Here is a 225003-nt window from a genome sequence, read left to right on the forward strand (position 1 = left end):
CCCACCGTTCCTCGAGAACGCGATCGGCGAAGCGATCAAGGGCAAGCGGGCCGGCGAGCTGCTGTGGGGCGACGGGCGGCTGCACATGCGGCTGCCGAACAGTCGCGATGGCTGGTTCGCCGCCGCTGTGAAACGACTGCAGGAAGCCGACGAGAAGGCGGCCATAGATGCAGAAGAGCACGGCGAGGAGCCTGGCGAGATCTTCCCGAGGGTGACGCCGCACGACCTGCGACATACCGCCGCCTCTCTGGCGATCAGCTCGGGCGCGAACGTGAAAGCTGTGCAACGGATGCTCGGGCACGCTTCGGCCGCGATGACTCTAGACGTCTATGGCGAGCTGTTCGACGACGACCTAGACGCCGTGGCGATGGCTCTCGACAAGGCGCGCGCTGGATCCGGTGTTAGCACCCTGTTAGCACGGGACATTCTCCAGACATGACGAAAGCCCCGCAATCCCAATGTTCCAAGGGATCGCGGGGCTTTCAATGTGGCGGTGACGGTGGGATTTGAACCCACGGTAGGGGGTTACCCTACACAACTTTTCGAGAGTTGCACCTTCGGCCGCTCGGACACGTCACCGCGGAAAAGCATACGCGACGGCGGGATCGAGCGCGAATCGAGGGGATCCGGCCGGGCGCGTCGCCGAACGCACCGGATCCCGTCGAGTGCACGGCTCATCGACGCAGAATTCCCGTGCGCTCGATGAGATGTCGTGCACTCGACAAGATCGCGTGTCGTCGACACGGTCGCGCTGGTGCGCGCCGCATCGGATCACCAGGCCGCGGCGACCTCGGCGTGCGTGCGCAGAATGCCCTCGGTGGATCCGGCCGGGGCGCGCCCGATGCCGCACTCGGTCGCGACGCCGAACGAGGCGGCGTGCGCGGCGGCCGCTGCGATGCGGCGCCTGGCGCCTTCGGCACCGTCCTCGCGGTGCACGAGACCGAGGTACAGCTCGGTGCCCTCGCCCACGGCGAGCGCGTCGAGCGGAGCGAAGTAGGCGTCGTCGTCGTGCTCGATCGGCACCGGCAGGTGCAACCAGGTGAGCGGGCGGGCGGCAGCCGCCGCGACGGCGTTCGCGTAGCGGACCAGGTTCGCCGCGTCGGCGGGCTCGAAGAAGTGCTTCTCGGCAGCATCGCCGTAGCAGAGGTGCACCCCGACCTCGACGTCCGCCGGCACCGCGTCGATGAGCGCCGACAGCCGCGCCACGAGCCCGTCGAACGGGTCACCCGCCCACCACGCCTCCATGACCTTCCCGTATCCGGCCGCGCGTTCGATGATGCCCAACTCGCTGGCCACATCCCACTGGATCGCGAGGTCGCCGTGCGGGATCGCGGCGAGGATGTCCGCGAGCTCCCGCAGGATCGCCGCCGTGTAGACGGGCTCGATCGCCGCCCGGTCCTCGCCGGCGAAGAACGAGGAGATGACGGCGAGCGGTGTGGGCAGCGACACCTGGAAGCGGATGCCGTCGGCGATCGCCCCCTCCTCGCGCAGGCGACGGAAGACCTCATAGGAGGCGAGCGCCGCGGCTGCATAGCCGAGTGGCGGCAGCGCGATCCCGGCCGCGTCGACACCGTCGCCGATCCGCAGCGGCCGGGCGTCGAGCCCCGCCCCGAAGGGGATCCGCTCGGCGCCCACGCGTTCGATCCCCTCCGCCTGACCCAGCACGTCGGGCTGGAACATGATCCAGTGGAACCGGGTCCCGACCTCGCCGTCCGGGATGCGGCGCAACCGCGGCCCGAGGATCTCGGCCGCGGTGCGCATGGTGGTCTCGGCATCGTCGTAGTTGACGCTGCCGACCAGCAGCGCTCCGCGAGGGTTCGTCATGACTGAAAGCGTAGGGCGGTCATCGCTGTCGGTTTTGCACGGTTGCGCTCCGCACACGGCCGCACAGCGAGAGTTAGGATGCCCTAAGAAGACCCCGGAACCCGGATCGGAGGACGCCGTCATGTCGCACATCCACTCGCCCGCGCTCGAGAAGACCGGATACGCGGTGCTGGATCCGCACGACCAGGCGGCCGATCCCGCCGAATGGCTCGATCTCGCATACGTGCCGTGGCGCTCCTCCGGCGTCACCCGGTTCGCGCCGCTCACGAGCTACTCCGGCGAGGCGGACTGCAACGGCTTCTGGAACCACACCCCGCCGCGCACCGACAAGGACGGCGTCTGGGTGACGGCGCAGACCGCGCTCGCGCCGACGCTGATGCGGCGCGCGCAGGAGGCCGGCGCGAACATCGGGCGCTGCCGCGTGGTCGAGCTGCAGCCGAACAGCTACGCCGACGCGATCTACAACCTGCATCAGGACGACAACAACCGCCTCAACCCCGATGGCACCGGCTGGGTGGTGCGCGGGTTCTACAACCTCACCGACGACCCGGACTCGCTGCTGATCCTCCGCGAGGATCGGTTCGACCCGGCCACGGAGATGCGCCTTCCGCTGCCGGCGGGCTCTCGGATCGTGGTCGACACCCAGCGCTTCTGGCACGCCGTCTGGCATCGCGGCACCGCGCCGCGGTATGCGCTCATCACGTCATGGACCTCGGGCCCTGAGCTCGACGCGCACCTCGCCGCCGGGCACGCGCACTCCGACGTGACGTCGGTGCCGCTGGATCCGGCCGTCGTCGACGCCGCACAGCACGAGCTGCATCGCCGTATCGAGGAGCGCCGCCGGGCGTTCGAGGTGCTGGGCGAGGTGCTGGAGCCCACCGAGCCGCTCTGGCCCTGATCGCGCCAGGGAGGTCCTGCGGTCGGGTCAGCCGGCCGCGACGAGGCGGATCCCGGACGCCTCGAGCTCCCGGAGGGTCGGATCAGCCGGATCCGCGTCGGTGACGACGCCGGCCACCTCGTCCAGCGCCAGCACGGTGTAGCGCGACGCCGTGCCGACCTTCTCCTCGCTCGCGAGCACATAGGTCTCCGCGGCCCGCGAAGCGAGAGCACGCTTCATCGCCGCCTCCTCCGGATCGCCGGTGGTCAGCCCGGCCGTGGGATGCACACCGGTGACGCCGAGGAAGAAGAGGTCTGCGCTGATCCGCTGCGCCGCCTCGACGGCCGCCGCCCCGCATGCCACCGCCGAATGCTTGAACAGCTGCCCGCCGATGAGGAACACGTCGGCGGCATGGTCGAGCAGCGCGGCGGCGATCGTGGGGCTGTGCGTGATGATCGTGCACGGCAGCGAGGTCGGGATCTCGGCGACCATCGCCAGGGTCGTGGTGCCCCCGTCGAGGATCACCGTCGCCCCCGGCTCGATGAGGGCCGCGGCGGCGGCCGCGACACGGGCTTTGCTGTCGGGGGCCACGGCAGCCCGCCGCCCGTAGTCCACCACGGCGGGTGATGCCGGAAGCGCGCCGCCGTAGACGCGCACCGCGAGGCCCGCGGCATCGAGCTCGCGCAGATCCCGACGGATGCTGTCCTCGGACAGCCCCAGTTCGGCGGCGACGTCCTTCGCCACGAGCCTGCCGTCGCGATGCAGTCGCTCGAGCAGCATCTCCTTGCGCGCCGCAGCCAGCATTCCGACTCCTTCATGTTTGTGCACGTTTCTGCTGTATTGTACCCGACATGACCAAGCCACTCATGATCCTCATCGCCGGCCCCTACGCGTCGGGAACCGGCGGCGACCCCGCCCTCATGGCGCAGAACCTCACCCGGCTCGAGGAGGCGGCATGGCCGATCTTCCGCGCCGGGCACATCCCGATGATCGGCGAATGGGTCGCACTGCCCGTGCTGTCCAGCGCCGGCGCGACCGGCCCCGGCGACCCGCTCGCCACCGAGGTGATGTACCCGACCGCGGAGCGGCTGCTGCAGCACTGCGATGCGGTGCTGCGCCTGCCCGGCGAATCCCGCGGAGCAGACCAGGACGTCGCGATCGCCGAGGGGCGCGGGATCCCGGTCTATCGCCGTCTCGACGAGGTCCCGGGGATCGCCGCCTGAGCTCACGCTCACGGTGAGGACGTGGGGCGGCGTCAGCCGACGGGCAGGATCCGCCCCGCGTCGAGCCGGACCGTGCGATCGATCGTGCCGGCCGGGGGTTCCACGTGCGAGACGAGCACGACGGTCTGGGATCCGGCCGCGCCCAGCAGATCGCGCAGCAGCGCGTCGGACGCCTCGGGATCCACCCCCGCCGTCGGCTCGTCCAGCACGAGCACCCGGAAGTCGCGCAGGATCGCGCGAGCGAGCGCGATGCGCTGGGCCTGACCGCCCGAGACCAGGGCACCGCGCTCCCCGACCCGCGCGTCGAGCCCGCCTCGCTCCCGCACCCAGGGTCCGAGCCCCACCCGGTCGAGCACGGCGATCAGCTCGTCATCGGTCGCGGTCTCGCGGGCGAAGAGCAGGTTCTGCCGGATGTCCTCGTCGAACAGCATCGGATCCTGCTCGCACAGCCCGACATGGCGACGCAGCTCGGGTCCCGGCGCACCGCCCGCATCGCTGTCGCCGATGCGGTAGGAGCCGTCGAAGCGCAGGAACCCGACGAGGACGGCGGCGAGCGTGGTCTTGCCCGCGCCGCTGGATCCGGTGACGAGGACCCGCTCCCCCGGCGCGACGTCCAGGTCGAGGTCGTGCAGCGAGGGGGTGCGGGCGCCCGGCCACGACGCGGTCACGCCGCGGAGGCGCAGCGCGCCGTCCTCGATGCATCCCTCGCCCTCGTCGCCGCGCACCTCGGCCGGCAGCGCGGAGGGCAGGAGGGCGTGGATCCGCTCCGCACCGGCGCGCACGCCGCGCCACGCCGAGGCGGCCTGCGGCACGGCCGAGAACACGTCGAACACCGCCATGGGCAGCAGCACCGCAACCGCGAACCAGGGCGCATCGACGGCGCCTCCGGCCTGCCCGGGCGCGGCGACGGCGAGCGCCCAGATCGACGCGAAACCGGCCGCGATCGACACGAGCGCCGAGGACAGCGCCTGCGCCACAGCGGCGCGGGTGGCCGTGCGCCGCAGCGCGTCGTCCGCAGCCCCGATCCGTTCGCGGGCGACGCGCTCCGCACCGTAGGCCTGGAGCACGTCGAGGGCGGTGAGCTCGTCGACGAGGGCGCCGGCGAGCTCCGCCCGGTCGCGACTGAGGGCGCGCTCGGCCCGGCCGCCGACGATGCCGCCGAGCACGACCGCGCCGAGGACGGCGATCACCAGGCAGACCGCGAGCGCAAGAGCTGCGGCGGGAGCGATGACGGCGAGGACTCCGATCGAGACGAGGGCCACGACCCCGCCGGTCAGCAGCGGCTGCACCACGCGCAGAGGCAGATTCTGCAGGTTCTCCACGTCGTCGACGAGGGCGGCGAGCACCGAGCCGCGGTCCGTGGACCCCAGTCCCGCCGGCGCCAGCGGGGTGAGCCGGCGCACGACCGCCGCCCGCAGATCCGCGAGGCGGCCGAGCGCGGCATCGTGGCCGATGAGGCGCTCGAGATACCGCGTGACGGCCCGGGTGACGGCGAAGAAGCGCACGCCGACGATCGCGACGGAGAGCGGCACGAGGTTGTCGACGAGCGACGCGGTGACGATGAGCCATCCGCTCACCAGCAGCAGGCCGACCGCGGCCGCCGCCGAGACGATCCCGGCGAGGAGCGCGGGCAGGAACCGTCGCGTCCGGGGCATCGCGAGGCGCAGGATCCCGCCGACCGTGTCCGGGAGATCCGGGATCGGATCCGGATCCGACGCCGCTGTCGTCGATGAGGCGTCCGCAGGGTTCGAGCGGGCACCCGCCGTACCGGCGACGGTCGCATCTGCCGGATCGATCGAGACCGCGGCGACGGGAGCGACGACCGGGTCGTCTCCGATCCGCACGATCTGGTCGGCGATCGCACGGGCCGACTCCCGGTGCGAGACCAGCAGCACCGTCGCCCCGTCATCCGCCGCGCGGCGCACCGCGTGCCACAGCCGATGCTCGGTCACGGCGTCGAGGGCACTCGACGGCTCATCGAGGGCGAGCACACGCGCACCGGATCCGAGCCGGTACAGGGCGCGGGCCACGGCGACGCGCTGCGCCTGACCGCCGGAGAGGCCGGCGCCCTGCACACCGAGCACCTGATCCGGATCCAGTTCGGCCGCGGCCGCGGCGGCGAGCGCGCTCCGCACGCGGGCGAGATCGGGGGCAGGGTCGCCGAGCGCGACGTTCGCGGCGATCGTGCCGCGGATGAGCCCGGGGCGCTGACCGGCCCACGCGAGCCAGGCGGCCGGATCCGGATCCGCTGCATCCCCGCCCGCGACCTCGCCTGCGCCGTGACGCACCGCCGCACCCCCGACGCGGATGGCGCCGTCGTACGTCGCCCCGCCGCGCAGAGCCGCGAGCAGACTCGACTTGCCGGATCCGCTCCGCCCCTCGAGGAGCGTGACAGTGCCGGGCTCGGCCGTGAAGGTGACCTCTGGAAGGCGCAGCGATCCGTGCCGCACGGCGACCCCGTCGACGACCAGCCGGACCGCCCCTCCTGTTTCGAAGCGCGCGAATTGCTGGATTCCGGGCCCATCAGCAGCAAAGTGCGCGCTTCGAACAGTGGAGGGATCCGCTTCGAGCACCTCGAAGACGTCCTCGGTCGCGGCGACGCCCTCGGCCGCGGCGTGGAACTGCACCCCCACCTGACGCAGCGGCAGGAAGGCTTCGGGCGCCAGCAGCAGCACGAAGAGCCCGACGCCGAGGCTCAGCTCGCCGCCCAGCAGGCGCAGTCCCACCGACACGGCGATGATCGCCACCGCCAACGACGAGAGCAGCTCGAGCGCGAAGCCGGAGAGGAACGAGTACCGCAGCACCCGCATGGTCTCGCGGCGGTACTGCTCGGCGGTCTCCCGCATCCGGGTGGCCGCGCGGCGCTCGCGTCCGAACACCCGCAGCGTGGCGAGGCCCTGCACCGTGTCGGCGAAGCGCGCCGCGAGCGTGTGCAGCACCTGCAGCTGCTTGCGCTGCACGCTGCGCGTCGCGATGCCGATGAGGATGAGGAACAGCGGGATGAGCGGCAGCGTGACGAGGGCCGCGAGCCCGCTCGGCCAGTCCTGCCACCACATCACGGCGACGATGATCGGCGTCGCGATCGCCGTCAGCACGAGCTGCGGGATGTAGCGGGAGAAGTACGGATCCAGCGCGTCGAGTCCGTGCCCCGCCGTCACGGCGAGCGCAGCGCGGTTGCGCGAGCCGAGCCACGCGGGGCCGCGGCGGGAGATCGCGTCGAGCAGCGCCGTGCGCAGTTCGCGCCCGGCCTGCGCGGCCGCGCGGGCGCCCCACGCCTCCGACACCCAGAGCAGCGCGGCGCGCACCAGAACCACGAGCGCGAGCAACGGCACGTGACCGAGCGGCGAGCGGCCGGAGGCCACGTCCGTGATGCCCGCCGCCAGCAGGCCCGCGAAGGCGATCGTGACCGCGGTCTGCACCAGGGCGATGCCCGCGGAGACCGCGAGATAGGTGCGCGCGGCGGGCGCCCACCGCAGCAGTCGCGGATCGATCGGCTTCATCGGCTCTCCCACCGGTTCTGCCTCGACGCGGCCATCCGCCGGTAGCTGCGACGCTTGCACGACCTTGCGACGCCTGCAGGATCGGATCCGGTGATTCGATCGTGCCTCCGTCTCCGGATCGTGCACGCGTTGCTTGGCCGCCCTCCCCGTCCACCCCGCACACCCCGCACACCCCGCACACCCCGCACACCCCGCACACCCCGCACACCCCGCACACCCCGCACACCCCGCACACCCCGCACACGCGGCCATCCGCTGGCAGCTGCGACGCCTGCACGACCTCGCGACGCCTGCACGACCGGATCCGCGAATCCGTCGCGCATCCGTGGCGGAGTCGTGCATCCGTCGCAGGCCAGCCGGCCCGGAAGGCGATCCGACCCGGTCATGCGTGCGCGGGAACGGCCTCGATCGTCGACCGGCGCACGCGCTTGCGGAACACCCAGTACGTCCACGCCTGGTAGGCGAGCACGAGCGGCATCGCCACGAGGGCCGTCCAGCTCATGATCTGCAGCGTGTACGGCGTGCTGGACGCGTTCTCGATCGTGAGCGAGTTCGCCGGGTCGATCGTGGAGGGCAGCACGTTCGGGAACAGCGCGGAGAACAGCATGAGCACGGCCGTGAGGATCGTGACGACCCCGGCGGCGAACGCCCAGCCGTCGCGGCCGCGCAGCGAGAAGACCACCGACACGATGAGGAACACCGCGGCCACGGCGCCGAGCGCGATCACGGCCCAGAGCAGAGACGGTCGTCCGGCGGCGATCACGATCGTCCACGCCACGGTCCCGGCCGCCGCGAGGATCGTCGGCAGCGCGGCGAGACGCGCCACGCGGCGGGCCCGCTCGTGCACGACGCCGTCGGTCTTGAGCGCCACGAAGTACAGTCCGTGCAGGAAGAACAGCAGCAGCGTGGTGACGCCCACGAGCAGCCCGTACGGGTTCAGCAGGTCGAACACCGATCCGCGGAAGACGTGCTTCTCATCCAGCGCCACGCCCTGCACGATGTTGCCGAACGCGACGCCCCACAGCAGCGCGGGAACGGCGGATCCGATCACGATCATGGTGTCGAAGCGGCGCTTCCAGCGCGGATCGTCCCGCTGGTGCCGGTACTCGAACGAGACGCCGCGCAGGATGAGGGCGAGCAGGATCACCAGCAGCGGCAGGTAGAAGCCGCTGAACAGCGAGGCGTACCACTCGGGGAACGACGCGAACAGGCAGGCGCCCGCCACGATCACCCAGGTCTCGTTGAGGTCCCAGACCGGGCCGATCGTGTTGATGACCTGGCGCCGCGAGACGTCGTCCTTGCCGAGAAAGGGCAGCGACATCCCGACGCCGAAGTCGAAGCCGTCGAGCACGAAGTAGCCCACGAAGAAGAGGGCGACGATCCAGAACCAGAGCGTTGCGAGATCCATGTCCGTGTCCTTCCTCAGTACACGACCGACGGGACGGGGGCGTCCTCGTCGTGCTTCTCGGTGGTGTCGGGCCCCTTCTTGGCGGCGCGGACGATGAGCCCGACCTCGACGACCGCGAGGGCGGCATAGATGGCGGTGAAGGAGATGAGCGAGATGAGCACCTCGACCCCGCTCACTCCGGGCGAGACCCCGTTCTTCGTCGTCATCAGGCTGAACACGATCCAGGGCTGCCTGCCCATCTCCGTGAACACCCAGCCGACGATGTTCGCGCCCAGGGACAGCGGGAAGGAGTAGATCGCGATCTTCCACATCCACTGCGCGGGCTCGCGCTTGGCGTTCTTTCGGGTGAACCAGAGGCCGGCCACCGCGACCAGCGCGTGGGCCATCCCCAGCCCGATCATCCAGCGGAACGCCCAGTAGGTGACCCACAGCACCGGGTTGAACTCGGTGAGCCCCGTGGACGCGAACTTCTGCGCGTACTCCGCGTTCAGGTCGTTGATGCCGTGCACGCAGCCGTCCAGGGTGTGGTTGGACAGCAGCGACAGCAGATACGGCACGCGGATCGAGAACAGGTCGGTCTTGCCGTCCGGCGTGCCGAGCGTGAACAGGCTGAACGCCGCGTCCTTGCCGCACACCGTGTTGAACGTCGCCTCGGCGGCCGCCATCTTCATCGGCTGCGTGGAGTACATCGCGAGGCCCAGCTGGTCGCCGGAGAGCACGACGCCGGCGGTCGCGACGAGGATCGCCCACAAGCCGAACTTCAGGGACTTCCGCATCGTCACGACGTGCTGGCCACGGGAGAGGTGCCAGGCCGAGACCGAGATCACGACGCCGGCCGCGAGCATGAACGCGCCGAAGATCGTGTGCGGGAACGCGGCGAGCGCGACCTTGTTGGTCAGCAGCGCCACGAAGTCGGTGAGCTCGGCGCGGTTGGTCGCCGCGTTGTACGTGTAGCCGACCGGGTTCTGCATGAACGCGTTCGCGGCGATGATGAAGTACGCCGAGAGGATCGTGCCGATCGCGACGCCCCAGATGGTGGCGAGGTGCACCTTCTTCGGCAGCTTGTCCCAGCCGAAGATCCACAGGCCGATGAAGGTCGCCTCGAGGAAGAACGCGAGCAGCCCCTCGAACGCCAGCGGGGCGCCGAACACGTCGCCGACGAAGCGGGAGTAGTCCGACCAGTTCATGCCGAACTGGAACTCCTGCACGATGCCGGTCACCACGCCCATGGCGAAGTTGATGAGGAAGATCTTCGAGAAGAACCGCGTCAGATGCAGGTACTCGATCTTGCCGGTGCGCACCCATGCGGTCTGGAAGATCGCGGTGACGGTGGCCATGCCGATCGTGAGCGGCACGAACAAGTAGTGGTAGACGGTCGTCAGCCCGAACTGCCAGCGGGACAGGACGAGCGGATCAAGCCAATCCATGCGCGAGGCCTCCTGCGTTCGCGGATCCGGCGAGGGATCCTGTTCCGTGTGGGGATCCGGATCCTCCCGCGGATCCGATGCGCTCCTCGACCGCGGAGGCGGCGCCGTCCGTGCGATCCAGCTCGACCGTGCACTCCTCCGGCCGCGCCGCCGAGCGCACGCAGCGCGCCGTGAGCGGGCCGCCGGCCTGGGCGAGCACGCCCTGCATGAGGCCGAGATGCACCTGGCACAGCACCGGGCGGTGCTCCGGCCGCGCGGCGGCGTGCGGGCACGGGGTGAGCTCGACGGTGAGCCGGTCTTCGTCGATGACGGGCTCGAAGCCGCTCTCCTCGAGGTGCTCGACGAGCGCGTCGAGCTGGTAGGTGGCGCGACGGCCCAGTCCGGAGGGGTCCGTCCGCAGCACACGGCGCAGCAGGTCTCCGCGCCGGGCGGCGTCGTCGGCTTTCTGCTTGGCGACCGGGCTCGATGCCTCGGGCGCGCCCGTGGCGGCGCTGTACAGCACGCGCGGGCGACCACGGGTCGTGCGGTGCTCGGTGGTCGGCACGACGTACCCGCCCTCGATCAGCCGCTGCAGGTGCTCGCGCACGGTGTTCGGGTGCAATGCGGTGGCCTCGCACAGCTCGCCGATCGTGCGGCGCGGACGCGCCTGCACGAGATGCAGGATCCGCACCCGCGAATAGCTGGAGATCGGCCCGCAGACGGGCCCGGCGCTGGCCATGGCTCCATACTCGCATCGCGCACGGCCGCGGACGGGGACTTCGGCCGTGAATAATGCTGCGCGCGATAGGAGGTTCGGATCACGACCATGCGGATCACGGATCCGTCCGAGGGTCCCGGGTCGGACTCTCCGCGTCAAGCCTCCGGGGCGGAGCGGTGAGCGAGGGCGAGTTCGGAGATCGCGGCGACCACCGCGCGCACATCGCCGGGGCTCCCCCCCGCACGACCCGCCACGAGACCGGCGACGAAGGCGCTGAACGGCGCAGCGGGGCGGGCGACGCCGTTCGCGACGTCACGGGCGAGGTCGAGGATCAGCGCGATCGGCAGGTCGTCCTCGGCGAGGCCGAACCGTTCGCGCAGCTCGGCCGCCCACTCGTCGAGCGCCTCCGGGGGCAGGGTGCGGTCGTTCGGGGTCATCGGGGCTCCTCTGATCGTGCGGCGGATCCGGCGGCGTCGGCGCGAGCGCGTTCGAGGTCGTCCGGGGTGTCGATGTCGGCCGTGATCCCATCCTCGTCCGCGACCCACCGGATCGGAAGACCGCCGAGCAGGGCGCGGCAGGAGGCGCCGTCGACCTCGCCGAACCCGGCCAGAGCCGCGCGCACCGCGGCGGCGCTGTAGCGTCCGGCGAGCCATTGGGGGTGGCCGCCTGCCCGGAACACGAGGGCGTCGGGCGAGCCATCGAGACGGGTCGGCTCCCTCTCGGCCAGGCGCGCGATGACGGCCTCGGGGTGAGCGAGATCTCCGGCCAGGAGCAGGAACTCCTCCGCGTCGTCGAGCTCGGGGCGGGACAGGGCCGCGGCGAGCGCCGCGACCGGGCCTCCGAACGGCGGATCCTCGCGCACCCAGGTCACGGCGCGCCCGGGTGCTGCGCCCGCTCGCGCTCCCCTGTCAGCGGGCGCCGGACCGACCGCGACGACCGGGGACACCCCGTGCGTCGCGAGCGCGTAGAGCGTGCGATCCCACGGCGTGGAGGCGCCGAGCTCGAGCAGATGCTTGGCCGCGCCGCCCATCCGCCGGGCGCGACCACCCACGAGCACGACCGCGCCGATCGGCGTCGACGCGGAATCGGGTGCCGGCATGAGGCTCAGTCCAGCTCCAGCACGTCGACGAGATCGCCGATCTCCACCTCCGACACGTCGGCCGGCACCACGGCGTAGGCCCTCGCCCCGGCGAGCCCGACCGTGAGATGCGAGCCGGATCCCCCGCGCGTCGCGGGCAGGACCGTTCCGTCCACGATCACTGCGGGCAGGTACTGCCGGCGGTCCGGTGGCGTGCGCCAGGCCGCACCGGCCGGGATGCGCCGCACCGGACGGAGGACCTCGGCGCGGCCCTGCAGTCGCAGCAGCGCCGGGCGCACGAACGTCTCGAACGACACCGCCGCACTGACGGGGTTGCCCGGCAGCCCGAACAGCAGCATGCCCTCCGCGGTCACTCCGAACGCCTGCGGCTTGCCCGGCTGCATCGCCACAGCCACGAACTCCATCGCCTCGCCCATGCTCAGTCGCACGGCCTCGTACGCTCCGGCGCTCACCCCTCCGGAGAAGATGACGACGTCCGCGCCGAGCGCAGCGGCCCGGGCGGCCGCCTCGGCGGGACCGTCGCCGTCGTCGCCGACCACCTCGCGCAGCACGATCTCGGCACCGGCCTCGGCCGCGAGCCCGGCCAGAAGCACGCCGTTGGACTCGGGGATCTGCCCGCGACGCAGCGGAGCACCGGGCGCGACCAGCTCGGATCCGGTCGACACCACGGCCACGCGCGGGCGCGGCGCGACCTGCACCTCGGCGATGCCGACCGAGGCGAGCGCGGACAGCTGCCGCGGACCGAGCAGCGCGCCGGCGGGCAGCACGACCGCTCCGGCCGCGGCGTCGCTCCCGGCTCGGCGCACGTGCGCGCCCGCTGCGCGCGGGGCGTGCTGCACGACGGCGGTCCGCAGCGAATCTGCGAGCCCGCCGGCGGTGTCCTCGAAGGGCACGATCGTGTCAGCCTCGGTGGGCAGCGCGGATCCGGTCATGATCCGCACGGCGCAGCCCGGGGCGAGGGGCGGATCCTCCGGGCTTCCGGCGGGCAGATCCGCCGTCACCTGCAGGGTCACCGGTGCGCCCTCCGAGGCGCCCGCGACATCGGCGAAACGCACCGCGAAGCCATCCATCGCGGAGTTGTCGAACACCGGCACCGGGTTCACCGCGACGGCGTCGACCGCGAGCGTCGACCCGCCCGCCCGGTCGATGGGGATCGTCTCGGCAGCGCGGGGACGCACGGCAGTGAGCACCCGTTCCTGCTGCTCCTCGACCGTGCGGAACGTGCTGCCGTGGCTGCCGCCGGGGGGAGAACCGTGACTCATCGCCTGCTCCTCGCGTCCATGCTCCCGAGGGTACCGGTGCACGACGACCCACCTTCCGCTCGCTGGTCGCCAAGCGCCCCTTCCGCGCCCCGCAACGGGCCATACGAGACCACCGAACGAAAGTGCCACACGAAGCCACCTGGCCCACCTTCCGCTCGCTGGTCGCCAAGCGCCCCTTCCACGCCCCGCTACGGGCCATACGAGACCACCGAAGCGGCTTCGGGATGTCGGCATCCCTCGTCGCCCCCTGCCCTACGCCGCCCCTCCCTCTCCTCAGCCCCGGCTGTCCGCACCCCCGGCTAGCCTTGCTGCATGGCCACCAGGAAACCCACCGCACCCGCGTACGTCTGCACCGAGTGCGGATGGACGACCGCGAAGTGGGTGGGTCGGTGCGGCGAATGCCAGCAGTGGGGCACGGTGACCGAGCAAGCAACGCAGACCGGCATCGTGCGCCGGGTCGAGGCCACGGCCCCCGTGGCGGGCCGGCGGGCGCGCCCCATCACGTCGCTCACGTCGCAGGAGTCGCCGCCACGCTCGAGCGGGGTCGCCGAGTTCGACCGCGTGCTCGGCGGCGGCATCGTGCCCGGGGCGGCGATCCTGCTGAGTGGTGAACCCGGGGTCGGCAAGTCCACGCTGCTGCTCGAGGTGGCCGCCGCGGCCGCCCGCGCCGGCCGGCGGGTGCTCTACGCGAGCGGCGAGGAGTCCACCGCACAGGTGCGCCTGCGCGCCGAGCGCACCGGCGCGCTGCATGACGAGCTCTACCTGGCGGCCGAGACCGACCTCGGCACGATCCTCGGTCACATCGACGAGGTCTCCCCCGAGCTCGTCATCGTCGACTCGGTGCAGACCGTCGCCTCCGCCCTGTCCGACGGGGCCGCGGGTCAGCCCGCCCAGGTGCGCGAGGTGGCGTCGGCGCTCATCCGGGTGGCGAAGGAGCGAGACCTCCCGATCGTGATCGTCGGGCACGTCACGAAGGACGGATCGGTCGCCGGTCCCCGTGTGCTCGAGCACCTCGTCGACGTCGTCTGCCACTTCGAGGGCGACCGGCAGACGTCGCTGCGGTTCGTGCGGGCGCTGAAGAACCGGTTCGGGCCGACCGACGAGGTCGGCTGCTTCGAGATGACCGGATCCGGGATCGCCGAAGTGCCGGATCCGTCGAGCCTGTTCCTCTCCCGCGGGCGCCCCGAGCCGGGCACCTGTGTCGCGATCGCGCTGGAGGGCCGACGTGCGATGCCGGTCGAGGTGCAGGCGCTCACGATCCCGACCCAGGCGCCGAACCCTCGTCGCGTGGTGAACGGACTCGATTCGTCGCGTGTGGCGATGGTGCTGGCGGTGCTCGAGCGCCGGGCCGGCATCAGGACCAGCGACAAGGACGTGTACGTATCGACGGTCGGCGGCGTGCGCTTCGTCGAGCCCGCCGCCGATCTGGCGATCGCGATCGCGGTGGCAGGGTCCCTCACGGAGAACGCCGTGCCGCGCACGCTCGCCGCGGTCGGCGAACTGAGCCTGGCCGGCGAGGTGCGCCCGGTCACCCAGGCGGCGCAGCGCCGCTCGGAGGCGACCCGGCTCGGCTATGCGCACGTGATCGACGATCGCTCGGCGACACTGCGCGGGGCGCTCGGCGACGTCAAGGCGCACCGGGCGCCGCGTCGTCTCGACGACGAGATCCCCGCCTTCTGACGGACGTTCACACGTCCTGATAGACGGTCACGCCTCCAGGGCGCGCAGCAGTTCCTCGGGCGGCGCCTGCATGGGGTGCGGACCGGCGATATCGAGGAACACCGTGGTGATCACGTCGCGATGGGTCGTGAGGAAAGAACGCAGCCACACCGGCGAGTAGATGCCCACGCCGGGCGGGAGGTTCGCGGGCTTGTGCTTCGCGTCGCTGAACAGAAGCAGCGCGACGTCACCCGTGGACGGATCCCGATAGGTCCACACCTCTCCGCTGTCACGAGGGTTGTCCCTCGCACCGGGCCGGATGAGAGGCACGACCGTGTTGCCGTTGCGCAGCGCGAGCGCGACCGCGGCCATGTCCTGCTTCTCGAGCGCCTGCGCGAGAGCTTCGGAGCGGAAATCCGCCGCGGCGGGTGCCCTCTTCTTCGACTTCTTCACGGCCATCGTTCCAGCTTAGAAGTTCCCGCACAAAGAGGAGGACCTCTTCGCTCATCGCTTGGGGACAGATGATTGAAGAGGCCCTCAAAGTCCTCGACGACGGACGACGATGCGCTGGGGACGCTTGAGATTGTCGAAGCCACTGGGGATGGCACCCGCCAAGATCTCGAAGACTTGATCTCTATGGTATCCCAAAGGATGCTCCTAGGCGACAAATTCCCACTTTCCGCCCAGTTTCAGTTGAGCAGGAACTGCATCGGGTTCGTGCTCTGGAACCCCCCGATCGATACCGTCAGCCGGTAGGCGGCCCCGCCGCCGGGGGCGCGCTGCCGGTCCGTCGCCGCGCAGGTGTCCACGCTGGAGCGCGTGCGGTCCCACGTGACAGGGGTGGAGCTGGTGATCGTCGCGCCGGCCTTGATGGTCTGGATCGCGTCGCTCGGCGTCTGCTGGCAGTCCGTGGAACGCCACCACGTGTCGTTGCCGCTGGTGATGGTGAACGCCTGCGTGGTGGTGCCGACGTTCATGGTGCAGTCCTTGGTGCTGCTGTTGGTCAGCGAGATCGACAGCTGCGGATTCTGGTCGGCGGAGTAGGAGTCGTGGTCGGTGACGGCCGTCACCTGCACCTCGGCCGCCGTGCACGGCACCGGCCCCGCATCGGCGGTGCTGGTCGGCGAGGGCGTCGTGGCGGACGGGTCCGGGCTCGCGTCCGCGCTCGGATCCGGCGACGCGGGCGGGGTGGAGGTCGTCGGCGAGGGCGTGGACGACCGCGTGGCGGATGGCGTCGGATCCGGCCCCGTGCCGCCGCGCGCCACGAGCGACCACACGAGCCCGATCAGCAGCGCGAGCAACACGATGATGATGCCGAGGACCACGATCCGCCGGCGACGATAGACGGCGGCGGACTGGCGAGGGCTCATGCTTCCAGGTTAGACAAGGTGCTTGAGCATGCGCGTGTTGCCGAGCGTGTTCGGCTTCACGTGCGCGAGGTCGAGGAACTCGGCCACGCCCTCGTCACCGCTGCGCAGCAGCTGGGTGTAGACGTCGGGATCGACGACCTGCTCGCCGATCGGCGCGAATCCGCGGCGCTGGAAGAACGGCACCTCGAAGGTCAGGCAGAACAGGCGACTGAGGCCGAGTCCGACCGCGTGCTCCTCGAGGCGCTCCACGATCGCCCGCCCGACGCCGTGGTGCTTCCATCCCTCTTCGACGAGCAGGGTGCGCACCTCGCCGAGGTCCTCCCACATCACGTGCAGCGCTCCGCAGCCGATGAGGCGGCCGTCGGCCTCGGCGACCACGAACTCCTGCACCGCGCCGTACAGCACCGCGATGTCCTTGCCGAGCAGGATCCTTCGCTCCACGAGCGGCTCCAGCAGTGCGTAGATGCCCTGGACGTCGGCGGCCCGCGCGGGCCGGACGAGATACTCGCTCATCCCTCCAGCCTACGACCGCGCCTCCGCCCTCCGGGGGCGACGCGGCCCCGTCGCCCGCTCACAGGGAACGGGGCGACGGGGCCTGAAGCCCGGCCTGCACATTCAGACGGTGACGATGACGTCATCCGCATCCACTCGCACGGGGACAGGGCGGAGCCCGACGCGGCGATCCGCCGGGTGCTTGCCGGTCAGGATGTCGAACTCGAAGCCGTGCCAGGGGCACACGATGTTCCGGTCCGTGGGGTGGAAACCCGGTCCGCCGCTCTTGAGTCCGTCCTCGCCCTGTACGAGCTGCACGGTGCGCGGCATGATCTTGCCCTGACAGACCGGCCCGCCCTGATGCGGACACACGTTGTACCAGGCGCGCACCTCTCCGGCGTGGAAGTACAGACCCAACTCGGTGCCGTCGACATCGACGACGATCCGCTCGCGCTCCTGCAGGTCGGCGAGGCTCGCGACCACGACGTCCCGACGCACGACCTGCGCGCTCATTCGGCCCTCCGGTACCAGATGGCCATGTCGAAGAGGTTCACGTCTGCGGCGTCCAGCAACGCCGTGACGAGCACGACGGTCTCGGTCGCGTTGAGCGCGTCCTCGCGGATCGGCCACGCGATCTTGCCGACCCGATCGGTCTTGGCGGAGAAGAGCCGCGCGGCGGCGTAGAGCACATCGGCGATCTGCTCGTCGGAGACCTCGGCGCCGCGCTCCTCGGCGGCGACGTGCTGCACGAGCTCGCCGAGGCGGGCGATGACCGTCGACAGCTCGGCGGTCTCGGGGGCGGTGGTGGTGTTGTTGTCAGTCATGTCAGGAGATCCCGGGTCGTTCCTGGAGCACGCGCTCCGCGGAGGGCTTCTGTCGGTCGGTGGGGAGGTTGAACACTCGTGCGGCGTTCAGCCCGAGGATGTTGCGCTTGGCCTGTTCGGAGAGGAAGGGCAGGCGCGTGATCGTAGACGGTGCATCCCAGTCCCAGTGCGGCCAGTCGGACGAGTAGAGCAACTGGGTCTCCGCGTTGAACGACTTCATGGTCGCCTCGAGCAGCTCCATGTTGGTCCGTTCCATCGGCTGGGTCGTGTACCACATCTCCTTCATGTACTCGCTCGGCAGGCGCTTGAGACCCGGAGCCTCACTGGGGCGCATGAGCACCTCGTGGTCGAGCCGCTGCATGAGGAACGGGATCCAGGCCAGTCCGCTCTCGACCCACACCATCTTCAGCTTCGGGAAACGCTCCGGCATGGCGTTGATGATCCAGTTGGTGACATGGATCTGGTTGTAATGCGTGAACGAGAGCGCATGCATCGAGAGGAACCGGTTCAGCTGCGAGAACGACGGATCCCCCCAGTGATAGCCGGAGTGGAAGGCGAGCGGCTTGCCGCTGTCCTCGATGAGCTTGTAGAGGCGCGTGTAGACGTCGGAGTGCACCGGATTGTTGCGGGTCGAGCACACCGTGTAACCGATGATGCCCGGATCGTCCGCATAGGTCTCGACGAGCTCCTCGCACACCTCGGGGGTGTTGTACGGCAGGTAGAGCATGCCCTTGAGACGCGGATTCGGCGGCAGGATCACCTCGGTCAGCCAGCGGTTGAACGCGCGACCGAGCACGACCTCGACCTCGTCCTGCGGGTGCATCCCGAGCATCAGCATCGCGCTCGGGAACACCACCTGATAGTCGAGGCCCATGGCGTCCATGCCGCGACGTGCCGCCGTCACGAACGGGTGCCCCTCCGTACCCTCCACCGGCTCCTTGCGGCCCTGGTGGCCGATGCGGCCGCCCACGCTCTGGTGCGACATGCCCGGCTGGATGTTCAGCAGCGCGTTGTTGCCGCCGAATCCGTGGAACTGGCTCAGGCCGAGGTCCCGCCACACATCGTTGTCGATGAGGTCGAGCACCTCGCCCCAGAAGTGGTCTTCGGAGACGTGGGCGTCGATGTCGACGATGAAGTAATCGTCGTAGTCGTCTCGCGCCTGCTTCGTCGCGTGGGCGAGCACGTCGCGGGTGTCGGAGCGGCCGCCGATCTCGGCGAGCTCGCGGATCCGCGGCGCGTCGGAGCGGGGTGTGGGCAGGTCACTCATGGGCGTTCCTCTCGGGCGTCGATCGCTCAGTGCGCGGCGACGATCGCATCGGTCATCGTGGTCAGGTAGTCGTCCTCGGACGGCGCGGCGGATACGCGGTGCGGGATCACGACCGCGCGGGCGGGGTTGATCGCGAAGCCGTACGCGTCGCCGGGGCGGGGCACGGCGTCTGCGGCCATCTCGCCCGTGTCGACCCGTACCCGCAGCGGCAGGCCGTCCGCGCGGACGAGGAGGTTGACGGCGCTGCCGAGGTAGGTGCTGCGCTCGACGGCCGCGCGGAACCGTCCGGCGCCGGGCGCGAGGTCGTCGACCGGCATGATCCGGGCGTGCGCCGCGCGGAAGGCGACATCGGCCCGCTCCCCCGGCGCGGCCTCGCCGGTCACGACTCCGGCGACGACGAGCGACGTGCCGTCGACCTCGACGTCGGCGATGCCGTCGCGCACCGCGCGGATCGTGCCGGGGAGGATGTTCTGGAAGCCCATGAAGTCGGCGACATACGCCGAGTTGGGGCGGTCGTACAGTTCGCTCGGTGTGCCGTCCTGCACGATCGCACCCTCGCTCATCACGATGATCCGGTCGGAGAGCGTGATCGCCTCCTCCTGATCGTGCGTGACGTAGACCGACGTCGTCTCGAACTGGTTGTGCAGCGAGCGCACCTGCTGCCCCATCTGATAGCGCAGCTTGGAGTCGAGGTTGGAGAGCGGCTCGTCGTAGAAGATGATGCCCGGCCGGGCGGCCAGCGCGCGGGCGAGAGCCACCCGCTGCTGCTGGCCGCCCGACAGGGCGGTGACCGGACGCTTCTCGAAGTCCGCGAGTCCCACCGCGGAGAGCATGTCGGCGACGCGGGTGCGGCGCTCGGCCGCCCCCACCTTCGCGACCTTGAGCGGGTAGGCGACGTTCTCCGCCACGCTCATGTGCGGCCAGAGCGCATAGCTCTGGAAGACCATGCCCACCTGCCGCTTGTCGGCCGGCACGAACGTGCGCCGGTCGGTGTCCACGACGATGCGATCGCCCATGCTGATCCGACCGCCCGTGGGGCGCTCGAGACCGGCCAGGCACCGCAGCGTCGTCGTCTTGCCACAGCCCGAGGGGCCGAGCAGGGTGACGAACTCGCCGGATCCGATCGTCAGATCCAATCCGTGCAGGGCGGTCTTGCCGCCGTAGCGCTTGGTCAGTCCGGATACCTGGACCTCAGTCATGCCGATCAGTGCTCTCTCGCTGGGGGACGTCGGGTTCGAAACGGCTACTTCTTGAACTGCGCGTTGATGAAGTCGAAGTAGGGCTGGTTGAAGTTCGGGTCGGGGTTGGAGAACGGCAGGCGTCCGAGCTTGCTCAGCGCCGGCGCGCCCTGCGGGCCGGGTGCATCGGGCGTCCAGCCGTACGACTTGTTCTTCTCGGCGAGCGCCTTCTGCCCTTCGGGCGAGTACAGCCAGTTGATGTAGAGCTGCGCGGCGTCCGCGTGCGGGGCCTTGTTCACGATGCACATGCCGGTGCGGGACATGAAGTTGCCGCCGTCGTCGAGCGGGAAGACCGCGGCGACCGGGCCACCCTTGGCCTTCACATCCTCGTAGAAGCCCTGGTAGACCGCGATGCCGATCGGGAACCGGCCGCTGGCCACGTCCGCGGGGACGTTGGGCTCGGACTGGGCGAACTGCACGTCCTGCTTGGCGAGCGATTCGACGTAGGGCTTGCCCCACTTGTCGGCGCTCTCCGGCACCATGAGCGAGGTGAGGATGTAACGGATGCCGCCGGGGACGGTCGGGTCGCCGACCGTGATCTTGCCCTTCCACTTCGGGTCGAGCAGGTCCTTCCAGTTCTTCGGGGCCTCGTTCTCCTTCACCATGTCGGTGTTGTAGACGAACACGAAGTAGCGCATCGCGTAGTAGGTGAGGCGGCCGTCGAAGTTCGTCGGGATCTCGAAGCCGTCCGGAGCCGTCTGCACGTCGGCCTTGGTGCACAGATCTGCCTTCGCGGCGACCTGCGGCGACTCCCCGCCGTCGTAGATGTCGGCGATACGGTTGCCGCTCTGCGCCTCGGTCTCGATCTTGGTGATGCTCTGCGCGTCCGGCTGGTCCTGCTGGACGACCTTGATGCCGGGGAAGCGGTCCGTGAACGCCTTGAACAGCGCCTTCTGGGAGGAGACGCTGGGCCCGTAGACCACGATGTCCGTCTTCCCGTCGGCGACGGCCTTGCCGTACAGGTCGTTCATGTGCTTGTTGCCCGCGGCACTGGTGCCGGGGACCTCGATCGGAGTGTCGGGCTTGGCCGCGGCCGTGCCGGAGGAGCACGCGGTCAGGGCGGCGAGTGCGCCGATGGCCAGGGTGGCCGTGGCGAGGCGGAGGGTGGTGCGGGAGAACGTCATCATTCTTCCTCTCGGGTGTGTCAGGGGGTGATCCGGGTGAGGGGGACTGAGGGGGCGTGGCCCGAGCGGCCGGCGCGGGCGCGGAGGACCGCGGCGAGTTTCATGGACCCCGCGGCGAGCGCGAGCACGCCCATGGCCGCGACGAGGATGATCATGAACAGCGCGGCGCCCTGCGACATGTTGCCCTGCAGGAACTGCTGGAACGCGGTCAGCGAGACCGGCTGCAGTCCCGGCGGGGCGAGCAGCATCGGCACCGACAGGTTGCCTGCGATGAAGAGCGCGGAGAGGAACCATCCCGACAGGAAGCTGGGGACGACGAGTCGGAGCACGATCGTGAGCAGCACGCGCCAGGATCCGGCGCCGGACGTGCGCCCGGCCTCTTCGAGCTCCGGCGAGAGCTGGGCGAGCGCCCCCTCGGCGATCCGGCTGGAGACGGGGATCGTGGCGACGATGAGCACGAGCGTCATGAGGAACGCGGTGCCGTAGAGGCTGCGGAAGGCGGGCACGTAGAGCACTGCAAACATGTACGCCAGCGCGAGGACGATGCCCGGCAGCGCCCACGGGATCCACACCGAGAACGACGTGTACGAGCGGATGAAGCCCGTGCGGCGCGCCGTGACGTAGGTGGTGAGCAGAGCGACCGCGATCGAGCCGAAGCCGCCGATCACGGCGAGCCAGGCCGTGAGCCCCAGACTCGAGCTGAACTCGGGGTCCGTGAGCATCTGCACGTAGTTGTCGAAGGTGAGCCCGGTGCTCATGACGCCGAAGATCGGCTGCAGGCTGCCGAGGATCATCGCGAACAGCGGCAGGATCAGGTTCAGCAGCAGGAAGACGACGATGAGGGCCGAGAGCACCCAGCGCACGGGGCCGAGCTCCTGAGGCTCCCGGCGCGAGGTCTTGCCGGTGAGGGTCGTGAAGCTGCGCCCGCGGAGGATCCAGCGCTGCGCGAGGAAGAGCAGCAGCACGAGCACGATGAGCACGAGCGAGAGCGCGAAGGCCTTCGTGTACTCCGCCGGCGCCTGATCGCGGACGTAGTGGAAGATCTGGGTCGAGAACACGAAGATGTTGGCCTGCCGTCCGATCAGCTGCGGGCTGTCGAAGGACTGGAACACGAGCACCGCGATGAGGATCGCGGCCCCGGTGATCGCGGGCCCGACCGAGGGGATCGTGATGGTGAAGAAGGTCCGCACGGCACCCGCGCCGCTGATGGCGGCCGCCTCGTCGAGCGACTGGTCGCGATTCTTGAAGGCGCCGAGCATGAGCAGGTATGCGAACGGCATGTAGCCGAGCGACATCAGCAGGAACAGGCCACCCCAGCTCTGGATGTTGATGAGCGGCCCGTGCATGCCGAGCATGCGGCCGAACTGGTTCAGCAGGCCGTTCTGCGGGTTGCCCAGCATGATCCACCCGAGCGTGTGGAACAGCGGCGGCACGAACAGGTTGACAGCCATGAGCGGCGTCAGCAGGCGGCGACCGGGGACGTTGGTGTTCGCCGCGATCCACGCGAAGAGCCCTCCGCCGGCGACGGAGATCGTGCCGCACACGACCACGAGCAGCAGCGAGTTGCCCATGGTCTTCCACGTCTCGGGATCCTGGAACGCCGCGAGCAGCCCGCCGATCGTGAAGGGCAGGTCGTCGGACGGAAGTCCGTCGCGGAACGCGCCGATCGCGATCATCGAGACCGGGTAGACGAACACGAGCGTCAGGGCGGCGAGGAACACCGTCCACCCGAACCCGCCGGTCAGCGAGCGCCGGATCGATGCTCGCCGGTCGCGTTCGAAGTCGCTTGCCGTCACTGCCCTCTTCTTCCGTTCGCGAGAGCGGATCCGAGACCTCCGGTCACCCGGGATCAGACCGCTCCGTCTGTCGTGTTGTCAGCGTAGGAAGCCGCTGCGCGAGCCTCATCGGGCCCGGCTCCGAAGTCCTTCCCGGGCGGTCCGACACGGTGTCGGAACCCGGGCCGCCGGTGGCGCGATCGTGTCCGTCGGCGAGCCCCGGCGCGCGATCGCGACGCGCCGGGGATCGATCAGGGGGTCAGAGGAGGGCCGCGAGGACGGCGTCGTTCTCCGCGGGGAGGCCGACCGTGACGCGCGCACCGCCGGCGTTCGGGAACGGCCGGGCGAGGACGCCCTGCTCTGCGAAGCGCGCCACGAGGGCGCCGGCATCGCCGGGGAGGAAGAGGAAGTTGGACTGGCTCGGGAGCACGGAGACTCCCGCACCGTCGAGAGCCCGCACGATGCGCGCCCGCTCCGCGACGATGATCGCGATGCGCTCGTCGGCGATCGCGATCCCCTCGGGACTGAAGGCCGCGATGAGCGCGGCCTCGGCGATCCCGTTCAGCGCGAAGCCGACCGAAGTGCGCCGCAGCGCCTCCGCGATCCGCTCCGAGGCCGCCGCGTATCCGGCCCTGATGCCCGCGAGGCCGTGCGACTTCGAGAGCGTGCGCAGGATCACGAGGTTCTCGAACTCGTCGAGCAGCGGCAGCGTGGCCTCGACGGGCTCGTCGGTGACGAACTCGCGGTACGCCTCGTCGAGCACGACGATCACGTTCTCCGGCACCTGCCCGAGGAACGCACGCAGGCCCTCGACCGGGATCAGGCCGCCGGTGGGGTTGTTGGGGTTGCAGAGGTACACGATGCGTGTCTCGGGACGGATCGCCGCAGCCATCGCGTCCAGGTCCATCGCGCCGTCGTCGGCGAGACCGACCGCCGTGGTCTCGGCCCCGGCGAGCGCCAGAGCGGCCTTGTACGCCTCGAAGGACGGTGCGGGGTAGACGCCGTGCACGCCGGGCTCGCAGACGAGCCGCGCGAGACCGTGCAGCAGAGACCCGGAGCCGTTGTCCACCGCGACCCGGTCGGCGGCGACACCGAGAGCCCCGCCGATCGCGGCGCGGGCCGCGGCGCGGTGATAGTCGGGGTAGCGGTGCGACGTCTCGACCGCCACGGTCATGGCCGCGACGATCGGCGCCGACGGCGTCCAGGGCATCTCGTTCTGCGAGAGCCGGATGGGCGGCGGTGTCGCGCCGGCGGGACGGTTCGGGGTCTGCAGCATCTCATCGACGACGCTTCGGAACTCGAGCGACATGCGTCCTCCTCGGGCGGAAGTCAATTGTTAATAATGAATATGAACATTATTGAAGACGCGCCGCCCTGTCAACCCGCTCCGCCCCTCGAACCCTCAGGAGAGCAGTGTCGCGACCGAGGAATGCCGGTGCCGCTCGGCCGCGGACCGCGCAAGGTCGTGATCGCGCTGAGCGACAGCCGCCGCGAAGTCCAGGTGCGTACGCAGCCGCTCGGGAGTACTGGGCGCCGTGGCGCCTTCGAGCTGCTCCGCGATGATGTAGTCGACGAGGTTCGTGTAGAGGCTGCGCAGCAGTTCGTTCGGCGTGATCAGGGCGATCCGCGCGTGCAGCGCCCAGATCGCCGACGGCCCCGCCTCGGTGCCCCACACGGCCTGGAGCCGCTCGGCCAACGTCGCGATCTCGGCGACGTCGTCGTCGCTCGCATGCTCGATCGCATCGTGCAGCACCAGACCGTCCAGCGCGTCCAGCACGCGGAGGCAGTCGCTCGCGGTCGCCTTGCCCTCGCGCAGCTGCAGCAGCTGGTCGCTGAGCTGCATGAAGGGCGAGCGCGACGCGACGAAGATGCCGCCGCCGGGGCCGGGCTTCGCGTCCACCACGCCGCGCGAGCGCAGCAACTGGATCGCCTCGCCGAGGGTCGCGGGCGCCACCCCGAACCGGGTCGCGAGCTCCTGCCGCCTCCCGATGAAGTGCCCGGCCTTCCAGCCGCCGGAGACGATCTCGTCCTCGAGCGACTTCGCCACCTGCACGGCGACGGCGGCGTTGGTGATCTGCGTCATGACTTCCCCCGGTGATCCCTGCGGTGACCCCGAGCCGGCCACGCGTGAGTACAGAGTATGAGGTGACCCGCCTCGGCGCACCCTCTATTGGATATATTCATCATATCCAATGGCCATCGGCGACCACGGATCGTCGACTCGGGACGAAGGAGCCCCCATGACGGATCCCGCCGCGCTGCGCGCAGACGCCAGATCCCTCCAGCCCGAGCTGGTGCGCCTGCGCCGCGCGCTGCACGCGCACCCCGAGGCGGGATTCGCGCTTCCCCGCACCCAGCGCGCCGTACGCGACGCGCTCGACGGTCTCGGCCTGGAGATGCAGACAGGGCCGGAGGAGTTCTCCTCGATCACGGCCGTCGTGCGGGGCGCCCGGCCTGGTCCCGCCGTGCTGCTGCGCGCCGACATGGACGCTCTGCGAGTGCAGGAGCGCACCGGGCTCCCCTACGCGTCAGATGTCGACGGGTTGATGCACGCGTGCGGGCACGACCTGCACACCGCCGGCCTCGTCGGCGCGGCCCGGCTGCTGGCGGCGCGGCGGGAGCGGATGGCCGGCTCGGTCGTGCTCATGTTCGAGCCCGGCGAGGAGGCCGGAGGCGGAGCCCTCCGGATGATCCGCGAAGGCGTGCTCGACGCCGCGGGCCCCCGCGTCGAGGCGGCGTACGGCGCGCACGTCCTGCCCGGGCCTGCCGGCGTGTTCTCGACCCGCGGCGGGACGATCATGGCGGGCGCCTGCGCGCTCGAGATCGTGGTCGAGGGCCGCGGCGGACACGGGTCCCGCCCGCAGCAGGCGATCGATCCGGTGCCGGCGGTCGCGCAGATCGTCCTGGCCCTGCACGCGTTCGCGACCCGCCGCTTCCCGACCTTCGATCCGATCGTCCTCTCGGTCACGAAGCTCGCGGGCAGCGAGATCATCAACGCGATCCCCGACACGGCCTCACTGGGAGCGACGGTCCGCATCCTCTCGGACCGCAGCCGCGAGGTGCTGGAGAGGGAACTGCCGGATCTCGCGCACGGTATCGCGGCTGCGCACGGCTGCCGCGCCAGGATCTCCTTCCGCACCGTCTACCCGGTCACCGTCAACGATGAGACGTGCGCCGAGCGGGCGCTCGCGACGATCGGCGGGCTGCTCGGCACGGAACGAGCGGTCCCGGCCGCCGAGCCGTCGATGGCCTCCGAGGACTTCTCCGCGGTCCTGGCCGAGGTTCCCGGAGCGTTCCTCTTCCTCGGTGCCACACCGGAGGACATCGATCCCGACGAGGCGGAGATGAACCACTCCCCCCGTGCGCTTTTCGACGACGGCGTCCTCGCGGATCAGGCCGCAGCGCTCGCCGCGCTCGCACTCGCGCACGTCGGCCCCCGATGAGCGCCGCCGGATCGCTGCGGGGCGCCACGGACCGCGGAATCGGGGGCCGCGACGGCCGGGCGGGATCGTTCCGCCACCGGCCGTCGCCGCCCCCGGGCGGATCAGTGCTTCTCGTGGATGAGCGACCAGGGCGAGGGGAACACGTCCACCCGCACCCGGACGATCGCCGGACGCCGGGCCGCGATCGCGGCCTCGATCGCGGTGCGGACGCCGTCGGCGTCCTCGACGTCCACGAAGTCGATCCCGAACGCCTGCGCGAGCAGCGCGAAATCGGGGTTGACGAGGTCGGAGCCGATGAAGCGCCCGCCGTAGGTGTCGCGCTGGATGCGCCACACGTTGCCGAACCGTCCGTCCTCGAACAGCACGGTCACCAGCGGGATCCCGTACCGCTTGGCGGTCGCGAACTCCTGCAGCGACCAGCCGATCCCGCCGTCGCCGGTGACGGCGACGACCGGGCGGCCACCCGAGCCCACTGCCGCGCCGAGCGCGGTCGGCATCGCATAGCCGAGCGTGCCCTGGTATCCGGGCCACACGTACGAGTGCGGCGCCTGCACGGGGAAGCCGTAGGTGGAGACGTAACCGATCTGGGTGAGCTCGTTCACGTACACGCCGTCCTCAGGCAGCGCGGCGCGGATCGCGTCGACGAAGGCCATCTGCGGTGCCACGCGCTCGCGGATCCGCTCCTCGCACTCGGCGCGCAGGCGACGCAGCTCGTCCCCCCATCCCTCCCGCGCCGGGGCCTCGGCGACGAGCGCCTCGAGCACCGCGGTCGCGTCGGCCTGGATGGCGAGGTCGGGCCGTCGCGGGGATCCGAGATCCGCGGCCTCGACGTTGACGAGCGCGATCCGCGCGTCGCCGACGTTCAGCTGCTGCCCGAACGGGGTGAGGAAGCGGCTGCCGAACGAGATCACGAGGTCGGCCGTCGCGCGCAGCTCCCAGAGGGCGAAGGCGGGGAGGGCATGCGGATCGCGCGCGTCGATCACCCCGCGGCCGTTCTCGCTCATGACGACCGGGGCGTCCAACTTCTCGGCGAGAGCCGCGATGAGCGCGAACGCGCGCGTCCCGCGCACACCGCCGCCGACGTGCAGGACCGGGCGCTCGCTCTCGGCGAGCAGGCGCAGGAGCGCCGTCACGTCCTCGGCGGGCGCGACCGGCGCCTCCACCGCGAACGGGTCGCCGACCTCGACGTCGATCTCGGCGTGCAGCAGATCCGGCCCCAGCTCGAGGGCGACCGGGCGCGGACGTCCGGTGCGCATCTGGCGGAAGCCCTCGTGCACCAGCTCGGGGATCTCCTCGGCCCGGGTGGGCCGCACCGCCCATTTCGTGAGCCCCCCGACCGTCTCGGTCTGACGCGGGATCTCATGCAGCGCACCGAGCCCGCCGCCGACGAGACGCGAGGGGATCGTTCCGGCCAGCAGCATCACCTGCGAGGAGCACGCGTACGCCGTCGCCATGCCCGCTCCGGCGTTGAGCACGCCGGGCCCGGGCACCACCATCGCGACGCCCGGCTTCCCGGATGCCCTGTGGTAGCCGTCCGCCATGTACGTCGTGCTCTGCTCGTGCCGCGGGACGAGCAGATCGATCTCGTCCTGCTTGCGGTACATCCCGTCGGTGAGTCCGTCCAGCTGCACGCCGGGGATTCCGAAGACCGTCTCGACGCCCTCGCTGAGCAGGGCCAGGGTGAGCGCGTCGCCGCCTGTCATCTTTGCCATCGCATCGCCTCTCAAGAAATGAATATAATGAATATAGATCTATTTCCCGGATCTCTGCAACGCGACCATCTGTCGGCGGCTTCCTCGGAGGCTCGCAACCGCGTCCGGCAGATCCCGGAGAGCAGCGGAAAGGGAGGCGGGCGATGACGCTCGAAGCACAGGTGCAGGCCTATGCGGACCGGCTCGGACGGCCGATTATCGTGTTCGACGCGGAGTTCGCCGTCACCGCGTTCAGCGTGCACGACGGCGACGTCGACCATGCACGACTGGCGATCATCCTGGCCCACCGCGGCTCATCCCGCGCACGGGAGTCGATCAAGGAGTTCCGGGTCGGGCAGGCGGACGGCCCGGTGCTGATCCCGGCGATCGAGGGCGGGCAGACGCGACTCGTCGCACCGATCCGGCACGACGGGCACCTTGTCGGCTACGTGTCGTCGACAGTCCCGGAAGGGTACGAGCCCGTCGCCGATGACGAGGTGCTGCGCACCGGCCGTGAGCAGTTGGGCGTGGTGCTCGCCGCGATGGCGCTCGGCAACAGGCAGGACGAGGACAGGGCGCTGCGACTGCTCTCCGCTCTGTTCGGCGGGGCGGCGGAACAGCGGGCACGCGCCGCGGACGAGCTGCTCACGAGCGGCCTGCTCTCCCCCGCCCCGCACTACACCGCGATCTCGCTCGCGGTGGCACCTGGCGCCGTGGCGAGCGCAGCCACCCTGCGCCTCCTGCTGGACCGTGCCGTCGCGAGCATCCCGGTGTTCCCGACCCTCAAGGCGGTCGGGGCGGTGATCGACGGCGAGGCCGTCCTCGCCGTGCCCTACGAGATCGACGCCGATCGCCTCACCGCCCTGCTCGCGCAGCCCGCGTTCTCCGCACTGCGCGCCGGAATCGGGGGCGCGCACGCCCCGCTCGCCTCGGCCGTGCGGTCGCTCCGGGAGGCGCGCATCGCCCAGCGCGCCGCGGTCGTCGACGAAGCACGAGGCAGCGTCGCGCACTGGGCCGACCTGGGCCTCGACCGTGTGCTCCTGCAGCTGCCACTCGCGGAGCTCGCACTCACCGATCTCCCCGAGGCGGTGCAGCGCCTGCTCGACGCGCAGTCCGGCCCCGACCTCGCGCACACGCTCGAGGCCTATCTGGACTGCGGCTGCGATGCGCAGCGCACGGCGCAGGAGCTCCACGTGCACCGGAGCACCCTCTACTACCGGCTCGACCGGATCCGCGCGATCGCCGACGTCGACCTCGCCGACGGAGGCGTGCGCCGCGAGCTGCACACCGCGCTGCGCGTCGCGACGCTCGCCGGCCTGCGCTGACACGCAGACAGCGATCGGACAATTGACTATATTGATTAGAGTTTATTGCGGCCGTCCTCCGACCGCCGCAACCCCGCCGCACGCAAGGGAGCTGCCATGAACGCACTGCTGACCTCGGTCTCCGACCCCGACGGCCGCCCGATCCTCGACGCCGCAACCCGCGCGGAGGTCGGACGCGCCCCGGTCCGCACCGTCGCGGATCTGGAGCGGGCGATCGACGCCGCGCGGACCGCCCAGCCCGGCTGGGCCGCTCTCGGCCACGCCGAGCGCTCCCGACTGCTGCACCTCGTGGCCGACGACCTCGACGCGCACGCCGACGAGCTCGGCGAGATCGTCACCGCCGAGCAGGGCAAGATCGACGGCGCCGGAGAGGTGCACGGCGCCGCGCACTGGCTGCGTGCCGCCGCCGATACGGTCCTGGAGCCGCAGGTGCTGCGCGAGGAGGGCGCCTCCCGCACCGAGCTGCATTTCGTCCCGCTCGGCGTCGTCGCCTCGATCGGCCCGTGGAACTTCCCCGTCATGATCTCGGTCTGGCACATCGCGCCGGCGCTGCGCATGGGCAACACGGTCGTCATGAAGCCATCGGAGAACACCCCGCTGAGCGTCCTCGCGCTCGCGGAGATCTTCCGGCGCCACCTGCCCTCCGACGTCGTGACCGCCGTCTCCGGCGATCGCGAGGTGGGGGCGGCGCTGGCCGCGCACCCCGACGTCGCGAAGATCGTCTTCACCGGATCCACCCCGACCGGCCGGCGCATCGTGGAGAGCTCGGCGCACAACCTCGCCCGGCTCACGCTCGAGCTCGGCGGCAACGACGCCGGGATCGTGCTGCCCGGCACGGACGTCGCCGCGGTCGCCGATCGCCTGTTCTGGGGCGCCTTCATGAACACCGGGCAGGTGTGCGCCGCGCTCAAGCGCCTCTACGTGCACGACTCCGTCTACGACGAGGTGGTCACCGCGCTCGCCGAGCGCGCCGAGGCCGCGCCGATGGGCTCGGGACACGACAAGAGCAACCGGCTCGGCCCGGTGCAGAACCCCGCCCAGTTCGACATCGTCTCGCGCCTCGTCGACGACGCCCGCGAGCGCGGGGGCAGGATCGTCACGGGCGGGGAGCCGGCCGCGGATCTCGGCCCGCTCTTCTACCGCGCCACGATCGTCGCCGACGTCGAGGACGGCACGGCGATCGTCGACGAGGAGCAGTTCGGCCCCGTGCTGCCCGTCGTCCGCTACACCGAGGTCGACGACGCGGTGCGCCGCGCGAACGGCACGGAGCAGGGCCTCGGCGCCTCGGTATGGGGTCCGGACGCCGATGCGGCTGCCGAGGTCGCCCAGCGCCTCGACGCCGGCACGGTGTGGATCAACCAGCACGGCGGCGTGGATCCGTCGATCCCCTTCGGCGGCACCAAGGCCTCGGGCTACGGGCTGGAGTTCGGCGTCGAGGGGTTGAAGGCGATGGCGGCGACGAAGGTCATCCGCCGCTGACGGGCTGGCGCCCGCCGGGGGACCGCGTTTTCGTCTCGGTCACCTGCGGCGTCCTCGCTCAACGACCCCGGGAGGAGTTCCGGGGTCGTTGAGCGGCCCCGGCGTAGCCGGAGCGAGCCGAAACGCGGCAACCGCCAGGCGGGTCAGACGGCCCCGCGGAGCAGCTCCCAGAGCGCGGCGGCCTCCGGAGCGGTCGGCGCGGCGCCGCGCCAGACCACGGTCTGGTCCTGTCGGACGAGGGTGATCGGCTGGTCGTACTCGGCCGGCAGCCCTTCCGCGACCTCGACGGCGGCGAACGGGATCCCGCGCAGCTCGGCGGCCGCGGCGAGCACCGCGACCGGGACGCCCGGTGCGCACACCGCCGTGTAGCCGGCGGAGAGCAGGTCGTAGAGCGAGGTGCCGTCGGCGAGCCGGAAGTGCGGGGCGCGGCAGCCGGGGACCGTCGAGGCCGTGTAGGAGCCCATCGTGTACTCGGGCGCCGTCCCGTCGTCGTACCGGATGATCGGCGAGGCGTCGTAGCTGTAGCCGTAGTTGAGTCCCGCCGCCGCGAACTGGGGCTCGTTGAGGTCGTGGACGGCGGCGCCGAACGCTCGACGTGCCTCGTCCCCCTCCGGCCCGTCGTCCTCGAGCACCGCAGGCAGTCCAGGCTTGGCGAGCTTCTGCTGATGGCTCATCGCGAAGTGCGAGACCTGCTCCGTGATCGGGCGGCGCTCGGCCTGGTACGCATCCAGGATCCGCTCGTCCGCCCAGCCCGCGATTCGCGCGCCGAGCAGCCAGGTGAGGTTCAGCACGTCGGCGATGCCCGCGTTCATGCCGAATCCGGCGAACGGCACCCAGAGGTGGCAGGCGTCGCCGGCGATGAAGACCCGGCCGTCGCGGAAGCCGTCGGCGAGCAGGCGCCGCGCGACCCAGTCCTCCTTCGAGACGACCTCGTAGGAGAAGTCCTCGTCGACGCCGAGGATCGCGCGGATCGCCGCATCGCGGTCGACGGATCCCGGATCCTCCGCCTCCTGGGGCGAGAGGTAGGTGTGCACGAGGAACGTCCCCGTGCCGTCGATCGCGTAGACGTGGCCCACCCGGCGCGGGTTGAACGTGTAGTAGCCCCAGGCGCGGGGCTCGTCGGCCGACATGAGCCCGTACAGCTGCGGAGCGCGGATGCACGTCGACTGCACGTGCTGCAGCACCGGATCGCCGCTGAGCTTCGCCCCGATCTGCTTGCGCACCGCCGAACGGCCGCCGTCCGCGCCGATGAGGTAGCGGGCGCGCAGGGTGCGCTCGTGCGCGCCGTCGAGGTCGCTGATCGTCGCGGTGACGCCGTCCTCGTCCTGTGCGAAGGCATGGAACCGGGTGCGGTTGAGCAGCGTCACCCCGGGCGCCTCCGCCGCGTGCCGGGCGAGGATCGGCTCCAGGAACGTCTGGTTGATGCGGTGCGGCGGCTCGGGTGTCGCCCAGGTCGTGTCGGGCCCGTCCGTCGCGGTGTACCGCTCGCCGCTCGCCGGGATCGGGATGCGGGACAGCTCGCGCCCCGTGAGGGAGGTGCGGAACGCCACATCCTGCGGGTAGTCGGCGGGCAGGCCCGCCGCGCGCACCTCGGCCGCGATCCCGAGCCGGCGCAGGCTCTCCATGGTGCGGGACGCGACGTGGTTGCACTTCACGTTCGGCGGTTCGAGGAAGTCGCGCGTCTCGACCACGATCGCCGAGACCCCGCGGGAGGACAGGTCGAGCGCGGCGAGCAGGCCGACCGGGCCCGCTCCGATGATGAGGACGTCGGCGTCCGGCGTGCCGGTCATCGTGCTCCATTCGGGTCGGCCGCCGGACGGATCGGATCCCCGAGGCGGCGGAAGTCGTAGAGGTCGAGGGTGAGCTCCCCCGCGCGCAGGCGCGCCATGTACGCGTCCTCCTTCGCGGCACGGGCGCGCGCCGCGTCGCGGATGCGCCCGACGTCCCCGGCGGGCAGGATCGCCACGCCGTCGCGGTCCGCGACCACCAGGTCGCCCGCGTTCACGACGCGGCCGCGCAGCGTGATCGGGATCCCGATCGTGCCGGGCCAGTGCTTGATCGTGCCGCGGATCGAGATCGAGGTGCTGAACGCCGCGAAGCCGAGTTCGCGCAGCTGCGCGGTGTCGCGCACGCCGCCGTCGATCACGAGGCCCGCGATGCCGCGCGCCTGCGCCGCCACCGCCATCACCTCGCCCCAGTAGCCGAAGGGCGCTCCCCCGGCGTCGACGACGAGCACATCGCCAGGGCCGGCCGCCTCGAGGCCGTGGTGCAGGGCGAGGTTGTCCCCCGCCTGCGCCGCCACCGGCACCGCGCGTCCGACGATCTCCGCGCCGTCCCAGGCGGGGCGGAACGCCGCGTCGAGGAAGCAGTCCTGCCCGGAGGCCTCGTACAGCGTCGCGCTCCCGAGGCGGAGCAGCTCCGCGGCGTCGACCGGGTACGCGCCGCTCACGCCTCGGCCCGCTGCAGGTCGTGGTAGCCGTAGCGCGCGCGGGCCTCGGCGATCGACGCGCCGCCGAGCGCTGCGGCGAGGATCGACTCCTCGCGGGCATGGATCGTGTCCGCGACCTCGAGCACCTCGGTCTCGCAGTCCTGCGGGATCGCGACGACCCCGTCGGAGTCGCCGAGCAGGATGTCGCCCGGACGGACGGTGACGCCGCCGATCGTGACCGGCCCCTGCTCCTCGGCGACCTCGACGCGGTCCTTGCCGGTGCGCATGAAGCGCCCGCGGCTGTAGATGGGATAGCCGATCGACAGGGCGCGATGCGTGTCGCGGCACACCCCCTCGATCACGGTGCCGGCGATCCCCCTGTGGTGCGCGACGGCGGTGAGGATGTCCCCCCACACCGTGCAGTCCACGCGGGCGTCGTTGTCGAGCACGACCACCTGCCCGGGCTCGACCTGGTCGATGAAGTCGCCGACCGTGCCGGCCGGCACCTGCGCGCTGACGTAGCGGACGGTGAAGGCGCGGCCGACCATGCGCTGGCCGTCGGCGAGCGGCGCGAGGCCGAGCAGGCTTCCGGGGCGGCGCAGCTTGTCGAGCGCGTCCGAGACGGTCGCGGTGCCGAGCTCCCGGAAGCGCTCGATGAGGGGATCCGTCATGGCTTCTGCTCCTCTGCGGTGACGGTGGGGAACTGGGAGTCGTGCATGACCTCGCTCACGTCCCGACCCGCGCGCACGGCCTCCGCCATGCGCTCCTCCCGGTCCGCGATGCGGCGGGCGAGGCCCACCACACGCTCGGCCTGGTCGGCGGCGACGAACACGACGCCGTTGACGTCGGCGATCACGTAGTCGTAGGAGGCGACCGGGACGCCCGCGACCTGGATCCGCTCGTCCGCCGCCTGCTGCACGATCCGGCCGCGCGCGCTCACCGGCACGGCGGCGCGGGCGAACAGGGGCAGGCCGAGCGCTGCGCTCTCCTGCACGTCGCGGCACGCGCCGTCGACGATCACGCCGGCCACGCCGCGGCGCACGGCGGCCTCGGCGAGCAGACCGCCCCAGCACGACACGTCGATGCGGCCGTGGTTGTCGATCACGACGACGTCGTCGGGCTCGGCGACGGCGACGAGCGGCGTAGCGATGTGCGTCGCGGGGCCTGCCGCGGCCTTGGGCGCCGCCGTGACCGTGCGCACCCGGCCCGCGGTCACGCCGGCCGACGGCCAGCGCGGCGCGAGGGCTGTGACGGCGCCGGGGAGGCCGAGCGTGTCCAGCGCGTCCGACACCGCGCAGCTGTCCAGCTCGCGCAGCGCCGCGACGATCGGATCGGTCATCGGGCGGTCCGCTCCCAGGTGAGGAAGCCCATCGCGTTGCCCGTGCCGGCCTCGGTGCGGTAGCACGGCTCGTAGTCGACGTTCGTGACGCTGAGACCGACCTCATCGGCGATGCCGGCGACCGCGATCCAGTTGCGCAGCTCGGAGGCGCCCGACATCATCTCGCCCGCGGGGACCGACGAGAGGTACGCGGCGTCGTGGTCCTTCATCGCCTGGATGAACTCGGAGTCGAGCTTCTCGTCGATGACGAAGTGACTGAGGCCGCCGGATGCGACGACGCCGACCCTCAGGTCGCCGGGGAACGACTGGATCGCCCGGCCGACGGCGCGTCCGAAGTCGTAGCAGCGCTTGGCGCTCGGCGGATTCGGCTCCCAGAACGTGTTGATGAAGATCGGCACCATCGGGATCGTCGACTCCTGGCCGAGGAAGCGCTGGTAGATGAAGCCGAAGCCGTGCGGGATCGTGTGGTTCTCGTAGCGTCCGGCCGGGATGATCTCCGTCGCGCCGGTGTCGAAGTCATCCGCCTGGGTCGACTGGATGATGTGCTTGCCGAGCGCGCGGTGCGTGGGGCGCAGGACCGTGCGGTCGGGCACATCCCCCATCGCGGCCTCGGCGAGGCCGGGAGCCATCTCGTCCAGCTGCGCCTGCGTGTACGGCACGTGGGCGACCTCGTCGCCCCAGAACACCGAGAACGGTGCGAGCCACTCGTCGCCGTAGGTCTCCTTGTGGTCGCTCGAGATGATGACGAGCACGTCCACGTCCTGATCCGCGATGAAGCGGGAGAGCGAGTCCATCGACGCCTGGCAGCTGTCCCAGCGGCGCTGCATGACGTCGTGGGTGATCTCGGCGGAGAAGTCCTCGCGGAGGGCCTTGAGCTCCTCGAACGAGTACGTGCCCCCGCGGAACTTCAGGCCCTTGCTGCGACGGTCGGCGACGCCGCGCGTCTCCCAGGCCTCGGGCGGCGCGGCCTTGAGCTGCGGGCCGTGCGAGGTGCCGAATCCGGCGACGATCTCGGTCATGGTGGATCCTTTCTCGGAGTGCGGGCGCGGCCGTCAGAGACGGAAGAGGGCGCGCGCGTTGTTCTCGAGCACGTCGGCGCGACGGTCGTCGTCGAGCCACTCGATGTCGTCGATGAGCAGGTGGATGTCGTCGAACCAGCGCCCGGTCGCCGGGTCGATCTGCGACCCGGTGCCCGGCTTCTCGGATCCGAAGAGCACGCGGTCGGTCCCGACGGCCTTGAGCAGCAGCTCGAGGCTCTCCTGGGTGTAGAGGCAGGAGTCGAAGTGGAAGTTGCGCAGCTTGTCGAGGTAGGAGACGCCGGTGCGCACGACCGAGGGCAGGAACCGGCCCATCTGGTACGGGATCGCCCCGCCGCCGTGCGCGACGACGACCTTCAGATCCGGGAAATCGGCGAAGACGCTCGCCTGGATCATGCTCCAGACCGAGACCGTCTCCTCCTGGATGAAGTGCAGGCTGTACGGCTCGCGCGAGGGGAACTTGCACCCCGCAGAGTGCAGCAGCATCGGCACGTCGAGCTCGCAGAGCGCCTCGTAGAGCGGGTACCAGTAGCGCTCGCCCATCGCCGGCGGCACCTCGGTGCCCTCATAGGGGTCGGAGTTGACCATCGCCCCGACGAAGCCGAGCTCGGTGACGGCGCGGCGCAGCTCGGGCAGCCATTGCTCGACGCTCAGGTAGGGGCTCTGCGGGATCCCGGCGACGCCCCGGAAGCGGCCGGGGAAGAGCTCGGTCGCGCGGTGGATGAGGTTGTTGGTCTCGGCCGTGAACCACTCGACGATCTTCGTCGGACGCTCGGAGTGCATCGCGTGGAACGGCCGCGGGGAGAGCAGCTGCAGATCGATCCCCGCACCGTCGATGTGGTCGAGGTGCGAGATGTTCCCGAAGCTCGGATGCGGTGCGTTGTACGAGGCGATGAGGGCGTCGTCGCTGATGACCGGGGGCTTGCCGCCGTGCGAGCCCCGCGCCGCGAGCAGCGAGGCCTTCCACGCGTAGTACGCGTCCGGGGCGGACATGTGGCCGTGGACATCGATGATCACGGGGGCTCCTTCTGAGTCTTCTGCGGTCCGGAGGGCCGGGGCTTCGTCGCTGTCTCGACGCTATGAGAGGCCGGATCGGGGCGGATCGGCCGGCTGCGGGAAACTCCCCGGGACGGATCCGACACGGTGTCCGAATCGGGTCCGCCCCGGGCGCCGCGGTTCGGGCGCCGCGGCTCGGAGGTCACTGCACGAGGACGCTCGCGGCGGCGCGGATGCGCTTCAGGAACGGCTCGGCCGGGTCCTCGACGGGGACGTCGCCGCCGCGCAGGATCACCGCGAGCGCGTCGTCGAGCACCATCGACGGATCCTCCGGCATGCCTGCCGACCGCCACGCGACCTTGCGGTCGGGGCGCACGAGCAGCGCGCCGTCCTCGCCGATCTCCCGCGCACCGTTCCACGCGCCGTCGGCGTCGTCGATCGCGACGACGGTGACCGGCAGGGCGCCGCCGATGAGGTCGATCGCCTCCTGCCACCGGCCCGCGGCGGATTCCGAGGTGAGCAGGGTCAGCCCCACACGCTCGACGAGGTCGTTCGAGGACACCGCGGCGCCGCCCGCCGCGGTGCGGCTCGCCAGCCAGACGTGGGGCAGGTGATGGCCCGGACGCGACGTCGCCTGGAAGTCGGTGGGGTCGGCGGGGTCGCCCGGCACCGGAGTGCCGTCCGGCACCAGAGCGCCCGCCTCGTAGTGGAACCCGGCCTCGACGCCTAGCTGGCTGTAGTCGTGCGCGTTGTGCGCGACCTCGGCTTCGACGCGGGCGCGCATCGCCTCCCCCTCGGGGGTCTCGCTCACGAACACCTCGAGGTTGCGGAATCCCTCCGCCTCGTCCTCGCTGAAACCGAGTGCTGCGGCGATCGGGGGGTGCCGGTTCGCGTTCTCGAGCGAGTGCGCGGTGTACCACGCCACGATCGGCCGCCGCTCGGCCTGATAGCTGTCCAGCAGCGCATCGGGGGCCTGGCCGTCCAGCACCGCGGCGAGCTTCCAGCACAGGTTCTGCGCGTCCTGGATCCCGCTATTCAGGCCCAGGCCGCCCGTCGGCGGGTGCTTGTGCGCCGCGTCGCCCGCGAGGAACACGCGACCGGTGCGGAACCGCTTCGCGACTAGTCCGTTGTACGTCCACCGGGTCATCGAGTGCATCGTGATGGCGTGGTCCTCGGCGAGGCCGAGCATGCGCCGGATGGAGTCGAAGAGCACCTGCTCGTCGCTCGGATCTCCCTCGACCATCCAGCCGGCGACCGAGACCAGCCACTCCTCGGAGTCGCGGTCGTAGTGCGTGGGGCCGAGCGCCTGGATCGTGCCGCGCCGGCGCGCGCCGCCCGCCGGGTGCAGGAAATGACCGAGCAGCGCATCCGGCTCCGACCAGGCGGAGAGGTCGAGGCTGACGTGGTAATTCACGACCTCGCGCATGTCCCGTGGCCCTTCCAGCTCGACGCCGAGCAGAGCCGCACTGTCGCGTCCGCCGTCGGCGCCGATCACGTAGCGGGCGCGCACCTCGCGGACCTCGTCCGAGACCACGTCGCGGATCTCGACGGTCGCGGACTCCGCGTCCTGCCGGATGCCGACGACCTCCTGCTTCGCTCGGATCCGGCCGGGTGCTGCGGCGACCGCGTGCCGGTGGATGAGGGGATCCAGCCGCAGCTGCGGCATGTTCGCGAACGCCCGCGGGCTCGAGGCCCGATAGCGCTCGGCGTCGGGTCCGCCGCCCCATGCCGGGACCTCGCCGATCTTGAGTCCGTCGAAGCGCCCGGGTCCCGTCGCGGTCGTGTACCAGACCGCCTTGCGCCAGCGGTCGTGTGTGGGCGTTGCGGCGTAGATGTCGTCGGCGACGCCCATGTCGTGGAAAGCCTCCATGGTGCGCGGGTTGAGCAGGTGCGCGCGGGGGAAGCGGAACACGAAGTCGCGCCGCTCGACGAGCAGCACGTCGACGCCGCGCTGGGCGAGCAGGATCGCACAGCTCAGGCCGACCGGCCCGCCGCCCATGATGACGACCTCGACGGCCTCGGGCCACTCGTTCTCGCCGAGCGGCGGCAGGGGGGCGCGGGGGCTCTTCACGGATGCGGTCACGGATTCCTCCTCGAATGCGGAATCCCAGGCTAGGGAGGGGTTGGAACGCGACGATACGTGCCGAGAACGCGAAAGTCGGCCGCCGATTCCGACACGATGTCGCAACCCGTCATCGCCCCCGGACACGACGAAGGAGGACGTGCCGTCCCCCTCGGAGCAGCACGCCCTCTTCCGCCCGCGGGCCGGTTCTCAGCCCGAGATCGTAGGGACGGTCACCCACTGCCAGTAGGTGAACTCGTCCAGGTTCCAGTGACCGCCGTGTCGGCCGCCGTTGCCGGATGCGCCGATCCCGCCCATCGGGATGTGCGCGGCGTCGTAGATCGTCTGCCCGTTGACGGCCACCATGCCGGCCCGCAGCCGCGCCGCGAAGCCGAGCGCGCGGGCGACGTCGCGCGAGTGGATCGCCGCCGTGAGGCCGTAGTCGCTCGCATTGGCCAGCGCGAGGGCCTCCTCCTCCGTCCGGAATCGGGTGACGGGCGCGACGGGGCCGAAGATCTCCGACCGGAAGGCCGCATTGTCCCGGTCCACCCCGTCCAGCACCGTCGGTGCGTAGAACAGGCCGTCGTGGGCGCCGCCGTGGACGACACGGGCGCCGTCGGCGATCGCCGCCTGGACGATCCCGTGCACCCGCTCGGTCTGCGCGGCGGTGATGAGGGGGCCGAGCGTCGTACCGGGTGCGAGCGGATCGCCGGACACCAGTGCCGCCGCGGCCGCCCGCAGGCGCTCCACGTACTCGTCGGCGATGCTCTCATGCACGAGGTGGCGTCCGGTCGCCATGCAGATCTGTCCCTGATGACGGAAGGAGCCGGCGACGCCGGCGGCGACCGCCTGGTCCAGATCCGCGTCGGCCATCACGAGGAACGCGTTGTTGCCGCCGAGCTCGAGCACCACACGCTTGAGCAGACCCCCGGCGACCTCGCCGACCCTGCGGCCCGCGGCGGAGGAGCCGGTGAAGGAGATCACGTTCGTGTGCGGGGAGCGCACCACGGCCTCCCCCGTCTCGGGCCCGCCGGGGAGCACGTGCAGCACGCCGTCCGGAAGTCCGGCTCGGCGGAAAACCTCGGCGATCGCCGCGCCTCCGGAGAACGCCGTCTTGACGTCGGGCTTGAGCAGCACGGCGTTGCCGAGCGCGATCGCCGGCGCGACCGAGCGGATGGCGAGCATGAGCGGGGCGTTCCAGGGCGAGATGACGCCGACGACCCCGACCGGGATCCGCCGCGCCATCCCGATCGTCCCGGGGTCCTCGACCGGCAGCAGGTCGCCCTGCGACATCGTCACGAGCCCGGCGGCCGCGACGAGCTCGTCGATGGCTTTGTCGACCTCATGCCGCGCCTTGCCCGGGAGCGAGCCGCTCTCCCGGATCAGGACCTGCTCGACGTCCGCGCGGATCTCGCGCAGCGCGGCGGCCGCCCCCATGAGCACCTCGGCTCTGGTGCGGTAGGACGTACGACCCCAGGCGGCCTGGGCGGCGAGCGCGCTCTCGCCCGCGCGTGCGACGTCCGACTCGTCCGCGAGCCCGGTCTTCGCCACGAGGCCGCCGTCTCCGGGCGACGCGATCGACTGCACGCCGCCGGCCCCGGGAACCCATCCGTCCGAGAAGATGAGCCCGTCGATGTCCTCGATGTGCCACCGCGCCATCGCCGTCTCCGTCCTCCTCGTCGAGTGCTGCCAGGGCGATGCTATTCGACCTGCGCGCCCGCTCTCCCCGTCGCAGCGGCGCAAGGAGGAGCCCTCGGCTCAGACACCGTGTCGTGAGGCGCCAGGTCGATGCGCGAGCCCGGCGGCGTGCGCGAAGCCACGGGATCTGCTAGTCTGTTGGATTGCGCGCCTGGCCCGCCGACGTCTCTTCGGCGCCGCGCCATCCGGTCCTGAGATCAATCCTCGAGATGAACCTCGGGCCACCCGTCCGGAGTGACATCCGCGAATCGCACCGATGCGTTTTCGCGCGTCCGGACAGGATCCGACTTTTCCCGGCGGCCGCGCGCCGCCGGACAGCACGAAGAAGCATCACCATGAACATCACCTGGAAACAGGCGGACCACGACGTGTACGTGGCGACCCGAGACGGCGAGTATGCCGGCTTCGTGGCCGTCGACGGTGCGTCGCACGTCCTCCACGACCGGCACAGCCGCCGCCTCGGCAGTTATTCGTCCCTCTCCGCCGCGCGCAGCGCCCTGGAGTCCTTCGGTGCGTCCGCATCTGCGGGGCAGCAGCGCCGACGTCGTTCCGCACGGAGCCGTCACCGTCCATCCACCGCCCGGAGCCGCTGAACCGACCTCTGAAACACGCGAAAGGGGGACGAGCACCGAAGTGCTCGTCCCCCTTTCGCATGTGGGGAACCGGATCCGATCAGGCCGCGCCGGCCGCGATGTCCGGCGTGGTCGGGATCGTGCCGGCGGTGTTCACACCGACGGAGACCTTCTCGCCGCGCGGGCCCGTCGTGAAGACGAACTTCCCGTCCTTCGCGTCCACGTGCACGTGGTCGCCGGGGTTGAGCTCGCCGTGCAGGATCTTCTCCGACAGCTGGTCCTCGACCTCGCGCTGCATCGCACGACGCAGTGGGCGGGCCCCGAGCGTCGGATCGAACCCGATCTCGATGAGCTGGTCCTTGGCCGCATCCGTCAGCTCCACCGTCATGTCACGGTCGAGCAGGCGGTCGCTGAGGCGCTTCGTGAACAGGCCGACGATCTGACGCAGCTCGTCCTTGTTCAGCTGCGGGAACACGATGACGTCGTCGAGACGGTTCAGGAACTCGGGCTTGAAGTTGCGCTTGAGCTCCTCGTCAACCTTGCCCTTCATCCGCTCGTAGGTCGTCTGCGAGTTGCCCTCGATCTGGAAGCCGACCGGACCACCGGCGATCGCCGACGAACCGAGGTTCGTGGTCATGATGATCACGGTGTTCTTGAAGTCGATGACGCGTCCCTGGCCGTCGGTGAGGCGGCCCTCCTCGAGGATCTGCAGCAGCGAGTTGAAGATGTCCGGGTGGGCCTTCTCGATCTCGTCGAAGAGCACCACGGAGAACGGCTTGCGGCGCACCTTCTCGGTGAGCTGGCCGCCCTCCTCGAAGCCGACGAACCCGGGAGGGGCTCCGAACAGCCGCGAGACGGTGTGCTTCTCGCCGAACTCGCTCATGTCGAGCGAGATCAGGGCGCCCTCATCGTCGAACAGGAATTCGGCGAGCGCCTTGGCGAGCTCGGTCTTTCCGACGCCCGTGGGGCCGGCGAAGATGAACGAGCCGGAGGGGCGCTTCGGGTCCTTCAGGCCCGCACGCTGACGACGGATCGTCTTGGACAGGGCGGCGATCGCCTCCTCCTGGCCGATGACGCGCTGGTGCAGCGCCTTCTCCATGAAGACGAGGCGGCTGGACTCCTCCTCGGTGAGCTTGAACACCGGGATGCCCGTGGCCTGGGCCAGCACCTCGGCGATCAGGCCCTCGTCGACGACCGCGTTGGTCGCGACGTCGCCGGCGCGCCACTGCTTCTCCAGGCGCAGCCGCTCGGCGAGCAGCTCCTTCTCCTGGTCGCGCAGCGAGGCCGCCTTCTCGAAGTCCTGCTCCTCGGAGGCCAGCTCCTTCTCCTCGCGGATCTTGGCGATCTTGTCGTCGAACTCGCGCAGCTCCGGCGGGGAGGACAGGATCGACAGGCGCAGGCGGGCGCCGGCCTCGTCGATCAGGTCGATGGCCTTGTCCGGCAGGAATCGGTCGGCGACGTAGCGGTCCGCGAGGTTCGCCGCGGCCACAAGGGCGCCGTCGGTGATCTGCACCTTGTGGTGCGCCTCGTAGCGGTCGCGCAGACCCTTCAGGATGTTGATCGTGTGCGGGAGGTTCGGCTCCTGCACCTGGATCGGCTGGAACCGGCGCTCGAGGGCCGCATCCTTCTCGAAGTGCTTGCGGTACTCGTCGAGCGTGGTCGCACCGATGGTCTGCAGCTCGCCGCGGGCGAGCAGCGGCTTGAGGATCGACGCGGCGTCGATCGCACCCTCGGCGGCACCCGCACCGACCAGGGTGTGGATCTCGTCGATGAAGACGATGATGTCGCCGCGCGTGCGGATCTCCTTCGTGACCTTCTTCAGGCGCTCCTCGAAGTCTCCGCGGTAGCGGGATCCGGCGATGAGGGATCCGAGGTCGAGCGAGTAGAGCTGCTTGTCCTTCAGCGTCTCCGGGACGTCGCCCTTCACGATCGCCTGGGCGAGGCCCTCGACGACGGCGGTCTTGCCGACGCCGGGCTCACCGATCAGCACCGGGTTGTTCTTGGAGCGGCGGGAGAGGATCTGCATGACCCGCTCGATCTCCTTCTCGCGCCCGATCACCGGGTCGAGCTTGTTGTCGCGCGCGGCCTGGGTGAGGTTGCGCCCGAACTGGTCGAGCACCTGCGATCCGCCCTGGGCCTGCTGCTGGCTGCTGTCGTGCGCGGCGCCGGAGACGGCGGCCGGCTCGCGCCCCGGGGATCCGGAGAGCATCTGGATGACCTGCTGGCGCACCTTGTTCAGGTCGGCGCCGAGCTTGACGAGCACCTGGGCGGCGACGCCCTCGCCCTCGCGGATGAGGCCGAGCAGGATGTGCTCGGTACCGATGTAGTTGTGGCCGAGCTGCAGCGCCTCGCGCAGGCTCAGCTCGAGCACCTTCTTCGCGCGCGGCGTGAAGGGGATGTGGCCGGTCGGCTGCTGCTGCCCCTGGCCGATGATGTCCTGCACCTGCTCGCGCACGGACTCGAGGGAGATGCCGAGCGACTCCAGCGCCTTGGCGGCGGCTCCCTCGCCCTCGTGGATGAGGCCGAGGAGGATGTGCTCGGTGCCGATGTAGTTGTGGTTGAGCATCTTCGCCTCTTCCTGGGCGAGGACGACGACACGACGGGCTCGGTCGGTGAATCTCTCGAACATGTCACTCCTTGTTCGTTGCCCGGTGGGGGCTGCCCGGTGAGGGCGATGGCACAGTTCGTGCCGGATACATCGAGAGTAACGACCGGGCGAGGGCCGTATGCCGTTGTTCGCCGTCGGCTGACCCGCGCGACGGACTGTGACGCGAGCGGATCCAGATCCGATCCTGGGGCCGCCGACGGTCTCTGATCCGCTCATCCCTTGACGCACTTATCGACTGTCGTTATGTTAACGAACATCGATAACAACGTTCCTCGATAAGGAGTTGCCGATGAACGATCTCAGACCGGCGCCCTCGCAGGCGCTGACGACCCGATCCGAACGCGCCGACGCGATCACCGTGCTGATCGTCGGTCTGCTGGCCAGCGTCGTCATCGTCGGCCTCGTGTCGCTGCGGGCGCTGCAGACCTTCCGCTCAGACGGCATCGGCTGGATCCTGCCGATTGATCAGCAGCCGATCGAGGCGACCGTGGGATCAGGGGTCGGGTCCCTGCACGGCTACGCGACCGAGGCCCTCGTCATCGCGCCGAACGTGAATGTCGTCAGCATCATCGCGATCGCACTTTCGCACGCCGTCTTCGCCGCGGCCGCACTGACCATCGTGGGTGGAGCGCTGTGGATCGCATGGTCGTTCCTGCGCGGCCGCTTCTTCGCGCGGGGAACGGTGCGCGCCCTGGCGGTGATCAGCTGGGCCCTCGCCCTCGCCCCCGCGCTGATCTTCATGCTGGACACGTTCGGGCGCAATGGAGTGCTTGCGGCCCTCTCCATCGAGAACGACGGCTCGGTCGATTCAGACCGGTACTGGTCGTGGCTTCCGCTTTTCAGCGCCGGCGTCGCACTGGGCCTCGTCACGATCGCGTTCCGGCGAGGCGCACGCCTGCAGAAGGATACGGAGGGACTGGTATGAACACGAAGGGCAGTGCTACCGCAGCGTCACGATCCCGTCTCGGCGAGGGGTTCGTGCTCGGGCTCATCGCCACCGGCGCGGTGAGCGTTGCGATCGCCGCCCTCGTCGCGATCGTGCTGCGCGCCGTCGCCCTGTTCGGGCCCGCGCCGACGATCCTGCTCCCGATGCACGACGGCGGGACCGTGAAAGCGCTGGCACAGGCGCCTGCCGTGCTGCAGTCGGACTACGCGAGTGCGCACGTCACGGTCGAGGGGATCCCGTTCTTCGCGCGCCTGCTGCTCGTGCTCGAGGGCGCACTGCCCGCGCTTGCGACGATCGGCGTCTGCGCCGTGGCCTGGTGGCTCGGCGTCTCGCTGATCCGGTCTCGGCCGTTCCGGCGCTCCATGTCGACCGCGATCGGGATCGCCGCGTGCCTCGTGATGGCCGGCGGCATGCTCGGCCAGCTCGCCGGCGCGATCGGGCGCGCCGCAGTCGTCGATCACCTGAGCGTCGGGGATCCGTCGGTCACGCACGTTCTGTGGCCGTTCCTGCTCGAGTTGGATCTCGCGCCTCTCGGCTGGGGCTTCGCGCTCGCCTTGATCGCTACGGCGTTCCAGCTCGGCGCGCGCATGCAGCAGGACACGGAGGGCCTGGTGTGACCCCCGCGGCCTCCGACGAAGACGACACCGGGATCCATTGCCGCCTCGACGAACTGCTCGCCGCGCGAGGGATGACGCTCACCCAGTTGAGCGAGATCGTCGGGGTGAGCATCGTGAATCTGTCGGTGCTCAAGAACGACCGGGCCAGGGCGATCCGCTACTCGACGCTGCGCGCGGTGTGCGAGGCGCTGCAATGCGAGGTCGGCGAGCTGCTGGTCCTGGCTCCGCGAGACTGACCAACGATGCAGACGGCTCTAACCGACCGGGTCGAGGGCGATCAGCGGATGCCAGTGCCGTTCCCGCAACGGTGACGCCTCCGCGCGGAGGTCCAACCAACGTCCGTCGATCCGCGGCCTGAACTCCGTCTGCCATACCCCGAAATGTGCGACCGGTGCCGGCCACTCGTAGCCCCCGAGTGGATCTCCGGCGGGGTCGGGAACGATGTTGCGCACGGCGCCGACGAAACGCGGTGGCTCGACGGATCCGGTGATGTCTCGGCTGAGAGCGCCGATCGCTTTCCACCCGCCGGGATCCCGATCGCCCACCGCGCGGGTGGGGAGGTCGAGTCTGCCCCCGCGCTCACGGGGAACGCAGAAGACCCGGTCCCCCTCGCGGATCAGCAGCCGCACCAGCCCCATCGGCGACGGCGGCGCGGCTGCGACGACCCATTGGACACGACTGCCGGCGGGCAGCCACGACGGCTCGCCCTGCTCGCGCAGGACATGTTCATCGGTCGCCGCGGCAGCGCGGTCCTCGCGATCGCCGGGCTCTCCCTCACCCCACGGGTGCGCCACGCAGATCAGGCCACGGGCGGGGCCGGCGGCGCGGCAGGCTGGGCCGGCGCGGGCACGGCGCCATCGATCGGCTCGATCACCACGGCGGTGCCGTAGGCGCACATCTCGCTGAAGCTGCCGAGCGAGCCGGAGTCGAAGCGCATGGCGATCACCGCGTTGGCGCCGCGCTGCACCGCTTCGCCCCACATGCGGTTCATCACCTCGTAGCGGCTCTCGTACATGAGCTTCGTGAACTCGGGGATCTCTCCGCCGCCGAGGGCGCGGAAGCCCGCGGTGAAGCCCTGTCCGAAGTTCGTGGAGCGCACGGTGAGGCCCATGACCTCGCCGAGCACCTGGGTCACGCGATAGCCGGGAACGTCGTTCGTCGTCACCATGAACATGCGCTCATCGTCGCACGGCGACCGGATCCGGCGCACCTGTCTTCCTGCCTCCCGTCCCCACCTTTCCCAGAGCGCGCACAGGCGCTCCCGGAGTCTGCACAGGTGCCCGTCGGAAGATCGAAGTCCCGCCAGACCGCAGACCCGCACCACAACTGCCCCCGACAGGAACGGATCCGGACGATGACGATGAGCCCCCAACACGCCGCCCGGCGCCGCATGTATCGACGACGCCGGTGGGTCGTGGGGATCATCGCTGTGATCGTGCTCGCGCTGATCGCCGCGGCCGCGTTCGTGGTCATCACCTACGCCGACGCGAACAACGGGATCCATCGTTCGTCGATCGCCGGCGTGACGGGGCCGAAGCAGAACACCGGCGAGACGAACATCCTGATCATGGGTCTGGACAGCCGGGTGGATGAGAACGGCAAGCCGTTCCCGCAGGCGATCTACGACCAGATCCACGCGGAGGATGCCTCGGTCGGCGGCTACAACACGAACGTGCTGATGCTGATCCACATCCCCGCGAACGGCGGGAAGGCGGTGGGGATCTCGATCCCGCGCGACGACTACGTGGACTTCCCCGACTCCCCCGGTGGCGTGGACAAGGGCAAGATCAAGGAGGCGTACGGCGATGCCATGAACGCCTCGATGCAGAAGCTGACGGACAAGGGCGTCGCAGAGGCCGACGCGTATCAGCAGTCCCGCACGGCGGCGCGGCAGAGCACGATCAAGACGGTGTCGGCGTTCCTCGGCGACGTGCGGATCGATCACTTCGTCGAGGTGACGATGGCCGCCTTCTACGAGGTGGCCGAGGCCGTGCAGCCCATCACGGTGTGCCTGAACCATGCGACCGCCGATACGTTCTCGGGCGCCGACTTCCCCGCCGGGGTGCAGGAGCTGAACGCCGCGCAGTCGATGGCGTTCGTGCGGCAGCGCCGTGACACCACCTCGAGCGACTTCGACATGACGGATCTGGATCGCACCCGACGCCAGCAGGCGTTCATGGTGTCGCTGGCGGTGAAGCTCAAGCAGGCGTCGACGTTCACCGACTTCGGCAAGCTGCAGAAGCTCATCGACGTGGCGAAGAAGGACATCGCGCTCGACGACCAGCTGGATCTGCTGTCGTTCGCGCAGCAGGCGCAGAGCCTGGCCGGCGGCAACATCTCCTTCGTGACGCTGCCGATCGACCACTTCGACACCATCGACGGGCAGAGCGTGAACGTCGTCGATGTGGACGCGATCCGCGCACAGGTGCACGACCTGCTGACCCCGCCGACCGCTGCGCCTACCGCGTCCCCGGCGCCGTCGTCGCCTTCGGGATCGACGTCCGGATCCGGGTCGTCCGGGTCCTCCACTCCGGCGACGCCGAACCCGGTCTACACGGACTCGTCGTCCCCACTGCAGTCGGGGAACGTACCCTGCGTGAACTGAGCGCGCCGCACGACGGCTGAACCGCCGGGGGCGCTGAACCCGCTGCCCGCCTATTGGACGTAAGGCACGGTCAGCACCGCGTCGGCGAGGCCGGATGCCGAGAACCGGACCGTGATCACGCCGTCCCAGAAGGCGGTGCCGTTGTTCGGGGTCTCCGCGCCGTACATGAAACCGTTCGCGGTGGAGCCGTCATAACTGGAGACCACGGGCGTCTGCGAGCTGCCTGCGACGACGACGGTCTCGAAGACGAAGGTGCTGTGGAGCTGATCGTCGGGTGCGCCGGTCGTGGTCGTCCAGCCGACGATGCCGGCATCACCGCCGGGGATGTTCCCCTTGTAGAGGTAGAGCCCCTGGGCCGCGGAGTTGGATCCGGTGCCCTGCCAGGTGATCGTCGCCGACACGGTCGTCGCCGTGGGCGCCGCCTGCGGAAGCTGGAGCACGCCGCTCAGGCGGAACTCCGAGCTCCACTGGGGCCCGGTGAAGGTGAGCGAGACGCCGCTCGCGTCGATGGCGCCGACGCTCGCCGCGCTGAGCGGCACCGCGACCGCGGCGGCGACGACGGGCGTGCTCCATGCGGCGGCGCGGAGCACCGTGCGTCGTGAAAGAGTGCTGCGGTCATCGCGTGCAGGGTAGTCAGTCATCGGAGTCCTTCGCTTCGACGGCGGGCTGCGGCCGTCGGGTTCCGGCGCTCGCAGCATCCTATTGGTGCGGTGGTGCCGGAATCGAGTTGGTGCGGTGGTGCGGGAATCGAGCAGCAATATCCCGGGATGTCCGATCGCCTGCGGAGGCGGCGATGCGCAGAGGCGCGTTCTGCGGCGATGCTTCGATGGCCAGGCGCTCCGGCTCACCCGGCCGAGGACCCTTCGCGGGCTCGGTCAGGCGGCGGGGCGGAACCGTTTGGGTGGCGGATCCACGTCTCCCCAGAGGTAGCGCAGCGGCAGCCGCCGGGCGAGGGTCGTCGCCGCCCCGTCTGCCCCGTGGAGGATGAAGTCGTCCTTGCCGTCGCGGGTGATCCGCCACCCGCCGTGGTGCAGTTCCCCATGGTGGAACCGGCACAGCAGGATCCCCCGGTCGATGTCGGTGCGGCCGTGGTCGCGATGCCATTCGTCGATGTGGTGCGCCTCGCAGTATGACGCGGGTCGGTCGCACCCGGGCCATCGGCAGCCGCCATCGCGCACCGCCAACCCGATCCGCTGTTTAGGCGTGAACAGCCGTTCCTCGCGGCCGACGTCGAGCGGGTTGCCGCACGAGTCGACCGCCACCGTGACCGCGCCCGCCTCGCAGAGCCGCCGCTCCGCGACAGCTGCCGATACGACGGTGAGCCCGTCTTCGGTGACGGCGATGCGGCCGAACGCGCCGGTGGCGTCGATGGTCTGCACGATCCGCAGCCCTGCCTGGCGAGTGCCGAAGACCGCGGGCGCGTCGGTCAGCACGCCGGCGCGCACGATATCGAGGAGCAGGTCGTACGCGAGCTGATCATTGGAGCGCGCGTCCGCGGTCAGGTCGGCCGCCGCCTCCTGCTCGTCCGCGTCGACGAACCGGGGCCCGCCCCGGCGCGGGCGCAACGCCGCAGCGAAGATCGTGTCGAAGAACGCCCCGCCCTCATCGTCGAACACCATGCTCCCGCGCCGGGTGCCCTCCTGATCGAGCCAGGTGCGGAACGCCCGCCGCTCGTACCGCGCCCGGCAACGCTCCTCGGCCCCGACCGGATCCAGCAGGTCCCGCACGCATCGCGCGTGTGCCAGCAACTCCTCCACCGTGCGCCGCGAGGCCTCCTCCACCAGCTGCCCGGCGGCGGTCCACCACGCCTCCTCCGCCCCGGAGGGAGGTTCACCGAGCCCGCGACGGATCGCATCGAACTGCGCCGACGTCAACCGGCTCGCCCGCAGCGCCGCACGCAACGGCTCGAACCACGGCAGCACCGGATCCGACCCGGGCGGCACCGCAGTGCTCCCCTCGACGCCCGCGGGCCGGGGATCCGCGGAGTCTTCGGACCCTGGATCCACGGCGGCCGAGGACTCCGGCTCCTCCGCCGGATCGGTCCCCTCATCGAGGAGCGCCTCCCCCACCCGCACCTGCCGGGACGCCTCCGCCTTGCTCATCCCGCCGAGCGTCTGCACCAGCGACGCAGCCGACCGATGCCCCAGCCGCTGCGCCAACCCCTCGTGACCCGCCCGCCAGGCCGACCGGGCATGGAGCACGCCCGCCTCGATCGCCTGCAGCTGCTCGATCAGAACCCCGAGCTCCGCCGTCTGCCCGAACGTGGTCACCAGTTCCGCGTCATCCAGACCGACGATCACGGACTGCGCATCGTCGATGCTCGCACCCGCGCCGAACCGGCCCCGGAGGGTCGGGATCAGCGCTGCGATCGCATCGAAGGAGGTCATGTCCCATGATCTCAGCAACCACCGACATTCGAAGATTTGTCCACAGGTCGGATTCTGAGATCTGCCCGTGAACCACGACTCCGAAGCCTCTGGCGCGCAGGCCCGGAGCCGCAGTATTTTGATCCTCGTGAGCCGCGCAGCCAAGGTCGCCACCGGCGTCGTGGCTGCCGCCGTCGTCGCAGGCCTGGTCGTGCTCGCCTATCCCGCGTTCGCCGCGCTCGGGGGCATCGGCCACCCGGCCGCGAGTGCGGTGACGTCGACGCGTCCGACAGCCGTGTCGGATCCCGCCCCTTCCCCCACGCCGAGCAAGGACGCTGGATCCGGAGACTGCCCTGCGGAGGCCTCCATCAGCCTCAGTGGTCAAGACAAGGCCCACATGGTTCCGACGCTCGTGATGGCGGACGCACTGACAGACCGAGGCACAAGGCCCGGTGCGCGCGGCGAGGTGGTCAGCAACGCGCAGGGCATCCACTCCTACATCGTCGCTCCGAACGACAACCTGATCTCGATCGGGCAGCGCCTCTGCATCGAGTACGGGAACGTGGCCCTGTATGACCACGTTCTCGGCGCCGCGATCCAGCCCGGTGCGCAGTTGATCCTCCGACCCGACCCGTCGATCCCCTGGATCGACCCCTACGTACCGTTCGATGCGATCCCGAATGTGACCAACACCGTCGACTACAACAGCACGATCTACGAGATGGGCGCCGCCGTGCGCACGCACGATCTCGACACCGCTCGGGCGCTCTGGACCCGATCCCTCTCCGGGCATGTCTCCCCCGCTGCCCAAGCTGCCGCCACCACGGCGCTGGATGCCGGCGACTGGGCGACGCTGGATCAGCTGTTCCCGTAGGCAGCGTCCGCGCGCACCGGAGCCGACGGCACCGTGGCCCCGCATCGAGCAGGAATCGAGAAGCGTCCTTGCGGCCCCGGCTCCGAGACTCGAAGCATGAACATTCAGCGCATCACCATCGAGACCAGCTCCGACGCCGTGCAGGCGGCCGGGGCCTTCTACCGCGACGCACTGGGACTGGCGGAGCACGTCGCCGTCCGCGCCGCCTCCGAGCCGAGCAGCGGGTTCCGCGGCTTCGCTCCGTCGCTCATCTTCGTGCAGCCGGGCGACGTCGACGCGGCCGTCGAGCGGGCGCTGGCCGCCGGGGCGAAAGTCATCAAGCCGGTCGCCAAGAGCCTCTGGGGCTACGGCGGCTCGTTCCTCGCGCCCGACGGCACCGCCTGGCAGATCGCGAGCGCCAACAAGACCGCCACCGCGCCCGCCACGGGTGAGGTCGAGCGACTCGTCCTGCTGCTCGGCGTCGACAGCGTCAAGGCCAGCAAGCGCTTCTACCAGGAGCAGGGCCTGACCGCCGCGAAGAGCTTCCCGTCCTACGTCGAGTTCGACTCGGGCGACGTCAAGCTCGCTCTCTACAAGCGCGCCTCCCTCGCGAAGCAGGTCGGCATCGACCCCAGCGGCAGCGGATCCCACCGGCTCGCGGTCGTCGCGGGCGGGACCTTCACCGACCCCGACGGCTACGCCTGGCTCACCGCGGAGAGCACCGTCCACGCGGGGTGACGGCGAGGAGGAGCCACCCGGATCCGGGCCCCTCGAGAGATGCTTCGGGACCGGATCCGGGTGAGCCCGCAGGTGCGCCGCGTTTCGTCTCGCTGCGCTCGCTCAACGACCCCGGGGAGTGCTCGCCCAACTACCCCCATCGAGCGCCCCCGGCGCCGCGAGCCTGCGTCATCGTTCGTCACACCCGAGCCCGGAATACCAGCGGACTCATAGCGTTGAACTCATCCGGCGCCACGGCGCCCGCTGACCTGGCGCGAACCGCGCCGATCTTCTCCGGCGCACCCACGCGCTCCGACCAGGAGTCTCTGATGAGCACAACCACCCCCGCGGCACGGCGCCCCAAGGCGCCGGACACGCGCGGCCCCGTCCGCAAGCTGCTGACCTCGTTCGGCTTCCAGATCATCGCCGCGCTCGTGCTCGGCATCGCGGCGGGCCTCATCGGCCGCCAGCTGGGCGCCACGCACGACACCCACACGGTGCTGTCCGACACGCTCGACAAGATCGGCGGCTCGTACGTCACGCTGCTGCGCGCAGCGGTGGTGCCCCTCATCTTCACGGCGATCGTCGCGAGCATCTCGAATCTGCGCCGCGTGCAGAACGCCGCCCGCCTGGCCGGTCAGACCATCCTCTGGTTCGCGATCACCGCGTTCATCGCCGTCTCCATCGGCATCGTGCTCGGCATCACCATCCAGCCGGGCGCGCACGCCGGCACCGACCTCGTGAAGGGCACCGTGCCCACCCAGGGCACTTGGTGGAACTTCCTGCTCGGCCTGATCCCGCAGAACTTCCTCGGCCTGGCCGTCAACACGACCGCCGGCCCGACCGACGGCACCTTCGTCTCGGGCGTGAACTTCAACATCCTCCAGGTGATCGTGGTCGCCGCCGCGGTCGGCATCGCCGCCCTCAAGGCCGGCCGCAAGGCAGAGCCGTTCCTCGCCTTCACGGAGTCGCTGCTCAAGGTCATCCAGCGCGTGCTGTGGTGGATCATCCGCATCGCGCCGATCGGCACCTTCGGCCTCATCGGATCCGCCGTGATCAACTATGGCTGGGACAAGCTGACCTCGCTCGCCTGGTTCACCGGCGCCATCTACATCGGCCTCGCGCTCGTGCTGTTCGTGGTCTACCCGATCCTGGTGAAGACGCACGGCCTCTCGATCAAGCAGTACTTCACGGGTGTGTGGCCCGCGGTGCAGCTCGGCTTCGTGAGCCGCTCGTCGATCGGCACGCTCCCCCTCACCGAGCGTGTGACCGAGCGCAACCTCGGCGTGCCTCGCGGCTACGCCTCGTTCGCCGTGCCGCTCGGCGCCACCACCAAGATGGACGGCTGCGCCGCGATCTACCCGGCCCTGGCCGCGATCTTCGTCGCCCAGTTCTTCCACATCGACCTGAGCATCATGCAGTACCTGCTGATCGTGATCGTCTCCGTGGTCGGATCCGCCGCGACAGCCGGCACCACCGGCGCGATCGTGATGCTGACCCTCACCCTGTCCACGCTGGGCCTGCCGCTCGAGGGCGTCGGCCTGCTGCTCGCGATCGACCCGATCCTGGACATGGGCCGCACCGCGGTCAACGTCGCGGGTCAGGCCCTGGTGCCGACGATCGTCGCCAAGCGCGAGGGCATCCTCGACCTCGACCTCTACAACGCGCCGCGCAACGGCCTGCCGTTCGCCGAGGACATCGACGACGAGGCGCCCGAGGCCGTCGAGTCCGCCGCCGACGAGGCCGCGGTCGGATCCGCCGCGCGCTGACGCTCCTGCGCGAACGAGGCCCTCGGATCCTTCGGGATCCGAGGGCCTCGTTCGTCGACCCGTCTCCCTCAGGACTCCAGCAGGGCGACGTCGAGATCGAAAGCCAGCACCGCCGCACGCGCGAGCAGCCGTTCCTGGTCCTCTCCGAGGAAGCCGATCGTGCGCCCCAGTCGATCCACCGGAATCGTGAGGACGTTGTCGAGCGATACCGCGCAGTCGTGATCCAGTCCATTGCGAGGCCCCACGGACACCTCGCTGCTGAGCCCCTTCACCGTGGAGGTGATCGGCGCGACGGTGACCTTCGTCATCGCATGCCGCGCGGCCTCGCGAGTGAGCACCAGCACCGGCCGGGTCCTGTCCAGCTGTGCGAGGCAGATCTCACGCATCAGTCGCCGACGTCCAGGTGGTTCGCCGCCCAGTCGACGAGCCCGTCCAGGTCATCCGCCGCGCCCTCTCGGTGCAGGATCTCCGCATCGCGCTCGGCGAGCAGCCGGCGCATCTCCCGCTCCAGCGCCGATGCGACCAGCGCGGCCCTGCTGCTCACGCGTCCCGCGGCGACCTCTTCGTCGAGGAACGCGACGACCGGATCCGGCAGACGCACGGCGATCTGAGTGCTCATGGTCCCACTCTACTCCGGATGCATCCCAGTTTGGGATGCATCCCCGGGGCAGATCTCAAGTGATTCGGGGTCGTTGAGCGAGCACGGCCGCAGGCCGAGCGAAACGAAACGCGGTGATCTCGCGAGGGCACCGCGTTTCGTCTCGGTCACCTTCGGCGTCCTCGCTCAACGACCATCCGGCGTCCAGGGATCCGCTCGTTCCCGTCCTCGGATCCGGCGTCAGCGCTCGGCCGGCCCCGTCGCCATCCGGGTGTCGAGCGCGAGCTCCTCGGCGTCCATCGCCGTGATGAGCTCGCGCATGACCTCCTCGTTCAGCGTGCCGGCGTCGCGCTCGGCGATGAGCACGTCGCGGCGCACCTGCAGCCAGCCCTTCGACAGTCCGACGAGCTCGTCCCGGCTCGGACGGGGCATGGCGTCGTCATCGCGCTGCCCCTTCTCCGTATCCCGCTCCACGCGGGTGAACCGCTGCGCGAAGCGGTCGAACCAGCCCAGCGACGCCGCCCCGTGCTTCTCCTCCCACGCCGCGCGCCTCTCGTCGAGGAAGACCTTGCCCGCCTCGCGGGTGCGGGTGCGCACCTGCGCCAGCTGACGGCGGTCCTCCTCTTCTTCATCGGTGACGTCGGCGACGCCGAGCCCGCGGATCAGCAGCGGCAGGGTCAGCCCCTGCAGCAGCAGGGTGCCCACCGTCACCAGGAACGCGACGACGACGATCGCGTGGGCCGCCTCCGTGTCGAGCCCGGCGAGATCGGCCGCGGCGAGCGCGGTCGCCAGGGTGACCACGCCGCGCATCCCTGCCCAGGAGATCACGGCGTTGTCGCGCCAGCTCAGCTGCGACTCCTGGAACCGCTCGCGCAGCTCCTCCTCGCTCGGTCGACGCCCCGTCCAGCCCCGCCTCCGCTGCTTCTCGGCGACGGCGTCGACCCGTTTCTGGAACTGCCCCGACGCGAGAGCCTTCTCGAACTGCCGCAACCGCAGCCGTGACCAGAACGCACCCCAGGCCGATGCCGGATACACGAACAGCGGCCGCACCAGCAGCACCACCACGAACACCGCCGTCGCGAGCCAGAGCACGCCACCGACCTGCGTCGCGCCCAGCTCGCCGATCACCGGCGGCAGCTGCAGTCCGATGTACGCGAACACGAACGCCTCCAGCAGGAAGTCCGCCGACAGCCAGATCGGAGCCTCCTGCATCCGCGTCGCGTAACTGGTCCGAGGCGCGTTGTAGCCGACCACGAGCCCCATCGCGACGACCGCGAGCACCCCGGATCCGTTCAGGTGCTCCGTGATCGCGTAGATCCCGAAGGGCGCGAGCAGCCCGAAGGTGCCGATGACCACCGGATCCGAGATGCGCATCCGCAGCTGGTGCATGCCGAGGCCGGCGACCGCGCCGATCGCGACGCCGACGACGACCGCGACGAGGAACTGCCAGACGCCGTCCCAGACGGTGAGGGTCGCGCCGGCAACGATCGCGGCGAACACTCGGTAGAGCGTCAGCGAGGTGGCGTCGTTGATCAGGCTCTCGCCCGACAGCACCGTCATCACCCGCCGCGGCAGGCCCAGCTTGCGACCGATCGCGGCGGCGGAGACGGCATCGGGCGGCGCGACGATCGCGCCGAGCAGCAAGGCGCCGGGCAGGGTCAGCGACGGCATCAGCAGCCACGCCACGAGCCCGACGGCCGCGGTCGTGACGACGACCAGGCCGATGCCGAGCCGCCGGATCTGCGGCATGCTGCGCCGGAAGCTCACGAACGACACGTCGAGCGACGCCGAGTACAGCAGCGGTGGCAGCACGAGCGTGAGCAGCACGTGCCCGTCGATGCGGAGGTTCGGCACCGCCGGGATGAAGGACACGGCGAGCGCCACCACGGTCACGAGCAGCGGCGCCGGCCATCCGCGCCAGCGTGCGACCGCCGCGACGATGACGGATCCGACCAGCACGTAGAAGATCTCGGCGTCCATGCCGCCAGGGTAGCGGGGCACTGCTGTCGCGCCTCTGTCGCGACGCTGTCGGGACGGGACCGGATCCGTCAGCCACTGGAGGCGAGCAGGCGGACGACCTCCCCGTCCGGCGTCTGCCGGAAGTCGACGTAGTGCATCCCCACCGCCATGAAGCCCTCCGGCGCCTCGACGCAGACGACCTCGTCGGCAATCGGATCCGAGCCGGCCCTCAGCTCCGCGAGAACCTCCGGCGGCGACACCGGCACCGCCACCACGACCCTCGCCGCGCCCCTGGCTCGCGCGATCGCGCAGGCGGCGCGCACCGTCGCGCCCGTGGCGATGCCGTCGTCGACGATGAGCGCGGTGCGCCCGGTGAGCGGCTCGGGCGCACGCCCGCTGCGGAACAGCTCCGCCCGCCGCTCCACCTCGGCGCGTTCGCGGCGTTCCACGGCACGCAGGGTCTGCTCGTCCACTCCGGCAGCGCGCACGACGTCGGCGTTGCGGACCGCCGCGCCCTCCTCGCCGACGGCGCCCATCGCGAGCTCCGGTTGCCAGGGCACGCCGACCTTGCGCACCACGAGCACGTCGAGCGGAGCGCCGAGAGCCCGCGCCACCTCGGCCGCCACCGGCACTCCGCCGCGGGGCAGGCCGAACACCACCGGATCCGCAGGCGGATCCGCCACCAGCAGCGCGCCGAGCCGCCGGCCGGCGTCGGCGCGATCCGCGAACCCGTGCATGACTCCGGACTACGCCGTGCGGACAGCACGGTCAAGACGGACGGCACGCCCGGGGGCGTTGAGCGAGGGCGTGCCGCGCGAGGGCGCCGCGCGCGTGGAGCGCCGACGGGCGCTCGACCGCGCGCGTGGAACGCCGAACCACCCCTTTGCGCGCGAACCACCCCCTTCTGCGCGGCGCGCAAGGGGGTGGCTCGCACAGAAGCGGGTGGCTCGGCGCCCCGCCGCACACTGCGCCGCGGACGTGCGCCCCGACCGCAGGCCGCGGCGCGGCAGAGATGCGGATCCGGAATGCCCCGGCACCCGCTCGCGTTGTCGAAAGCGATGTCTTCTCTCGCGCTCTCCGTCCTCGACCTCGTCCCGGTACGCACCGGGCAGACCAGCGCCCAGGCGGTATCGGCGTCGCTCGCCCTCGCCGCGCGCGCCGATGAACTCGGCTATCGGCGGTACTGGTTCGCCGAGCACCACAACATGCCGGCGGTCGCCTCCACTGCCCCGCCCGTGCTGATCGCCGCAACCGCCGCGCGCACGCAGCGCATCCGGGTCGGATCCGGCGGGGTCATGCTGCCGAACCATGCGCCGCTCATCGTCGCAGAGCAGTTCGCCGCACTCGAGGCGATCGCTCCCGGCCGCATCGATCTCGGCATCGGCCGTGCCCCCGGCAGCGACCCGGTCATCACCCAGCTGCTGCGGGCAGCCGGCACGGCCGGCGACGTCGAGCACTTCCCCGACCACGTGCAGGACATCGCGCTCATGCTGCAGCCCGACGGCGCGACCGTGCAGTTCACCTCGGGCGGCGAGTACGCGGTGCGCTCCACGCCTGCGGCCGCAGGCGCCCCCGAGGTGTGGCTGCTCGGATCCAGCGACTACTCCGCACAGCTCGCCGCTTCGCTCGGTCTGCCGTACGTGTTCGCGAACCACTTCTCCGGGCAGGGACTCGACCGGGCCCTGTCGCTCTACCGCGAGGGCTTCCGTCCCACCGAGGCGCACCCCGAGCCGCGCACCTTCCTCACCGCGAACGTGGTGGCGGCGCCGACGGCCGAGGAGGCGTCGGATCGGGCGATCCCGCAGCTGCGCATGATGGCGCGCTTGCGCCTGAACCGTCCGCTCACGGCGCTCGAGACCGTGGAGCAGGCCCGCGCGGCCCTTGCGGCGAACCCCGATGCACAGGAGGAGCAGATCCACGCTGCGGCGCTCGCGAACTGGTCCGTCGGCGACGCCACGACCGTGCGCGCAGAGCTCGAGGCGTTCGCCGCGCAGCACGGCGTGGACGAGATCATGGTCTCGCCGGTCGCCGGATCCTTCGCCGCCGAGGATCCCGACCGCACGCCCGGCCGGACGCAGACGCTGGAGTTGCTCGCGGGCTGACGGGCGGCCCGACTCGCCCGACGGCGTGCTCGCTGCTCAGAACAGGGTGCCGAGCTTCGCGATCGTCTCGACGACGTGCCGGGCCTGGTCGGCGCCGATCCCGAGCTCCGAGCGGATCCGAGTCTCGGCTTCGGCGGTCCGGCCCTGCTGCACGAGAGCGATGATCTCGTCGGGGAGTTTCGCCGAGAACGACGACACCGTCGTCCCCTCGGGTGCGGCCGGCTCCGCTCGATGACGCCGGGACGCGGTGCTCGACCAGCTGACCGTCGTCGAGCTCGTCGACGTCGTCCGCGTCACTCCGTCGTCGGCGCCGCTCGCGTGCGGATCCGCCCCGCCCGTCCTCAGGAACGAGCGGACATCGGAGCGGGAGAGCCCGTCGACCGCACGCCGCGCCCACTCCGGTTCGTGCCGGCCCGTCGCCGCCATGAGAGCCGTCACCGCCTCGTCGACCCGTCCGTCGGCCACCAGGGTGAGGACCTCGTTCGGCACGATGTGAGGGCCGGCGGCCGCCCCGGCATCGGCGCCGGGAAGCGGAGAGGTCTGGGGACCGACCGTGGCACCGACCAGGAACTCAGGACTCGTTCGCTCGGCCATCGCACCCGGATCCCCTGACGCGGCGGGCGGAGTCGCATGCATGCCCGACGACGGGTTCAGCACGGCGCCCGATGGCAGGGTCGCACCGATGCCGCGGTCGTCGGCGCCGCGGGGCCGCCTCAGCGCGCGCACCAGGATCACGATCACCGCGGCGGCGACCGCCACCACGACCAGCCCCGCGACAAGCAGCCCACTCGAGATCATGACTCCACCGTAGAGGGCCGCCCGACCGGAGAATCGCTCGGCGCAGATGCACCCGGGTCAGGACGCGCATGGGACACCGGAGGCGCCAGGACCCGGCCTAGGCCTCCGGTTCGCCCGCGATCAGCCCGCGCAGCCAGTCGCGGGCCTCGACGAAGACGTCGTCCGCGTAGCGCTCCGGGTACTGCACGATGCGACGGTCGGCGCGCGGGTACGAGCCGAGGTAGACCACGCGCGGGCTGAACCGGCGGATGCCGAGCAGCGCGTCGGCCATGCGCTCGTCCTGGATGTGGCCGTCCGCGTCGAGGACGAAACGGTACCGGCCCAGCTCGTCGCCGATGGGCCGGGACTGCAGCAGCGACAGGTTGATGCCGCGGGTGGAGAACTGCTCCAGCAGTTCGAGCAGCGCACCGGCGTGGTCCTCGGGGAGCTCGACGATGAGCGAGGTCTTGTCGGCGCCGGTCGGCGGGGCCGGCGCGGTCGTGCGCGCGACCAGTACGAAGCGCGTGACGGCGTTGTCGTTGTCGCCGATCCCGTCGGCGAGCAGCTCGAGCTCGTGGTGCGCCACGATGCCAGGGGCCGCGATGGCGGCGTCCGCCGGGAGCGAGCCGTCCAGGATCCCCAGCGCCGAGGCGACGTTGCTCGCCGCGGGCACGTGCTGGTGGGTCGGGATGTGCTCGCCGAGCCAGCCGTAGCACTGGGCGTAGGCGACCGGATGCGCGGCGATGACCGTGACGTCCTCGATGCGCGTCCCCGGAGCGGCGACCAGCACGAAGTCGACCTTCACCAGGTACTCGCCGATGATCCGCAGGCCCGGCAGGGTGGCCAGCGCGTCGAGCGTCGTGGTGACCCCGCCCTCGACCGAGTTCTCGATCGCGATCATCGCGGCGTCACTGCGCCCCTCGAGCACGTCGGCGAGCGCCTCGCCCACATTGTGCACCGGGCGCCAGTCGTGTCCGCGCGCCTCGGGCACCTGCTCCAGCGCCGCCTCGGTGAACGTCCCCGCAGGGCCGAGGTAGCTGTATGTGCGGCGGGCGGGGGCGGCATCGGTCACGGCGTTCAGCCTAGTCCGGGGCGCGTCCCCGCCTCCGGTCGATGACGCGGCCGGGCGCACGAGGTCGGCCACCTGCCCGATCGATGCCCCGCGCCGAAACGATGGTGCGTTGCGCGGCCCGGCGCGGCAGACTATCCCCATGACGAGCCGTGCCGGCCTCCCCGCGGAGGAAAGCGACCTGATCGACGTCGACGAGCTGATCGCCGCCTACTACGACCGGATCCCGGATCCGAAGATCTCCACGGAGAGGGTCGTCTTCGGCACGAGCGGGCATCGCGGATCCTCGCTGAGCGGCAGCTTCAACGAGCAGCACATCCTCGCCACGACCCAGGCGATCGTCGACTACCGCACCGCGCAGGGCATCACCGGCCCGCTGTTCCTCGGCCGCGACACGCACGCCCTCAGCCGTCCGGCCGAGCGCAGCGCGATCGAGGTGCTCGTCGCGAACGGCGTCGACGTGCTCGTCGACGCACGCGACGCCTGGGTGCCGACGCCGGCACTCAGCCACGCGATCCTCACGTACAACCGCGACCGCACGGACGACGAGCCCGGCCGCGCCGACGGCATCGTGGTCACCCCGTCGCACAACCCGCCGCGGGACGGCGGCTTCAAGTACAACCCCCCGCACGGCGGCCCCGCCGACACCGACGCGACCGGCTGGATCGCGAACCGTGCGAACGAGCTCATCGAGGCGGGCTTAGAGGGCGTGCGGCGCACCCGCTTCGCCGACATCGACACGAGCGAGCTCGGCACCTACGACTTCCGCGACGCCTATGTGCGCGACCTGCCCTCGATCATCGACATCGACGCGATCAAGAAGGCCGGCATCCGGATCGGAGCGGATCCGCTCGGCGGCGCGTCGGTCGAGTACTGGGCCCTCATCGGCGAGATGCACGGCCTCGATCTGACCGTGGTCAACCCCGAGGTCGACCCGACCTGGCGGTTCATGACGCTGGACTGGGACGAGAAGATCCGGATGGATCCGTCCTCCCCGTCGGCGATGGCGTCCCTGGTCGCGAAGAAGGGCGACTACGACGTGCTCACGGGCAACGACGCCGACGCCGACCGGCACGGCATCGTCACCCCTGACGCGGGCCTGATGAACCCGAACCACTACCTCGCGGTCGCGATCGACTACCTGTTCTCGCACCGCGCGGGCTGGGGCCGCGACGCCGCGATCGGCAAGACCCTGGTGTCGTCGATGATCATCGACCGCGTCGCCGAGTCGCTGGGCCGGCGCCTGCTCGAGGTGCCCGTCGGGTTCAAGTGGTTCGTGCCGGGGCTGTTGGACGGCTCCGTCGCGTTCGGCGGCGAGGAGTCGGCCGGGGCGTCGTTCCTGCGCAAGGACGGATCCGTGTGGTCGACCGACAAGGACGGCATCCTGCTGTGCCTGCTGGCCGCGGAGATCATCGCCGTGACCGGCAAGACCCCGTCGGAGCGCTACCGCGAGCTCGAGGAGGCGTTCGGCGCCTCCGCCTATCAGCGCGTGGACGCCCCCGCGACGCCTGAGCAGAAGGCCACGCTCGGCAAGCTGTCTCCGGCATCCGTCGCCGCCACCGAGCTCGCCGGCGAGGCGATCACGGCCAAGCTCTCGCATGCCCCCGGTAACGGCGCGGCCATCGGCGGCCTCAAGGTGCAGACCGAGCACGCCTGGTTCGCCGCACGCCCCTCCGGCACGGAGGATGTCTACAAGCTCTACGCCGAGTCGCTGCTCGGGCCCGACCACCTCGCCCGCGTGCAGGAGGAGGCCAGAGCCGTGGTCAGCGCCGCGCTCGGCGGCTGAGCGCGGCGACGAGACGAAGGGCGTCGCCGTCCTCGTCACTCAACACCCCTGGGAACGCACCAGGAGACGCGCTTAGCCTGCCTGGCCGTTTCCCGGGGTGCTGCCCCGCACCACGACCTCGACAGGCAACGGACCCTGAGTCCAGTCGTCATCGACGATGGCGCGGAACGCCTGGTAGCCGGCGGCGTTGAGCGGCAGTCTCACCGTCGTGAGCGCGGGTGTCACGTCGCCGCTCGCGGGTACGTCGTCGAATCCGCAGACCGCGATGTCGGCGCCGACCTCGCGCCCCGCGGCTCGAATGGCGGAGATCGCGCCGAGCGCCACGACATCACTCATCCCGAACACGAGCGTGCCGGGCTCGACCCCCTCCGCCAGGGCCGCCGCCATGGCCGCCGCGCCCGACTCCCGCCGGAAGTCGCCGCGGTGGATCCGCTCCATGTGACCTCCGCCCGACCCGAATCCGCGGGCGAACCCGTTCAGACGGTCGTCGGAGGTGCGCACCCCCTCGGCGGCGCCGATGCCGATCGCGGTGCGGTATCCGAGTGCGGCCATGCGTCGGCCGAGCTCCTCCGCACCGCCCGCGTTGTCGATGGTGATCGCCCGAGCACGGTCCCCGGCGCCGGTCGGGCGGTCGCCGAACGCGACGACGCGGCCGCCGTAGCGCTCGAACGCCTCGAGCTCGGAATCGCTCGAAACGGACCCCGCCTCCTCGTCGATGCCGTCAGCGCGGGAGGCCGCGAGGATGAGGCCCTGCGGACGCTGGCCACGCAAAGCGCGCAGGATCCTGTTCTCGCGTTCCGGGTCCCGCTCGGTGATGGAGATCGTCACGACGAGACCACGCTCGTCCGCGCCGCGGGCGACACCCGCCGCGATCTGACCGAAATAGGGATCGGCGATGTCGGCGACGAGCAGCGCGATGACCGGCGAGTGCCCGCGTGCCGTTGCCTGGGCCGACATGTTCGGGGTGTATCCGAGCGCCTCCGCGGCGCGCTCCACGCGCTCGCGGAAGGCTCCGGCGACCTTGCGCTCAGAGCCGTTCAACACGCGAGATGCGGTCGCCAGCGACACCCCGGCCTCCCGCGCGACATCCTGCAGCGTGGCCGCGTGAGCGTCTGAGGAGACCGCACGCGGGGAAGGGCTTACCGGGCTCATGCCCCGAGCATAGTCCGCGACATTCCCGCCGAGAGGTACCCGCGCAGCGCAACCGCCTCGGCCGCGAGTGCCGCCGGATCATCGTCCGGCACGAACTCGAGCAGCGCGTCGCTCGGGGGCGCAGGGGCGGCGGCCGCCGCGGCGAAGAACGCACGCCACAACCCGTCACGCGCGGTGAGCGGCAGCCGCTCGGTCGCAGGCCACCACGAGAACACGTGCACGGCGGAGACCCGGTCGGCGATGCGCGCGTACTCGGCCACGGCGGCCGCGGCGGAGGCCGCGACAGTGGGCTGCCAGTAGGTCGACAGATGCGGGCTGGCGACGTCGTCCAGCACCCGGAGCGTCTGTTCGGCGTCATCGGCGAGCGTGCGCCCGTGGAACTCCAGGGCGAGCGAGATCCCGCGCCTCCCCGCCTGCTCAGCGGCGGAGGCAAGGGCGTCGATGGTCGCTGCACGCTCCGCCACGGTGGCGTCCGCCGATCCGATCCGTCCCGCCCACACGCGGATCCGATCCGCGCCGAGCGCCGCGGCGGAGTCGAGGATCGGCGCGATGTCCTCCGCCGCATCCGCACGGAAGTACGAACCGTACGAGGCGACGGCCAGCCCGGCGTCCGCCGTGATGCGCGCGACCTCGGCCGCGCGCGCAGCATCACCCGGGGGCACGTGCACGTCGCCGCCCCATTCGATCGCCTGGAGCCCGGCGCTCGCTGCGAGCGCCGAGATCGCGGCCGGATCCAGTTGGCGGAAGGTGACGGAGCACAGCCCCGGTCGGATGGTCATGGCGTTCAGCCTTTCATGTGGCGTCGGGCTCGGTTTCCGGTGGCGCTCGGTCTCCGGGCGCTCGGTCTCGCCGGACCTCGGCACGTCGCACCGCGTTCTCCCTTGAGACCGAACCTCCGTCCCGAAACCCACGATAAGAACGTCGGTCTCGTGACGCAGGTTCGGTCTCGCGGGATACGACGAGCGGCTACCGCAGGTGCGGGGAGACCGCCGCGCCGAACGATTCCGCCGTGCGGCGGACGACATCGGCCGGGTCCTGGGCCCAGATGTCGGCGTTGAAGATCTCCACCTCGATGTCGCGGTCGTACCCGGTCGCGACGACCGCCTGCGTCAGGGATCCGAAGTCGATGATGCCGTCGCCCGGGTAGTGCCGGCTGAGCAGCACGTCGGCGGGCAGCGGCGTCTTCCAGTCGCACACCTGGTACGTCGCGATGCGGCCCTCACGGCCGGCGCGGGCGATCTGCTCGAGCACCTGCGGATCCCACCAGATGTGGAACGTGTCGACCGCCGCCCCGACCACGGCCGGGTCGAAGTCCGCCGCGATGTCGAGTGCCTGCCCGAGCGTGGAGACCACGCACCGGTCGGATCCGAACATGGGGTGCAGGGGCTCGATCGCGAGCGTGACGCCGGCGGTGGCGGCATCGGCGGAGAGCTCGCCGATCGCGTCGCGCACCCGCTCGCGAGCACCCGCGAGGTCGCGCGATCCCTCGGGCAGTCCGCCGGCGACGAGCACCAGCACCGCCGTGGAACCGGCGGCCCCGGCAGCGGCGAGGGTCGCGGTCTCCTCGATCGCACGGCGGTTGTCGTCGAGCGCGGCGACGCGCTCCGGCCCCGCGGGGAGAGTGAAGAACCCGCCGCGGCAATGCGTGGTGAAGCGCAGCCCGGAGTCGGCGAGCATCCGCGCCGCCACGTCGAGACCGACCTCGTTCACGGGCTCGCGCCACAGTCCGATGCCCTGCACGCCCGCCTCGGCCGTGACCTGCAGCGCCGTGGCCAGGTCGGCGTACTTGATCGTGGCCTGGTTGATCGACAGGCGCGGGTCAACGATGGTCATGCGGTCACTCTCCCCAGGTCGATGCCGTTCAGCGCGAGCATGCCGTGCCAGCGCTCACGGGCGAGTTCCGGATCCTCGAGCGCGAGCGATGCGTTCGCGAGCTCGACGATGCGGCTGAGGTGCGGCAGGCTGCGCGCGGAGTGCAGACCGCCCACCATCTGGAACGCCGGCTGGTGGCCGTTCAGCCAGGCCAGGAACGCGACGCCGGTCTTGTAGTAGAACGTGGGCGCGGCGAAGACCTGGCGGCTGAGCTCCTCGGTGGGCCCGAGGATCTCGAGGTACCTCGCAGGATCCCCCGCGTCGAGTGCCTGGATGGCCGCCGAGGCGACTGGGGTGATCGCGGCGAACGCGCCGAGCAGGGCGTCGGAGTGGCTGCGGTTGTTCTCCGCGAGGGCGCCGCGTTTCGTCTCGGTCGCGCTGTGCGCGTCCTCGCTCAACGCCCCCGAGAGAGACCCGCTGCGCGCGTCCTCGCTCGACGACCCCGACGAGTCACCGCCGATCAGGCCGACGTAGTTGAAGTCGTCGCCGGTGAACATGCGCACGCCCTCCGGGAGCTGCGCACGCACCGCGATCTCGGACTCGGCGTTCAGCAGGCTCATCTTCACACCGGCGACCTTGCCCGGGTTCTCGGCGATGATGCGCAGCAGCGTGGCAGAGGCCTCACGCCAGTCGGAGGATCCGAAGTAGCCCTCCAGCTGCGGGTCGAACACTGTGCCGAGCCAGTGCAGCACGACCGGGGCGGTCGCCTGCTGCAGCACGGCGGCGTACACACGCAGGTAGTCCGTGCGCGACTCCGCGACGCGGGCGAGGTGGCGCGAGGCCATGAGCACGGGGCCGGCACCCTGCTCCTCGGTGAAGTGCAGCTGCTCGACGTAGGCGTCGATCACTCGCTGCAACGAGATCCGTTCCTCGTCGACATGGTCGGTGTTGACGCCGACGACGACGGATCCGCCCTCCTCGCGCGCGACCTCGGCGCTGCGCGCGATCAGCTCGCGCGTGGCCGCCGCGTCGAGCCCCATGTTGCGCTGCGCGGTGTCCATGGCGTCGGCGACGCCGAGGCCCCAGGAGTACACGTTGCGGCGGAATGCGAGCGTGGCGTCCCAGTCGATGTCGGCGGGCTGGCCCGGCGTGTTGTCGGCGTGCACCTTGGGCACCACATGCGCGGCGGCGTAGGCGACGCGGCTCTGCAGCGGCACGGTCGGACGCGTGTAGGCGCCGGAGTCGTTCAGTGCGGCGTCGGTCCTCGCACCGTCGGCCACGAGGAGGCGGATGGTCGTCATCGGATCCGCCTCAGTCCAGGCTCAGCGCGGGCAGCGCGATCTTGCGCCCCTCGGCGGAGGACTGCAGGCCGGCCTCGGCGAGCTGCACGCCGCGAGCCCCGGCGAGCAGGTCGAAGGCGTAGTCGGTGCCGAGCACATAGGACTCCAGGTACTCCTCCCACTGCTGACGGAAGCCGTTCAGGAACACGTCGTTCACGGGCACGTCGGCCCAGTCGGCGTCGTAGTCGTGCGCGTCGGCCAGGTCGGGGTTCCACACCGGCTTCGGGGTGGCGTTGCGGTGCTGGATCTTTGCGCCGAACAGGCCGACGACGGCGGATCCGTGGGTTCCGTCGACCTGGAACTCGACGAGCTCGTCGCGGTTCACCCGCACGGTCCAGCTGGAGTTGATCTCGGCGACGATCCCGCCGGAGAGCTCGAAGATGCCGTAGGCCGCGTCCTCGGCGGTCGCGGTGTAGTGCTCGCCGTTCTCGTCCCAGCGGTCGGCGATGTGCACGGCGGCCTGGGCGTAGACGCTCTCGACCTCACCGAAAAGGTTCTCCAGGACGTAGTTCCAGTGCGGGAACATGTCGCTGATGATGCCGCCGCCGTCCTCGGTGCGGTAGTTCCAGCTCGGGCGCTGGGCCGGCTGCCAGTCGCCCTCGAACACCCAGTAGCCGAACTCGCCGCGCACCGACAGGATCCGCCCGAAGAAGCCGGAGTCGATCAGCCGCTTGAGCTTCTGCAGACCCGGCAGATAGAGCTTGTCGTGCACGACGCCGGTCTTGACCCCGGCCGCCTGCGCCAGACGAGCGAGCTCGAGGGCCTCCTCGACCGACTCGGCGGTGGGCTTCTCGGTGTAGATCGCCTTGCCCGCGGCGATGGCCTTGCGGATCGCGGTCGCGCGCGCCTTGGTGACGAGGAAGTCGGCGTAGATCTCCCACTGCGGATCCGCGAGCGCGGCGTCCAGGTCGGTGGTGTAATCGGCGATGCCATGCTTCGCGGCGAGCTCGGCGAGCTTCTGCTCGCTGCGACCGACGAGGATCGGCTTCACGGTGACGCGGCTGCCGTCGGGCAGCTCGATGCCGCCCTGGTCGCGGATCGCCAGGATCGAGCGCACCAGGTGCTGGCGGTAGCCCATGCGCCCGGAGACGCCGTTCATGATGATGCCGATCTCGCGAGTGGTCGTCTCAGCCACGGTGTTTCCTTCGTCTCGTGCCCACCTGCGGGTCGTGTCGTGGATCCCGACCCGGTAAGCGCTTTCCAGTTCGCATCATCCTGACATGGGAACGCGCTTTCCGCAAGTGGCGCACGCGCGTCACCGGGGTCGCGGATCCGCCCCCGGGGACCTCGGAGTCAGGCGCTCGCGCGCACGATCAGCAACGGCTTCAGCAGCGGCGGATCCGCGACGTCCCGCCCCTCGACCCGGTCGACGACGAGCCGCACGGCCAGCTCGCCGAGCGCGGCGAAGTCCTGCCGGATCGTACTGAGCGGAGGTCGGAACTCGGCGGCGTCGGCGATGTCGTCGAAGCCGAGCACAGCCACCTCGTCCGGAACGCGACGCCCCGCGTCGGCGAGAGCCCGCAGCAGGCCGAGGGCCATCTGGTCATTGGCGGCGAAGACGGCGTCGACCGAGGCATCAGCTGCGAGCACGCTTCCGCGGTCGTGGCCCGAGCGTGCACTCCAGTCACCCCGCACCGGATCCGGGACCGGGAGCCCGCGCGCGGCGAGCTCCTCTCGCCAGCCGCGCTCGCGCTCCGCCGCAGCGAACGAGCCCTCGGGCCCCGCGAGGTGGTGCACGGTCGCGGCGCCCCGGTCCAGGAGGTGCGCGGTCGCCGCGCGGGCTCCCGCCGCGTGGTCGGTCCCGATGACGGTGAACCGCGGATCCGCGGGGGAGTCGACGACGACGAGCGCGAGCCCGGCCGGATCCGCGTCACGCGCCAGCACGGACGCCTCGTTCAGCACGACCGCCCCGTCGACGCCCTGGTCGTGCAGCCGGTCGAAGGCCTCGCCGATCCGCCCCTCGACGCCGAGGGTGACCACGGCGAGCGCGTAACCGCGCGCCTCCGCAGCCTCGGAGACGGCCTGCAGGAGCGCGGAGTTGCCGACCGTGGCGAGGGTCTGCGCGACGACGCCCAGGGTCTCGGACCGCCCCGTGCGCAGCGCTCGCGCGGCGCGGTGCGGACGGTAGCCGAGCTCGGCCATGGCGGCCTCGACACGCTCGCGCGTGGCCGGATCCACCCGCGGGCTGTCGTTCACGACGCGCGAGACCGTCTGTCCGGACACCCCGGCGCGCGCGGCGACCATCGCCATGGAGACGCGCCCGGTGGACCGCGGCCCCCGGCGGGCGCCACCCGCCGCAGCGCCGTCGGCGATCCGGCGGAGCTCCTCGAGCTCGTCGTCGTGCTTCGGCATCGCCTCGCCTCTCCCCTGCCGGTCCCCGCGCGTACCGATCTCAGGAATGTTGACGCTATCACGCCGTGTGCCCTATCGTGTTTACGTGAACATGGAAATCGATCCTGAGTACGGCACGGGCGCGCCGGCCGACGGCCCCGCCGCGCTCCCGGGCAGCACCGGCGCCGCTCAGACCGACGATGCCGCTCAGGCCGACGGCACCGGCGCCGCGACGCCGGCAACTGCCGAGGCGCCCGACGCAACTCTTGAGATCACCACGCTCGGCGCGGGCGTGGTCAAGCGCGCCACGCGCCTCGCCGACGGCCGCGACCTCATCTACTACGACGACCCCGGCACTGCGCTCGGTCCCGACCGGAGCGCCGATGCCCGCGCCCTGGATCCCCGTCCCGACACCGCATCGATGCGCCAGGACGTGCTGACCGGCGACTGGATCACCTTCGCGACGAAGCGCCAGACCCGGGTGATGATGCCGAGCGCGGATGCGGATCCGCTCGCGCCCCAGTCTCCGACGAACCCCTCCGAAGTGCCGTCGCGCTATGACGTCGCGGTGTTCGAGAACCGCTCCCCGTCGTTCGGCCCCGCCCTCGCCGAGGCGGTCGGCGCCGCGCCGGCGGCGGTCGACCCGCCGCGCGGCCTGGACGACCTCGAATCGATCGGGCTCGAGCGCACCCGCACCAGCGTGGGCCGGTGCGAGGTCGTGTGCTTCAGCCCGGAGCACGCCGGATCCTTCGGCACCCAGTCCGTCACCCGCGCGCGCACCGTGATCGAGGCTTGGGCCGACCGCACCGCGGCACTCTCGGCCCTTCCCGGCATCGAGCAGGTGTTCCCGTTCGAGAACCGCGGCGAGGCGATCGGCGTGACCCTCCCCCACCCGCACGGCCAGATCTACGCCTACCCGTATGTCACGCCGCGCACGCAGCGACTGCGCGAGAGCATCGCCCGCACCGGCGCCGACCTGTTCGACCGGGTCCTGGACGCCGAACAGCGTTCGGAGCGCATCGTGCTGCAGGGCGAGCACTGGACCGCGTTCGTGCCGTTCGCCGCACGCTGGCCGCTCGAGGTGCAGCTGATGCCGCACCGTCATGTGCCCGACTTCGCCGCGCTGGACGACGCCGAGCGCGATGAGCTCGCTCCCCTCTACCTGCACCTGCTGCGCGGCGTGGATGCGCTCTACGGCACTCCCACCCCGTACATCGCCGCCTGGCACCAGGCACCGGTGCGGGTCGGGCGCGACGAGATCCGGATGCGGCTCGAGCTCACCAGCCCGCGCCGTGCCGCCGACAAGCTGAAGTTCCTGGCCGGATCCGAATCCGCGATGTCCGCATGGACCGCCGAGATCCTGCCCGAGGATGCCGCCGCGCGTCTGCGCGACGCGATCGCATCCGTGCCCGCTCCGACCACCTGACCCGGCGCCCCGCCGCCTGCCCCCTCTCGCCGACCATGTCCCGTTTCCCGCTCCCGATTCAGCGCTTTCGCCGCCGGAAGTGGGACATGACCCCACCAGAAGTGGGACGCCGTCGGCGGAACACCCCTCCCGAGGAGACCCGATGACCTTTGCCCGCACCGCCGACCCCGCCACCACCGCGTCCCGCGCGGTCGGTGCCGCGACGGAGCTGTTCCGCAGCCTGACCGGATCCGACCCGGTCGGTGTGTGGTCGGCGCCGGGACGCGCGAACCTCATCGGCGAGCACACCGACTACAACGACGGGTTCGTGCTGCCTTTCGCGATCCAGCACCGCACGGCTGCTGCCGCGCGCCTGCGCACGGACGGCCGGATCCGCGTCGCCTCCACCTTCGCCGCGGAACCGGTCGAGGTCGCGCTCGACGACCTCGAGACGCTCTTCCCGTCCGACGGCGCCCCCCGTGTCGCGGAGTGGGCGGCGTACCCCCTCGGCGTCGCGTGGGCGCTGCGCGCTCTGGTTCCCGCCTGGGCCGCCGGCACCTTCGCCGGCGTCGACATCGCGATCGCCTCCGACGTGCCGGTCGGGGCGGGGCTCTCGTCGTCCGCCGCGATCGAGGGCGCCACGGGCGCCGCCCTGAACGAGCTCTGGGGCCTGGGGCTGGATCCGGTCGCGCTCGCGCAGGCCGGCCGCCGCGCCGAGAACGAGGCCGTCGGCGCCCCGACCGGGATCATGGACCAGATGGCGTCGACGCTCGGGCAGGCGGACGCCGCGGTGTTCCTGGACTGCCGCACGCTGGACACTCGCGCGATCCCGCTCGGATTCGCGGAGGCCGGGCTCGAGGTGCTCGTGATCGACACCGGCGTGAAGCACGCCCACTCCACGGGGGGCTACCGCGAGCGTCGCGAGTCCTGCGAACGCGGAGCCGCCGCCCTCGGCGTGGCAGCACTGCGCGACGTCGCCGTGGCTGATCTGCCGCGCGCCGCCGAACTGCTCGACGAGGTCGACTTCCGCCGGGTCCGCCACGTCGTGACCGAGGACCAGCGCGTGCTCGACACGGTCGCCGCCCTCGCTGCGCACGGACCGCGCGCGATCGGCGCTCTCCTCGTCGCCTCGCACGTGTCGATGCGGGACGACTTCGAGATCTCGATCCCCGAACTCGACACCGCCGTCGACACCGCCCTCGCGCACGGCGCGATCGGCGCACGCATGACCGGCGGCGGGTTCGGCGGCGCTGCGATCGCGCTCGTCGACCACGACCGGGTGCCGGCCGTCGCCGAGGCCGTACGCGTGGCGTTCGCCGAGGCCGGTTTCGCCGAGCCGCACCTGTTCACGGTCGTCCCCTCGGCCGGCCCGCACCGCGACGTCTGATCGCAGGTCTCGGTTTCGAAGCGCGCACTTGGCTGCATCCGGCATCGGAATGCAGCAATGTGCGCGCTTCGAAACCGGATCCGGATCCATCCCGGAGCCGGATCCGGCCCGGATCCGGCCCGGTGATCGCCCAGCAAGCCCCCTGCCAGAATGAGACCCGCGCAATCGCGCGACGGAAGGAGACCCATGTCCTGGCTTGTCACCGGCGGCGCCGGCTACATCGGATCGCACGTGGTGCGCGCGCTCGCAGAGGCCGGGCTCACCCCCGTCGTGCTGGACGACCTCTCCAGCGGGGTCGCCTCGTTCGTGCCCGAGGGCGTCGCCTTCGTGCAGGGCAGCATCCTCGACCGGGAGCTGGTCGAGCGCACACTCCGCGAGCACGGCGTGCAGGGCGTGATCCACGTCGCCGGCTTCAAGTACGCCGGGGTCTCGGTGCAGCGCCCGCTGCACACCTACGCGCAGAACGTCGAGGGCACCCGCGTCATTCTCGAGGCGATGGCTGCGGCCGGCGTCGCGAACATCGTGTTCTCCTCGAGCGCCGCGGTGTTCGGCACGCCCGACGTGCCGCTCGTCGTGGAGGAGACCGAGAAGCGGCCGGCCAGCCCCTACGGTGAGTCGAAGCTCATCGGCGAGTGGCTGCTGCGCGATCAGGCCGTCGCGACCGCCGGATCCGAGACGCCCCTCGTGCACACCTCGCTGCGCTACTTCAACGTCGTCGGATCCGCGGATCCGTCCGTCTACGACGTGAGCCCGCACAACCTGTTCCCGATCGTCTTCGAGAAGCTGCTCGCGGGTGAGACCCCGCGCATCAACGGCGACGACTACGCCACGGAGGACGGCACGAACGTGCGCGACTACGTGCACGTCGGCGACATCGCGCTCGCTCACGTGGCCGCCGCGCAGCGCATGATCGCCGGCGAGGCCGTCGAAGCCGCCTACAACCTCGGATCCGGCGATGGCCTCTCGGTGCGTCAGATCATGGACGCGATGGCGCGCGTGACCGGCATCGCCTTCACTCCGGAGATCGGTCCGCGCCGCCCGGGCGATCCCGACCGCATCGTCGCCACCGGCGAGCTCGCCGCGCGCGACCTGGACTGGCGGATGCGCCACTCGGTCGACGAGATGGTGCGCTCCGGCTGGGAGGCCCGCCGCAACGCCGACTGATCCGCCCATGCCCCGGGTCGTTGAGCGAGCCCCGAGCGCAGCGAGGCGCGAGACGAAACGCGGTGCCCTTGCGAGAGCACCGCGTTTCGTCTCGGTCGCCTGCGGCGTCCTCGCTCAACGACCCCGGGAGGCGCTCAGCTGACCCACCGCCCGCAACGCGGAACGCGGCCTCCCCGACGGGAGACCGCGTTCCGTTGACCGAGCGCCGGACTACGCCTGGGGTGCGTTCGCGGCGGCGATGAGCTGATCGACGCCCTCGCGGTCGAGGCCCCAGCCGAACGCGGGGAGGCGCCCGAGCGGGAACGAGCCCATCATCTTCGCCATGGCCTCGCCCGACATGATGCCGTCGCCCTCGCCGCCGAACTGCTCCTGGAGAGCGGCGAACGCGCCCGCGACCATCGGACCCGCGACCGGGTGCGCGAACACCGCGGCCAGCGTGGACTCAGGCGTGAGCGGAACCATGACCGCGTCGCCGGCCACGTCGACGACGGTGGAGCCGCGCAGGTCGCGGCTGGAAGCCCCGGCCTCGACGCGGTACGCGCCGCCCTCGACGACGAAGCGATCGACCCGGATGTCCCAGTACGCGAGGTCCTCGCGGCGCACGGTCAGCACGACGTCGGTCGTGGCGCCCGCGGCGACCTCGACCGACGCGAACGCCTTGAGCTCGCGAGGGGCGCGCTCCACGGCGGAGGCGACCGGGGCCACGTAGACCTGCACGACCTCTCGGCCGTCGCGGGATCCGGTGTTCGTGACGGGAACCGTCACCGCGATGTCGCCCGAGGCCGTGACCTCGGCCGCGACCTCGCCGTACGCGAACGACGTGTACGACAGGCCGTGGCCGAACGGGTAGGTCACCGCGATGTCGCGGGCGTCGTACCAGCGGTAGCCCACGAAGATGCCCTCGCCGTAGCGGACGTGCCCGTTCGAGCCGGGGAAGTTGCCGAACGCCGGGGTGTCCTCGAGGCGGTGCGGGATCGTCTCGGCCAGGCGGCCCGAGGGGTTCACCGCGCCGAGCAGCACGTCGACGGTCGCGGATCCGCCCGCCTGACCCAGCAACCACGCCTCGACGATCGCCGGCACGCGGTCGGCGAAGGGCAGTGCCACGACGGATCCGTTCGACAGCACGACGACCGTGCGCGGGTTGGCGGCGATGACCGCGTCGAGCAGCGCGAGCTGGTGCGCGGCGAGGTCGATGTGGTCGCGGTCGAAGCCCTCCGACTCCTCGGCGTCGGTGAGGCCGAGGAACACCACGGCGACGTCGCGGGAGGCGGCGAGCGCGACGGCCTCGGCGCGCAGGGCGTCCTGCCCGTCCGTTGCGGCGTCGAAGGCGAAGCCGGGTGCGAAGGCGACCCGATCGCCGGCCGCGGTGGTGAGCGCATCGAGAGCGGAGTCCACGCGGGTCGGGTTGATGTGCGACGATCCCCCGCCCTGGAAGCGCGGGGTGCGGGCGAACTCGCCGATCAGCGCGATCGAGGCGTCCTCGGCGAGCGGCAGCAGCGGGGCGCCGTCGACGGCCTCGTTGCGCAGCAGCACGATCGAACGACCTGCGACCTCGCGGGCCAGCGCGTGGTGCGCGTCGACGTCGAGCGGCCCGGCGACGGCCGGACGGGCCTGGGCGCGGCCGACGAGGTCGAGCACGCGTCCCGCGGAGGCGTCCAGCGCCGACGCCACCGCCGGGTCGGAAGCGGCTGCGGTGGCCACGGCGCGGTCCGGGGCGCCGTCACTGCCGGGCATCTCCAGGTCCAGGCCGGCGACGAGTGCGGCGACGCGGTCGTTCACCGCACCCCAGTCGGAGACGACGAGACCCTCGAAGCCCCACTCGTCGCGCAGCACCTGCGTGAGCAGCCAGGGATCCTGCGAGGCGTAGACGCCGTTGATCTTGTTGTACGAGCACATCACGGTCCACGGTTGCGCGTCCTTGACGACGCGCTCGAAGCCGCGCAGGTAGATCTCGCGCAGGGGTCGCGGATCCACATCGCTCGAGGCGGTCATCCGCTCGAACTCCTGGTTGTTCGCCGCGAAGTGCTTGAGCGAGCTGCCGACCCCCTGTGACTGGATGCCCTTCACGAGCCCCGCGCCCATCACGCCGGAGACGATCGGGTCCTCAGAGACGTACTCGAAGTTGCGTCCGCACAGCGGGGAGCGCTTGATGTTGATGCCGGGGCCGAGGATCACGGCCACGTCCTCGATCGCCGACTCGACGCCCAGCGCGACGCCGACGCGCTCGGCGAGGCCGGGGTCGAAGGTGGATCCGAGGCCCGAGGCGGGCGGGAAGCAGGTCGCGGGGATGCTCTCGCTGAGACCGAGGTGATCGCTCTCCGCCGCCTGCTTGCGCAGTCCGTGCGGGCCGTCCGTGACCATGATCGACGGCACGCCGATCCGGTCGATGGGCTTGAGCGTCCAGAAGTCCTTGCCGCTGGTCAGCGACGCCTTCTCCTCGGTGCTGAGCTGGGGCAGGTGATCGCGGGGCGATGTCATTGTCGACTCCTTCGTGGACGACTCTCGGGTGACGGGCAGGGCCAGTCGATCAGGTTCCGAGATAAAAAGCAAGCATTACTCGGTTTTTGATGCCGCGGATCCGGATCCCGGGATAGTCTCGGGACATGGCACGACGAGGTTCGTACGCGAAGGGCATTGCGAAGCGCGAGGAGATCCTGCACGCAGCCCTCGCCGTGGTCGCCCGCGAGGGCTATCACGGGGCCTCCGTGAAGGAGCTCGCCGAGGCGGTCGGCCTCAGCCAGGCAGGGCTCCTGCACTACTTCGACAGCAAGGACGAGCTGTTCGTCGAGATCCTGCGCACGCGCGACGAGGTCGACATGGCCGGCCATGCCGGGGCCGTGGAGGCCGTCGACCTCGACGAGATGCGCGACGGCTACCTCGAGATCGTGCGCCACAACGCCCGCGTCCCGGGGCTCGTCGAGCTGTTCACCCGGCTCGCGGCCGACGCCGCGAACCCCGAGCATCCCTCGCGCGTCTTCTTCGCCGAGCGCGGCGCGGGTCTGCGCGACCGGTGGGCGGGCACGATCGCCGACGCTCAGGCCGAGGGCCGGATCCGCGGCGATGTCGATCCGGTGCTGGCCGCGCGCCTCCTGCAGGCCGTGTCGGACGGCGCCCAGATGCAGCTGCTCGTCGAACCGGAGCTCGACATGACCACCCTCATCGAGACGCTGTTCGACCTCATGCGGGCGCCGGCGGAGACCCCCTGACGAACCTGCACCCGGTCGGCGACGGCGGAATCGCTCCGGTGATCCCACCGCCAGGTCCGCCACCGGACCGCACCGTCGCCGACCGGGATCCTGTCACGCCTCCAGCAGCGGGCGCACCGAGGCGTACGCGTCGCGCACGTCTCGCGAGGGCGTGTCGAACACCCGCGCGACGCCGTCGCGGTCGTAACGCGTCCACCCGGGGTCGCCGCCCGCGATGAAGGCGACCGCGGCCCCGTGCACCTCGTCGGCAAGAGCCTGCGGCGGATTCGGGCCGGCCAGCGGCACCATGGCGGGACCGTCCAGGCAGTCGAAGAAGAACGGCACGTCGAGGCAGTGCTCGGCGAACCCGAACGTGCCGGACGGCCAGGAGAACCGGTACACCCAGGTGGGGGCTGCGCCCCGATCGGCGACGATGCGAAGGATCGCGCGACGGAACATCTTGTCGGTCAGCACGCGTCCGGCCAGGCGCGCCTTGCCCAACGCCTGCACGTCGGCGTTCGCGGCCAGGTAGGCCTTGCGCGCCGGCTTCGCGACGCCCAGCTTCCCGAGCAGCATGCCCGTGGGCACCCAGCGCAGCATCTTCGCCGCGTCACCCATCGCCATCGTGAACTCGTCGTCGGTGGCGCCGAGTACGAGCGGCTTGTCGGATCCGACGCCCGCGCGGAAGGAGTCGGGAGTGGGGCGCAGGATGAGGTCGCCGTCGACGGACGGCCCGAGCGGCAGCCCGTTCTCGACGATGTCGCTCATGTCACCGCCGTCGAAGGCGGTGAGCTTCTTCTGCGCCTCGAGGATCCGCTCCTCGCTCAGCGCGCCGAGGCCCTCCCGGGTCGGGGCGACGCCGAGCTCGGCGGCCAGACGGCGCCCGAACTCCTCCGAGCGCGCGGCCGACACATCGGCGAGCGCGCCCGAGATCGCATACACGCCGTGGAACAGGTGCTGGGCCTTCTCCATGCCGAGCAAGGTCATCACCGCGCCACCGCCGGCGGACTGTCCGGCGATCGTGACCCGGGCGGGGTCGCCGCCGAACGCGGCGATGTTGCGCTGCACCCATTCCAGGGCGAGCAGCCAGTCGCGCACTCCGCGGTTCGACGGGGCGTCCTCGATCCAGCCGAAGCCGTCGAAGCCGAGCCGGTACGAGATCGTCACGGTCACGACGCCGTCGCGGTTGAAGTTGCGGCCGTCGTACCAGGGGCTGGCCGGGGATCCGGCGAAGTAGCCGCCGCCGTGGATGTAGACGAGCACGGGCATGCCCGTGGCGTCCGCCGCCGGGTCGGCCGGGATCGCCGGCGTGTACACGTTCACGTTGAGCGTGGAGTCGCCCTCGACGCTGGGCTCGGGGATGAGGGTCACCCCCGGGTCGCCGCGCTGCGCGGTCGCACCGAACTCGGCGGCGTCGAACACGCCCTCCCACCGCGCCTTGGGCACCGGTGCCGCGAACCGCAGCTCGCCCACGGGCGCCTCGGCGAACGGGATGCCGAGGAACGCCGCGGACTGCGGGTTGCCCGTGCCGCCCGTGGTGGGGCGCCAGCGACCGCGGACGACGCCTGCTGCGACCCGCACCTCGGGCTGCGCGAGCACGGCGTCGGCCGCGACGGAAGAGGTCTGAGTGTTCTCCATCGGAGTTCCTTTCGTGGAGGAGAAGGTTGCCGCTCCCCGCGGCCGCACCGGATCCGATTCGGCCGCGGGGAGCGGCGGACTGCTATCTGACCGACTTGATCGGCGCGATGGCGACGGCACCGAGGACCGCGAACACGATCGCGAAGACGAACAGCACCGGATAGCCGCCGAAGGAGCCGATGATGATCGCGGCGATCGGCGCGCTCAGCGCCTGCGGGATGTTGGTGGCGACGTTGAGGATGCCGAGGTCCTTGCCCGCCGAGGTGCCCTCGTTCGGCAGCACCTCGGTCATGAGCGCCGCGTCCACCGACATGTAGAGACCGAAGCCGACGCCGTTGACGATGCTCATGATGATCATGCCGGTCATGTTCGGCATGACCAGCGGGAACGCGAGCCCGGCCGCCATCACGACGGTGGCGACGTAGATGAACACCTTGCGGCGCCCCACCTTGTCGCTCCACCAGCCGGAGAGCGCGATCGCGATCAACGTCGGGACGAAGGCCACGAGCGTCAGGGTCATCACCGCGCCCTGAGCCTGCTGCAGCGGCAGCTTGATGTAGTCGGTCAGGATGTACAGCTGATACGCCGAGACGACGAAGTAGCCCAGGATCAGCAGGAAGCGACCGGTGAAGGCCCAGAAGAAGTCGGGGTGCCGGCGCGGGTTGATCCAGAAGCCCTTGAAGAACGCGCTCCAGCGGAACGGTTCGACGACCGCGTCCTTCGAGGACCAGTCCTTGTTGAACAACGCGAACAGGATCGTGACCACGATCACGGCGATGCCGAAGACCGAGTAGCCGAGCCCCAGCTGTGCACCGAGGCCGACCGCGAGCATGACGCCGACCGTCATGCCGAGCTGCGTGCCGAGGCCGATCATGGCGCTCGCGCCTCCGCGCTTGGCACGCGGGAAGCGGTCGGCGGTGATGGTCGTCAGCGGGGCCTGCAGGAAGTTCAGCGCGACCTGGATCAGCACCCAGAACACCGTGATCCACATCAGGTCGGTCAGCGAGCCCATGCCCAGCAGCAGGACGCCGCCGATCAGCGCACCGAGCACCATCCACGGCACGCGCCGGCCGAAGCGCGAGCGGGTGCGGTCGCTGAGGGCGCCCGCGATCGGCTGCGCGAACAGGGTGAAGATGAACGACGTCGTCGTGACGATGGCGAGGTTGGCGACCTTGTTCTTCTCGTCGAGCAGCAGGATCTGCGTGGGCAGCAGGATCGCGATGAGCCCGCCGTAGGTCGCGAACAGGGTCATCGAGGCGATGAGCAGGCTGGGCAGCAGCCGCTTGGTCGCCGGCGGACTCGCAGCCGGCTCCCCCGCCGTGGGAGCGGTGGCCCGGATGAGCCCTGTGGGGGCGATCTCGGCGGCGGGATCGGGAGGGGTGATGGTCATGGGACGGCTCCTCATCGAGCGGATCGGGTGCGGATCCAAATCCCGAACCTTGTTTGGTATTTGGATCGACTCGTATTGTGACACCGAAACCTGAACGCCGCAAGGGTTTCGGTGTCACAAACCGACCGTCGTTCATGTTTCGTGACGGACGGATATCCTGATCCCATGGCCAAGAGAGGCGCGTACGCCAAGGGCGTCGTCAAGCGCGAGGAGATCCTCGAGGCCGCGCTCGAGATCGTCGGCAGGCTCGGCTACCGCAACGCCTCGGTACGTGAGATCGCCGACGCCGTGGGGCTGAGCCCGGCCGGCCTGCTGCACTACTTCGGCACCAAGGAGCAGCTGTTCGTCGAGATCCTCCGTGCGCGGGACGCGCACGACTTCGCCGGCCCGCCCGACGGCGACTTCTTCGAGACGTTCCTCGCCGTCATCCGACACAACGCCGAAGTGCCGGGCCTGGTCCAGCTGTACACCCAGCTGCAGGCCGAGGTCGCCGATCCCGACCACCCGGCGCGGGCCTTCTTCCTCGACCGCACCGCGGCCGTGCACGCCGCCGCACGCGAGGAGTTCATCGCCGCGCAGCAGAACGGACTCATCCGCGCCGACCTGGATCCGGAATGGATCATCCGCGCCGGTCACGCGCTCGCGGACGGGCTGCAGAACGCGTGGATGCTGGATCCGACCATCGACATGGCCGCCGACGTCGAGCAGTTCTTCGCGTTGCTGAAGCCCTGACACGCCGGTCGCGGATCGCGGTCGTCGAGCGAACGCGGTGAGGCCGCGCTCGCTCAACGTCCCCGTCGGGGTCCGCCGGTTACCCTGATCGGGTGACCGCCGACGCACCTCTCGCCCAGACCGTCTCCGGCCCCGTCCGGGGATTCTGGCGGGGCGAGCCCGGCACGCCAGGTGCCTCGGCGGCATTCCTCGGGATCCCGTTCGCCGCCGCGCCCGTGGGCGAACGGCGCTTCTCCGCCCCGCAGCCGCCCGAGCCGTGGACGGAGGTGCGCGACGCGACGACGTTCGGCCCGACGGCGCAGCGCGGCGACAAGGGCGAGACGCTCATCCCCGAGCCGAGCATCCCCGGCGCCGCGACGCTGAACGTGAACGTGTTCACGCCGTCGGTCGAGGGATCCCGGGCCGTCATGGTCTGGATCCACGGCGGCGGCTACGTCGACGGCTCCCCCGCCAGCCCCTGGTACGACGGCGCCGCCTTCAACCGGGACGACGTGGTGACGGTGAGCGTCTCCTACCGGCTGGGCTTCGACGGCTTCGGCCTCATGCCGGGCGCTCCCGCGAATCGCGGGGTTCTGGACTGGATCGCGGCATTGGAGTGGGTGCAGCGCAACATCGCCGCGTTCGGCGGGGATCCGTCGCGCGTGACGATCGCCGGGCAGTCCGCTGGAGCCGGTGCGGTGCTGACCCTGCTCGGCCTGGAGCGCGCCCAGCACCTGTTCCACGCGGCGATGGCCTTCTCCCCCGCGCTCGCGGACATCGACCCGGATCTGGCGTCGCGGCGCACCCGGGCGCTGGGCGTGCTGCTCGGCTGCGCACCCGACGCCGACGGCTTCCGCACGGTGCCCGAGCGCACCCTGCAGCGCGCCCAGCCGAAGGCCGCCCTGCTCGGCGCGACACGGTTGAAGGCGCTGCTCGCTCCCCTCGCCGAGGGGCTGCCCTGGGGTCCGGTGGTCGACGGCGATGTCGTGCCGCGGCCCGCCGTCGCGGCGTTGCAGGCGGGGATCGGCGCCGACAAGCCGCTCCTGCTCGGCGCCACCGATGACGAGTTCACCATGACCATGGACCAGGCACCGGGCGTGCTGCGGTTCGTGCCCGCGTCGTTCGCGCTGATGCTGCTCACCCGCGATCGCAGCATGCGCCGCGCCTACCTCGCCGCGAACCGGGAGCAGCGCCGCCGCGGCACCCCGGCGCTGCTCGGACGGTTCGTGACGGACCGGGTGTTCCGCTCGCTCGTGGTGCGGGCCGCCCAGGCCCGCGGCGATGCCCCCACCTGGGCCTACCGCTTCGCCTGGGTGTCTCCCGCAAAAGGGTGGTCATGCCACTGCCTCGACGTGCCGTTCTGGTTCGACGTGCTCGAGGATCCCTTCGTGGAGCGCCTGGCCGGCCCCACCCCGCCGCAGCACCTCGCGACGGAGATGCACGCCGTGGCGGCCCGGTTCGTCGAGGAGGGCGATCCGGGCTGGCCGCAGTGGCGCACGGATCCGGGCCTCTCGCGCGTCTTCGGCGGCGGGCCCGCCGAGCCCGCACTGTCGGCGACCGCCTACGACGGAGCCCTGCCGCTGGCCTGACCGCGCACGCCCTCGCCCCCTCCCCCGGGGCCGTTGAGCGAGGACGCCGCAGGCCCTCATCGCCCGGAGTGGCCGGCCTTCTGCCGCGTTCGCTCGGAAGGACGAACCCGCCGTCCGATGGGAGCGGGACGGCGGGTTCGGGTCGATGCGGGCGCGAGGCCCTGGGTGGATCCCGGCGCCGTGCACGACGGGCGGGATCCGGATCCGATCAGGCGATCGGGTCCAGCAGCGGGATCTCGTAGCGGTGCGGCGTGCCGAAGCGGTGCGCGGTGACCGAGACCGCCTGCTCGCGCAGGAAGGTAAGGATCTCCACGCGGCCGGCGGCGACCACGGGGTTCGCGTACAGCGCGAGGCTCGGCGAGCCGTCGACCGCTGCCGCCGTCGCAGCCGCGGCGGCGCCGACGAGGCGCACCCGGCCGTCCCGCGCAGCCAGGCGCTGGGCGTGCGCGGCCCATGCGGCGGCGTCCTCGGTCGCGACGGTCACGTCCTGCGTGCCGAGCCAGGTAGCCACGGATCCCGGCAGCGGAGCGAGCGTGCTGACGGTCACCCGCGCGCGGGCCCGGCGGCCGGCGGCGACCACACGGATCAGCTCGGCGACGCGGTCGCCCTCGAAGCGCACCGTGACCGGCACGGCCTGGTAGCGCAGCGCGTTCTGCTCGGTGGTGAGGCCGGTGGCGTCGCGCACCACGCCGAACTCGTCGGCCCAGGCGTCGATGTCGGTGGCCAGCGCGCCGCGCAGCCACGCGATGTCCGCGTCGGCATCGCCCGCAGCCGCGAGCGCACCCACGGCACCGGTCGCGAGCGCGTCGAGCTCCCGCGTCGACGTGACGGGAGCGTCGGTCCACTCCGAGAGGCCCACGAGGTAGTTCGGGCCGCCCGCCTTGGAGCCGGCGCCGACCGCGGCCTTCTTCCAGCCGCCGAACGGCTGGCGCTGCACGATCGCACCCGTGGTGCCGCGGTTGACGTACACGTTGCCCGCCTGGATCGCGGCGAGCCACGTCTGGATCTCGTCCTCGTCGAGGGAGTGCAGCCCCGAGGTGAGGCCGTAGTCGATGTCGTTGACGACGTCGATCGCCTCGTCCAGGGAGTCGGCGGTCATGATGCCGAGCACCGGACCGAAGTACTCGACGCGGTGGAACTCGCTTCCGCGCTGGACGCCGTCGCGGATGCCCGGGCGCCAGAGCTGGCCGGCATCGTCGAGCTTCTCGGGCTGCAGCAGCCAGCTCTCACCCGCGTGCAGCGTGGTCAGGGCGCCGAGCAGCTTGCCCTCGGCCGGGCCGATGAGCGGGCCGATGCGGTTCGAGCCGTCCTCCGGCGTGCCCACGTCGTAGGCGCGCACGGCGTCGACGAGCTGGCGACGGAAGCGCTCGGAGCGCGCAGCGGATCCGACGAGCACCACGAGCGAGGCCGCGGAGCACTTCTGCCCGGCGTGGCCGAAGGCGGCGTAGGCGACATCCTTCGCGGCGAGGTCGAGGTCGGCCGACGGCGTGACGATGATCGCGTTCTTGCCGCTGGTCTCGGCGAGCAGCGGCAGGTCCTGGCGGAAGCCGCGGAACAGCTCGGCCGTCTCGTAGCCGCCGGTGAGGATCACGCGGCCCACGGCCGGGTCGCTCACGAGCTTCGTGCCGAGGTCGCGCCCGTCGAGCTGCACGTACTGCAGCACCTCGCGCGGCACGCCGGCCTCCCACAGCGCCTCGACCATGACCGCGCCGGAGCGACGGGCCTGACGGGCGGGCTTGATGATGACCGGGGATCCGGTCGCCAGCGCCGAGAGCGTGGATCCGGCCGGGATCGCGACGGGGAAGTTCCACGGCGGGGTCACCACGGTCAGTCCGACCGGCCGCATGACCGCGCCGTCGACGTCGGCGAGCTTCTTGGCGCTCTCCGCGTAGTAGTGCGCGAAGTCGATCGCCTCGGAGACCTCGGGGTCGCCCTGCTCGATGACCTTGCCGGCCTCGGATCCCATGACCTCCAGCAGCTCGGCGCGACGCGCCTCGAGCACGTCTCCGGCCTTGTGCAGGATCGCGGCACGCCCCTCGGCGCCGAGCGCGCGCCAGGCCTCGCCCGCGGCGACGGCGGTCGAGATCGCGGCGTCGACCTGCGCGGCCGAGCTCAGCGTGTTCGCGGCGACGGTGTCGTTCCCGAGCGTCGACTCCTTCATGCGCGCACGGATCGCGTCGCCCCAGGCACGGTTCGCCGCGAGCGAGGGGTCGGTGTCGGGGGCGTTCAGGAAGCCGTCCGTGAGCCCCTCGGCGACGGGCGCGGTGCGGTCCTGCACGCGGTTGGTGCCCGGCACCTCGGTGGGCATGGCGCGCACGGAGGCCAGGAAGCGCTCCTTCTCGCGCTCGAACAGCTTCGGATCCGCGTCCAGGTCGAAGACGGCCGACATGAAGTTCTCCTGCGAGGCCCCCTCCTCGAGGCGGCGGATGAGGTAGGCGATCGCGACGTCGAACTCGTCGGGGTGCACGACCGGGGTGTAGAGCAGCAGGGATCCGACCGTGCGCTTGACGACCTGCGCCTGAGCCGAGGCCATGCCGAGCAGCATCTCGAACTCGATGCCCTCGGTCACTCCGCGCTTGGAGGCGAGCAGCCAGGCCATCGCGATGTCGAAGAGGTTGTGGCCTGCGACACCGATCCGCAGGTTGGCCACGTGCTCGGGACGCAGTGCGTACTCCAGCACGGCCTTGTACGAGGCGTCGGACTGTTGCTTGGTCGACCAGGTGGCGAGCGGCCAGCCGTGCGACTCGGCATCGACGGTCTCCATGGGCAGGTTCGCGCCCTTGACGACGCGCACCTTGATCGGCGCGCCGCCATCGGCCACGCGCTTCGCCGCCCACTCCTGCAGGCGGATCATCGCGCCGAGCGCGTCGGGCAGGTAGGCCTGCAGCACGATGCCGGCTTCGAGGCCGCGGAACTCCGGGCGGTCGAGGATGTTCGTGAAGACCGCGATCGTGAGGTCGAGGTCCTTGAACTCCTCCATGTCGAGGTTGATGAACTTCGCGGATCCGTCGGGCATGCCCTTGAGCGCGATCCGGTACAGCGGCAGCAGCGCCTCAGCGGCGTCGGCGACGGCGGCGTCGAACGCCCACGGGCTGTGCGGGGCGACGGTCGACGAGACCTTGATCGAGACGTAGTCGACGTCGTCGCGCTCCAGCAGACGGCGGGTGCCCTCCAGGCGGCGCGCGGCCTCCTCGCGGCCGAGGATCGCCTCGCCGAGGAGGTTGATGTTGAGCTTCACGCCCTGGCTCTCGCGGATGTGCGCGATCGACTTGCCGAGCTTCTCGTCGCGGGCGTCGACGATGAGGTGGCGCACCATCTGGCGCAGCACCGTGCGCGCCGCGGGCACGACGATCCCGGGGACCATGCCTGCGGTCGCGCCGCCGAGCCCGATCGCGGCCTTCATCGGCGCGGGCAGGAAGCCCGGGGTGAGCGGCACGAGCTCCTTGAGCTTCGCGGCGGCGACCTTGAGGTCCTCCGGACGCACGACGCCGTCCACGAAGCCCACGGTGAAGTCGAGGCCGTTGGGGTCGCGCAGCACGCCGGCGAGACGCTGGCCCGCGGCGTCGACGGGGACCTCGCGGCTCTCCACGAGCCACTTCTTGACGAGGGCGACGGCGTCGTCGGCGAGGGCGGAGAGATCGTCGATGCCGGCTGCGGTGCCGACAGGGCTTTCGTTGGCGGTCATGGTTCCTCGTGGGTTCGGTGCCGGGTCGGGATCACGCGCACGCGCGCGGGATGCTCCCAGCATGGATCCGATCTCCCTGCAGGAAAAGCGATGATTCCTGGCGAGTATCATTCGATACTGTCGATGCATCGTGGGCCTCGGCACATCCGCCATCGACGCCTTACCCGCGAGACCGAACCTGCGTCCCGAGACCGACGATCACATCGTCGGTCTCGGGACGTGAGTTCGGTCTCGCGATCGCCCGGAACGGCCGGACGGCGAGACAGCAGAGGAGGGCCACCATGTTCGAGTTGCGCCGATTGCGGTTGCTGCACGAGTTCGCCCTGCGCGGCACGATCGCCGAGGTCGCGCATTCGCTGTCGTACAGCCCCTCGACGGTGTCGCAGCAGCTCGCGCTGCTCGAGCGCGAGGCCGGAGTCACTCTGCTCGAACCCGATGGGCGCCGTATCAGGTTGACTCCGGAGGGAAGGATGCTCGCCGCGCACGCCGCGCGCGCCCTCGAACTCGACGAGCAGGCCCGGCAGGCGCTCGCGCACGCCCCGGCCGAGGCCGTGCGGATCAGCGCCATGCCGACCGCCGCCGAGACCATCGTGCCGGCCGCACTCACCGCGCTCACCGTCGCGCATCCGCACCTGCGCGTCGAGATGACCGAGGCCCCGCCCGAGGAGGGCCTGTTCGAGCTCACCGCGCGCCGGTTCGATCTCGTGATCGCCGAGCAGTATCCGGGCCACACCCGGGAGCGGCACGCCGGCAACGCGCACGAGCTCATCGGCGAGGATCCGATCCGCCTCGTCCTGCCTCCCGGCGAGCGCGCCGTGTCGCTCGATCGGCTGCGAGACCGGCCCTGGGTCATGGAGCCGACCGGATCCGCCGCGCGCCAGTGGGCGGTCCAGCAGTGCCGCGCCGCGGGCTTCGAGCCCGACGTGCGCTTCGAGGCCGCCGATCTGACCGCGCACGTGCGGCTGATCGAGACCGGCCACGCGGTCGGCATGCTGCCAGATCTCATCTGGGGCGACACCCCTGCAGCGGTCACCTTCGCCGAGCTGCCCGGATCCCCCGTGCGGGAGGTCTTCACGGCCGTGCGCGAGTCGGCGCGGGGGTCCGAAGCGATCGGCGCCGTGCGCGGCGCGCTCGCGGAGGCGTTCGCACAGCACCGTCGCCCCCGCGCCCGCTGAGCCGGCCGGGACCGTCGCAGCCGGGGCACGAGAAGCGCGGCCGGCTCACCGCTCCGGCCTGTGACGATCAGCACATCCCGCGACGATCAGCACACGTTTTCTCCGGATCCGTGTGCTGATCGTCACAATGTGTGCCGATCGTCACGGGCCGGCAGGCAGGGGCTCAGCCCTCCCGCACGCTCGCATGCGGGATCCGCTGCCGCATCACCCGCACGGCCTCGGGGCTCACGTCGACGAGCAGAGCATCGCGGCCGAGTGCGGAGGCGACGGCGCCCGCGGTACCGGATCCGGCGAACAGATCCAGGATCCGATCCCCCGGTCGGCTGGACGCCTGGATCATGCGGCGCAGGATCCCCTCCGGCTTCTGGGTCGGATAGCCGGTCTTCTCCCGCCCCGACGTGGGCACGATCGTGTGCCACCACACGTCGGTGGGCAGCTTGCCGCGCTCCCGCTTGGCGGCGCTGACCAGGCTCGGCGCCATGTAGGGCTCGCGCTCGATGTCGTCGACGTTGAACACGTGCCCGCCCGGCGTCTTCACGTAGACGAGGATCGTGTCGTGCTTCGTGGGCCAGCGCGTGCGCGGCTTGGCGCCGTAGTCGTAGGCCCAGATGATCTCGTTCAGGAAGCAGTCCCGCCCGAACACCGCGTCCAGCATGACCTTCGCGTAGTGCGCCTCACGGTAGTCGAGGTGCAGGTAGAGCGTGCCGTCGTCGGCGAGCAGCCGCCACGCCTCCTCGAGCCGCGGCATGAGGAAGTCGCCGTAGTCGTCGAAGCGATCGTCGTACGCGTGCAGCAGCTCGCGCACCCGCTCGTAGCGGTGCCCGTGGAAGCCGTGGTTGACCTCGCGCGAGCGCTCCTCGGGGGCCGGCTGCTCCGTTCTCAGGATGGACTTCGCGGATCCCCGGATTCCGGGCACGGAATCGGCCGAGTCCCCGGACTCATCCTGAATCGCGTCCGCCGGGCGGTCGGCACGGCGGCTCGAGACCGCGTGCCGCTCCTGCGTGCGGCCGGTGTTGAACGGCGGATCCAGGTAGACGAGCGTGAAGGATCCGTCCGGCAGCGTGCGGGCGACGTCCAGCGCCTCCCCATGCACGATCTCGACGGCGCCGGGCGTCGGCGCGCCCTCGGCGGCCGGGCTCACGGAACCCGGTGCAGCCACGCCTCGGTGCCGAACTTCGTGCGCACGAGCTCCTCCGCGGCCTCGTACTCGTCGGCGGCGATCACGCCGTCCTCGGCACCGGTGACCGCGCGGAACGTGTCCTTGAACCGCTCGATGATCTCGGCGCGGCTGAGGCCGGTCTGGCTGCGCAGCGGATCCACCCGCTTGGCGGCCGAAGCGGTGCCCTTGTCGCTGAGCTTCTCGCGGCCGATCCGCAGGACCTCGGTCATCATCTGGCCGTCGATGTCGTAGGACAGCGTGGCGTGGTGCAGCACGCCTCCGTTGGCGAGCCGCTTCTGCGCGGCGCCGCCGATCTTGCCGCTGGGGCCGGCGATGTCGTTGAGCGGCTGGTAGACGGCGTCGATGCCGAGCGAACGCAGCGCCTGCAGCACCCAGTCGTCGAGGAACGCGTAGGAGTCGGCGAACGTCATGCCCTGCACGAGCGTCGCCGGCACGTACAGCGAGTAGGTGATGATCTGACCGGCGGCCATCATCATCGCGCCGCCCCCGGAGATGCGCCGGACGACGTCGAAGCCGTGCTTCGCGGCCCCGGCCGGATCCACCTCGTTGCGATAGGACTGGAAGGATCCGATCACCACGGCGGACTCGTCCCACTCCCAGATCCGCAGCGTGGGACGACGCCGACCCTCGCCGACGCGGGTGGTGAGCACCTCATCGAGGGCGAGGTTCATCCGCGGCGAGACGGCCTTGTCGTGCAGGATCTCCCAGTCGAAGTCGCGCCAGCCCGGCGCCGTGACGAGCGCGCGGCGCACCGCGGTCCCGACGGCCTCGGGTGTGAGTCCGAGCAGTTGCGCGCCCTCGGGAAGCGCGGCGCGCACGGCGGCGGCGATGGCCGATGCGTCCGTCTCGACGGGCAGTCCGGTGACCGCGGCGTTGATGTCGTCGAGGGCGTCGTCCGGCTCGAGGAAGAAGTCTCCCGCCAGGCGGAAGTCGGAGATCGCGCCGTCCGCCACCTCGAAGTCGACGACGACCAGCTTGCCGCCAGGAACCTTGTACTCACCGTGCACCGCTCCAGCCTACGCGGCGGCACGCGGGGCGGCGGCGCGGGGCGGACCCGCGTCAGTCCCGGGACGGGACGCGCTTGTCGAGCCAGGCGAGCAGATCGGCCCGGACCTCGGCCTGCTGCAGTTCGTTGAAGATCTCGTGGCGCGCGTCGGGATACACCAGCGTGGTCACGTCAGTGAGGCCGGAGCGGTTGCGGTAGTCGTCGGCGAGGCGGTGCACGCTGCGCGGTCCGCCGACCGGGTCGTCGCGGCCGACCATGAGCAGCACAGGCACGTCGTTCGGGAAGTCCTTGCCCGGGCGTCCGTAGAGCCGCGCGGCCTCGATGGGTCCGAACAGCTTCAGCAGCGGGACCTCGGTGGTCAGCGGATCGGCACGGAACGCCTCCCACACGGCGGGATCGCGCGTGAGCCACTCGAGCCCGTGCGCGGCCGGCCCCTTCCATCGCGCGTTCAGCGGCCGCGAGTTGAGATCGGTCGGGGTGCGGTGGGCGGATCCGGTGAGGATCACGGCGTCATAGGCGTCCGGATGCGCGTTGAGCACCATCTGGGCGAGGAAGGATCCCCAGGAGTGACCGAGCAGCACGAGCGGCAGCCCGGGGTTCTCCGCGCGGATGAGCTCGGTCAGCTGCCACTCGTCGGCCACGACCGCGCGCATGCCGCCGGGGCCGAGCCGCCCCAGCTTCGCCGCGTCGCCGTGCTGCTTCATGCCCGTGCGCCCGTGCCCACGGTGGTCGTCGGCGTAGACCGTGAAGCCGGCGGCGGTGAGCTCGGCGATCACCGCGCCGTAGCGGCCGGCGTGCTCGCCGACCCCGTGCAGCAGCTGCACCACCCCGCGGGGCGTGACGCCGTCGGCGGCGGGGTGGACGTCGTAGACGATCGCGATGCCGTGTGCGTCGGTGAACTCGGCGGTGCGGGGCTCAGCCATGCCCCGAGTCTACGGATCCGGCGCCCGCACGCCGCATCGGGTCTGCAGATGACGCGGCCCGCGTCGCACGGATGCGGTGTCGTGGGTCGGCCCGCGTCGGCTGGGACACGCGTCAGAGCCCGGACCGCGGCCGGGGCTCGCGTCAGATCCCGACTGAGACCGGGGCTCGCGTCAGAGCCCGAGCGCGGCGCGCACGGCGAGCGCCTCTGCGAGGTCGGTGACCTCGTGGCCGCCGCCGTCGTCGGCCGCGGATCCCATCCGCACGGATCCCGACGCGGCGACCGTGCGCTTGGCGGAGAAGTGCAGGGCGTCCACCCCGGTCGCGGCGATCTCCGCGGCGTTGACCGCGGTGACGCCACTGCCGGCCATGACCTCGATCCGGCCGGCGGCGTCCGTGACCAGGGCCCGCAGCATGTCCACACCGTCGCGCGCGGCCGACGCTCCGCCCGAGGTCAGCACGCGGGTGAGCCCCAGGGCGAGGGCGACGTCCAGCCCCGCGACGAGATCCGGGGTGGCGTCGATCGCCCGATGCAGAGTCACCGCAGCATCGGCGCTCGTCTCGCGCGCCGCGTCTCGCAGCCGCGCCAGCGCATCGGCGTCGAGCTCGCCGCCGGCGGCCTGCGCGCCGATCACGACGCCGGTCGCGCCGTGCGCGAGCATCCACCGCACATCCCGTACCGCGGTCGCGATCTCCTCCGCGTCGTAGTGGAACCCGCCCGCGCGGGGGCGCACCAGCACGTGCACCTCTGGACCGTCGTGCGCCGCCGCCTCGACCGCGAGCTCGAGCGTCGCGGGCGACGGCGTGAGCCCGCCCAGGGCGAGGGCCTGCGTCAGCTCGACGCGGCGCGCGCCGATCTCGCGGGCGACGCGCACTCCGGCAGCGTCCTGGACGGCGACTTCGAGCGCGAGGGGCATCCGACCATTCTCACTGCTCGACGAAGCGGGCGGAATGGACGCGCGGGCATTTGTTCAGCCTCTTGCATGACGAATTCGCCCGTCGGATCGAATATTTAGTTAGGCTATCTAAGCAATGACCTCCGAGAACCTGCACGAGACCGCCACCGAACTGCGCCTCGCCACGTTCCGACTCGCCCGCCGGCTGCGCTCCGTGCGCGCCGTGGACAGCCGCAACACGGCAATGAGCGATGCCCAGCTCGGCGTGCTCGCCGCGCTCCGCGCGCACGGGCGCCACTCCCTCACCGCCCTCGCCGACCGGGAGCGCGTCACGGCGCCGACCATGAGCGCCCTCGTGACGGGCCTCGAGGAGCAGGGCTACGCGATCCGGATCCCCGACGAGGTGGATCGGCGCCGCGTGCACGTGGAGATCACGCCCGCAGGCGAGACCGTCGTGACGGAGACCTTCGAGCGTCGCACCCGGCTGCTGATGGCCGAGATCACCGAGCTCGACCTCACCGACGACGAGCTGCGGGTGCTGCACGAAGCCAGCATCCTGATGCGGAAGCTGGCCGAGCTGTGAGTCAGATGTTCCGCTCCTTCGGGGCCTTCAACTACCGGATCTGGTTCTTCGGCGCGATCATCTCGAACATCGGCGGCTGGATGCAGTCGACCGCGCAGGACTGGGTCGTGCTCACCGAGCTCACGCACAACGACGCGACGGCGATGGGCGCGACCATGGCGCTGCAGTTCGGGCCGCCCCTGGTGCTGGTCGGGCTCACGGGCCGGGTCGCCGACCGCTTCGACCGGCGTCGGATCCTGCTCGTCACGCAGAGCACGCTGATGGCGCTCGCCATCGCGGTCGCCGTGCTCCTGCTCACGCACGTGATGACGCTGCCGTTGATGCTCGTGTTCGCGGCGTGCTTCGGCATCGCGAACGCGTTCGACGCCCCCGCCCGGCAGGCGTTCGTCTCCGACATGGTCTCGATGGAGAACGCCTCGAACGCGGTCGCGCTGAACTCCGCGTCCTTCAACATGGCGCGGCTGATCGGCCCCGCCGTCGGCGGTCTCGCGATCGTCGCGCTCGGATCCGGCTGGGTGTTCGTCGCCAATGCGGCCACGTTCCTCGCGATGATCGTGGCGCTGCTCCTGATCCGCACCCGCGAGCTCATGCCGCGCCCGAAGAACCGCCGCGCCGGCGGACTCATCGTGGGCATGCGGTACGTGGGCAGCCGCCCGGACCTCGTGGTCGTCTTCGCGATGGTCTTCCTCATCGGCGCGTTCGGCATGAACTTCCCGATCTTCGCGTCGACCATGGCGCTCGAGTTCCACAAGCAGGCCGACGGCTACGGTGTGCTCAGCTCGGTGCTCGCGATCGGATCCCTCACCGGGGCGCTGCTGGCCGCCCGCCGCGATCGCGCCAGGGTGCGGGTGCTGATGATCGCCGCCGGCGGGTTCGGCGTCGCCTCGATCGTGTCGGCGCAGATGCCGACCTACGTCTCCTACGCGGTCACGCTCGTGTTCGTCGGATTCTCCACGGTGACCATGCTGACGACGGCGAACGGCTACGTGCAGACGACGACGGATCCGGCCCTGCGCGGCCGGGTGCTCGCGTTGTACATGGCCGTGGTGATGGGAGCGACACCGATCGGCGCCCCGATCGCCGGCTGGGTGGCCGACGCCTTCGGGCCACGTGCGGCGATCATGGTCGGCGGCACCGCCGGGCTCCTGTCATTCGCGATCGGCGCGGCGTGGATGCTCTACTCCGGGCGGCTGCACCGCCGGGAGGAGTCCCGTTTCCTGCTCACGCTCGACGAGACGCGGCCGGTGCGGGTGGTGGAGGCGATGCGGCGCGCGGTGACCCCGCCGATCACGAGCGCGACCACGCCGATCCGGGTCGAGCCGCGCGCCGCGGGCTCGGGCGACGACGCGTGAGCGGCGCATCCTCGGCCGAGGACGCCCGCGGCCGTCGGTCGCCGCTGCCCGCGCTCGGTGCGCTCTCGGCGTTCGGCCCGCTCTCCATGGATCTGTACATCCCTGCACTGCCCCAGCTCGGGCGGGACCTGCACACCACCGAGACCCTCGCCCAGGTGACCATGAGCGCATGCCTCATCGGGCTCGCACTCGGGCAGCTGCTGTGGGGCCCGATCAGCGACCGCTACGGGCGCCGACGCCCGCTGCTGTGGGCGGTCGCCGGGTTCGCCCTCGCCTCCCTCGTGTGCGCCCTCTCGCCGTCGATCGAGCTGCTGATCGCGGTGCGCCTGCTGCAGGGTCTCTGCGGCGCGGCGGGGATGGTGATCGCCCGCGCGGTCGTGCACGACGTGTACGAGGGTGCGGAGGCGACGGCGGGCTTCGCCGCGCTCACGGCGATCGCCGGCGCAGCACCCGTGCTCGCCCCGCTGCTCGGAGGCCTGCTGCTGACGTTCACGGACTGGCGCGGTCTGTTCGTCGCGCTCGGCGTGATCGGCGCGCTGCTCCTGCTGACGGCGGCGCTCGCGGTGCCCGAGACCCACCCCCGCGCGGAGCGCACCACGGGCGGGCTCGGCAATGACCTGCGCGGGATCGGAGCGGCCCTCGGCAACGGGCCGTTCCTGGTGTTCGCCCTCACTCTGGGGCTCGCCGCGGGAGGGTTCTTCACCTACCTGCAGATGTCGTCGTTCGTGCTGCAGAACCAGTTCGGCGTCGACGCTCAGGGCTTCGCACTCATCTTCGCGATGAACTCCGGCGGCATCGTGCTGGGGGCCTGGCTCAGCCGCCGCCTCGCACGCCGCTCCGACGGGCGCCGCTTCGACGGTCGCCGCGTCGTGCTGACCTCGCTCGCCCTCGGCACTGCCGCGGCCGCGGCGGTGCTGGCGAGCGCGCTGCTGCACAGCCCGTTGCCGTGGCTGCTCGCGCCGCTCTTCGTGCTCGTCGGCCTGCACGGCGTGAACAACCCGACGCTGACCGCGCTGGCGCTGTCCCGCATCACGCGCGGGGCGGGATCCGCCTCCGCTGTCCTCGGCACGCTCTCGGCCCTGCTGGGTGCTCTGGTGCCGCCGCTGCTCTCGCGCGCCGGAGCGTCGGCCGCTCTCATGGGCGGGACGATGCTGGTCGCCTTCGCCGCCGCACTCGTGCTGCTGGCTGCGACCGGGCGGATCACACGCGCACGGGACCGGCCTGATCCACCGGCCTGAACGGATCCGGACCGCGCATCCGCTCTCGCCTCCGCTCCCCCGCTGCCGCTCCGTGGTCGCCGCTCCGTGGTCGCCACCTGCGGCCAGGCACTCGGCCCGGACGCGATCCAGGTCCGCTGAGCAGTCCGGATCTGCGAAGTTCTTACGGATCCGTGATCTCGCCGCCCCGGGGATCCTGCGGATTCGTACGCTGAGAGCATGACCGGATCCGCTTCGCGTGACAGGGCAGGGGCCGCCGCAGCCGGCATCGCCTCCGCCCTGCTGGGGATCGGCGCGGGCGAGCTCATCGCGACGCTGCTGGCGCCGCAGTCCAGCCCGTTCGCGGTCGTCGGCGGCACCCTGATCGACGCCGCACCAGCCTGGGCGAAGGACACGGCGATCGCCTGGTTCGGCACCGGGGACAAGGCGGCACTGCTCACCGGGATCGCGATCGTGCTGCTCGCCGCCGCGGCCGCGCTGGGGCTCGGCGAGCGACTCCGAAGCGGCATCGGAGTCGCCGGTTTCGTGGCGCTCGGGGCCGCGGTCTCGCTGATCGCCCCGCTCCGCGCCGACGCCGCCACCCTCTCCTGGCTGCCCGCGCTGTTGTCCGGGATCGTCGCCGCCCTCGTGCTGCGCATGCTCCTGCGGCGGCTGCCTGACCGGCGCCTACCCGACCGTGAGACTGCATCTGCGTCTCGAGACAGCAGACGAGAACTGCAGTCTCGAGACGGAGATGCAGTCTCACGGCCCTCGGGCGAGGTGGCGCCGGGCTCGCCGGAATGGCAGGACGCGCCACCCGCCCCTCACGAGACACCCGCATCCTCGCCCGAACCCGCCGCCCCTGCCGCTTCGCAGTCCTGGGGCGAGGAGATTCCGACCGCACCCGACGGGCTGTCCGCGCCCGTGGCTCCCCGTGCGACGAACGAGGCGACCCGCCGCCGCTTCCTGGCCTGGACCGTCGGCACCGCCGCCGTCGGGATCCTCGCGGCCGTCGCCGCCACGGCGGCGCGGGCCGGATCCGTCGCCGTCGGCACGGTGCGCAGCGCGCTGCACCTGCCCCGGCCCGCGGTGCCCGCCGCTCCGGTCCCGGCCGGCGCCGCGCTGAAGGTCGACGGCCTGAGCCCGCTGATCACCCCGAACGCCGACTTCTACCGCATCGACACCGCGCTCGTCGTGCCGCAGGTGGATCCCGCGACCTGGCGGCTGCGCATCCACGGCATGGTCGCGCACGAGGTGGAGCTCACCTGGGACGAGCTGCTGGCGCTCCCGCTCGTGGAGAGCGCCGCCACGCTGTCCTGCGTGTCGAACGAGGTCGGCGGCGACCTCATCGGCAACGCCGTGTGGCTCGGCTACCCGATCCGCGAGCTGCTCGCGAGGGCGCAGCCGTCCGCCGACGCCGACATGGTGCTCTCGACCTCCGCGGACGGCTTCACGGCGGGCACCCCGCTGGAGGCCCTGACCGACGACCGGGCCGCGCTGCTCGCGATCGGCATGAACGGCCAGCCGCTGCCTTTCGAGCACGGGTTCCCGGTGCGCATGGTGGTGCCGGGTCTGTACGGCTACGTCTCGGCGACGAAATGGGTCACGGATCTGGAGGTCACCCGCTTCGACCGGGCGACCGCGTACTGGACGGCGCGCGGCTGGTCGGAGCGCGGCCCGATCAAGCTCGAGTCGCGCATCGACGTGCCTCGAGGCCCCGTCCCTGCCGGCGACACGGTGATCGCCGGGGTCGCGTGGCAGCCGCATGCCGGCGTCTCCGCCGTCGAGGTGCAGGTCGACGACGGTCCGTGGCAGCGCGCCGAGCTCGCCCCGGCGATCTCGGCCGACACCTGGGTGCAATGGCGGCTGCCGTGGAAGGCGACCGCCGGCCAGCGCACCGTCCGCTGCCGGGCCATCGGCGCCGACGGCACCGTGCAGACCGCGGACGTCGCACCCCCGGCGCCGGACGGTGCGACGGGCTGGCACACGATCGGGGTGACGGTCAACGCCTGAGCCGGCGCAGGATCCTCACGGAATCCAAACGCTTCACTTCCTTCACGAATTTGTGAAATCGGCGTAGCATCGCAGCCATGAACACGATCATCCGCACCGACGGCCTGACCAAGCACTACGGCCGCGTGCATGCGCTCGACGGACTGGACCTCAGCGTCGACGAGGGCCAGGTGCACGGCTTCCTCGGCCCGAACGGGGCCGGCAAGTCCACCACGATCAGAATCCTGCTGGGTCTCGCCCGCAGGACCGGCGGGTCCGCCACCGTCTTCGGGGAGGATCCCTGGACATCGGCCGTGGGCATCCACCGCCGCGTCGCATACGTGCCCGGCGACGTCAGCGTCTGGCCGAATCTCTCCGGAGGCGAGGCGATCGACTTCCTCGCACGCCTCCGGGGAGCTGCGACCAAGGACCCCTCCTACCGCGCGGAGCGGGAGCGCCTCATGACGGCGTTCCAGTTCGACCCGCGTAAGAAGGGCCGCGCCTATTCGAAGGGCAACCGGCAGAAGGTCGCGCTGATCGCCGCCTTCGCCGTCCCCGCCGACCTGTACATCCTCGACGAGCCGACCAGCGGGCTGGATCCCCTCATGGAGGTCGTCTTCCGCGACGAGGTGCAGCGAATCAGGAGCCGCGGCGCGACCGTGCTGCTCTCCAGCCACATCCTGTCGGAGGTCGAGCTGCTCTGCGATCGCGTCAGCATCATCCGCGCCGGGCGGATCGTGGAATCCGGCACGCTCTCGGAGCTGCGCCACCTCACGCGCACCGAGGTGTCGTTCGAGGCCGCCGACGACGCCGCCCTGGCCGGGATCCCCGGCGCGCACGACGGCACGTTCGACGATGGCCGGGTCCGGTTCACGGTCGACAGCGACGCGGTCCCGTCGGTGCTGCCCGTGCTCGCGCAGCGCAGCGTCGCGGGCCTGCGCATCGAGCCGCCCTCCCTGGAGGAGCTGTTCCTTCGGCACTACGGCGACGACCTGGCCGCTCTGCGAGCCGCCGAAGAGGACGGCGGCACCCGCGCCTCGCGTCGCGCCGCCATGAAGGAGTCATGATGGGCGCCCTGCTCCGGCAGCGCCTGCGCCGCGACTGGCTGCAGGTGCTGCTCTGGATCCTCGCCACGGTCCTGATGGCCGCCGCCGGCTACTCGGGCGTGACCCAGTCCTACGCCACCCACACCGATCGGGTCGAGGTGCTCTCGGCGGTCATGGCGAACCCCGTCATCATGATGTTCCGCGGGCTCCCCTCCGGAGCCTCGGAGGGGCAGTTCCTCTCGTTCGAGGTCCTGCCGTGGCTCACGATGCTCGCCGCACTGATGAGCACCTTCCTCGCCGTCCGCCACACCCGCGGCGACGAGGAGGCGGGCCGCACGGAACTCGTCGCGGCCACCCCCGTGGGGCGCGCACTGCCGACCGTCGCCACGATCATCCACGGCGTAAGCGCGAACATCGTCCTCGGCGTCCTGGTGGCGGTGACACTGATCGGGTCCAAGCTCGACGCGACCGGATCCTGGCTCATGGGCGCGACCTCCGCGACGACGGGCATCGCCTTCCTGGGCATCGGCCTGCTGGCCGCGCAGCTCATGCGCACCTCCCGCGGGGCCAACGCGCTCACCGTGTGGATCCTGGTCGGCACGTTCCTGGTGAACGGGATCGGCAATGTCGCGGGCACGCCCAGCGACGACCTCACCCGCATCACGAGCTCGGGGCTCGTCTGGGCCTCGCCGTTCGGCTGGGCCGAGCAGGCGCGCCCGTACGACGCGAACGACGGCTGGCCCGCGCTGCTCGGGCTCGCATTCGGGCTGCTGCTGGCGATCGTCGCCGTGGCGCTGCAGTCGGCGCGCGACATCGGCGAGGGCTTCGTCCCGGCTCGCCCCGGCCGCGTGCACGCCCGGCCCGCGCTGTCGACGCCGCACGCGCTCGTGTGGCGGCTGACCAACGGCGCGATCATCGGTTGGGCCGTCGGCGGCGCGCTCACCGGCGTGCTCGCCACCAAGCTGTCCGGGCTCGCCGGGCAGATCTCGGGGCAGAACCCCGCGGTGCAGCAGATCCTCGACAAGATCGGCAAGGCCGGCAACCTCGAGGAGACCGTCGTCTCGGTGTTCTTCACGATGATGGGGATCCTGGCCGCATGCGCCGCCGTGCAGATCGTCGCGCGCGCGAGGCAGGAGGAGGCGCACGGCACCGCCGAGAGCGTGCTCGCACAGCCCGTCGGACGGGTGCGGTGGCTGCGGGACTACCTGCTGGTGGCGACGTTCGCGATCGCGATCATCGTCGCGGCGGCGATCCTCGCGGGCTACGCCGGACTCGTCGGCAACAAGGACGCGTCGTCGCTGATGCAGGTCGTCACCGTGGTCGGACTCGGGCAGGGCCTCGCCGCCTGCGTGTTCACCGTGCTCACCGGGATCGCATTCGTACTGCTGCCGCGCGGCACGGTCCCCGTCGCGTGGGCGCTCGTGCTCGTGGCCACGCTGTTCGGCCTGTTCGGTCCGCTGTTCGGGCTGCCGGAGTGGACCACGCGGTTCTCTCCGTTCTCGGTCACCCCGATCGTGACGAACGGCGACGTGGACCTGCGCGGGACGTGGTGGCTCGTGCTGGTGGTCGCGGCCGGTGCGACCGCGGCGCTCGCTCTGATGCGCCGCCGCGAACTCCGGACCGCGGGATGATGGGCTCATGAAGGAGCAGGATCCGGCGCCGCTCGTGCACCACGGGGTCGATGCCGCGGAGGCCGCGGCGGCGATGATCGCCGCCGTCGGCTTCCCGCGCATGCCGGGACGCGTGATGATGGCGCTCATCGCCGCGCCCGCGGATGGATACACCGCGGCGGAGCTGGCCGAACGGCTGGGCATCAGCGCGGCCGCGGTGTCGGGGGCGGTGCGCTACCTGCAGACGATCCAGGTGATCCGTCGCGTCTCCCGGCCCGATCGCCGGCGCGACCACTACGTCATCATCCCGGACACCTGGTACGGGCTGATGACGAACAACGGCCCGATCTACGAGCGCCTCGCCGCGCACATCGAGGCGATCGGGGCGGAGCACGCCGACGACCATGCCGCCCGGGATCGGGCCTCGGAGATGGCGGAGTTCTTCCGGTTCATGGCGCGGCGCATGCCGCAGCTGATCGACGAGTGGGAGGCCCTGCGCGCCGAGCGCCGCACCACCGAGTGACGAGCACTCGCCTGTCCCGACGGAGTCGTTGAGCGAGTCCCGACGGGGTCGCTGAGCGAGCACGGCCGAAGGGCGCGCGAGACGAAACGCGGCCACTCGCCAGGGCACCGCGTTTCGTCTCAGTCGCCTTCGGCGTCTTCGCTCAACGACCCCGACCGGACGTACCCGAGCCGCGGGCGTCAGCCGCCGAGCACCACGCGGAGCTGCTCGAGCGCCCAGTCCAGCTCGGTCGCGCGCACCACGATGGGCGGGGCGATGCGGATCGTCTGGCCGTGGGTGTCCTTCACGAGCACGCCACGGTCCAGCAGCTTCTCCGCGATCTCACGTCCGGTGCCGCGCGACGGATCGATGTCGACCCCGGCCCACAGACCGGCGACGCGCACCTCGGTCACGCCGTGGCCGAGGAACGCCTCGAGGCCGGCGCGCAGGTGCTCCCCCAGCGCGCGGGCGCGCTCCTGGAACTCCCCGGACTCGAGCATCTCGACCGCGCGCAGCCCGACGGCCGCGGCGAGCGGATTGCCGCCGAACGTGGATCCGTGCTCGCCCGGACGGATGACGCCCAGCACGTCCTCGTTCCCGACGACGGCCGAGACGGGCAGCAGCCCGCCGCCGAGCGCCTTGCCGAGCAGGTACAGGTCGGGCACGACGCCCTCGCGATCGCACGCGAAGGTCTCGCCGACGCGTCCGAGCCCGGACTGGATCTCGTCGGCGATGAACAGCACGTTCCGCTCGTCGCAGATCTCCCGGATCCGCCGCAGGTAGCCGTCGGGCGGGATGATCACGCCGCCCTCGCCCTGGATGGGCTCGACGAGCACGGCGACGGTGTCATCGGTGATCGCCGCCGCGATCGCCTCGGCATCGGCGTAGGGCACCGCGTCGAAGCCGGGCGTGAACGGACCGAAGCCGTCACGCGCCGACTCGTCGTCGCTGAAGCCGACGATGGTCGTGGTGCGGCCGTGGAAGTTGCCGTGCGCCACGATGATGCGCGCCGCGTCCTGGCGCACGCCCTTGACACGGTAGCCCCAGGCGCGGGCGACCTTGATGCCGGTCTCGACGGCCTCGGCGCCGGTGTTCATCGGCAGCACCAGATCCTTGCCGCACAGCCGGGCGAGAGCCGCGGCGAACGGCTCGAGCCGGTCGTTGCGGAAGGCGCGGCTGGTGAGCGCGACCCGGCCCAGCTGCTCCTCGAGGGCGGCGACGAGCGCGGGGTGACGGTGACCGAAGTTCACCGCGGAGTACGCCGCGAGCAGGTCGAGGTAGCGCTTGCCCTCGACGTCGGTCACCCATGCGCCCTCGGCACGGGCGATCGTGACATCGAGCGGGGCGTAGTTGCGCGCCACGTGCGGCTCGGCGCCGGCGTGCGGATCCTGCCCGGCGATCGTGCCGTGCTCCGCGTACTCCCTGACCTGCTCCGGCGTCATCACGCGCCCCGCAGTTCCAGGGTGCAGCACTTGATGCCGCCGCCGCCGAGCAGCAGCTCGCTGAGGTCGACCATGAGGGGGTTGTAGCCGCGCTCGCGCAGCTGCTTCTCGAAGCCGGTCGCGCGCGGCGAGATGATCACGTTGTAGCCGTCGCTCGCCGAGTTCAGGCCGAACACGGCGCCGTCCTCGTCCGAGACCAGGATCGCGTCCGGGAAGCGCTCCTCGAGGATCGCGCGGCTGGCGTCGTCGAAGGCGTGCGGCAGGTACGCGATGTTCGCGGTGGCCGGGCCGCCGTTCTCCTCGCCGATCACCGGGTCGAGCACGGTCAGCGCGGTGTCGAGGTGGTAGAAGCGCGGGTCGACGAGCGTCAGCGTGACGACCTCGCGACCGAAGACCTCGCTCACCTCGCGGTGGCTGTCGCCGGCGGAACGGAAGCCCGTACCGGCCAGGATCACGTCGCCGGCGAGCAGGAAGTCGCCCTCGCCCTCGTTGATCTCCTTCGGCATCACGGTGTCGAAGCCGTGAGTGCGGAACCAGTCGGCGAACGCGGGGGACTCGCCCTGGCGCTGCTCGTAGTAGAACGACGGCACGTAGGCACGGCCGCCGATCACGAAGCCGCCGTTGGCCGTGTAGACCATGTCGGGGTAGCCGGCGAGCGGCTCGATGAGCTCGACCTCGTGCCCCAGCTCGAGGTACAGGTCGTACAGCTTCTGCCACTGCGCGACGGCCTTGGCCGTGTCGGTGGGGTTCGCCGGCTCCATCCACGGGTTGATGCTGTAGTTCACCGTGAAGTGCTCGGGCTTGCACATCAGGTACCGGCGGTGGTGCGCGGTACGGGCCGGCGTGGCGGTAGCGGTCTCAGGCGTCGACATGAGGCTCCTCGGAATCTTCGGTCGCGGCGGACGCTGTCCTGAGGCCCGGCGGTCCTTCGATCCGTTGTGCGGAGAAGATGCGACACGGGCACGCCGCCGCCCATTGTCTCACCCGAGCCTGGATATGGCCCTCACGGCGCGGCCGCGGCCGAAGGCGGCCGATGTCAGCCCGGCAGCGTGTCGCCGATCGCGCGCAGGTAGCGGTCGGCGTCGAAGTCCTCCAGAAGCGCGGTCTGCACCGCCGCACCCTGCACCAGTCCGACGATCAGAAGCGCCATCCCCTGGGCCCAGGCCTCGGGATCGGAAGGAACCGGATCCGGCTGCGTGCGGGACCAGGCCACCATCGACTGCACGAACACCTGGCGCACTTCCGGGAAGACCCGGGACACGAGCGCGCGCAGCTCCGGATCCGTCACCGCCTCACCCCAGGTCTGCACGATCAGCGGCAGCGTGGCGATCTCGCGCAGACCACGGATCGTCATCACCGCCAGCTCACGCGGCGACCTCGGCGCGGGCCGCCCGTCGGCGCCGACGCCGATCTCGGCGATGCGCTCGCCGAGCACGGTCTCGGCGACCGCCTCGAGCAGTTCCTGCTTGCCGGCGAAGTAGCCGTAGATCGCCCCCGCCGACGAACCCGACTCGGCGATGATGTCGGCCATCGACGTCCGCTGATATCCGGTCCGCCCGAACGACCGCATGGCTGCGGCGATGATCTCGGCGCGACGCTCCTGCTTGCGCTCTGCGCTGATCTTCGGCATCGGGACCTCCTGGCTTGACTTCTCACTCTCTCAAGTGAACTATACAAAACGAACATTCATTCTGTTTGGAGTCCTCGTGAACACCGCACCGCGCAACGTTCTGCACACGACCTGGCCCCGTGCCGTCCTCACCGCCCTCGGCGCCTGCCTGATCGTCGGCGTGGTCCTCCTCGGCTTCGCCTGGCCCTCGGTCACCGCCTCGCCGAAGAACCTCCCGGTCGGCATCGTCGGATCCGACGCCCAGGTGACCCAGGTCGAGAAGGCGATCGCCGAGAAGGCCGACGGCGCGGTGAAGCTCTCGGTGTACGACGATCGCGCCGCCGCCGTCGCCGCGATCAAGAGCCGCCACGCCTATGGTGCGATCGTGCTCGGAGCCGCTCCGACGGACGCACCCGAGATCCTCACCTCCTCGGCGGCGAGCACCGCGGCCGCGCAGCTGCTGACGGGACTCGGCACCGGGCTGCAGGCGCAGATCGACGCGCAGATCCGCAGCACGGTCGAGAAGAACGTGCAGAAGGCGGCGGCCGCAGGCCCCGCGGGTGCCGCCGCGCTGCAGAAGCTCACGATCCCGACCGTGACGGTCGTGGTGAACGACGTCGTGCCGCTCGCGGACTCCGACCCGCGCGGCACCGGCATCGCCGCGGCCATGTTCCCGCTGACGCTCGGCGGCATGCTGGGCGCGATGGTGGTCTCGTTCGCCATCAAGGGCAACTGGCGGCGGCTGGCCGGGCTCGCCGTCTATGCGGTCGGCGCGGGCCTGGTGCTGACCTCGATCCTGCAGGCCTGGTTCGGCGCCCTGCAGGGAGACTTCCTGACGAACGCCGCGGCCATCGCCCTGTCGATCGCCGCGGTCTCGGCGCCGATCGTGGGGCTGTACAGCCTGATCGGCACCCCCGGGCTGGGGCTCGGCGCCGGGTTCACGCTGCTGATCGCGAATCCGCTGTCGGCCGCGACGATGCCGGTGGAGTTCCTGGCGACGCCATGGGGATCGTTCGGTCAGGCCCTCGCGCCGGGCGCCGCGGGCACCCTGATCCGCACGCTCTCGTACTTCCCCGACGCGGCCACCGGCACGCAATGGACGACGCTCGCGATCTGGGCCGGCGCAGGGCTCCTGCTGCTCGCGCTGAGCGGTGTGCGGCGACCCGCCTCTGCCGCGGCGGGGCTGTCGTCGACCTCGTCCGCGCAGCCGGCCACCGCCTGACCCGGCGCGTCAGATCACCCCCGCGCTCCAGTCGTCGGGGTTGCCGTAGCGGTGCGCGGTGATCGCGATGGCCTGCTCGTGCAGGAACGGCAGCAGCTCGATGCGGCCTGCGGTGGTCACCTCGCCGGCGAAGATCGCCAGATCAGGATCCCCCTGCACCGCCTCTGCGAGCGCGGCGTGCAGCGCCGCGACGTCGTCCGCCGCGCCCACGATGCGCACGCGGTTCGGCCGCGCCGGCGCACCCTCCACAGCGGGTTCCTTCTCGCTTCCGTCGCGTTCTCTGCCGCTTTCCGTCAGGCTTTCCGGCAGTTTCTGCGACGGGAGCAGATCGGATCCGTGCGCCGTCACCGCCGGCCCCGTGAACCGCTGGGTCCACTCCGCGTCGCTCTCCACGAACACGGTGACACCGGCCTCCCCCAGCACGCGGCGCACCGCAGCAGGCAGGCCGATCGGCGACGACAGGGTGAACGCTCCCCCGCCGCGGATCGCCGCGATCGCCACCCGCAGCAGCGCGCGCAGGGGCGCCTCGCCCGTGGCTCGCACGGCGACGGGCACCGAGCGGTACCGGAACAGATTGCGCTCCACGCCGAGGCGCGAGACGTCGCGCACGCGCCCGAATTCGCGATCCCAGGCCAGCGCATCCGACAGGGCCGCCCGGCGCAGCCACTCGAACGCCGTGTAGTCCAGCGACGGCTGGGCCGCCTCGATGAGTGCGGTGATGCGAGAGTCCAGCCCGCGCAGATGCAGGGTCGTGGATCCGGCCCCGCCGGTGTCCCGCCAGGATCCGAGCCCGATCAGGTGGTTCGGCCCGCCCGCCTTCGCGCCGGTGCCGACCGAGGAGCGCTTCCACCCGCCGAAGGGCTGACGCTGCACGATGGCGCCGGTGATGCCCCGGTTCACGGAGAGGTTGCCGGCCTGGACGCGGTCGAGCCAGAGGGCCAGGTCGTCCGGATCCTGCGTGTGCAGCCCCGCCGTGAGCCCGTAGTCCACCGCGTTCTGCAACTCGACCGCCCGCGCGAGCGTCGGGGCGTGCATGATGCCGAGGACCGGACCGAAGAACTCCTCGCGATGGAAGCGCGATCCCGGCTGCACGCCGAGACGGATGCCCGGCGTCCACAGCCGCCCCTCCGATCCGGGGATCTCGCGCGGCTTCAGCAGCCACTTCTCGTCGGGACCGAGCTCGGTGAGCGCCCACTGCAGCTTGCCCTGCGGCGGTTCGATCACCGGCCCGACCTCGGCGCGCGGATCCTCGGGCCACGCCACCCGCATCGACCGGGTCGCGTCGACGAGCTGGCGCGCGAACCGCTTCGACCGCCCCACGGGTCCCACCAGGATCGCGAGCGACGCGGCGGAGCACTTCTGCCCGGCGTGCGCGAACGCGCTCTTCACGAGGTCGGCCACAGCGAGATCCAGATCCGCCGACGGGGCGATCACGATCGCGTTCTTCCCGCTCGTCTCGGCGTGCAGAGCCAGATCGTGCCGCCAGCTGCGGAACAGCGCGGCGGTCTCGAAGGATCCGGTGAGGATCACCCGGTCGACCTCGGGGTGCGCGATGAGCGCCCGGCCGAGCTCGCCCTCGGAGATGTCGACGAAGGCGAGCAGGTCGCGCGGGATCCCCGCATCCCACAGCGCAGCCGCGATCACGGCCGCCGAACGCCGGGCCTGCGGCGCCGGCTTGAACACGACACCGGATCCCGCGGCGAGCGCGGCGAGCACGCCGCCCGCGGGGATCGACAGCGGGAAGTTCCAGGGCGGGGCCACCACGGTGACGCGGGACGGCACGAACGCGGCCCCGGGGATCGCGTCGAGCTCGCGGGCCTTGGCGGCGTAGTAGCGCGCGAAATCGACGGCCTCGCTGACCTCCACATCACCCTCGGAGATCACTTTGCCCGTCTCGGCGGCAGCGACCTCGATGAGCTCGGCGCGACGCGACTCGAGCACCGCGGCGACTCGCAGCAGCACCTCGCCGCGCTCGGCGGCCGGTCGAACACTCCACGCTCCCGCCGCAGCCCGCACGCGGGACAGGATCCGCTCCAGCTCCGCCTCTTCGGTGACGCGCGCGCTGCGCACGATCCCGTCGCCTGTCGTAGACCCCGGGATCCGGGCGAGGATCTCACGGGCCCACTCGCGGTTCGCCGGCAGCGCCGGATCGCTGTCCACGGCATTGCGGAAGCCGGGCGCGCCCGCAGCGACGGCGGACTCGTCCTCGCGCGCGGCGAACACGGCCGTCTCGACGAAGGTGTCGCCGGGATCCACGGCCTCGGCGATGCCGAGCACGGCCTGCGTGAGGGCGGCGGACTCCGTGTCGGGATCCGTGGTGAGCGCGGTGGGCTCGTGCACCGGGGCGAGCCGGTTCTGACGGCGGCGCGGACGCGCGAGCAGCGCGGGATCGGCGGAGCGCTCGAGCGACAGCGCGAACCGGTTGATCTCGCGATCGAGTGCATCCGGATCCTCATGCAGCCGGAACGCCGCGGAGAGGAAGTTCTCCGGGGAGGCGGTCTCCTCGAGCCGTCGCACGAGATAGCTGATCGCGACGTCGAACTCCTGCGGCTTGACGACCGGCACGTACAGCAGCACGTGCCCGACCTCGCGACTCACCGCCTCGACCTGCCCCTGGGCCATGCCGAGCAGCATCTCGAACTCGATCGGCACGGATCCGGATCCGTCGTCACCGATCTCGGGTCGCACCCCGCGATCGCCGGCGAGCAGCCACGCGTACGCGATGTCGAAGAGGTTGTGACCCGCGATGCCGATGCGCACGGCCCGCACCGATTCGGGCGTGAGCGCCGCGTCCAGGCAGCGCAGGTAGTTCGCATCGGTGTCGATCTTGGTGTCGTAGGGGGCGGGCGTCCAGCCGTGCAACGCGGCCTCGACCCGCTCCATGGCGAGGTTGGCGCCCTTCACGAGGCGCACCTTGATCGGCGCACCGCCGTGGTCGACGCGATCCTTCGCCCAGGCGGTGAGCTCGCGCAGCGCCGGCAGGGCGTCGGGCAGGTAGGCCTGCAGCACGATGCCCGCTTCGAGGTCCTTCAACCGCGGATCCTCCATGATGCGCGTGAACACCGCGATGGTGAGGTCGAGGTCGCGGTACTCCTCCATGTCGAGGTTGATGAATGTCCTGCGGCTCTTGGGGCTCGCCGAGGCCCACGGATCCCCCGCCGCCGTCAGATACAGCGGCAGCAGCCGCTCCGCCACCTGCTCGACGACCTCGTCGAACGCCCACATCGAGATGCGGCTCACGACCGCCGAGACCTTGACCGAGACGTAGTCGACGTCGTCGCGGCGGATGAGATCGTGGATCCCGTCGAGGCGGCGCTGCGCCTCGTCCTCTCCGAGCACGGCCTCGCCGAGCAGGTTGAGGTTCAGGCGGGCGCCGGTCGAGCGCAACTTGGCGATCGCGGGGCCGAGCTTGGCCGGGCGGGCATCGGCGATGAGGTGGCCGACCATCTCGCGCAGCACCGTGCGGGCGATCGGCACCGTCGGCGCGGGGATCCCCTGCGCGACCAGGCCGCCCGCACGGACGGCCGCCCGCAGATACCAGGGCAGGAAGCCGGGCACGAGGGGAGCCACCCTGTGCAGTCCGGAGGCCGCCGCACCCAGGCTCTCCGGCCGCATCACGTCGTCGACGAAGCCGAGTGTGAACGGCAGCCCGTTCGGATCCCGCAGCACCCTGGCGAGCCGCTCGGCGGCCGGATCCGCATGCGAGGAGGCGGCCTCGTCGATCCAGCGCTGAGCCAGGGCCACGGCCCGGCGCGCGCGCTCGGTCTCCGAGGCGTTCAGCCACTGCGGCATCGGTTTCGTCCTTCCCGCCCCGCGCCGTCGGGTGGGCGCGGAGTGCTCCCCTCAAGCATGGCGTTCCTCACCGCCCACGGCAGGGCGGCACGCCCTCCGCGCCTCTCTATATGCTGTGCTCGTGGGGGAAGAGCACGAGGCGGATGCCGCACCGCCGGCCGTCGCGGACGCTGCAACGCGGGCGGCGTCGGAGGCGCGCGCCACGGCGTGGGCGCGCAAGATGGCCGACAAGGTGCCGACCGGCTGGCTGATCACCGGTGCCGGCGCCGTGCTGCTGGCGTCCACCGCGGCCTTCGGCGGGCTCGCGGACGTGCCGAAGCCCAAGACGCCCGAACTCCGGGTCGGCCAGCACTACGTGGGATCCGATCTCGACATGTCGGTCGTGAGCGCGGCGATCGGCGGCGAGGTGCGCGGCACGAGCCTCTACCCCACGGATGGGCAGCGCACCCTGGTCGTGGTACTCGATGTCACGAACGAGTTCGACAAGCCCCGGTCCGCTGGAGTGAAGGACGCCCTCGCCGGCATCGGCGTCGACGGCATCGACACGGTGCGGTTCAATGCGAACCGCACCGTCGATGGCACCAGCGTCAGCTACCTTCAGCCCGACGTGCCCGCTCGTGTTCGGGTCGCGTGGCTGGTCGATGCGGGCGAGGTCGCCGTCGGCGACGAGATCCGGCTCGCGCTGCCCGATTCCACCCACTACGTCGGCCAGCTCTTCACGCAAGGCGACTACTGGTCGGACCTGCGCACCGGCGCCTACGTGACGGTGAAGGTGGACGCGGTGCCCGCCGAGGACGAGGCCCAGCCGTGACGATTCCGCCGCCCCCTGAATCGCTCGCGCCCGCGGCCCCGGTTCCCGCCGCGGCGCCGCGGCGCGGTCTGCGCACGGCGGGGATCTGGGCGCTGTCGGCCGTCCTCGTAGTCGGGGCCTGGGGGCTCACCCAGGTACAGCAGCCGGACGACGCGCCGTACGACCGCTTCGTGACCTCCACGACGGTCGGGAAGCGCGGCGAGGCGCGCAACATCGCGGTCACGGTCACCGACATCCGCGCGGGACACGCGGTCTCCGACGGAGACCGCTGGCGCGCCGACGGCACCTGGCTCGTCGTCGATCTCGACGCCGCCACCGTCGAAGACCAGCTCGGCGCCGCGCTTCGCGTGGCGAACCTGCGCGTCGGCGGGCGCACCTACTCGGCCACGGAGCGCGGCGAGACCGCCAAAGGCATGACGCTGATCACTGGCGTCCCGCGGCACGGCAGCATCGCATTCGAGCTGCCGGAGGGCTCCCTGCACGGCACGGCGACACTCGAGTTCGCCTCGACGGTCTGGACGAGCACGGACGGCGTCGTGGAGGTCGTCGTCGATCTCGACGACGTCGCCGTGCAGAACGACGTCGTCCTGGATCCAATGGGGTGGCCACGATGACCGGCGGGCGCGGTTGGTGGCGCCGCAACGCCCTCGCCCTCGCCCTGTTGGCCGTGCTGCTGCCGGCCACCGTGCTGGGGATCGGATGGTGGCAGTGGAAGTACACCTTCCCCGACTCCGGGCAGCCGGTCTGGGCCGTCGAGCCCGGAGCTTCGGGCACCGTCGAACTGCAGGGGGCGACCTGGGGTCCCGTCCAGGCCAAGGAGATCACCGACACCAAGGATCTCGACATGCCCAAGGGGGCGAAGCTCATCCTCGTGGGCGTCCTGGTCACTCCGAAGAGCGACAAGGCTCCGGGGTGCTGGGAGCCGATGCTCGTGCAGAAGAGCACGGGACACAACTGGCGGTCGGCGCGCACCGAACTTGGGCTGCTCTGGAATGACGAGGAGCCCGAGACCTGCGTCACAAGCCCGGACGATGGCAAGAAGAGGGTCGAGCCCTACAAGCTCATCCTCCCGTACGTGGTGCCCGAGGACGTGGAGGGTCCGTTCTGGGTCGATGTGAAACCGCTCTACGCCGGATCCGACTTCGTGCGTTTCAGCGTCGATCCGTGATCGCGCTCAGGCGGGCGGTCGCGCGGGAGGTACGGGCGCGCCCGGAGGCAGAGCCCACTCCGCTGATCCGGACGCCCCCGCCGGCGACACCCGGGGCGCCAGCGATCCCGATGTCGGCAGTGCTCCCGCGGCGGCGGTGATGGCGGCCGCATCCACCTCGTCGTCCGTGGCGGGCGCTTCCGCGTCGGTGCGGGCCAGCTGCGCGCGACGCAGCATCCCGAACGTGGTGTCGTAGGCGCCCGCGATGAGGGCGAACCGGATCGGCTCGATGACCAGCGGCGGGATGAGGAAGATCACCGGCCAGTACACCGCCCAGAACAGCAAGACGTCGTGCGGTCCGATCCACCGGCTCACCCCGTAGCGCAGCCATGACTCGGCGACGATCACGGCCGTGTAGAGCAGAGCGTAGGACGCGACGATCACCGGTCCCGCCCGCCACATCAGTAGGATCGCCCGCCAGATCGGCAGGAAGCGCGAGCCGAGCTCCGTGCCGAGGTCGCGCAGCCGGCGCATCACCGGGTTCGGCACGTGAGCGACGCGCTCGCGCATCTGCGTGACGAGCCGGTGCTGGATCTGCAGCTTCTCCGCCACGATCGCCTGACCGTAGACGACGCCCGCGACCGTGAGCCACGCCAGCGGCGCGAGCAGCACGGGACCCGCCTGGGACAGGAGCCACCCGATCGCGTCGCCGATCCAGACGAACGGCGGGAACGTCGCAGCGAGCGTGGAGCGGACCTCACCGAGCCACACCATCACCGCCCGGGAATCGACCCAGCTCTTGGCGCCGTCGGTGAGGTCCTTCAGCAGCAGGATCGAGAAGAACACCCAGACGACCTCGCAGTACACCGCCAGCACCGCGAGCACCCGGGGCAGCCTGTCCGACCAGCGTCCCCACGCCCAGCGCGCCGCGAAGGCCACGACGATGACGAGCACGGTCCAGACGTTGAACGAGAGCTCGAGCACATTGTCGCCGGGGTCGAAGGTGCGGTCGGTGCCCAGCGTCGCACCGATCTCCTCCCGAGTCTTGGCGAGAGCGCGCAGCCCGTAGTCCTGGATGTCGTCGCGCAACAGTCCCTGTGCGGCATACACGGCGAAGAACGGCAGGATGCTGGCCAGCAACGCGGTCAGGAAGCTGCGACGCCGCTCTGCGGCGGACTCGGGCACCGGCGCGACGGCCTGCAACGACGTCAGTCCGTCTCGCAGCACCAGCAGCATGCCCACCAGGCTGATCAGCCGGGCAAGCACCGCGAACGGGAGGATGAGCAGCCCCCCGACCGAGCTGTAGGCGCCGACGAATCCCGCGAGAGCCGTCACCCAGTAGTGGGCCAGCGTTCCCGCGAGGTACCACGCGAGAAGCGCGGGCCAGTGCATCCACAGCACCCGGCCCGTCGTTCGAATTATCGCCCCCACGCGCACAGATTAGCGTGCGAGCGCGCTGCGTCGGCGGCGGTCAGTCGACCCAGACGCTCGGTGCGGGAGCCTTGGTCGGCGGCAGCGCCGAGGCGGCGGCCCAGTCGTGGATCCAGTCCTCGACGCCCGGCACGTCTTCGGGACGACCCAGGGCACCGAAGAACTCCTCGTGCGAGACCGTCCCGCCGGTGCGGCGCAGCATGCGCGCGCGCACGATCACCTTGGCGTACACCTCGCCGTCCACGACCGCACGATGCTCCATGAACAACGCCTTGTCGTCGTGACCGATGAAGCGCGACTCGACATCGAACCGCTGCCACAGCTCGAGGGACTTGCGGAAGGTGATCGTCTCGCTCGAGACCACGGCGTACCAGCCGCGCTCCTTCATGGCGTCGAACAGTCCCGTGCGGATCAGCAGGTCCCACCGACCGAGGTCGAACAGCGACAGATACCGGCCGTTGTTCATGTGCCGCAGGATGTCGAGATCCGTCGGCAGCGTGGTGAGTCGGATCCGCCCGACGGCCGTCGGCGCCAGGGTCTGCCCCCGGCGGGAGCGCCTGCGGGCGGAGAGGATGACGAGCAGAGTGCGCCAGATCACGTTCACACGAGGAGCGTAGTGAATCCGGCACGGAATCCCCTGATCGATTGTCGGATCCGCACAGTCACGGCACGACGTGTCACGTGGCGAAACGAGCCCGTAACGCTCGATTTCTCCTCAGCGCACCGCGCGCGTAGAGTCGCGAACATGAGCGCCGAAGCCCTTCCCACCGTCACCGTCCGGCCCGTTCGCGATGTCGATGCCGAAGCGCTCGGCCGTGTGCACGCGAAGTGCTGGCACGAGACCTACGACCACCTGATCAGCACCGCGACGCTCGAGGCCGTCTCGCCCAAGCGCCTCGCCGAGCTGTGGACGCACTGGGCATCCCAGGGCGAGGAGTACCGCATGAGCGCGGCGCTCGTCGACGGCGAGATCGTGGGCTTCGTCGGTTCCGGCCCTGCTCGGGACGAGAACCCCCCGGCGGAGCGCGAGCTCTACTTCATCTACCTGCTGGACGCCTGGCACGGCACCGGCATCGGCCAGCGACTCTTCGAGGCGGCCGTCAGCGCCGGCGAGAGCTCCTACCTCTGGGTCGCCGAGGACAACCCCCGCGCGCACCGCTTCTACGTGCGCAACGGCTTCGTGCTCGACGGCGCGTCGCAGCAGGAGCCGTTCCTCGGCGAGACCATCAAGGAAGTCCGCTTCGTGCGCTGAGCCCGGCGGCGGCTCAGCGGGCTGCGGCGTAGCCCTCGGCGCCGCACCCTTCTGCGCCGAAACCCCCACGCACCGTCGAAACCCCCTCTGAGCCACGTCGCTCCGAGGGGGTTTCGACGGCCAGAGAGGGTTTCGACGCTGCGGCGGGGCCTCGATGCGGATCCGATCGCGCGAGGCCACGGATGGCCACGGGCCAATCGGTCTCAGCCGTCGATCGCGTAGAGGAGCACCCGGCCGGCGTCCTCGAGCCGCTCACCGCGGAGCGTGTAGCCGAGGCGGTCCAGGATGCGGATCGATCCGGCGTTGTCCGCGTCGACGGTCGCCCAGACCTCGGGCAGCCCCAGGGCGAAGCCGTACTCGGTGACGGCGCGCGCGAGCTCGGTGCCGATCCCCTGCCCCCACTGCGACCGCACGAGGATGTAGACGAGCTCCCAACCGGGCACGTCATCGCTCGGCGAAGGCTTGATCTCGGCGTGCCCCACGACCGCGCCGCCACGTTCGACGGCCCACACGGCGAAGCGCTCGGTCGGGTAGACCTTGTCGAAGACCCGCCCGAACAGCGCACGGTCCTCCTGCTCGGTCTGCTTGCCGTCGCCGACGTAACGGGCGACGGCGTCGTCCTGGAAGAGCGCGACGAACGCCTCTTCGTCGGCGCGTTCGTAGGGGCGCAGGCGCAGGCGCTCCGTCGCGAGCTCCGCTGTCGGCGCCGCCGTGACGCCGTCCCGGGGTGCCGCTCCGTCTCCGGTCACCGGCCGGACACCTGCCCGAACATCTTCGCGATGGGGGCGAGCACGAGCGGGCGCGCAGCGACCCAACCGCCGGCGATGACGACGAGCGACAGCACGAACACCCAGAACCCGGTCCACGTGACGGCATCCTGCGCGGCGAACATGTGGTTCAGGTTGCGCAGCATGCCGGTGAGCAGCACCAGCGCCACGTGCACCACGATGAACGCCGTGAAGAACAGCATCGTCGGGAAGTGCACGGCGCGCGCGATCTCGATCGGATACGCCTTCGACAGCCCCTCCGCCTTCTTCGGCCACAGCCCCGACATCCGGAATCCGGTGGCGATGGCCACCGGCGCGGCAAGGAACACGATCGTGAAGTAGGCGAGCTGCTGCAGGCTGTTGTAGTTGACCCAGCCGTTCTCCGTCGGCCAGTCGAAGGAGACGTACTGGAGCAGCGCCGAGAGGGCGTTCGGGAACACGTCCCAGCTCGTCGGCACGATCCGCATCCACTGCCCGGTGACGAACAGCAGCACGACGAAGATCACGCCGTTGACGATCCAGAGCAGATCGAGCCCCTGGTGGAACCACAGCGTGAGGCTGATCTTGCCCTTCGGGTTGCCCCGCGGCGTCCAGAACGCCGTCGGCCGCTTCTCGCTGCGCACGCGCAGGCCGGAGCGGATGATCAGCGTCATCAGGAACACGTTGAAGAAGTGCTGCCAGCCGATCCAGCCGGGAATGCCGACGGGTGCCCCTGCAGGCAGGTGGTACTCGCCGGGGTAGGTCGTGAGGAAGTCCTGCATGAACGGCAGGCTGAGGAACGCCCGCACGATCGCGATCGCGGCGCCCGCGAGCACGGCGAGGCCCGCCGCGGCGAACAGCCCGCCGATCGCCTGCGGCCAGGTCGGTCGGAGCTTCGACGCTGCGGGCTCGGTCGCGAGGCGGCGCGGGGCCGAGCCGTTCCAGACGGTCCGCGTGAACGGCAGCGGCGCGGAGACATCGGGCAGCGGCGCGACGGCGATCGCGGGCGCTGCCTGCGCGACGGCGACGACTGTCGCCTCCGTCGCCGCGGGGGCGACCACACTCTCGGCGACCACGGCTGCCGTCCCGGCCGGAGGCCAGGGCTCTCCCCCGACGACGCGCGGCAGACCGCGGCGCAGTGCGAATCCGGCCTGTGCCGGGGCAGTAACGGCCGCAGCGGCCGGCGACGTCCTCGCGGTCACCGGGACCGCCGCGGTCGTCGCCCCCTTCGAAGCCTCCGAAACGACGACATCGCTCTCTTCGACGAGCTCGGGGACCGGGCTCGCGGCAGCCAGGACTCCGGCCGCACCGGCAGGGGGCCAGGGCTCCCCGCCCGCAACCCGCGGCAGACCACGGCGCAGCACAGCCCCGGAAGGCGTGGACGCTGTCGCCGCACCCACGAGGTCGTTGAGCGACGACGCCGCAGGCGTCGGAGACGAAACGTCGTCCGCGCCGTGCCGCGTTTCGTCTCGCGGCGGCTCCGCCGGTGCTCGCTCACCGACCACGGCGGTGACGGTGTCCGCAACCGCAGCCCCGACGGGCTCGGCGACCGCCCCCACCTCGGTCTCGATGCCCGCCGCGACCACCCCGGCCGGTGGCCAGCCCTCGCCGCCGCGGGTGCGGGGCAGCCCCCTGCGCAACGTCGCCATCGCTACTTCTTCCGTGCGCGCAGCTGTTCGATCACCTGGGGCACGACCGTGAACAGATCGCCCACGATGCCGAAGTCGGCGACATCGAAGATCGGAGATTCCGGATCCTTGTTGATCGCGACGATCGTCTTCGCCGTCTGCATCCCGGCGCGATGCTGGATCGCGCCGGAGATGCCGAGCGCGATGTAGAGCTGCGGCGAGACCGAGACACCGGTCTGACCCACCTGATGCGCATACGGGATGTACCCGGCGTCGACCGCGGCGCGGGACGCGCCGATCGCGGCGCCGAGCTCGTCGGCGAGGTCCTCGACGAGGGAGAAGTTCTCCTTGGATCCGAGACCACGACCACCCGAGACGACGACCTTCGCCCCGCGCAGCTCGGGCCGGGACGACACCGCCTCAACGGCCTCGACCGGCTCGCCCGTCGCGGCAGCGGCGCCGGATGCCTCCACGGCGAGCGCCTCGACCCGGGCGTCGGTCGCGGCCTCCGCGCGGGCGTCGACCGCGCCCTGACGCACCGTGATCACGGGGGCACCGAACGTCGGCGCCGAATCCGTGAGGAACGCCCCACCGTAGACGGAGTGGTGCGCGACCACGCCCTCATCGTCGCGGGAGAGGCCGATCGCGTCGACCGACAACGCCAGCCGTTCGCGCACGGCGAGGCGCCCGGCGGCGTCGCGGCCGGCGATCGAGTTCGAGACGAGCACGGCCTCGGGGCCGACCGCGCGGTACGCGGCCTGCAGCGCGTCGACCACGGGGACGGTGACGGATCCGGCGTCGATGTCCGCGGTGAGCACGACCTGCGCGCCCGCGGCTATGGCGGCGTCGACCGCCGCTTGCGCCGTGCCGGCAGGAGCGGCCACGAGCGCGACCGGAGAGCCCAGCTGCGCCGCAGCTCCCAGCAGGCCCGCGGCCGACGGCGCTGCCGCACCGGCCGGAGTCACATCCACGAGCACAAGAATCGAGTCGGAGGGGTACGCCATGCTCACACCAGCCTGTTCTGCGCAAGGAACTCGACCAACTGCGCGGCCGCGTCCCCCTCATCCGTGATCTTCACACCCGCCGCACGCGGCGGCTTCTCGGCCACGGCTGTGAGGATGGTCTGCGGCGCCTCCGCCGGGTCCGCGCTCACACCAAGATCGGCGAGGCACAGCACCTCGAGCGGCTTCTTCTTCGCCGCCATGATGCCCTTGAAGTTCGGGAACCGCGCGTCCGGGAGCGCCTCGGTGATCGAGATCACGGCGGGAAGCGGCGCGCTCACCTGCTGGGATCCGAAGTCCGTCGCGCGCGTGCCCGTCACGGCGTCGGTCGCGATCGCCACAGCACTGAGCGCGGTCGCCTGCGCGAAGCCGAGGTGCTCCGCGAGCATCGCCGGGATCACTCCCCCGGATCCATCCGTAGAGAGATTTCCTGTGATGACGAGGTCGGGCTCGCCGCGCCGGATCGCCGCCGCGAGCACCGCCGCGGTCACACCCAGGTCAGCGCCGCGCAGCTCTGCGTCGACGACGTGCACCGCGGAACCGGCGCCGATCGCGAGGGCCCGCCGGATCGATGCGGTCGCCGACTCGGGAGCCATCGACAGAGCCACGACCTCGGTCCCGGGGTTCGCGTCGGCGTAGCTCAGTGCGACCTCGAGAGCGCGCTCGGTGATCTCGTCGAGCACGACCTCCCCCGCGCCGCGGTCCGCCAGACCCGTCTCCAGGTCGAGCTTGCGATCCCCGTAGGTGTCGGGAACCTCTTTCACCAGGACGTAGATCTTCATCGAACCTCCGTTTGCGCTTGCGATGAGTCTACCGGGCGGCCGTAGTGGAATTCGATCTCAAGATAGGTGAGATTCAGTCTCAACGTGCGCGAGGGGTGATCGCCCCCGCATCACGTCGCACGCCGGTCGTCTGCGCGTCGGCCGCTGCACCCCCGATGGCGCCGTCCGGGACGCCAGCGAGCCGACGCGGATCCGATTCCCGCCCCCGGTAACGTAGGGGAATGGCCCGTCCGCACCCCCTGCCCGTCGACCCGCTCGCCGAGGCGAAGCGGCAGTGGCTCGCGCATGGCTGGGACCACGCCGCCGACGGCATGTCGCTGGTCACCTCGGTCATGCGGGCCCAGCAGCTGCTGCTCGCCCGGGTGGACGCCACCCTGCGCCCGTTCGCGCTGTCCTTCGCACGCTACGAGGTGCTGCGCCTGCTCGCGTTCAGCCGCACCGGCACTCTTCCGCTGTCGAGCGTGGTCGCACGCCTCCAGGTGCACGCGACGAGCGTCTCCAGCACGGCGGACCGGCTGGTCCGCGACGGCCTCATCGCCCGGCACCGTGACCCGCACGACGGCCGCGCCGCGCTGCTGGAGCTGACGGAGACCGGACGCGAGCTCGTCGAACGCGCCACCACCGCACTCAACGACGAGGTGTTCACGGATCCGGGGATCTCCCCCGAGGACGGCGCCGACCTCGTCGCCATCGTCGCACGCATGCGCAAGGCCGCCGGAGACTTCGCGGATCCACGCCCGCAGCCGGATCCGCTCTGATGGGCTCGTTCGTCCTGGAGCGGACGATCGCCGCTCCGGTCGAGCGGGTGTTCGCCCTCTCCCTGGACGTGGACGTGCACGTCGACTCGATGGCGGCGCACGACGAGCGCATCGCCGACGGCGTGCAGGCCGGGCGGATGGAGGAGGGCGACACGGTCACCTGGGGCGCTCGGCACTTCGGGATCCGCTTCCGGATGACCTCGCTCGTGTTCGACGTGAATGAGCCGCACGCGTTCTCCGACCGGCAGATCCGCGGACCGTTCGCCGAGTTCCGACACCGCCACACCTTCGAGCCGGCATCGATTCCTGCCGCGCCCGCACGGCCCCGCGGGCACGGCACCCTCATGCGCGACGAGATCGTGTTCCGCTCCCCGTTCGGCCCGATCGGGCGGATCGTCGACGCGCTCGTGATGAGGCGGCACCTGATCCGGCTCATCCAGCAGCGCAACGACACCCTCGCCGCTCTGGCGGAGCGGTCGTAGGCTGGCCGGCATGAGCGAACTCCGGATCCGCACCGTCCTCGAGCCCATGGGACCGGCGGGCGCCATCGTCCTCACCGACGCGCAGGTCGCCGAGATCAGCAGCGCGAAGGCCTTCCCCGTCGCGGTGACGATCGGGCAGAGCACCGCGCGCCTGCGCCTGGCACGCATGGGCGGCAAGAACCTCATCGGCTTCAGCAAGGCGAACCGCGCCGCGATGGGCATCGAGCTCGGCGAAGAGTTCGATGCGGTGATCGCTCCGGACGCCGCGGAGCGCACGGTCGACGTGCCCGAAGCCCTGGCGTCTGCCCTCGCCGACGCCGGTCTCACCGCCGCCTACGATGGACTCAGCTTCACCCGTCGCAAGGAGATCGCCGTGTCGGTCGCCGACGCCAAGCAGGAGGCGACCCGCGACCGCCGCATCGCCAAGGCCCTGGACGAGCTGCGCGGCTGAACGAACTCTCTCCTCGGCGACGGGTCACCCCGCTGAACGGGGCGACCCTCTTCCAGGTCGCTCGCTGGTCCCGTATCGCCCCTTCGCAGACACGGAAGGGGCGATACGGGACCAGCGAATGGGAGCGGGATGCCCGATTCGGCCTGCTCTCTCGGAGGACTGACCCGGAGTCTCAGCGGGCTCAGTCGCCGTCGTAGACGTAGGCGTCGAAGCGCGCCGGGATGCTCATGCGCTGCCAGGCGAGTTCCTCGTCGCGGCGGGAGCGGTCACCGGGGAACGCGCGGGCCGTGTGCCGCGGCACCTGCCGGCTGTGCCCGGCGAGGTGCGCGACGGCCACCGCCTGCCCGCACACGCGCGCGGCGGCGACGGCGCTCGGATCCTGCGCCTGGCGAGCGGCTTCGTGGCAGGCGAACGCCTTCTCCCGCACCGCATCGATGTCGAGCTCGCCGCGCAGGAACGCCTCCGCGGCGGCGAGCGCCTCCCTCGGACGGTCGTCGTCGGGGCGCTCCGCCTGGAACAGCGGCAGCAACCGCTCGGCGCAGGCGATGGTCCAGCCGACCAGCTCGCGTCTGTCATCCTCGGAGAGACGCAGATCCTCGATGTCCGGCAGCGCGCCGTCGGCGAAGAGCGGCACCACGTTCGAGGCCTCCTCGCGCCCGGATGCGCCCGCGCGGGACGAATCAGGGAAGGATCCGAGCGAATGGATGTCGGACACGACGATCACCGGTTCTCGAACTGCGGCGGGCGCTTCTCGCGGAAGGCGGCCATGCCCTCCTTCTGGTCGGTCGTGTCGAACAGCGACGCGAAGGCCTCGCGCTCGATGTCGAGTCCGACCGCAAGCGTGGTCTCCATGGCGGCGTCGAGCGTCGCCTTCGCGGCGATGATCGAGGGCAGCGACTTCGACGCGATCGTCTCGGCGAGCGTCGAGGCCTCGGCGAGCAGCTCGGACGTCGGCACGACGCGAGAGACCAGCCCGGCCCGTTCCGCCTCCTCGGCGCCGATGATCCGCCCGGACAGCACCAGCTCCGCAGCCTTGTAGTACCCGACCGCGCGGATGAGCCGCTGCGTGCCGCCCATGCCGGGGATCACTCCGAGGTTCACCTCGGGCTGGCCGAACTTGGCGTTGTCCGCGGCGAGGATGATGTCGCACATCATGGCGAGCTCGCAGCCGCCGCCGAGGGCGAAGCCGCTGACGGCGGCGATCACGGGAGTGCGCACGGCGGCGAATTCGCGCCACACGCCGAAGTGGTCGGTCGCGGTGATCTCCGCGGCGGACATCGCCTCCATCTCCTTGATGTCGGCGCCCGCGGCGAAGGCCTTCTCGGATCCGGTGACGACGATCGCCCCGACCCCGGAGTCCGCGTCGAAGGCGGTGGCGGCGGCGGTGACCTCGTCGGCGACCTGCGAGTTCAGCGCGTTGAGCGCCTGCGGCCGATTCAGGGTGATCCAGCCGACTCGTCCGCGCTGTTCCGTGAGGATCGTCTCGTACTCGCTCGTGGCCATGGTCATCCTTTCGCCGCACCTTCGTGGCGCTTCCAGTATCCCCGATGTCGGTGAACGCACGGTGTCCGTGTCGCTACGAACCGCGCTTCCGCCCCGTTTCCCTCCGCCCTGCGTGTTTCCCTCCCCAGGACGGCGCCTGCCCGGGGAGGGAAAGACGCGGAGGGGAGGGAAACACGTGACGTGGATCCGATGACGACGCGACCCGGATCCGATGACGACGCGACGCGGATCCGATCAGGACGCGTCGCGGATGTCGGTGATGATGCCGGAGAAGTCGCGACCGGCGCCCGGGCCCGCCGCGAACGCCGCGTAGATCTGCTGCGCGAGCCGGCCCATCTGAGCGTCCGTGCCCGTGCCCTCGATCGCCTGCAGCGCGAGTCCCAGGTCCTTCGCCATGAGTGCTCCCGCGAATCCCGGCTGGTAGTCGCGGTTGGCGGGGCTGGTCGGCACCGGGCCGGGCACGGGACAGTTCGTCGTGATCGACCAGCACTGGCCCGACGCCTGCGACACCACGTCGAACAGCGCCTGGTGCTCCAGCCCCAGTCGCTCGCCGAGCACGAACGCCTCGGCCACGGCGATCTGCGAGATGCCGAGGATCATGTTGTTGCACACCTTCGCGGCCTGCCCGAGCCCGGGCCCGCCGCAGTGCACGATGCGCTTGCCCATCGCCTCGAGCAGCGGGAGCGCGGCGGCGAAGTCCTCGTCCGAGCCGCCCACCATGAAGGCGAGCGTGCCGTTCTCGGCCCCCACCACGCCACCCGACACGGGCGCATCGATGTTGCGGTGGCCCGCCTCGATCGCCAGGGCGTGCGCGACGCGCGCCTCGTCGACGGCGATCGTCGAGCTCTCGATGAACAGCGTGCCGGGGTCGGCCGCGCCCAGCAGTTCGTCCTGATAGGCGGCGATCACGTGCTTGCCTGCGGGGAACATCGTGATGACGACCTCGGCGCCGGCGACGGCGTCCACGCCGAACTGCGCGACCGGCAGCCCTGCGGCCGCGGCGGCGTCGACGGCGGCGGACACCACGTCGAAGCCGATCACCTCGTGCCCGGCGGCGAGCAGGTTCTTCGCCATCGGCAGGCCCATGTGGCCGAGTCCGAGGAACGCGATGCGCGTCATGATGCGGCTCGCATGGAGGCGGATCCGGAGGGGCGCAGCATCTCGCGTCCGACGATGAGTCTCATGATCTCGTTCGTCCCTTCCAGGATCTGATGCACCCGCAGATCGCGGACGACCTTCTCGATCCCGTAGTCCTGAAGGTACCCGTACCCGCCGTGCAGTTGAAGGGCCTTGTTGGCGACGTCGAAGCCGGCGTCGGTCGCGAAGCGCTTGGCCATCGCGCAGCGCATCGTCGCGTCCGGCGCCTTCTCGTCGACGGCCTGCGCGCCGTCGCGCACCATGAGCCGCGCGGCCTGCAGATCCGTGCGCATGTCGGCGACGGCGAACAGGATGGACTGCTTCTCGGCGAGGGGCTCGCCGAACGCCTCGCGCTCGTGCACGTACTGCACGGCGCGGTCCAGAGCCCACTGCGCGCCGCCGATCGAGCAGGCCGCGATGTTGAGGCGACCGCCGTTGAGCGCGCTCATCGCGATCGCGAAGCCCTGCCCCTCGGATCCGAGCATGTTCGTCGCCGGAACGCGCACGCCGTCCAGGATCACCTGACGCGTGGGCTGGGCATGCCAGCCCATCTTCTTCTCCGGCGCACCGAAGCTGAGGCCCGCGGAGTCTCCCGGCACGAGGAAGGCGGAGATGCCGCGCGCGCCGGGGGCGCCCGTGCGCGCCATCACGATGTAGACGGCGGCCTCGCCGGCGCCCGAGATGAACTGCTTCACGCCGGTCAGCACGTACTCGTCGCCGTCGCGGGTCGCACTCGTGGCGAGCGCCGCGGCGTCGGATCCCGCCCCCGGCTCGGTGAGGCAGTAGCTGCCCAGCCCCTCCATGGTGGTGAGCTCGGGCATCCAGCGCGCGAGCTGCGCGTCCGTGCCATAGCTGTCGATCATCCAGACGACCATGTTGTGGATCGAGATGTAGGCGGCGATGGTCGGGTCGCCCTTCGCGAGCTCCTCGAAGATCGCGACGGTGTCGACGCGCTCGAGCCCGGTGCCGCCGGACTCCTCTCGCGCGTAGATGCCGCCGAGGCCCAGCTCGCCCGCGCGCACCAGGGTGTCGCGCGGAAACAGGTGCTTCTCGTCGCGCTCGGAGGCGAACGGGGCGAGCTCGGTCTCGGCGAACTCGCGCACGGCGCCGAGGATGGCGGCGCGCTCTTCGCTGGTCATCGTGATCGGGGTGGCGACGGTGGTCATGTCGTGTCCTTCTGGTGTTCCTGCTGCGTGCGGCGGGGTCAGTGCATGGTCGGGATGACGAAGCTGGCGCCTTCCCGGACGCCTGCCGCCGGCCATCGCGAGGTCACGGTCTTGGTCTTCGTGTAGAAGCGGAAGGCGTCGGCGCCGTGCTGGTTGAGGTCTCCGAAGCCGGATCTCTTCCAGCCGCCGAACGTGAAGTACGCGATCGGCACGGGGATCGGCACGTTCACGCCGACCATGCCGACGTTGACGCGGGCCACGAAGTCACGAGCCGCGTCGCCGTCGCGCGTGAAGATGCCGACGCCGTTGCCGAACTCATGCTCGGAAGCCATGCGCAGCGCCTCCTCGTAGTCCGCCGCACGGGCGATCACGAGCACCGGTCCGAAGATCTCCTCGCGGTAGATCGACATGTCCGTCGTGACGCGATCGAACAGGGTCGGGCCGAGGTAGAACCCCTCCTCGTGACCCGCGACGGAGAAGCCGCGCCCGTCGGCGAGCAGCTCCGCGCCGGCATCGATGCCCTGCTGGATGTAATCGGTCACGCGCTCGACCGCGGCGCGGTTCACGAGCGGGCCGTAGTCCATGCCGGGTTCGAGCGAGGGCCCGACCTTGAGGGCGGCCACCCGCTCGGCGAGCTTCGCGGCGAGCGCGTCAGCGGTCTCCTCGCCGACCGGCACGGCGACCGAGATCGCCATGCAGCGCTCCCCCGCCGAGCCGTAGCCGGCGCCGATGAGGGCGTCCGCGGCCTGATCCAGGTCGGCGTCGGGCATGACGACGAGGTGGTTCTTCGCCCCGCCGAAGCACTGGGCGCGCTTGCCGTGCGCGTTCGCGGTCGAGTAGATGTACTCCGCGATCGGGGTGGATCCGACGAAGCCGATCGCGCGCACCCGCTCGTCCGTGAGCAGCACGTCGACGGCCTCCTTGTCGCCGTGCACGACGTTGAGGATCCCGGCCGGCAGGCCCGCCTTCAGGAACAGCTCGGCGATCCGGACGGGCACCGAGGGGTCGCGCTCGCTCGGCTTGAGGATGAAGGCGTTGCCCGCGGCGATCGCCGGGCCCATCTGCCACAGCGGGATCATCGCGGGGAAGTTGAACGGGGTGATGCCGGCGACCACGCCGAGCGGCTGGCGCAGCGAGTACACGTCGATGCCGGTGCCGACACCTGTGGAGTACTCCCCCTTCAGCAGGTGCGGGGCGCCGACGCAGAACTCGATCACCTCGACGCCGCGCTGGATGTCGCCCTTGGCGTCGTCCAGCGTCTTGCCGTGCTCGCTGGAGAGCAGGGCGGCGAGGTCGTCCATCTCATCGCGGATCAGTTCGAGGAAGCGCATGAGCACCCGCGCCCGCTTCTGCGGGTTGGTCGCCGCCCATTCCGGCTGAGCCGCCTCCGCATCGGCGATCGCCGCGCGCACCTCGTGCGCGCTCGCGAGCGGCACGCGCGCCTGCACGGCCCCGGTCGACGGATCGAAGACCTCGCCCCAGCGCCCTCCGTTCGCTTCCGGGCTGCCGGGGATCTCTGATCCTCCGATGAAATGGGTGATGTCGCGGACCATCGTGTGCTCCTGGTTCTGCGTCGTCGTCGACGCTGGCTCCAGATTACATGGCCACCCATGTAGTTAGAAGGTGTTCCATGTAATTCATCGACACCTGACAGCGAGTTCACCTGCCGGTCACCTTCGGCACGTACAACGGATGCTGCGCGGGCCGCAGACGCTGACCGGATCGGGTGCTCGTCTCCCCGCGCACGATGGGATCCGCCCGGCTTTCTCGCACGGGCTCCCGGCGGTCACGAACCGCAGGACCCCCGCCGAATCGGGTCGGCGGGGGTCCCCTCGTTTCGCGGGCCTCAGGCGCCGGTCACTCCCAGGTGACCTGCGGTGCGGCCTTGCCGAAGTCCACGGTCGGGGTGCCGAGGGATCCGCCGAATGTGACGGTGTAGGTCTGGCCGTCACTGCCCTGCAGCTGCATGTCGACGCTGATGTAGTCGTAGGCGGACACGACCGTCGGCGAGGATCCGTTGCTCTCCGGCTGCAGCGCATCGAGCTTCGCACTGCCGTCCGCGGTGAGCGTGCGGGTGACCGTGCCCTCCACCGGGCTCGCGCCGGAGAGGTCGATCGCGGTGATGTCCATGCCGCAGGGCGTCGACAGCGTCTTCATCGCCACGCACGCCTCGACCGAGGAGCGCACCAGCGAGCGGAACTCGGAGACGCCGGCATCGTTGAGCTTCGTGCGCACGTCGTACAGCGCGGACGCGTCGTCGTAGGACGCGATGGCGAAGGTCGAGTCGCCGTCGATCGAGAAGTACTTCGAGTCCAGTGCGATCTCGTAGGTGCCGGGGAACACGTACGCATCGGTGATGTCAGCCGTGGGCACCCCGTTGAACGTCGCGTCGAGGCCGCGCAGGCTGTCCAGTGAGATCGGCGTCACGCCGTTCGCGATCTTCCAGGTGTCCTTGTCCTTGTACGCCTCGTAGGTCGTGGACACCGTGCGTCCGCCCACCTCGAACGACGCGGCGACGGTGGCCGAGTACTTGCTCTCCCCGCCCTTCTTCACCGAGATGTGGCTGACGCCGCCGAGCTTCTCGGAGGCCTTCAGCACCGGATCGGTGAGCAGCTTCTTGTCTGGCACGCTCTCGAGGTAGCCCAGCGCGGCCTTCGCATCGCCCTTGGACACGGCGGTCAGATAGGCCTTCACGGTATCGGCGGCGGTCACCGAGGATCGGGTGAGCGCGGGCACCACGAGCAAGGCCACGACCAGGATCGCCACGATCAACAGGGCGGCACCGCCGCCGATCAGGCCCCAGAGCAGCCCCTTCGACGACTTCTTCGGCGGCTGGGTGCCGTCGCCCTGGCCCGGGTAGGGCTGGGTGGGCTGCGCGCCGTACGGCTGGCCGGGGTACGGCTGGGTGGGTTGCGCGCCATACGGCTGTCCAGGGTACGGCTGGGTGGGGGTGGGCTGCGCGCCATACGGCTGTCCAGGCTGCGCGGCCTGACCCGGGTACGGCTGGGTGGGCTGCGCGCCATACGGCTGTCCGGGCTGGGCGCCATACGGCTGTCCGGCATAGGGCTGGCCCTGCTGTCCCGTATGCGGCTGGGCGGGCTGCCCGGGGTACGGCTGGGCGGGCTGGGCGGCGTACGGCTGGCCCGGCTGGACGCCATAAGGCTGCACCGGGGAAGGCTGCCCCGGCGGCGGGAATGCCTGTTCCGGCGCAGGCGGCACCTGCTCCGGAACGACCGGTGAAGCGGACGCGGGGTTCCCCGCCTCACCCTCGGTCGGCGCCGGTGGCACCGGCGGCGGGGTCGGATCCTTCGACCCGGATCCGAAATCGAGCTCATGCCCGCCCTGCGGCGGTTCCCCCTCTGTGGCCATGGCTTCAGACTACCGAGCGGCCCGACGCAGTTCGATGGGCAGAACTGCCCGCGTTCCCGGCCGGACTCAGGCTCGCGGGCGCCGCAACGAGGAGGCGGTCACAGCGCGTGGATGCGCCAGCTCACGGCATGCACGGCGCCGGGTCCCAGCACGACGAACCGGCCCCGGGGTCGAACGCATCGGGTGCGCAGGTCCTCGGCTCCACTGCGAGTCCGCCCCGCTGATGTGTCACGTCACAGCCCCTGGGCGAGCCGGTAATAAGCCTGGTTCCAGCGCACCTGCTTCTGGAACTCGCCCAGTGTGGTGCTGTCGTCGATCACCAGCAGCTCGACCTCGGCCATCTCGGCGAAGTCGCGGAACGCGTCGATGCCCACGGCCGTCGACATCACCGTGTGGTGCGCGGCGCCCGCCGTCAGCCACGCGGCCGCCGAGGTCGTGAAGTCCGGCTGCGGCTTCCACACGGCGCGACCGACGGGCAGCTTCGGCAGCGCCGCGCGCGGCTCGACGTTCTCGACGACGTTCGCGGTGAGTCGGAATCGATCGCGCATGTCGCTGAGGGCGACGACGACGGCGGATCCGGGATCCGCGGTGAAGACGAGGCGCACCGGGTCGTCTTTGCCGCCGATGCCGAGCGGGTGGATCTCGAGCGTGGGCTTCTGCGTGGTCAGCGAGGGCGACACCTCGAGCATGTGCGCGCCGAGGATGAGCTCGTCACCGGGGGTCATGTCGTAGGTGTAGTCCTCCATGAGGCTGGCGCCTCCGGGCAGCCCCGCGCCCATGACGTTGGCGATCCGCACGAGCACGGCGGTCTTCCAGTCGCCCTCCGCGCCGAAGCCGTACCCCTCTGCCATGAGCCGCTGCACGGCGAGCCCCGGGAGCTGCTTCAGCGCGCCGAGGTCCTCGAACGAGGTCGTGAACGCGCTGAACCCGCCCTCCTCGAGGAACGAGCGCAGACCCAGCTCGATCGCCGCCCCGTCGCGCAGCGACTGATGCCGCTCGCCTCCGCGCCGCAGCTCGGGAGCGACCTCGTACAACTCCTCGTACTCGGCGACGAGGGTGTCGATGTCGGCCTCGCTCGCCGCGGCGACCGCGTCGACGAGCTCGTTCACACCCCAGGTGTTCACCTGCACGCCGAAACGCAGCTCGGCCTCGGTCTTGTCACCCTCGGTCACGGCGACGAAGCGCATGTTGTCGCCGAAGCGGGCGAGCCGGAGGTCGCGCGAGGCGGCGAGGCCCGCCGCCGCTCGCTGCCAGGTGCCGAGCTCGCGCTGCACCCGCGGATCGGAGGCGTGGCCGACGATCGTCTTGCGCGGCACGCCGAGACGGGTCTGGATGTAGCCGAACTCGCGGTCGCCGTGCGCGGCCTGGTTCAGGTTCATGAAGTCGAAGTCGATGTCGGCCCAGGGCAGCTCGACGTTGGCCTGGGTGTGCAGGTGCGCCAGCGGCTTCTGCAGCGCGTCGAGGCCCGCGATCCACATCTTCGCCGGGCTGAACGTGTGCATCCACGCGATCAGTCCGATGACCTTCTCATCGGCGTTGGCCTCGAGCGCGGTGCGCTTGATCGCGGCCGAGTCCGTGAGCACCGGTTTCCACACGATCCGCACGGGCACCTCGCCGGCCTCGTCGAGGATCCGCCTGATCTGCTGCGACTGCTCGGCGACCTGCGCGAGCGTCTCGGGGCCGTACAGGTGCTGGCTGCCGGTGAGGAACCAGACCTCATAGCCGTCGAGCGAGGTGGTGAGCGGGGTGCGGGTCATCGGAGCTCTTTCGTTCTCGGGATCCGGATCCGCGGATCCGGGTGATCGTCGTTCGAGTCGTGGGCTGTTCAGAGCGAGGCGACCGCGGCGGCCTCGATGGCGAGGCCGGCGCGGTAGCGGTCGAGGTAGGCGGAGAATCCGGCGACGTCGTCGGGAAGCGGATCCGCCACGGTGATGGCTGCTGCAGCGAACACTCGGCCGTCGAGATAGTCGCCGAGGCTCCGTTCGCCGGCGTGCGCGAGGTACGACGCGAGCACCGCGATCCCCCACGCTCCCCCTTCGGACGCCGCCTCGCCCACAGCGACGGGCGCGCCCAGGGCACCGGCGAGGAAGCGCTGCGCCACGCCCGCCGTGCGGAACATGCCGCCGTGGGCATACATCCGATCGAGCTGCACGCCCTCCGCGGCGAGAGTCCGCATGCCGAGCGCCAGCGTGCCGAACACACCGTAGAGCTGCGCCCGCATGAAGTTCGCCAGGGTGAACGCGCGGCCGGGGGTGCGCACCACGAGCGGTCGGCCCTCGGCCAGCCCGGCGATCGGCTCCCCCGCGAGGTGGTTGTAGGCGAGCAATCCACCCGCGTCGGCCTCGCCCGCGAGCGCCTCGCGGAACAGGGCCGCGAACGCGATGTCGTCGCTGACGGGAGCCCCGGCAGCCGCGGCGAAGCGGGCGAACAGCCCGGCCCACGCCGCCAGCTCACTGGCTCCGTTGTTGCAGTGCACCATCGCGACGGCGTCACCGGAGGGCGTCGTGACGAGGTCGATCTCGTGATGGCGTCCTGCGAGCGGGCGCTCGAGCACGACCATGGCGAAGATGCTCGTGCCGGCGGAGACGTTGCCCGTGCGCGGGGAGACCGCGTTGGTGGCGACCATGCCGGTGCCGGCGTCGCCCTCGGGCGGGCAGAGCGGGATGCCGGCCCCGAGGGACCCGGACAGATCCAGCAGCATCGCCCCCGTCTCGGTGAGCGCGCCCGCGTCGGCACCCGCGGTGAGCACATGCGGCAGCAGCGCCGTGAGAGGCGCCGGCAGCCGGCCCGCGGCGAGCGCGTCGTACGCGGCGACCATGGCCGCGTCGTAGTCGCCGGTCGCCGAGTCGATCGGGAACATGCCCGAGGCGTCGCCGACGCCGAGCACGCGGCGACCGGTCAGCCGCTCATGCACGTACCCGGCGAGCGTGTTCACGCCCGCGATGCGCGGCACGTGCTCCTCGTCGTCGAGCACCGCCTGGTGCAGGTGCGCGATCGACCAGCGCAGCGGGATGTTCACGTCGAGCAGGTCCGTGAGCTCGGCCGCCGCGACCGACGTGTTCGTATTGCGCCAGGTGCGGAACGGCACGAGCAGATCTCCCGCGGCGTCGAACGCCAGGTAGCCGTGCATCATGGCCGAGACCCCGAGCGCGCCGATCGTCGTCGGGCGCACGCCGTAGCGGTCGTGCACGTCGGCGACGAGCGTCGCGTAGGCCTCCTGAAGCCCCGCCCAGACCTCGTCCAGGTCATAGGTCCACAGGCCGCCCTCGAGCCGGTTCTCCCATGCCGAGGATCCGGTGGCGAGCACGACGGAGGGATCGGATCCGATCAGGCACGCCTTGATCCGGGTGGATCCGAACTCGATGCCCAGGCTCGTCCGGCCGTCGAGGATGTCGTCGCGCGCGCTCATCGCCGGGCGTCCGAGTTCTGGCCGTACACGTTCTGGTACCGGCTGTAGAGGCGGTCGATCGCCTCCTGCGGGATCGGGATGAGCGGGCCCGCCTGCCGTGCGAGGTGCACCGTGCGCGCGACGTCCTCGACCATGACAGCGGCCTTGACCGCGTCCTTCGCATCGACGCCGATCGTGAACGGGCCGTGGTTCTGCATGAGCACCGCACGGCTACGGTGCCCACGCAGAGTCTGAACGATCCCGCGGCCGATCGAGTCGTCGCCGATGATCGCGAACGGGCCGACCGGGATCGGCCCGCCGAACTCGTCGGCCATCGCGGTGATCACGCAGGGGATCTCCTCACCGCGTGCCGCCCAGGCCACGGCGTAGTCGGAGTGGGTGTGCACCACGCCGCCGACCTCGGGCATGTTCCGGTAGACGTAGGCGTGCGCAGCGGTGTCGCTGGAGGGGGCGCGATCGCCGCCGGGGGTGCCGGGGATCGGGGCGCCGTCGAGGTCGCAGAGGATCATGTTCTCTGGGGCGAGGTCGTCGTAGCCGACCCCGGAGGGCTTGATCACGAAGAGGTCGCCGCTGCCGTCTTCGGAGAGCCGGACGCGACCGGACACGTTGCCGCCGGTCCAGACCACCAGGTCGTAGCGCACGAGCTCGGAGTGCAGCCGCGCCACGTCGGCACGCACGGTGGCGATCGCCTGCTCGATCTCCGCAGAGAAGGTGGTCATTCGGATCCTCTCGGGCCCGCCCGAGGTTCTCCTGGGCGACTGTGACCGGTCACGGGCAAGTGTGACACCACTCACCGCAAGCCGTCAAGAGCCCGACGCGTGCCTCACCGACCGCCGCGCGTCCGGGGAAGAACACGCTGCAATTCCGAGCCTCTCCCGCTCAGGTCGCGCTTCCGGCTGCACGAGCGTGCCCGCAAGAGGACAGACTGCGACCCGAACGGCAGGCCTGGTCTCGTGAAGATCCGGCTGCTAGGCCGACGGCGGGACGATCGAGTCACGGGCGACGAGGACCGGCGCGATCGGATCCGTCGCGTCTGCGGCGGATCCCGAGGCCGCATCGTCATCGGCGGCACCCGTGCCGGGCCCACCCCGGGCGATGACGCGCGCGACAGCGCGCCGTGCGAGCTCCTCGAAGTCCTGCCGCACGGTCGTGAGCGGCGGCCAGGCGTACGCCGCCTCCGGCACGTCGTCGAAGCCGACGATGCTGATCTGCGCCGGCACATCCACGCCGGCCGCACGCAGACCGCCGATCAGGCCGAGCGCCATCTGGTCGTTCGCGGCGAAGACGGCAGTCGCACCGGAGGCGATCACGTCCGCCGCGGCCTCGTGGCCGGAGCGCGGACTCCAGTCGCCCGCGAAGACCGCCCCGACGGGCAGGCCGCGGGCTGCGAGCTCCTGGGCGAAGCCGGCCGCGCGCGCCTCGGCCTCCAGCCAATCCGTCGGGCCCGCGAGGTGTGCGATCCGCTCATGTCCGGCGTCGGCCAGAGTCGCCACGGCGAGGCGTGCGCCGGCCCGCTGATCGACGGAGAAGTCGGCGCGCTCGGCGGCGTGCAGGATCACGACGGGGGTCCCGATGCGCAGCGCGTCGAGCACCTCGAGGGTGCGCGCATGCGGCGCGAACACGATCATCCCGTCCACGGCCTGCGCGCGCAGGTGCTCGATCGCGTCGCGGACGGAGGCCTCGTCGCCGGAGTCGGCGAACGCCGCGGTGATCCAGTACCCGGCCTCGCGCGCCGACGCCTCGATCGCGGCCATGCTGCGCGACGGGCCGTACTGCAGCGCGTCCGAGGCGAGCACGCCGATCGTGCGCGTGCGGTGCGTGCCGAGCGCGCGCGCGGCGTTGTTCATGCGGTAGCCCAGCTCATCCATCGCTGCCACGACGCGAGCGTGCGTGTCGGGCGCGACGTCCGGGTGATCGTTGAGCACGCGCGACACGGTCTGCCGCGAGACCCCCGCGAGCGCGGCGACCTCCCGCACTCCGACGGCGCGCTGCGGCTTCGACTCACTCACGCCTGCGAGTGTACGGGTCGCGCACCCCCGCCCTCCGGCCCGTCTCCGCCCAGGTCGCACTTTCTGCTGTTCCGAGGCTGCCGGAAGAGCCGAGAGTGCGACCTGAACCGTCGACGGAAGACCCCGGTACCGCGCTACAGGCCGAGCCGCTCCAGAAACGCGTTCCGGAATCGGCCGGCCGGATCCATCCGCCCCGCGAGCGCAGCGAAGTCGCCCCACCGCGGGATGCGGCGGCGGATCTCCGCCGGCTCGAGCGCGGCGAGCTTGCCCCAGTGCGGACGGGCGCTCTCGGGCAACGCCGCCTCGATCGCCGGCAGCAGCGCCTCGACCGCGGGCTGGTCCCGGCGCCAGGTGAAGTGCAGTCCGACCGCGCCCTCCCCGTACGACGAACTCAGCCAGAGGTCGTCGGCGGCGACCGTGCGCACCTCGTTCACGAGCAGCAGCGGCGCGATCCGGTCGGCGAGCCCGCGGATCGCCTCGATCGCGCGCACCGCGTCGCGTCGCGGCACCAGGTACTCGCTCTGCAGCTCCTCGCCCGCCGATGGCGTGAAGCCCAGCTGGAAGTGGGGCAGCCGCTCGTGCCAGGGGCCGGGCTCGCCGAGCTGCGGGGTGCAGGCCTCCGCCGGGGCGCCGAGGATGGGATGCCGCCGCACGACGGCGGGCGTCGTCCCGAGCCGGGCCAGCAGGGCCTCGTCGAGGGCGACGCCGCCGACCCGGTTCTTGATCCAGAGCTGGTCCGCGCGATCGCGATCGGTCCAGCGGCTGAAGATGCTGACACTCGTCCCGAGCGCGGTGACCCGGTCGAACTCGGCCAGCAGCGCGTCCCACGCCGGCCCCTCGTGCACGGCCTGGGCGACGTCGTACGCCGGCTCCACGTCGAGTTCGAGCTCGACGATCACTCCGAGCGCGCCGAGCGAGACGACCGTCCCGTCGAAGTCGTCATCGCCGCGACGCAGGGTGCGCTCGCCGTCGGGCCCCGCGAGCGTGAGCGACCGCACGGCCGCGGCGAGGGATCCGATCGCATCGCCCGATCCGTGCGTCCCGGTGGACACCGCGCCCGCCACGGAGATGTGCGGCAACGACGCGAGGTTCGCCAGCGCCAGTCCGCGGCGCTGAAGCTCTGCGCCGAGTTCGCCGTAGCGCATGCCGGCGGGCACGCGCACGGCGTCGGACGCGACCTGCACGACCTCCTGCGGCATCGCCGAGAGGTCGATGAGCGTGCCCGTCGTGTCGGCGATCGTGTTGAAGCTGTGCCGGGAGCCTAGCGGGCGCAACGACCCCGGCGTCGAGAGGATCTCGTGCAGCTCCTCACGGCTGCGCGGTCGTTCGATCGCCACGGCGCCGTAGTGCAGGTTCCCGGCCCAGTTCGCCCCGATGCTCATCGCCACATCATAGAACCGGGTTACATCGATAGAACGCCGAGGAGCGGCGGGACCCGAGGCCCGGGCTTAGGCTGAGCGCATGGCAGGGAGCACGCGGGCGACGATGCGCGACGTCGCGTCGCTGGCCGGCGTCTCCGCGAAGACCGTGTCGAACGTGGTCACCGGCACGGTGTTCGTGCGCGAGGACACGCGGGAGCGGGTCGAGGACGCGATGCGCAAACTCGACTTCGTCCCCAACCTGAGCGCCCGCAGTCTGCGCAACGGCCGTTCCGGAGTGATCGCGCTCGCGCTGCCCTACCTGGCGACGTCGTTCTCCGCCGAACTGCTCGACCACATCGTCCAGGCCGCCCGGCTGAAGGGCTTCGCCGTGCAGGTCGAGCAGACCGGATCCGAGCCGCGGCGCGAGCGCGAGCTGCTCTCCCGGGCTCGCGCGCACCTCGTCGACGGCCTGATCCTGAACCCCATCCGGTTGGAGGACAGCGCACTCACCGACGAGGACCGGCAGCTGCCCGTCGTCCTGATCGGCGAGGTCGAACAGCAGCTCGCCGACCACGTCGGGATCGACAGCGTGGCGGGCGCCGCAGCGATGACGCGGCATGTGATCGAACGCGGAGCCCGGCGGATCGCCGTCGTCGGCGGCGATGATCAGCACGCGATCGCGACCGCGACCAGCCGGCTCCGGTTGCAGGGCGTACGCCAGGCGCTGGCGGAGGCAGGCCTTCCCGCCGACCCCCGGTTGACCGTCAACCACGGCGACTGGACCATCTCCGGCGGCGCGGAGGCCACCAACGAGCTGCTCTCCCGCGGGGTGCCGTTCGACGCCGTGCTCGGCTTCACCGACTCCCTCGCGACGGGCGCCCTGCACGTGCTGCACAGCCGCGGCATCCGCGTGCCCGAGGACGTGCTGGTGACCGGCTTCGACGACGTCGAACTCTCCCGTTTCACCGAGCCGGCACTGTCGACCGTGCAGATCGATCGCAGCATCTTCGCCGCCTCCGCCGTCGACCTCCTGGCGGAGCGGATCGCGGACCCCACGGGCACGCCCCGCTCGATCACCGTTCCGCACCGCCTCGTCGTGCGCGAGAGCACTGCTGCGAGCCCGCGAGGCTGGGCTCCGGGCTCCTGACCCCGATACCCCGGGGAACAGGGCGAGAGTTCCGTGACCGGTCTCAGATGGGTCTTGCATCCTTCATTTCATCGATGTAATGATGGCGGCATCCCCCGATCGTCCACGAAGGAGTGACGATGACACCACCTCTCGATCTGAACCGGCGGCAGTTCCTCGGCGCCGCGGGCCTGACCGCCGGCGCCGCGCTGCTCGCCGGCTGCGCCCCATCCTCGGCCGCCGCGTCCGGTACCCGCACCCTGCAGTTCTGGCACCTTCTCTCCGGCGGCGACGGCGTGACGATGTCCGGTCTGCTGGACGGCGTGAACAAGGCGCAGACGGCTTACCGCGTGCGCCCCACGGTGCTCGCCTGGGGCACGCCCTACTACACGAAGCTCGCCATGGCCGCGGCCGGTGGCCGCGCCCCCGACGTCGCGATCATGCACGCCACCCGAGTGCTCGGCTGGGCCCCCGGCGGGCTCCTCGACGACTGGGACACCGGCCGTCTCTCCGACCTCGGCGTGGACGCGTCCACGTTCCCGGATCCGATCTGGAAGAAGGGCGACGTCGACGGCAGGCGCCTCAGCATCGCCCTCGACGCGCATCCCTTCGTGCTCATGTACAACACGGAGGTCTGCGAGAAGGCGGGCGTGCTCGGCCACGACGGTCGCCTGAAGGAGGCGGAGAGCCCCGAGGAGTTCCTCGCCATGGTCGACGCGATCGCCGGAGTCACCGGCGGGCACGGCCTCTCCTACGGCTACCTCGGCGACGGCTCCCAGATGTGGCGCCTGTTCTACACGCTGTACACGCAGCACGGCATCGAGATGGAGATGCCGCAGGGTGGCTCCGCGGTGATCGACAAGGACGCCGCCGTCGCCTCCCTCGAGTTCATGCAGAAGCTGCTCGACGGCAAGCGGGCGGCCAAGCAGGCCGACTACGGCACCGCCGTGGCGGAGTTCGCGACGGGCAAGAGCGGCATGTTCCTCAGCGGAGTGTGGGAGCTGCGCACGATGCAGGCCGCCAAGATCTCGTTCGACATCGCGATGATCCCGCCCCTGTTCGGCACGCGCACGGCCTACGCCGATTCGCACTCGTTCGTGCTGCCGCACCAGTCGCACCCGGACGCGGCGAGCCGCGACCTCGTGTACCGCTTCGTGGCCGACATGTTGAAGGGCTCCTTCGGCTGGGCGGAGGCCGGGCACATCCCCGCCTTCCTCCCGGTCACCGAGTCCGCGAAGTACGCGAAGCTGCTCCCGCAGGCGCACTACGCCGAAGCCGCACAGTACGTGCGCTACGACCCGCCCGCGTGGTTCACGGGCTCCGGATCCAACTTCCAAGGTCAGTTCGGCGCCGCCGCCCAGCCCGCGCTCCTCGGCGGAGGCAGTGCCGCCGACGCCATCACCCGCTTCGAGACCGCCGTCACGCGATTCCTCGCCCAACCCAATCCCGCCGACCCGGAAGGAGCTCGGAGATGACCACGACGGCGCCCACCACCACGACCATCGTCACCGGTCGCGCGGCGACCCGCGCGACCCGACGCCACGCCGGCGGATCCCACCGCGGCGAGCAGCTGATCGGCTGGGCGTTCCTCACCCCCTTCCTCATCGCGTTCGCGCTCTTCCTCGCGTGGCCGATCCTGCACGGCCTCTACCTCAGCTTCACCGACCAGTCCCTCACCGGATCCGGCGGCGGATTCGTCGGCTTCGCGAACTACATCGAGGCGCTCGCGGATCCGGTGATGTGGGGAGCTCTCGGCAACACGGTATGGTTCACGCTGCTGTCCACGGTCCCGCTCGTGATCATCGCGCTCCTCATGGCGGTGCTCGTCGACCGCGGACTCCCGGGCCAATGGCTCTGGCGGCTCTCCTTCTTCATGCCGTACCTGCTCGCCTCCACGGTGATCTCGCAGATCTGGATCTGGATCTTCAATCCGCAGATCGGGGCGGCGAACAACGTCCTGAAGGCGTTCGGTCTCGAGCCGATCGCCTGGCTGCAGGATCCGAAAGTCAACATGCTCGCGATCGTGATCGCGACCGTGTGGTGGACGGTCGGGTTCAATTTCCTGCTCTACCTCGCGGCGCTGCAGAACATCCCGCAGCAGCAGTACGAGGCGGCCTCGCTGGACGGCGCGGGAGGCTGGCGGCAGTTCACCTCGATCACTCTCCCGCAGCTGGGACCGGCGACCACCCTCATCGGCCTGCTGCAGATCCTCGCGTCGCTCAAGCTGTTCGATCAGGCGTACCAGATGCTCGGCGGCCTCTCCAGCGACACCACTCGCTCGATCGTGCAGTACATCTACGAGACCGGTTTCGTCGGGTACCGGTTCGGCTACTCGGCGGCGATCTCGTACGTGTTCTTCGCGATCATCATCATCCTCGGCGTCGTCCAGGCGCTGATCACCCGCCGGCGGAAGGACGCCCGATGACCACCGCGACCCGCACCCTCGTCGCCCCGGGCGCTGCGCGCGCCCGCACCCGCCGGCCGGTCGGCCGCCGCTTCACCGTTCTCACCGTTCTCGCCTTCGCGGTGCTGCTGATCCTCGCGATCGGCTGGCTCCTGCCGTTCCTCTGGGCCGTCGCCACCGCGTTCAAGACCGAGACCGACGCCGCATCCGGCGACGCCGGCTGGATCGGCGCGAGCGGGCCGACGGCGCAGGCCTTCGGCGCGATCCTCTCGCAGGGCAACGTCTACTTCTGGGCATGGAACAGCCTGTGGACCGCGACCGCCGTCACCGTGATCACCGTCGCGATCTCGGCCCTCGCCGCCTACGCGTTCTCCCGGCTCGACTTCCGCGGCCGCAGGTGGCTGTTCGTCGTCATCATCGCCGCGATCGTGGTGCCCCCTCAGGTGCTGATCATCCCGCTGTTCTACGAGATGCTGGCCTTCAATCTCGTGGACACGCACTGGGGGCTCATCCTGCCTCAGGTGGTCGCACCCGCGATGGTGTTCATCCTGAAGCGGTTCTTCGACGCGATCCCGGTCGAGCTCGAGGACGCGGCGCGCGTCGACGGCGCCTCGAGATTCCGGGTGTTCTGGTCGATCGTCCTGCCGCTGTCGCGGCCGATCCTCGCCTCCGTCGCGATCTTCGTGTTCATCGGCGCCTGGAACAACTTCCTGTGGCCGTTCCTCGTGATCAACGACACCAGCCTGATGACCCTGCCGGTCGGCCTGCAGACGGTCATCAGCGCCTACGGCGTGCAGTACGCGCAGGTCATGGCCCAGGCCGTGCTCGCCGCCCTGCCCCTCATCATCGTGTTCCTCATCTTCCAGAAGCAGATCGTCAAGGGAGTCGCCACCAGCGGCTTCGGCGGTCAATGACCCGAACGGATCGGATACCCATGACCCACGCCCGCATCACCATCGACCGCGACTTCTCGCTCGCCGACGTCCCGCGCCGCCTGTTCGGCCAGTTCGTCGAGCACATGGGCCGCTGCGTCTACACCGGCATCTACGAGCCCGGCCATCCGGCCGCCGACGCCCGCGGCTTCCGCACCGACGTGCTCGAGCTCGTGCGCGAACTCGGCCCCACCGTCGTCCGCTACCCCGGCGGCAACTTCGTCTCCGGCTATCGCTGGGAGGACGGCGTCGGCCCCGTCGCCGAGCGCCCCGTGCGCATGGACGGCGCCTGGCACACGATCGAGACGAACGCCTTCGGTCTGCACGAGTTCATGGACTGGTCGCGCGAGGCCGAGGTCGAGGTCATGGAGGCCATCAACCTCGGCACCCGCGGGGTGGAGGAGGCCCGCGCGCTCGTCGAGTACGCCAACCACCCCGGCGGCACCTACTGGTCGGACCTGCGCCGCCGCAACGGCGCCGAGGATCCGTTCGGCATCAAGCTGTGGTGCCTCGGCAACGAACTGGACGGCCCCTGGCAGATCGGGCACAAGACGGCGCACGAGTACGGGCGTCTCGCCCAGGAGACCGCCAAGGCGATGAAGCTCGTGGATCCTGAGATCGAGCTCGTCGCGGTCGGATCCTCGAACCGGCAGATGCCGACCTTCGGCACCTGGGAGCACACAGTGCTCACGCACGCGTACGACGAGGTCGACTACATCTCCATGCACGCGTACTACCGGGAGCAGAGCAGCGATGCGGCGTCGTTCCTCGCCGAGGGCGTGGAGATGGACATGTTCATCGACGGCGTGATCTCCACGATCGACGCGGTCAAGGCCGCCGGCAAGCACAGCAAGCAGGTGGACATCTCGTTCGACGAGTGGAACGTCTGGGACTTCGACCGGTTCAACGACGTCGAGGAAGGCGAGGTGGCCGCGGCCGGCTGGCGCGAGCACCCCCGGCTCATCGAGGACACCTACAACGTCACCGACGCGGTCGTGGTCGGCACGTTCCTGCACAGCCTGCTGCGGCACGGCGACCGCGTGAAGATCGCCAACCAGGCCCAGCTCGTGAACGTGATCGCCCCGATCCGCTCCGAGGAGGGCGGCCCGGCGTGGCGGCAGACGATCTTCTGGCCGTTCGCGCGGATGGCGCGGATGGCGAAGGGTCGGATCATGCGGCTCGCGGTCTCGTCGACCAAGGGCGAGACCGCGCAGTACGGCGACGTGGACGAGGTCGACGCGGTGGCGACGTGGGATGAGGCGTCGGGGCGCCTCGCACTCTTCATCGCGAACCGCTCGCTCTCCTCGGAGGCAACCGTCGACCTCGACCTGCACGGTCTGCGCGCGACCGCGGTGCGTTCGGCCGAGATGCTCACCGTGCCCGAGGGCGGCGACCGCCTCACCGCGAACCTCGAGCAGACGCCCGACGCGGTCGGGATGCGGACGCTCGACGGTGTCGCGATCGACGACGGCGCGGTACGCCTCACCCTGCCGGCGCTGTCGTGGTCGGCGGTGGAGCTCGAGGTCGCCCGGAGTTGAATCCGGGGTCGTCGAGCGCGTGAAGCGACCGAGACAAGGCGCGGTGCTCCTGCGAGGGCGCCGCGTTTCGTCTCGGTCGCCTTCGGCGTCCTCGCTCAGCGACCTCGGGGAAGGAACCGGCCGCGCATGAGCTCAGCCCAGTGGATCCGCGAGCAGGCGTTCGAAGGCGGCGTCCGCGGCGCCGATGAGCAGGCGATCGGCGCCGAGCGCGGCGGCGGCGATCTCCAGCCCCTCGGCCGATGCGGAGAGCGCGCGCCGTCGCACGTCCTCGTCGAAGACCGCCGGATCCAGATCCCGCAGGATTGCGAGGAAGCCGCCGAGCACGATCATCGCCGGGTTCAGCACGTTGACGGCGTTGCCGAGGGTCGCCGCGAGGATCCGACGCTGCCGTGCGGTCTCGGCGATCGCGGGCCCCTCCCCGGCAGGGGCGAGCGCCGCGCGAAGCTCGGCATCATCGGGCGCGATGAGGCCTGCGGCCTGCACCAGGCGGGCGCGGTTGACCTCGTCTTCCAGCACCCCGCCCTCGGCGCGCCGGTCCGCGGCATCCGCCACGCTCGCGGCGGTCTGCCCCCATTCCCCCGCGTAGCCGCCCACGCCGCCGATGAGCTGGCCGTGCAGGATGAGTCCGCCGCCGATGCCGCTGGCGCCGCCGTTCAGGTACACGACGTCCCCATGCGCACGGGCGGCGCCGAACAGCCGTTCCGCACGGGCTCCGAGCGAGGCGTCGTTGCCCACGACCACGTCGATGCCCAGCGCGGCCGCGAGCGGTCCCGCGATGTCGGCGTCCCGCCATTCCAGATGCGGAGCGAATCGGACCAGACCGTCCGATGCCCGCACCAGCCCGGGAACCGCGAGGCCGACGCCCTCGATGCGGCAGCCGGCCAGCGCCCCGTTACGCCAGCCGCCCACGACCCCGGCGACGATCTTCACGACCTCCGCGACATCGGGCTGCTCGACGGGGATCCGCACCCGCTCGCGCACCGCGCCGCCCAGCGCGACCGCCCCGATCTCGACGGCGTCGATCTCGGGGTTCACGCCGATGGCGACCACGCCCGGACGGGGCGCGACCACGGGAGAGGGGCGCCCCACCCGGCGCGTGGGATCGGGCTCGTGCTCCTCGACGAGCCCGGCCTCGACCAGCCGCCCGACCAGATCCGAGACGGTGGAGCGGTTCAGCCCGGTCTCCGCCGTGATGACGGCCCTGGACCGCGGACCCGCATGGTGAACGAGGCGCAGCACCTCGGCGAGATTGGTGCGCCGCACCCCCTCGACGGTCGTGGCGCGTTCGTTCATGCGGCGTCTCGCTTCCTGCACGCGGTGGGACTCCAGGCTACCGAGCGCCGCCGCCGGACCGCGCAGGCGCGTACGTGAAGCGGGCGATGCGCACGTCCCCCCGTGGCGGGGCACCGACGCTCGTGGCGTACACGCCGACCCAAAGGCCGAGGAATCCGCCTGTCGACGACGCGTCCAACTCTCGCCCATCGGCGGCGAGCACGTCGGCACCGGCGTGCCGGAGTACGTAGTCGTATCCGCGCCCGCTCACGGCGAGCTCCACCTCGTTCGCCTCGGACAGCGCACCCAGATCCCGATGCTCCCTGTCGCCCCCGAAGCAGCGCTCGGACGAGAGCCGCAGCCCGTCCGGCGTGCGCGTGACGGCGACCGCCACGTGGTCCCGCTCGGACTGCCGCAGCACGACGCCCGCGCGCTCGCCCTCGGCGAGCCCGTGCACGTCCAGCACGCAGCGCACGTCGACGTCCGCGTGCTGCTGCCGCACCCCGAGGAACGCCGGCGTGGACGGCTCGTGCAGGGTCCCCGCGCGCACGGGTAGCCGCCAGCTGTCGCCGTCCGCGACCGCCACCTCGGCGGGCAGAGCGCGGAGCGCCGTCCAGCGAGGATCCGCGGGCTCGACGACGCCCGCGACCCGGTCGTCCGGCTGCCACGAGCCGGCGGGCGCTTCCTCGGTCGCCCACGGGATCGCGACCGTATCCGGCAGCCGCCCCTCGCCCGGCGCGAACACGGGCCAGCCGTCCTCCCACGCCACGGGGCACAGGAACGTCTCCCGGCCGAGCGGATAGTGCCGGCCGTCGGCGGTGCGCATCGCCAGCATCACGGCGAACCAGGATCCGTCCGCCGCCTGCACCAGATCCGCGTGTCCGGCGCCGATCACCGGGCTCGTCCGTCCCAGCTGCCGATGCGTGAAAACCGGGTTCGCTCTGTTGCCGACATACGGTCCGGTGACCTCGTCGGCACGCGCCACGCTCACCGCGTGGTGGAACTCGGTGCCACCCTCGGCGGCGAGCAGGTACCAGTTCCCATCGATGCGATACAGGTGCGGGCCCTCCGCCCAGACCGCCCCGTGCACCGCGCCGTGCCAGATCACGTGCTCCTCACCGACGAGTACGCGTCGGTCCGGCGAGTACTCCTGCACCCAGACCTCGGTCTGATCGTGCCACTCCGGATCGGGGGCCAGGCGGGTGCCGTGCAGCCACACGCGCCCCTCGTCGTCGAACACGATCGACGGGTCGATGCCGGCGACGTCGAGCATCACGGGATCGCTCCACGGTCCAGCCGGGTCGCTCGCGGTGACCAGGAAGTTCCCTCCCCGGGTCGGATCCTCCCGGTCGATGAGCGTGCACACCACCCAGAACAGACCGCGCCCGTGCCGGATCGTCGGCGCGTACAAGCCGCCAGAGGATCCGATGCCCTCGAAGTCGAGCATCCCGGGGCGGTCGATCACGTGCCCGACCGTCTCCCACCCCGCCAGGTCGCGCGAGCGCAGCACCGGCAGACCGGGCAGGTACTCGAACGTGGACGTCACCAGGTAGTACCACTCGCCCACCCGGCAGATCGACGGATCCGGATGGCATCCCGGCAGGATCGGATTCGCGACCGCGATCACGTGACCGACACCGTCACCAGGCGGGCGTCGGCCGCGCCGACCTCGTGCACATCCCCCGTGAGCCGCACCGGCAGAGCCGCCGTCGCCGCGCCGGGGAGCACGCGGTGCGCACGGGCGCGCTCGTTCGAGATCGCGCCCCCTGTGACGCCGGCGATCTCGCCAATGTCGGGCGCCGGAGCGGATGCCTCGGCGTGGGCGGCCGCCCACACGCGCACCTCCCCCGGCTCGACCACCCGGGTCAGCGTGCGGTCGGTGAACGCGAAGCGCGCCGCCGGCACCGCGAAACGCAGCGTGCGGCGCTCTCCCGGCTCGAGCTCGACGCGCGCGTAACCCAGCAGCTGCGCCACGGGACGCGTCACGCTCGCCACGACGTCCCGCCCGTACAACTGCACGACCTCGGCTCCACGGCGGGCGCCCGTGTTGGCGACGGTCACGGTCGCGGTGAAGGCGCCGTCCGTGCGGGCCTCGGCGGAGACCGCGAAATCGTCGTAGGCGAAGCTCGTGTACGACAGCCCGAACCCGAACGGCCGCAGCGGGGTCGGATCCGTGGAAGTGACGTCGGAGGGGCCGCCCAGGATCGGATGCAGGTAGCTGTACGGCTGCGCCCCCGCCGATCGCGGCAGGCTGAGCGGCAGCCGTCCCGAGGGCGACGCCGCACCGGTGAGCACGTCCGCGATCGCCGTGCCGCCCTCCTCGCCCGGGAAGAAGGCCTGCAGCACCGCCCCCGGACGCGCAGCACCATCGTCGAGCGCCCAGTCGATCGCATAGGGACGACCGGAGAGCACGACCATGAGGACGGGCGTTCCGGACGCGACCAGGCGCTCGACGAGCTCGCGCTGCACGCCGGGGAGGTCGAGCGACTCCACATCGTTGCCCTCGCCGACGGTTCCCCGGCCGAAGAGCCCCGCCTGGTCGCCGACCACGACGATCGCGATGTCGGCGTCCGCGGCGGCACGCTCGGCCTCGACGAAGCCCGACGTGTCGTCGCCGTCGACCTCGGATCCGCGCACGTGCACGATCTCCGCTTCGGGGAGCGCGACGGCAAGCGCCTCGCGCACGGTGGGCATCTCGATGCCCAGCTCATGGTCGGGGTGGTGCGCGAGCACGTGGTTCGCGAACGAGTAGCAGCCCTGCAGCGCATCCGTGCGATCGGCGTTGGGCCCGATGAGCGCGATGCGTCGCGCCGACGCCGCGAGCGGCAGGACGCCGTCGTTCGACAGCAGCACGAGGGATTCCGCGGCCAGCCGCCGCGCGACCGATCGGTGCTGAGGGGTGTCGAGGTCGACCGCGACCGGGGCCTCGTCCTCGAAGGCGCCGGGCTCGAGGAGTCCGAGCTGCTCCTTCTGGGCGAGCACCCGTATGACGGCGCGATCGAGATAGGCCTCGTCGAGCGCACCGCTGCGCACCCGGTCGATCAGGGGCTCCAGGTAGGCATCGCCGGAGGGCAGCTCCACGTCGATCCCCGCCCGCAGCGCGAGCTCGGCGGCCTCGCCCCGGTCGGCCGCGACCGCGTGCATGACCTCGAGGAACGCGATCGCGAAGTAGTCGGCCACCACGACGCCGTCGAAGCCGAGCCGCTCGCGGAGGAGCGCCGTCAGCAGGGCCGGATCCGACGCGACAGGCACACCGTCGATCTCGGCGTAACTGTTCATGACGCCGCGCACCCCGCCGTCCCGGATCGCCATCTCGAACGGCGGCAGGAAGACGTCGGCGACCTCGCGCGGCCCGGCGGACACCGGCGCATGGTTGCGGCCGGCGCGCGAGCCGGAGTACCCGAGGAAGTGCTTGAGCGTGGCGTGCACCCCGGCGGACTGCAGCCCCTGGACGTAGGCGGTGCCCACGGTGCCCACGAGGTAGGGGTCCTCGCCGATGCACTCGTCCACCCTTCCCCAACGGGGGTCGCGCACCACATCGAGCACCGGGGCGAGCCCCTGGTGGATGCCGAGCGTGCGCATCGACTCCCCGATCAGCGCCCCCATCTCGGCGACGAGCTCGGGGTCGAACGAAGCGCCCCAGGCCAGCGGTGTCGGGAAGGTCGCGGCCTTCCACGCGGCGAGGCCCGTGAGGCACTCCTCGTGCACGAGCGCCGGGATCCCGAGCCGCGTCTCGCGCTTCAACCGGCGCTGCTCCTCCCAGAGCCAGGCCGCGCGCTCCGCGGGCTCGACGGGGCGAGTGCCGTACACGCGGGTGTAGTGACCGATGCCGTCGCGGGTGATGCCGGCCAGCGTGTCGTGGCGTCCTGCGGCCGCCATCTCGTTCTGCAGGGGCGCCACGACCTCGCCGCCCTGATCGAGCCAGTACCCGACGAGCTGCGCAGCCTTCTCCTCGAGCGTCATCTGCGCGAGCAGCTCCCCGACCCGCGCGGAGGCGATCGGGAGGGCCGGGATCTCGTCCGTCGCCGTGGCCTGGGTGGTCGTGTCCGAAGTCATGCTCAGCCCTTCACCGCGCCGGTCAGGCCGCCGACGATGCGGCGTTCGAAGAGGCTGAAGAAGATGAGCGCGGGCAGCATCGACAGCGAGGTGTAGGCCAGCACACGGGCGGTGTCGACCGAGTACTGCGAGGAGAAGTTCTGCACGCCGAGCGGCAGCGTGAACAGATTCGGGTCATTGAGGATGAACAGCGGCAGCATGTAGCCGTTCCACGATCCGACGAACGCGAGGATGCCGACCGTGATGACGCCCGGGAGGCTGAGCGGGATCACCATCCGCCAGAAGAAGCCGAGCCGGGAGGCGCCGTCGATCGCCGCCGCCTCCTCGAGCTCCTTGGGGATCGCCTTCAGGAACGGTACGAGGATGATGATCGTGCCGGGCAGGGCGAACGCGATCTGCGGCACGATGATGCCGGCCAGGCTGTTCACCAGGCCGAGGTTGCGGATCAGGAGGTACAGCGGGGTGATCGCGACGGTGACAGGGAACATCAGCCCCGCGGCGAACAGCGCATACATGGCCGGCTTGGCGGCGAACTCGTAGCGGGCGAGGACATACGCCGCCATGACGCCGAGCAGCACGGCGCCGACGGTCGTGCCGATCGCGACGACGGTCGAGTTCACCAGAGCCGTCCAGAACTCGGATCCGGCGAGCACGTCGGAGTAGTTGGCGAACTGCCAGGGCGCCGGGAAGCCGGACGGATCCTTCGTGATCTGCGAGTTCGTGCGGAACCCGCCGATGATGATGTAGAGCACCGGCGTGATGCAGATCGTCACGAGCACGATCGCGATCAGGTACAGCCCGGGGCTCCCCCACGGGGCCTTCTGCGAACGGCGTTCGCCTCTGCGCCCGCGCGGCTGCACGATGGCCGTGGTGCGGAGGGTGTCGGTGGTCATCGGCGGGCCTTTCCGCTGTCGCCCGTCAGGGCGCCGTCGGTGTCGCGCCGCAGTACGAACCGCTGATAGATCAGGGCGACGACGAGAGTGATCAGGAAGAGCATCACGGCCACCGCGTTGCCGAAGCCGTAACTGCCGGCGAGATGCCCGTTCTGGTACATGTACGTCGCCATCGTCGAGGTGCCCGCCGTGGCGGAGATGTACTGCCCCCAGATGATGTTGACGAGGTCGAAGAGCTGCAGCGCGCCGATGATCGACAGGAACGCCCAGATGCGGATCGTCGGACCCAGCAGGGGCACGGTGATGTTCCACTGGATCTTCCAGAAGCCGGCGCCGTCGATCGCCGCCGCCTCGAACAGCTCCTCGGGGATGGACTGCATGCCCGCGAGCATCAGGATGACCGCGAACCCGATGTACTTCCAGGTGATGATGACCATCAGCGTCCAAAGGGCGAGCTTCGGATCCGCGAGCCACGAGTGCTGGAGGAAGCCGAGCCCGACCTTGCCGAGCAGCGAGTTCAACGCGCCCGAGTCCTGCATCATCAGGTTCCACCCCGTGCCGACGATGACCTCGGAGATCACGTAGGGCACGAAGATCAGCACGCGGATCAGCGACCGCCCGCGGAACTTCTGGTTCAGCAGGAGCGCGAACAGGATCGCGATCGGCCCCTGCAGCACGAGCGAGAGCACGACAATCGCGAAGTTGTGCACCACCGCGTCGCGGAACGTGTGGTCCTGCCACATGTGGATGTAGTTGTCGAGACCGACGAACTGCGTCGGCCACCCGAACCCGTTCCACTTGAAGAACCCGTAGACGGAGGCCATCCCCACCGGGAGGATGACGAATCCGACGAACATCAGCAGGGCGGGCCCGGAGAGCAGCGCGATCTCGCCGCGCTTGCGCCAGTCGGCGCGTGCTCGCCGCACCGGGGCCGGGGAGACCCCGGTCCCGGTGCGGCGGTCGCTCTCAGGCACGGCCTCGGCCATCACCTGGGTGCCAGTCATCGCTCTCGCTCAGCCCCTCGCCGCAGCGTCGGTGATCTTCTGGAGGAGCGTCTTCGGGTCGCCCTGCCCGGCGAGCATCTCCACGACGCCCGTGTTCAGCGCGTTGCCGACGTTCTGCCCGAGCGCGGTGTCGAGCCAGAGCGCCACGTACGGCGCCTTGCTGTAGGCCTCCATGAGGGGCTTCAGCGACGCGTTGTCGACCGCGCCCTTGGCGTCCTGGTTGGCCGGGATGGTCTGGAACGCCACGGCGTACTTCTCCTGCTGCTCCTTCGCCGCGACGAAGTTGAGGAACTTTTCGCACGAGGACGGGGACTTCTCGGAGCAGGAGTAGCCATCCAGGCCGCCCATCATCGCGCCCGCCTCGCCCTTGCCCCCGGAGACCTCGGGGAACGGGAACCAGTCGAGGTCGGCCAGCGGCTTCTGATCCGGGGTGAGGCTCGCGACCACGCCCGGCTCCCAGGCGCCCATGAGCTCCATCGCCGCCTTGTGGTTCGCGACCAGGCCTGCCGAGGAGTTCGCACCCTGCTGCGCCGACGTGGTGAGGAAGCCCTCGTTGAACGGCTCGACCTGGGCGAACTTCTGCAGGTTGTTCGCCGCCGTCAGCCAGCAGCCGTCGGTGAAGTCCTTCTTCGTGGCGAGGTTCGTGATGAGGTCCTTGCCGCAGGCACGCACCGCGAAGAAGTAGTACCAGTGCGCGGCCGGCCAGGCGTCCTTCGCACCGAGGGCGATGGGCGCGATGCCTGCGGCCTTGAGCTTGGTGATGGCCGCCTCGAGGTCGTCCATCGTCTTCGGGGTCTCGGTGATGCCCGCCTTCGCGAACAGATCCTTGCTGTAGAAGAGGCCGCCGGGCAGCACCGCGGTGGGGACGCCGTAGACCTTGCCGTCCACCGTGAACGCGCTCAGGGCAGCGTCGCCGATCGCCTTCTTGACGTCGGGGTCGATCTTGTCCGTCAGATCCTTGACCTTGCCCGCCGCCACGACGTCGGCGAGCTTGCTGCCGCCGCGGGCCATGAAGACGTCGGGCATGTCGCCCGAGTTGACGGCGGTCTGCAGCTTGCCGTCCATGTCCTCGTTCTGGATCGAGGTGACCTTCACCGTCACGTCGGGGTTGGCCTTGTGGAACGCGGCTGCCGCGTCCGTCCAGAACTGCTTGCCGTCGCCGGTGGTCGAGTTCTGCCACACCGTCAGCGTCTGCTTGCCGCCCGCGTCGCCACCACCGGAGCCACCGGAGCAGCCGGTGAGGGCAATCGCGCCCACGGCCGCGACCGCCACGGCGGCGGTCAGAACCTTGCGGATCTTCATGCTGTGTTTCTCCTCATCGTCGAGTTCCAGCACCGCGTCGGCAATTTGTTGCCGACTACAGCGAATGTGCCGTCGGCCTACTCTGGCACTCGCGTCACCCGCATGTCAAACGATATCGATAACGTTTTCGCTCGCTAGATTGAGCAGATGAGCCCCCGCATCACGATCCACGACGTGGCCCACGCCGCCGGCGTCTCCGTCGCGACCGTCTCGAAGGCGATCAACGGCCGTGACGGCGTCTCGCCGTCGACGCTCGAGCACGTGCAGGAGGTCGTGACCCGGCTCGGATACGAGAGCTCCCTCGTCGCGACCTCCATGCGACGGCGCAGGACCGACGTCATCGGCGTGCTCGTCGCCGAGTTCGAGCCGTTCGCCGTCCAGCTGCTGCAGGGCGTCTCGGCCGCACTGCAGGGCACGCGCTTCGACGTCCTCGCCTACGCCGGGAGCGTCTCGGCGGGCGAGCACCTCGGATGGGAGCGCCGCTCACTGTCCCGCCTCGGCGGCACCCTCATCGACGGCGCCATCCTGGTCACCCCCACGACCATGCCCGCCGACGCCCTCGTGCCGCTCGTCGCGATCGACCCGCACGAGGGGCCCGACGGACCGGCCTCGGTGAGCGTGCACAACGCCGAAGGCGGCTTCGCCGCGACCACCCACCTGATCTCGCTGGGGCATCGTCGCATCGCGCATCTGCGCGGTCGTACCGACCTGGAGTCCGCACACCAGCGCGAGGACGGATACCGCCGAGCGCTCGAAACCGCCGGGATCCCGTTCGATCCCGCGCTCGTCGTCGACGGCGGCTATCGCAGGGCGAGCACGACCGCCGGCGCGCACGCGCTGCTCGATCTGACAGATCCCCCCACCGCGGTGTTCGCCGCGAACGACCTGTCCGGAATCGAGATGATCCGCGTCGCCGCGGAGCGCGGCCTGCGGATCCCCGAGGATCTGTCGGTCGTGGGCTTCGACGACGTACCCGAGGCCGCGGCGCATGTGCCGCAGCTCACGACGGTGCGTCAGCCGCTCGCCGAGATGGGCGCCGAGGCCGTGCGCGTGCTGCTGGCGATGCTCGACGGCGCCCCGCACGAGCACGTGCGACTGCCGGCCGAGCTGATCGTACGCGCCTCCACCGCCGCCCCACGCTGACACACCCGCCTGCCCGACCACGCCGCAGCCGCCCCGCACGCGGCGTTGCATCGACTCGGCCGCGCTGATATGTTCGCTGCTACAACATTTCATCGACGTCGCTGAAGGCGGTTCACCATGTCACTCACCCCCACCCGCGAGGACAAGTTCTCGTTCGGCCTCTGGACCGTCGGCTACAACGGCGCCGACCCCTTCGGCGGTCCGACCCGTCCCGCGCTGGACGTCGTGCACGTCGTCGAGAGGCTCGCCGAGCTCGGCGCCTATGGCCTGACCTTCCACGACGACGACCTGTTCGCGTTCGGATCCACGGAGGCTGAGCGCCAGACGCAGATCGACCGCCTGAAGGGAGCCCTGGCCGACACCGGGCTCGTCGTGCCGATGGTGACGACCAACCTGTTCAGCGCGCCGGTCTTCAAGGACGGCGGCTTCACCTCGAACGACCGTGCCGTGCGCCGCTTCGCCCTGCGCAAGGTGCTCCGCCAGCTCGACCTCGGCGCCGAGCTGGGCGCGAAGACGTTCGTCATGTGGGGCGGTCGCGAGGGCGCCGAATACGACTCCGCGAAGGACATCCGCGCGGCACTGGAGCGCTACCGCGAGGCCGTGAACCTGCTCGGCGACTACGTGACGGACAAGGGCTACGACATCCGCTTCGCGATCGAGCCGAAGCCGAACGAGCCGCGCGGCGACATCCTGCTTCCGACCCTCGGACACGCGCTCGCCTTCATCGACTCGCTCGAGCGTCCCGAGCTCGTCGGCCTGAACCCCGAGGTCGGCCACGAGCAGATGGCCGGGCTCAACTTCGCGGCCGGCATCGCGCAGGCGCTGTACCACGGCAAGCTCTTCCACATCGATCTGAACGGCCAGCGCGGCATCAAGTACGACCAGGATCTGGTGTTCGGCCACGGCGACCTGCACAACGCATTCGCCCTGGTCGATCTGCTCGAGAACGGCGGCCCGAACGGGATCCCGGCCTACGACGGCCCGCGCCACTTCGACTACAAGCCCAGCCGCACCGAGGACGAGACCGGGGTGTGGGACTCGGCGAGCGCGAACATGCGCACGTACCTGCTGCTCAAGGAGCGTGCGGCGGCCTTCCGCGCCGATCCCGAGGTGCAGGAGGCGCTCGCCGCGGCTCGTGTCGACGAGTTGTCCGCGCCGACCCTGAACGCCGGCGAGACCTACGGCGAGCTCCTCGCCGACCGTTCGGCCTATGAGGACTTCGACGCGAACGCGTACTTCGGCGGCAAGGGCTTCGGGTTCGTGCGGCTGCAGCAGCTCGCCACCGAGCACCTGCTCGGCGCCCGCTGAACATGACGCTGGTGATGGGCGTGGACTCGTCCACGCAGTCGTGCAAGGTCGTCATCCTCGACGCCGCGTCCGGATCCGTCGTGCGCACCGGCCGCGCGGGGCATCCGGACGGCACGGCGGTCGACCCCGAGGCGTGGTGGCGTGCGCTGAACGCCGCGATCGCCGATGCGGGCGGCATGGACGATGTCGGCGCATGGTCGATCGGCGGCCAGCAGCACGGGATGGTCGTACTCGACGACGCCGGATCCGTGATCCGCGACGCGCTCCTGTGGAACGACACCCGTTCGGCCGGCGCAGCACAGGACCTCATCACCGAGTTCGGCGCGACCGAGCTCGCGACGCGCACGGGCCTGGTGCCGGTCGCCTCGTTCACGATCACGAAGCTGCGGTGGCTGCGCGACGCGGAGCCGCAGAACGCCGCGCGCGTGGCCGCGGTGGCCCTGCCGCACGACTGGCTGACCTGGCGGCTGCGCGGTTACGGGCCCGCGGGGGCGTCGCCGCTCGGACCGGTGCTGGACGAGCTCGTCACCGACCGCTCCGACGCGAGCGGCACCGGCTACTGGAATCCCACGGACGGCGGCTACGACCGAGCGCTGCTCGTGGCCGCGCTCGGACACGACGCGATCCTGCCGCGGGTGCTGGGCCCGGACGAGTCGGTCGCGGATCCGTCCGGTCGCCAGGTCGCGCCGGGCGCCGGGGACAACGCCGCCGCTGCGCTCGGGCTCGGCGCGGAGCCGGGCGACGTCGTCGTGTCGATCGGCACGTCGGGCACCGTGTGCGCGGTCAACCGCGCGCCGATCGCGGATCCGTCCGGCACGGTCGCGGGATTCGCCGATGCGACAGGGAACTTCCTCCCGCTCGTGGCGACGCTGAACGCGGCGCGTGTGCTCGACGTCACCGCCGCGCTGCTCGGCGTCGGACACGGCGAGCTCAGCGATCTCGCACTGCACGCCCCCGCGGGAGCGGACGGGCTGACCCTGCTGCCGTACTTCGAGGGCGAGCGCACTCCGAACCTCCCCAATGCCACCGCGTCGCTGAACGGCATGACGCTCTCCTCCACCACGCGTGCGAACCTCGCCCGCGCCGCCGTCGAGGGGATGCTGCGCGGTCTGGGTGCCGGGCTCGACGCCCTCCGCGGACTCGGCATCCCGCTCGAGCGCGCCCTGCTCATCGGCGGCGGCGCGCAGTCCGAGGCCGTGCGCCGGATCGCGCCGGCGATCCTCGGCGTGCCGGTCGAGGTGCCCGCTCCGGGCGAGTACGTGGCACTGGGCGCCGCCCGCCAGGCGGCCTCGGTCCTGCACCGCGATCGCGCCCCGCGGCCTGACGGCGCGGGTCGCCCCTAGGCTGACGGGCATGCCGCTCACCGATCTCCCCCTGTGCGAGCTCCGCGGGTACCTCCCCGACGTCGCGGAGCCCGCCGATTTCGACGCGTTCTGGCGCGACACCCTGGCCGGATCCCGCGAACTCGCCACCCCGGCCGAGCTCTCGCCCGCGACGACCCCGATCGATGAGCTCATCGTCGAGGACCTCGCGTTCTCGGGCTTCGGCGGCGAGCGCATCCGCGGCTGGGTCACCCGGCCTCGCCGCGAGGGGCGCCTGCCGGTCGTCATCGAGTACCTCGGCTACGGCGGCGGCCGCGGCATCCCCGGCGAGCGCCTGCAGTGGGCGGCCGCGGGATATGCGCACGTGCTCATGGACACCCGTGGCCAGGGCGCCGGCTGGGGATCGGGCGGCGCCACCGCGGATCCGCACGGGTCGGACGGGGCGACGCCCGGTTTCATGACACGCGGCATCGCGCACCCCGCGGACTACTACTACCGCCGGGTGTTCACCGATGCCGTGCTGCTGGTCGATGCTGTGCGGGGCTTCGACTTCGCCGACCCCGCGCGCATCGCCGTCACCGGAGGCAGCCAGGGCGGCGGCATCAGCATCGCCGCCGCGGCCCTGCACCCCGGGGTCGCAGCGGTCATGCCCGATGTGCCGTTCCTGAGCCATTTCCGCCGATCGGTCGCGCTGACCCCCGAGCACCCGTTCCGCGAGATCGAGCGCTATCTCTCGGTGCACCGCGATCGGGTCGAGCAGGTCTTCCAGACGCTGTCCTACTTCGACGGCGTGAACTTCGCACGACGGATCACGCGGCCCGCGCTGTTCTCGGTGGCGCTCATGGACGACATCGTGCTGCCGTCCAGCGTCTTCGCCGCCTATAATCACCTCGCCGCGGACGATACGGCGATCGAGGTCTACGAGTTCAACGGGCACGAGGGTGGCGGCTTCGCCCAGTGGCTGCGTCAGACCGCCTGGCTCGCCGAGCGCTTCTGACGCGCAGACGCTCGTCCTCCTGCAGAGCCTTCGGCTCACGCACACCGGCGGGCTCATCCTTCGCACGCTCAGGTCGCCGTTTCTGCTCCGAAACGCCGGTTTCCGCAGCAGAAATTGCGACCTGCTTGCCCGGTCTCTTCGGATGCCGATCGGATCCGGATGAGATGCGGATTCGATCAGAGGGGTTGACGCGGCCTCCTCCTGAATCTATAAAGAAACTTAGCTATTAGATTTCAGGAGCTTCGATGACGTCCTCCCCCGCCCCCGGCACCCCCGGCTGGCTCGCCCTCCGCAACGATCAGGCGGCGCTGTCGCTCCTGCTCGACGAGGGCCCGCTCACGCGCAATCGCATCGGCGAACTGACAGGTCTCTCCAAGCCGACCGCGGCGCAGATCGTGACACGGCTGGAGGAGGCCGGGTTCATCCACCCCGCCGGCGAGCTCTCCGCCGGCCGCGGACCGAACGCGGTCACCTACGACGTGCGACTGGATCGCAGCCTGGGCGTCGCGATCGACGTGGACGAGAACGTGCTGCGCGCGACCGTGGTCGATGCGCGCGGTTCCCAGCGACCGGTTGCGACCATCCCGGTCGACGCCGCGCACCCGCGCTCGGCCGAGGGCGACGTGCGCCGCGCGATCGAGGCCGCGTGCAGCGCGGCGGACGTCGACGCCGGCGCGGTCGTCGAGATCGTGATCGGCGTGCAGGCCGCAAACGATCCTGCCGCGGATCGCCTGAACTTCACCGACACCCTCGATGGCTGGCCCATGCAGAATGCGCGCGGCGAGCTGGAGGCGGGCCTCGGCATCGCGGTCACCCTGGAGAACGACGTGAACCTCGCCGCGATCGCCGAACGCGCCGAGGGCGCCGGCGCCGATGCCCCTGGCTTCGCGCTGCTCTGGCTCGGCGAGGGCCTCGGTCTCTCGATCGACCTCGACGGCACGATCCTGCACGGCGCCACCGGCGGCGCCGGCGAGATCGGCTATCTGCCCGCGCCCCGCACGGCGATGGCGATCGACCCGGACGCGGAGGACCTGCAGGAGCTGGTCGGCGGATCCGCCGTCGCGCGCTCGGCGACCTCGGCCGTCGGCGGCCCCCTCGACTACGCCGGCGCTCTCGCCGCCCTCGCGAGCGAGCCGGATCGGATCCTGCCCGACCTCGCCGCACGGATCGCGCTTGCTCTCACGCCGGTCATCGCCGTGCTGGACCCGTCGCTGGTGATCCTCGGCGGTCCCACCGGGGTCGCGGGCGGAGCCGCCCTGGCCGCCGCCGTGTCCGCCGCACTGCGCTCCTCCTCCAGCTGGGATCCCGCGGTGCGCACCACGGGGGCTCCGGCCGACGCGGTGCTGCTCGGCGCCCGGCACGTGCTCGTATCGCGGCTGCGCGGGCGACTGCTTCCCGATTGATCGCCCCGGGGCCGGTCGTCGCCGACCCGGATCCATGTTCATGAACAGAGAGGTTCACATGAAACGCCACACCCGGCTCCGGATCGGAGCCATCGCCGCGCTCTCCGTCACCGCCGTCGTCCTCGCCGGCTGCTCTGGCGGGTCCGACACCGCTGTCGCCGCCAAGGCGCCCGACCATCTGTCCGGCACGGTCACGCTGTGGGAGTTCTTCAGCGACCGCGAGGCGGGAGTCGTGCAGTCCGTCATCGACGACTTCCACAAGAAGTACCCGGATGTGAAGGTCGACGTGCGCACCGGTCAGGAGGACGACAAGATCATCAAGGCGATCGCCGCCGGCAACGATCTCGACGTCGCTATCTCCGGTGCCGTCGACAACGTGGGCGCGTTCTGCTCGTCCGGAGCGCTGCGCGACCTCACTCCTTACATCGCGCGTGACGGCGTCGACCTCTCACAGCTGTCCGATGTCGCGCGCAGCTACACCTCCTTCGGCGGCAAACAGTGCGCGCTGCCGATGCTCGCCGACGTGCAGGGCCTGTACTACAACACCGACCTGCTGCAGGCGGCGGGCTACAGCGCCCCGCCGAAGACGCTCGGCGAGCTCGAGGAGATGGCGGTCAAGCTCACGACCTACAACGCCGACGGATCCATCAAGACCCTGGGCTTCAACCCGCTGATGGGCGCCTACGAGAACGCGCCCACCGTCTTCGGCGCCGCCGCAAGCGCGGAATGGATGAAGGACGGAAAGAGCGCGATCGCGTCCTCCCCCGGCTGGAAGGACCTGATGACCTGGCAGAAGAGCTTCATCGACAAGATCGGCTACGACAAGCTCAAGGCCTTCACCGCCGGTCTCGGCGACGAGTTCTCCGCGGGGCAGGCGTTCCAGACCGGCCAGCTCGCGATGAACCTCGACGGCGAGTGGCGCGTCGCATTCCTCGCCGATCAGGCGCCCGACGTGAAGTACGGCGTCGCGCCGTTCCCCGTGCTGGACGGCCATGAGGATCTCTACGGCGGCGGGTACTCCTCCGGGACGATCGCGGGCGTCTCCAAGGGCTCCAAGAATCCCGAGGCCGCCTGGGCTCTGCTGCACTACCTGACCTTCGACACCGACGCGGTCGTGAAGCTCGCGAACGGCCTGAAGAACGTCCCGACCACGAAGGATGCGCTCGCCTCCTCGAAGCTGGACCTCCCTGAGCAGTTCGGCACGTTCCTCGACATCGCGAAGAGCCCGCACCTGACCTCGATTCCGGCGACCGTGATCGGCAGTGCGAACCAGGTCGCGCTCTCCGGCTATTGGACCAAGTACCAGTCCGGCGGCGGTGGCGACATCGACGCGGGCCTCAAGAAGGTCGACAAGGACATCGACGACCAGCTCGCGCTGAGCGAAGGCCCGTGATGACCGCGACACTCGCTCCGGGGCGTGCGGCGACTCCTCCGCACGCCCCGGTGCCCACCGCCCGACACCCGCGCGGATCCGCCGCCCGCCGTCGCCGCTGGAGCATCGCCCTGATGCTGGCCCCCACGCTCCTGGGCCTCGCCGTCTTCTTCGTGTACCCGTTCGCGGCGAACCTCTACTTCTCGTTCACGCGGTACGACCTCGTCTCAGCACCGCAGTGGAACGGGCTGAACAACTACGTCTACTTGTTCACCAAGGATCCGCGCATCGTCACGGCCGCCCTGAACACCCTGTGGTTCGTCGTGATCCTGGTGCCGGTGCGGATCGTCTGCGCCCTCGCCGTCGCCGGCCTTCTGCTGCGCGCCCGCAGCGCCGGCGGGATCTGGCGCACGATCTTCTATCTGCCCGCACTCGTGCCGCCCGTGGCGTCCGTCGTCGCGTTCGTGTTCCTCTTCAACCCGGGAACCGGTCCGGTGAACCTCGTGCTGAAGAGCCTCGGCATCCCCGGCCCGCTCTGGTTCAACGACCCGGCGCTCGCGAAGCCCTCGCTCGTACTGCTGGGGGTGTGGGTGATGGGCGACGTCATGATCATCCTGCTCGCCGCTCTCCTGAACGTGCCACGCGACCAGTACGAGGCCGCATCGCTCGACGGGGCGAACGGCCTGCAGAAGGTGCGCTTCGTGACGATCCCCTCGATCGCCCCCGTACTGCTGTTCGCTCTGGTGACCGGCATGATCGCGGCCCTGCAGTACTTCACCGAAGCGGCCGTGGCCTCCGGCGTCGCATCCGGCCGCTCCGGCGCCGCCTCCGGCGGGCTGGCAGCCGACATCGGCTATCCGGAGGACTCGCTGCTCACCTACACGCAGTGGCTGTACGTGCGCGGGTTCGCGAACTTCCAGCTCGGCTACGCGGCAGCGATGGCCGTGGTGCTGTTCGTGGTGGCCAGCGTGTTCGTCGCCCTGCTGCTGCGCAAGGCGCGGGCCTTCTCCCCGGAGGACTTCTCATGACCGCGACCGCGCTCATCACGACCGGATCCGCACGCCCGCCGCGTCCGGTGCGGGGCGTTCGGAGGGCGCTCGTCTGGATCGCCGACCACACCGTGCTCTCCGTGCTCGCGGTGCTGTTCCTCGCCCCGATCCTGTTCGTGCTGCTGACCTCGTTCATGTCGAGCCGGCAGACGTTGACGGCCTCGATCTGGCCACAGCCCTGGGATCTCTCCAACTACGTCCGCGCGTTCACCCAGGTGCCGCTGGGCCTGTGGTTCCTGAACTCGGCGTTCTACGCGGTGCTCGCGACGGCGTTCATGCTGGTCTCCTCGGTGCCCGCGGCCTACGTGCTCGCGAAGATCCGCTTCCGGGGCGCGAACATCATCTTCCTCGCGATCATCGTCGCGATGCTGCTGCCGCCGCAGGTGACGATCGTCCCGGTGTACGTGATGTTCGCCAAGCTCGGGCTGACCGGCACGCTCTGGCCGCTGATCCTGCCCAATCTGCTCGGCGATGCGTTCTCGATCTTCCTGCTGCGACAGTTCTTCCTGACGATCCCGACCGCCTACGCCGACGCGGCGCGCATCGACGGCAACGGCGAATGGGGCGTGCTCTGGCGAGTGATGGTTCCGATGACGAAGCCCGGCATCGCGTCGGCTGCGATCTTCCTGTTCTTCAACTCGTGGAACGACTACTTCGGGCCTCTCCTCTACGCCTCGGAGAATCCGTCGGCGTGGACGGTCGCCTACGGACTGTCCACCTTCCACGGCACGCACGGCACCGACTGGGGCACGACCATGGCCGTGACGATGCTCGTCACGATCCCCGTCGTCATCGTGTTCTTCTTCGCCCAGCGCGTCTTCGTCGAGGGCATCAACCTGACCGGCGTGAAGGGCTGACATGAAACTCACCGTCATCGGAGGCGGCTCCACCTACACCCCCGAGCTCACGGATGGCTTCTCCCGGCTGCACGACCTGCTGCCGATCGACGAGCTCTGGCTCGTGGATCCGGACGACCACCGCCGGGAACTGGTCGCCGGCGTCTCGCGGCGCATGTTCGCGCGCGCCGGGCACCCCGGTCGGATCAGGGCGACCGCCGATCTCGTCGCGGGCGTCGCGGATGCCGACGTGGTGCTGATCCAACTGCGGATCGGAGGCCAGGCCGCCCGGCTCGGCGACGAGACCTGGCCGCACGAGGCCTGCTGCATCGGGCAGGAGACCACGGGCCCGGGCGGACTCGCCAAGGCACTGCGTACCGTTCCGGTCGTGCTCGAGGTCGCCGAGGCCGTGCGCCGGCATGCGAAGCCCGACGCCTGGATCGTCGACTTCACGAACCCGGTCGGGATCGTGACGCGCGCACTGCTCGAGGAGGGGCATCGCGCGATCGGCCTGTGCAATGTGGCGATCGGATTCCAGCGCCGCTTCGCCCGGATGCTCGGCGCGGATCCGGACCGGATCCGCCTGGAGCACGTCGGCCTGAATCACCTCACCTGGGAGCGCGGGGTGCTGCTCGACGGATCCGACGTGCTGCCGACGATGCTGGACGAGCGCCTGTCCGAGCTCGCGGACGAGGTGGAGCTGCCCGCCCCGCTGCTGCAGAACCTCGCGATGGTGCCCTCGTACTACCTGCGGTACTTCTACGCCCACGACCGCGTCCTCGAGGAGCAGCGGCACGAACCGCCGCGCGCCGAGAAGGTGATGGAGGTCGAGCGGGAACTGCTCCGGCTGTACGCGGATCCGGCCGTCGACCAGAAGCCGGCGATCCTCGCCGAGCGCGGGGGCGCGTTCTATTCAGAGGCGGCGGTCGACCTCATCGCCTCGCTGCTCAGCGATCGCCGAGACGTGCAGGTCGCGAACCTGCGCAACGACGGCACGCTGCCCTTCCTTCCCGATGACCACGTCATCGAGGTATCGGCCACGATCGGCGCCGCCGGCCCCGTCGCGGTGCCCGTCGCTCCGCTGCCGGCCGACGTGCAGGGCCTGATCGGCCACGTCGCGGGCTACGAACGGCTCGCGCTCGACGCGGCCCGGCACACCGGATCCGCCGACCGCGGGCGACAGCTCGTCGAACGCGCGCTGCTCGCCCACCCGCTCGTCGGCCAGTGGGATCGCGCGGAGAAGCTCGCCGACCTGCTGATCGACCACAACCGGGATCACCTCGCGTGGGCGCGGTGAGCGGCACGGCGGTGCGGACCGGACAGGGCCACCCGGCGACGCGCCCCGGAGGGATCGTCGTCGCCGTCGACGGCGGCGGCACCAAGACCGACGCCGTCGCCCTCGATGGGACGGGTGCGGTCGTGGCCCATGTGCGTCTGGGCGCGTCCGATGTGCACCCCGGACGGGAGGGGGAATCGGCCTCGGTCGTGGACGAGGCGGTCCGGAGGGTGCACGCCGAGGCCGGAGAGGGGCCGCTGCTGAGGGTCGGCGTGTTCCTCTCCGGCCTCGATCACGAGGACGAGTTCGCGGCCTTCCGCGCGCGGATCCGTTCGCTGCCGTGGTTTCTCGGCGAGGACGGCGCCGAGGCGCACGTGGAGAACGACATGTTCGCGCTGCTGCGCACGGGCACGCTCGCGACCGACGCGGTCGCCGTCGTCTGCGGCACTGGGCTCAATGCGATCGGCGTGCGCGCCGACGGGACGACGGCCCGCTTCCTCGCCTGGGGGGCCGTGTCCGGCGACTGGGGCGGCGGGTCGGACATCGGCGCCGAGGCGCTGCGCCTGGCCGCGCGGGCGCTCGACGGACGGGGACCGGAGACCGCGTTGACCACAGCGCTTCCCGAGCGGCTCGGGCGCACCGATCTCACCGCCCTCATCGAAGACGTGCACTTCGGCCGCCTTCCGGAGGAGCGGCTGGCCGAGCTCGTACCCGTGGTGTTCGCGGCCGCCGGCGGCGGCGACGTCGTGTCGCGCGCGCTGGTGCAGCGCCAGGCCGAGGAGATCGTCGCGATGGCTGCGAGCGCCGCCCGGCGGCTAGGGCTCGAGCAGGATCCGATCCCCGTAGTACTCGGCGGCGGAGTACTCGCGGCGCGCCAGCCGCTGCTGCTGGACGGCGTCGTGCAGGGGCTCGCCTCGGCGCTGCCCTCGGCCGTTCCGACCGTGGTCGACGCCCGGCCCGTGGTCGGCGCGGGGCTCACGCTGCTGGAGCAGCACGGCGCGACGGACGACGTGCTGCGCCGCGCCCGTGCGGCGCTCGAGCGCACCGTGCCCTCCTGAGCCGGGCGCTGCCGACGGACCGACGCACCGGGGCGGCCGACATCCGCAACATCCGGGAAACACGGGATGCGTACACTCGGGGACGCCACAAGCACGCACTCCCCCGAAGGACCCACCATGTGTCCGGTACGCCGTCATCCGCGCCCATCACCGTCTCGATCCGCCGCGAGGTCGACCCCGCCCGCATCGCCGAAGCCACCGCCTGGGTGCAGACCGGGGTGAATCTCGCCAGCGGCCATCCCGGCTTCCTCGGATCCGGCTGGGTGCGCGACGGGGAGGACTCGCACCACTGGCACATGCTCTACCGCTTCGCCGACGAGGCGGCCCTCGACGCGTGGGAGGCCTCGAGCGAACGCGCCTGGTGGCTGTCGATGGGCGAGGGCTTCGTGCGCAGCGAGCGCACCCGGCGGCGCACCGGGATCGAGGGCTGGTTCGACGAGCCGTCGACCGAGACGATCTCGCTGCCGACCTCGACCGGCACGACCACCGTGATGGTGGCGCCGTCGCCGCCGCGTTGGAAGCAGGCCGTGTCGATCTGGCTCGGATTCTTCCCGGTGAACCTGGTGTTCACGTACCTGATGAGCCCCGTGCCCGGCTGGAACGGCCTGCCGATCTGGCTGCGCGTGCTCGCGACCACGATCGTGCTGACGCCGATCATGACCTACTGGGTGCTGCCGTTCGTGACGCGCAGCCTCCGGCACTGGCTGGCCCGCTGAGACGTCGCCACCTGTTTCAAAGAGCGCAAATGGCTGCATCTGCGGCCAGAAAGGCGCCATTTGCGCTCTTTGAAATCGGGATCAGGCCTCGATGTGCCTCTCCGGCACGCCGTCGTAGGCGGACAGCGGACGGATCAGCGCATTCGACGCGGCCTGCTCCATGATGTGCGCCGTCCAGCCCGTGATGCGCGCCGCGATGAACAGCGGCGTGAAGATCTCGGTCTCGAAGCCGAGAAGGTGGTACGCCGGCCCCGACGGATAGTCGAGGTTCGGGTAGATGCCCTTGCGCGCGACGAACTCGGCCTCGAGCGTCTTGTACAGCTCGGCCAGATCCGTGCGGCCGGTGTCGGCGATGAGCCGGTCGAGTGCCGCCTTCATGGTCGGCACGCGAGAATCACCGCTCTTGTAGACCCGGTGGCCGAAGCCCATGATCTTGCGCTTGTTCGCCAGCGCGTCGTCGAGCCACGGCACGACCCGGTCGGCGGATCCGATCTCCTCGAAGATGTGCATCACGGCCTCGTTCGCGCCGCCGTGCAGCGGGCCCTTGAGCGCCCCGATCGCACCGACGACCGCGGAGTACAGGTCCGCCGTGGTCGAGGCGATCACACGCGCGGTGAAGGTCGAGGCGTTGAAGGAGTGCTCGGCGTAGAGCACCATCGAGATCCGGAACACGTCCACGGCCGCATCGGACGGGAGCACCCCGAACGTCATCCAGAGGAAGTTCGTCGAGTAGTCGAGGTCGGGCCGCGGATCGATCGGCGCGAGACCCCAGCGGCGGCGCTGCACGGCGGCGACGATCGTCGGGATCTGGGCGAGCAGATAAACGGAGCGGCCGAGGTCGAGCTCGCGATCGGTCCAGCCGCCGGGGCGGTTCAGGCTCGGATCGAACGTGCCCAGCTGGCTGACCGCCGTCCGCACGACGTCCATCGGGTGCGCGTCGAGCGGGATCAGGTCGAGCAGGGCGAGAGTGCGCGGATCCAGCGGACGGAACGCCCTCTCCTGCGCCTCGAACGCGGCCAGCTGCTCGGGCGTCGGCAGCTCGCCGTTCCAGAGCAGGTAGGCGACCGCCTCGAACGGCTGGGTCGCCGCGAGCTCCTGCACGGGGTACCCGCGGTAGAGCAGGCTGTTGGTCTCCGGGTTGACCTTCGAGATCGCCGTCGTGTCGACGACGACGCCCGCGAGGCCCTTCTTGATGTCGGGGTCGCTCATGTCACTCCTTCGTGCGCGGTCGCCGAGACGGGCTCAGAGACCGAGTTCCTTGTCGATCGTGAAGTTGAAGACGTTCGTGTCGAAGTGGTTGTAGGACTCGTAGTCGATGAGGTCGTACAGATCCGCCCGGTGCTGCATCTCGCCGAGCTTCGAGGTCAGATGCCCCTCCTCGTTCAGAGTATCCAGCGCGCGCCCGGTCGCCCCCATCGCGATCCGCAGCATCGAGACCGGCCAGATGACGATGCTCACGCCGGCGTCCTTCAGCTGGGACGAGCTGAACAGCTCGCTCTTGCCGAACTCGGTCATGTTCGCCAGGATCGGCACGTCGAGTTCGGAGGCCATCCGCTCGAACTCGGCGAGGGTGCGCATCGCCTCGGGGAAGATCGCGTCCGCCCCCGCGTCGACGAGGGCTTTGGCCCGGTCGACGGCGGCGTCCATGCCCTCCACGGCGCGGATGTCGGTGCGCGCCATGATGAGGAAGTTCGGATCCCGCCGCGCGTCGACGGCGGCGCGGATGCGCTTGGTCGCGGTCGACTCGTCGACCACGGCCTTGCCGTCCAGGTGCCCGCAACGCTTGGGGTTGATCTGGTCCTCGATGTGCGTGCCGGCCAGGCCCGCGTCCTCGAGCGTCTGGATCGTGCGGGCCACGTTCATCGGCTCACCGAATCCGGTGTCGGCGTCGATGATGGCGGGCAACTCGGTCATCCGGGCGATCTGCTGCCCTCGCCCCGCCACCTCGGTGAGGGTGGTGAGGCCGATGTCGGGCAGGCCCAGATCGGCCGAGAGCACCGCGCCAGAGATGTACACCCCGTCGAAGCCCTTGCGCTCGATGAGCCGGGCGCTCAGCGGATTGAACGCGCCGGGGAAGCGCAGCAGCTCCCCCGCGGCGAGCCGCTCGCGCAGGATCCGCCGCTTCTCCGCGGCCGGCGTGGTGGAGTACAGCATCAGAACAGGCCCTTGGGCGCCGGTGCCGTGGCGAGCACGCCGGGGGCGGCGATGATCGACAGTGCCGCGACCTCGTCCGCGGTGAGTTCGGGCAGGCGCTGCACCAGCTCCAGGAAGCGCTCGATCTCGGCGGGCTCGAGCACCGGCTCAGCGAGGATCCGGAACTTGCGGATGTAGTCCTCGCGGGCGAACGGCCGCGCGCCCAGCGGATGCGCATCCGCGACCGCGATCTCGTCGGTCACCGTCTCGCCGTTCGTCAGGCGGATCTCCACTCGGCCGCCGAACGCCTTCTCGGCCGGGTCGATCGAGTGGTAGCGCCGGGTCCACTCCGGGTCCTCGGCCGTGGTGATCTTGTGCCACAGGGCCACGGTGTCCTCGCGCTGCGCGCGCTCGGGCGCGTAGGAGTCGACGTGGTGCCAGGTGCCGTCCTGCAGGGCGACCGCGAAGATGTACGGGATCGAGTGGTCCAGCGTCTCGCGGGAGGCGTGCGGGTCGTACTTCTGCGGATCGTTCGCCCCGGATCCGATCACGTAGTGCGTGTGGTGGCTGGTGTGGATCACGATCGAATCGATGTTGGCCGGATCCGCCAGCTCGGGCCGCTCGTTGTGCAGCTTGCGCGCCAGATCGATCCAGGCCTGCGCCTGGTACTCGGCGGAGTGCTCCTTCGTGTAGGTGTCGAGGATCGCGCGCTTGGACTCGCCGGCCACGGGCAGCGGCACGTCGTAGGACGCGTCGGGACCGTCGAGCATCCAGGCGATCACGCCGTCCTCGCCCTCGTAGATCGGGCTCGGCGAGGTCTCGCCGCGCATCGCCCTGTCGACGGCTTCGACTGCCATCTTGCCGGCGAAGGCGGGGGCGTGCGCCTTCCACGTGGAGATCTCACCCTTGCGGCTCTGCCGCGTGGCGGTCGTGGTGTGCAGCGCCTGGCCGACCGCCTGGTAGATCGTCTCCACGTCGAGGCCGAGCAGTGTTCCGATGCCGGCGGCGGCCGAGGGACCGAGGTGCGCGACGTGGTCGATCTTGTGCGCGTGCAGGCTGATCGCCTTCACGAGGTCGACCTGGATCTCGTACCCGGTCGCGATGCCGCGGACGAGCGCGCGACCGTCGGAGCCCACGTGCTGTGCGACGGCGAGGATCGGCGGGATGTTGTCGCCGGGGTGCGAGTACTCGGCGGCGAGGAAGGTGTCGTGGTAGTCGAGCTCGCGCACGGCGACGCCGTTCGCCCACGCCGCCCACTCGGGGCTGGTGCGGCGCTCGAGCGCGCAGCCGAACACGGTGGATCCGGATCCGTTCACCGAGACGGGGTGGTCCAGCGCCTGCTGACGGGCGGCGCTGACGGGGGCCCGGGTGAGCGAGGCGGCGGCGACGGACGCGTTGTCGATGACGCGGTTGATGATCATGTCGACGACGTCGGCGTCGACCTCGACCTCATCGGCGGCGATCTCCGCGATGCGCCAGGCGAGCTGCCCCTCGCGGGCGAGCTGCTCGTCGCTGCGGTGCACACGGAGGTGGTGGGTGACGGTCATGCTCTGGCCTTCTTTCCGGATGGGGTCGTTGAGCGGGCACCGGCGGAGCCGGCGTTCGTTGAGTGAGCCGAAGGCGAATCGAACCGCTGAGACGAAACGCGGTGGTCTTCCGCGCCGGTGAGCGAGTCGAGGATGCTCGCGAGCGCGTTGTGCAGGTGGACGTGGGTGGCGTGCGCGGCGAGGTCGCCGTCCCCGGATCCGATCGCCTCGGCGATCAGGCGGTGCTCGCCCGCACTGGCGGCGAGGCGGGCGGGTTTGTCCCGGGCCATCCGGCGCACGCGCACGAGGTGGGTGCGCACGGTGCGCAGCGCCGCGGTGAGGTAGTCGTTGCCGACGGCGGCGTCGAGCGCCTCGTCGAAGCGGGCGATGAGCGCGTAGTACCGCGCGCGCCCCTCGTCGTCGCCGAGCGCTTCGGCGGCCTGGGCGAAGCGCTCGGCCAGGCCGGTGAACTCGGCGCGGTCGGCGGCGGCTGCGGCGGCGCGCGCGGTGCTCTCCTCGAGCGCCCGGCGCAGCGCGAACAGGTCGCGGATGTCGTCCGCGTCGATCGCGGCGACCACGGTGACGCGCGGCGAGAGCTGCTCGACGAGTCCGTCCGCGGTCAGCCGGCGCAGCGCCTCACGCAGCGGCGTGCGGCTCACCCCGAGGCGCTCGGCCTGCTCCACCTCGGCGAGCACGGTGCCGGCGGCGAGGGATCCGGACTGGATCTCCTCGAGCAGCGCACGGTAGGCGAACTCGCCCGCGCGCATCCCCTCCGCGACGATGGTCATGCACTCAGTGTATGCACAAACACCGCTTGACGGCGAAGTCTCGAGAAAGAAGGCTTATTTCGTATACATTGAGCGTCAGTTCAGCGACGCGACAGGCTCCCGAACCGCATCCGGATCCACCTCGTCGACGACGGGCTCGCCGAGCTTGACCAGCACCACGCCGACGAGCACGAGCGCGCCCCCGAACGCCTGCAGCAGATCGGGCAGCTGACCGAGGAACAGCCAGCCGAACAGCAGCGCGGCGATCACCTCGGAGAGGGCGACGAACGATGCGAAGCGGGATCCCAGCCGCCGTGTCGAGACGATGCCGAGCACGTAGGCGAGGGCCGTGGCGATCACACCGACCGCGAGCACCGGTACGAACCACGGCAGCGTGCCGAACCGGTAGGTGACATCGTGGGTGTTCCAGGCCATCGGCAGAATCCCGGTCGCGCCGGCGACGCTCAGCCCGATCGCGCCGATCAGCAGGCCGAGCCCGGCGAGCGCGATCGGCGGCAGGCCGGTGTCGCCGCGCCCCGAGAGCAGGAAGTAGGTCGCCGCGCCCACCATCGCCCCGAGCGCCCACAGGATCCCCACGGGGTCGATCCGGGATCCGGTGAAGATCTCCAGCATGAGCACGAGTCCGACGAATGCGACGACGGCGCCGACCATGCCCTTGGCGCCCGGGCGCTCCCCTCGCCGGAGCCAGAGCCAGAGCACCACCGCGATCGGCGCGGTGTACTCGATGAGCAGCGCGAGGCCGACGTCCATCACGGCCACCGCCTGGAAGAAGCACAGCTGCGCCGCCGTGACCGCGAGCAGCCCGTAGACGAGGATCATGCCGGCGTTCTTGCGCACCATGCCCCAGCGGCCACGCAGGGCCAGCAGCGTCGGCACGAGCAGCACGAGTGCGGCGACCCACATCCGGACGGTGACGGCCGCACCGGGACTCCAGCCCGCATCCATGAGGCCGCGCGCCCACGCGCCGCTCATCCCGAAGGACAAGGCCGCGCCGAGCGCGAAGATCAGCCCGGAGCGCACTCCCGCGGCGCGCGTGTCATTCGCCACTGTGCTCATGACATGTGACGCTACTCGTCCGAGATGTAAGCTGTCAACATGATCTTCACCGATGACACCGAGGAGACCCTACGGGCCGCCGTGTGGCTCGTGAACTCGGCCGAGGATCCCGACACGCTCACCTCGCTCAGTGACGAGGCGACCTTCCTCGGCGAATTCGGATACACCGGACGGATCGACCGCGACGACGCCGAGCTCGCAGGGCTGCGGGAGATCCGCCCGCAGCTGCGCACGATGCTGCTCGCCCCGCGCGACGACATGGCGGCGGCCGTCAACGCCGCCCTCGCCGGCGTCTCCCTCGCGCCACGACTGGCCCGCCACGGCGATGTGGACTGGCACCTGCATGCGGTCGCCGACGACCATCCGCTCCCCGAGCGCGTGATCGTGGAGACCGCGATGGCCCTGATCGACGTGATCCGGGCCGAGGAGGGATCGCGCATCTCGATCTGCGCCGACGACACGTGCGAGGCGCTCGCGCTCGACCTCTCCCGCAACCGCTCCAAGCGCTACTGCTCCACGGCCTGCGCGAACCGCAACGCCGTCGCCGCCTACCGCGCGCGCCGCGCCGAGAGCTGACGCACCCTCGCCATCGAGCCTCCTCCCCGAGCACGCCCTGTGGCTCGCGCTCGAGCGGACGAGTGGAAGGCTGGGCGGAGGTGGTCGGCGCGCACTGTCGGGAAAACGCTTACTGGATTCTGCGGATCCCTTCACAAACGATTATCGATTAGTGTAATGTCGCGGATGCCCCCCACCCGCATCAGGAAGGATCAACGATGATCAAGGGCCGCCTCATCCCCGTCACCGGCATCGCCGCGATCGCCGCCGTCGCGCTCGCCGGTTGCAGCGGCGCCGCCGCCCCCGCGAGCTCCGACGCCTCCGGCACCGAGAAGGTGACGCTGCACGTGCTCGTGAACGTCACCCCGAACCTCACCGAGGAGTACTGGAACTCGCTCGTCAAGCCGTTCGAGAAGAAGAACCCGAACATCGACGTCGTCATCCAGAACCCCGGTGCCGAAGGCGTCGCCGCCGCCGTCCCCCGCCTGCTCGCCTCGGGCGACGCCCCCGATGTCGTGCAGTCGCTCGCCCCCACGGCCGAGCTCGCCCCCGAGCTCGTGGACCTGTCGAAGTACGCCTGGGCCAAGAAGGGCCCGCTCGCCGATCAGTACTCGATCGACGGCAAGAACTACATGGCCGGCATCGGCTTCCAGCTGCAGAGCCTCGTCTTCTACAACAAGAAGGCGTTCAGCGACGCGGGGATCACCACCCCGCCGAAGACCGTCGACCAGCTCACCGACGACCTGGGCAAGATCAAGGCCGCCGGCTGGGACGTGCCCGTCCAGACGGGTGGCGACTGGATGACCAGCCACACGCTCCAGGTCCTGGGACTGCCCACCATCGTGTCGAAGGATCCGAAGTTCTACCAGGACATCTCCACCGGGAAGACCACGTTCACCAAGGCGTACGGCCCCGCGGTCGAGACCTACGCGGACTGGGTCTCGAAGGGCTACATCCCGAAGGACGCCCTGGGCATCAAGTACCCCGATGCCGAGCAGGCGTTCCTCAGCGGCAAGAGCGCGATCTACACGATGGGCAGCTGGTTCGTCGGCACCCAGGCCAAGGCGACCGATTCGGCCGACATCGGCGTGTTCCGCGCTCCGGCGGAGAAGAGCTCCGAGACTCCGGCGATGGGGGCGAACATCGCGAGCCCCTACTCGATCCTGAACTCGAGCAAGAACCAGGATGCGGCGGCCAAGCTGATCGAGTACCTCACCACCGACAAGACGGCGGTCACTTCGCAGCTCAAGGTCGACGGCAACTTCCGCGACGGCTACGAGTACGAGATGACCCCGCTCGGCGAGGAGCTGCAGAAGATCGTCTCCGACACGAAGGCCGCGTCCTACACGCCCACCGGCGGCGGCTACGGCGAGCGCACCATGCCCGCCGGGTACTCCGGTGAGATCAACACCCAGACCCAGGCGCTGCTCGGAGGGACCTCCGCCGCAGATGTGCTCAAGAGCATGGACGACTGGTTCGCCGCGAACGCGAACTGACGTCGGGAAGCGACGAGATCGTGACGATGACACGTTCGAACGGGGGCGGGACGACCACCGCCCGCCCCCGGGCCACCGCACAGGAGAGGACACCCATGGGCCGGACGCCGAGCCTCATGGCCGCCCCCGCGCGCCGGCCGGTGAGCGCTGCACGGCGCCTCCGGCGCGCCCTCCCCGGCTTCCTGATGAGTGCTCCGGCGGTGGCGGTGTTCATCGCCATGTTCGTCATCCCGATGATCCTCGCCTGCGTGCTGAGCTTCACCAACTGGAACGGGTACAGCCTGCGCTTCACGTTCATCGGCTGGGACAATTACGTGCACGCTTTCCGCAACCCGCGCTCGATCCAGGCGGCGGTGTTCACGGGCGTCATCGCGATCACCGGCACCATCCTGTGCAACGGAGTCGGACTCGCGATCGCCGCCCTGATCTCCGGATCCGGTCGCGCCAACGCGATCCTGCGCACCGTGTTCTTCTATCCGTATGTGATCAGCGGGCTGATCATCGGCTTCCTGTGGTCGGCGATGCTGGCCCCGCACGGCGCCGTGAACGGGATCCTCGACGCGGTCGGCCTCGGCCCGCTGCCCTTCCTCACCGACCCGACGTTCGCGAAAGCGAGTGTCATCCTCACGATCGTGTGGTCGCATTTCGGCTTCAACATGATCCTCTTCCTCGCCGGCATCAAGTCGGTGCCGGCCGAGTACTACGAAGCCGCGACCGTCGACGGCGCGAGCCGCGGGGAGCAGTTCCGGAGCATCACGTTCCCCCTGATCGCTCCCGTGTTCACCGTCAACCTGGTGCTCACCCTGGTCGGGCTGCTGAAGGCCTACGACGCCGTGCTGGCGCTCACCGACGGAGGGCCCGCGGGCTCCACGCAGACCATCGTCTACCAGATCCTCAAGGACTCGTTCGCACGCTCCGCCCTCGGGCTGGGAGCTGCGCAGTCCGTCGTCCTGCTCATCGTCACGGCGGCGGTGGGCCTGGCCGTGACCCTGGTCCGCCGCCGTGCCGAGCAGAAGGTCGTGGACGACTGATGAGCACCGCCACCAGCCTCAATCCCGCCGTGCGACCGCCGCGCACCCCCCGGCGCACGCGCCACGCCGCAGGCCGCACGCGGGCGCCGCTCTTCGCTCGTCTCGCCCGGTGGATCGTGCTGACGATCGTCGCGGTCGTCATGATCGTGCCGCTGTACACGATGGTGATCAACGCCTTCAAGCCGCAGAAGGAGATCATCGAGAATCCGCTGCTGATCACGCCGCAGAGCTTCACGCCGGAGTTCCTCTGGGCCGCCATCACGAGCAGCAAGTTCAACGTGATCGCCGCCTACGGCGTGACGCTGCTCTTCGTCGTGCTCGTCAACGTGTTCTGCATCCTGCTGTCGGCGCCGGTCGCCTACGTGATCGCTCGCGGGCGCTCGAAATGGCACATGGGCCTGCTGCTGCTCTTCGTCTCCGGGTTGTTCATCCCCGGACAGGTCACCCTGATCCCTGTGGTGTTCGTGCTGCGCGTGCTCGGGCTCATCAACACGATCCCCGGGTTCATCCTGTTCGAGACGGCGGCCACCCTGCCCGTGACGATCTTCCTGTTCTCCGCCTACCTGCGGTCGGTGCCGCGCGACATCGATGAGGCGGCGGCACTCGACGGAGCCGGCCGGATCCGTGCCTTCTGGACCTGCATCTTCCCGATCATGAGGCCGGTCGTCGCCACCATCGTGGTGCTGAACTCCATCGGCGTGTGGAACGACTTCGTGAGCCCGCAGATCATCCTGGGCCCCGGATCGGGGATCTACACGGTCACGACCGGCGTGTACGCCGCGGTCGGCGAGTTCTCCACCGACTACACCCAGGTGTTCCCGACGCTGCTGCTCGCGATCGCACCCGCGCTGGTCTTCTTCGTCCTCATGCAGAAGCACATCATCGGCGGACTCGCCGCCGGAGCCACGAAGGGCTGACGATGACGGATCCGATCACCTCGCCACTGCGCGCGATCCCCGCCTGGGCGGTGCTGCAGCGCCGCCTCTTCGACGAGGTCGAGGCTGCCCGGCGGCTGTTCGCCGAGCGCTACACGCGGCCCGACGGACGCCTGCGCGGCGTCGCGGAGTTCGAGGACCGCGACGGCGTCGACGACCTGTACGAGCCCTTCTTCAATTGGCCGGCGTTCTACGCCCTCGGCGGCGCGGATGAAGCGCTCGCCGACGCCAAGCGATGCTGGGAGGGCGTGACCGCGCAGCTCACCGAGGCCGGCATGCTCACCGGTGAGTACGAGAACGGATACGACTGGTTCCACCAGGGCGAGTCGGTGCTGCTGTTCGCCGGCATCCGAGCCGCCGACCCCTCGGATGCGGCCTTCGCCGAGCGCGCGCGGCGCTTCGCGGCCCTGTTCACCGACCCGGCGCACGGCAACTACGACGCCGAGCGCAACATCATCCGCGCCCCGCACAACGGCGCGCTCGGCGCCAGGGCCGGTCTCGAGGATCCGCAGCCGGAGGGAACCCCGCACGCAGGCGGTGTGCGCCCTTATTCGGCAGATCGCGCCGAGATGCGCCCCTACGGCCTGCCGATCCACGGGCTCGACGGGATCACGACGTGGGACGACCTGGCCGACCCCGCGAACGCGCAGCGGATGGCGGACGAGATGCAGCGCCGCGCAGCGGGCGACCTCCCGGTGAACCTCGCCGCCACCTCGCTGCCCGCGCTGCGCTGGCTGGACGATGCCGACGAAGGATCGGCGGCCTGGATCCGCCGCTATGTCGAGGGCTGGCTCGCCCGTGCCGACGCGAACGGCGGGCTGCTGCCCGACAACGTCGGCCCCGACGGCACGGTCGGCGCCCTGCAGGAGGGGCGATGGTGGGGCGGCCACTACGGATGGACCTGGCCGCACGGCTTCCACTCCGTCGCCATGAGCGCCCTGATCGGCGCGCTCAACCACTCGCTCGTCACCGGCCGCGACGACGCCCTGGATCTGGTGCGGCCCGCGCTCGACGCCGTGCTGGCGCAGGCGATCACCGGATCCGTGGAGGACTCCACGTACAGCCTGCGCGGCGGCTGGCGCGCGCGCCTCGGCGCGGCCGCCGCGGCATCCGGCCTGCTCGTGCCGTACCGGCACGGCATCGACGGCTGGTTCGACTTCGGACCGCTGCAGCTCGACGTGCCGGTGTGGCTGTGGTGGTGGAGCCGAACGACGACCGACCGCGCACTGCTGGACCTCGCCCGCGCGGGTCTGCCTGCGCAAGCCGACCTCGTGGCGCCGTTCCGCGACAAGGAGGAGGCAGGGCACGAGGCCGGGTGGGTCGCGTACCTCAGTGGTGAGCTGCCCGACTACCCGGAACGAGCGCTCGAGATGGCGCTCGGCCAGGTCTCGCGCCGCGTGGCGATGATGCTCGGCGACGATACCGACCCTGACGCGTCGCACCTGCACTTCTGGCAGCGCGTGAACCCCGTGGTCACCGAGGTGCTCACGCAACTCGTCGGCGGAGCCCCGCAGATGCTCTACAACGGCGGCCTGCCGTTCACGGCGCTGCGCTACGAGGACGTCGACCGCGCACGCCCCGGACTCCCCCGCGACGTGGCGGCGCTCGTGCACCGCATCGACGACGCGGGCATCGGGCTGCGCCTGGTCAACACCTCCGTCGTGCACGCCCGCACCGTGCGGATCCGCGGCGGCCGCTTCGGCGCCGACCGGATCGTGCGCGTCTCCGCGACCGTGGAGACTCCGGGGGCGTTCCCCGGCGCATCCGGTTCCTATCGTGCCCCGGCGAATCCGGCGCGCACCACCACCTGGAGCTGCGACGACGACCTCGTCGTCACCCTGCCGCCGGCGCACGCCGCCGACCTCGACCTGATCATCGCCCGCGGGGCCGGAACGCCCCGCCTGTACCCTTCCGGAGGAGACGCATGAGCGCCGACCTGATCCGCCCCGATTTCGCCCTGCCCGTACGCGGCGGCGCCTACGCCCGCCCGCCCCGCGGCCTCGTCGACGACCTCGGCGGCGTCTCCTCGGCCACCGCGTGCGCCAAGCTGCACGGCCTGGGCATCCGGCACAGCTACATCGACGGCCCCGAGCCGCTGACGGCCGGCAGCCGTGTGGTCGGATCCGCCCTCACCCTGCAGTTCATGCCGCAGCGCGAGGACATGGCATCCGGGCAGGGGCAGGAGTACGCCGAGCGGCACACCGCGCTCTGGCACGTGCTGGAGGCCGTGCAGCCGGGCGACGTGCTCGTGATCCAGGCCTACGGCAGCCGCTTCTCGGGCTGCATCGGCGACATCCTCGCGCGCTACTTCGCGCGCAAGGGCGGCGCGGGGATCGTCGTGGACGGGCGGATCCGGGACGCGGGACGCATCCGGGAGCTCGGCATCCCGGTCTGGTCCACGGGCACGACGCCGCATTACGCCTCCCAGTCGGAGCTGGTGCCGTGGGCGTACGACGTGCCGGTGGCCGTCGGCGGCGCGCTGTGCATGCCCGGGGACCTCGTCGTCGCCGACGACGACGGGCCGGTGGTCGTGCCGCAGGCGATGGCCCGCCAGGTGATCGACTCGGCGCGCGATCATGAGGAGTGGGAGGTGTTCAGCCGCACGCGTCTCGACGAGGGCGCCCGGCTGAGCGACTACTACCCGCTCACCCCCGACACCCGCGAGGAGTACGAGGCATGGCGTTCCGTGCAGAGCTCCGTCCGCTGAACCCGACCCCCGTCCGCGGCGTCCCGCTGCGCGACGATCTGGGGCTCGGCTGCGCCCCGATCGGCAACCTCTACACGCCGGTCGCCGACGACGACGCCGTCGCGACGGTGCGCGCGGCGCTCGACGACGGCGTGCGCTACTTCGACACGGCGCCGCACTACGGCGCCGGGGAGAGCGAGCGGCGACTCGGGGTGGCGCTCGAGGGCGTGCCGCGGGACGCCTACGTGATCGCGACCAAGGTCGGCCGGCGGATCGTCGACGCATCCGGGGATCCGGTTCCCGGATCCGCGACCGGCCAGGACACGGTCGCCGACCTCAGCCGCGACGGCGTGCTGCGCAGCCTCGACGCGAGCCTCGAGCGCCTGCGCACCGACCGGATCGACCTGCTGCACCTGCATGACCCGCTCGACGTCGAGGCCGGCCTCGACGGGGCGATGACCGCGCTCGCGGAGCTGCGCGAGCAGGGGGTCGTGCGGGCGATCGGCGTCGGGCTCGGCAAGTTGCCGCCCCTGCTCCGCTTCACGGCCGAGGCGCCGGTCGACGTGATCATGGAGGCGGGGCGACTCACCCTGCTCGACCGCACGGCGGAGGAGGAGCTCATGCCCCTCGCCGACGAGCGCGGGATCGGCGTCATCGCCGCGGGTGTCTACAACACCGGGATCCTGGTCGCGCCCGAGACCGCGCCGTACTACGAGTACAGGCCCGCACCACCGGCTCTCGTCGCGCGCGCCCTCGCGCTGCAGGACGCCTGCCGCGCGCACGGGGTGGAACTGGCGACGGCCGCCGCGCGGTTCCCGCTGGGTCGCGGCGCCGAGGCCGTCGTGATCGGCGCACGCACGCCGGCCGAGGTGCACGCGTTCGCCCGCGGCCGCGACGTCGCGATCCCCGAGGAGCTGTGGCTGGAGCTGGACCGGATCGCCCTGTCTCCGGCTGCACCCTCGCGCACCGGGACTTCGCCCCTCGGGGCAGCTTCTCCGGCGCCGTCCTCCGGACGCTGATGCGGATCCTCGACGCGCACGTGCACCTGTGGGACGTCGACGCCGTGCCGATCCCGTGGTTCCGCGACGATCTGAGCCTGCCCCGGCGCGCACTGCCAGACGCGCTGGGCGCACTGCTGCGCGCGGCGGGCGTCGCGGGCGCGGTCGCCGTACAGGCCGCGGACTCCGTCGCCGAGGCCCGCTGGCTGACCGCGATCGCCGCGACGGACCCGCTCGTGCACCGGGTGGTGCTGCAGTACGAGCCGGCACCGCGCCGACCGCTCGGCCTGACCGCGGCCGTGCCGGATGTCCTCCCGGCGGACCCCGACACCACCCGCACCACCGTCGCCGGGATCCGCGCGGCCGTCCCGCAGTTCGCCGCCGACCTCTCCGACGTCGCCGGCCTCGACGATCTCGCCACGGCGGCGGGCGACGCCGGACTCGTGGTGGAGCTGCTGCTGCGGCCTGAGCAGCTGCGGGGCGCGACGGCGCTCGCGCATCGGCACCCCGCCACCGCATTCGTGGCATGTCATCTGGGGCTCGGGACGGCGGAAGCGGATCGGCCCTGGTTCGCCGACCTCGCCGCCCTGGCCGCCGAGCCGAACGCGCACGCCAAGACCTCGGGCCTGGTGCACCCCGACCTGTCGCAGGCAGAACTGGCGCGGATCCTCTCCGCAGCCGTCGACGCCTTCGGCGCCGACCGCCTGATGCACGGCAGCGACTGGCCGATCTCGGCGCGGCACACCCCGTACGCCGATGTCGCAGAGCGCATCGCCGAGGCGCTTCCCGCCCTCGCCGCCGCCGACGCTGAGGCGTTCTGGTCGGGCTCCGCCGCCCGGCTGTACCGGCTCTGACGCCGCGCCGGGACGCGGGGCGCTCAGTCGCTCAGGAGCGTGCCGGCCGCGTGCGCGCGGAACAGCGCCGACGCGGCCTCCGCGTCGCCTCCGTCGAGCACGTCGAGCAGGCCCTTGTGCCAGTCCGCGACCTCGTGCCAGTCGCCGGTGAAGGCCGGGTCGCCGAGTACGTGCATCACGCGGAGGCTCGGCTCGAGCAGATCCCACATGCGCGGCAGGTAGACGTTGCCGCTCGCCTCGATCACCGTGCGATGGAACACGAAGTCGAGCTCGCGGAAGCCCGACAGATCCGACGACTCGGCGGCGGCGTGCATCTGGTCGATGAGTTCGATGAGCGCACCCCGTCGCTCGTCGTCGAGGGCTCCGCAGGCGAGCCGTCCGGCGAGCGCCTCCAGCTCGACGCGAGCGATCTTGGCCTGGGCCGCCTCTTCCGGCGAGTAACTCGCCACGAAGCTGCCCAGGTGCCGCACCTGCGACACCAGCCCCTCGTGCGCGAGCCGCTTCAGGGCGTCGCGCACCGGCGCCTGACTGACTTGGAGCTGACGCGCCAACTGCGACTCCACCAGCTGCTCGCCGGGAGCCAGCGTGGACTCCTTGATCATCGCCTTGATCATCGCGTAGATCTGATCCGACAGCAGCCCTCGCTGCAGGTTCGTCGAGGCCAGCGCATCCGTCATGCTGCTCATTCTAGATCCGTTATCGACTATCGCTAATGATGGACGCGGCCGTCCATGCGTCCGCGATCAGGCGGGATCCGACGGGCGTGGGGTGCACCCCGTCAGGAGCCAGCTCGGCCGGCGCCCGGTCGCGCGCGGCCGCCGCGAAGACGCCGTCCAGCGGCACGAACGCCGCACCGAACTCCCCTGCGATCTCCGCCACGACGGCACGCTTCTCGTCGAGGTCGTCCCGCCACGCGCGCTGCTCCTGCGCGGGCGGCAGGAAGAACGGCTCCATCAGGATCAGCCGCGGCTCGTGCGCGGCCATGACGGCGTCGAGCAACCGCCGATACGTCGCCGCGTACCGCTCGGTCGGAGTCGGGTCAGCGCTGTCATAGCGGCGCAGCATCTCGTTCACCCCGACGAACACCGTCAGCAGCTCGGGCGCGGTCGGCATCAGCTCGGCATCCCACCGCGCCGCGAGGTCCGCGACGCGGTTGCCGGCGATACCCAGGTTGCGCACCGTGGCACCACCCGCGATCAGTCCGGGCGCGAGCAGCGACACATAGCCGTCGCCGAAGGATCCGTGATCGGCGCGGTCGCGCCCCGCATCCGTGATCGAGTCTCCGATGAACGTCACGCGCATCGCGGCACCTCTTCCTCGTCCTGCTTGATCTTCGGCCGCACCGAGATGTCGAGCGTCGTGGTCTGGCCCAAATAGGAGATCGTCAGCGTCTGGCGCGGATGCACCTTGCGACTGTCGAATCCGCTCACCATATCCGCCGCGACCTGCGCGCTCGTGAGCGCGCCATCGCTCCAACGCACGCCCACGACCATCCCGGTGACGTCGAGGTCGTCGCCGACCACGTAGCGAGTCTTCGGATCCGCGTCCGCGGCCCAGCAGATGCCCGTGACCGTCGCCGGCGGCGGGGTGGGGCGCACCATCAGGCTGTTGGTCTTCGCGTAGTGATAGAGGTTGAAGAACCCGTCCGCCCCGATGCGCAGGTTCTGCCGTGCGTCGAGGGTGTTCCACACCGTCTTCCCGTCCACCCGCAGCACCACCCGGGTGCCGCCGGCCTCCTTCACGGCGCCCACCTCGATGCGGTGCGTGCTGTTCGGCGCGATCACGGTGTTCGGGATGACGTCGAGCATGGTCTGGCCGGGCGACCAGCTCTGGAACTCGAACGTGTCCTCCTTGACGATCACGAGGTAGCCGGTGTTGGAGTTCTGCCAGGCCGGAATCCCGGTCTGGTCGGAGCGAACCTGGAATCCGTACCAGCCGCCGTCGAAGGCGCCGAAGTCGGCGTCGAACTGCAGCAGACCGTCGCCGAAGCGTTCGGCCTTGTAGCCGTGCACGCCCTGTCCGCTGATCGTCACGCCCGTGTCGCCGACCGAGATCGCGTCGGACGCGCTCCAGTTCGCGCCGTCGGTCAGCTGCGCGTCGAGACGCACAGTCGGATACGTCGCGTCGACCACGGTCACGGCGACGGCGGCGGTCGCCGTCGGTTCGGCCACGCTGGCGGCCGTGATCGTGGTGGATCCGGCGCCGACCGCGGTGATCCGCCCTGCGGCATCGACCGTCGCGACGGCGGCGTCGGCGCTCGTCCACGCCACCCGCAGGTCGCTCGCATCCTCCGGCGCGATCTTCGCGGCGACCGACCGTCGTTCGCCCACGTTCATCGACACCGCTGAGGCGTCGACGGTCACACCCGTCACGGGCACGGCGGAGATCGAGAAGCCGATGTCGTCGAGATCCAGCGAGGGGTAGCCCTCGACGTAGAAGCCGACGCGTCCTGCCGCCCCCGGCGCGGGGTCCGCGCCGTCGAGTACGAGCTTTCCACCCACGGAGATCCTGACGCGTCCATCCTGCACCGCGATCCGCACGTGCGACGTCCTGCCGTCGGGCAGCGCCTGATCGACCGGGAGCACCTTCTCGGCGACGGCCTTCCAGCCGTCGTCGAAGACGGTCCACGTGGGCCCGGCGGCCGCGTTGCGGTAGCGGATGTATCCGCCGCCCTTGCCGTTGCGGTCGTAGATCACCAGGCCGGAGCCGGTGGCCGCGGGGCCGGCCGGAGTGGTGACGTCGAGGTCGAGTACGAACGAGGTGAAGTCACGCGGGAGCACGGCGTTCGCACCCTTGACGATCCGGTACACGTGGTCGCCGGTGCCGTCGTCGACGACCTTGCGGTTCGGATCCGTCGGCCAGCCGTTCGATCCCGACTCGAAGTCGGTGAAGTGCAGCACGCCGTCGCCCTCGTCGACCGTCACCGCGATCGTGGCCGTGAGCGCAGGGTTCGACGCGGCGGTCGCGGTGACCGTCGTCGCACCCGGAGCGGCGCCGGAGATGGTGCCGTCGGCGGAGACCGTCGCGATCGCCGGGTCCGCGGAAGCGTAGGTGAGCATCGCATCGGCCGCGTTCCACGGGAGCGGCACCGCGGCCGCGCGCAGGTCGTGTCCGACGTCGACCCGCACCGTGCCGCTCTGGAAGGCGATGCCCTCGAGCGCCACCTTGTCGGAAGACCCGGACTGCCCGATCCGGCCCTGCACGCCGATCTTGTCGAACGCGATGGCCTGGAATCCGGGAATCTGCGAGAACACCGCGGCATCCGGCTTGAGCCGGTAGTCGCCCTTCGCCGCGTCGACGAAGCCCGGATCCGCCGTCGCCACCACGTTGCTGTCGTAGTTCAGCAGGTTCTTGCCGTCCTTGGCGCCCTGGGCGTTGAGACCGGAGGGCTTGCGGTTCGGGTTCCACACCACGTTCTGGGCGAACGTGCTGTGGTTCGGGAAGTAGTGGTCGTCCTGGAAGAAGTGGCCCAGCTCGGGGTACTTCTCCAGATACGGCGTTCCGACGAAATCGTTGTTGTCGGCGAACACCTTCTTCCAGGCGGGCATGTAGTCGCGGTCCACGACGTTGCCCTCCTGGTTCCCCATCCACTGCTCGTAGTTGTCGTAGGGCACGAGGTTGTCGATGAAGATGTTGTTGCGCGCCTCGATGTAGTCGGCGGATCCGCTCTTGATGCCCGAGTTGCCCATGTTCACGAAGATGTTCTTCGTGATGGTGAGGTCCCACGTGAAGTTGTCGGCGTAGATCCCCTCGACGCCGGCCATGCCGACCCCGATGTCGTGGAAGTAGTTCTCGGTGAACACGTGACCGCGCTGCTGCGGGGTCTGACCGGAGTTCATGTAGATCGCGCCGAGATCGTGGAACTGCTTGCAGACGTCGTAGACCTCGTTGCGCTCGAACAGGTGGTCGTTGCCGTACACGATGATCCCCGGATGCGGGGCGTCGTGGATCTTGTTGTTCTTCGCGATGTTGCCGACCCCGTCGAACATCACTCCGGGGTTGTAGGCCTTGTGGTAGTAGGCGAAGTCGGCGATCTCGGAGTTCTCCACGCGGTTGCGGCCCGGGGCGAGCGTTGTCTTGTCGCCGCCCTGCAGCACGACGCCGATGCCGCCGACGTGGGTGAGCCTGCTGTCGGTCACGGCGTGGTCGGTGCCGCCGCGGTTCACCGGGATGCCGTCATAGGTGTAGCGTCCGGGCGAGTTGATGAGCACGCCGCCGTCGGTGAAGTTGCGGATGTCGGCGTGCGAGACCGTGACATGCGAGCCGCCCAGGATGACGGCCGCCGTGGCACGACCGTACTCCATGGCGATGTCGTCGAACGTGACATACGACGCACCGTCCGTGCGCAGCATCGGATCCTTCAGCGTCGTCACGGTGATGTCTCCGCGGCCGGCCGTGAAGGCGGCGTTCGGCATGAGATACAGCACACCCTTGTCGCGGTCGATGTAGTACTCGCCGGGGGCGTCGAGCTCTTCGAGCAGGTTCTGCGCGAAGTGGAAATCGGGGAACCAGCTCTTCATGATCCCGCTCATCTCTCCGTAGCGCAGCGTGATCGTCTTCTTCTCCGTGTCGATCGACTGGATCTTGTTGTACGACCACTCCCAGCTGTACCCGAAGATGCCGTCGAGCCACACGTCGTCGGCCTGAGTCCAGTACTTCGGGCGGTCGTATCCGTAGGTGAACGTGCCGCCACGGTCCTGCAGGTCGGCGTCCTTGCGGGTCGGACCCGGATCGATGATGTCGCCCATCTGCACGGTGGGCTTGACCGCACCGGCGTTGGGCCAGCGGGCGAGGGTCATGCCCTGCCCTTCGATGTAGAGCTCCATGGGCGGCGTCGTGCTGACGTCATTGGCCTTCCAGTAGCCGTGCCGGCTCAGCTGCCCGTAGTCGGTGAGGCCGAGCGCGCGCAGGTCGACCTGCTGCACGATGTCGCGCGCCGCCGGGTCGATGATGCGATCGCGCACCGACTGGTCGGTCACGCCTGTGAAGTCGCCCTTGGGCAGCGTCCGTCCGCCGCTCAGCGTGGCGCGCTCACCCGGGTACGACCGGTAGGTGATGGGCGCGTCGGCGGTGCCGGAGTCCTGCGCGTCGAGCTGGAACGACGCATCGCGCTGGTAGATGCCCTGGCGCAGGTACACCGTCGTGCCCCCGGCGGAGAGGGATCCGGATCCCTTCAGCGCGCGGATCCGGTCCCGCGCACCCTCGAGGGTGGCCAGGGGTGCATCGATCGCGCCGGAGGCGGCGTCATCGCCGCCGGGCGCGACGTAGAGGGCGCCCTCGTCGGCCGCCGCGGCGGCGACCGTGCCGCCGGCGGCGAGGAGGGTGCCGAGCAGAGCGGCCAGGGCGAGTGTCGTCAGTGCACGCTTCATCGCGTCTCCGAAATCTGGGGCGGTGCCTGTCTGGGGAGGGGACTGCGTCGTCGCTCCGTTCCAGGGGCCGGGCCCGCTCCCCCGAGTCATCGCGACTGAACGAGACACTACTGCAATCGATAATCGACTATCAAGCATCGATCTGTAATTGGCCTCCGGCGTCGACGTCCCGCACGCCTCGGGGAGCGCGGCGCAAGGGCCACACGGGCCGGAGCGCCCGGCTACCCTCGTTGACATGACCTCCGACTGGACCGGATCCGCCATCGCACTGCTCGAGGCGGACGGGAACCGCAGCGCCGACACCCACCTGCATGTGTTCCCGCTGCCGGCGGAGTGGGGCATCGACCTCTACCTCAAGGACGAGTCGGTGCACCCGACCGGATCCTTGAAGCACCGGCTCGCACGGTCGCTGATCCTGTACGGGCTGGTGAACGGCCGCATCCACGAGGGCACGACGCTGGTCGAGGCCTCGAGCGGATCCACCGCCGTGTCCGAGGCCTACTTCGCACGGATGCTGGGGCTGCCGTTCGTGACGGTCGTGCCGCGCTCGACCAGCCAGGAGAAGATCGACCTCATCGAGTTCTACGGCGGGCGCTGCCATTTCGTCGACTCCGGCGCCGCGATGTACGCCGAGGCCGAGCGCCTCGCCTCCGAATGCGGCGGCCACTACCTCGACCAGTTCACCTACGCCGAGCGCGCGACCGACTGGCGCGGCAACAACAACATCGCCGAGAGCGTGTTCAGCCAGCTGAGCCGCGAGCGGCACCCCATCCCCAGCTGGATCGTCGTCGGCGCGGGCACCGGGGGGACGAGCGCGACGTTCGGCCGCTACGTGCGCTACCGCCGCCACGACACCCGCATCGCCGTCGTGGATCCCGAGGGCTCGGCCTTCTACGGCGGCTGGCGCAACGGCGATCCGTCGTTCACGACCGGCACACCGAGCCGGATCGAGGGCATCGGGCGCCCGCGCGTCGAGCCGTCGTTCGTGCCCGGCGTGATCGACGAGATGATCCCCGTGCCGGACGCCGCGTCGATCGCCGCGATCCGGCTGCTCAAGCAGCGCACCCTGCACTGGGCGGGCGGATCCACCGGCACGAACCTCGTCGGCGCGTTCCAGCTCATCGCCCGTATGCTGCGCGACGGCGAGCGCGGCAGCGTGGTCACCCTCATCTGCGACGGCGGCGCCCGCTACCTCGACACGTACTACTCCGACGACTGGGTGGCCTCGAAGGGGTGGGACCTCGCCCCGCACCGCGCACGCCTGGAGCACTTCCTCACGACCGGCGAGTGGACCGAGGGCTGAGCCACCGCGTCCGCGCGCGCCCCGGACGCCCGCGCCCCTGGTGGCCTCGTGGTCTCCGCGGCCTCCGCGGCCCTACCTCTGACCGCGAGACCGAACTCGCGTCCCGAAGCCGACGTTCTTATCGTCGGTCTCGGGACGGAGGTTCGGTCTCGCGGTCAGAGGGCGTGCTCGCCTACGCTGGCGGCATGACCACGCTCATCCTCACTCTCGTCGGATCCGATCGTCCCGGTCTCGTCGCGACCGTCGCGCACATCGTCGACGAGCACGGCGGCAACTGGGAGAACAGCCGACTCGCCGAGCTGGAGGGCACGTTCGCGGGCGTGGTCCAGGTGTCGGTCCCCGTCGAGCGGGTCGAGGAGCTGCGCGCGTCGCTCAGCGGCCTGGAGGGACTGCTCACGATCGCGGTGCATCCCGGATCCGGATCCGGATCGGCCGCGGCCGCGCAGGAGCTGTCGATCCGGGTGCTCGGCAACGACCGGGCGGGCATCGTGCGCGAGATCTCCGGCGTGCTCAACGAGCATGCCCTGAGCATCGAGAGCATGACCACCGAGACCCGCGACGCCGCGATGGCGGGCGGGCGTCTGTTCGAGGCGTCGGTCGTCGCACGCGTGCCGGCGGATGCGGATCCGGATGCGCTGCGTTCCGCGCTGGAGCGGATCGCGCACGACCTGCAGGTCGACATCACCGTCGGCTGAGTCCGCGCACACCGAACCGTCTTCAGGCTGAATCCGGGGCCCGCCCGCACCCCGGATGACGGCACGACCCGGCACGCCCTCCCCCAGGGTCGTCGAGCGAGGAGTCCGAAGGCGACCGAGACGAAACGCGGCACCCCGCGAGGGCGCCGCGTTCCGTCTCGGTCCGGCTGCGCCGGCCCTCGCTCAACGACCTCGTCGGGGCCACCGCATCGCGCCGTTCCTGGCTCAACGCCCCGTGGGGGGTCGCGTCAGACCAGGCGCTCCTTCGGAGACACCTCGTAGGTGTCCTGGGGGTCGTCGTTCACGACGCCCGCCAGGGCCCCGTCGATCGCGGCGAGGGTGTCGGCGTCGAGCACGACGCCGGACGCCTTGACGGTGTCGGCCAGCTGCTCGGGGCGGGACGCTCCGACGAGGGCGGCCGCCACGTTCTTGTTCTGCAGCACCCACGCGATCGCGAGCTGCGGCATCGTCAGACCGGCCGCCGCGGCGATCGGCTTCAGCCGCTGCACGGCCATGAGGATGTCGTCCTGCAGGAGGCGCTGGATGAAATGCGCGCCCGAGTGCGGATCCGTCGCGCGCGAGCCCTCCGGCACCGGCTGGCCGGGCAGGTACTTGCCGCTCAGCACGCCCTGCGCCATCGGCGACCAGACGATCTGCGAGATCCCCAGCTCCTCCGAGGCCGGCACGACCTTGCCCTCGATCACGCGGTGCAGCATCGAGTACTGCGGCTGGTTCGAGATGAGCTGCACACCCAGCTGCTTCGCCAGGGCGTGGCCCTCACGGAGCTGCTCCGCGGTCCACTCGGAGACGCCGATGTACAGCGCCTTGCCCTGGCGGACGACGTCGGCGAACGCCTGGAACGTCTCCTCCAGCGGGGTCTCATAGTCGAAGCGGTGCGCCTGGTACAGGTCGACGTAGTCGGTGCCGAGGCGCTTCAGGGATCCGTTGATCGACTCGAGGATGTGCTTGCGGCTGAGGCCGGTGTCGTTGGGGCCCTTGGGACCGGTCGGGAAGTAGACCTTGGTGAAGATCTCCAGGCTCTCGCGACGCTGCCCCTCGAGCGCCTTGCCCAGCACGACCTCGGCGGCCGTGTTCGCGTAGGTGTCGGCGGTGTCGAACGTCGTGATGCCGGCGTCCAGCGCCGCGTGCACCGTCTTGACCGCGGCGTCGTCCTCGACCTGCGAGGCGTGCGTGACCCAGTTGCCGTAGGTGATCTCAGAGACCTTCAGACCGCTGTTGCCCAGGTATCGGTAGTTGACCATGGCTCCAGCGTAGGCGTGACCGGACACAGTCCGGGCCGGATCCGCCTCAGGAGGTCACACGCGAGGCGCCTCCCGGGCGTCCGTCACCCTCACGAGGTCACTCCGACATCTGCTTGCGCAGCCAGTACTCGGTCTGGGCGACATGCCCTGCGGCCGCCGCCGACGCCGCGGCAGGATCGCGCGCGACCAGCCCGCGCGCGATCGCACGGTGCCCCGCGTCGGAGAGGATCTTGAGCTGCGCCGCATCGGCGTCGTCGAAGATCCGGTACTGCCGGGTGCGCGAGCGCAGCACCTCGAGGAGACTCGTGAGCGCCGCGTTGCCGGCGAGCTCGGCGATGCGCATGTGGAACTGGTGGTCCAGTCGCGACGCCTCGTCGTGGTCGGGACAGTCCGCGATCCGCTCGACGAGGTCGGACAGCTCCGCGAGCATCCCGTCATCCGCCCGCGCCGCCGCGATCGACGCCGCGTGCGCCTCCAGCGGGCGGCGGATCTCGACGAGCTCCAGGATCGCGTCCAGGGGCAGCACGTCGACGGTCAGCGACAGGCCGCGGATGAGGTCGGCGGGCCGCAGGCTGCTCACATAGCTGCCCGATCCGTGCCGGGTCTCCAGCACACCGAGCGCGGAGAGCATGCGGATCGCCTCGCGCACCGACCCGCGGGACACGCCGAGCTGCTCGCCGAGCTCGCCCTCGCTCGGCAGCTTGTCGCCCGGCTTCAGCTCGCCGTCGGCGATGAGCGCGCGCAATCCGTGCAGGGCGGTCTCCCGAGCGCTCATGCTCCTCCTTCGATGTGCTCCCTCGAGTGTGCCGTTTCGCACCTTCGAGGGATAGTTGTTCTACGACTATGCGGAAACAAGATCGTAACAGTGGCATTCTCCCGGGTTTCATGCCAAAGTTGTGCGACAAGTTGACCACGCTCTCACCGTAAGGATCCGCGCACACCATGCCCGAAGCCGACACGACCGTCCGCACCTCACCCGTGCGCCTGGCCACCTTCGAGCGCGCCCGCGACGCGTGGCCGCTCGACCCGGCGATCGTGCATCTGAACCACGGATCTTTCGGCGCGGTCCCGAGCGAGGTCGTCGCTCTGCAGGACGCGCTGCGCCGGGAGGCCGATCTCAGCCCGATCGGCTGGTTCCCGCGGATCGCGGAAAAGGTCCAGGCCGCCCGCGCCGAGGTCGCGCCGTTCGTCGGCGCCGATCCCGCCGACACCGCCTTCGTACCGAACGCTTCCGCCGCGGCCACGGTCGTCTACAACGCCCTGCAGCTGGATCGGGATGACGAGATCCTCGTCACGGACCACGGCTACGGTGCGGTCACCATGGGCGCGGCACGACTGGCCCGCCGGTTCGGCGCCCGCCTGCGCACGGTCGCGCTCGGCCTGCTGGACGATGCGGAGACCGTCGTCGCCCGCTTCGCCGAGGAGATCGGACCGCGCACGCGCCTCATCGTGGTCGACCAGATCACGTCCTCCACGGCCCGCCGCTTCCCCACGGCCGAGATCACCGCCCTCGCACACGAGCGCGGCGTGCGCGTCCTCGTCGACGGCGCCCACGCCCCCGGCCTGATCCCCGACGCGGCGGTCGCGGGCGGCGGCGACTGGTGGTTCGGCAACCTGCACAAGTGGCCGTGTGCTCCTCGCGGATCCGCCCTGCTCGTGACCCAGGCCCCGGACCGCGACGAGCTCTGGCCCCTCATCGACTCCTGGGCCGCGACGGACGCGTACCCCGTGCGCTTCGACACCCAGGGCACGATCGATGCCACGACCTACCTCGCCACCCCTGCCGCGATCTCGTTCATCGAGCGCGAGCACGGCTGGGCGCGCACGCGCGACACCATCTCCGGGATCGCCGACGCGGGCGCGCGGCTCATCGCGGCCGCCTTCGAGCGCGCCGCCGACGAGCCGGCCCTGGTCGAGCTGCCGATGTCGGTGCCCTCGATGCGCCTGATCCGGTTGCCGCTCGGCATCGGCCGGACCCGTGAGGAGGCCGACGACCTGCGCATGCGCCTGTTCGACGAAGTCGGCGTGGAGACCGCCTTCACGAGCTTCGCCGGCTCCGGCTACTTCCGCCTGTCCGCGCACCTCTACACCGAGGCCGCCGACTTCGAGGCCTTCGCCGAGCGCTGCGTGCCGCGGATCCTCGAGCTCGCCAGGCACTGACCCGCCCTTCCTCCTTCCCTGCACCCTCCTGCAACACCCCCAACGAAAGGAAGCCCTATGGTGAAGCGCACTCGATTCGCCTCGATCGCCGGGGTGGGCATCGTCGCCCTCCTCGCGCTCAGCGCCTGCTCCGGCGCAGCATCGAGCGGAAGCGGATCCGCCGACGGCAAGGTCACCCTCCAGATGGTGGAGAGCCTGACCAACCCCGACCGCACCAAGCTCATCCGCGGCCTGCTGGACGACTTCCAGAAGGCCAACCCGAACATCACCGTCAAGCTGGTCTCGCCACCGACCGAGCAGGCCGACACCACGATTCAGCAGATGCTGCAGTCCGGCAAGGGCATCGACGTGCTGGAGACGCGCGACATCACGGTCGGGCCGTTCGCCAACAACCACTGGCTGTACGACATGACCGCCGACCTGAAGAGCTGGGACGGCTGGAGCGCGCTCACCGACAACGCCAAGAAGGCCGGCGTCTCCGATGGCAAGACCTGGTTCGTCCCCTACGGCTTCTACGGCCTCTCGCTCTTCTACCGCACCGATCTCGTGAAGTCCGCGGGCTTCGACGGGCCGCCGAAGTCCTGGAAGGACCTGCTCGACCAGGCCTCGAAGATCCAGGATCCGGAGAAGAACCAGTACGGCTACGCGTTCCGCGGAGGCAAGAACGCCAACTCGAACGTCGTCGCCGCGATCGAGGCGTACACGATCGACGACCTCGACACGTCGAACGCGTTCCTGCTCAAGGACGGCAAGACGATCTTCTCCTCGCCTGACGCGCAGAAGGGCGTCGACGACTACTTCGCCCTCTTCAAGAAGGCCTCTCCGCCGTCGGCCGTGTCGTGGGGCTACCCCGAGATGGTGGCGGGCTTCACGAACGGCACGACCGCGTTCCTGCTGCAGGATCCCGAGGTCATCGCCACGGTCTCGGCGTCGAGCCTGAAGCAGGACCAGTGGAACACCGCGCCGCTGCTGACCGGCCCGAGCGGCAAGGCGGCGCAGCCGCTGGCCGTCGCCGGCTGGGGCGTCGCGCAGTCGAGCGCGCACAAGGACGCGGCCGTCAAGCTCGTCGAGTACCTGTCCTCGGCGAAGCCGGCCACCACGTTCGCGCAGAAGAACAGCCTCGTCCCGATCATCGCCGCGGCCGCCAAGGACCCGTTCTACTCGACCGGCCCGTGGACGAGCTACGTCACCATGACCGAGCACCCCGACACCTACGTCAACGTGCAGCAGCCCCGCGGGGTCTCGTGGTGGACGGAGTGGATCCAGAAGTCCGACCAGGACGTGCAGAGCGTGCTGCTCGGCAACATGACCACGAAGGAACTGCTCACCTCGTGGGACCAGTACTGGACTGACAAGTACAAGAAGGGCTGATGGCGTGACCTCGACCTCCGCCACCGAGCGCCCGGTCGGCTCCGCCGGCCGGGCCGCTCGGCCCGATCCAGCGCGGCCCGCCCCGGCGGGCGCCGGGCGCCGTCGCACCACGTTCCGCGCCCGGCACGCGTTCACGATCCTCGCCTTCCTCGCGCCCGCGATCGTCTTCGTGTGCTGGTTCACCTACCTGCCGATGCTCCAGGGCGCGCGCATGGCGTTCCTGGACTACAACCTCTGGGATCTCACCTCGACGCCCTTCGTCGGCTTCGAGAACTTCGCGAAGGTCCTCTCGGATCCGGTGTTCCCGACCGTCGCGGGCAACACCGTGCTGTGGGTGATCGGATCCCTCGTCCCGCAGTTCGTGATCGGCTTCCTCATCGCGCTGGCCCTGCGTCAGCGGTTCCGCTTCCGCGGCGTCTACCAGGCGCTCGTCTTCTTCCCCTGGGCCGTCTCCGGGTTCCTCATCGGGATGCTGTTCCGCTGGATGTTCAACGCCGAGTTCGGCGTGATCAACGACCTGCTCATGAAGGCGCACGTCATCTCGGCGCCCCTGCCCTGGCTCGCGGACCCCAAGCTCGCGATGTTCGCGGTGATCGTCGCGAACATCTGGTACGGCGTGACGTTCTTCGCGATCATGATCCTCGCCGCCCTGCAGTCCGTGCCGGAGGAGGTGCTCGAAGCCGCGAGCCTGGACGGAGCCGGCAAGGTGCGCCAGCTGTTCTCGATCGTGATCCCGTACATCTCCACGACGCTGTTCCTCACGGTGCTGCTGCGGGTGATCTGGATCTTCAACTTCCCCGACATCATCTGGGCGATGACGGGCGGAGGCCCGGCGAACCGCACTCACATCATCACGACCTGGATGATCAACTTCACGCAGCAGGGCAACTACGGCACGGCGAGCGCACTCGGTCTCATCGTCGTCGCGGTGCTGTTCGTGTTCTGCGCGTTCTACCTCTTCGCGATGCGGAAGGCCAGCCGATGACCGCCACCATGACCCTCACGACCGGGCGCACCGGCTCGTCGCGCCCGGTGCGCTCCTCCCGCTCCCGGGTCACCGCCGGCGGCGTCGTCAAGGTGGTCGGGCTCGCGCTCTGGCTGCTGATCACCCTGTTCCCGCTGTACTGGATCGTGCTGACCTCGTTCAAGTCGCCGCAGACCGTGAACCGCTTTCCGATCGAGTACTGGCCGTCCGAGCCCTCGGTGCAGAACTACGCGAAGCTCTTCTCCGACGCGAACTTCGGGGTGTTTTTGGCGAACTCGGCGGTCGTCGCCCTGATCGCCGGCGCCACGTCGACGCTCATCGCGCTGCTCAGCTCCTACGTGATCTCGCGGTTCGAGTTCCGCGGCAAGGGCGCGGTGCTCATCGCGTTCCTGCTGACCCAGATGATCCCCGCGTTCATCGCGCTCGGCCCGCTCTACACGATGATGACCGACCTGGGGCTCGTGGACAGCAAGCCCGGACTGATCCTCGTCTACATCGCGGTGTGCATCCCGTTCTCGACGGTGATGCTGCGCGGCTTCTTCGAGAACGTCCCGGACGCCCTCGAGGAGTCGGCGATGATCGACGGCTGCTCGCGGCTCGGCGCGCTGTTCCGGATCCTCGTGCCGGTCATGACCCCGGGCATCATCGCCGCGTTCATCTTCAACTTCGTGAACTGCTGGAACGAGCTGTTCCTCTCGGTCGTGCTCATGCAGTCGGAGGAGAACCGCACGATCCCGGCCGCGCTGAACAGCTTCATCTCCACGTTCAACGTGGACTGGGGCTCGATGTCGGCCGCCGCGGTGCTCACGATCCTCCCGACGATGGTGCTCTTCGCCGTCGCCAGCCGCTGGATCGTGGCGGGCCTGACCGCGGGATCCGTCAAGGAGTAGCGGACACGAAAGGGCCCCCTCCGATCCGCTCGGAGGGGGCCCTTTCACGTCTGCTCAGATCCTGGCGGCCTCGGGCGAGGTGGGGTGCGCCGAGGACGGGGCCGGGTGCGCGGAGGCCGGAGCGGGATGCGCGGATCCGACGCCGGGATGGGCGGGCACCGGCCACGAGGGCGCGCCGGACGGCACGGCCGGGGTCGGTGCGGCGCGCGGCGCCGGCGCGGCATCGACCGCGACCGCGGGGGTGGCGACAGCGGGCGCGGCAGGGACCGGCTCCGTCTCGCCCGCCGGCGCGGGATCCGGGTCGCCCGCGGCGGCCGTCTCAGCCTCGTGCGCGTCGGCGAAGGCGCGGTGCTTCGCCTCCTCCGCGATGATGGCGGCGCGATCGCGGTAGCCCTTCGACGTGACGCGGTCGAGCTCGACCTGCTTCGCGATCGCCTCGGCCTTCTCGTAGAGCGACGGATCGCCCCAGCTGGTCAGCACCTTCACGATGACCGGCAGCAGCTCGATCATGAAGAACAGCGCGGCGATCAGCCAGTGTGCGAAGCCCAGCACGGGCTCCTTCGCGGAGAGCCGGTCGAGCGCGGAGATCTGGCTGAGCAGGCCCACCGCTCCTGCATTCGTACCGGCCACGGATGCGGCCCGCGCGTTGTACGCGTCGAGCGCGGTCTTGTACGCCTGCTCGGCCGCGGGGATCTGGTCCTTCGCCTGCTGGCGGTTCTGGGTCTCCGAGGCCGAGGTCGCCGACTTCGACGAGCTGTCCGCCGACTCCAGGTCGGTGTTGGCCTGACGCAGCTGCGCGGCGAGTGCGTCATAGGTCTGCTGCGCCTGATCGAGCTGCGACTTCGCGGCGGTCGAGCTCGCGCCGTCGCCCTGCACGCCGGTGCAACCGGGCACCGTGCCGGCCCCCTGACCGGTCAGTTCGCACTGGTACAGCGCGCGGGCCTGGTCGATGACCTTCTGCTGGTCCGCCATCTGCCCGGTGATCTTGGTGACGGTGTCCTGGGCGGCCTTCTGCGACGCGGAGTCGCTCGAGGTGCCCTTCACGATGCCCGTCGAGGCCTGATTCTGCAGGTCGGCGAGCCGGGCGGAGGCGGCGTCGAGGGCCTTCTTCTCGGGCCCGCTGGTCACGGCCTTCTGATCGGACTGCGCCTGCACCAGGTTGGTCGCGGTGACCTCGCGCGCGATGTCGTTGTGGAACGCCTGCAGCACGATCGGCTCGGCCACGACGAACCCGATGATCGCCGCCATCAGCACGCGCGGGATGGCGAGCCCGAGCAGCCGCCAGACGTTGCGCGTGGACCGCATCGTCGAGGTGAGGAAGCGGTCGAGGTTGAAGATCAGCAGCGCCCAGACGATCGCGAGCGGCACGGCCAGCCAGACCAGCACCTGAACGCCCGTGGTGAGGGCGAACAGCATCGACAGCGCGGAGACCAGCGCCGTCCCGGCCAGCACGAAGAACATCTGCACGAAGCGCGGCTGCTCGCTGGGCACACGATCGAGGATCGCGCCGTCGGCGCCGCCGAGGATCGCGAGGCGACGCCAGAACCAGCCCTGCGGACGCGGCACGCGGGGTGGCTTGGGCTGCCTCGGAGGCTTGGCGACGATCGGCGCGGGGGCCGCGACGACGGGCTCCATGACGAGAGCCGGTTCGGGCTCCACGACCGGCGCCTCGGCAGCGGGGAACAGGTCCTCGATCCGGGGCTCGGGCTCGGGCTCGGGCAGCGACTCAGGCGCGGCAGGACGAGGGGGGACGACGGGATCGATCGGGGCGGTCACGGCCTCTGCAGCGGCGGGATCGGATCCGGTCGGCGTGTAGTCGCGCACGAAGATGAACGGGTCCTCCGCGGTCGGGTCGGACGGGTTCGCGGGGTCGGGCTGTCCATCGACGTCGAAGGCGATCCGGCCCTGGGAATCCATGCGGCCGGGGCGGTGGGCGGAATAGGACATCCCTCAACCGTACGAAAACCCGCCTGGAAGAGCGGTGGGCGAACCCTGGGCGCGGGCCGGGCGGATCCGAGGTGCCGCCTATGCGCCGGGCGATCCGCCGCGGTCAGACAGAGGACGCGGGCAGCATCCGGTCGATCGCGCTCGCGTACCCTGCGAGCGCGACCTCGACCGGGAAATGCCCGGCGGCGCAGAGCGTACCGAGGCCGTGCACGAGACCCCAGAGGCCCACGGCGTCCTCGGGCCGGTCCATCCCGGCGCCGAGCGCGGCCTCCCCCAGCGCCTCTTCGAGCCCGTCGATGAGCGGCGCCATGGTCGCGGTCGGCGAGCCCGGCACGCACACGGTCGGATCGTAGATCGCGTCGAAGGCGTTGGGGTGCTCGACCGCGAACCGGATGTATGCGCCGCCGCCGTCGTGCAGCGCCGCCCGAGGGTCGGGGCTCGCAGCGATCGCCTCCCGTACGAGCGCGAGCAGGCCCGCCATGCTGCGCTCGGCGATCGCCTTGAGCAGGCCGTTCCGCTCGGCGAAGTGGTGGTAGGGCGCGTTGTGGCTCACGTTCGCCGCGCGCGCGACTTCGCGCAGGCTGATCTCCTGGGCGGGCTTCTCCTCGAGCAGCTGCATCGCGGCGGTCTCGAGTGCGTGCGCGAGGTCGCCGTGGTGGTACCCGGATCGTGAACTTGACACGAGCAACATTCTCTCCTATCTTGACACTGTCCAGCTAGTTGACAGTGTCAAGATAGGAGTTCGCATGTCCGCCGCCCTCGTCATCGACGGCCACCCCGACGCCCGTTCCCTCACCGCCGCGCTCGCCCGGAGCTATGCCGAGGCGCACGGCGATGCGCGCGTGCTCGCACTGCGCGACCTCGACTTCGACCCGATCCTGCGCTTCGGCTACCGCGAGCGCATGACGCTCGAGCCCGATCTCGTCGATGCGCGGGAGGCGCTGCACGCCGCGCGGACGATCGTCGTCGCGACTCCGCTCTGGTGGGGATCCGTTCCCGCGCTGCTCAAGGGCTTCTTCGACAGGAGCCTGCTCCCGCAACAGGAGTACCGGTATCGCCCGTCCGGCCTGCCCGAGGGTCTGCTGAGCGCACCGCACGGCCGACTGATGCTGCTGGCGGACACGCCCTGGTTCTTCACGCCGATCACCGGCCTGCCGGGGCAGACCCATGTCGCCCGCGGAACCATGCGCTTCTGCGGCATCCGGGATGTCCGGACCACGCGGATGCTCGGCGTGAAGGACGCATCCCCCGCACGCATCGAGGCGTGGCTCGAACGCGCGGCACGACTCGGCACGGCCGACGGCGCCCGCGATGCGAAGGACCGGACCGCGACGCACCCCGCCCCCGTCCCCGCCGGCGTCTGATCAGTGCAGGGGATCCGGTCCGCCGGCGATGACCGCTCGAACCGCGTCGTCCTTGTCCGCGCCCTCCGGGGTGCGAACAGGGACGATTCCGGAGTGCGGCGGGCTCACACCCGGAGGTGCGCGGCGAGCTCGCGATCGAAAGCCTCGGCCTCGTCGAGATGCGGCGCGTGTCCGGCCTCGGGCAGGACGACCTCGCGGAACTCCCCGCCGTTCGCGGCGTAGCGCTCGAGCACGGCCCGCGTCTGGGTGACCATCGGCTGCGCAGGCGCGATCTCCTCGCCGGGCCAGCCCGGGATCACGCCCAGCGCGCCGAGCTGGTTCAGGTCGAAGAACGAGGCGTCCGAGACGATGGCGTCCTTCTCCCCGCGGATCCAGAGGATCCGCGGCTTCGCGACGAGATCGACGATGCCGGACAGGTCGAGGTGCTGCGGCGCCATCGTGTTGAGCACGCCACGCGTGCCCGCGGCGAAGCCGGGCCAGTTCTCGGATCCGACGGCATCTCCCGGGTAGTTGTCGAGCCCGGTCTTCGTGGTGAGCATCGAGGCGACCCAGAGGTCCTCGTGCGCGGTCTGGGTCTCGGGGTGTGCGACGTACGCAGTGCGGTAGACGGTGCGCGGCGAGGTCTGCGCCTCATCCGTGGTGTCGCCTGACTCCAGCCGCGCCACGAAGTCGGGGTTCGCGCCACCGCCGCCCGTGCCGGCGCCGTCGGCGTCGTTGTGCGCGCCGTCGGGGCCGTGCGTGCCGCCGAAGCCGTACGGCGACACCGGCGACTCCAGGGTGAGCGAGAGCACGCGCTCCGGCGCGTCCAGGGCGACCTGCAGCACCACCCCGCCGCCCATGCTCCAGCCGACGAGGTGCACGGCGTCGAGATCGAGGGCGTCGAGCACCGCACGCACGTCGTCGGCGAAGTCGCGCAGCCCCCGGGTCGCGTCGACCGGCCTGGTCTCGCTGTCGCCGAAGCCGCGCAGATCGATCGCGAGCGCGCGCACGTCGGCCGGGAGGGCGAGCATCGTCGGCTGGTAGAACAGCGCGGACGACACGTTCCCGTGCACGAGCACCACCGTGGCGGTGGGCGATGCCGGATCCGCGGCGGGGCGCTCGAGCACGTTCGCGGTGTAGCGCAGGGTCTCGACGCGGCGAGCGGTGACGCCGTCGAACAGGGCGGAGGACATGATTGCTCCTTCGGGAGAGCGGGCGGTCAGGGGCGGGCGTCCACCTCGGCGGCGACGCGAGCGGCGCCCCGGTCGGCGAACAGGATCGTGTAGTGGTTCACATCGGGGACCTCGACGACCCTCAGCTGCGGCACGAGCGCGCCGAACTGCTCGAGCGCCCCCGGCGGGTAGAGCGGATCCTCGTCGAGCAGGCCACGCGGCGCGCGCAGCACGGTCACCGGCATGCGCAGTCCGCGCAGCGCGTCGAGGTACCAGTCCGGTCCATACAGCTCGCCGCCGTCCTGCAGCATCGCTGCGGCCGCCGTCGAGGAGCGCAGATGCGGGGCGGATCCGTCCAGGTCGTGCCGCGCGTAGGTCTCGACTGCCGCCGACCAGTCCCGTGCGAAGGCCGGATGGGCGCGCCAGAAGGCGAGATAGGCGTCCTCGTCCGGGAACTCCATGGACAGCCGCTGAGCGGCGGGCCCCAGGAGCGCGGCGATGTCGAGGTCGTCGGCGCTCACGCCGTCCGGCAGAGCGAGGGGGAGCCCGCCGTCGACGAGCACGAGGCGGGCGACGAGGTCCGGGCGGGCCGCGGCGAGCGCCACCGCGACGAACGCGCCCATCGAGTGCCCGATGATCGTCCGCGCCCCGCCGCCGTCCGCATCCAGCACGGCGGCGAGGTCCTCCGCGTGCCGGCGCAGACCGTACGGCCCGGGCAGCGTGTTGCTGCGCGCTCGCCCGCGCAGGTCGGGAGCGAGGACGCGCCGAGCCGGCAGGAGAGCGGCGACGGTGTCCCACGATCGGCCGTTGGCGGTGATGCCGTGGATCGCCAGGATCGCGGCGGTGTCGGATGCGGGGCCGAAGGACGTGACCGCCAGGGCCGGATCCGCCCCCTGTGCGACGCGGGCACTCATCGCGCGCTCCATCCGCCGTCCATCGTGTACGAAGCCCCGGTGACCGATCCCGCGGTCGGGCCGCACAGCCACCGGGCCAGATCCGCCACCTCGTCGGGCTCGAGCAGGCGCTTGATCGCCGACTCGACGAGCATGACCTTCTCGATCACGTCCGACTCGGGGATCCCGTGCGTGCGGGCCTGATCCGCGATCTGCTGCTGGACGAGCGGCGTGTTCACGTAGCCGGGGTTGATGCAGTTGCTCGTGACGCCGCGCGGCCCACCCTCGAGCGCGGTGACCTTGGAGAGCCCCTCGAGCGCGTGCTTGGCGGTCACATAGGCCGACTTGTACTCGCTCGCGCGCAGTCCGTGCACGGAGCCGATGTTCACGATCCGCCCCCATCCGCGCGCGTACATGCCGGGGAGCACCGCACGGATGAGCAGGAACGGCGCCGTCACCATGATGTCCAGCATCCGACGGAACATCAGCGGATCGAACTCGACGATGGGCGCGACGGTCTGCAGGCCCGCATTGTTCACGAGGATGTCGGCGTCGAAGTCCCGCGCCGACAGCGCGTCGAGGTCGCCGAGATCGACGGCCAGCGCTTCACCGCCGATCTCCGCGGCGACGGCGGCGGCCGCCTCGGCGTCCCGGTCGAGCACCAGCACGTGCGCGCCGTCCCGCGCGAGGGCCCGGGCGCATGCGGCGCCGATGCCGCTCCCGGCACCGGTGACGAGCGCCGTGCGCCCCCGGAGGTCGGTGTCTGGAACCGGGGATCGCTGCGCTGCCATGCCTGCACGGTAGTTCACCGCCGCGCACGGCGGAAGAGGCTACGGCTATGCAAAACTGCACAGATGGACGCGCACTTCCCCGCACCGCCGCTCAGCGCGGACGACCTCCTCGTGCTACTGGCCGTGGCGCGCAGCGGCCGGTTCACCGCCGCCGGGCAGCAGCTCGGGCTGAACCACACCACGGTCGCGCGCCGCATCGCCGCCCTCGAGGCGCAGCTGGGCGGGCGGGTTCTCTCCCGCGAGGGGGCGGGCTGGGAGTTGACCCCGCTGGGTTCGCGCGCGCTGGCCGCGGCCGAGGGCGTGGAGCGCGCGCTCAGCCGCCTGGACGGCGGCGACGCCACGCGGATCGGCGGCCTGATCCGGCTCTCCGCCACGGACGGCTTCAGCGGCTTCGTCGCCGCTCCCGCCATGGCCGCCCTGCGCCGGGTCCACCCCGACGTGCGGCTGGAGCTCATCACCGGCACCCGGCAGGCCTCGCATCAGCGCACCGGCGCCGATCTGGAGGTCGTCGTGGGTCGGCCGCAGGTGCGGCGGGCCCGAGCGATCCACCTGGCCGACTACGCCCTCGGCCTGTACGCGAGCCGCGACTGGCTGCGCACCCACCCCGCACCGCAGGATCCGGCCGACCTCGCCGGACAGCCGCTCGTCTACTTCATCGAGTCGATGCTGCACGTCGACTCCCTCGACGATGCGCGCCGGGCCGTGCCGGGCATGCTCGACGCGGTCGCGAGCACGAACGTGTACGTGCACGTCGACGCCACCCGCGGAGGCGCCGGCTACGGGCTCCTCCCCGCGTTCCTCGCCGACCAGCACGAGGATCTGGTGCGGGTGCTGCCGGAGGAGATCGACGAACGGCTGCCGTACTGGCTGATCGCCCGCCCCGAGGCGCTGAACCAGCCCGCGATCGCCGCGTTCCTGGAGGCGCTGCAGGCCCGGCTCGCCGAGGTGCGCCCGCGACTGCTCGGCGAGTAGCTGTCGCGCCGGGTCCGCATGCTCGGCGGCCACGCGGGATCCCGCCGATGGGGTGTGCGGCTGAGGCCGCGCGGTGGCACGCTGTGAGCATGAAGACCCTGCTGCTGGCGCGCCACGCGAAATCCGACTGGGACATGGCGGGCCTGCGCGATCACGATCGACCGCTGAACGCGCGCGGCCGCCGTGATGCCCCCGCGATGGCGCGACGGCTGCGCGACGAGGGGGTGGACCTGCAGCGCATCGTGTCGAGCTCCGCGACCCGCGCGCACAGTACGGCCGACGCGTACGCGGCGGCGTTCGGGCTCGCGGTGATCGAGGATCCGGCGCTGTACGCGGCGTCCGCCCGCACGATCCTGGCGGTCGCGGCGATGCTTCCCGATGATGTCGGCGGCGCGATGCTGGTGGGGCACAACCCCGGGATGGCGGATGCGGTGGAGGAACTCACCGGGTCCGTTGTCGAGTTCCCGACCTGCGCGGTCGCCGAGTGCTCGGTCGACGTCGGATCCTGGTCCGAGTTGATCGAAGGATCCGGACGACTGCTCCGGCTGCGCACCCCGCGCGACTGATCCCCGCGCGACTGATCCCGGCACGACAAGGACGGGTCGCGACAACGGACGAGGCACGACGGGCAGGACCGCGCTTCGGTCGCCGAGACCCCCACGTACCGCCCACACCCCCATGTACGAACGCTGCTGCACGGGGGTCTGGACGGTCTGCGGGGGTTTCGACGGAGAGAGAAGGCCGCGCGCGAGGGCCGCGGCGGGCGCCGGCGACGTCAGGCCATCGCGGCGGCGGCGGCCTCGTCCTCGGTCGTCGCGACGAGCTGACCGCAGGCGCCGTCGATCTCCTTGCCGCGGGTGTCGCGGAGGGTCGTCGGGATGCCGGCGTCGTTGAGGCGGCGGACGAACTCGTCCTGCACGTCCTTCTCCGAGGCGGTCCAGATGGATCCGGGAGTCGGGTTCAGCGGGATGGGGTTCACGTGCACCCAGCCGCGACCACGGGCGTTGAGCTTCTCCGCGAGCAGGTCGGCGCGCCAGGCATGATCGTTCATGTCCTTGATCAGCGCGTACTCGATCGACACGCGGCGACCGGTCTTCGCGTAATAGTCGTACGCGGCGTCGAGAGCCTCATCGACCTTCCAGCGCGAGTTGACCGGGATCAGTTCGTCGCGCAGCTTGTCGTCCGGCGCGTGCAGTGAGAGCGCGAACGTGACCGGGATGTGCTCGTCGGCGAGCTTCTTGATCGCGGGGACCAGGCCGACCGTCGACACCGTGATGCCGCGCGCGCTCATCCCGAGGCCCTCCGGCTGCGGAGCGACCATGACGCGCACCGCATCCATCACGCGCTTGTAGTTGGCGAGCGGCTCGCCCATCCCCATGAAGACGATATTCGACACCCGCTCCATGGAGTGGTCGTCGGCCTTCTTGCCGCCGAGGCCGCCCTCGGCGATGAGGCGGTTGGCGCGTACGATCTGCTCGACGATCTCGGCGGTGGACATGTTGCGCGTAAGCCCCGCCTGACCGGTGGCGCAGAACGGGCAGTTCATGCCGCAGCCGGCCTGGCTCGACACGCACAGCGTGATGCGGCCCGGGTAGCGCATGAGCACCGACTCCACGAGCGCACCGTCGTGCAGGCGCCAGAGGAACTTGATCGTGTCGCCGCGGTCGGTCTCGAGCCGCCGCACCTCCGTGAGCAGCGGCGGCAGCATCCCGGCCACGAGCTCGTCGCGCTGACCCGCGGGCAGATCCGTCATGTGGGCGGGATCCGAGGTGTAGTGCGTGAAGTAGTGCGTGGCGAGCTGCTTGGCACGGAATCCGGGCAGCCCCAGCTCCTTCACCTTCTCCACGCGCTCGGTGGGCGTGAGGTCGGCGAGATGCACCGGCGGCTTCCCCCGCTTGGGGCTGGCGAACTGCAGCAGCGGGCGCCCCTCGGCGTCCTTCTTCTGCGTCCAGCCTTCGGTGGCGGGGCGCACCTGGGCGGCGCGCCTCGTGGGCGCGCCGGAGCGGGCGGACGCAGGAGTCTCGGACATGTCTTCCAGGGTAGGGCCTGCAAGGTGCGAAGGCGCTGGGCGCGGCTGCGCGCATCCGCCCCGTACGCTGGCGGCATGCCCCTCTGGATCTGGATCCTCCTCGTCGCCGTGATCGTCATTCTGTTCGTGGTGATCGCCGTGACTCTGCGGGCGATCCGGCCGAAGGCGCCGGAGCCTCTCGGGACCGTGATCGCGACGCCGGCCGCATCGGCCGAGACCCCCACCGCGCGCCGTGATCCGCCGGCATCGCCGCGCGACCCGCTCGACGCCTCCGTCATCGCCGAGATCGACGCCCTGGTCGCCGCCGAGCAGAAGATCTCGGCCATCAAGGTGCTGCGCGAGCATTCCGGCCTCTCCCTGCGTGAGGCGAAGGACCAGATCGACGCCTGGGTGCCATCCGCGCCCGGCACGGTGGACGCGACCCCGGTCTCCCTCGCACATTCCGGCTCGCGGCCCGCCGGAGCACCGCCCTACGCCGGCGGGCTGCCCGTCGCCGAAGCCGTCGCGCAGCTCTCCCCCGACGTGCGGGCGGAGATCGGCCGGCTCGTCGCCGCGGATCAGAAGATCGCGGCGATCAAGCTGCTGCGCGAGGCGACCGGACTCGGCCTCAAGGATTCGAAGGACGCCGTCGAGTCCTGGCACTGACGCGGGAGCGGCGCTCCTCGCAGTCGTTGAGCGAGGACGCCGCAGCCGGAGCTCGCTCAACGACCCCGAGGGAGGAAGCGGATCAGTGCCGTCCGGTGATGACGTCGGCGAGGTGCGCGACGGGCGAGGTGTTCGGACGCCCGGCCAGCTCGGCCCGATCGGCCATCCCGTACGCGGCGTAGAGCCCCTTCGTCGCGATCCAGCGCAGCGGTTCGGGCTCCCAGCGCCGCACCCGGTGGTTCACCCAGGGCAGCCCGGTGATCTCGGTCTCGTTCCCGAGGATGAGGTCGGAGATCGTCCGCCCGGCGAGGTTCGTCGAGGTCACGCCCGTGCCGACATAGCCGCCGCCCCAGGCGATCCCGGTGCGGGGATCCAGCCCCACCGTCGCCGACCAGTCGCGGGGCACGCCCAGCACGCCCGACCACACGTGATCGATCCTCGCCCCGGTGGTCGCGGGGAAGAACCGGTGCAGGATCTCGGTGAGCGTGCGCACGGTCGACATCGGCGTGCGTCCGTCGGTGTCGGTCCTCGAGCCGTACTTGTAGGGCACCCCGCGCCCGCCGATCGCGATCCGGTCGTCCGCCGTGCGCTGGGCGTACATGTACACGTGCGCGAGATCACCCAGCACTTCGCCCTCGCTCCAGTGCAGCTGCTCCCACACCTCGGGCGGCAGCGGCTCCGTCGCGATGAGCGAGGAGTTCATCGGCAGCCACAGCCGGTGCAGTCCCTTCAGGTTCGCCGTGAAGCCCTCGGTCGCGCGCACGATGTACTCGGCGGTGACCGTACCGTGATCGGTGCGCAGCCGGCGCGGGGCGATCTCGTCGACCGTGGTGCGCTCGTAGATCTCGACACCGAGCCGTTCGACCGCCGCGGCGAGACCCGCGACGAGCTTGGCGGGCTGGATACGGGCCGCATGCGGATGCCAGACGGCGGCCCTGGTGCCGCGCACATCGATCTTGGCGGCCGCCTCGGCAGCCTCGAGCAGGGCGAGGTCGGTGTGCGCCCAGGTCTGCTCGGCGGCGGCGAAGGCCCTGATGCGCCCCTCCTGCGCGGCCGTGTATGCGACCCCGAACTCGCCGCCCTTCTTGATGTCGGCATCGATGCCCTCGGCCGCGGCGACGTTGATGACCTCGTCGACGGTCTCGTTCATCACCCGCTGGAATCGCGTGGCGGCATCGCGTCCGTGCGTGCGCACGTACTGCTCTCTCCCGCCGGTCACCGAATTGGTGAGCCAGCCTCCGTTGCGGCCGGACGCCCCGTAGCCTGCATGCCGCTGCTCGATGACCGCGATCCGCAGTCCGGGCTGTGCCCTCTTCAGGTAGTAGGCCGTCCACAGCCCGGTGTAGCCGGCGCCGACCACGGCGATGTCGACGCTGAGGTCACCGGGCAGCTCGCGTCGCGGAGTCGGGGCGCCGATCTGCTGCCACCAGTGCGAGACGTTGCCGTTGATCGGCGGGGGCACGGCGGCCATGCTGCTCCTTCTCCCATCAGCCCGGGGATGCGCGCCGTCGCGGATCCCGTGCGCGTCGGGTTCGCGCGTGCTGTCGGAATGCATCGAATCACATTTCACCCGCGCGTGCCGGTCGGCTCGCGCCGGCGCCGCGCCTCGTCCGAGCAGTGCGCGCTGATCGTGCTCGCCGCCCTCGGGCTTCGCCACGCTGCCGGCCGCCTGCACGGTGAGCGCGACGGACGGGGCCCGCGCCCTCACGCCCGCCGACGGATCACGATCTTGTTCTGGTCCGACGGGTCCTGACGGTCGAACCAGATGTCGACCTCCTCGCCGTTCACCAGCGGGTCGCGAACATGGATGGTCGCGGGTTTCGTGACCCAGCGCTGCACACCGGATCCATCGCGGAACGTATAGGTCACGGCGGTGATGACCTGGCTCGCTTCATCGAAGTCCGTGTACCCCTGATTCGTCACTGAGCCCGTGACCGGCGATGTGGTGCGCACCAGCTCCTCCGCGGCATCGAGTCGACGCGCCCTGGCGGCGCGTGCCACCGTTCCCAACCACAGAAGCACGACGGCGACGACAGCGAGACCAAAGGCGACGACATCGAGCACGGGCTCCCGCAGCCACGCCGGTGGCGGCGCCACGAGGGCGTGGCCCGCGGCCGCGCCCAGCACCGCGACGCCGGCCCCAGCCAGCCAGCCGGGGAGGCGCGGATTGCGCCCCGCCGCACCGGTCCACGCTCCGAGCGCGATCAGGAGCACGAAGGACGAGCCGATGGCCGCAATGATCGCGGGGACGTCCTGATCCGCCGCGTCGTCGGAGAAGCCGGTGGCCGCGCCTCGCGTCAGCCCCCACGCCAGGACGCCGCCCGCGCCCAACAGGAACAGCCCCGGCACGATGAGGCTCGCCGCGGTGGTTCGGCGCAGCGGTCGCTGCCGCCGCGCGACATCGGGATCGATCGTGCTCATGCCACGATCCCACCACAACGCGGCTCTCTTCCGCTCACCGTTCTTCATGTTCGATGACGCGCGGATCCCCCGCTCCCCACAGGGATGACCTCAGGGGGCACCCACCTTCGCGTGGTATACCATTTCCATGCCCTCCATCGCTCGCCGTCCGGACATCGCTCGCCCTCCGGGCGCAGCCTCGCTCCGGAAGCGCGTCGTGGGCGCACTCGCCGGGCTCGGCGTGGCCGCGCTGCTGCTGGCCGGCTGCGCGGCGAGCGCGACGGAAGCGGTCGGCGTCCCGACCGTGACCTCGACCCCGCCGTCGACCGCACCCGCTCCCTCCCCCGCACAGAGAACCGAGGCCGAGATGACCGCTCTGAACTCCCGCCTGTTCGAGGCCGCGTCCACCGGAGACGCCGAAGCCGTACGCGCCGCGATCGCCGAGGGCGCCGACCTCGAAGCCCGTGGATCCGGTGGCATGACGGCCCTGATCGCCGCCACCAAGGGCAACCGCATCGACGCGGCCCTCGCACTGATCGACGCCGGCGCCGACGTGAACGCCAAGGACGACATCGTCGACTCCGCGTACCTCTACGCCGGGGCTCGCGGCCACGATGAGATCCTCCGGGCGACCCTCGAACACGGCGCCGACCTGCGCAGCACGAACCGCTACGGCGGCACGGCCCTGATCCCCGCTTCCGAGCGCGGCCACCTCGGCACCGTGAAGATCCTGCTCGCGGCGGGCGTGGATCCGAATCACGTCAACAACCTGAACTGGACCGCGCTGCACGAGGCGATCGTGCTCGGCGACGGCTCGAAGACCTACGTCGACATCGTGCGCACCCTCATCGCGGGCGGAGCCGACATCACGATCCGCGACGGCGACGGCGTGCTGCCGCGCGACCTCGCGGCTGCTCGCGGGTACCGCGACATCGTGGCCGCGATCGACAAGGCCTGAGCCCGGCGGCGACGGAACCGGATCCGACCCTGGTTCGGGCTGCACCCTGCCGTTCTGGGGCGCGCCTCACCGGCGATCGTCGGCAGGACGCGCCCCGAACGGCAGGAACACGCCCCGGAACCAGGGGCGGACTCGGACCGCGGCTCAGTCCAGGAAGATGTCCGGGAACAGCTGGTCGTCGGGGGTGCCGGGCACGGCCGCGTAGCCGGAGAAGTCGGTGATCCCCGCGGCTTCGAGCACGTCCTCGACGATGAGCGTCTGCCCGGTGTACTCGCGGGCCGGCTGGGCGAGCACGGCGTAGGCGGCGTCGGCGTACACCTCGGGCGTGCGGCTGACCTTCATCATGCGGTCGCCGCCGAGCGCGAACTGCACCGCGGCGGTCGCGATGGTCGTGCGGGGCCAGAGCGTGTTGGCAGCGATGCCGTCCTTCTCGAACTCGGCCGCGAGACCGAGTGTCGCCATCGTCATGCCGTACTTCGCGAGCGTGTACCCGGTGTGCGCGCCGAGCCAGCGCGGGGTGATGTTCAGCGGCGGCGACAGCGACAGGATGTGCGGGTTCGGGGCGTCCTTGAGCACGGGAACGGCGGCGCGCGACAGCATGAACGTGCCGCGCACGTTCACGTCCTGCATGAGGTCGTACTTCTTGGCCGCGAGGTCGAGGGATCCGGACAGGTCGATCACGCTCGCGTTGTTGACGACGATGTCGATGCCGCCGAACTCGCCCTGCGTCTTCAGGACGGCGTCGATCACGCTCTCGTCGTCGCGGACGTCGCCGAGGAGCGGCAGCGCCTGCCCACCGGCCGCACGGATCTGCTCAGCGGCGGTGTGGATCGTGCCCTCGAGCTTCGGATGCGGGGTGTCGGTCTTCGCGAGCAGCGCGATGTTGGCGCCGTCGGCCGCCGCGCGCAGAGCGATCGCGAGGCCGATGCCACGGCTGCCGCCGGACATCAGGATGGTCTTGCCCGCGAGGGGCTTGTTCTCGGTCATGTCGTCCTCGGTTCGTGATCGATGGGAACGTCGTCGCTCAGGTCGCACTTCGTGCGCGAAAGCCCTCCCGGAGGATCCGAGATCGCGACCTGAGCGTGGGGCGGGATCCGGGTCCGGTTACTTCGGCGCCATCCGGATGGCGCCGTCGAGGCGGATCGTCTCGCCGTTCAGGTAGCCGTTCTCGACGATCTGCTGCACCAGCGATGCGTATTCGTCGGGGCGGCCGAGCCGCGCGGGGTACGGCACCTGCTCACCGAGCGAGTCCTGTGCGGCCTGCGGCAGACCCGCGAGCATCGGGGTCTCCATGATCCCGGGCGCGATCGTGCAGACGCGGATGCCGTAGCGCGCGAGCTCGCGGGCGATCGGGAGGGTCATGGCGTGCACGCCGCCCTTCGACGCCGAATAGGCGGGCTGACCGATCTGACCGTCGAACGCCGCGACGCTCGCAGTGCTCACGATGACCCCGCGGTCGCCGTCGGCGCCGGGGTCGTTCTTCGCGATGACGGCGGAGGCCTGGGAGATCACGTTGAAGGTGCCGACCAGGTTGATCCGGATGATCCGCTCGAATCCGGTGAGGTCTGCGGGGTTGCCCTCGCGGTCGAGCACCTTCGCGGGCGGAGCGATGCCTGCGCAGTTCACCACGATGCGCAACGGGGCGGCGGCCTGTGCGGCGGCGACGGCCGCGGCGACCTCGTCGGGGTTCGTCACGTCGGCCGCGGCGAAGACGCCGCCGAGTTCCGCCGCGATCTCGGCGCCCTTCGACGTCGGAAGATCGATGATCGTGACGGTCGCACCGGCCGCGGCGAGGCGGCGTGCGGTGGCGAGGCCGAGCCCCGAGGCGCCGCCCGTGACAAGGGCTCCGGATCCAGCGATCTGCATGGGTGTTCTCCTTCGAACCTGCAACTGAGTGCCAGCTTACGTGAGTCTGAGTCTCACCCGCACGCCGTGGACGCACACGCGGATCCAGGATCCGGCGGCGTCGACCGGCGGGATCGTCGTCGAAGCGAGCCTACGGCCCCGCACGGGCACCGTCCCATGCAGCGAGGCACTTGCCTGTCGTACATCTTCTGTCACCGTGGCGGCGCCGCCACCTGTCGGGAGATGCACGACCACGTCGACGAGGAGAATCCCACAACGGCCGACATCCTGCACATGATCCTGGAGCGGGTCGAACAGCTCTCCTGGCTGGTCAGCGCCGAGAACCGCACACCCAAAAGCACCCGCTGACGTCCGTCTTATGCGGCTTCGAGGATCTCTTCGCGCGGAATGAGGATGCCGCCGGAAGTGTTCGCGGAGTTCGCGATCGCCTGGATCCTCACCGGGTCGAGCTCGGGCGGGTTCGGGTCGTCGAACTCGAACCGGAGTTGAATCGAAGGGTGCAGCCAGATCGTGGATCGGCCGAGGGGCTGGTCGCCGTCGTGCTGCCAGGAAAGGGTGAAGCTCTCGTTCCGCCGGAGCTTCGTCGCGATCACGACCTTGAGGTGGGCAAGGGTGATGTCCTCGACCTCGATGGCGTGCTCGGCGCTGCCGTAGTAGAGAGTAGACATGTTCCGGACGCTACGCGCCCTCGTGCGCAGCCGCCCGGGTCCGGCCGGTTCTCGCATGGGATGCTCAGTGTTCCTGCGGGCCCTTGACAAGAGGGGCGCAGTCGGCTGGCAAGAGGGGTCCGGCCGGCGGCGAACCCGACCGGACCCCTCAGCGTTCCGCGGCTTGGCGGGCGACCCGGGGGCCTGGGGGATCCCGCATGCGCCGGGAACGCATCCTTGCTACCACCACGGAGCCTAAGGATCTCGCGACGACGCGTGGAGGGGCTTGACGCCGCACGGATGCTCCGGTACGGGCCGACTCCCCTCAGCGCGATGGCCGCGTCCTTGCCATTCGCGCGGCACCGTCGTCAAGCCCCTCGGCGAAGCCGCCGACCGCGCCTACCGTAAGGGTCTGCGGTCGCAGCTGTGACCTGCAGCCGGTGGCCGCAATGCTCCCTGAGCGGAGATCGAGAGCACGGAAGGAGACGCACATGACTGTGACGCTGAACAAGGAGGCCCTGCGCCATGCCCAGTCGCTCGTGCGCGAGAACCACGTGGTGCACGATCGGCGCGACGACTGGAGCGAGCATGCTCCCAGCGCCGACGACGGCAACGACTACATCGATGCGCACGGCATGGACCAGTACGCGCTCTGGTTCCTTGGCGAGGACACCGACGAGAGCGAGGGGACGAAGGGTCGGCATCTCTTCCCGTACGGCGACTTCACCGATCTGCACCGGTGCGCCGTGATCTCCGGCGAGAGCAGAGCCGGGCAGTACCACCACAAGAGCGTCGAGGACGCGCTGAAGCATCTCCTTGCCCTCATCGACGACGAGCACGAGAAGGCCTGACGCGCACGCCGCGAGCCGATCATGAGTCACACCGCCACATTCTCGACCGATCCCGCGACGCAGTGGGCATTCGCGGCACGCGGACGATTGAGTCGCACTTTGATGGATGCGCTCGTCGGAAGGGATGGCAGTGACGATGTCGTCGAGCTTGCCGAACAGGCCATTGCCGATGCCGACGACGTCATCCGCGACGACGAGGTACAGCTCTCGTTGTTCCTGCTCTACTCGTCGGCGTACGGGTCGTTCCCGGCGTGCGACCCGCGCCTCGAATGGGACCTGCGGCTCATCGCTGCGCGGCGCGTTCTGGAAAATGCATTCGAGGCGGCGCTTCGAGCACTCGCGGTGGTGGACTCGCTTCCTGAAAGCTCTCGGACCGCGGTCGCGTCGTCGCTCTTCGCGCTGACCTCCTCCGACCCCGGACCGAGCCTGGCACGCTACGTGGCGAAGAAGGCCACAAGGGAGCAGGCGCTGGAGTTCCTGATCCAGCGTTCGATCTACACGCTGCATGAGGCGGATCCGCATTCGTGGGCGATTCCGCGCCTGAACGGTCCTGCGAAGGCCGCGCTCGTGGAGATCCAGGCCGACGAGTACGGCGGAGGTCGGCCCGAGCGGGTGCACGCCGAGATCTTCGCGAAGGCGATGCGCGGCGCCGGTCTCGACGATCGCTACGGAGGCTATGTCGATGCGGTGCCGGCGATCACCCTCTGCTCGCTGAACATGATGTCGATGTTCGGCCTCAACCGGCGGCTGCTCGGTGCGATCGTCGGTCATCTCGCAGCGTTCGAGATGACATCGTCGATTCCGAACCGGTTTTACGGTGACGGGCTGCGCCGACTCGGGTTCGGTGATGACGTGACCGACTACTTCGACGAGCATGTGGAAGCCGACGCCGTCCACGAACAGATCGCGGGGCATGACCTGGCCGGTGCCCTCGCCGAGGATCAGCCCGGGGCTCTTCCCGAGATCATGTTCGGTGCGCGCGCATGCCTCACCGTCGACGGCCTCGTCGGCGCCCACATCCTGGATGAGTGGCAGCACGGCAGATCATCGCTCCGCACCACGGCGGCCAGCGCATGAAACCCCCACCAGCCACGATCAGCCCGTATCCGGACGGGCCTCTGATCGTGCGCGGCAGCGTTGAACTCATCGCGGCCGACGGTACACCGATCCCGACACGACGACGCACCGTCGCGCTGTGCCGCTGCGGACTGTCCACCATCAAGCCTTTCTGCGACGGGACGCACAAACCAGCGGGATTCAGGTCCGAGTGATGACGACCACGTTCGGAATCGAAGAGGAGTTCATGCTTCTCGACCCCGCGACGCTCGCCCCCGTCGAAACTGCGCAACAGGCGATCGCAGCGCTCGATGACGGCCGTCAGGACGGCACCGTGGCCGCGGAGTTCCTTCGCTCCCAGGTCGAGTACGCGACCCCGGTATGCACCACGATGTCCGACGCCGTCGACGCGCTCATCGGCTTCCGCCGCCGCCTCGACCGATGGGCCACCGACGCGGGCGTGGTCGCGGCCGGAACGGGAACACCCCTGTCAGGTCGTCCCCTCAGTGCGGTCAGCGAGGGTGAGCGCTATGCCGAGATCGCTTCCGAGGTCACCTCATTGACGAACGACCATCAGATCTGCGGGCTGCACGTGCACGTCGGCGTCGACCGAGACCTCGGCGTGCGCGCTTCCAACGCCCTGCGTGGCTGGCTGCCCGTCTTGCTTGCATTGTCCGGCAACTCACCGTTCTGGAGCGGGCGTGACACCGGCTACGACAGCTGGCGCGCGATCCACTCCCGCCGGTGGACGACCTACGGAATCCCGCCGGTCTTCCGCGACACCGACGACTACGACCGCACCGTCGCCGCACTGATCGGTATCGGCGCGACCACAGATGCGCGGGCCCTGAACTGGAACGTGCGCCTGTCCACCGTCTACCCGACGATCGAGGTGAGAGTGTGCGACGTGCAGTTGGACGCGGCCTCGTCCGTCACGCTGGCGATCGTCATCAGGGCGCTCGTGGACGCCGCACACGACGACAGCACCCTGCCCCACGGCCGCGAACCGTGGGATGCGGCGCTCTGGCACGCCGCTCGCCACGGGACCGGTGACACCCTGGTCCACCCGGGAACCGGAGGTCTCGCCTCCGCGTCGGAAGTGCTCGACGCGCTCATCGAGCGCGTGACCCCCCACCTCCGCGGCGGCGAAGAAGTGCGCGCCGCGACAGCGATGCTCGAACGCCCGCGTACCGGTGCCACTCTGCAACGCGCGGCGCGCGAGCACGGGATCCCCGCCCTCGCAGAGCTGTACCGGCAGTGGCTCGTTCGCCTCCCATGACCGGGCGTGCGCGAACCTCAGTGGTCGCGCAGCATGTGGATGAGCTCCTGCTTCCTCTTACCGGAGTACCCGCGCAAGCCGAGTTCCTTCGCGCGGCGGCGCAGATCGTCGACGGCCCAGTCGTCATAAGAGCCCGATTCGCCACCGCGACGGCCGACGGCGCCACGCCCCTCCCTGGCCGCCGCATTCGAGATACGGGCCGCCTTCTCCTTCGAGTTCCCCTCGTCGCGCAGCTTCTCGTACAGCTCCGGATCCTTGAGCTCGGGTTGACGCGGCATGTCGTCTCCTTCGGTCGTGATGCGCTCGGTCGTGGTGGCCACGCTACGAAGCGGCCCGACTCCGGGACCACGGGCTTGACAAACGTCGCCCGCGCGTTGCCACGACGCACACCTCCCCGTCAACCCACTGGTGCCGAGGAACGTGTGCGGCGACTCTGCCGTCATGGAAGATCGCTCCGACACGGGCGCCGACGCCCCCGACCGGCACCGAACGGACCACGGGTCCGAGACGGATCCGGACGCCGCGACGCAGACGGCGAGCGACGCGGAGAAGAAAAGGCCGGGAAGGATCGCGGGGGCGCTGCGCGTGCTGGGACCGGGCATCGTCACGGGCGCCGCCGACGACGATCCTTCCGGCATCGCCACCTATGCGCAGGCCGGCGCCAAGTACGGGCCCGCCCTGCTGTGGACCGTGCCCCTGACACTGCCGCTGATGATCGTGGTGCAGGAGGCATGCGAACGGATGACCCTCGCCACCGGCGACTCCTTCGGGGCCCTCATCCGCAAGCGCTTCCGCCGCGGCACCCGCACCTGGGTCACCGTGCTGCTGGCAGCGCTGCTCGTGTCGAACAGCGTGAACGCCGCCGCCGACCTGGTCGCGATCGGGCAGGGGATGCAACTGCTGCATGCAGGGCCGGCACCACTGTGGTCGCTCATCGTCGGTGTGGCGATCGGGTTCATCGTGGTCCGGGGCTCGTTCGAGTGGATCGCCCGCATCTTCAAGTGGCTCTGCCTGGTGCTCTTCGCGTACGTGGCTGTGCTGGTTGTGGCGCACGTCGACTGGCGCGCGGTCGGAGCGGGCCTCGCCGGGATCGGGTTCCGCTGGGACACGGGCTATCTCGCGCTCGTGGCCGCCGTACTCGGCACCACCATCAGCCCGTACATGTTCTTCTGGCAGACCGAGGAACGGGAGGAGATGCTGCGCAAAGGCGCCAAGCGCGATGATCCGCCCCGACTCGATGAGCGCCCGCCGGCCAAGGCGCGCCGGATGCTGCTGCTCGGCCGTCTCGATGTCATCACCGGGATGGTGTTCTCGGTGGCCATCATGTTCGCGATCATCGTCGGCTCGGCCGCCACGCTGGGGGCGCATCACAAGGCGGTCTCCTCCGCCGCGGAGGCTGCGCAGGCGCTCCAGCCGATCGCCGGCGACTACGCGTCCATCCTGTTCGCACTCGGGTTCATCGGCTCCGGGATGCTGGCCGTTCCGGTGCTCGCCGCATCCGGTTCCGCCGGGTTCGCGGCGCTGATGGACCGCCCTTGGAGTCTGGACAGGCCGCCGCATCGGGCGAAGATGTTCTACGCCCTGCTGCTCGTGAGCCTGCTCACGGCGATCGTCCTGGCCTTGGTCGGCGTCGATCCGATCGGCCTGCTCGTGATCGCCGCCGTCATCAATGCCATCGCCGCGGGCCCGTTCGTCATCGTGCTGATGTTCGTGACGGGCGACGGAAAGCTGATGGGGAAGCAGCGCAACGGCCCGATCGCGCGCGTACTCGGATGGGCCACCGCCGTCATCATGTGCGTCGCCGGCGCCGTCGGCATCTTCGCCCTGGTGACGGGATCATGATCCGTCCGCGGGTGACGACGATCGCGGGAGCATCGCAGCAGGACATCTCGAGGCGGTGGGAACGGATCCTGCAGGAACTGCGGGTCACGCAGACCGGGACGCAGATCATCTCCGGCTTCCTGTTGTCCGTCGCATTCCAGCCGACCTTCAAGAGCCTTCCCGAACATGCGCGCGTCATCTATCTCGCATTGGTCGTCCTCGCCTGCATCGCGACGCTGCTGGGCCTCCTTCCTGTCGTGCAGCACCGCAAGCGCCCGGAGCGCGACCCGGATCGACGGCTCGTCGCGACCGGCTCGCGGATCCTCATCGCGCTCCTGGTGCTCGTGACCCTGCTCGCCATCGGCGTCGCCGTCTTCGTCTTCGATGTCGTACTGGGAGGTCTCGCCGCGCTCACCGCGGGTGGCGTCGCGCTGATCGTCGGGGCCTTGGTGTGGGCGCTGCCGGCCCATCCGCGCGTGCGTCGCGCGCAGCACGGGCTCGAACCGTCCAACGCCGACGCGACGCCGTTGTCAAGGCCCTCGCGGTGACCACGGCGATCGCCGACCCTGGGTCGAGACCGAGAGACAGAGATCAGCAGAGGAGAGATCGATGAGCGAGATCGAGGATGAGGGGCTGCTGCCGCCGAACGTGCATCACGCGCGGCCCGAGAAGCCCGAGCAGACCGACGAGGACGCCGCCCGTGAGCGTGCCGCGGAAGGCGCCGAGGAGGAAGGCACCCATGGCGACGAGGATCCGCATCAGGGCGGGCGGCGACACCCGCACGCGGCGAGCGCCGGGCACCGTCGGCCTGACGAGTCGGACGATCCGTATGCGAAGCCCGGCGAGGATCCGTACGGCGAGCGCGCTGCGGCGACGCCGACTAGTCCCGAACACGGCGACGACCCGGGACGAGTCGACGACGAGACGGGCGAGGCCGGCACCGGCGAGCCGCCGGACTGACGCCCCGGCGTTTCAGCGGATCGTCACTGGATCTGACCGCTGTCGTCGATCTGCATCTCATCCACCTGCGTCGGCTCCGGGATGAGGCGGAGGCCGCCCGGTGTGTTCGCCAGCTGGCTGAGCGCCTCGATCCACAGCCGGTTCAGGGGCGGGCGGCGCCCGCCGTGATAGGTGAAGACCATGTTGCAGGACGGGTGGATCCAGACGGAGGTGCGCCCGTGCCCGATGCTCGGGTCGTCCTTCCAGGTGAAGTAGAACGGCTCGCCGCGTCGGAGCTTGTTGGCGATCACCATCTGCACGTGGGCCAGCGCGCGGTCGTCGAGATCCGCGTGCGTCTGCCCCTCATAGCTGAATCTGCCCATCTGGTTCGCTGCCTCCTCGACGCTTGTCCGCACATCGGACCCACCTCACATCATCGTCCGTGCGGCCGATCGCCGGGACCCCCTCGACACCCACGCACAGAGGATGATAAGTCTCCGCTGCCGCGACCGGAACCCCCAGGCGCCGCCACAGGCCGATGCCTACCGTGGTCGCATGCGGACCCTCCCGGTCCGCGCCGCGGACACGGGGTGGTCTCCGATGCCCGCCGATGAAGGAGGAGCTCATGTTTCCCGAGATCCATCTGCTGCCCGAGGTGCACAAGTGGTGGCCTCACCTGTCCGCCCGGTCGAAGAAGAGGCTGGAGGAGCAGGACGACGGGGTCGTTCCCGATGACGTCCGCGAGGAGATCGAGCGGATCGTCGGGGAGACCGTGGATCCGTCGGCGCGGCTCAGCGACGGCGACCGCACGTTCATCCGCACGCAGCAGGAGATGGTGGACTAGCGTTCGACGTCGCGCCGCTCCTCGACGTCGCGCTGCACGGCCATGGCTTCCTGCCGTGCCGCGTCCCGTGCCTGCGACGAGCGCCGCGGGTAGTCGGGCCGGTCCGGCTGCTCCTGCTGATCGGAGAACTCCCCTCCCTCGCGCCCTCCGAACGGGCGCCCGTGGTCGGCGAACTCCTCGCGCATGAACACGAGTCGCCACGGGCCGAGGCTGAAGCGCGCGCCCGTGCGCAGGACCTCGACGTCCCTGCGCTCCTCCTCGGCCGACTTCTGCACGTTCGCGCTCGTCTCCCCCGGTCCTCGCATGTCGAGTGCGTATTCGTCGTGGGAGTCGTGGCGGATGACGGCGTGCACCGGATCCGTGTCCGGAAGCCGCAGGCCGGCGTCCTGAGCCGAGCCGATCGTGACGCCGTCGTCCGGGATGTCGAACACGAACCTGGTGGTGGCCGATGCGACGAGCAGCCGCGGCCGCCCGGCGCCCCAGCCCGCGTGAGTCGTACTGTCGGGGTGGGCTTCCGTCTCGTTCATGACGTCACTCCTTTCGAATTCGGTCTCGTCGTGGGCTCGGTCCTGCGACTGCTGGAGGTCAGAGGTGGCGTCCGCCCGTGACGGGGATGATGCCGCCGGAGACGTACGACGCATCCTCGGAGGCGAGGAACACATAGGCACCCGCGAGCTCCGCGGGCTGACCCGCGCGCCCGAGGGGGGTGTCCTCTCCGAACGCCGGCAGTTTGTCCGGCCAGCCCGTCGCCGGGATGAGCGGCGTCCAGATGGGTCCCGGTGCGACGCCGTTGACTCTGATCCCGTGAGGACCCTGCTGCTCGGCGAGCATCTGCACGAAGGCCACCAGAGCCGCTTTCGTCAGCGCGTAGTCGAACAGCGCGGGGGACGGATCGTAGCCCTGGATCGACGTGGTCGCGATGATCGAGGACCCCGGGCGCAGATGGGGCAGTGCGGCCTGGGCGAGCCAGAACGGTGCATACAGGTTGGTGTGCATGACCTTGTCGAATTCCTCCGGCGGGATCTCCTCGATCTCCCCTCGACTGCGCTGATATCCGGCATTGAGCACGAGGATGTCGAGGCCGTCGAGACTCTCCGCGGCATCCGCGACCAGATCCGCGCACACCTGCTCGTCCGTCAGATCCCCCGGGAGCAGCGCGACCATCCGGCCGGCCTTGCGGACCCAGTCCGCGGTCTCCTCAGCGTCCGCCTGCTCCTCGGGCAGATAGCTGAGCGCGACATCGGCGCCCTCGCGTGCGAACGCGATCGCCACCGCCCGGCCGATCCCCGAGTCACCGCCGGTGATCAGCGCATGCCGGCCTGGCAGACGCGCCGAGCCGCGATAGCTCTCCTCGCCGTGGTCCGGCCGAGGTTCCGTCTCCGCCAGCAGCCCGGGCTGGTCGTTGTGCGGATCCGGCGGATCGCGGGGTGGCGGGTACTTGATGCGGGGGTCGGTCATGCTGTAGCTCATGCCCGGCACGCTAGGCAGCACGGACCGGCGCCACGAGGGGCTTGACGTTCGCGGCCGAGATGTCTAGTGGCCGTTGGCCGTCTCCCCGCAACCGACCGCGCAGGCCCCCTCCGCCCCGCTGTCAATAGCCCTCCACCACCTGGGCTGTCAAGAGCCGTGACGTCGACCGATGCAGCGCTCAACCTCATCCGTGGACGAAAGGAAGCGAGATGTCGATGATGACACCCACGCGCTTCGAGATGCGCCGGCTCACGGAGAACGAATGGCTGATCCTGGACGACAGCTTCGACCGCACGGACGCGCGGCACACCGTCGCCTGCGTGACCCGCGTCTCGGTGGAGCAGGTCGAGGTGGTCTGGCTGCGGCCGGTCACCGAGCGGATCCGCTACGGCTCCGTCGCCGACGTGCTGGAGGCCGTGAGCAATGCCCCGTCAGGTCGACCACTCGCGGACGGGTCGACCTGAGACGCCGCTCCTGCCATCCCTGACCCCTCGTCGTCAAGCCCCTGTGCGACGGCTCCCGTCACCGCCTACGGTGAGTCAGCGGTCGCACCAGCGACACGTGGAAGGAGTCCGTCATGAACATCCTCTTCGTCATCATCATCATCGTGGCCATCATCCTGGCCATCACCGGTGGTCTCGTGCAGTCCCTGAACTTCCTGCTCTGGGTCGGACTGGTGCTGCTCGTCCTCGCTGTGATCGCTTGGCTGCTGCGCTCGGTCACGGGTCGCCGGGCGCCCTGAGTCGCATCGCGCGGACGCAGCCGCTCGGCCTGATCGACGCAGACCAGGACGACAAGGCGTGATCCCGAGGGGAGTCGGCGATGCCGGCTCCCCTCTCCTCTCGCCGGGCAGGATGGATCCATGAGCATCCCCGTCGACGACGTGACCGTTCCCGAGCGCGTGCGCGAGCTGGCCGGATCCGCCGCGCTCACCCCCGTGTGGGAGAACGGGATCGGGGGGCTCACGTTCCGCACCGACGACGGACGGTACGTCAAATGGGGCCCGCGACACCTCGAGGCGTCGATGCGAGCCGAGGCGGAGCGGATGCGCTGGGCGAGCACCTGGACACTCGTGCCGCACGTCCAGGACCAGGGCGAGGACGGCACGCACGAATGGCTCGTGACGTCGGCGATCCCGGGCCGCAGCGCCGTGGATCCGGTCTGGATCGCCCGGCCCGAGGCGGCCGTGCGCGCGGTCGGAGCCGCACTGCGGCAGCTGCACGATGCGCTGCCCGTCGCGGAATGCCCGTGGAGCTGGGGCGTCGAGGATCGGATCGCGAATGCCGCGGAGCGCGGGATCGTCGTGCCGGGGCGGCTGCACGCAGCACCGGCGATCGACCGTCTCGTCGTCTGCCACGGCGACGCGTGCGTGCCGAACACGCTGCTGGACGACGCCGGTCGGGGCATCGCGCACGTCGACCTCGCGGCCCTCGGCGCCGCCGACCGCTGGGCCGACATCGCGGTGGCCTCGATGAGCACGGCGTGGAACTACGGGCCCGGATACGAGGATCTGCTCATCGAGGCGTACGGCGTGGATCCGGATGGTGAACGTCTCGCGTACTACCGCGACCTGTGGGACGCGACCTGAGCCACTCGCAGCGCAGACCTGGCGGGAATCCCGGACGCCGGGGATCCTGAGAGGACGCACCGACATCGGAGGTGATCATGTACGCGCCCGCGAGGAGCACGGGAACGCGCTCCGGATGCATCGTCGCTGCGCTCGCGCTCGCGATCGCGCTGACCGCCTGCGCGCCGTTTACCGCGCCGACGGTGACGGGCACCCCGGCCGAACACGCGGGCTCTTCGTCGCCGGCGACGTCCGCCCCGACCGCACCCTCCGTCCTGGCCACCGGACTGACAGCGCCGTGGTCGGTCGTGCCGATCGGATCCGGGGCGCTCATTTCGCAGCGAGGCGACGGGCGGGTGCGGGAGTGGACCCCCACGGGAGGGCTGCGCGACGTCGGCACGGTTCCCGGCGTGGTCTCCGGCGGGGAGGCGGGACTGAACGGGCTCGCGATCCACGACGACGGTGGCACCAGGTGGCTGTACGCGTATCACGCGACCGCCGACGACAACCGCGTGGTGCGGCTGCGGCTCACCGGCGACGCCGCCGCGCTGCGGTTCGATCCGGCGACCGCAGAGGACGTGTTCACGGGCATCCCCCGCGCCGCGAACCACGACGGCGGCAGGATCGCCTTCGGCCCCGACGGCATGCTCTACGTCGGCACCGGCGACGCCGGGCAACGCGACCGCGCCAGGGACCGGGACTACCTCGGCGGCAAGATCCTGCGACTCACTCCGGAGGGGCGGCCCGCCCCCGGCAACCCGTTCGACACCGCGGTCTACAGCCTCGGGCACCGCAACGTGCAGGGGCTGGCCTGGGACAGCGCCGGCACGCTCTGGGCGAGCGAGTTCGGACAGGACACCTGGGACGAGCTGAATCGCATCCAGCCCGGCGGGGACTACGGCTGGCCCGACCACGAGGGCCGCGCGGGCGCCGCCGACGCGATCGACCCCGTCGTGACGTGGCGTCCTTCGGAGGCCAGCCCGAGCGGCATCGCGATCGTCGGGGACGTCGTCTACATCGCTGGCCTGCGCGGCGAGCGGCTGTGGACGCTCGACACGAGATCGCCCGATCCGCAGCCGCGGGCCGCCTACGCCGGCGACTTCGGCCGGCTGCGAGACGTGGTGGCGGCCCCCAACGGCGCCCTCTGGGTGCTCACGAACAACACCGACGGGCGCGGCTCGCCGCGCGACGGTGACGACCGCCTGCTGCAGGTGCCGGCGACGCGCTGACCTTCGGAGCTCACCCCGCGCTGCGCCCCGCGTACTCCGCGTCGGTGACGTGCTCCTTCCAGACGGTGGTCCTGGCGGGATCGTCTCCTGCTTCGAGCATCGCAAGGTGCTCCATGAAGCAGTCCGGCGCGGCGCCGTGCCAATGGTCCTGCCCCGGCGGAGTGTAGAGCGTCTGTCCCGGTCGCAGTTCGATGATGTTCCCGCCACGATCGCCCACGAGCGCGACCCCGCTGGTCACCCGGAGGTACTGCCCTCGCGCGTGCGAGTGCCAGGCGGTGCGCGCACCGGGGGCGAAGCGCACCAGGGCGACCGTCATGCGCTGGTCGGCATCGTGCGGCGCGGCGATGCGGTCCAGCCAAACGTCGCCGTGGAACTGCTCCGGCGGGTTCTTGGTCGTGGGAACGGCGGGTTCGATGTCCATCTCGCGCTCCTTGCTCTCGTTGTCGGTTCGGCGGCCGGGCGATGCGCTCAGTCGGTCGTCAGCAGCACTTTGGTGGCGCGGCGCTCGTCCATCGCGCGGTACCCCTCCGCCGCGTCTTCGATCGACAGCGTCAGGTCGAAGACCGCACCAGGATCGATGCGCCGCTGGAAGATCAGATCGACGAGCTCCGGCAGGAAGCGGCGCACCGGCGCCGGCCCGCCGTGCAGGTGCACGCTGGAGAAGAAGACCTCCGCACCGTCGAGTGCGACATCATGGGACACCCCCACGAATCCGATGTGCCCGCCGGCGCGCGTGGCGCGGATCGCCTGCTCCATCGGCTCCTGGGTGCCGACGGCCTCGATCGTGGAGTGCGCCCCGATCCCGCCCGTGAGCTCCCTGATCCGGGCGACGCCCTCTTCGCCGCGCTCTTCGACGATGTCGGTCGCACCGAAGCTGCGGGCGAGCGCCTGCCGATCGGCATGGCGGGACATCGCGATGATCCGCTCCGCACCGAGCTGCTTCGCGGCGAGCACGCCGAGCAGTCCGACCGCACCGTCCCCGACCACCGCGACGGTCTTGCCCGGGCCCGCCTCGGCGGCGACCGCGGCGAACCAGCCTGTGCCCAGAACATCCGAAGCCGCGAGCAGCGAGGGGACGAGTTCGGCGGGCGGCTCCCCCGGCGTCACGACGAGCGTGCCGTCGGCGAGTGGAATCCGGGCGTACTGCGCCTGGGTTCCGACCGAGCCCATCATCACCTGGTGCACGCAGCGCGATTGGTAGCCGGCCGCGCAGATCTCGCAGGTGTTGTCACTGGCGACGAAGGATCCGACGACGTAGTCACCGGGCCGGATACGGGTGACGGCCTCACCGACGGACTCGACGACCCCGGCGTACTCGTGGCCCATCCGCTGCCCGCCCGCGCGGATCGGCTCGGCTCCGCGGTAGGGCCACAGATCAGATCCGCAGATGCAGGTGGCGGTGACGCGGATGATCGCGTCGGTCGGTGAGACGATGACGGGCTTCTCGAGCTCTTCGGTCCGGACGTCTCCGGGGGCGTGCATGACGACTCCACGCATGATGCTCTCTCCTCAGTGTGCAGTGGTGACGGTGGCCGTGGTGGTTGGTGCGATGCCCGAGGCGGCCTGCCGGGATCGGGCGAGCACTGCGAGCGCGATGGCCGCGAGGACGGTCGCGGTCACCGTGACCGCGCCGAGCGGCAGGATGCTGCGGGCGCCGGCGACCCCGACGAGAGGCGCGGCGACGCCGCCGAACCCGAAGCGGACCATGCCGAGCAGCGACGAGGCCGTGCCGGCGATCTGCGGATACTCCACGAGCGCGAGGGTCGTGGCCGGCGGAGAGGCGGTCGCGACACCGCTCGCGAGCGCGAACAGCGCGACGAGCACGCCCCAGAGCGGCATGGGCGCGATCCCCGAGACGAGCAGTCCGAGCGCGCCGACCCCGGCGATCCCGACGCCTGTGGTGAGTGTGCCGCGCACGCTCCAACGCTCGGCGGCGCGGCCGGCGAGATGGCCGAACACCATGAACCCGGCCGAGTTCGCCCCGAACGCCACGGCATAGGCCTGCGGGGACAGACCGTAGATATCCTGCAGCACGAAGGTCGCACCGGCGAGGTAGGCGAACAGCGCTGCGTACAGGAAGCCCTGGTTCAGCACCGCCCCGAGGAAGATCCGGTCGGCGAGCAGTGTGCGGAAGTCATGCAGCGTGCGCCCCAGCCCACCGACGGTGCGGTGCGCGGCGGGGAGGGTCTCCCGGAACGCGAACAGCGTGATCAGCAGGATCGCGGATCCGATCGCGGCGAGGAACAGGAACAGCCCGCGCCAGTCGGCGACGGTGTTCAGTACACCGCCCAGCAGCGGGCCGACGATCGCGGCGAATCCGCCGATCACGGTGAGCCGGCCGTAGAAGCGGATGAGAGCGCCCCCGGCGTACACGTCGCGGCCCGCGGCCTGCGCGATCACGATGCCCACGCCGCCCGTGAGCCCCTGCACGAGGCGGGCCGCGATCAGCAGACCGATCGTCGGCGAAGCGGCACACAGGGCCGAGGTCGCGATGTACGCGGCGATCCCGATCAGCAGGATCCCCCGGCGCCCGTACCGGTCCGAGAGCGGGCCTGCGATCAGCTGCCCGAGTGCGAGCCCGATGAGGCACGCGGTCACGGTCAGCTGGGCGACCGAGGTGTCGGCGCCGAGCTCCCGGGTGAGGGCGGGGAGGGCCGGCAGGTAGAGGTCCATCGAGATGGGGCCGAACACGGTCAGCAGAAGCAGGAGCGACGGCAACAGTCTCGAGACCGCGGGCTGCGCAGCGGATCCTGTGGCGGTGCGGTTCATGGTGACCACTCTGCGCCTCGGCCTCCGCCCGCGGGAGTCCCTGGCGAGGGGTGTACCGGCAGGGCATCCCTCGGGCGTCCCGATCGGCTTACTCTGCTGTGCATGGACAACAGAGCCGAGGTGCGCGAGTTCCTCATGACTCGCCGCGCCCGCGTCTCTCCGGAAGCCGCAGGGCTTGCTGCAGGAACGAACCGTCGCGTGCAGGGCCTACGCCGCAGTGAGGTCGCCGCGCTCGCCGGCGTGAGCGTCGAGTACTACGCCAAGCTCGAACGCGGTGCGATCGCCGGCGCCTCGGCAGCGGTGCTCGACGCGCTCGCGGAGGCGCTGCAACTCGACGACGCCGAACGCGCCCACCTCCTCGACCTCGCTCGCGCTGCCGACGGCATCCCCACGAGCGGCCGGGCACGGCGCCGCGGGAGCGGCCGAGCGGCGCCCCTGCGTCCGAGCCTGCAATGGGCGCTGTCCTCCATCACCGACGGGGTGGCGTTCGTCCGAGATCCCCGGCAGAACCTGCTCGCCACCAACGCCCTGGGGCGGGCGTTCTACTCGCCCGTGATCGGCGACGGCGGGCGCACGCCGAATCTCGCGCGCTTCCAGTTCCTGGATCCGGCCGCGCGCGACTTCTACCCCGATTGGGACCTGTTCGCCCACATGTGCGTCGGTGTGATGCGCGCGGAGGCCGGACGGGATCCGCACGACACCGCGCTGCAGGAACTCGTCGGCGAACTGTCCACGCGCAGCGAGGTGTTCCGCCGCCTCTGGGCCGCCCACGACGTGCGCCGCCACGGCGCCGGCACGAAGCGCTTCCACCACCCGGTCGTGGGCGAGCTGACTCTCGCCTACGAGGAGCTCGCGATCACCGCGGAGCCCGGCAACGTCCTCCTCGTCTACACGGCCGAGCCCGCGTCGCCCTCGGCCGAGCGGCTCGCCCTGCTCGCCTCCTGGGCGGCGACGCACCAGCCGGAGCGGCCGGCCGCCGTGTCATCCGCTAAAGCCGACGCAGACGGCTGAACCGGGCGCGGTCCACCACCGCGGACGACGGGGCCGTGCCTCCCGGGTCAGACGCGGCAGAGGATCTCGCCGTGCAGCACCGAGAGCCAGCCGTCGTCGCTCGCGGCCCACTCGCGCCAGCCGTCGCTGACGCGCTGCAGGTCTTCGGGGGTCGCCGCCCCCGCGTCCAGGAGCTGGCGTGCGATCGCGGAATCGAGGATCCGGTCCGCCCACATGCCGCCCCACCACGCGCGGTCCTCGGCATTCGCGTAGCACCAGGTGCTCGATGTGGCCGTGACGTCGGCGATCCCCGCCGCGTGCGCCCAGGAGAGCAGCCGACGACCGGCGTCCGGCCGGCCCGCGTTCGCGTGGGCCGCGGTGCAGTAGAGATCGAGCCAGGTGTCCAACGCCGGCACCGCGGGCCACCAGCGGAAGCCGCCGTAGTCGCTGTCACGCACGGCGACGATCCCGCCCGGCCGGGTGACGCGGGCGAGCTCGCGCAGCGCCTGCACCGGGTCGGCGATATGCTGCAGCACCTGGTGGGCATGCGTCACGTCGAAGCTGTCGTCCGGGAAGTCCAGGGCGTGTACGTCGGCGACGCGGAATTCGATGTTGGTCACGCCGCGCTCAGCCGCGGTGGTGCGACTGAGCTGGAGCTCCTCCGCCCCGATCTCCGTGGCCACGACCTCGGCCACCCGCCCCGCCAGATCCGCGGTGATCGTGCCGGGGCCGGCCCCGACGTCGAGCAGTCGATCCGTCGGACGCAGGTGCGGCAGTAGGTACGCGGCCGAGTTCTCCGCCGTGCGCCAGCGGTGCGATCGCAGCACCGAATCGTGGTGTCCGTGTGTGTAGGCGGGCATCGGGTCTCCTCGGCTCTCAGGTGTTCTGGATCCCCAGCGTTCCGGTTCGGTGCGTCATGGGGAAGACCGTAGTCTTCCTAGGAGCGCCGCACCCTCGTTCGACGGCGCCCGTTCACTCGAGGATCCAGGAGGCTGCGGATGTCGAACGCTCTCGGCGACTTCCTCCGCGCCCGGCGCACCGACGCCCGCCTGCAGACCGAGGCGTCGAGGGCCGGCGGGCGCCGCCGCACCACGGGCCTGCGGCGCGAGGAGGTCGCGACCGCCGCGGGCATCAGCGCCGACTACTACACCCGGCTGGAGCAGGGGCGCGAGAAGCATCCCAGCGACGCCGTGCTCGATGCGCTCGCCCGCGCCCTGCAGCTGGATCCGGACGCGACCGACCACCTCCATCGGCTGCGCGACGCCCATCCCGGCACGACGCGTCCCGAGCCCGCGGACGCGCCCGCCGTCGACGACGCACTCGTGGCGCGCATGACGATGCTGGTCGACGCCGTGCGCCCGAACCCCGCGTACGTGCTGGACCGGCTCAGCACGGTCGTCGCGGCCAATCCCGAGGGGCTCGCGCTGCACGAGGGGCTCGCCGATCTGCCCCCGGCCCAGCGCAACACCTGCCGTTCCCTGCTGCTCGACCCGCGCGCCCGCGAGACGTTCGTCGAGTGGGAGGAACTGGCCCGCGGCGCGGTCGCGCACCTGCGCGCCGCCAACGTGGGCGACCTGCAGGATCCGCAGCTCGTCGCGCTCGTCGACGAACTGAGCGCCTCCAGCCCCCTGTTCCGGGAATGGTGGAGCGGCCATCTCGTACAGCGCCGACGCGGCGACATCACCCATGTCCGCGCCGCCGACGGCACCGTCATCGCCCGCCGTTACGAGGTGCTGCACCTGCCCGAAGACGGGGTGCGGATGACACTGTGGCTGCCCGCCGTCTGACGCCGTCCGCGCATCTGAGGTGGTCGAGCCAGGAATCGCAACACCCGAGACGAAACGCGGCACCCTCCTCGGGGCACCGCGTTTCGTCTCGCTGCTCCTTCGTCGCTGCTCGCTCAACGACCCCGAGGAGCGGTGACGAGATCCAGGTCGGGATCCGGATCCGGGGCATCGGCCTCGGCCGCCGTCGTCCGTGAGGAGCGGCGCAGCCGACCGGGCCACCAGATCCGATCGCCGACGAGCGCGAAGATCGCCGGCACGATCACCGTGCGCACCACGAGCGTGTCGACGATCACGCCGACCCCGACGATCAGGCCGAGCTGGCCGAGCGTCACCAGCGGCAGCACTCCGAGGGCGGCGAACACCGCCGCCAGCACGATGCCCGCGCTCGTGATCACGCCGCCGGTGTGCGCGATCGCCTCGACCATGCCCTGTCTAGTGCCGCGGTCCGCGGCCTCGGCACGGGCGCGGTGCACGAGGAAGATCGTGTAGTCGATGCCCAGCGCGACGAGGAACAGGAACGCCAGCAGCGGCACCTGCAGATCGAGCGCGTGCTGCCCGAACAGCACGCGGCTCAGCCACGCGCCGGCGCCGATCGCGGCGAGCGCGCTGGCGAGGTTCACAACGAGCAGCAGCACCGGGGCGACGACCGAACGCAACAGGATCAGCAGCACGAGGAAGCTCACGAGCAGCACGAGGGGCGCGATGAGCAGCAGATCCTGCTGATTGCCGGTGCGGGCGTCGAGGTCGGTCGCGACCGCCCCGCCCACGAGGGCGTGCCCATCCGGAACGGCGTGCACGGCATCGCGCAGCTCGGTGATCTGGCTCAGGCTCTTCCCCGTGCTCGGCGCGTACTCGCTCGTCACCATGATCTTCGTCAGGTCGCCGTCCCCCGTGGCGCCGACCGGTTGCACGCGCACCACCCCCTCGACGTCCTTCGCCGCGGCGACCACGTCCTGAGCCTGCGCCGTATCGGCGACGATCAGGATCGGCTGCGCCTCGCCCGCAGGGAAGTGCGCCGAGAACACCTCGAGCCCCGCCGCCGACTCCGACGGCACCCGGAACTTCTCCACCTGATCGAGCCCGACCGCGGTGCCGAACAGCCCCGCGGCCATCACCGCCAGCAGCGCTCCACCCGCGAGCAGGCTCAGGACCGGACGCTTCACCACGCCGCCGGCGATTCCGCGCCAGACCCGTCCCTGCCGGCGCTCATCGCCCGGGCGCGGCACGAACGGCCAGAACACCTTCCGGCCGCACACCGCGAGGATCGGCGGCAACAGGAACAGGACCGAGGCGAGCGCGATCAGCAGCCCGATCGCGGAGGAGATCCCGAGCCCGTGGGTCCCCGGGATCACGGCCAGCACGAGCGTCAGCAGTGCCAGCACCACCGTGACGTTCGAAGCGAGGATCGCGGGCGCCGTCTTCCGCCAGGCGGTGCTGAGCGCCCGCCGGTGATCCACCTCCTGCTGCAGCTCCTCGCGATAGCGCGAGATCAGCAGCAGCGCGTAGTTCGTGCCGGCGCCGAACACCAGCACGCTGATGATGCCCGCGTCGAACTGCAGGCCCCACGCGGATCCGGCCGCCGCGGTCATCCGTCCCGCGAGCCCGTCCGCGAGCGCCACGACCACGAGCGGGATCAGCCACAGGATCGGCGAGCGGTAGGTCGCGATGAGCAGGACCGCGACGATGAGGATCGTGACGATCAGCAGGGTGAAGTCGGCGCCTTCGAAAGCGGAGGCGACGTCGGCGCCGAACGCGGGACCTCCGGTGACCTGCAGGGTGAGACCGTCCGGTGCGTGCGCCGTGACATCGGAGCGCAGCGCCGCGATCGTCTTCGCATTCTCGGCGTTGGCCTCCGACGCGGTGATCGGGGTGATGATCACGGCGGCCTTCTTGTCATCGCTGACCACGGGTCCTGACGGATCGGCGGCCGCGCGGGCGCCCAGGACCGGGACCAGATCCTTCAGTCCCGCCAGGTCCGCATCGGACAGCGTGGCGCCGTCCGTCCGAGAGGCCACGACGAGCACCGACTGCCGATCCGCGTCGGGGAAGGTCTTCAGGAGCTCGGAGACCCGGGTCGACTCGGATCCGGCGGGCGCCTGCGCGTTGCCGCCCGGCGCTTTGGCCGAGCCGAACGCACCGAACAGCAGGACCATGAGAAGGAGGACGAACCCGAGCGAGATCCACGCGCCGCGGCGCGAGGTCAGAGCATCGGAGAGGCGCGAGCGCGCGACGGAATCTGCCATGCCTCCAGTCCACCGGCGCGGGCGCCGCCTGCCATCGTGCACAAGGTTGAGCGAAAGATCGATCGAAGGGACGAGACCGGATCCCTCGGGGGCCATCGAGCGAGGACGCGCAGAGACCGCCGACCGTTGAGCGAGGACGGCGGAGCCGACCGAGACGAAAGGCGGCACCCGTCGGACCAGGTCCGCAGGGATGCCGCGTTTCGTCTCGCGCCTCGCGGAGACCCGCACTGAGCGAGCGAAGCGAGTCGAAGTGTCGGTGCTCGCTCAACGACCCCGAGATGACGAACGCGGCCTCCCGGAGGAGGCCGCGTTCGTGGTGCCGGGTGCCCCGAGTTCTCGGGGCACCCGGGGCGGGGTGGCGTCAGTACCGCAGGCCGTGTCCGAACCGGAAGGTCGGGTTCTCGGTGTCGAATGCGACGTCCGAGCGGCTCGCGACGACAGCCGCGTCCGATCGGGGCAGGTCGAACGGCAGCGATCCCTGTGGTCCGCGCTCGCCGAACAGCACCCGCAGCACAGCCGCGTCCGAAGCGCCGTAGTCGGCCAGCACCGCGCGCGCCGATTCTTCGAGGCCGCCGAGCACGGCCGGCCGGTCGAGGTAGACGTCGATCACTGTCGGCACGGCCGCGGCGATCGCGGTGAGGCGCGCGTGCTCCTCCGCCGGGAACTCGAGCGATCCCGAGTGGAACATCGCGGAGAACCCGCCGCGATCGCGATCCTCGAACGGCGCCTTGATCCGCAGGATCGCGACGTCAGCCTCCTCCGGGGTGGTCACGGCGGTCGCGTACCCGGCGAGCGCCTCGGCGGCGACACCCTCGGCGTAGACCTTCACGCCGCGCGAGAGCGGAAGGATCGCGTCGGTGTTCGTGAGCAGGGTGAGCGAGTCGCTCTGGGCGTCGAGCCCCTCCTGCACGAAGTCGGCACGACCGACCACGGCCGCCGCGTGCTCCTCATCCACGTACGGGGCATCGAACAGCCCGAGACGGAACTTCTCCCGCAGCAGGCGCCGCACGGAGACGTCGAGCCGATCCTCGCCGACGGTGCCCGCGGCGAGCAGACCGAGCAGCTCGTCGGTGCACAGCTCGCCGCCGAACTGGTCGATCCCGGCATCGAGCGCCTTCACCATCCGCTCGGGGCGGGTGAGGTGCTCGACGCCCCAGGCACGGGCCGGCATCGGCGTGCCCATGATCTCGGCGTCGGTGAGCAGGCCCCAGTCGGTGCAGACGATGCCCTCGAAGCCGAGCCGATCGCGCAGCAGGGTCGTGAGCACGTCCTTGTTGAAGCCGAAGCCGACCTCCTCCCAGTCCGTGCCGACCGGCTGGCCGTAGTACGGCATCATCTGGGTCGCCCCGGCGCCGATCGCCGCGATGAACGGCTTGAGGTGATACTCCTGCGCTCCGCCCGGGTACACCTGCTCCTTGCCCCACTCGAAGTGCGGGTCCTCCCCGTCGAGCTGCGGACCGCCGCCCGGGAAGTGCTTGACCATCGTCGAGACGGACTCGTGGCCCAGCTGGGCCCCCATGAAGCCGCGGATGTATCCGACCACGAGGTCGCTGGTGAGGTCGGCGCTCTCACCGAAGGTGCCGTTGATGCGGGACCAGCGCGGCTCGGTGGCGAGATCGATCTGCGGGTGCAGAGCGACGCGGAGCCCGACCGCGAGGTACTCCTGGCGGGCGATGTCGCCGAAGCGCTCGAGCCGCTCGGGAGACGCGAGGGCCGCGAAGCCCAGCGTCTCCGGCCACTGGGAGAAGGGCCCGGCGAGGATCGAGGTGAGCGGGTTGTCGCTGAACGCGTGCCGCGGGTCCGTCGACAGGGTGATCGGGATCCCCAGTCCGTCCTCACGGGCGAACCGCTGCAGCGCGTTGCTCCACGCCGCGAACTCGCGCCCGTCGGGCGCGGAGCCCAGCAGGTTGAAGTGGTTCATGCGGCGCTTGCGGATCATCGAGTGCGCCGAGGGGATGCCGAAGGTCGGGTTGGATTCGGCCGGATCCCCGAACGACACCATCGTGTGGAACAGCATGCCGACCTTGTCGGCGGCGTCCATCCGGCTCAGCAGATCGTCCACGCGCTGCTCGATGTCGAGCGACGCATCCTGGTACGGGAAGCGTACCTCGTTGTCCGTCATGGATGTCTCCTTACTTGGTGGCCTTGATGAACCAGACGCACACGGCGCCGAGGATCGAGAGGACGATGCCGATGGGGAACAGCGCCCAGTAGCCGAGCGAGAGGGCGATCGCACCGCCCACGGCCGGGGCGAGGGTCTGCGGGAGGGTCGCGGCGATGTTGACGACGCCGAGGTCCTTCGCGAAGTTCTTGGCGGACGGCAGCACCTGGCTCATGAGCGCGGTGTCGACCGCCTGGAACATGCCGAAGCCGAGGCCGATCACGAAGGTCATGATCATCCAGGACGTGAGCGTCGGCCAGACCCAGGGCAGGATCAGCGCGAGACCCATCACCACGGACGAGCCGAACACGAACGGCTTGCGGCGCCCGACCCTGTCGGAGAGCGGACCCGAGACAGCCGTCGCGATGATCACGCCGGCCAGGCTGATGAGCCCGAGGAGCGGGATGACCGTCTCGGGCTGCTTCACCTGCAGATAGTCGGTGAGGATGTACAGCTGGTAGCCGATCACCCCGAAGTAGCCGGTGTACAGCAGCAGCCGGCCGGTGAAGGCCCAGAAGAAGTCGGGGTTCTTGACCGGGTTGACCCAGAACGTCTTCAGGAACTCGACGAAGCTGAACGGCTCCGAGGCGAAGTTCGTGCTGGGGTGGTCGGGGTTCGCCAGGACGAAGCCGAGCAGCACCAGCACCGCGAAGACCGCGAACACGATGTAGCCGACCGCGATGCTGTGGAAGAACAGGGCGCCGAGGACGGATCCGCCCAGCGCGCCGATCATCAGGCCGATCCCCGAGAGCGTCGCGAACGTGCCGCGACGGGCGATCGGCACGCGGTCGGGCAGCACGGCGCTCAGCGGACCCTGCGCGAAGTTGAACGTGATCTGCACCAGCGACCACGCGATGATGAAGCCGACCAGAGAGTTCGCGAACGCGAGCCCGACCAGCGACAGCGCGCCGGCGAGCGCGCCGAGCACGATCCACGGCGCACGCCGCCCGAAGCGGGAGCGGGTGCGGTCGGAGATCTGGCCGGCGACGGGCTGCGCGATCATCGCCACGAAGGCGCCGATCGTGCTGATGATGACCATGTTCGCGAGCTTGCCCTCGTCTCCCAGCGCCACGCGCACCTGCTCGGGCAGCAGCACTCCGGGCACGGCGCCCCAGATCAGGAAGATCGCGAAGTTCGAGGGCAGGATCCACCAGAGCAGCCGCCGCACGCCCTTGATCGGTGTGGGCGGGTCGTCCTCGCCGGAGGCGGTGGCGACGAAGGTGGTCTCGGTGATGGGGGGACGCAGCTCTTCAGGCGCGTCAGAAGAAGTCGACGACATTGTCAGTCCTTGAGGGGAGGGCGGTGGGATCGGGTCCGCCGGGCGGGGGCGTTGGAGACGTCCTCGGATCCGGCTGATGGCACGCTAGCATGAAAACCGACACAAGTGTAGGTTTTTGTCCGAGCGACCTCCTCGGTCGCGGGCACGGCGTCGCAGGCGATCCCTTCCGGCGCCCGCAGACGCATACGATGGGACACCGATGACGACCGAACGCGGATACACCACGGGCCGGGCCAGGCGCGAGCGCATCATCGCCGCCGCCACCGCCCTGTTCGGACGCGTCGGCTTCAACAGCGCCACGATGCTCGAGATCGCGCAGGTCTGCGAGATCTCCCGCGCGGGATTGGCCCACCACTTCCCCACCAAGGAATCCCTCATGGAGGCGGTGCTGGAGACCAGGGACCGCGAGGATCGCGAGCGGTTCCGTCGCAACGGCTCGCAAGGTCAGGACGGCATCGGCATCCTCCGCGGCATGGTCGATCTGGCCCGGCACAACACCGAGGTGGGCGGGATCATCGCCCTGTACGCCGTGCTGTCCGCCGAGGCCGCCGACCCCTCGCACCCCGCCCACGACTACTTCGTGCGGCGCTACGAGCGGATCAGATCCGGCACGGCGAAGGCCCTGCGGGACGCGCGGGCCGCAGGGCATCTCGCACCGCAGGTCGACGAGGACCGCGCGGCCGCAGAGCTCACCGCCCTCATGGACGGCCTGCAGCTGCAGTGGCTGCTCGACCCCGGATCCGTCGACATGGCCGATGCCGTGCGCCGCCGCATCGAGGAGCTGCTCGTGGTTCCCCTCGGGGACGAGGTCGCCCCTCAACCCAGGAACGTCCGCTGACCCTCATCCCGTTTCGAGGCGCGATGTTCGTCCTCTCCGGGGCCCGGAACGAGCGAACATCGCTCCTCGAAATCACGCCAGGCGCTATGACCAGACGAACCGGAACGTGCCGAACAGCACGGCGGCCGCGATCGACAGCGCCATGATCGCCGCACCCCCGACGAGGGCGACGGCGTCACGTGCCGACAGTCGGGAAGGCCGCGACCAGGTCCGCGGGATGTCGGATCCGAACCCGCGCGCCTCCATCGCAAGCGCCAGCTTCGTCCCACGGCGCACGGCGAAGACGAGCAGTACGAACGACATGGTGAAGAAGCGCCGCAGCACGCCGCGGTCCCCCACGCCACGTGCCCGGCGGGCGAGCGACATCGTGCGCCAGTCATCCAGGAACAGGCCGAGCATCCTGGTGCCCGCGAGCACGCCCAGCACGAACCGGCTGGGCAGATGAGCGACCTG

The 225003-nt window shown here is 70.8% G+C and carries 203 protein-coding genes, 1 tRNA gene and 1 pseudogene (2 of these 205 only partly in view); 90 read left to right on the forward strand and 115 right to left on the reverse strand.

Annotated elements, in window-relative coordinates; all coding sequences use genetic code 11:
• Positions 1–439, forward strand: the 3' end of a protein-coding gene (locus ACFWCK_RS12045; protein ID WP_378806034.1) for a tyrosine-type recombinase/integrase. Its footprint begins 734 nt before the window's first position; 439 of the gene's 1173 nt are visible here — the last part of the coding sequence; the start codon falls outside the window, past its left edge; its stop codon occupies positions 437–439.
• A 49-nt stretch (positions 440–488) separates the two neighbouring features.
• Here the strand turns inward: ACFWCK_RS12045 and ACFWCK_RS12050 are convergent.
• A tRNA-Ser gene (locus tag ACFWCK_RS12050) sits at positions 489–579 on the reverse strand.
• 192 nt (positions 580–771) lie between these two features.
• Complete coding sequence (locus ACFWCK_RS12055; RefSeq protein ID WP_378806035.1) at positions 772–1824, reverse strand: hypothetical protein; 1053 nt, start codon at positions 1822–1824, stop codon at positions 772–774.
• A 121-nt stretch (positions 1825–1945) separates the two neighbouring features.
• Here ACFWCK_RS12055 and ACFWCK_RS12060 point away from each other — a divergent pair, with 121 nt between their 5' ends.
• Entirely contained in the window at positions 1946–2722 is a 777-nt protein-coding gene (locus ACFWCK_RS12060; protein ID WP_378806036.1) for a hypothetical protein, read from the forward strand.
• A 27-nt stretch (positions 2723–2749) separates the two neighbouring features.
• Here the strand turns inward: ACFWCK_RS12060 and ACFWCK_RS12065 are convergent, their stop codons facing one another.
• Entirely contained in the window at positions 2750–3505 is a 756-nt protein-coding gene (locus ACFWCK_RS12065; protein ID WP_378806037.1) for a DeoR/GlpR family DNA-binding transcription regulator, read from the reverse strand.
• 47 nt (positions 3506–3552) lie between these two features.
• On the opposite strand from ACFWCK_RS12065, the gene ACFWCK_RS12070 reads away from it, so the two are divergent.
• Positions 3553–3924 (forward strand): DUF4406 domain-containing protein, encoded by a 372-nt coding sequence (locus tag ACFWCK_RS12070; RefSeq protein WP_233311151.1) that lies wholly within the window; start codon positions 3553–3555, stop codon positions 3922–3924.
• Between the two features lie 32 nt (positions 3925–3956).
• Here the strand turns inward: ACFWCK_RS12070 and cydD are convergent, their stop codons facing one another.
• The 7 genes from cydD to glp all read right to left on the reverse strand — a co-directional run bounded on the left by cydD (position 3957) and on the right by glp (position 13317).
• Positions 3957–7424 (reverse strand): thiol reductant ABC exporter subunit CydD, encoded by a 3468-nt coding sequence (cydD, locus tag ACFWCK_RS12075; protein WP_378806038.1) that lies wholly within the window; start codon positions 7422–7424, stop codon positions 3957–3959.
• Positions 7425–7806: 382 nt separating this feature from the next.
• Positions 7807–8832: a cytochrome d ubiquinol oxidase subunit II gene (cydB, locus tag ACFWCK_RS12080; RefSeq protein ID WP_378806040.1), complete on the reverse strand. Its 1026-nt coding sequence runs from the start codon at positions 8830–8832 to the stop codon at positions 7807–7809.
• A 14-nt stretch (positions 8833–8846) separates the two neighbouring features.
• Positions 8847–10259, reverse strand: coding sequence for a cytochrome ubiquinol oxidase subunit I (locus tag ACFWCK_RS12085; RefSeq protein ID WP_378806041.1), 1413 nt, complete (start codon positions 10257–10259; stop codon positions 8847–8849).
• Positions 10246–10977, reverse strand: coding sequence for a helix-turn-helix transcriptional regulator (locus ACFWCK_RS12090; protein WP_378806043.1), 732 nt, complete (start codon positions 10975–10977; stop codon positions 10246–10248). Before ACFWCK_RS12090 ends, ACFWCK_RS12085 begins: the two co-directional genes overlap by 14 nt.
• Positions 10978–11111: 134 nt before the next feature.
• On the reverse strand, positions 11112–11393 hold the full coding sequence (locus ACFWCK_RS12095) for a DUF6457 domain-containing protein (protein ID WP_378806045.1): 282 nt from the start codon (positions 11391–11393) through the stop codon (positions 11112–11114).
• A complete protein-coding gene (locus tag ACFWCK_RS12100; protein WP_378806046.1) occupies positions 11390–12055 on the reverse strand; it encodes a molybdenum cofactor guanylyltransferase in 666 nt (221 codons plus the stop codon). Before ACFWCK_RS12100 ends, ACFWCK_RS12095 begins: the two co-directional genes overlap by 4 nt.
• 5 nt (positions 12056–12060) lie before the next feature.
• Complete coding sequence (glp, locus tag ACFWCK_RS12105) at positions 12061–13317, reverse strand: gephyrin-like molybdotransferase Glp (protein WP_378806047.1); 1257 nt, start codon at positions 13315–13317, stop codon at positions 12061–12063.
• A gap of 312 nt (positions 13318–13629) precedes the next feature.
• Between glp and radA the strand changes: the two genes are divergently transcribed.
• Positions 13630–14997: a DNA repair protein RadA gene (radA, locus tag ACFWCK_RS12110; RefSeq protein ID WP_378806048.1), complete on the forward strand. Its 1368-nt coding sequence runs from the start codon at positions 13630–13632 to the stop codon at positions 14995–14997.
• A gap of 27 nt (positions 14998–15024) precedes the next feature.
• On the opposite strand, the gene ACFWCK_RS12115 is transcribed toward radA, so the two are convergent.
• The 11 genes from ACFWCK_RS12115 to ACFWCK_RS12165 all read right to left on the reverse strand — a co-directional run bounded on the left by ACFWCK_RS12115 (position 15025) and on the right by ACFWCK_RS12165 (position 25149).
• Positions 15025–15435: a dehydrogenase gene (locus tag ACFWCK_RS12115; RefSeq protein WP_233311160.1), complete on the reverse strand. Its 411-nt coding sequence runs from the start codon at positions 15433–15435 to the stop codon at positions 15025–15027.
• Positions 15436–15665: 230 nt separating this feature from the next.
• Positions 15666–16346: a hypothetical protein gene (locus ACFWCK_RS12120; RefSeq protein WP_378806049.1), complete on the reverse strand. Its 681-nt coding sequence runs from the start codon at positions 16344–16346 to the stop codon at positions 15666–15668.
• Between the two features lie 9 nt (positions 16347–16355).
• Entirely contained in the window at positions 16356–16859 is a 504-nt protein-coding gene (locus tag ACFWCK_RS12125) for an amino-acid N-acetyltransferase (RefSeq protein WP_378806050.1), read from the reverse strand.
• Positions 16860–16961: 102 nt separating this feature from the next.
• A complete protein-coding gene (locus ACFWCK_RS12130; protein WP_378806052.1) occupies positions 16962–17351 on the reverse strand; it encodes a Rieske (2Fe-2S) protein in 390 nt (129 codons plus the stop codon).
• Positions 17348–17662 (reverse strand): hypothetical protein, encoded by a 315-nt coding sequence (locus ACFWCK_RS12135; RefSeq protein WP_378806053.1) that lies wholly within the window; start codon positions 17660–17662, stop codon positions 17348–17350. The genes ACFWCK_RS12130 and ACFWCK_RS12135 overlap by 4 nt, the downstream gene beginning before the upstream one ends.
• A gap of 1 nt (position 17663) precedes the next feature.
• Entirely contained in the window at positions 17664–18929 is a 1266-nt protein-coding gene (locus ACFWCK_RS12140) for an amidohydrolase family protein (protein ID WP_233311165.1), read from the reverse strand.
• A 26-nt stretch (positions 18930–18955) separates the two neighbouring features.
• Complete coding sequence (locus ACFWCK_RS12145) at positions 18956–20128, reverse strand: ABC transporter ATP-binding protein (protein WP_378806055.1); 1173 nt, start codon at positions 20126–20128, stop codon at positions 18956–18958.
• A gap of 44 nt (positions 20129–20172) precedes the next feature.
• The gene (locus tag ACFWCK_RS12150; RefSeq protein ID WP_233311167.1) at positions 20173–21291 is read right to left on the reverse strand and encodes an ABC transporter substrate-binding protein; all 1119 of its coding nucleotides are present in this window, start codon (positions 21289–21291) and stop codon (positions 20173–20175) included.
• 20 nt (positions 21292–21311) lie between these two features.
• Positions 21312–23087: an ABC transporter permease gene (locus ACFWCK_RS12155; protein WP_378806057.1), complete on the reverse strand. Its 1776-nt coding sequence runs from the start codon at positions 23085–23087 to the stop codon at positions 21312–21314.
• Between the two features lie 238 nt (positions 23088–23325).
• Complete coding sequence (locus ACFWCK_RS12160) at positions 23326–24375, reverse strand: pyridoxal phosphate-dependent aminotransferase (protein ID WP_378806058.1); 1050 nt, start codon at positions 24373–24375, stop codon at positions 23326–23328.
• A 93-nt stretch (positions 24376–24468) separates the two neighbouring features.
• A complete protein-coding gene (locus ACFWCK_RS12165) occupies positions 24469–25149 on the reverse strand; it encodes a FadR/GntR family transcriptional regulator (protein WP_378806060.1) in 681 nt (226 codons plus the stop codon).
• 157 nt (positions 25150–25306) lie between these two features.
• Here ACFWCK_RS12165 and ACFWCK_RS12170 point away from each other — a divergent pair, with 157 nt between their 5' ends.
• On the forward strand, positions 25307–26509 hold the full coding sequence (locus tag ACFWCK_RS12170; RefSeq protein WP_378806061.1) for a M20 family metallopeptidase: 1203 nt from the start codon (positions 25307–25309) through the stop codon (positions 26507–26509).
• Between the two features lie 101 nt (positions 26510–26610).
• Here the strand turns inward: ACFWCK_RS12170 and ACFWCK_RS12175 are convergent, their stop codons facing one another.
• A complete protein-coding gene (locus ACFWCK_RS12175; protein WP_378806063.1) occupies positions 26611–28221 on the reverse strand; it encodes a thiamine pyrophosphate-binding protein in 1611 nt (536 codons plus the stop codon).
• 143 nt (positions 28222–28364) lie between these two features.
• Here ACFWCK_RS12175 and ACFWCK_RS12180 point away from each other — a divergent pair, with 143 nt between their 5' ends.
• Both ACFWCK_RS12180 and ACFWCK_RS12185 read left to right on the forward strand, forming a co-directional pair.
• Positions 28365–29525 (forward strand): CdaR family transcriptional regulator, encoded by a 1161-nt coding sequence (locus tag ACFWCK_RS12180; RefSeq protein WP_233311173.1) that lies wholly within the window; start codon positions 28365–28367, stop codon positions 29523–29525.
• 96 nt (positions 29526–29621) lie between these two features.
• Positions 29622–31004 (forward strand): aldehyde dehydrogenase family protein, encoded by a 1383-nt coding sequence (locus tag ACFWCK_RS12185; RefSeq protein WP_378806064.1) that lies wholly within the window; start codon positions 29622–29624, stop codon positions 31002–31004.
• Between the two features lie 143 nt (positions 31005–31147).
• Here ACFWCK_RS12185 and ACFWCK_RS12190 read toward each other — a convergent pair whose 3' ends face one another.
• The 8 genes from ACFWCK_RS12190 to ACFWCK_RS12225 all read right to left on the reverse strand — a co-directional run bounded on the left by ACFWCK_RS12190 (position 31148) and on the right by ACFWCK_RS12225 (position 40525).
• Complete coding sequence (locus ACFWCK_RS12190) at positions 31148–32794, reverse strand: FAD-dependent monooxygenase (RefSeq protein ID WP_378806065.1); 1647 nt, start codon at positions 32792–32794, stop codon at positions 31148–31150.
• Positions 32791–33453: a 4-carboxy-4-hydroxy-2-oxoadipate aldolase/oxaloacetate decarboxylase gene (locus tag ACFWCK_RS12195; protein WP_378806066.1), complete on the reverse strand. Its 663-nt coding sequence runs from the start codon at positions 33451–33453 to the stop codon at positions 32791–32793. The genes ACFWCK_RS12190 and ACFWCK_RS12195 overlap by 4 nt, the downstream gene beginning before the upstream one ends.
• A complete protein-coding gene (locus tag ACFWCK_RS12200; RefSeq protein WP_233311177.1) occupies positions 33450–34103 on the reverse strand; it encodes an RraA family protein in 654 nt (217 codons plus the stop codon). The genes ACFWCK_RS12195 and ACFWCK_RS12200 overlap by 4 nt, the downstream gene beginning before the upstream one ends.
• Positions 34100–34771, reverse strand: coding sequence for an RraA family protein (locus ACFWCK_RS12205; protein ID WP_378806067.1), 672 nt, complete (start codon positions 34769–34771; stop codon positions 34100–34102). The genes ACFWCK_RS12200 and ACFWCK_RS12205 overlap by 4 nt, the downstream gene beginning before the upstream one ends.
• Positions 34768–35790, reverse strand: a complete 1023-nt coding sequence (locus ACFWCK_RS12210; protein ID WP_378806068.1) for a hypothetical protein — start codon at positions 35788–35790, stop codon at positions 34768–34770. The genes ACFWCK_RS12205 and ACFWCK_RS12210 overlap by 4 nt, the downstream gene beginning before the upstream one ends.
• 33 nt (positions 35791–35823) lie before the next feature.
• Complete coding sequence (locus tag ACFWCK_RS12215) at positions 35824–36825, reverse strand: amidohydrolase family protein (protein WP_378806070.1); 1002 nt, start codon at positions 36823–36825, stop codon at positions 35824–35826.
• Positions 36826–37006: 181 nt separating this feature from the next.
• A complete protein-coding gene (locus ACFWCK_RS12220; protein ID WP_378806071.1) occupies positions 37007–38887 on the reverse strand; it encodes an FAD-dependent oxidoreductase in 1881 nt (626 codons plus the stop codon).
• 189 nt (positions 38888–39076) lie between these two features.
• On the reverse strand, positions 39077–40525 hold the full coding sequence (locus tag ACFWCK_RS12225; RefSeq protein ID WP_378806072.1) for an aldehyde dehydrogenase family protein: 1449 nt from the start codon (positions 40523–40525) through the stop codon (positions 39077–39079).
• 374 nt (positions 40526–40899) lie between these two features.
• Here ACFWCK_RS12225 and ACFWCK_RS12230 point away from each other — a divergent pair, with 374 nt between their 5' ends.
• Positions 40900–41157, forward strand: a complete 258-nt coding sequence (locus ACFWCK_RS12230) for a hypothetical protein (protein WP_378806073.1) — start codon at positions 40900–40902, stop codon at positions 41155–41157.
• A gap of 79 nt (positions 41158–41236) precedes the next feature.
• On the opposite strand, the gene ACFWCK_RS12235 is transcribed toward ACFWCK_RS12230, so the two are convergent.
• The gene (locus ACFWCK_RS12235; protein WP_378806074.1) at positions 41237–43765 is read right to left on the reverse strand and encodes an ATP-dependent Clp protease ATP-binding subunit; all 2529 of its coding nucleotides are present in this window, start codon (positions 43763–43765) and stop codon (positions 41237–41239) included.
• 268 nt (positions 43766–44033) lie between these two features.
• On the opposite strand from ACFWCK_RS12235, the gene ACFWCK_RS12240 reads away from it, so the two are divergent.
• The 3 genes from ACFWCK_RS12240 to ACFWCK_RS12250 are packed head-to-tail and all read left to right on the forward strand — an operon-like array spanning position 44034 to position 45543.
• Positions 44034–44669: a hypothetical protein gene (locus ACFWCK_RS12240; protein ID WP_378806076.1), complete on the forward strand. Its 636-nt coding sequence runs from the start codon at positions 44034–44036 to the stop codon at positions 44667–44669.
• The gene (locus ACFWCK_RS12245) at positions 44666–45307 is read left to right on the forward strand and encodes a hypothetical protein (protein ID WP_378806077.1); all 642 of its coding nucleotides are present in this window, start codon (positions 44666–44668) and stop codon (positions 45305–45307) included. The genes ACFWCK_RS12240 and ACFWCK_RS12245 overlap by 4 nt, the downstream gene beginning before the upstream one ends.
• Positions 45304–45543: a helix-turn-helix domain-containing protein gene (locus ACFWCK_RS12250; protein ID WP_378806079.1), complete on the forward strand. Its 240-nt coding sequence runs from the start codon at positions 45304–45306 to the stop codon at positions 45541–45543. The genes ACFWCK_RS12245 and ACFWCK_RS12250 overlap by 4 nt, the downstream gene beginning before the upstream one ends.
• 18 nt (positions 45544–45561) lie before the next feature.
• On the opposite strand, the gene ACFWCK_RS12255 is transcribed toward ACFWCK_RS12250, so the two are convergent.
• On the reverse strand, positions 45562–46101 hold the full coding sequence (locus ACFWCK_RS12255) for an NUDIX hydrolase (protein WP_378806080.1): 540 nt from the start codon (positions 46099–46101) through the stop codon (positions 45562–45564).
• Positions 46102–46106: 5 nt separating this feature from the next.
• Positions 46107–46481 carry a YbjQ family protein gene (locus ACFWCK_RS12260; RefSeq protein WP_233311189.1) on the reverse strand — a complete coding sequence of 125 codons (375 nt, stop codon included), beginning with the start codon at positions 46479–46481 and terminating at the stop codon, positions 46107–46109.
• A gap of 186 nt (positions 46482–46667) precedes the next feature.
• On the opposite strand from ACFWCK_RS12260, the gene ACFWCK_RS12265 reads away from it, so the two are divergent.
• Positions 46668–47912: an LCP family protein gene (locus tag ACFWCK_RS12265; protein WP_378806081.1), complete on the forward strand. Its 1245-nt coding sequence runs from the start codon at positions 46668–46670 to the stop codon at positions 47910–47912.
• A gap of 50 nt (positions 47913–47962) precedes the next feature.
• Here the strand turns inward: ACFWCK_RS12265 and ACFWCK_RS12270 are convergent, their stop codons facing one another.
• Together ACFWCK_RS12270 and ACFWCK_RS12275 are read right to left on the reverse strand one after the other, a co-directional pair.
• A complete protein-coding gene (locus ACFWCK_RS12270) occupies positions 47963–48553 on the reverse strand; it encodes a hypothetical protein (protein WP_378806083.1) in 591 nt (196 codons plus the stop codon).
• 234 nt (positions 48554–48787) lie between these two features.
• Positions 48788–50299 (reverse strand): DUF222 domain-containing protein, encoded by a 1512-nt coding sequence (locus ACFWCK_RS12275; RefSeq protein ID WP_378806084.1) that lies wholly within the window; start codon positions 50297–50299, stop codon positions 48788–48790.
• A gap of 127 nt (positions 50300–50426) precedes the next feature.
• On the opposite strand from ACFWCK_RS12275, the gene ACFWCK_RS12280 reads away from it, so the two are divergent.
• From ACFWCK_RS12280 to ACFWCK_RS12290, 3 genes are all read left to right on the forward strand, one after another.
• Positions 50427–51152, forward strand: a complete 726-nt coding sequence (locus tag ACFWCK_RS12280) for a hypothetical protein (protein WP_378806085.1) — start codon at positions 50427–50429, stop codon at positions 51150–51152.
• Between the two features lie 96 nt (positions 51153–51248).
• Positions 51249–51869, forward strand: a complete 621-nt coding sequence (locus ACFWCK_RS12285) for a VOC family protein (RefSeq protein ID WP_378806087.1) — start codon at positions 51249–51251, stop codon at positions 51867–51869.
• Between the two features lie 308 nt (positions 51870–52177).
• Positions 52178–53617, forward strand: coding sequence for a dicarboxylate/amino acid:cation symporter (locus ACFWCK_RS12290; RefSeq protein ID WP_233311195.1), 1440 nt, complete (start codon positions 52178–52180; stop codon positions 53615–53617).
• Positions 53618–53685: 68 nt separating this feature from the next.
• Here ACFWCK_RS12290 and ACFWCK_RS12295 read toward each other — a convergent pair whose 3' ends face one another.
• The 4 genes from ACFWCK_RS12295 to ACFWCK_RS12310 form a co-directional block, all read right to left on the reverse strand.
• Positions 53686–54003 carry a type II toxin-antitoxin system PemK/MazF family toxin gene (locus tag ACFWCK_RS12295; protein ID WP_378806088.1) on the reverse strand — a complete coding sequence of 106 codons (318 nt, stop codon included), beginning with the start codon at positions 54001–54003 and terminating at the stop codon, positions 53686–53688.
• Positions 54003–54236, reverse strand: coding sequence for a hypothetical protein (locus ACFWCK_RS12300; protein ID WP_267920808.1), 234 nt, complete (start codon positions 54234–54236; stop codon positions 54003–54005). The genes ACFWCK_RS12295 and ACFWCK_RS12300 overlap by 1 nt, the downstream gene beginning before the upstream one ends.
• A 219-nt stretch (positions 54237–54455) precedes the next feature.
• Complete coding sequence (locus ACFWCK_RS12305; RefSeq protein ID WP_378806090.1) at positions 54456–56195, reverse strand: cation:proton antiporter; 1740 nt, start codon at positions 56193–56195, stop codon at positions 54456–54458.
• A 68-nt stretch (positions 56196–56263) separates the two neighbouring features.
• Positions 56264–56911: a phosphoribosyltransferase gene (locus tag ACFWCK_RS12310; protein ID WP_378806091.1), complete on the reverse strand. Its 648-nt coding sequence runs from the start codon at positions 56909–56911 to the stop codon at positions 56264–56266.
• Positions 56912–57232: 321 nt separating this feature from the next.
• Here ACFWCK_RS12310 and ACFWCK_RS12315 point away from each other — a divergent pair, with 321 nt between their 5' ends.
• Entirely contained in the window at positions 57233–58276 is a 1044-nt protein-coding gene (locus ACFWCK_RS12315) for an LLM class flavin-dependent oxidoreductase (RefSeq protein WP_378806093.1), read from the forward strand.
• 36 nt (positions 58277–58312) lie between these two features.
• Here the strand turns inward: ACFWCK_RS12315 and ACFWCK_RS12320 are convergent, their stop codons facing one another.
• Together ACFWCK_RS12320 and pheA are read right to left on the reverse strand one after the other, a co-directional pair.
• Entirely contained in the window at positions 58313–59074 is a 762-nt protein-coding gene (locus ACFWCK_RS12320; RefSeq protein WP_378806094.1) for a hypothetical protein, read from the reverse strand.
• 97 nt (positions 59075–59171) lie between these two features.
• Entirely contained in the window at positions 59172–60134 is a 963-nt protein-coding gene (pheA, locus tag ACFWCK_RS12325) for a prephenate dehydratase (RefSeq protein ID WP_378806744.1), read from the reverse strand.
• A gap of 130 nt (positions 60135–60264) precedes the next feature.
• Here pheA and pgm point away from each other — a divergent pair, with 130 nt between their 5' ends.
• Positions 60265–61908 carry a phosphoglucomutase (alpha-D-glucose-1,6-bisphosphate-dependent) gene (gene pgm / locus ACFWCK_RS12330; protein WP_378806096.1) on the forward strand — a complete coding sequence of 548 codons (1644 nt, stop codon included), beginning with the start codon at positions 60265–60267 and terminating at the stop codon, positions 61906–61908.
• Positions 61909–61980: 72 nt separating this feature from the next.
• On the opposite strand, the gene ACFWCK_RS12335 is transcribed toward pgm, so the two are convergent.
• The 6 genes from ACFWCK_RS12335 to ACFWCK_RS12360 all read right to left on the reverse strand — a co-directional run bounded on the left by ACFWCK_RS12335 (position 61981) and on the right by ACFWCK_RS12360 (position 68462).
• Positions 61981–63060, reverse strand: coding sequence for a LacI family DNA-binding transcriptional regulator (locus ACFWCK_RS12335; RefSeq protein ID WP_378806097.1), 1080 nt, complete (start codon positions 63058–63060; stop codon positions 61981–61983).
• Positions 63057–63839 (reverse strand): sugar phosphate isomerase/epimerase family protein, encoded by a 783-nt coding sequence (locus ACFWCK_RS12340; protein WP_378806099.1) that lies wholly within the window; start codon positions 63837–63839, stop codon positions 63057–63059. Before ACFWCK_RS12340 ends, ACFWCK_RS12335 begins: the two co-directional genes overlap by 4 nt.
• Positions 63840–64026: 187 nt before the next feature.
• Entirely contained in the window at positions 64027–64893 is an 867-nt protein-coding gene (locus ACFWCK_RS12345) for a sugar phosphate isomerase/epimerase family protein (RefSeq protein ID WP_378806101.1), read from the reverse strand.
• Entirely contained in the window at positions 64890–66173 is a 1284-nt protein-coding gene (locus tag ACFWCK_RS12350; protein WP_378806102.1) for a dihydrodipicolinate synthase family protein, read from the reverse strand. The genes ACFWCK_RS12345 and ACFWCK_RS12350 overlap by 4 nt, the downstream gene beginning before the upstream one ends.
• A gap of 10 nt (positions 66174–66183) precedes the next feature.
• A complete protein-coding gene (locus tag ACFWCK_RS12355) occupies positions 66184–67311 on the reverse strand; it encodes a Gfo/Idh/MocA family protein (protein ID WP_233311300.1) in 1128 nt (375 codons plus the stop codon).
• Between the two features lie 194 nt (positions 67312–67505).
• On the reverse strand, positions 67506–68462 hold the full coding sequence (locus ACFWCK_RS12360) for a LacI family DNA-binding transcriptional regulator (RefSeq protein ID WP_378806745.1): 957 nt from the start codon (positions 68460–68462) through the stop codon (positions 67506–67508).
• Between the two features lie 187 nt (positions 68463–68649).
• Between ACFWCK_RS12360 and galT the strand changes: the two genes are divergently transcribed.
• The 3 genes from galT (at position 68650) to galE (ending at position 72499) form a co-directional block, all read left to right on the forward strand.
• Positions 68650–69969: a galactose-1-phosphate uridylyltransferase gene (galT, locus tag ACFWCK_RS12365; RefSeq protein WP_378806104.1), complete on the forward strand. Its 1320-nt coding sequence runs from the start codon at positions 68650–68652 to the stop codon at positions 69967–69969.
• A gap of 142 nt (positions 69970–70111) precedes the next feature.
• Entirely contained in the window at positions 70112–71335 is a 1224-nt protein-coding gene (gene galK, locus ACFWCK_RS12370; protein WP_378806106.1) for a galactokinase, read from the forward strand.
• Positions 71336–71521: 186 nt separating this feature from the next.
• Positions 71522–72499 carry a UDP-glucose 4-epimerase GalE gene (gene galE, locus ACFWCK_RS12375; protein WP_378806107.1) on the forward strand — a complete coding sequence of 326 codons (978 nt, stop codon included), beginning with the start codon at positions 71522–71524 and terminating at the stop codon, positions 72497–72499.
• A 210-nt stretch (positions 72500–72709) separates the two neighbouring features.
• On the opposite strand, the gene ACFWCK_RS12380 is transcribed toward galE, so the two are convergent.
• A complete protein-coding gene (locus ACFWCK_RS12380; RefSeq protein ID WP_378806108.1) occupies positions 72710–74977 on the reverse strand; it encodes a glycoside hydrolase family 3 C-terminal domain-containing protein in 2268 nt (755 codons plus the stop codon).
• 125 nt (positions 74978–75102) lie between these two features.
• Between ACFWCK_RS12380 and ACFWCK_RS12385 the strand changes: the two genes are divergently transcribed.
• The gene (locus ACFWCK_RS12385; protein ID WP_378806109.1) at positions 75103–75705 is read left to right on the forward strand and encodes a TetR/AcrR family transcriptional regulator; all 603 of its coding nucleotides are present in this window, start codon (positions 75103–75105) and stop codon (positions 75703–75705) included.
• Positions 75706–75798: 93 nt separating this feature from the next.
• Here the strand turns inward: ACFWCK_RS12385 and ACFWCK_RS12390 are convergent, their stop codons facing one another.
• Positions 75799–77322 carry a carboxylesterase/lipase family protein gene (locus tag ACFWCK_RS12390; protein ID WP_378806111.1) on the reverse strand — a complete coding sequence of 508 codons (1524 nt, stop codon included), beginning with the start codon at positions 77320–77322 and terminating at the stop codon, positions 75799–75801.
• 82 nt (positions 77323–77404) lie between these two features.
• On the reverse strand, positions 77405–78712 hold the full coding sequence (locus tag ACFWCK_RS12395) for an MFS transporter (protein ID WP_378806112.1): 1308 nt from the start codon (positions 78710–78712) through the stop codon (positions 77405–77407).
• A gap of 165 nt (positions 78713–78877) precedes the next feature.
• Between ACFWCK_RS12395 and ACFWCK_RS12400 the strand changes: the two genes are divergently transcribed.
• Together ACFWCK_RS12400 and ACFWCK_RS12405 are read left to right on the forward strand one after the other, a co-directional pair.
• A complete protein-coding gene (locus tag ACFWCK_RS12400; protein WP_233311214.1) occupies positions 78878–79444 on the forward strand; it encodes a TetR/AcrR family transcriptional regulator in 567 nt (188 codons plus the stop codon).
• Between the two features lie 92 nt (positions 79445–79536).
• A complete protein-coding gene (locus ACFWCK_RS12405; protein WP_378806113.1) occupies positions 79537–81012 on the forward strand; it encodes a carboxylesterase/lipase family protein in 1476 nt (491 codons plus the stop codon).
• Positions 81013–81220: 208 nt separating this feature from the next.
• Here ACFWCK_RS12405 and ACFWCK_RS12410 read toward each other — a convergent pair whose 3' ends face one another.
• Positions 81221–84697: a bifunctional proline dehydrogenase/L-glutamate gamma-semialdehyde dehydrogenase gene (locus ACFWCK_RS12410; RefSeq protein WP_378806114.1), complete on the reverse strand. Its 3477-nt coding sequence runs from the start codon at positions 84695–84697 to the stop codon at positions 81221–81223.
• 281 nt (positions 84698–84978) lie between these two features.
• Here ACFWCK_RS12410 and ACFWCK_RS12415 point away from each other — a divergent pair, with 281 nt between their 5' ends.
• Positions 84979–85872 carry a LysR family transcriptional regulator gene (locus tag ACFWCK_RS12415; RefSeq protein WP_378806115.1) on the forward strand — a complete coding sequence of 298 codons (894 nt, stop codon included), beginning with the start codon at positions 84979–84981 and terminating at the stop codon, positions 85870–85872.
• Between the two features lie 163 nt (positions 85873–86035).
• Here the strand turns inward: ACFWCK_RS12415 and ACFWCK_RS12420 are convergent, their stop codons facing one another.
• From ACFWCK_RS12420 to ACFWCK_RS12435, 4 genes are all read right to left on the reverse strand, one after another.
• Positions 86036–87013 (reverse strand): DNA-methyltransferase, encoded by a 978-nt coding sequence (locus ACFWCK_RS12420; RefSeq protein ID WP_378806116.1) that lies wholly within the window; start codon positions 87011–87013, stop codon positions 86036–86038.
• Positions 87010–88059 (reverse strand): biotin/lipoate A/B protein ligase family protein, encoded by a 1050-nt coding sequence (locus tag ACFWCK_RS12425; protein WP_378806117.1) that lies wholly within the window; start codon positions 88057–88059, stop codon positions 87010–87012. The genes ACFWCK_RS12420 and ACFWCK_RS12425 overlap by 4 nt, the downstream gene beginning before the upstream one ends.
• Positions 88060–88111: 52 nt before the next feature.
• On the reverse strand, positions 88112–88981 hold the full coding sequence (locus tag ACFWCK_RS12430; RefSeq protein ID WP_378806119.1) for an alpha/beta fold hydrolase: 870 nt from the start codon (positions 88979–88981) through the stop codon (positions 88112–88114).
• Positions 88982–89152: 171 nt separating this feature from the next.
• On the reverse strand, positions 89153–89896 hold the full coding sequence (locus ACFWCK_RS12435; RefSeq protein WP_378806121.1) for a copper homeostasis protein CutC: 744 nt from the start codon (positions 89894–89896) through the stop codon (positions 89153–89155).
• Between the two features lie 115 nt (positions 89897–90011).
• Between ACFWCK_RS12435 and ACFWCK_RS12440 the strand changes: the two genes are divergently transcribed.
• The 7 genes from ACFWCK_RS12440 (at position 90012) to ACFWCK_RS12470 (ending at position 98177) form a co-directional block, all read left to right on the forward strand.
• Complete coding sequence (locus ACFWCK_RS12440) at positions 90012–90458, forward strand: MarR family winged helix-turn-helix transcriptional regulator (protein ID WP_378806123.1); 447 nt, start codon at positions 90012–90014, stop codon at positions 90456–90458.
• 5 nt (positions 90459–90463) lie between these two features.
• On the forward strand, positions 90464–91810 hold the full coding sequence (locus tag ACFWCK_RS12445; RefSeq protein ID WP_378806746.1) for an MFS transporter: 1347 nt from the start codon (positions 90464–90466) through the stop codon (positions 91808–91810).
• The gene (locus ACFWCK_RS12450) at positions 91807–93048 is read left to right on the forward strand and encodes a multidrug effflux MFS transporter (RefSeq protein WP_378806125.1); all 1242 of its coding nucleotides are present in this window, start codon (positions 91807–91809) and stop codon (positions 93046–93048) included. Before ACFWCK_RS12445 ends, ACFWCK_RS12450 begins: the two co-directional genes overlap by 4 nt.
• 198 nt (positions 93049–93246) lie before the next feature.
• Positions 93247–95019 (forward strand): molybdopterin-dependent oxidoreductase, encoded by a 1773-nt coding sequence (locus tag ACFWCK_RS12455; protein ID WP_378806127.1) that lies wholly within the window; start codon positions 93247–93249, stop codon positions 95017–95019.
• 77 nt (positions 95020–95096) lie between these two features.
• The gene (locus ACFWCK_RS12460; protein WP_233311226.1) at positions 95097–96065 is read left to right on the forward strand and encodes an ABC transporter ATP-binding protein; all 969 of its coding nucleotides are present in this window, start codon (positions 95097–95099) and stop codon (positions 96063–96065) included.
• The gene (locus tag ACFWCK_RS12465; protein WP_378806128.1) at positions 96065–97675 is read left to right on the forward strand and encodes an ABC transporter permease; all 1611 of its coding nucleotides are present in this window, start codon (positions 96065–96067) and stop codon (positions 97673–97675) included. The genes ACFWCK_RS12460 and ACFWCK_RS12465 overlap by 1 nt, the downstream gene beginning before the upstream one ends.
• A gap of 7 nt (positions 97676–97682) precedes the next feature.
• On the forward strand, positions 97683–98177 hold the full coding sequence (locus ACFWCK_RS12470; RefSeq protein ID WP_378806129.1) for a GbsR/MarR family transcriptional regulator: 495 nt from the start codon (positions 97683–97685) through the stop codon (positions 98175–98177).
• Positions 98178–98356: 179 nt separating this feature from the next.
• Here the strand turns inward: ACFWCK_RS12470 and rocD are convergent, their stop codons facing one another.
• The 3 genes from rocD to ACFWCK_RS12485 all read right to left on the reverse strand — a co-directional run bounded on the left by rocD (position 98357) and on the right by ACFWCK_RS12485 (position 101228).
• Positions 98357–99598: an ornithine--oxo-acid transaminase gene (rocD, locus tag ACFWCK_RS12475; RefSeq protein ID WP_378806131.1), complete on the reverse strand. Its 1242-nt coding sequence runs from the start codon at positions 99596–99598 to the stop codon at positions 98357–98359.
• Positions 99598–100470, reverse strand: a complete 873-nt coding sequence (ddaH, locus tag ACFWCK_RS12480; protein WP_233311230.1) for a dimethylargininase — start codon at positions 100468–100470, stop codon at positions 99598–99600. Before ddaH ends, rocD begins: the two co-directional genes overlap by 1 nt.
• A gap of 164 nt (positions 100471–100634) precedes the next feature.
• The gene (locus tag ACFWCK_RS12485) at positions 100635–101228 is read right to left on the reverse strand and encodes a TetR/AcrR family transcriptional regulator (protein ID WP_233311231.1); all 594 of its coding nucleotides are present in this window, start codon (positions 101226–101228) and stop codon (positions 100635–100637) included.
• 76 nt (positions 101229–101304) lie between these two features.
• On the opposite strand from ACFWCK_RS12485, the gene ACFWCK_RS12490 reads away from it, so the two are divergent.
• Positions 101305–102429, forward strand: a complete 1125-nt coding sequence (locus tag ACFWCK_RS12490) for a hypothetical protein (RefSeq protein WP_378806133.1) — start codon at positions 101305–101307, stop codon at positions 102427–102429.
• Positions 102430–102438: 9 nt separating this feature from the next.
• On the opposite strand, the gene ACFWCK_RS12495 is transcribed toward ACFWCK_RS12490, so the two are convergent.
• Positions 102439–106221: a proline dehydrogenase family protein gene (locus tag ACFWCK_RS12495; RefSeq protein ID WP_378806134.1), complete on the reverse strand. Its 3783-nt coding sequence runs from the start codon at positions 106219–106221 to the stop codon at positions 102439–102441.
• A gap of 121 nt (positions 106222–106342) precedes the next feature.
• On the opposite strand from ACFWCK_RS12495, the gene ACFWCK_RS12500 reads away from it, so the two are divergent.
• Genes ACFWCK_RS12500 through ACFWCK_RS12510 form a run of 3 tightly spaced genes read left to right on the forward strand, consistent with a single transcriptional unit; the run spans position 106343 to position 108200 of the window.
• The gene (locus ACFWCK_RS12500) at positions 106343–107032 is read left to right on the forward strand and encodes a hypothetical protein (RefSeq protein ID WP_378806135.1); all 690 of its coding nucleotides are present in this window, start codon (positions 106343–106345) and stop codon (positions 107030–107032) included.
• A complete protein-coding gene (locus tag ACFWCK_RS12505; protein WP_378806137.1) occupies positions 107029–107646 on the forward strand; it encodes a hypothetical protein in 618 nt (205 codons plus the stop codon). The genes ACFWCK_RS12500 and ACFWCK_RS12505 overlap by 4 nt, the downstream gene beginning before the upstream one ends.
• Positions 107634–108200 (forward strand): hypothetical protein, encoded by a 567-nt coding sequence (locus tag ACFWCK_RS12510; RefSeq protein WP_378806138.1) that lies wholly within the window; start codon positions 107634–107636, stop codon positions 108198–108200. Before ACFWCK_RS12505 ends, ACFWCK_RS12510 begins: the two co-directional genes overlap by 13 nt.
• A 6-nt stretch (positions 108201–108206) precedes the next feature.
• Here the strand turns inward: ACFWCK_RS12510 and ACFWCK_RS12515 are convergent, their stop codons facing one another.
• Entirely contained in the window at positions 108207–109571 is a 1365-nt protein-coding gene (locus tag ACFWCK_RS12515) for a hypothetical protein (RefSeq protein WP_378806139.1), read from the reverse strand.
• Between the two features lie 79 nt (positions 109572–109650).
• Positions 109651–110214, reverse strand: coding sequence for an acyl-CoA thioesterase (locus ACFWCK_RS12520; RefSeq protein ID WP_233311234.1), 564 nt, complete (start codon positions 110212–110214; stop codon positions 109651–109653).
• A 141-nt stretch (positions 110215–110355) separates the two neighbouring features.
• Here ACFWCK_RS12520 and ACFWCK_RS12525 point away from each other — a divergent pair, with 141 nt between their 5' ends.
• The gene (locus ACFWCK_RS12525) at positions 110356–110862 is read left to right on the forward strand and encodes a GNAT family N-acetyltransferase (protein WP_233311235.1); all 507 of its coding nucleotides are present in this window, start codon (positions 110356–110358) and stop codon (positions 110860–110862) included.
• A gap of 203 nt (positions 110863–111065) precedes the next feature.
• On the opposite strand, the gene ACFWCK_RS12530 is transcribed toward ACFWCK_RS12525, so the two are convergent.
• Genes ACFWCK_RS12530 through ACFWCK_RS12545 form a run of 4 tightly spaced genes read right to left on the reverse strand, consistent with a single transcriptional unit; the run spans position 111066 to position 115019 of the window.
• Positions 111066–111611: a GNAT family N-acetyltransferase gene (locus tag ACFWCK_RS12530; protein ID WP_378806141.1), complete on the reverse strand. Its 546-nt coding sequence runs from the start codon at positions 111609–111611 to the stop codon at positions 111066–111068.
• On the reverse strand, positions 111608–113257 hold the full coding sequence (locus ACFWCK_RS12535) for a cytochrome b/b6 domain-containing protein (protein WP_378806142.1): 1650 nt from the start codon (positions 113255–113257) through the stop codon (positions 111608–111610). The genes ACFWCK_RS12530 and ACFWCK_RS12535 overlap by 4 nt, the downstream gene beginning before the upstream one ends.
• Before the next feature lie 2 nt (positions 113258–113259).
• Positions 113260–114240 carry an electron transfer flavoprotein subunit alpha/FixB family protein gene (locus ACFWCK_RS12540; RefSeq protein ID WP_378806144.1) on the reverse strand — a complete coding sequence of 327 codons (981 nt, stop codon included), beginning with the start codon at positions 114238–114240 and terminating at the stop codon, positions 113260–113262.
• 2 nt (positions 114241–114242) lie between these two features.
• Complete coding sequence (locus ACFWCK_RS12545) at positions 114243–115019, reverse strand: electron transfer flavoprotein subunit beta/FixA family protein (protein WP_378806145.1); 777 nt, start codon at positions 115017–115019, stop codon at positions 114243–114245.
• Between the two features lie 221 nt (positions 115020–115240).
• Here ACFWCK_RS12545 and ACFWCK_RS12550 point away from each other — a divergent pair, with 221 nt between their 5' ends.
• The 3 genes from ACFWCK_RS12550 to ACFWCK_RS12560 are packed head-to-tail and all read left to right on the forward strand — an operon-like array spanning position 115241 to position 116710.
• Positions 115241–115777 (forward strand): MarR family winged helix-turn-helix transcriptional regulator, encoded by a 537-nt coding sequence (locus ACFWCK_RS12550; RefSeq protein ID WP_378806147.1) that lies wholly within the window; start codon positions 115241–115243, stop codon positions 115775–115777.
• Positions 115777–116259 carry an SRPBCC family protein gene (locus tag ACFWCK_RS12555; RefSeq protein ID WP_378806148.1) on the forward strand — a complete coding sequence of 161 codons (483 nt, stop codon included), beginning with the start codon at positions 115777–115779 and terminating at the stop codon, positions 116257–116259. Before ACFWCK_RS12550 ends, ACFWCK_RS12555 begins: the two co-directional genes overlap by 1 nt.
• Positions 116260–116269: 10 nt before the next feature.
• The gene (locus ACFWCK_RS12560) at positions 116270–116710 is read left to right on the forward strand and encodes a YdeI/OmpD-associated family protein (RefSeq protein WP_378806149.1); all 441 of its coding nucleotides are present in this window, start codon (positions 116270–116272) and stop codon (positions 116708–116710) included.
• Between the two features lie 181 nt (positions 116711–116891).
• On the opposite strand, the gene ACFWCK_RS12565 is transcribed toward ACFWCK_RS12560, so the two are convergent.
• The 11 genes from ACFWCK_RS12565 to ACFWCK_RS12615 form a co-directional block, all read right to left on the reverse strand.
• On the reverse strand, positions 116892–117425 hold the full coding sequence (locus tag ACFWCK_RS12565; protein WP_378806151.1) for a putative immunity protein: 534 nt from the start codon (positions 117423–117425) through the stop codon (positions 116892–116894).
• 5 nt (positions 117426–117430) lie between these two features.
• Positions 117431–118213, reverse strand: coding sequence for an enoyl-CoA hydratase-related protein (locus ACFWCK_RS12570; RefSeq protein WP_378806152.1), 783 nt, complete (start codon positions 118211–118213; stop codon positions 117431–117433).
• Positions 118214–118447: 234 nt separating this feature from the next.
• Entirely contained in the window at positions 118448–119332 is an 885-nt protein-coding gene (gene mmsB / locus ACFWCK_RS12575; RefSeq protein WP_233311245.1) for a 3-hydroxyisobutyrate dehydrogenase, read from the reverse strand.
• Positions 119329–120516, reverse strand: coding sequence for an acyl-CoA dehydrogenase family protein (locus ACFWCK_RS12580; protein WP_233311246.1), 1188 nt, complete (start codon positions 120514–120516; stop codon positions 119329–119331). The genes mmsB and ACFWCK_RS12580 overlap by 4 nt, the downstream gene beginning before the upstream one ends.
• 38 nt (positions 120517–120554) lie before the next feature.
• Positions 120555–122069, reverse strand: a complete 1515-nt coding sequence (locus ACFWCK_RS12585) for a CoA-acylating methylmalonate-semialdehyde dehydrogenase (protein WP_378806154.1) — start codon at positions 122067–122069, stop codon at positions 120555–120557.
• Positions 122070–122373: 304 nt separating this feature from the next.
• The gene (locus ACFWCK_RS12590; RefSeq protein ID WP_378806156.1) at positions 122374–123885 is read right to left on the reverse strand and encodes a hypothetical protein; all 1512 of its coding nucleotides are present in this window, start codon (positions 123883–123885) and stop codon (positions 122374–122376) included.
• 233 nt (positions 123886–124118) lie between these two features.
• Entirely contained in the window at positions 124119–125642 is a 1524-nt protein-coding gene (gene araA, locus ACFWCK_RS12595; RefSeq protein WP_378806157.1) for an L-arabinose isomerase, read from the reverse strand.
• 68 nt (positions 125643–125710) lie between these two features.
• On the reverse strand, positions 125711–127294 hold the full coding sequence (locus tag ACFWCK_RS12600) for a xylulokinase (RefSeq protein WP_378806158.1): 1584 nt from the start codon (positions 127292–127294) through the stop codon (positions 125711–125713).
• Positions 127291–128013, reverse strand: coding sequence for an L-ribulose-5-phosphate 4-epimerase (locus ACFWCK_RS12605; RefSeq protein WP_378806159.1), 723 nt, complete (start codon positions 128011–128013; stop codon positions 127291–127293). Before ACFWCK_RS12605 ends, ACFWCK_RS12600 begins: the two co-directional genes overlap by 4 nt.
• 249 nt (positions 128014–128262) lie before the next feature.
• On the reverse strand, positions 128263–129303 hold the full coding sequence (locus ACFWCK_RS12610; RefSeq protein ID WP_233311252.1) for a LacI family DNA-binding transcriptional regulator: 1041 nt from the start codon (positions 129301–129303) through the stop codon (positions 128263–128265).
• 134 nt (positions 129304–129437) lie between these two features.
• Complete coding sequence (locus tag ACFWCK_RS12615; protein WP_378806160.1) at positions 129438–130685, reverse strand: FAD-binding protein; 1248 nt, start codon at positions 130683–130685, stop codon at positions 129438–129440.
• A gap of 79 nt (positions 130686–130764) precedes the next feature.
• On the opposite strand from ACFWCK_RS12615, the gene ACFWCK_RS12620 reads away from it, so the two are divergent.
• From ACFWCK_RS12620 to ACFWCK_RS12640, 5 genes are all read left to right on the forward strand, one after another.
• A complete protein-coding gene (locus tag ACFWCK_RS12620; RefSeq protein ID WP_378806162.1) occupies positions 130765–131811 on the forward strand; it encodes a LacI family DNA-binding transcriptional regulator in 1047 nt (348 codons plus the stop codon).
• Positions 131812–131930: 119 nt separating this feature from the next.
• A complete protein-coding gene (locus tag ACFWCK_RS12625) occupies positions 131931–133265 on the forward strand; it encodes an extracellular solute-binding protein (RefSeq protein ID WP_378806163.1) in 1335 nt (444 codons plus the stop codon).
• On the forward strand, positions 133262–134215 hold the full coding sequence (locus ACFWCK_RS12630) for a carbohydrate ABC transporter permease (protein ID WP_378806164.1): 954 nt from the start codon (positions 133262–133264) through the stop codon (positions 134213–134215). Before ACFWCK_RS12625 ends, ACFWCK_RS12630 begins: the two co-directional genes overlap by 4 nt.
• A complete protein-coding gene (locus ACFWCK_RS12635; protein ID WP_378806166.1) occupies positions 134212–135108 on the forward strand; it encodes a carbohydrate ABC transporter permease in 897 nt (298 codons plus the stop codon). The genes ACFWCK_RS12630 and ACFWCK_RS12635 overlap by 4 nt, the downstream gene beginning before the upstream one ends.
• A 20-nt stretch (positions 135109–135128) precedes the next feature.
• On the forward strand, positions 135129–136664 hold the full coding sequence (locus ACFWCK_RS12640) for an alpha-N-arabinofuranosidase (RefSeq protein WP_378806168.1): 1536 nt from the start codon (positions 135129–135131) through the stop codon (positions 136662–136664).
• A gap of 132 nt (positions 136665–136796) precedes the next feature.
• Here ACFWCK_RS12640 and ACFWCK_RS12645 read toward each other — a convergent pair whose 3' ends face one another.
• Genes ACFWCK_RS12645 through ACFWCK_RS12670 form a run of 6 tightly spaced genes read right to left on the reverse strand, consistent with a single transcriptional unit; the run spans position 136797 to position 145191 of the window.
• Positions 136797–137957 carry an ROK family protein gene (locus ACFWCK_RS12645; protein WP_378806169.1) on the reverse strand — a complete coding sequence of 387 codons (1161 nt, stop codon included), beginning with the start codon at positions 137955–137957 and terminating at the stop codon, positions 136797–136799.
• 37 nt (positions 137958–137994) lie between these two features.
• Positions 137995–139563: a family 43 glycosylhydrolase gene (locus ACFWCK_RS12650; protein WP_378806170.1), complete on the reverse strand. Its 1569-nt coding sequence runs from the start codon at positions 139561–139563 to the stop codon at positions 137995–137997.
• Positions 139560–141992 carry a glycoside hydrolase family 3 N-terminal domain-containing protein gene (locus ACFWCK_RS12655; protein WP_378806171.1) on the reverse strand — a complete coding sequence of 811 codons (2433 nt, stop codon included), beginning with the start codon at positions 141990–141992 and terminating at the stop codon, positions 139560–139562. Before ACFWCK_RS12655 ends, ACFWCK_RS12650 begins: the two co-directional genes overlap by 4 nt.
• Positions 141993–141994: 2 nt before the next feature.
• Positions 141995–142885, reverse strand: coding sequence for a carbohydrate ABC transporter permease (locus ACFWCK_RS12660; RefSeq protein ID WP_378806173.1), 891 nt, complete (start codon positions 142883–142885; stop codon positions 141995–141997).
• Positions 142882–143871, reverse strand: a complete 990-nt coding sequence (locus ACFWCK_RS12665) for a carbohydrate ABC transporter permease (protein WP_378806747.1) — start codon at positions 143869–143871, stop codon at positions 142882–142884. The genes ACFWCK_RS12660 and ACFWCK_RS12665 overlap by 4 nt, the downstream gene beginning before the upstream one ends.
• Before the next feature lie 27 nt (positions 143872–143898).
• Positions 143899–145191, reverse strand: coding sequence for an extracellular solute-binding protein (locus tag ACFWCK_RS12670; RefSeq protein WP_378806175.1), 1293 nt, complete (start codon positions 145189–145191; stop codon positions 143899–143901).
• Positions 145192–145338: 147 nt separating this feature from the next.
• Here ACFWCK_RS12670 and ACFWCK_RS12675 point away from each other — a divergent pair, with 147 nt between their 5' ends.
• The 11 genes from ACFWCK_RS12675 (at position 145339) to ACFWCK_RS12725 (ending at position 157671) form a co-directional block, all read left to right on the forward strand.
• Entirely contained in the window at positions 145339–146334 is a 996-nt protein-coding gene (locus ACFWCK_RS12675; protein WP_378806176.1) for a LacI family DNA-binding transcriptional regulator, read from the forward strand.
• A gap of 117 nt (positions 146335–146451) precedes the next feature.
• Positions 146452–147642: a xylose isomerase gene (gene xylA, locus ACFWCK_RS12680; RefSeq protein WP_378806178.1), complete on the forward strand. Its 1191-nt coding sequence runs from the start codon at positions 146452–146454 to the stop codon at positions 147640–147642.
• Positions 147643–147644: 2 nt separating this feature from the next.
• The gene (gene xylB, locus ACFWCK_RS12685; protein WP_378806179.1) at positions 147645–148985 is read left to right on the forward strand and encodes a xylulokinase; all 1341 of its coding nucleotides are present in this window, start codon (positions 147645–147647) and stop codon (positions 148983–148985) included.
• A 10-nt stretch (positions 148986–148995) separates the two neighbouring features.
• Positions 148996–149961 (forward strand): acetylxylan esterase, encoded by a 966-nt coding sequence (locus ACFWCK_RS12690; protein WP_378806181.1) that lies wholly within the window; start codon positions 148996–148998, stop codon positions 149959–149961.
• Between the two features lie 245 nt (positions 149962–150206).
• Positions 150207–151364: an ROK family transcriptional regulator gene (locus tag ACFWCK_RS12695; protein WP_233311269.1), complete on the forward strand. Its 1158-nt coding sequence runs from the start codon at positions 150207–150209 to the stop codon at positions 151362–151364.
• A gap of 58 nt (positions 151365–151422) precedes the next feature.
• The gene (locus ACFWCK_RS12700; RefSeq protein ID WP_378806182.1) at positions 151423–152757 is read left to right on the forward strand and encodes an extracellular solute-binding protein; all 1335 of its coding nucleotides are present in this window, start codon (positions 151423–151425) and stop codon (positions 152755–152757) included.
• Entirely contained in the window at positions 152757–153764 is a 1008-nt protein-coding gene (locus ACFWCK_RS12705; protein ID WP_378806183.1) for a carbohydrate ABC transporter permease, read from the forward strand. Before ACFWCK_RS12700 ends, ACFWCK_RS12705 begins: the two co-directional genes overlap by 1 nt.
• The gene (locus ACFWCK_RS12710) at positions 153761–154642 is read left to right on the forward strand and encodes a carbohydrate ABC transporter permease (protein ID WP_378806185.1); all 882 of its coding nucleotides are present in this window, start codon (positions 153761–153763) and stop codon (positions 154640–154642) included. Before ACFWCK_RS12705 ends, ACFWCK_RS12710 begins: the two co-directional genes overlap by 4 nt.
• Before the next feature lies 1 nt (position 154643).
• On the forward strand, positions 154644–155918 hold the full coding sequence (locus tag ACFWCK_RS12715) for a 6-phospho-beta-glucosidase (RefSeq protein ID WP_378806186.1): 1275 nt from the start codon (positions 154644–154646) through the stop codon (positions 155916–155918).
• On the forward strand, positions 155906–156955 hold the full coding sequence (locus ACFWCK_RS12720; protein WP_378806188.1) for an N-acetylglucosamine kinase: 1050 nt from the start codon (positions 155906–155908) through the stop codon (positions 156953–156955). The genes ACFWCK_RS12715 and ACFWCK_RS12720 overlap by 13 nt, the downstream gene beginning before the upstream one ends.
• A 119-nt stretch (positions 156956–157074) precedes the next feature.
• Entirely contained in the window at positions 157075–157671 is a 597-nt protein-coding gene (locus ACFWCK_RS12725) for an antibiotic biosynthesis monooxygenase (RefSeq protein ID WP_378806189.1), read from the forward strand.
• An 81-nt stretch (positions 157672–157752) separates the two neighbouring features.
• On the opposite strand, the gene ACFWCK_RS12730 is transcribed toward ACFWCK_RS12725, so the two are convergent.
• The 5 genes from ACFWCK_RS12730 to ACFWCK_RS12750 form a co-directional block, all read right to left on the reverse strand.
• Positions 157753–158880: a bifunctional 2-methylcitrate synthase/citrate synthase gene (locus tag ACFWCK_RS12730; RefSeq protein WP_233311276.1), complete on the reverse strand. Its 1128-nt coding sequence runs from the start codon at positions 158878–158880 to the stop codon at positions 157753–157755.
• A 33-nt stretch (positions 158881–158913) separates the two neighbouring features.
• Positions 158914–159825, reverse strand: a complete 912-nt coding sequence (gene prpB / locus ACFWCK_RS12735; protein ID WP_233311277.1) for a methylisocitrate lyase — start codon at positions 159823–159825, stop codon at positions 158914–158916.
• The gene (locus tag ACFWCK_RS12740; protein ID WP_378806190.1) at positions 159825–161351 is read right to left on the reverse strand and encodes an MmgE/PrpD family protein; all 1527 of its coding nucleotides are present in this window, start codon (positions 161349–161351) and stop codon (positions 159825–159827) included. The genes prpB and ACFWCK_RS12740 overlap by 1 nt, the downstream gene beginning before the upstream one ends.
• Complete coding sequence (locus ACFWCK_RS12745) at positions 161348–162097, reverse strand: GntR family transcriptional regulator (RefSeq protein WP_378806748.1); 750 nt, start codon at positions 162095–162097, stop codon at positions 161348–161350. Before ACFWCK_RS12745 ends, ACFWCK_RS12740 begins: the two co-directional genes overlap by 4 nt.
• A gap of 96 nt (positions 162098–162193) precedes the next feature.
• Positions 162194–163174, reverse strand: coding sequence for a DMT family transporter (locus ACFWCK_RS12750; RefSeq protein WP_378806192.1), 981 nt, complete (start codon positions 163172–163174; stop codon positions 162194–162196).
• A gap of 39 nt (positions 163175–163213) precedes the next feature.
• Between ACFWCK_RS12750 and ACFWCK_RS12755 the strand changes: the two genes are divergently transcribed.
• The 8 genes from ACFWCK_RS12755 to ACFWCK_RS12790 all read left to right on the forward strand — a co-directional run bounded on the left by ACFWCK_RS12755 (position 163214) and on the right by ACFWCK_RS12790 (position 171729).
• A complete protein-coding gene (locus ACFWCK_RS12755) occupies positions 163214–163750 on the forward strand; it encodes a CGNR zinc finger domain-containing protein (RefSeq protein ID WP_233311280.1) in 537 nt (178 codons plus the stop codon).
• A gap of 197 nt (positions 163751–163947) precedes the next feature.
• Positions 163948–165225 (forward strand): ABC transporter substrate-binding protein, encoded by a 1278-nt coding sequence (locus ACFWCK_RS12760; protein ID WP_233311281.1) that lies wholly within the window; start codon positions 163948–163950, stop codon positions 165223–165225.
• A gap of 95 nt (positions 165226–165320) precedes the next feature.
• Positions 165321–166256 carry a carbohydrate ABC transporter permease gene (locus ACFWCK_RS12765; protein WP_378806193.1) on the forward strand — a complete coding sequence of 312 codons (936 nt, stop codon included), beginning with the start codon at positions 165321–165323 and terminating at the stop codon, positions 166254–166256.
• Positions 166256–167173 carry a carbohydrate ABC transporter permease gene (locus tag ACFWCK_RS12770; protein ID WP_233311283.1) on the forward strand — a complete coding sequence of 306 codons (918 nt, stop codon included), beginning with the start codon at positions 166256–166258 and terminating at the stop codon, positions 167171–167173. Before ACFWCK_RS12765 ends, ACFWCK_RS12770 begins: the two co-directional genes overlap by 1 nt.
• A gap of 2 nt (positions 167174–167175) precedes the next feature.
• Positions 167176–169119, forward strand: coding sequence for a hypothetical protein (locus ACFWCK_RS12775; RefSeq protein ID WP_378806195.1), 1944 nt, complete (start codon positions 167176–167178; stop codon positions 169117–169119).
• Positions 169116–169898, forward strand: a complete 783-nt coding sequence (locus ACFWCK_RS12780; protein ID WP_378806196.1) for a ribonuclease activity regulator RraA — start codon at positions 169116–169118, stop codon at positions 169896–169898. The genes ACFWCK_RS12775 and ACFWCK_RS12780 overlap by 4 nt, the downstream gene beginning before the upstream one ends.
• Entirely contained in the window at positions 169868–170896 is a 1029-nt protein-coding gene (locus ACFWCK_RS12785) for an aldo/keto reductase (protein WP_378806198.1), read from the forward strand. Before ACFWCK_RS12780 ends, ACFWCK_RS12785 begins: the two co-directional genes overlap by 31 nt.
• Positions 170896–171729, forward strand: a complete 834-nt coding sequence (locus ACFWCK_RS12790; RefSeq protein WP_378806199.1) for an amidohydrolase family protein — start codon at positions 170896–170898, stop codon at positions 171727–171729. Before ACFWCK_RS12785 ends, ACFWCK_RS12790 begins: the two co-directional genes overlap by 1 nt.
• A gap of 23 nt (positions 171730–171752) precedes the next feature.
• Here the strand turns inward: ACFWCK_RS12790 and ACFWCK_RS12795 are convergent, their stop codons facing one another.
• The 3 genes from ACFWCK_RS12795 to ACFWCK_RS12805 are packed head-to-tail and all read right to left on the reverse strand — an operon-like array spanning position 171753 to position 177098.
• Positions 171753–172406 carry a GntR family transcriptional regulator gene (locus tag ACFWCK_RS12795; RefSeq protein WP_233311288.1) on the reverse strand — a complete coding sequence of 218 codons (654 nt, stop codon included), beginning with the start codon at positions 172404–172406 and terminating at the stop codon, positions 171753–171755.
• A 19-nt stretch (positions 172407–172425) separates the two neighbouring features.
• Complete coding sequence (locus ACFWCK_RS12800; RefSeq protein ID WP_378806201.1) at positions 172426–173031, reverse strand: SGNH/GDSL hydrolase family protein; 606 nt, start codon at positions 173029–173031, stop codon at positions 172426–172428.
• Positions 173022–177098: an Ig-like domain-containing protein gene (locus ACFWCK_RS12805; protein WP_378806202.1), complete on the reverse strand. Its 4077-nt coding sequence runs from the start codon at positions 177096–177098 to the stop codon at positions 173022–173024. Before ACFWCK_RS12805 ends, ACFWCK_RS12800 begins: the two co-directional genes overlap by 10 nt.
• Positions 177099–177333: 235 nt before the next feature.
• Between ACFWCK_RS12805 and ACFWCK_RS12810 the strand changes: the two genes are divergently transcribed.
• Both ACFWCK_RS12810 and ACFWCK_RS12815 read left to right on the forward strand, forming a co-directional pair.
• Positions 177334–178401, forward strand: a complete 1068-nt coding sequence (locus ACFWCK_RS12810) for a PLP-dependent cysteine synthase family protein (RefSeq protein ID WP_378806203.1) — start codon at positions 177334–177336, stop codon at positions 178399–178401.
• A 185-nt stretch (positions 178402–178586) separates the two neighbouring features.
• A complete protein-coding gene (locus tag ACFWCK_RS12815; RefSeq protein WP_378806204.1) occupies positions 178587–179096 on the forward strand; it encodes a glycine cleavage system protein R in 510 nt (169 codons plus the stop codon).
• A gap of 248 nt (positions 179097–179344) precedes the next feature.
• Here the strand turns inward: ACFWCK_RS12815 and ACFWCK_RS12820 are convergent, their stop codons facing one another.
• Positions 179345–180358, reverse strand: coding sequence for an aldo/keto reductase family protein (locus ACFWCK_RS12820; protein ID WP_378806205.1), 1014 nt, complete (start codon positions 180356–180358; stop codon positions 179345–179347).
• Between the two features lie 97 nt (positions 180359–180455).
• A complete protein-coding gene (locus ACFWCK_RS12825; protein WP_233311294.1) occupies positions 180456–181133 on the reverse strand; it encodes a FadR/GntR family transcriptional regulator in 678 nt (225 codons plus the stop codon).
• A gap of 167 nt (positions 181134–181300) precedes the next feature.
• Between ACFWCK_RS12825 and ACFWCK_RS12830 the strand changes: the two genes are divergently transcribed.
• From ACFWCK_RS12830 to ACFWCK_RS12845, 4 genes are read left to right on the forward strand one after another with little or no spacing between them, the layout of a single operon-like run.
• Positions 181301–182518, forward strand: a complete 1218-nt coding sequence (locus tag ACFWCK_RS12830) for an aminotransferase class V-fold PLP-dependent enzyme (RefSeq protein WP_378806206.1) — start codon at positions 181301–181303, stop codon at positions 182516–182518.
• 57 nt (positions 182519–182575) lie between these two features.
• The gene (locus ACFWCK_RS12835) at positions 182576–183889 is read left to right on the forward strand and encodes an ABC transporter substrate-binding protein (protein ID WP_378806207.1); all 1314 of its coding nucleotides are present in this window, start codon (positions 182576–182578) and stop codon (positions 183887–183889) included.
• Positions 183890–183893: 4 nt separating this feature from the next.
• Entirely contained in the window at positions 183894–184874 is a 981-nt protein-coding gene (locus ACFWCK_RS12840) for a carbohydrate ABC transporter permease (protein ID WP_378806209.1), read from the forward strand.
• On the forward strand, positions 184871–185764 hold the full coding sequence (locus tag ACFWCK_RS12845) for a carbohydrate ABC transporter permease (RefSeq protein ID WP_378806210.1): 894 nt from the start codon (positions 184871–184873) through the stop codon (positions 185762–185764). Before ACFWCK_RS12840 ends, ACFWCK_RS12845 begins: the two co-directional genes overlap by 4 nt.
• A gap of 54 nt (positions 185765–185818) precedes the next feature.
• Here ACFWCK_RS12845 and ACFWCK_RS12850 read toward each other — a convergent pair whose 3' ends face one another.
• Both ACFWCK_RS12850 and ACFWCK_RS12855 read right to left on the reverse strand, forming a co-directional pair.
• Complete coding sequence (locus ACFWCK_RS12850) at positions 185819–187711, reverse strand: DUF4407 domain-containing protein (protein WP_378806211.1); 1893 nt, start codon at positions 187709–187711, stop codon at positions 185819–185821.
• A gap of 103 nt (positions 187712–187814) precedes the next feature.
• Positions 187815–188393: a TetR/AcrR family transcriptional regulator gene (locus ACFWCK_RS12855; RefSeq protein WP_378806212.1), complete on the reverse strand. Its 579-nt coding sequence runs from the start codon at positions 188391–188393 to the stop codon at positions 187815–187817.
• 64 nt (positions 188394–188457) lie between these two features.
• Here ACFWCK_RS12855 and ACFWCK_RS12860 point away from each other — a divergent pair, with 64 nt between their 5' ends.
• A complete protein-coding gene (locus ACFWCK_RS12860; RefSeq protein ID WP_378806213.1) occupies positions 188458–189075 on the forward strand; it encodes an NAD(P)H-dependent oxidoreductase in 618 nt (205 codons plus the stop codon).
• A gap of 104 nt (positions 189076–189179) precedes the next feature.
• Here the strand turns inward: ACFWCK_RS12860 and ACFWCK_RS12865 are convergent, their stop codons facing one another.
• Genes ACFWCK_RS12865 through ACFWCK_RS12875 form a run of 3 tightly spaced genes read right to left on the reverse strand, consistent with a single transcriptional unit; the run spans position 189180 to position 191910 of the window.
• The gene (locus ACFWCK_RS12865; RefSeq protein ID WP_378806215.1) at positions 189180–190247 is read right to left on the reverse strand and encodes an alpha/beta fold hydrolase; all 1068 of its coding nucleotides are present in this window, start codon (positions 190245–190247) and stop codon (positions 189180–189182) included.
• A gap of 26 nt (positions 190248–190273) precedes the next feature.
• A complete protein-coding gene (locus ACFWCK_RS12870) occupies positions 190274–191140 on the reverse strand; it encodes an alpha/beta fold hydrolase (protein WP_378806216.1) in 867 nt (288 codons plus the stop codon).
• Positions 191137–191910, reverse strand: a complete 774-nt coding sequence (locus ACFWCK_RS12875; protein ID WP_378806217.1) for a 3-hydroxybutyrate dehydrogenase — start codon at positions 191908–191910, stop codon at positions 191137–191139. Before ACFWCK_RS12875 ends, ACFWCK_RS12870 begins: the two co-directional genes overlap by 4 nt.
• A gap of 63 nt (positions 191911–191973) precedes the next feature.
• Between ACFWCK_RS12875 and ACFWCK_RS12880 the strand changes: the two genes are divergently transcribed.
• Positions 191974–192882 carry a LysR family transcriptional regulator gene (locus ACFWCK_RS12880; protein ID WP_233312721.1) on the forward strand — a complete coding sequence of 303 codons (909 nt, stop codon included), beginning with the start codon at positions 191974–191976 and terminating at the stop codon, positions 192880–192882.
• A gap of 89 nt (positions 192883–192971) precedes the next feature.
• A complete protein-coding gene (locus tag ACFWCK_RS12885) occupies positions 192972–193448 on the forward strand; it encodes a SixA phosphatase family protein (protein ID WP_378806218.1) in 477 nt (158 codons plus the stop codon).
• Positions 193449–193657: 209 nt separating this feature from the next.
• Here the strand turns inward: ACFWCK_RS12885 and rlmN are convergent, their stop codons facing one another.
• A complete protein-coding gene (rlmN, locus tag ACFWCK_RS12890) occupies positions 193658–194911 on the reverse strand; it encodes a 23S rRNA (adenine(2503)-C(2))-methyltransferase RlmN (protein WP_233312719.1) in 1254 nt (417 codons plus the stop codon).
• Between the two features lie 75 nt (positions 194912–194986).
• On the opposite strand from rlmN, the gene ACFWCK_RS12895 reads away from it, so the two are divergent.
• A complete protein-coding gene (locus ACFWCK_RS12895) occupies positions 194987–195556 on the forward strand; it encodes a ribosomal protein L7/L12 (RefSeq protein WP_378806219.1) in 570 nt (189 codons plus the stop codon).
• An 82-nt stretch (positions 195557–195638) separates the two neighbouring features.
• Here ACFWCK_RS12895 and ACFWCK_RS12900 read toward each other — a convergent pair whose 3' ends face one another.
• The gene (locus ACFWCK_RS12900; RefSeq protein WP_378806220.1) at positions 195639–197027 is read right to left on the reverse strand and encodes an NAD(P)/FAD-dependent oxidoreductase; all 1389 of its coding nucleotides are present in this window, start codon (positions 197025–197027) and stop codon (positions 195639–195641) included.
• A 233-nt stretch (positions 197028–197260) separates the two neighbouring features.
• Entirely contained in the window at positions 197261–197977 is a 717-nt protein-coding gene (locus ACFWCK_RS12905) for a DUF3592 domain-containing protein (RefSeq protein WP_378806221.1), read from the reverse strand.
• A 127-nt stretch (positions 197978–198104) separates the two neighbouring features.
• On the opposite strand from ACFWCK_RS12905, the gene ACFWCK_RS12910 reads away from it, so the two are divergent.
• Entirely contained in the window at positions 198105–198914 is an 810-nt protein-coding gene (locus tag ACFWCK_RS12910; RefSeq protein ID WP_233312715.1) for an ankyrin repeat domain-containing protein, read from the forward strand.
• 144 nt (positions 198915–199058) lie between these two features.
• Here the strand turns inward: ACFWCK_RS12910 and ACFWCK_RS12915 are convergent, their stop codons facing one another.
• Both ACFWCK_RS12915 and ACFWCK_RS12920 read right to left on the reverse strand, forming a co-directional pair.
• The gene (locus ACFWCK_RS12915) at positions 199059–199901 is read right to left on the reverse strand and encodes an NAD(P)-dependent oxidoreductase (RefSeq protein ID WP_233312714.1); all 843 of its coding nucleotides are present in this window, start codon (positions 199899–199901) and stop codon (positions 199059–199061) included.
• A gap of 117 nt (positions 199902–200018) precedes the next feature.
• Positions 200019–200780 (reverse strand): SDR family NAD(P)-dependent oxidoreductase, encoded by a 762-nt coding sequence (locus tag ACFWCK_RS12920; protein WP_378806222.1) that lies wholly within the window; start codon positions 200778–200780, stop codon positions 200019–200021.
• Positions 200781–200990: 210 nt separating this feature from the next.
• On the opposite strand from ACFWCK_RS12920, the pseudogene ACFWCK_RS12925 reads away from it, so the two are divergent.
• Positions 200991–201128 (forward strand): annotated as a pseudogene (locus tag ACFWCK_RS12925) (DNA starvation/stationary phase protection protein); the annotation flags it as partial.
• Between the two features lie 8 nt (positions 201129–201136).
• Here ACFWCK_RS12925 and ACFWCK_RS12930 read toward each other — a convergent pair.
• On the reverse strand, positions 201137–201448 hold the full coding sequence (locus ACFWCK_RS12930) for a hypothetical protein (RefSeq protein ID WP_378806224.1): 312 nt from the start codon (positions 201446–201448) through the stop codon (positions 201137–201139).
• A 470-nt stretch (positions 201449–201918) separates the two neighbouring features.
• On the opposite strand from ACFWCK_RS12930, the gene ACFWCK_RS12935 reads away from it, so the two are divergent.
• The 4 genes from ACFWCK_RS12935 to ACFWCK_RS12950 all read left to right on the forward strand — a co-directional run bounded on the left by ACFWCK_RS12935 (position 201919) and on the right by ACFWCK_RS12950 (position 204613).
• A complete protein-coding gene (locus ACFWCK_RS12935) occupies positions 201919–202278 on the forward strand; it encodes a hypothetical protein (protein WP_378806225.1) in 360 nt (119 codons plus the stop codon).
• A 102-nt stretch (positions 202279–202380) separates the two neighbouring features.
• Complete coding sequence (locus ACFWCK_RS12940; RefSeq protein WP_378806226.1) at positions 202381–203355, forward strand: iron-containing redox enzyme family protein; 975 nt, start codon at positions 202381–202383, stop codon at positions 203353–203355.
• Complete coding sequence (locus ACFWCK_RS12945) at positions 203352–203549, forward strand: CDGSH iron-sulfur domain-containing protein (RefSeq protein ID WP_378806749.1); 198 nt, start codon at positions 203352–203354, stop codon at positions 203547–203549. The genes ACFWCK_RS12940 and ACFWCK_RS12945 overlap by 4 nt, the downstream gene beginning before the upstream one ends.
• On the forward strand, positions 203549–204613 hold the full coding sequence (locus ACFWCK_RS12950; RefSeq protein WP_378806227.1) for a YbdK family carboxylate-amine ligase: 1065 nt from the start codon (positions 203549–203551) through the stop codon (positions 204611–204613). The genes ACFWCK_RS12945 and ACFWCK_RS12950 overlap by 1 nt, the downstream gene beginning before the upstream one ends.
• A gap of 17 nt (positions 204614–204630) precedes the next feature.
• Here ACFWCK_RS12950 and ACFWCK_RS12955 read toward each other — a convergent pair whose 3' ends face one another.
• Positions 204631–204891 (reverse strand): Rho termination factor N-terminal domain-containing protein, encoded by a 261-nt coding sequence (locus ACFWCK_RS12955; protein WP_378806750.1) that lies wholly within the window; start codon positions 204889–204891, stop codon positions 204631–204633.
• Positions 204892–205054: 163 nt separating this feature from the next.
• Between ACFWCK_RS12955 and ACFWCK_RS12960 the strand changes: the two genes are divergently transcribed.
• The 3 genes from ACFWCK_RS12960 (at position 205055) to ACFWCK_RS12970 (ending at position 207394) form a co-directional block, all read left to right on the forward strand.
• Positions 205055–206455, forward strand: a complete 1401-nt coding sequence (locus ACFWCK_RS12960) for an Nramp family divalent metal transporter (protein WP_378806228.1) — start codon at positions 205055–205057, stop codon at positions 206453–206455.
• Between the two features lie 11 nt (positions 206456–206466).
• Positions 206467–206982 (forward strand): DUF6328 family protein, encoded by a 516-nt coding sequence (locus tag ACFWCK_RS12965; RefSeq protein WP_378806229.1) that lies wholly within the window; start codon positions 206467–206469, stop codon positions 206980–206982.
• A 61-nt stretch (positions 206983–207043) separates the two neighbouring features.
• Entirely contained in the window at positions 207044–207394 is a 351-nt protein-coding gene (locus ACFWCK_RS12970; protein WP_378806231.1) for a hypothetical protein, read from the forward strand.
• Between the two features lie 23 nt (positions 207395–207417).
• On the opposite strand, the gene ACFWCK_RS12975 is transcribed toward ACFWCK_RS12970, so the two are convergent.
• A complete protein-coding gene (locus ACFWCK_RS12975; RefSeq protein ID WP_233312711.1) occupies positions 207418–207756 on the reverse strand; it encodes an ATP-dependent DNA ligase in 339 nt (112 codons plus the stop codon).
• 242 nt (positions 207757–207998) lie between these two features.
• On the opposite strand from ACFWCK_RS12975, the gene ACFWCK_RS12980 reads away from it, so the two are divergent.
• The gene (locus tag ACFWCK_RS12980; protein WP_233312710.1) at positions 207999–208217 is read left to right on the forward strand and encodes a hypothetical protein; all 219 of its coding nucleotides are present in this window, start codon (positions 207999–208001) and stop codon (positions 208215–208217) included.
• Here ACFWCK_RS12980 and ACFWCK_RS12985 read toward each other — a convergent pair.
• Both ACFWCK_RS12985 and ACFWCK_RS12990 read right to left on the reverse strand, forming a co-directional pair.
• On the reverse strand, positions 208214–208744 hold the full coding sequence (locus ACFWCK_RS12985; RefSeq protein ID WP_378806233.1) for an FHA domain-containing protein: 531 nt from the start codon (positions 208742–208744) through the stop codon (positions 208214–208216). The two genes, ACFWCK_RS12980 and ACFWCK_RS12985, sit on opposite strands and share 4 nt — an antisense overlap.
• 58 nt (positions 208745–208802) lie before the next feature.
• Complete coding sequence (locus tag ACFWCK_RS12990) at positions 208803–209687, reverse strand: SDR family oxidoreductase (RefSeq protein WP_378806234.1); 885 nt, start codon at positions 209685–209687, stop codon at positions 208803–208805.
• 209 nt (positions 209688–209896) lie between these two features.
• On the opposite strand from ACFWCK_RS12990, the gene ACFWCK_RS12995 reads away from it, so the two are divergent.
• The 4 genes from ACFWCK_RS12995 to ACFWCK_RS13010 all read left to right on the forward strand — a co-directional run bounded on the left by ACFWCK_RS12995 (position 209897) and on the right by ACFWCK_RS13010 (position 212483).
• Positions 209897–210151 (forward strand): hypothetical protein, encoded by a 255-nt coding sequence (locus tag ACFWCK_RS12995; RefSeq protein WP_233312707.1) that lies wholly within the window; start codon positions 209897–209899, stop codon positions 210149–210151.
• 113 nt (positions 210152–210264) lie between these two features.
• Positions 210265–210429: a hypothetical protein gene (locus ACFWCK_RS13000; RefSeq protein WP_181158297.1), complete on the forward strand. Its 165-nt coding sequence runs from the start codon at positions 210265–210267 to the stop codon at positions 210427–210429.
• A gap of 120 nt (positions 210430–210549) precedes the next feature.
• Complete coding sequence (locus ACFWCK_RS13005) at positions 210550–211275, forward strand: phosphotransferase (protein WP_378806235.1); 726 nt, start codon at positions 210550–210552, stop codon at positions 211273–211275.
• Between the two features lie 77 nt (positions 211276–211352).
• Positions 211353–212483, forward strand: coding sequence for a PQQ-dependent sugar dehydrogenase (locus tag ACFWCK_RS13010; RefSeq protein ID WP_378806236.1), 1131 nt, complete (start codon positions 211353–211355; stop codon positions 212481–212483).
• Positions 212484–212493: 10 nt separating this feature from the next.
• Here the strand turns inward: ACFWCK_RS13010 and ACFWCK_RS13015 are convergent, their stop codons facing one another.
• Genes ACFWCK_RS13015 through ACFWCK_RS13025 form a run of 3 tightly spaced genes read right to left on the reverse strand, consistent with a single transcriptional unit; the run spans position 212494 to position 215252 of the window.
• Complete coding sequence (locus tag ACFWCK_RS13015) at positions 212494–212904, reverse strand: cupin domain-containing protein (RefSeq protein ID WP_378806237.1); 411 nt, start codon at positions 212902–212904, stop codon at positions 212494–212496.
• 47 nt (positions 212905–212951) lie between these two features.
• Positions 212952–213980 (reverse strand): zinc-dependent alcohol dehydrogenase family protein, encoded by a 1029-nt coding sequence (locus ACFWCK_RS13020; protein WP_378806239.1) that lies wholly within the window; start codon positions 213978–213980, stop codon positions 212952–212954.
• A 12-nt stretch (positions 213981–213992) separates the two neighbouring features.
• Positions 213993–215252, reverse strand: a complete 1260-nt coding sequence (locus ACFWCK_RS13025) for a multidrug effflux MFS transporter (RefSeq protein ID WP_378806240.1) — start codon at positions 215250–215252, stop codon at positions 213993–213995.
• 102 nt (positions 215253–215354) lie between these two features.
• Here ACFWCK_RS13025 and ACFWCK_RS13030 point away from each other — a divergent pair, with 102 nt between their 5' ends.
• Complete coding sequence (locus ACFWCK_RS13030; RefSeq protein ID WP_378806241.1) at positions 215355–216263, forward strand: helix-turn-helix domain-containing protein; 909 nt, start codon at positions 215355–215357, stop codon at positions 216261–216263.
• A 47-nt stretch (positions 216264–216310) separates the two neighbouring features.
• Here the strand turns inward: ACFWCK_RS13030 and ACFWCK_RS13035 are convergent, their stop codons facing one another.
• Positions 216311–217102 carry a class I SAM-dependent methyltransferase gene (locus ACFWCK_RS13035; RefSeq protein ID WP_378806242.1) on the reverse strand — a complete coding sequence of 264 codons (792 nt, stop codon included), beginning with the start codon at positions 217100–217102 and terminating at the stop codon, positions 216311–216313.
• Between the two features lie 138 nt (positions 217103–217240).
• On the opposite strand from ACFWCK_RS13035, the gene ACFWCK_RS13040 reads away from it, so the two are divergent.
• On the forward strand, positions 217241–218029 hold the full coding sequence (locus ACFWCK_RS13040; RefSeq protein WP_378806243.1) for a helix-turn-helix transcriptional regulator: 789 nt from the start codon (positions 217241–217243) through the stop codon (positions 218027–218029).
• A gap of 113 nt (positions 218030–218142) precedes the next feature.
• Here the strand turns inward: ACFWCK_RS13040 and ACFWCK_RS13045 are convergent, their stop codons facing one another.
• From ACFWCK_RS13045 to ACFWCK_RS13055, 3 genes are all read right to left on the reverse strand, one after another.
• Positions 218143–220272 (reverse strand): MMPL family transporter, encoded by a 2130-nt coding sequence (locus ACFWCK_RS13045; protein WP_378806245.1) that lies wholly within the window; start codon positions 220270–220272, stop codon positions 218143–218145.
• Between the two features lie 361 nt (positions 220273–220633).
• Positions 220634–222394 carry a glycoside hydrolase family 3 protein gene (locus ACFWCK_RS13050; protein ID WP_378806246.1) on the reverse strand — a complete coding sequence of 587 codons (1761 nt, stop codon included), beginning with the start codon at positions 222392–222394 and terminating at the stop codon, positions 220634–220636.
• Between the two features lie 10 nt (positions 222395–222404).
• On the reverse strand, positions 222405–223712 hold the full coding sequence (locus ACFWCK_RS13055; RefSeq protein ID WP_378806247.1) for an MFS transporter: 1308 nt from the start codon (positions 223710–223712) through the stop codon (positions 222405–222407).
• A gap of 199 nt (positions 223713–223911) precedes the next feature.
• Between ACFWCK_RS13055 and ACFWCK_RS13060 the strand changes: the two genes are divergently transcribed.
• A complete protein-coding gene (locus ACFWCK_RS13060) occupies positions 223912–224550 on the forward strand; it encodes a TetR/AcrR family transcriptional regulator (RefSeq protein WP_233312699.1) in 639 nt (212 codons plus the stop codon).
• An 84-nt stretch (positions 224551–224634) separates the two neighbouring features.
• Here the strand turns inward: ACFWCK_RS13060 and ACFWCK_RS13065 are convergent, their stop codons facing one another.
• Positions 224635–225003 carry the 3' portion of an energy-coupling factor transporter transmembrane component T family protein gene (locus ACFWCK_RS13065; RefSeq protein WP_378806248.1) on the reverse strand. 417 nt of this gene lie beyond the right edge of the window, so only the last 369 of its 786 coding nucleotides appear in the window; its start codon lies beyond the right edge, outside the window — the gene reads right to left on this strand; the stop codon is at positions 224635–224637.

Source organism: Microbacterium sp. NPDC060117 (assembly GCF_042729315.1).
Lineage (GTDB): Bacteria > Actinomycetota > Actinomycetes > Actinomycetales > Microbacteriaceae > Microbacterium.

What these genes read in the sequence shown, in the direction of transcription:
- ACFWCK_RS12515 (WP_378806139.1), bottom strand. Translation starts at nt 109,571, where the DNA reads ATGCACTGGCCCGCGCTTCTCGCGTGGTACCTCGCGGGAACGCTGGCC.
- ACFWCK_RS12230 (WP_378806073.1), top strand. Translation starts at nt 40,900, where the DNA reads ATGAACATCACCTGGAAACAGGCGGACCACGACGTGTACGTGGCGACC.
- ACFWCK_RS12560 (WP_378806149.1), top strand. Translation starts at nt 116,270, where the DNA reads ATGAGCGAACTCCGGATCCGCACCGTCCTCGAGCCCATGGGACCGGCG.
- glp (WP_378806047.1), bottom strand. Translation starts at nt 13,317, where the DNA reads ATGAGTCACGGTTCTCCCCCCGGCGGCAGCCACGGCAGCACGTTCCGC.
- ACFWCK_RS12165 (WP_378806060.1), bottom strand. Translation starts at nt 25,149, where the DNA reads ATGACGCAGATCACCAACGCCGCCGTCGCCGTGCAGGTGGCGAAGTCG.
- ACFWCK_RS12190 (WP_378806065.1), bottom strand. Translation starts at nt 32,794, where the DNA reads ATGACCGGCACGCCGGACGCCGACGTCCTCATCATCGGAGCGGGCCCG.
- ACFWCK_RS13050 (WP_378806246.1), bottom strand. Translation starts at nt 222,394, where the DNA reads ATGACGGACAACGAGGTACGCTTCCCGTACCAGGATGCGTCGCTCGAC.
- ACFWCK_RS12615 (WP_378806160.1), bottom strand. Translation starts at nt 130,685, where the DNA reads ATGAGCATCGGGGCGAACTGGGCCGGGAACCTGCACTACGGCGCCGTG.
- ACFWCK_RS12990 (WP_378806234.1), bottom strand. Translation starts at nt 209,687, where the DNA reads ATGAGCTACAGCATGACCGACCCCCGCATCAAGTACCCGCCACCCCGC.
- ACFWCK_RS12360 (WP_378806745.1), bottom strand. Translation starts at nt 68,462, where the DNA reads ATGGCGATGGTCGCCGCGCGCGCCGGGGTGTCCGGACAGACGGTCTCG.
- ACFWCK_RS12580 (WP_233311246.1), bottom strand. Translation starts at nt 120,516, where the DNA reads ATGACCACCGTCGCCACCCCGATCACGATGACCAGCGAAGAGCGCGCC.
- ACFWCK_RS12945 (WP_378806749.1), top strand. Translation starts at nt 203,352, where the DNA reads ATGAAACCCCCACCAGCCACGATCAGCCCGTATCCGGACGGGCCTCTG.
- ACFWCK_RS12620 (WP_378806162.1), top strand. Translation starts at nt 130,765, where the DNA reads ATGGCAGGGAGCACGCGGGCGACGATGCGCGACGTCGCGTCGCTGGCC.
- ACFWCK_RS12235 (WP_378806074.1), bottom strand. Translation starts at nt 43,765, where the DNA reads ATGTTCGAGAGATTCACCGACCGAGCCCGTCGTGTCGTCGTCCTCGCC.
- ACFWCK_RS12630 (WP_378806164.1), top strand. Translation starts at nt 133,262, where the DNA reads ATGACCACGACGGCGCCCACCACCACGACCATCGTCACCGGTCGCGCG.
- ACFWCK_RS12460 (WP_233311226.1), top strand. Translation starts at nt 95,097, where the DNA reads ATGAACACGATCATCCGCACCGACGGCCTGACCAAGCACTACGGCCGC.
- ACFWCK_RS12870 (WP_378806216.1), bottom strand. Translation starts at nt 191,140, where the DNA reads ATGAGTGCCCGCGTCGCACAGGGGGCGGATCCGGCCCTGGCGGTCACG.
- ACFWCK_RS12975 (WP_233312711.1), bottom strand. Translation starts at nt 207,756, where the DNA reads ATGGGCAGATTCAGCTATGAGGGGCAGACGCACGCGGATCTCGACGAC.
- ACFWCK_RS12700 (WP_378806182.1), top strand. Translation starts at nt 151,423, where the DNA reads ATGAAACGCCACACCCGGCTCCGGATCGGAGCCATCGCCGCGCTCTCC.
- ACFWCK_RS12185 (WP_378806064.1), top strand. Translation starts at nt 29,622, where the DNA reads ATGAACGCACTGCTGACCTCGGTCTCCGACCCCGACGGCCGCCCGATC.
- ACFWCK_RS12885 (WP_378806218.1), top strand. Translation starts at nt 192,972, where the DNA reads ATGAAGACCCTGCTGCTGGCGCGCCACGCGAAATCCGACTGGGACATG.
- ACFWCK_RS12315 (WP_378806093.1), top strand. Translation starts at nt 57,233, where the DNA reads ATGTCTTCTCTCGCGCTCTCCGTCCTCGACCTCGTCCCGGTACGCACC.
- ACFWCK_RS12065 (WP_378806037.1), bottom strand. Translation starts at nt 3,505, where the DNA reads ATGCTGGCTGCGGCGCGCAAGGAGATGCTGCTCGAGCGACTGCATCGC.
- ACFWCK_RS12820 (WP_378806205.1), bottom strand. Translation starts at nt 180,358, where the DNA reads ATGGTCAACTACCGATACCTGGGCAACAGCGGTCTGAAGGTCTCTGAG.
- ACFWCK_RS13015 (WP_378806237.1), bottom strand. Translation starts at nt 212,904, where the DNA reads ATGGACATCGAACCCGCCGTTCCCACGACCAAGAACCCGCCGGAGCAG.
- ACFWCK_RS12395 (WP_378806112.1), bottom strand. Translation starts at nt 78,712, where the DNA reads ATGACCATCACCCCTCCCGATCCCGCCGCCGAGATCGCCCCCACAGGG.
- ACFWCK_RS12440 (WP_378806123.1), top strand. Translation starts at nt 90,012, where the DNA reads ATGACCTCCGAGAACCTGCACGAGACCGCCACCGAACTGCGCCTCGCC.
- ACFWCK_RS12435 (WP_378806121.1), bottom strand. Translation starts at nt 89,896, where the DNA reads ATGCCCCTCGCGCTCGAAGTCGCCGTCCAGGACGCTGCCGGAGTGCGC.
- ACFWCK_RS13000 (WP_181158297.1), top strand. Translation starts at nt 210,265, where the DNA reads ATGAACATCCTCTTCGTCATCATCATCATCGTGGCCATCATCCTGGCC.
- ACFWCK_RS12120 (WP_378806049.1), bottom strand. Translation starts at nt 16,346, where the DNA reads ATGAGCCCTCGCCAGTCCGCCGCCGTCTATCGTCGCCGGCGGATCGTG.
- ACFWCK_RS12200 (WP_233311177.1), bottom strand. Translation starts at nt 34,103, where the DNA reads ATGACGGATCCCCTCATCGAGCGCTTCCGGGAGCTCGGCACCGCGACC.
- ACFWCK_RS12715 (WP_378806186.1), top strand. Translation starts at nt 154,644, where the DNA reads ATGAAACTCACCGTCATCGGAGGCGGCTCCACCTACACCCCCGAGCTC.
- rlmN (WP_233312719.1), bottom strand. Translation starts at nt 194,911, where the DNA reads ATGTCCGAGACTCCTGCGTCCGCCCGCTCCGGCGCGCCCACGAGGCGC.
- ACFWCK_RS12920 (WP_378806222.1), bottom strand. Translation starts at nt 200,780, where the DNA reads ATGCAGATCGCTGGATCCGGAGCCCTTGTCACGGGCGGCGCCTCGGGG.
- ACFWCK_RS12145 (WP_378806055.1), bottom strand. Translation starts at nt 20,128, where the DNA reads ATGACTGAGGTCCAGGTATCCGGACTGACCAAGCGCTACGGCGGCAAG.
- ACFWCK_RS12765 (WP_378806193.1), top strand. Translation starts at nt 165,321, where the DNA reads ATGGGCCGGACGCCGAGCCTCATGGCCGCCCCCGCGCGCCGGCCGGTG.
- ACFWCK_RS12675 (WP_378806176.1), top strand. Translation starts at nt 145,339, where the DNA reads ATGAGCCCCCGCATCACGATCCACGACGTGGCCCACGCCGCCGGCGTC.
- cydD (WP_378806038.1), bottom strand. Translation starts at nt 7,424, where the DNA reads ATGAAGCCGATCGATCCGCGACTGCTGCGGTGGGCGCCCGCCGCGCGC.
- ACFWCK_RS12430 (WP_378806119.1), bottom strand. Translation starts at nt 88,981, where the DNA reads ATGGCTGAGCCCCGCACCGCCGAGTTCACCGACGCACACGGCATCGCG.
- ACFWCK_RS12115 (WP_233311160.1), bottom strand. Translation starts at nt 15,435, where the DNA reads ATGGCCGTGAAGAAGTCGAAGAAGAGGGCACCCGCCGCGGCGGATTTC.
- cydB (WP_378806040.1), bottom strand. Translation starts at nt 8,832, where the DNA reads ATGGATCTCGCAACGCTCTGGTTCTGGATCGTCGCCCTCTTCTTCGTG.
- ACFWCK_RS12665 (WP_378806747.1), bottom strand. Translation starts at nt 143,871, where the DNA reads ATGGCCGAGGCCGTGCCTGAGAGCGACCGCCGCACCGGGACCGGGGTC.
- ACFWCK_RS12810 (WP_378806203.1), top strand. Translation starts at nt 177,334, where the DNA reads ATGACCTCCGACTGGACCGGATCCGCCATCGCACTGCTCGAGGCGGAC.
- ACFWCK_RS12830 (WP_378806206.1), top strand. Translation starts at nt 181,301, where the DNA reads ATGCCCGAAGCCGACACGACCGTCCGCACCTCACCCGTGCGCCTGGCC.
- ACFWCK_RS13020 (WP_378806239.1), bottom strand. Translation starts at nt 213,980, where the DNA reads ATGCGTGGAGTCGTCATGCACGCCCCCGGAGACGTCCGGACCGAAGAG.
- ACFWCK_RS12845 (WP_378806210.1), top strand. Translation starts at nt 184,871, where the DNA reads ATGACCGCCACCATGACCCTCACGACCGGGCGCACCGGCTCGTCGCGC.
- ACFWCK_RS12135 (WP_378806053.1), bottom strand. Translation starts at nt 17,662, where the DNA reads ATGACTGACAACAACACCACCACCGCCCCCGAGACCGCCGAGCTGTCG.
- ACFWCK_RS12400 (WP_233311214.1), top strand. Translation starts at nt 78,878, where the DNA reads ATGGCCAAGAGAGGCGCGTACGCCAAGGGCGTCGTCAAGCGCGAGGAG.
- ACFWCK_RS12795 (WP_233311288.1), bottom strand. Translation starts at nt 172,406, where the DNA reads ATGACGGATGCGCTGGCCTCGACGAACCTGCAGCGAGGGCTGCTGTCG.
- ACFWCK_RS12260 (WP_233311189.1), bottom strand. Translation starts at nt 46,481, where the DNA reads ATGTTCATGGTGACGACGAACGACGTTCCCGGCTATCGCGTGACCCAG.
- ACFWCK_RS12175 (WP_378806063.1), bottom strand. Translation starts at nt 28,221, where the DNA reads ATGGCAAAGATGACAGGCGGCGACGCGCTCACCCTGGCCCTGCTCAGC.
- ACFWCK_RS12290 (WP_233311195.1), top strand. Translation starts at nt 52,178, where the DNA reads ATGAGCACAACCACCCCCGCGGCACGGCGCCCCAAGGCGCCGGACACG.
- ACFWCK_RS12640 (WP_378806168.1), top strand. Translation starts at nt 135,129, where the DNA reads ATGACCCACGCCCGCATCACCATCGACCGCGACTTCTCGCTCGCCGAC.
- ACFWCK_RS12415 (WP_378806115.1), top strand. Translation starts at nt 84,979, where the DNA reads ATGTTCGAGTTGCGCCGATTGCGGTTGCTGCACGAGTTCGCCCTGCGC.
- ACFWCK_RS12825 (WP_233311294.1), bottom strand. Translation starts at nt 181,133, where the DNA reads ATGAGCGCTCGGGAGACCGCCCTGCACGGATTGCGCGCGCTCATCGCC.
- ACFWCK_RS12900 (WP_378806220.1), bottom strand. Translation starts at nt 197,027, where the DNA reads ATGGCCGCCGTGCCCCCGCCGATCAACGGCAACGTCTCGCACTGGTGG.
- ACFWCK_RS12800 (WP_378806201.1), bottom strand. Translation starts at nt 173,031, where the DNA reads ATGCGCGTGACGTTCATCGGAGACTCGATCACGGATGCGGGGCGCGAC.
- ACFWCK_RS13005 (WP_378806235.1), top strand. Translation starts at nt 210,550, where the DNA reads ATGAGCATCCCCGTCGACGACGTGACCGTTCCCGAGCGCGTGCGCGAG.
- ACFWCK_RS12625 (WP_378806163.1), top strand. Translation starts at nt 131,931, where the DNA reads ATGACACCACCTCTCGATCTGAACCGGCGGCAGTTCCTCGGCGCCGCG.
- ACFWCK_RS13025 (WP_378806240.1), bottom strand. Translation starts at nt 215,252, where the DNA reads ATGAACCGCACCGCCACAGGATCCGCTGCGCAGCCCGCGGTCTCGAGA.
- ACFWCK_RS12495 (WP_378806134.1), bottom strand. Translation starts at nt 106,221, where the DNA reads ATGCCGCAGTGGCTGAACGCCTCGGAGACCGAGCGCGCGCGCCGGGCC.
- ACFWCK_RS12275 (WP_378806084.1), bottom strand. Translation starts at nt 50,299, where the DNA reads ATGACCTCCTTCGATGCGATCGCAGCGCTGATCCCGACCCTCCGGGGC.
- ACFWCK_RS12095 (WP_378806045.1), bottom strand. Translation starts at nt 11,393, where the DNA reads ATGACCCCGAACGACCGCACCCTGCCCCCGGAGGCGCTCGACGAGTGG.
- galK (WP_378806106.1), top strand. Translation starts at nt 70,112, where the DNA reads ATGACCTTTGCCCGCACCGCCGACCCCGCCACCACCGCGTCCCGCGCG.
- ACFWCK_RS13060 (WP_233312699.1), top strand. Translation starts at nt 223,912, where the DNA reads ATGACGACCGAACGCGGATACACCACGGGCCGGGCCAGGCGCGAGCGC.
- ACFWCK_RS12950 (WP_378806227.1), top strand. Translation starts at nt 203,549, where the DNA reads ATGACGACCACGTTCGGAATCGAAGAGGAGTTCATGCTTCTCGACCCC.
- ACFWCK_RS12645 (WP_378806169.1), bottom strand. Translation starts at nt 137,957, where the DNA reads ATGAACGAACGCGCCACGACCGTCGAGGGGGTGCGGCGCACCAATCTC.
- ACFWCK_RS12225 (WP_378806072.1), bottom strand. Translation starts at nt 40,525, where the DNA reads ATGGCGCGGTGGCACATCGAGGACATCGACGGGCTCATCTTCTCGGAC.
- ACFWCK_RS12550 (WP_378806147.1), top strand. Translation starts at nt 115,241, where the DNA reads ATGGCCCGTCCGCACCCCCTGCCCGTCGACCCGCTCGCCGAGGCGAAG.
- ACFWCK_RS12125 (WP_378806050.1), bottom strand. Translation starts at nt 16,859, where the DNA reads ATGAGCGAGTATCTCGTCCGGCCCGCGCGGGCCGCCGACGTCCAGGGC.
- ACFWCK_RS12585 (WP_378806154.1), bottom strand. Translation starts at nt 122,069, where the DNA reads ATGGTCCGCGACATCACCCATTTCATCGGAGGATCAGAGATCCCCGGC.
- ACFWCK_RS12760 (WP_233311281.1), top strand. Translation starts at nt 163,948, where the DNA reads ATGATCAAGGGCCGCCTCATCCCCGTCACCGGCATCGCCGCGATCGCC.
- ACFWCK_RS13010 (WP_378806236.1), top strand. Translation starts at nt 211,353, where the DNA reads ATGTACGCGCCCGCGAGGAGCACGGGAACGCGCTCCGGATGCATCGTC.
- ACFWCK_RS12150 (WP_233311167.1), bottom strand. Translation starts at nt 21,291, where the DNA reads ATGACGTTCTCCCGCACCACCCTCCGCCTCGCCACGGCCACCCTGGCC.
- ACFWCK_RS12915 (WP_233312714.1), bottom strand. Translation starts at nt 199,901, where the DNA reads ATGACCGAGAACAAGCCCCTCGCGGGCAAGACCATCCTGATGTCCGGC.
- ACFWCK_RS12540 (WP_378806144.1), bottom strand. Translation starts at nt 114,240, where the DNA reads ATGGCGTACCCCTCCGACTCGATTCTTGTGCTCGTGGATGTGACTCCG.
- ACFWCK_RS12835 (WP_378806207.1), top strand. Translation starts at nt 182,576, where the DNA reads ATGGTGAAGCGCACTCGATTCGCCTCGATCGCCGGGGTGGGCATCGTC.
- ACFWCK_RS12555 (WP_378806148.1), top strand. Translation starts at nt 115,777, where the DNA reads ATGGGCTCGTTCGTCCTGGAGCGGACGATCGCCGCTCCGGTCGAGCGG.
- ACFWCK_RS12410 (WP_378806114.1), bottom strand. Translation starts at nt 84,697, where the DNA reads ATGACCGCCAACGAAAGCCCTGTCGGCACCGCAGCCGGCATCGACGAT.
- ACFWCK_RS12240 (WP_378806076.1), top strand. Translation starts at nt 44,034, where the DNA reads ATGAACGATCTCAGACCGGCGCCCTCGCAGGCGCTGACGACCCGATCC.
- ACFWCK_RS12905 (WP_378806221.1), bottom strand. Translation starts at nt 197,977, where the DNA reads ATGAGCACGATCGATCCCGATGTCGCGCGGCGGCAGCGACCGCTGCGC.
- ACFWCK_RS12750 (WP_378806192.1), bottom strand. Translation starts at nt 163,174, where the DNA reads ATGAGCACAGTGGCGAATGACACGCGCGCCGCGGGAGTGCGCTCCGGG.
- xylB (WP_378806179.1), top strand. Translation starts at nt 147,645, where the DNA reads ATGACGCTGGTGATGGGCGTGGACTCGTCCACGCAGTCGTGCAAGGTC.
- ACFWCK_RS12100 (WP_378806046.1), bottom strand. Translation starts at nt 12,055, where the DNA reads ATGCCGGCACCCGATTCCGCGTCGACGCCGATCGGCGCGGTCGTGCTC.
- ACFWCK_RS12085 (WP_378806041.1), bottom strand. Translation starts at nt 10,259, where the DNA reads ATGGATTGGCTTGATCCGCTCGTCCTGTCCCGCTGGCAGTTCGGGCTG.
- ACFWCK_RS12740 (WP_378806190.1), bottom strand. Translation starts at nt 161,351, where the DNA reads ATGACCGTCACCCACCACCTCCGTGTGCACCGCAGCGACGAGCAGCTC.
- xylA (WP_378806178.1), top strand. Translation starts at nt 146,452, where the DNA reads ATGTCACTCACCCCCACCCGCGAGGACAAGTTCTCGTTCGGCCTCTGG.
- radA (WP_378806048.1), top strand. Translation starts at nt 13,630, where the DNA reads ATGGCCACCAGGAAACCCACCGCACCCGCGTACGTCTGCACCGAGTGC.
- ACFWCK_RS12600 (WP_378806158.1), bottom strand. Translation starts at nt 127,294, where the DNA reads ATGAGCGCGCGCGACGACATCCTCGACGGCCGGACGAGCCTGGGCATC.
- ACFWCK_RS13035 (WP_378806242.1), bottom strand. Translation starts at nt 217,102, where the DNA reads ATGCCCGCCTACACACACGGACACCACGATTCGGTGCTGCGATCGCAC.
- ACFWCK_RS12860 (WP_378806213.1), top strand. Translation starts at nt 188,458, where the DNA reads ATGTCCGCCGCCCTCGTCATCGACGGCCACCCCGACGCCCGTTCCCTC.
- ACFWCK_RS12340 (WP_378806099.1), bottom strand. Translation starts at nt 63,839, where the DNA reads ATGACCATCCGACCGGGGCTGTGCTCCGTCACCTTCCGCCAACTGGAT.
- ACFWCK_RS12130 (WP_378806052.1), bottom strand. Translation starts at nt 17,351, where the DNA reads ATGAGCGCGCAGGTCGTGCGTCGGGACGTCGTGGTCGCGAGCCTCGCC.
- ACFWCK_RS13040 (WP_378806243.1), top strand. Translation starts at nt 217,241, where the DNA reads ATGTCGAACGCTCTCGGCGACTTCCTCCGCGCCCGGCGCACCGACGCC.
- ACFWCK_RS12485 (WP_233311231.1), bottom strand. Translation starts at nt 101,228, where the DNA reads ATGCCGAAGATCAGCGCAGAGCGCAAGCAGGAGCGTCGCGCCGAGATC.
- ACFWCK_RS12815 (WP_378806204.1), top strand. Translation starts at nt 178,587, where the DNA reads ATGACCACGCTCATCCTCACTCTCGTCGGATCCGATCGTCCCGGTCTC.
- ACFWCK_RS12960 (WP_378806228.1), top strand. Translation starts at nt 205,055, where the DNA reads ATGGAAGATCGCTCCGACACGGGCGCCGACGCCCCCGACCGGCACCGA.
- ACFWCK_RS12170 (WP_378806061.1), top strand. Translation starts at nt 25,307, where the DNA reads ATGACGGATCCCGCCGCGCTGCGCGCAGACGCCAGATCCCTCCAGCCC.
- ACFWCK_RS12970 (WP_378806231.1), top strand. Translation starts at nt 207,044, where the DNA reads ATGAGCGAGATCGAGGATGAGGGGCTGCTGCCGCCGAACGTGCATCAC.
- ACFWCK_RS13055 (WP_378806247.1), bottom strand. Translation starts at nt 223,712, where the DNA reads ATGTCGTCGACTTCTTCTGACGCGCCTGAAGAGCTGCGTCCCCCCATC.
- ACFWCK_RS12305 (WP_378806090.1), bottom strand. Translation starts at nt 56,195, where the DNA reads ATGGACGCCGAGATCTTCTACGTGCTGGTCGGATCCGTCATCGTCGCG.
- ACFWCK_RS12850 (WP_378806211.1), bottom strand. Translation starts at nt 187,711, where the DNA reads ATGTCCTATTCCGCCCACCGCCCCGGCCGCATGGATTCCCAGGGCCGG.
- ACFWCK_RS12335 (WP_378806097.1), bottom strand. Translation starts at nt 63,060, where the DNA reads ATGAGCCCGGTAAGCCCTTCCCCGCGTGCGGTCTCCTCAGACGCTCAC.
- ACFWCK_RS12985 (WP_378806233.1), bottom strand. Translation starts at nt 208,744, where the DNA reads ATGAACGAGACGGAAGCCCACCCCGACAGTACGACTCACGCGGGCTGG.
- ACFWCK_RS12790 (WP_378806199.1), top strand. Translation starts at nt 170,896, where the DNA reads ATGCGGATCCTCGACGCGCACGTGCACCTGTGGGACGTCGACGCCGTG.
- ACFWCK_RS12210 (WP_378806068.1), bottom strand. Translation starts at nt 35,790, where the DNA reads ATGACCGAGATCGTCGCCGGATTCGGCACCTCGCACGGCCCGCAGCTC.
- ACFWCK_RS12780 (WP_378806196.1), top strand. Translation starts at nt 169,116, where the DNA reads ATGAGCGCCGACCTGATCCGCCCCGATTTCGCCCTGCCCGTACGCGGC.
- ACFWCK_RS12955 (WP_378806750.1), bottom strand. Translation starts at nt 204,891, where the DNA reads ATGCCGCGTCAACCCGAGCTCAAGGATCCGGAGCTGTACGAGAAGCTG.
- ACFWCK_RS12995 (WP_233312707.1), top strand. Translation starts at nt 209,897, where the DNA reads ATGTCGATGATGACACCCACGCGCTTCGAGATGCGCCGGCTCACGGAG.
- ACFWCK_RS12670 (WP_378806175.1), bottom strand. Translation starts at nt 145,191, where the DNA reads ATGAAGATCCGCAAGGTTCTGACCGCCGCCGTGGCGGTCGCGGCCGTG.
- ACFWCK_RS12090 (WP_378806043.1), bottom strand. Translation starts at nt 10,977, where the DNA reads ATGGCCAGCGCCGGGCCCGTCTGCGGGCCGATCTCCAGCTATTCGCGG.
- ACFWCK_RS12355 (WP_233311300.1), bottom strand. Translation starts at nt 67,311, where the DNA reads ATGAACGGCGTCTCCGGGCGCATGGGCTACCGCCAGCACCTGGTGCGC.
- ACFWCK_RS12455 (WP_378806127.1), top strand. Translation starts at nt 93,247, where the DNA reads ATGACCGGATCCGCTTCGCGTGACAGGGCAGGGGCCGCCGCAGCCGGC.
- ACFWCK_RS12390 (WP_378806111.1), bottom strand. Translation starts at nt 77,322, where the DNA reads ATGGAGAACACTCAGACCTCTTCCGTCGCGGCCGACGCCGTGCTCGCG.
- ACFWCK_RS12525 (WP_233311235.1), top strand. Translation starts at nt 110,356, where the DNA reads ATGAGCGCCGAAGCCCTTCCCACCGTCACCGTCCGGCCCGTTCGCGAT.
- ACFWCK_RS12865 (WP_378806215.1), bottom strand. Translation starts at nt 190,247, where the DNA reads ATGTCCTCCGCCCTGTTCGACGGCGTCACCGCTCGCCGCGTCGAGACC.
- ACFWCK_RS12755 (WP_233311280.1), top strand. Translation starts at nt 163,214, where the DNA reads ATGATCTTCACCGATGACACCGAGGAGACCCTACGGGCCGCCGTGTGG.
- ACFWCK_RS12140 (WP_233311165.1), bottom strand. Translation starts at nt 18,929, where the DNA reads ATGAGTGACCTGCCCACACCCCGCTCCGACGCGCCGCGGATCCGCGAG.
- ACFWCK_RS12730 (WP_233311276.1), bottom strand. Translation starts at nt 158,880, where the DNA reads ATGAGCGACCCCGACATCAAGAAGGGCCTCGCGGGCGTCGTCGTCGAC.
- ACFWCK_RS12465 (WP_378806128.1), top strand. Translation starts at nt 96,065, where the DNA reads ATGGGCGCCCTGCTCCGGCAGCGCCTGCGCCGCGACTGGCTGCAGGTG.
- ACFWCK_RS13030 (WP_378806241.1), top strand. Translation starts at nt 215,355, where the DNA reads ATGGACAACAGAGCCGAGGTGCGCGAGTTCCTCATGACTCGCCGCGCC.
- prpB (WP_233311277.1), bottom strand. Translation starts at nt 159,825, where the DNA reads ATGCTGTACTCCACCACGCCGGCCGCGGAGAAGCGGCGGATCCTGCGC.
- ACFWCK_RS12605 (WP_378806159.1), bottom strand. Translation starts at nt 128,013, where the DNA reads ATGACCACCTTCTCTGCGGAGATCGAGCAGGCGATCGCCACCGTGCGT.
- ACFWCK_RS12880 (WP_233312721.1), top strand. Translation starts at nt 191,974, where the DNA reads ATGGACGCGCACTTCCCCGCACCGCCGCTCAGCGCGGACGACCTCCTC.
- ACFWCK_RS12270 (WP_378806083.1), bottom strand. Translation starts at nt 48,553, where the DNA reads ATGACTGACTACCCTGCACGCGATGACCGCAGCACTCTTTCACGACGC.
- ACFWCK_RS12070 (WP_233311151.1), top strand. Translation starts at nt 3,553, where the DNA reads ATGACCAAGCCACTCATGATCCTCATCGCCGGCCCCTACGCGTCGGGA.
- ACFWCK_RS12655 (WP_378806171.1), bottom strand. Translation starts at nt 141,992, where the DNA reads ATGACTTCGGACACGACCACCCAGGCCACGGCGACGGACGAGATCCCG.
- ACFWCK_RS12660 (WP_378806173.1), bottom strand. Translation starts at nt 142,885, where the DNA reads ATGACCACCGACACCCTCCGCACCACGGCCATCGTGCAGCCGCGCGGG.
- rocD (WP_378806131.1), bottom strand. Translation starts at nt 99,598, where the DNA reads ATGACGCCGGAGCAGGTCAGGGAGTACGCGGAGCACGGCACGATCGCC.
- ACFWCK_RS12785 (WP_378806198.1), top strand. Translation starts at nt 169,868, where the DNA reads ATGGCGTTCCGTGCAGAGCTCCGTCCGCTGAACCCGACCCCCGTCCGC.
- ACFWCK_RS12690 (WP_378806181.1), top strand. Translation starts at nt 148,996, where the DNA reads ATGCCGCTCACCGATCTCCCCCTGTGCGAGCTCCGCGGGTACCTCCCC.
- ACFWCK_RS12285 (WP_378806087.1), top strand. Translation starts at nt 51,249, where the DNA reads ATGAACATTCAGCGCATCACCATCGAGACCAGCTCCGACGCCGTGCAG.
- ACFWCK_RS12770 (WP_233311283.1), top strand. Translation starts at nt 166,256, where the DNA reads ATGAGCACCGCCACCAGCCTCAATCCCGCCGTGCGACCGCCGCGCACC.
- ACFWCK_RS12350 (WP_378806102.1), bottom strand. Translation starts at nt 66,173, where the DNA reads ATGACGACCATCCGCCTCCTCGTGGCCGACGGTGCGAGGACCGACGCC.
- ACFWCK_RS13045 (WP_378806245.1), bottom strand. Translation starts at nt 220,272, where the DNA reads ATGGCAGATTCCGTCGCGCGCTCGCGCCTCTCCGATGCTCTGACCTCG.
- ddaH (WP_233311230.1), bottom strand. Translation starts at nt 100,470, where the DNA reads ATGTCGACGCCTGAGACCGCTACCGCCACGCCGGCCCGTACCGCGCAC.
- galE (WP_378806107.1), top strand. Translation starts at nt 71,522, where the DNA reads ATGTCCTGGCTTGTCACCGGCGGCGCCGGCTACATCGGATCGCACGTG.
- mmsB (WP_233311245.1), bottom strand. Translation starts at nt 119,332, where the DNA reads ATGACGCGCATCGCGTTCCTCGGACTCGGCCACATGGGCCTGCCGATG.
- ACFWCK_RS12545 (WP_378806145.1), bottom strand. Translation starts at nt 115,019, where the DNA reads ATGAAGATCTACGTCCTGGTGAAAGAGGTTCCCGACACCTACGGGGAT.
- ACFWCK_RS12160 (WP_378806058.1), bottom strand. Translation starts at nt 24,375, where the DNA reads ATGTCGCTCGAGTTCCGAAGCGTCGTCGATGAGATGCTGCAGACCCCG.
- ACFWCK_RS12345 (WP_378806101.1), bottom strand. Translation starts at nt 64,893, where the DNA reads ATGACCATCGTTGACCCGCGCCTGTCGATCAACCAGGCCACGATCAAG.
- ACFWCK_RS12910 (WP_233312715.1), top strand. Translation starts at nt 198,105, where the DNA reads ATGCCCTCCATCGCTCGCCGTCCGGACATCGCTCGCCCTCCGGGCGCA.
- ACFWCK_RS12380 (WP_378806108.1), bottom strand. Translation starts at nt 74,977, where the DNA reads ATGACATCGCCCCGCGATCACCTGCCCCAGCTCAGCACCGAGGAGAAG.
- ACFWCK_RS12745 (WP_378806748.1), bottom strand. Translation starts at nt 162,097, where the DNA reads ATGCGCGCGGGCGAGTTCGCCTACCGTGCGCTGCTCGAGGAGATCCAG.
- ACFWCK_RS12535 (WP_378806142.1), bottom strand. Translation starts at nt 113,257, where the DNA reads ATGGCGACGTTGCGCAGGGGGCTGCCCCGCACCCGCGGCGGCGAGGGC.
- ACFWCK_RS12055 (WP_378806035.1), bottom strand. Translation starts at nt 1,824, where the DNA reads ATGACGAACCCTCGCGGAGCGCTGCTGGTCGGCAGCGTCAACTACGAC.
- ACFWCK_RS12205 (WP_378806067.1), bottom strand. Translation starts at nt 34,771, where the DNA reads ATGACCGATCCGATCGTCGCGGCGCTGCGCGAGCTGGACAGCTGCGCG.
- ACFWCK_RS12445 (WP_378806746.1), top strand. Translation starts at nt 90,464, where the DNA reads ATGTTCCGCTCCTTCGGGGCCTTCAACTACCGGATCTGGTTCTTCGGC.
- ACFWCK_RS12265 (WP_378806081.1), top strand. Translation starts at nt 46,668, where the DNA reads ATGAGCCCCCAACACGCCGCCCGGCGCCGCATGTATCGACGACGCCGG.
- ACFWCK_RS12805 (WP_378806202.1), bottom strand. Translation starts at nt 177,098, where the DNA reads ATGAAGCGTGCACTGACGACACTCGCCCTGGCCGCTCTGCTCGGCACC.
- ACFWCK_RS12940 (WP_378806226.1), top strand. Translation starts at nt 202,381, where the DNA reads ATGGATGCGCTCGTCGGAAGGGATGGCAGTGACGATGTCGTCGAGCTT.
- ACFWCK_RS12320 (WP_378806094.1), bottom strand. Translation starts at nt 59,074, where the DNA reads ATGATCTCGAGTGGGCTGCTTGTCGCGGGGCTGGTCGTGGTGGCGGTC.
- ACFWCK_RS12295 (WP_378806088.1), bottom strand. Translation starts at nt 54,003, where the DNA reads ATGCGTGAGATCTGCCTCGCACAGCTGGACAGGACCCGGCCGGTGCTG.
- ACFWCK_RS12705 (WP_378806183.1), top strand. Translation starts at nt 152,757, where the DNA reads ATGACCGCGACACTCGCTCCGGGGCGTGCGGCGACTCCTCCGCACGCC.
- ACFWCK_RS12180 (WP_233311173.1), top strand. Translation starts at nt 28,365, where the DNA reads ATGACGCTCGAAGCACAGGTGCAGGCCTATGCGGACCGGCTCGGACGG.
- ACFWCK_RS12300 (WP_267920808.1), bottom strand. Translation starts at nt 54,236, where the DNA reads ATGAGCACTCAGATCGCCGTGCGTCTGCCGGATCCGGTCGTCGCGTTC.
- ACFWCK_RS12695 (WP_233311269.1), top strand. Translation starts at nt 150,207, where the DNA reads ATGACGTCCTCCCCCGCCCCCGGCACCCCCGGCTGGCTCGCCCTCCGC.
- ACFWCK_RS12895 (WP_378806219.1), top strand. Translation starts at nt 194,987, where the DNA reads ATGCCCCTCTGGATCTGGATCCTCCTCGTCGCCGTGATCGTCATTCTG.
- ACFWCK_RS12570 (WP_378806152.1), bottom strand. Translation starts at nt 118,213, where the DNA reads ATGGCCACGAGCGAGTACGAGACGATCCTCACGGAACAGCGCGGACGA.
- ACFWCK_RS12635 (WP_378806166.1), top strand. Translation starts at nt 134,212, where the DNA reads ATGACCACCGCGACCCGCACCCTCGTCGCCCCGGGCGCTGCGCGCGCC.
- ACFWCK_RS12590 (WP_378806156.1), bottom strand. Translation starts at nt 123,885, where the DNA reads ATGGCCACAGAGGGGGAACCGCCGCAGGGCGGGCATGAGCTCGATTTC.
- ACFWCK_RS12470 (WP_378806129.1), top strand. Translation starts at nt 97,683, where the DNA reads ATGAAGGAGCAGGATCCGGCGCCGCTCGTGCACCACGGGGTCGATGCC.
- pgm (WP_378806096.1), top strand. Translation starts at nt 60,265, where the DNA reads ATGACGAGCCGTGCCGGCCTCCCCGCGGAGGAAAGCGACCTGATCGAC.
- ACFWCK_RS12930 (WP_378806224.1), bottom strand. Translation starts at nt 201,448, where the DNA reads ATGTCTACTCTCTACTACGGCAGCGCCGAGCACGCCATCGAGGTCGAG.
- ACFWCK_RS12385 (WP_378806109.1), top strand. Translation starts at nt 75,103, where the DNA reads ATGGCACGACGAGGTTCGTACGCGAAGGGCATTGCGAAGCGCGAGGAG.
- ACFWCK_RS12310 (WP_378806091.1), bottom strand. Translation starts at nt 56,911, where the DNA reads ATGCACGGGTTCGCGGATCGCGCCGACGCCGGCCGGCGGCTCGGCGCG.
- ACFWCK_RS12980 (WP_233312710.1), top strand. Translation starts at nt 207,999, where the DNA reads ATGTTTCCCGAGATCCATCTGCTGCCCGAGGTGCACAAGTGGTGGCCT.
- ACFWCK_RS12875 (WP_378806217.1), bottom strand. Translation starts at nt 191,910, where the DNA reads ATGGCAGCGCAGCGATCCCCGGTTCCAGACACCGACCTCCGGGGGCGC.
- ACFWCK_RS12710 (WP_378806185.1), top strand. Translation starts at nt 153,761, where the DNA reads ATGACCGCGACCGCGCTCATCACGACCGGATCCGCACGCCCGCCGCGT.
- ACFWCK_RS12245 (WP_378806077.1), top strand. Translation starts at nt 44,666, where the DNA reads ATGAACACGAAGGGCAGTGCTACCGCAGCGTCACGATCCCGTCTCGGC.
- araA (WP_378806157.1), bottom strand. Translation starts at nt 125,642, where the DNA reads ATGACCCGCACCCCGCTCACCACCTCGCTCGACGGCTATGAGGTCTGG.
- ACFWCK_RS12775 (WP_378806195.1), top strand. Translation starts at nt 167,176, where the DNA reads ATGACGGATCCGATCACCTCGCCACTGCGCGCGATCCCCGCCTGGGCG.
- ACFWCK_RS12935 (WP_378806225.1), top strand. Translation starts at nt 201,919, where the DNA reads ATGACTGTGACGCTGAACAAGGAGGCCCTGCGCCATGCCCAGTCGCTC.
- ACFWCK_RS12060 (WP_378806036.1), top strand. Translation starts at nt 1,946, where the DNA reads ATGTCGCACATCCACTCGCCCGCGCTCGAGAAGACCGGATACGCGGTG.